This window comes from Nocardiopsis alba, assembly GCF_000710955.1.
In the GTDB taxonomy this organism is placed as follows: Bacteria; Actinomycetota; Actinomycetes; order Streptosporangiales; family Streptosporangiaceae; genus Nocardiopsis; species Nocardiopsis alba.
Map to the genome: position 1 here is coordinate 108,688 of NZ_BAZE01000002.1, position 228,896 is coordinate 337,583.

Consider the following 228,896-nt stretch of genomic DNA (forward strand, 5'->3'; position numbering starts at 1 on the left):
CGTTCGAGGGCGGGGGCGCGGCGCTGACCCGGATGGTGCGGGCGTTGGACGAGGCCGGTCTGGAGGTGGAGGACATCGCGTTGCGGCGGCCGACGTTGGACGACGTCTTCCTGGGGTTGACCGGGTCCCGTGAGGGTGGGAGGGAGCGGACGTGAGGACGTTGGAGGGGAGGGCACCGGAGCGGGTCGTGGAGGCCGTGGAGGTCGAACGGTCCGGTTCGTGGACGCGGGAGGTCGTGGTCGGTCTGGGTTGGGCGGTGGCCGACGCGGTGGTGGTGGCCCGGCGTTATCTGACGCATCTGGTGCGTCGTCCCGGGGAGATCGTCGGCACGTTGATGATCCCGGTGATGGCGGTGCTGTTGTTCGGGTTCGTGTTCGGCGAGGCCATGGGCGCGGCGATGGGGGTGGATTCCGTCGACTATCGGGACTTCCTCATGCCGGGGTTGTTCGCGTTGACGATGGCGTTCGGGATCGGCAACACCACGATCGCGGTGGTCACCGATGTGGGGCGTGGGGTGGTGGATCGGTTCCGGACGCTGCCGATGGCGCCGTCGGCGTTGTTGGTGGGGCGCGGTATGGCCGATGTGGTCGCGGCCCTGGTGGATCTGTCGGTCCTGGTGGTGATGGGGCTGTTGATCGGGTGGCGTTGGCATCTGGGCCCGTGGGCGGCGCTGGCGGGGTTGGGGTTGTTGCTGCTGTTGCGGATGGCGTTCACCTGGATCGGGATCTTCCTGGGGTTGTTGGTGCGCGGTCCCGAGGCGGCGATGAAGTTCTTCTCGTTGGTGTTCCCGTTGGCGATGGTGGCCGAGACGTTCGTTCCGGCGCGGATGGTGCCGGGCTGGTTGGCGCCGGTGGTGGAGTGGAATCCGTTGTCGGCGACGGTGCTGGCGTGTCGGGAGCTGTTCGGTAACAGCGTCGCGTCGGGTGATTCGTGGGTGGCGCAGCACGCGATACCGATGGCCGTGGTGTGGCCGGTGGTGTTGTTGGCGGTGTTCGTGCCGTTGTCGTTGTGGCGGTATCGGCGGGCGGGCCGTTGAGCCCGGCGGGAGAGGTCCGCGGGGGGGGGGCTCTCCCGCCGGGGGTGGGGCGGCCGACCGGGGCCGGCCGCCCCGAGGGTCAGACGTGGCGGAGCAGACGTGCGGAGGCGATCGCGAGTAGGGCCGCGATGACGGCTCCGGTGAGGGCGACCGTTTGGAGTCCGGCCGCGAACGCCGTCGCGGCGGCCTCTCGGACGGCGTCCGCCTCGGCCCGGTCCAGGTCGGCCAGGACGGACACGGCCCCTGAGAGCGATGCGCCGGCCGTGACGGCCACGTCCTCGGGCAGGTCGGCGGGCAGGGTGTGGGCGGCCCGGTTCTGGTAGATCGCGGTGCCCAGGGTGCCGAGCAGGGCGATGCCCAGGCCCGTGCCGAGTTCGGTGGCGGTCTCGCTCGCCGCTCCGGCCGAGCCGGCCCCGCCCTTGGGGGCGGCTCCCACGACCAGGTCGGTGCCCAACGCGTCGAAGGGGCCGCTGCCCAGGTAGACCACGATCAGTCCGACGATCACCCAGGCGGGTCCGGCCGTGGTCCCGTGGGCCACCATGACGAGCCCGGCGCAGGAGAGCGCCAGTCCCGCGGCGATGACCGTGCCCGCCGGCATGCGGCGGGCCGCGATCGGCGCGAGCAGTGCGCCCACGATCAGTCCCAGCGCTGCGGGGGCGACCATGGCTCCGGCGCGCAGTGCGCCCATGCCCTGGGTCGATTGCAGGTACTGCGGTACGAACAGGGTGAGTCCGCCGATGATCGCCGGCCCCAGCAGGAGGAGCGCGAGCGCGGTGGCCGAGGTGCGGTCGGTCAGCAGGCGAAGGTCCAGCAGCGGGTCGGTGAGTCGGCGTTGGCGCAGGACGAAGGCCACGAGGGCGGCCGCGCCCAGGGCGATCCAGGCCGCGGCGGCGAGGCTCGCCCCCTGGTGGGCGAGGTCCTTGAGTCCGTGGACCAGGGGCAGCAGGCCCACGAAGAACAGCGTCGCGCTCGGACCGTCGAACCGTCCGGGGTTCTCACGGCGGTGTTCGGGCAGCAGGGTGCGGCCGGTCAGTACCACGAGCACCATCACGGGGACGGCGAGCAGGAACACCGATCCCCACCAGAACGTCTCCAGCAGCGCGCCGCCGATGAGCGGTCCGGTGGCGAAGCCGGTCATGAAGGCGCTGCTCCAGACGGCGATCGCGGTTCGGCGATGGTGCGGGTCGGGGAACATCGCGTTGAGCAGCCCGAGGGTGGCGGGCATCAGGGGCGCTCCGGCCGCGCCCAGGGCGGCACGGGCGAGGATGAGCGTGTCGGCGTTGGGTGAGAACGCGGCGAGGGTCGAGACGGCGGCGAAGGCCGCGGACCCGTACAGCAGGAGCCGGCGTTGGCCGATGCGGTCGCCGAGGGCGCCCATCGGTACGAGCAGGCCCGCGATCAGCAGCGGGTAGATGTCCAGGATCCACAGTTCCCGGGTGGCGTCGGCGCCCAGGGCCGCGGAGATGTGCGGCAGTGTCAGGTACAGGACGCTCATGTCCAGGGCGAGTACCGCCGTGGGCAGGCAGAGCAGGGCCAGTCCCGCCCAGAAGCGTGCGGGTGTGGAAGGTGTGGCGTGTTCGTGAGACGGCGAATGCACCGATGTTCCTCGGAAGGGTTCGAAGCCGACCCGCCTCTGGGGAGTGTTCTTTCGGATGCTCTCGTTCGGTGTCGGCGGGGCCGATCCATGGCGAACGGCCGCCGGGCGACGCGAGCGCGTGATGATCCGAAGAACACGGCCTGGGCAGGCGGGACGACCGGGTGGAGGGCGTGTCACGCCCTATGGGGACCCGGTAGGGGCTTCGACACCGGAAGAAGGCGGCGCCGACGGTGATGTCAGGCGGCGGGGTTCCGGGACGAAGCGCCCTTCGAAACCGTGCCGGTGATCACGATGGCCAAGAGGTAGGGGGTTTCTTCCGCGGGAGGGATCGAACGGTACGAGGCTAGGGAAGGGGTCGTCGGGCCGTCAAATCGTCGCGGTGGTGGTGTCGCGGGCGAGGTATTCGGCGAAGGTCGTGCGGCCCACCCGGTGCTCGGGGGCCAGGTGTTCGCCGGCGCGGTAGGCGGCGAAGATCCGGCCCGGGGCGCGCAGTGGCCAGAGTCGACGTCGAAGGCCCCGGGAGTCCAGGTAGGCGCGGGCCAGGTCCTGGAAGGGTTCGACGAGGGGGCCGCCCATGTCGTCGACGCGGCCGGCGGGTTCCTCTCCGGCCAGGTGGGCCAGGCGTAGGGCGACCTCGGCGGGGTCGATGGGCTGGACGTCGATGTCGGGGTAGGGCATGGCGGGGATCCGGGCGAGCCGGTCGCACAGGCCGCGGACCAGGTCGTGGAACTGGGTGGCGCGCACGATGGTGACGCCCAGGTCGGAGGCGAGCAGGGCCTGTTCGATGGTGTGCTTGGTCTTGTAGTAGCCCAGGGGGACCCGGTCGACGCCGACGATGGAGATGTAGACCAGGTGGTGGACGTTCGCTGCGCGGGCGGCGTGGATCAGGTTGCCGGCGGCGGCCATGTCGCCACCGGCGGGGGTGCTGGCCAGGTGCTGGACGGTGTCGACGCCGTCCAGGGCGCGGTCGAGTCCGGTTCCTTCGCGCAGGTCGACGGCGTGGGCGTCGGGGTCGTCGGGGCGGGGGTGGCGGCTGAGGGTGCGTACGTGGTGTCCGTCCTCGCGCAGGCGTCGGACCACGTGGGTGCCCAGGGTGCCGGTGGCGCCGGTGACCAGGATCGTGCTCATGCTCCACCTCCGAGACCGGTAGACGATCACGCTAACACCGCATGTCCGCGAAGTCCCGTTCTGCCCTGGTCGGGTGTGTGCCGTTCCGGGGTGGGCGGTTAGGGTTCGGCCAGTGCCGACGTGACAGGTCGTCGGTCGCGCAGTCGGAAAGGAGCCGCCCATGTCGGGAGTGGTCGAGGAGTTGAGGGCCGCCCTGGGGGAGGGCCTGGTGGTCACCGATCCCGAGGTGATGGAGGGGTACGCCCACGACGAGGCCGAGTGGGCCCCCTATGAGGGTCCGGTCGCGGTGGTGCGACCTCGTGAGACCGCCGACGTGGCCGCGGTGGTGCGGATCTGCGCCGACCGTGGGGTGCCGGTGGTGGCACGGGGCGCCGGGACCGGGCTGTCGGGCGCGGCCAATTCCGGGCGGGGTTGGGTGGTGGTCTCCTTCGAGCGGATGAACCGGGTGCTGGCGGTCGATCCGGTCCAGCAGAGCGCGACGGTCCAGCCCGGGGTGGTCAACGACGATCTGCGCGCGCGGGTCTCCCGGGACGGGCTCTGGTATCCGCCGGATCCGGCGTCCTCGCCCTGGTCGACCATCGGTGGGAACGTGTCCACGAACGCGGGCGGGTTGTGCTGCGTCAAGTACGGGGTGACCCGCGACTACGTGTTGGGCATGGAGGTGGTCACCGGTACGGGGCGGGTGGTGCGGCTGGGCAAGACCACCGCCAAGGGGGTGACCGGGTACGACCTGGCCGGACTCATGGTGGGTTCGGAGGGCACGTTGGGGCTGGTCACCGAGGTGACGTTGCGTCTGGTGCCGTTGCGTACCGGGGTCGAGCACACCGTGGTGGGCTATTTCGATTCGTTGACCGACGCCGGTCGTGCGGTGGCGGCGGTGTCGGCGGCGGGGGTCGTGCCCTCGGCGCTGGAGCTGATCGACCGGTTCTGTCTTCAGGCGGTGGACGAGTGGAAGAACATGGGTCTGTCCGCCGAGGGCGAGGTGCTGCTGTTGGCCCGTAGTGACCTGCCCGGAGAGTCGGGTCGGGCCGAGGCCGAGCGGATCCTGGAGTGTTTCGAGAAGGAGCGGGCCGTGTACGCGGTGCGTTCCACCGACGAGGAGGAGGCGGAGGCGCTCTTCGCCGCGCGCCGGTTGGCCTATCCGGCGTTGGAGCGGTTGGGTCCGCTGTTGACCGAGGACGTGTGCGTGCCCAAGGCGTCGGTGCCGACGATGTTGGAGGCGATCGAGCGGATCGGGGAGAGGTTCCGGACCCGGATCGGGAACATCGCCCACGCCGGTGACGGCAACCTGCATCCGCTGTTCATCGTCCCGGCCGGGGACGAGGAGGCCAAGGAGCGTGCGCAGCGGGCCTTCGAGGAGATCGTGGACGAGGCCCTGGCCATGGGCGGCACCGTCACCGGTGAGCACGGGGTGGGGTTGTTGAAGATGCGCGGGGCCGCCGATGAGCTGGGCCCCGACGTGGTGGCCATGCACCGGGCGATCAAGGGCGCGCTGGACCCGAAGGGGATCCTCAACCCGGGCAAGGTGTTCGTCTAGGGGCGATGTGGTGTGGGGCCGGTGCGGGTGCGGGTCGGCTCCACCTCGATGGTCGGTGCGGGCTCTCTCCTTCGGGGGAGGGCCCGTGCTCGTTCAGGGGTGGTCGTGCAGGTGGGCGGCGGCGGTGAGCAGGGCTCGGGAGCGTCGGTCGAGGTCGTGGGCGCGCCGGTCCAGGGCCACGCGCAGGGAGCCGCTGTCGCCGGTGCGGCCCAGTTCTCGGAGGATCGGTCCGATGTCGGGCAGCGGGTAGTGGACCTGGCGTAGCAGGCGCACGATACGGGCCAGGCGCACGTCGGTGGGCGTGTAGAGGCGGTGGCCGGTGACGCGTTCGCGTGCGGGGTCCAGGAGTCCGGCCTGTTCCCATACGCGCAGGGTGGAGGTGCGCACCCCCAGGTGGGCGGCGACCTCGCCGATGCGCAGGTCGCCGGTGGGCGGTGCGGGCGCGCCGGTGTCCCGGTCGGCGATGGCGGTGAGCGCCTTGGCGGTCTCGTCCAGGGCCAGGCGTTGGTGGTGGAGTTCGGCGTGGGAGGAGTCGAGGAGGGCCAGTGCCGTGGGGAGGTCGTCGTCGTTGAGGGCGTGCATGATCCGGCGGGAGACGTCGCTTCCGCAGGCGGCGTAGAGGGCGCGGAAGGTCAGTAGGGCCCGTCGGTGGCGTGGGGTGAAGACGCGGTAGCCGGACTCGGTGCGTTCCGTGGGCGGCAGCAGGCCCTCGTCGGCGTGGTTGCGGACCTGTTGGGTGGAGATGCCGGCGGCGCGGGCCAGGTCGATGGGGCGTAGGCGGGGCGGTTCGTCCACGTCGGTTCCTCCCCGTCTCGGCCGTGGCGCGGCGGTGTCCAGGATAGGCCCGCCCCGCCCTTTCGCGGCCTTTCCGCGTCGAGGTGGGGAGGGGGTGTTCTCGGGCGTTCTCCGAGGGGTTGAGAACGGTCCGGTTTCCCTGTGGGGTACGGGAACCGGAAGGATGTGCCGTACGTCTCTCCGTTAGAGACGGAACGAGAGGGGAGGGCCCCTATGTCCGGTGGCGTGATCGCCCTTTTGCTCATCGCGGCCCTGGTCATCGTGGCCATCACGGTGATGCAGTCGGCGGCCGATCGGGAGCGTTCCCAGGCCTTGGAGGATTGGGCCCGCGGCCGAGGCTGGCGCTATGACCGGGAACGTCCGGAGATGGTGGGGCTCTTTCGGGGATCGCCCTTCAAGGACGGCAGCTCCGACGCCAGGGTCCGTCACGTGATCTCCGGTGAGCATCGAGGCCATCGTTTCCTGGCCTATGAGTACTCCTACACCTCTACCCTGACCACCGCGCAGGGTTCCCTCACCGCCAATGAGCGTTATGGGGTCGTGGTGGTCGGGACCCGTGCCACCCCGATCCTGGAGGTGCGTCGGACCCACCCGGGGTACGCCCTCTCGGCGGCGGCCGGGGTGCGCGACATCGAGGTGGGCGATCAGGACTTCGACGCCGCCTTCCACGTGGCGGGCGACGACGAGGCGTTCGCCGCGCGCACGCTGACCCCGCGGGTGCGTGAGCACCTGTTGGAGCGTCCCTCTCTCCGTTCCCCCTTCCGGCTGACCGGCGATCACCTGTTGTCGTGGCGTCGGGGGAGGTTGGGGGCCACGATGGCGTTGGAGACCATCGAGGCCTCCATCGACCTGTTGGAGCTCCTTCCGGATCGGCTCCGGGAGGAGAGCCGGGACTGAGGTCTCCGGTGTGGGAAACGGTCGTGGGTGTGATCGGCTCCGGTCACGCCCACGACCGTCTCATGGCCTCGGATGTGACAGGAGGGGCCGGCGTGGGTAGGGCGGTGAACGTGGCACGGGACTCGACCGAACGCGACGTACGACGCAGGAGGACGCCATGGCAGGGGAACTCTCCGGAAGAAGGGTGGCCGTGCTGGCCGCCGACGGGGTCGAGCAGGTGGAGCTGGTCCGCCCCCGTGAGGCTCTGACCGAGGCCGGGGCCCGGGTGGATCTGGTCTCTTTGTCCACGGATCCGATCCAGGCCATGAACGGCGACATCGAGCCCGCCGACCGCTTCGCCGTGGACCGTGAGGTCTCGAAGGTGAGCGTGGACGACTACGACGCTCTGGTGGTGCCCGGTGGGACCATCAACCCGGACCATCTGCGCACGAACGCGGACGCGGTGGGTTTCGTGCGCGACTTCGTGAACCGGGGCGGTCCGGTGGCGGCGATCTGCCACGGGCCGTGGATCCTGGTGGAGGCCGACGTGGTGCGTGGTCGCACCCTGACCTCCTACCCCAGTATCCGCACCGACATCCGTAACGCGGGCGGCACGGTGGTGGAGGAGCCGGTGGTCACCGACCAGGGTGTCACCACCAGCCGTGATCCCGGCGATCTGGACGCGTTCTGCGAACGGATCGTGTCCGAGTTCGCGGGCTGAGGACGCGAGGAGGGGCCGCCGACACCGTCACGGTGTCGGCGGCCCCTCGTCATGCCGGTCGTGTCGGCCGGAGGGCTAGGCCTCGGGCTCGTCGGGGTGACGGCGCAGGTGCAGCACGGCGCCGAGCAGGCCGCCCCACAGGACGACGATGGAGATGACCATCATCACGATCGCGCTGGCGGACATCAGCGGTCCCCTTCCTTGGTGTTGTCACCGGCTTCGGCGTCGGTGGCGGTGATCCGGTCGGGGGCGTCCAGCTCCGGCGGGACCTCGGCGTCCTCGGCCCCGGCCAGACGCTCGGCGTCGGCGCGGGCGATGGCGTCGGCGCGCTTCCAGGGGAAGCAGGCGACGATGATGCCGAAGACGATGGCGCCGATGGCCACACCCCAACCGGCGACCAGCAGGAACTGGTCGGGGTAGTCCTCGTAGTTGGAGGTGAGCTCGCTGCGAAGGCTGTCCCACATCATGAAGCCGAGCAGGATCGGGGTGATGCCGCCCAGGGCGACCTTCCACCACCGGTCCAGGCGGATCGTGGAGACGGCGTTGGCGTGCCGTTCGAACACCGGCAGGCGGCGCACGAGCCAACCGAAGACCAGGATCATCACCAGGCCGGCCATGGCGATGCCGTACTGGTTGATGAAGTGGTCGAAGGAGTCGAGGATGTACAGGCCCTCGTGGGTGGGGAAGAGCAGGATCGAGGCCACGGCGGTGGCGCCGCCCACGAGCAGCACGGTGGGAACGCGGGCCAGGCCGGTGCGGTCCTGGACGGCCGAGATGATCACCTGGACGATGCTGATCAGCGAGGTGATACCGGCGATCACCAGCGAGACGAAGAACAGCAGTCCGAACAGCGCTCCGCCGAAGGGCAGGGTGGAGATGATCTGCGGGAAGGCCACGAAGGCCAGGCCGATGCCGGAGGCGGCGACCTCGTCCACGCCGGTGCCGGCGGAGTGGGCCATGAAGCCCAGGGCGGCGAAGACGCCGATGCCGGCCAGGAGCTCGAAGGAGCTGTTGGCGAAGCCGGCCGTCAGGGCGGTGCCGGTCAGGTCGGTCTTGCGCTTGAGGTAGGAGGCGTAGGTGACCATGATCGCGAAGCCGATGGACAGGGAGAAGAAGATCTGTCCGTAGGCCGCGATCCACACCCCGCCGTCGAGCATGGCGCTCCAGTCGGGGGTGAAGAGGGCGTTGAGGCCCTCGGAGGCGCCTTCGAGGGTCAGTGACTGCGCGACCAGGAGGACGAACAGCACGACCAGCAGCGGAATGAAGACCTTGTTGGCCTTCTCGATGCCCTTGCGCACGCCCAGGGCCAGGATGCCCAGGACGACCACCCATACGGCGATCAGCGGCCAGGCCACACCGGAGACGAACCCGGAGACCATGCCCGGGGTGTCGCTGATCTGGAGGAACTCCTCGAAGAAGAAGCCGTTGGGGTCATCGCCCCACTGCTGTCCGATGGAGAAGCCCGCGTAGCGGATCGCCCAGGCGACGATCACGGCGTAGTAGACCGCGATGACGAAGCAGATGGCCACCTGCCACCAGCCGATGGCCTCGGCGGGCCGGTAGATGCGCCGGTAGGACAGCGGAGCCGAGGAGCGGTAACGGTGTCCGATGCTGTACTCGAGGATGAGCAGCGGGATACCGGCCGTCAAGAGCGCGATGAGGTACGGGATGAGGAAGGCCCCACCACCGTTGTCGTAGGCGACGTAGGGGAATCGCCAGATGTTGCCCAGTCCGATGGCCGATCCGATGGCGGCCATGAGGAAGCCCGCGCGAGTTCCCCATTGCTCGCGAGCCTGTTGACCCATGTTCAGGTCTCCTAAATCATCCCGTAGTTCGCGTTTCGCACGGTAGCAGGATTTGCCGCTTTGAGCATCGTCGATGCTGGTCCGTGCGCCGGATGTCGCCCGAACGAGAGCCTTTCGTTCTGAACTGTTCAGGCTCGTACGGAGGTGGGGGTGTCAAGTCGGACTTATCCGAGGGCTTCAGCGCCCCTGTGGATCCGGGGGGAGAGGCGGGAACGCGAACGGCCCGTCCGACCGAAAGACGACGGTGGGACGGGCCGTGGGAACGGATTCGGAACCGGGGTCAGCGACCTCGATGGGACGGGCGAGGACGGAGCCGGGCGTTGGGCAGTTCCGGGGCGGGAAGGGCCGCTCCGGGGTCGGTCGTGACCGGGGCGAAGCGCGCACGCTCCTCGGTGGAGGCCCCGTCGCGGTCCCGTTCCCAACCTTCGCGGGCCCGCACGATCTCGTCGTGGTCGCGGCCCACGAAGTTCCACCACATGACCAGGTCCTCGGTGAAGGGCTCACCACCGATCAGGAGCAGGTGGGCACGTTCTCCGGCGCGGACGCGGGTGGTCGTGCGTCCGGTCCCCAGGTAGATCATGGAGCCGGCCGGCGCGTGGTGGCCGTGGGACTCCACGGGGGCGTCCAATGGCAGGAGGCCGTGTTCGAAGGCGGGGTCGACGGGGAGTTCGACGTCCCGGTCGGCTTCGAGGACGATCTCGGCGCCCATGAGCGGCGTGTAGGTGCGGGCGGGGGACTCGTGGCCGTCCATACGACCGGCGATCACCGTGACCCGGGCCCCGGGCAGGGTGAAGACGGGAAGGTCGGCGTGGTGTTCGAAGTGGGGCGCGTCCTCACGGGAGTCGGCGGGCAGGGCCACCCACAGTTGGGCCCCGTGGAGCAGATCCGGCGCTCCGTCGGGGGTGCGTTCGGAGTGGGCGATGCCGTGTCCGGCGGTCATGAGGCTGAGCTGTCCGGGGCGCACGGTCTGGTCCGAGCCCAGACCGTCCCGGTGGTGGACGGTCCCCTCGATCAGCCAGCTCACGGTCTGTAGACCGATGTGCGGATGGGGCGGGACCTGCATACCGGCCTGCGCGGAGACGTCCACGGGCCCGTAGGCGTCGGCGAAGCACCAGGCTCCGACCATGCGCCGGTTCTTGCCGGGCAGGGCTCGAAGGACCGGCATGGCGCGCGGTCCTCCGAGGGGGACTCGGCGGGGTTCGAGGAGTTCGGTATCGGGCTCGGGGCCGGGGCGGTCGACCTCGCCGCCGCAGACCCGCTGCTCGGCGGGGTGGGGTTCGATGTTGCTCACGGCTCCGACGCTAGTCGAGGCGGTGAGGGGACGCACGGTCCGCCGAGCCCTCCGCGCCGTCCCGAGGCGGTGCGCCGCGGGCCGTGGGGCCCGTGACCTCGAGCGATGGCGCTTCCTCCGGCGTGGTGAGGGCGGGACTCGCGCCGGTGGTGGGTACAAGAGGAGGAGGGCCCGCCGGTCGAGTGGGGAGGTCGGGCCCGAGACGGGGCGGGAGGGATGATGACGCACACCTGTACCCAGGTCGCTCCCGGTGTGTACCGCCTCGGAGACCACGTGGTGAACTTCTATCTGGTGGACACCGATGACGGCCTGGTCATGGTGGACGCCGGGTTGCCCACGCACAGCGCTCAACTGTTGGACGCCGTGGCCTGGATCGGGGGCCGGTTGCGGGCGGTGGTGCTCACCCACGCCCACCCCGACCACACCGGGTTGGCCGAGCGGGCGCGCGACGACGGCGGGGCCCGGGTGTGGGTGCACGAGGCCGACGCTCCGATCCTGGACGACGGCCCCACCAGTTCGATGGTGCACGCGCCTCCCGAGCACGGTCTGTTGCACGGTCTGCTGCGTCACCCCGGGGCCGCGGGGTCCCTGCTCCATCTGGGGCAGCAGGGGGCGTTCACCTCGGCCCGGGTGCGTTCCTACTCCACGTTCGGCCATGACGAGGTGTTGGAGGAGGTTCCGGGGCGGCCGCGAGTGCTGTCGATCCCCGGGCATACGCCGGGCAGTTCGGTGGTGGTCTTCGAGGACCGGCGGGTGGCCTTCACCGGCGACGCCCTGGTCACGCACGACTTCACCACCGGTGTGGAGGGGCCCTGTGTGGTGGGCGGGATGTCCACCCACGACTATGAGCAGGCCGTGCGTTCCCTGGACCGGTTGTCCGGGTTGTCGGAGCGGACCGCGTTGTTGCCCGGGCACGGGGAGCCGGTCACCGACGATCTGGAGACGGCGTTGGAGCGGGCGCGTGAGCGTCGGACCCGTTGAGGTCGGCCGTTCCCTCTCGGCGCGGGAGGGCGCGGGGCTGCGGTGGGAGAATACGGCCCATGTCGGTACGCGAACTCGTGATCCTGGGTACCTCCAGCGCGGTGCCCACCCGTCGGCGTAACCACAACGGGTACTTTCTGCGCTGGGGCGATCAGGGTGTGCTGTTCGATCCCGGGGAGGGCACCCAGCGGCAGATGCGTCTGGCCGGTCTGGCCGCCACCGACGTCACCCGGATCTGTGTGACGCACTTCCACGGCGATCACAGTCTCGGGTTGCCCGGGGTGATGCAGCGCATCGCCCGCGATCGGGTGCCGCACACGGTGCGGGTGGCCTATCCGGGCGCCGGTGAGGAGTACTGGCGCCGGTTGCGGCACGCCACCTCCTTCCACGACACCGAGGTGATCCTTCCCCAGCCGGTGGGCGGTTCGGGCTGCTGCGCGATCGGGGAGGAGGAGCCCTTCACGGTCACCGCGCTGCCGTTGCGTCATTCGGTTCCCGCGTACGGCTACCGGTTGGTGGAGCCGGACGGGTGGCGGATGTCGCCCGAGAGGTTGGAGCGTCACGGGGTGCGCGGCCCGGACGTGTCCCGGTTGCTGCGCGAGGGGCGGATCGAGGTGGCGGGCCGGGAGGTGGCCCTGGCCGAGTGCGCCGATCCTCGTCCCGGGCAGGTGTTCGCGTTCGTGATGGACACCGGGGAGTGCGAGCAGGCGGTGGAGTTGGCGCGCGGCGCCGACATGCTGGTGATCGAGTCGACCTATCTGGACTCCGAGGAGCGCCTGGCCCGGGAGTATCGGCATCTGACCGCCCGGATGGCGGGGCGGATCGCGGCGCGCGCCGGGGTGCGGCTTCTGGTGCTCACGCATCTGTCGGAGCGCTACGAACAGGAACGTGAGGGGGAGTTCGTGGCCCAGGCGGCGCAGGAGTTCGACGGGCGGATCGTGTTGGCCGCCGATCTGGATCGGATCGCCATGCCCGCGCGTCGCCGGCCGGTGTGACCGCCGCCTCCGACCGCGTGGTCGGAGGCGGGTCGGGTGGGTCTCAGTGGTGTTCCGAGGGCGGTCGGACCTGCCGGGTGGCGGGTTCGGTCGCCTGGTCGGGGACGGTCTCGGGGGTGGAGGGGACGGCGATCTGGGCGATGAACGCGCCGGTCACGATCACCACGGCCCCCACCAGCTGGGTGGCGTTGAGGGATTCGCCCAACAGGATCCAGGCCATGACGATGGCGGTGACGACCTCCAGGTAGGCCACGCCGCCGGCCACCTGCGGGGACAGGCGTTTGATCGCCGAGACCCCGGCGAAGTAGGCGATGGCGGTGCACACCAGGGCCAGCCATAGGGCGAGCGCCCAGCCGGGGAGGATGAGGCCGCCCAGGTCGTGGGAGTGCGCCATCAGGTTCCAGGGCAGGTTCCAGGGGCGGGAGAGGATACCCAGGAGCACGGTGGCGATCAGGGCGCCGAAGGCGATCACGGCGAGGGGGTCGGCGTCCTCGCCCACGGCGTCGCCGAGCAGGAAGAACGCGGCCTGGGCGGCGGCCGCGCCCAGGGCCAGGCCCACCCCGATCGCGTCCAGACGCATGCCGGCCCATACCTCCAGCAGCAGTCCGAGGCCGGCCACGGCCAGGACCACGCCGATGATGGCGGCGGGGGAGACCCGGTCCTTGCGTACCACCCGCACCCACAGCAGCACCAGCACCGGGCCCAGGAACTCCAGGAGCAGGGCGATACCGACGGGGATGCGGGCGACGGCCGCGAAGTAGAGCGCCTGGACCCCGGCCATGGGGAAGACCCCGTAGGCCAGGAGCAGGAGGGGGCGACGTCGGACCAGATCCCGGTGTCTCAGGGCCACGGGCAGCAGGATGAGCGCGGCGCCGGCCACCCGGAGCCACGTCACGTGGAGCGGGTCCATGCCCGCGTCGAGCAGGGGTCGGGCGAAGACCCCGGAGCCGCCGAAGGCCAGGGCGGCGAGGAGGGCGAAGGCCAACCCCGTGGGGCGGTGGCGGGTGGAGTGCGCGGACACGGAGGGCTCCAGGGACCTGAGGGATGATGGGATCGGTCCGAGCTTAGAGGTCGGCCCGGCGCGTTCCTTCATACGGTCGGCGTCCGCACGTCCGCGTGGCGGGAGGGCTGGTCGGGTCAGGGTTCGAGGCCGCTCGTCAGGTCGCGCTGGGCCCAGGCCACGTCGTGCCAGGCCCCGTGCTTATGGCCCACGCCGCGCATACGGCCCACGTCCTCGAAACCCATGGCCCGGTGCAGTCCGAGGCTGGCGTCGTTGGGCAGGGTCATGCAGGCCACGGCGGTGCGCATGCCCCGGTCGGCCAGGCGGGGCAGGAGCGCTCCGTACAGGGCCCGTCCCGCGCCCGAACGTCGGCGGTCGCGTTCCAGGTAGACGCTGACCTCGCAGGTCCATCGGTAGGCGGCCCGGGTGCGGAAGGTGCCGCCGTAGGCGTAGCCGATCACCCCGTCCTCGTCCTCCATCACGATCCAGGCGTGTTCGCGCTGGGCGGCGGTGATGCGTTCGGCCATCTCCCGTGTGGTGGGAGGGGTGAGTTCGAAGGTGATGGCGGTGTCGGTGACGTAGGGGCGGTAGATCTCGGCGCAGGCCGAGGCGTCCTCGGTGGTGGCGTCGCGGATCAGGGGACGGGTGAGCAGGGAATCCATGTCGATGATCGTAAACGAGAATGTCGACTATGGTGAACGCATGAGCGACGAACTGGGCACCGCCCTGGCCGTGACACTGCGCACCCTGCGTCGGGATCGGGGGCTGAGCGGGGGCGCCCTGGCCGAACGTTCCGGGGTCTCCCGGGCGATGATCAGCCGGATCGAGAACGGGGACGCGCAGCCGACGGCCTCCCTTCTGGGGCGCCTGTCCGGAGCGTTGGGGATCAGTCTGTCGGAGCTGATCGCCCACGCCGAACAGGACGGCCGTCGTCTGATCCGCCGTCACGAACAGCCAGTGTGGACCGACCCGGAGACCGGATATCGGCGTCGCGACCTCTCCCCCTCCCCGGGAGGGGCCATGGAGATGGTCGAGGTCGAACTGCCGCCGGGCGTGCGCGTGCCCTATCCGGCGCAGACCTTCGCCTTCGCCCACCACCGGATCTGGGTGCTCGAAGGCGTCCTGGCCTTCACCGAGGGGGAGACGGAGCACCTGCTGGGGGAGGGGGACTGTCTGGAGCTCGGTGCTCCGGCGGCGTGCGAGTACCACAACCCCTCCTCGCGTCTCTGCCGCTACCTGGTGGCCCTGACCCGGCGCGGCTGAGCACGCTCAACCCCAGGGCAGGGGCACCGCGACGGGCACCGACCCCTCCTCCAGGGAGCGGGCCCCGGCCACCCCCACCAGTGAGGCGGCCACCGCCTCGCGCACCCCCACCGGGGGAGGCGCGCCCTCCTCCACGGTGCGGCGCAGTCCTTGGAACAGGAGCACCGTACCCTCCGCGCCCCGGTCGACCGGGGCGCCGTCCACAAGGAGCGGGGCGGTCAGGCGTTCCTCCTCGCGCACCCGACCCTCGGGGACGGCCCAGGCCTCGTGCCGTACCCGGATCGACCAGGAGCGTTCGCCAGGGGCCCGGAGCGACTCGGCCATGCCCAGGTCGCCGCGGACCGAGATCTGACTCCAGTGGCTCTCGGACTCGCCTTGGAGGAAGCCGTTGCGGGTCAGTGCCAACGCCCCCGTGGACAGACGGACCGCCATCACGCTCGCCAGGCGCGGCTCGTTGGTGTCCACGGGGAACGCCGTCACCTCGACGGGCATGGCCCCGGTGATCGCCAGGATCGGGGAGAGCGAGTGGGTGCAGTAGGCGGTGGGCGGGATCCGGCCCCGCCAGTGGGAGGGGTCCCCGATCAGCCCTTGGACGGCCTCGGGCGCCATGGCGTGCAGGTAGTCGGCCTCGATGAGGTCGGGCAGACCCAGTTCGCCGGACTCCACGCTCTCGCGCAGCAGTCGCGTGTGCGGCAGCAGGACGTAGTTCTCCGCGAAGGAATAGGTGGCGGTGGAGGCCTCGGCCGCCGCGACCAGGTCGCGGCCCTCCTCGGGGGAGACACAGGCGGCCGTCTCCGAGAGCACGTGCACACCGTGTTCGAGGAAGGCGATGGCCAGGGGCGCGTGGGCGTCGAAGTCGTTGGCGAGCACCACCGCGTCCAGCTCCGCGGTGAGCAGGTCGCGCCAGTGTTCCACCAGCACCATGCCGGGCAGTTCCCGGTCCGCGTGCCGGGCGGTCTCGGGGTCGTGGTCGCACCCGGCGACCACCTCGATCCCCATCCGTTCGGCCCACCGGGCCAGGTGCAGCCCCATTCGCAGTCCCACCACTCCCATGCGCATGGGGTGATGATGCCGGCCTCCGTCCGCCGAGGCCGGCGGTTTTCCACGCCGGCGGGTCGCGCGGGGGTCCTACAGGTCCAGGTGGGTCTGGCCGGGGATGGGGGCGCCCGAGCGGCGAGAGCCTCCCAGGCAGCGGCGACAGTTCACCTTGCCCGAGGTCGCGCGCAGGCGCAGGGGGTCCACGGTCGCGTGGCAGGCGGTGGCGGCCACGGCGACCCCGGCCCACAGGTGGGTGGCCAGGGCGTGTACGACCTCGCCGGGGCCGATGGTGACCCCGCCGGCGCCGGCGAGTTCCTCACGGTGGCGGGTGAGGACCGACGCCAGGTGTTCGACGGTGGGTTGTGGGAGCGGGCCCTGCGGCCCGGGGTCGGTACTGTCCATCAGCCCATGATGGCGCAGGGCGGGGACCGAACGCGGCCGCCGGGCCGGGGCCGTGGCCCGGGTGGTGGAGAGCTCACTCGGTGAGGGCGCGCAGGAAGAGCGGTTCCCGCTCGATGAGCCGGTCGCGTCGCCGGTCCCAGCGGGCCATGCCGCCGTGGAGGGGGTGGTCCCGATCGTGTCCGGTCTCCATGTCGATGTCCCTTCCAGAGGGTGCGGGGGTCCGCATCCTATCGAGGCGATTCCGAATTCCGGAGGGGAACGGAGTTCCCTCTCCGTTTCCCCTGATTCGGCCGGCACTTTCTTTCTATAAACGGCCGGCACCGAAAGGCGTGAAATCCGGGGGTTCACATCATCGTAAATCCCTTCATCATCGGGAATAGGGAAGGGGAGTGAAGGGATCCCTGTTTCCCTGCGGGCCGATTTCGGAAATAAAAGGTGAGCGCGGATCGCTATGTCGCCGCGCCTTTTACACCCCCCGTGTCACACGACCGATTCGATGAGGTGGCTCATGCTCCCTGCCATGTCACGTTCCCGCCGAGAGGCACCCCTCTCGGTCCTTCCCACCCGTGCTCTCGACGCACGGGTCTCGGAGGGGATCTTCACTCGACTCCACGACGCCGTACTCCCGGCGCGTCCCGAACGTCGGAGCGACACGGGCCTTCCCGTGTGCGCCCCGTCGGTGCCCTCCTGACCCCGCGCGGCCGCGACTCAACGAAAGGAATCCTCACGTGACGACGAGTTCGGCCATGTCCTCCCTTTCGACGGCGGACGCACGCGGCCCCGTCACCGACTATCCACGGGACGCGCTCCTGCACGAACTGTTCATCGCCCACGCGGCCCTGCATCCCACGGCCCCGGCGGTCCGGCACCACGGTCGGGAACTCTCCTACGGCGAGCTGGAACGAGACTCGCGCGATCTGGCCGAGCGTCTGGTCGGAGTGGGGGTGCGCCCCGGTGACGCCGTGGGCGTGTGCGGCCGGCGTTCCCCCGAGGCGCTCATCGCCTTCCTCGGCGTACTGCGCGCGGGCTGCGCCTACGTCCCTCTGGACGAGGGGCAGCCGCCGGCCCGGCTCAACGCGATGGCCGAGGACGCCGGGGTGCGCACGGCGGTGCTGCTGCCGGGCGCCGCGTGCCGGGTGCGCCGTCTGGCGGCCCGGGTCGGCGTGGAGGCGGCCGGTCCCGCCGCCCCTCGTGGCCCTCTGCCGGCGCGGCCTCCGACGACCTCGTGCGCCTACGTCATGTTCACGTCCGGTTCCACCGGGCGTCCTCGGCCGGTGTCGGTCTCCCACCGCGGGGTCGTACGGCTGGTCGCCTCCGACCCCCGCCTGCCCCGCCCCGGGTGGGGCAACCGGGTCCTGCACGGCTATGGCCTGTCCTCGGACGCCTCGACCATCGAGATCTGGTCCGCCCTGGTCGGCGGTGCCTGTCTGGTCGTGGCCGAACGGGAGGAGCTGGTCTCTCCCGAGGCGTTGCGCCATCGGCTGACCGAGGACCTGGTCGACATCGCCTACCTGACCACCAGCGTCTTCCACCACGTGGCGCGCACGGTCCCGGGGGTGTTCGCCTCGCTGGACTTCGTCTCGGCGGGCGGGGAGGCGATGGACCCCGAACTGGCCAGAGCCGTTCTGGCGGCCTGCCCTCGGACCGAGGTCGTCAACTTCTACGGTCCGACCGAGAACACGGTGGTGTCCACGTTCCACCGTGTGCGCGATCTGGCGGAGGACGCGCGGAGCGTGCCCATCGGCCTACCCCTGGCCAACTCCACCTGTCGGGTGGTGCGCGAGAGCGGGGCCACCGCCGCCCCCGGCGAGGAGGGCGAGCTGTACGTGGGCGGCGACGGTCTGGCCCTGGGCTATCTGGGGCATCCGGACCTGACCGCCGAACGGTTCGTGCAGGTCGCCGACGGAGAGAGGTTCTACCGGACGGGCGATCGGGTCCTCATGGGCGAGGACGGTGTGCTGGAGTTCCGCGGGCGGGTCGACCGTCAGGTGAAGATCCGTGGACAGCGCGTCGAACCGGACGAGGTCGAGGAACGGTTGCGAGAGCACCCCGATGTCGCCGAGGCGGTCGTGGACGTGGGGGACGAGCACCTGACCGCCCACGTCACCCCCGCCCACACCGACCGGGAGGTGGACGTGGCCTCGCTGCGCCGTTTCTGCGCGGAGTGGCTGCCCCCGGAGGCGGTCCCCCGGATCGTGCACCGGTGGGCGTCGTTCCCGGTCTCGGCGGCGGGCAAGGTGGACCGGACACGGCTGCGGATCGAGGCCACCGAACGGGAGGCGGCCTCGCCCTTGGCCTCGTGGCCGATGCGGGACGAGGCGCTGCGGTGCGTGCTGGCCGCCTGGGAGCGGACTCTGGGGGTGAGCCCGGAGCCGGGGGAGGACTTCTTCCGGATCGGCGGCGACTCCCTGCTGGCCGCCGAGGTGGTCACCCGGACCAGGCGTCTGCTGGGGATCGGGGCCGAGCACGGGAGCGCGCTGTTGCGGGCCCTCATCCGCCGGCCGACGGTGGAGGAGTTCACCGACGCCGTACGCCTGGCGGGGCTTCCCCTGCCGCCGACGCACGCCCCCGAGGGGGTCGTGGACTTCGAGGCCGAGTCGAGGCTGGGGTTCTCCCTGCCCCGCCGCAGGGGGCCCGAGCCGAACCCTCGGAACCCTTCGGACATCCTGGTCACCGGGGCCACCGGGTTCGTCGGCGCCTACCTGGTGGATCGGCTGTTGCGCGGTACCGGAGCCCGTGTGCACTGCCCGGTGCGCGCACGCGACTCCCAGCACGCGCGCCGTCGGGTGACCGCGGCCCTGGCCCGCTACGGGCTGCCCTCCCGAGAGGCGGAGACCCGGCTCCTGTGCTTTCCCGCCGACCTGGGGGCCGACCTGATCGGCCTGTCCGCCGATCACGCCTCCGACCTGGCCGAACGGCTCGATCTCATCGTGCACGCCGGGGCCCAGGTCAACTTCGTCTACCCCTATTCGGCGCTGCGCGCCCCCAACGTCGGCGGTACCCGTCAGATCGTGCGGCTGGCGGCGCGTCGGCGGGTCCCGGTGCACTTCCTGTCCACGGCCGCGGTGCTGGCGGGCTTCGGCAGCGCGGGTGTGCGCAGGGTGGACGAGGACACCCCGCTGGCGTACGCCGAACGGCTCACCCTGGGCTACGCCGAGAGCAAGTGGGTGGCCGAGCGCATGCTGTACGAGGCCGAGCGGGCGGGGCTGCCGGTGACGGTGTACCGCCCCTACGCGATCACCGGAGACCGCTTCAGCGGGGCGTGCAACACCGAGACCGCGATCTGCGCGCTGTTCAAGATGATCGGGGAGACCGGTGTGGCCCCCGACATCGACCTGCCGATGGACTTCGTCCCGGTCGATCACGTGGCCGACGTCATCGTGAACGTCGCCACCGGGGCGACGCCGCCTCGGACCGTCTACCACCTCACCAATCCTCGCCCCGCCGTCCTGGCCGACGTCGTCCGGCGTATGCGCGCGGCCGGGTTCTCCATCGCGACGCTGTCCTATCGACGATGGGTGCGGGAGTTGGTGCACCACGTCGAGGGTGATCCCACCAGCCCCACGGCTCCCTTCGTGTCGATGTGGGTGGATCGAGGGCGGGGGACCGACCTGTCAATCAAGCAGCTGTACAGCGAGGGGGTCTTCCCCATGTTGGGGCGGCGGAACACGGAGGCCGCCCAGGCCGCGATCGGCAAGCCGTGTCCGCCGGTCGACGACGCCCTCATCGACCGCTATCTGGACTACTTCTTCGGCTGCGGGTTCATCCGCCGGCCCGGCGCCGGACCCGTCGTGGAGTCCCGGGGCGCGGACCTGCTCACGGGGCGGGGGGAGGCGCCGTGAGCGTCGGAGGGGAGATCTCGCCGGTCGGCCCTTCGGATATCGGTGGCGTTCCACGGGGAAAGGCGTTCGTCCGTTGACGGAAGGGGGGAAGGGCTCGCGATTCCGTACGTGGAGAGACCCGTAAGACATCCATCGTCCTTCATAGGGGTCACGGGAAATCCCCGCAGGTGCTTCTCGAACACGGATCCATGTTCTGGGATCCCGCGCTCTTCTCCCTCCGGTTCCGAAATGTATCGGGAACGATTTCCGTTCTCCCTCGAGAGGGATCCCGTGTTTCCTCCCGACACACGGCCCCGTCCACGACGCGGCCGTCGATCTCGGATCCGGGCCGTGCCCCGGCCCCGGTTCGCGCTCGCGTGGGCCGGCCCATGGTTCGGTGGCGAGGGCGTACCCGAGAACGGTCACGGCGGCGTCGGCACGCGCGTTCCGGAACCCCCGCGGACCATGCCCTCCAGGGTCCGGCCCAGGGCGGACCCTGGAACGACGCGGGGTGCTCGCACGTCTACGGGGAGGGGGCGATATGTGCGATTCACCATCGGATGCCATGATGGCGGGGTGGCATCACTCGGCCCCCTGGGGGTATGCGAGTGATGACCGGCATCGAGCCCGATTCAGCGTCGAACGGGCACGAGTCGATGTCGCATGCGCCCGGCCCCTGCCGGAACCGCTTCCGAAAACCCACGGAGACGGTCCCGGGCGGCACGTCCACCGGAGGCACCAGAGGACGAAGAGCCGTGGTGGGCCCGTGGCCATGCGATGAGCGTGACGACGCGTAACGCCGATGCCGCGCGAAGTGACGACCGAACGGAACAACGGAACACGGGTGATCGAACCACAAGGGCGTGGAGCGGCACGAGTGACCTACGAGGAGAACTCATATGACCAAGGAGCCGAATCTCGCCGACCACCACCCGGGCGTACGCTCGGCGTTCGAGCACGTGGTACGTCGCAACCCCGACGAGCCCGAGTTCCAGCAGGCGGTCCTGGAGGTCCTGGAGAGCCTGTCTCCCGCTCTGAACACGCACCCCGAGTACGCCGCCCAGCGCGTGCTGGAGCGTCTGTGCGAGCCCGAGCGGCAGATCATCTTCCGCGTCCCCTGGCGTGACGACCAGGGAGGCGTGCACGTCAACCGCGGTTTCCGGGTGGAGTTCAACAGCGCCCTGGGTCCGTACAAGGGCGGTCTGCGCTTCCACCCCAGCGTGAACCTGGGCGTCATCAAGTTCCTGGGCTTCGAGCAGATCTTCAAGAACGCCCTCACCGGCATGGGGATCGGCGGCGGCAAGGGCGGCAGCGACTTCGACCCCAAGGGCCGCTCCGACGCCGAGATCGAGCGTTTCTGTCAGTCCTTCATGACCGAGCTGCACCGCCACCTGGGCGAGTACACCGACATCCCCGCCGGTGACATCGGCGTGGGCGGTCGGGAGATCGGCTACATGTTCGGGCAGTACCGGCGGCTGAGCAACCGCTGGGAGGCCGGTGTGATCACCGGTAAGGGCCTGGACTGGGGCGGTTCGCGGGTCCGTACCGAGGCCACGGGGTACGGAGCCGTCATGTTCACCGAGCGCATGCTCGAACGCAACGGTCGCGACCTGGACGGCATGCGCGTCGTCGTCTCGGGTTCGGGCAACGTCGCGATCTACGCGGTGGAGAAGGCCCAGCAGCTCGGCGCCCACGTGGTGGCCTGCTCCGACTCGGGCGGCTACGTCGTCGACGAGCGCGGCCTGGACCTGGACCTGCTCAAGGAGATCAAGGAGGTCGAGCGCGCCCGGATCAGCGCCTACGCCGACCGGCGCAAGGGCGCCGAGTACGTCGCGGGCGGCAACGTCTGGGACGTGCCCTGCCAGGTGGCGCTGCCCTCCGCCACCCAGAACGAGCTGGACGCGGCCTCGGCCAAGCGTCTGGTCGGCAACGGCGTGGTCGCGGTGGCCGAGGGCGCGAACATGCCCACCACCCCCGACGCCGTCAAGGTGCTGCGCGAGGCCGGTGTGCTGTTCGCCCCGGGCAAGGCCGCCAACGCCGGTGGTGTGGCCACCAGCGTGCTGGAGATGCGTCAGAACGCGCGTCGCACCTCCTGGTCCTTCGAGCACGCCGAGTCGGAGCTGGCCGAGACCATGGCCGGTATCCACGACCGCTGTGAGGCGGCGGCCGAGCGGCACGGCGCCCGCGGCGACTACGTGCTCGGCGCCAACGTGGCAGGTTTCGAGATGGTGGCCGACGCCATGCTCGCCCAGGGGCTCATCTAGTCCTTCGGCCCCTCGCCCCCACGTCGGAGACGTCCCCGAAGGCCCGGTCGCCGGGTCTTCGGGGACGTCAGCGTTTGAGGGTGCTCCGACAGGCGCCCTTCCGCGGCCTCGGTCAGGCGCGGGTCAGACGCCATAGCGAGGTGACCTCCGCGGCGCGGGCGGTGTGGAGGGGGTCGGTGGCGTCCTTGGCGCGCGAGTGCCGCGGTCTGGTGTCCGTCCGGTCCACCACCCTCAGCCCCGCCGCCTCGATGGCGGTGAGCAGCTCCTCGCGGGTCCGGAGCCCGAGGTGTTCGGCCAGGTCGGACAGGATCAGCCACCCCTCGCCTCCGGGTTCGAGGTGGGCGGTGAGCCCGTCGAGGAAGCCGCGAAGCATGTCGCCGTCGGGGTCGTAGACGCCCCGCTCGAGCGCCGAGGTGGGTCGGGCGGGCAGCCAGGGCGGGTTGCAGACGATCAGGTCCGCGCGGCCTTCGGGAAAGAGGGTGGGGCCCACGACGTCGACGCGTTCGGACAGGTCCAGTCGGTGGGCGTTCTCGCGGGCGCACTCCAGGGCGCGCGGGTTGATGTCGGTGGCCACGACGCGGTCGACCCCTCGGCGGGCCAAGAGTGCCGCGAGCACCCCCGTCCCGGTGCCGAGGTCGAACGCGGTGCGGTCGGTGGCACGGTCCTCCATCGACACGGGAAGCGGTGCGTCGGCGACCAGGTCGACGTACTCGCCCCTGACCGGGGAGAACACGCCGTAATGCGGGTGGACGCGAGCGTCCAGGGCCGGGATCTCCACGCCCTTCTTGCGCCACTCGTGCGCCCCGATCACGCCCAGCAGCTCCGTCAGGGAGATCACCGACGGCTCGTGTGCGACCCCGTAGGCCTCGGTGCACGCCCGACGTACGTCGGGGGCTCTGCGCAGGTCCAGGGAGTGGTCGGCCTCCAGCAGGACGAGGAGCCTGCCCAGGACACGGGCACGGTGGCCGCGGGCCCGTCGGTGCAGGTGGAAGGCCTCGGTCGGATCGTCGCCGGTCCGGACCGGTTTCCGGTCGACGCGACGGCCCATCGCCTGGAGAAGTCGACGGGCGTTGTGGAAGTCGCCGCGCCACAGCAGCGCCGTGCCTTCGCAGGCCAGGCGGTAGGCGGTGTCGGCCTTCATACGGTCGTCCGCGACAACGACACGGTCATGGGGTGGGATGTCGCTCTCGGAGTGCCAGCGGGCGGATCGAGAGGTGTGGGATTCGGTCCAGTGGACGGTGGACACCGGGTACTCCTCGTGTTCGGGCGTGCGCGGGCACGAAGAGCACTTCGACGGTGGGAGGGCAAGCGGCCCGGGTCACACCACGGGCGTGGTTATCGGGGAGGGCGGATCTATCGCTCCCGCGTCGAAGCGCGAGAGGAGAAGTCGCCGAGAACCATGCCGATCGTCACGACGGGCCCTCTCCTGAAGATGGCTCAGAATTCTGACACGGCCCCTTCCCGCAGGCAAGCCCGGGCCGGTGTGCCCTTCGTCGCCCATGGGTGGAGCCCATCATCGGTGTCGCATCCGCCGATGGGCCTCGAGGGGAGGAACACCTCCTCGGCCCCGCCCGGGTTCGGTCGTGCTCGTCCGCGCCTGCTCCGAGGGGGCGGAGCCGCGAAAGGAGGCCGGGGCCCGTGTGAGGGCACCGCGCGCGTCAGCGCGACCGTTGAGGGTGGTGGAGGGTGACGTGGGATCGGGGCCGCGCCGTAGGCGTCCGTTGAGGGTGGTGGAGGGTGACGTGGGATCCGGTCCGCGCGCGTCAGCGCGTCCGTTGAGGGTGGTGGAGGGCGACGTGGGATCCGGGCCGCGCCGTAGGCGTCCGTTGAGGGTGGTGGAGGGTGACGGGTGGGCGTTGCCGAACTCCGTGATCAGTCCACATGGCGACCTGGGGTTCCGCTGCTCCGGCCCCGCTATTTCCGTTGTGCTCGAAGGAGGCCGGGTCTAGGGTCGACGCTCATGAACGACGATCCCCGTGTGGACCCGCCCCTCATCGCCGACGAACGCACCATGCTCACCACCTGGCTGGACTGGCACCGCCGGACCCTGGAGTTCAAGTGCCGGGGGCTGAGCGAAGCGCGACTGCGCGAACGTTCCGTCCCGCCCTCGCCGATGTCCCTGTTGGGTCTGGTCCGGCACATGGCCTGGGTGGAGCACGTCTGGTTCCGGTGGGTCCTGGAGGGCGACGACGTGCCGAGCCGGATCAAGAGCCTGGAGAACCGTGAGGCCGATTTCCAGGACGTGGACACCGCCTCGATCGAGGAGGCCTTCGCCCTGTGGCACGCCGAGATCGACCACGCCCGTGAGCTCTCCGCCTCCCTGCCCTTGGACGCGATCGGCGCGGGTCGTCGACACGGCGAGGAGTACTCCCACCGCTGGATCCTGGTCCACATGATCGAGGAGTACGCCCGCCACAACGGGCACGCCGACCTTCTTCGCGAACGCATCGACGGGGTCACCGGCGAGTGAGCCGGCCTCTCGCCGGGGAGCACCCTCCACGAGCGTGGCCGAAGGGTCAGGCCGTACTTCTGGACAGGTCCTTGACGATGACGCGTTCCGGGTCGAAGCGCACCAGTAGCGCGTCGTCGGCGAAATAGCGGAAGTCCGGGTGCCAGGAGGTCTCGTCGTCGCCCAGATAGCGGCGTAGCTTACGGCGGGCCAGGGCCGGGTCGAAGGGCACCGTGCGGGCCTCGCCCTTCATGATCACCTGGAGGAACTCCTGGCGTTCCAGGTCGCAGGTGTCCACGACGACGGCGGTGCGCGGGTCGCGCGCCAGGTGTCGGGAGAGGATCGAGTAGTCGCCGGTGATCCACCACATCGCGCCCTCCTCCCACAGGAACCAGACCGGTCTGACCGCGGGGGCTCCGGAGGAGTCGTTGGTGGCGACGCGGGCCACCAGGGGGCGGGCCAGGAAGGCGTCGACGTCGAAGGGGTGGGGGAGGGTTCCGGGTTCCATACCCTCACCCTAGGTTCGGGACCACGCCCGGGAAAGGGCCTTTCTCCACCTGTGGACGACGGGCCGGTCGGGCCCGCGGCGAAGCCGAAAACCCGGTGACGCAAGGAGCACCATCGTCGACAATGCCCCCATGGTCGATCGACACTTCTCCCTGCCCTCCATGGCCGAGCTCTACGACCACTTCCACTTCTGGGGATGCTCCCCTGACGACGACTTCTACCTCGAGGCGGTGATGGAGGCCCGATCGGTACTGGATGTGGGGTGCGGTACCGGTCTGCTGCTGCGTAAGGCCCGCGAGCACGGCCACACCGGACGGCTGGTCGGGCTGGACCCGGCCGACGCCATGCTGGCGGTGGGCCGCCGGGACCGTGACGACGTCGAATGGTCCCTCGGGGATCTGATCGAGGGGCCTTACGACGGTGAGGCGCCCCGGCCGGAGGAGGGCGGGTTCGACCTGGTGGTGATGACCGGTCATGCCTTCCAGGTGTTCCTCACCGACGAGGAGACACGGCGGAACCTGTCCCGGGTGCGGCGGCTGCTCGCCCCCGAGGGCCGGTTGATCTTCGAGACCCGTAACCCGGCGGCGCGTGGATGGGAGGCGTGGAACCCGGAGCGGGTCCGGACGGTGCGGGGACCCGAAGGGCGTTCCGCCACCTCGGTCCACCGGTTGGAGCGGGTGGAGGGGGATCTGGTCACCTTCACCTCCACTTACACGCTGGAGGGGTGGGGGGAGATCGGGTCGAGCCGCAGCACGCTGCGCTTTCCCGTTGCCGGAACGGTCCGGAGCCTTCTGGGCGAGGCGGGTTTGAGAACGGCCGCGCTGTACGGGTACTGGGATCGGAGTCCGCTGACCGATACGAGCGAGGAGATCATCGTCTTCGCCCGCCCCGCCTGAGGTCACCGTCCTCGGAGCGTTTCCGAGGACGGTGACCTGTTCAGTACAGGAGGTTGTAGGTGACGGCCTCGATCAGCGCGATACCGAGGAGCAGGACGACGATGGCCGGGTAGAGACGCAGGTTGTCCCCGATCCCGGCCCGGTATCCGGCCAGGGCCGAGGGGAGCCCCCGCCGCCGGTGTTCGAAGGTGGACCGCCACAGGACCACGGACCCCAGCGCCGCCAGGACGTAGGCCTGGATCTCGATCACGAACACGGGCGCGACGGCGAGGACCGCGATGCCCTCGTCGATCGTGGCGGGGGCGGTCCACATGCCGATCTCCACGACGCGCCATACCGTCGCGGCCACACCGAAGAAGGGGATGACCAGTGAGGGCAGGGTCGTCGTCAGCAGGGCGGCGAACAGCAGGTTGGCCAGGAACGTCAGCAACGTCGTCGTCATGATGTCGCCGGAGGCGTAGGCGTCGGTGACGATGGACAGGACCGGCGCGTTCAGGAAGGCCTCTCGCCGTTCCTGTCCCACTTCGCGCATCCCGGGAACGTGAGGGGTCACGATCATCATCGCGATGAGGACGCCGTAGACGACGACGTTGAGCAGGAGGTAGGCCCTCCGGTTCTCCCGCAGCACGCTTCGGAGGCCGTCGTAGGTTCTCATGGGCGTGTCTCCTGGTGTCGCGGGCGGCGTGAGAGCGGTATCCGGCGGGTTCGAAGAGGTCGGTGGGTCGGTGGCTCCGGAGGTGAGGTACCGGACGAGGTCGGGTGGAAGAGGATGTTCCTTTGCACGCGACAAGCTCAGACCATGACGTCGCGTCAGGGTCAAGTTCGGGACGTATCGGTTCCGAACATCGCGGTTCCGGCACCTCGTCTTCGAGGGGAGAATGGACCGCGATGCGCATCGGAGAACTCGCGGATCTGGCCGGTGTGACCGTCCGGACCGTCCGCTACTACCACCAGAAGGACGTCCTTCCCGAGCCCGCGCGTCGCGCCAACGGCTATCGGGAGTACACGGTGGACCACCTCGTGGCCCTCGTGCGGATCCGGTGGCTCACGCGGTCGGGTCTGTCCTTGGCGCAGGCCGGCGCGATCGTGGCCGACTCCGTGGAGGCCTCGACGGACGCCGTCCTCGACGAGGTCGACGAGGCCCTGCGTCTGCGGATCGTCGCGCTCGCCGATCAGCGCCGGCGTCTGGCCGAAGCCAGGTCAGGGCGCCATCTCGGGCTTTCGAGTTTGGCCGCCGCCCTGTCCACGAAACCGGCCGATATCCCGATCTCCACGCTCTACGCCCATCTGCACACCGATCAGGGGCAGGCCGATCGTCTGACGGAGGTGTTGCGGCGGCCCGAGGTGCGGTCGGCGCTCATCGCGGCCCAGGCCCGTTTCGACGCCGTCGACGAGAGTACCCCCGAAGAAGAGCTCGACCGGCTCGAAGAGGAGATGCGGGGCCTGGCCGCCGAGCTCGTGCGCGACGTGCCGACCGTGGTCGAGCGGCACTCTCATCTCCTCCTCGAACTGGCCGAACGGGATCTGAACGCGGGGCAGCGGGCGCTCCTTCGACGGCTCGCCTGAGGTCGTCTTCGCCCGCCCCGCCTGAGGTCACCGGCCCCGGAGGGCGAAGGGCCCTTCGGGGCCGAAGGCCCGCTCGGCGAAGCGCTCGCCGATCCGTCGGTGGGCCGCGGTGTCGGGGTGCAGTCCGTCGGGCAGGGGGAGTTCGACGGAGTCCTCCTCCCCGTACAGCGCGCGTCCGTCCAGGTAGGACAGGTGGGGGTCCGACTCCGCCCGTTCGCCCACGATGCGTTCCAGTTCCCGCCGGATGGTGGTGAGCGTGAGCCGGGTGGGGTCGGAGGGATCTCCCGTGGCCTTGAAACCGACCCGCCCTTGGGCGAGCGCCTCGGGGTCCATAGCGCCCGGGCCCGGGGTGTGCTCGTGGATGGGGCAGTACAGCGCCGAGATCACCAACAGCGGGGTCTCGGGGTGCCCTTCGCGCAGGGTGTCGAGGAAGCCGTGCACCGCCGGGCCCAGGGCGCGCAGGCGTATCAGGTCGGCGTTGGCCAGGTTGATCCCGAGCTTGACGCTGAGCAGGTCGGCGGAGGTCTCGCGCATGGCGCGGGCCGTGAACGGGTCCAGGAGGGCGCCGCCGCCCAGGCCCAGGTTGATCAGGTCGACCCCGCCCCGGTCCGCGGCGATGACCGGCCAGATGGTGGTGGGGCTCACGGCGTCGGATCCGTGGCTGATGGAGCTGCCGTGGTGCAGCCATACCGGGCGGCCCGAGGGCGGTGCCGGGGCGATGGGGGCGTCGGCGCGCAGTTCGACGAGTTCGGTGGTCTCGTTGTGGGGCAGCCAGATCTCGACGTCCTTGTCGCGGTCGGCGAGCCCTTCGAAGCGCAGGGTTCCGGCCTGGCCGCGTCCGGGCGTGAAGGTGCCGGCGGCGACGTCGATCTCCAGGACGTCACCGCCGGACACGGTGCCCCGGCCTACGAGCTCGCCGTCGACGCGAAGGTCGTAGACGCCGTCCGGGCGGGGCGGGACCCCCACGTAGAGGCGTTTGGTGGGGATGGTGTCCAGTTCGATGACGGTGGCGCGGGTGCGCAGGGCCAGCCGCACCCCGGAGGGTTGGGACTCGACCATGGCCATCTGCGGGTCGGTGTTCTGGGCCCGGGCCCGGGCGGGCAGTCGGTGGGGGAGCAGGCCCCGGTCGGTGCGTTCCAGCTCGTGGGCGCCTCGGATCAGTTCCGGGACCAGGGGCGTGGTGGTCAGGGGTGTGTTCATGGTGTGGGGCCTTGGTCGGTGGGAGGGACGGAGGGCGCGGGCCAGTGGCGCAGGAGGGCGTCCAGCGCGTCCAGGGTGCGGGTCCAGGTCTGTTCGGTGTCCGGGGCGCTGTGGTCGAAGCCGCCGCCGCTCTCCAGGCTCACGTAGCCGTGGAAGACGCTGCCGAGCAGGCGTACCGCGTGGGTGCGGTCCGGTTCGTCCAGGTCGTAGCCGCGCAGAACGGCCCGGGTCATGCGGGCGTGCCGGGGGCCGGCGCTGTTCGCGGCGGTCTCGGGGTCCAGGCGGTACCGGGCGGCGGTGTAGCGGCCGGGGTGTTCGCGCGCGTAGTCGCGGTAGACGTTCGCCAGCGCGGTCAGGGCGTCCTTGCCCGAGCGGCCCGCCACCGCGTCGGAGGCCCGGTCGGCGAGTTCCTCCAGGGCCAGGAGCGCGATGCGGACCTTGAGGTCCTCGGAGTTCCTCATGTGCGAGTACAGGCTGGCGGCCTTGACGTCGAAGCGTCGGGCCAGTTCGGAGACGGTGACCTGTTCGAAGCCCACCTCGTCCGCCAGTTCCGCTCCGGCCTCGGTCAGACGTCGGGCGTTCAGTGTCGGTCGTTCCATGCCCCTCCCTCGTTCGCCTAAGGGGATCATATATCCACCTAAAGGCTTTAGGTGGATCGCTGATTCCCGTAGGTGGAGGTGGTGCTCGCCACCGTGAAGCCCTCCGGCCGACCATAGGGGCGTGGCGCGGGCGAGGTCGGGCCCCAGAGCCGGGGATGTCGCCCAGGAACCGGTCCGTGATCTCGCGTGGACGCCCCGTGGACCGTGCGCGAGGTGTTCGACCACACCTCCACCGCGCCTTCGGGCAGGCGGGTGCGGGACCCTTCCACGTCTCAGGGCATAGGGTGGCCTCCTCCCGACGAGAGGGGACACCCGTGTTCTTCTTCTACAACAGCCGTTGGGGCTGTCTGACGTCGCTGCTGATCTCGGTCGCCCTGAGCCTGCTCCTGATGTACCTGCTCGGCTGGATCTGAGCGATCCTCCTCAACACCCCTCCATGCGGAGCCGGTCGATCCAGGGGTGCTCGTCATGGACCAGGGACAGGGCCTCGGCGAGCCATCGACGTTGTTCGGAGCCCAGCACGGGCAGGACCTCGGAGAAGTCCCGTTCGTCCTTGGCCCGCGTCCCTCGGGCCTTGTACAGCAGCGGTATCTCGGGCACCTGGTAGGGGATTCCGTCCGGGGAGCGCCCTCCCAGCCTGGCCACGGGAAGCCGGATCCGTCCGTCCCTTCGATAGACCCAATCGTCCCCTTCGGCGGCGTCGAGCATGAACTGAAGACGCCAGGGGGCGGACGGGCCGGGGCGGCACCAGATGTCGTGGACCCGCGGCGGCAGGGTCTCGCCCACCCGCCAGGGACGCAGGGTCCCGGGCGGATCGGCGGCCCACCACTCCCAGTCGGCGAGCACCTCCTGGACCACGTGCCGATCGCGCCGGAGCAGCAGGACGTCGATGTCCTCGTGCGGACGGAATCGGTGTCCGACGGCGAACTCGATGGCGTGACCGCCGGAGATCCACCACGGGGAGGCGACGCCCTCGAACAGGTCCGCCACCTCCCGAGGGGACAGCGGATCCCAGGGGCCCCACGGGTCCCCGATCGTCCTCGCGGACGCCGCCCCTTCGCCCTCCGACATCAGCCTTCCAGGCCCGCGGCGAAGGGGGTCCGCCGCCACTGCTCGACCATCGGCAGCAGGTAGCCGGCCAGGTCGGGAAGGTGCGGCGTGAGCGAGAGGAAGGCGATGGTCCGCAGCGCGCCCACGGCGTCGACGAACCGCATCACGTCCTCGTCCAACGGCCTCATGCCGTTGCTCCGGGCGCCGCGGTCGTAGGCCTCCCGGAACTCCGGGCCCAGGCTCGCCATGTCCCACTCCACCGGCCCCGAGGTGACCATCTCGAAGTCGGCGTAGAGGGCGCCGTCCACCGTCGGCATGATGTTCGCCGCGGGGCAGTCGCCGTGGACCGTCTGGACGTCGATCCCGGGGAAGCGCTTCTCGAACGCCTCACGCGAGCTCACCAGGGGTTCCAGGATCCGCCATTCGCGGCGGGCCCGGTCCAGGTCCTGCGGGCCGATCAGGTCGGGGCGCTCGCCGAGGCGTTCGAGGCCCTCGGTGACGAACCACGGTTCGGCCGAGGACAGGAAGGGGATCGATCCCGGGTAGGAGCGCAGCGCGGCGTGCAGGTCGGGCACGGTGGCGGCGTTGGCCACGTAGTCGGTCTCCGCCGTCCGGTCCTCCTCCACGAACGCCCAGAACGTCATCGAGAACCCGTCCCGACGCACGGGCTCGCGCGGCACCAGGGGACTGGGGACGGTCACGGGCACACCCTGATCGGCGAGCCACCGAGACACGTCCAGCTCCTCCTGTTGGCGTCGTGCCAGGGAGTCGAGGTCGGTGGAGCCGGGCAGGACGACGGGGATCCGGGCCACGACCGGTGACGGGGCGAGGTGGACGACGACGGAGAACAGTTCGTAGAGCACCTTCGCGTCGGCCACGTCGAGCCCGAGATCGCGTCCGGCGCCCACGGCGGCGTCGAAGGCGGCCGTGGTGCGTCGGGAGATCTGTTCGGGGGTCATGTCATCGGTCATGGGGCGATGTTTCCATGATCGTCTTCGGCCGGGCGATCGATTTTCCCCGTGGCGTCGATCCGTCGCTGTACGCCGTCCAGCAGCGAGTCGAGTCCGAAACGGAGCACCTCCCAGGCCTCCTGCTCCAGGTAGGGCTCGTCGGGGTCGTCGTTGTCGAAGGCCCCGGCCTCGGTGAGCAGGGTCAGGACGGGGAAACGCTCCTGGAAGTCCTCGACGATCTCCTCCAGCTGCCCGGAGCGGGCGTACCACCACTCGTCCTCGGGCACACCGGTCACGACCGGGGCCTGACGGGCCTCGGCGGCGGTGCGGACCATGCCCCGGACCAGGTTGAGGAGGCTGCCGTAGGCGTTGCTGACGGCCCGGGGTTCGAGCCCCGCGCCGTGGAAGAGCGTGGCCAGCGACTCGAAGAGCCGGTACTCGTTGGGGCCCAGCACCGGTCGGGCCTGGGAGATCTCCAGGGTCCAGGGGTGTTCGAGGTAGAAGTACCACAGGCGCGCGGTCCAGGTATGGACCTGTTCGCGCCAGCCCAGGCCCTTCACCGTGTTCTCGGCCGCGTCCTGTTCGAGACGGTCGGCCAGAGGCGCGAAGGCCGCGTCGTACATCAGGTCGATGAGTTCGTTCTTGCTGGCCACGTAGGTGTACAGGGACATCGCCGTGCGTCCCAGGCGTTCGCCCACCGCCCGCATCGACAGGGCCTGGAGCCCTTGGGCGTCGGCGATCTCGATGGCGGTGCGCACCACCAGATCCACGCTCAGTTCCGGCCTGGGGCCGGGGGCGGTGCGTTCGCCCTCCTCCTGCTCGCGCCAGAGCAGGGTCATGGACCGGCGGGGGTCTCCCTGGCCCGCGTAGATCACCACTTGCGTCTCCTTACGGAATAAACTAACCTTCGCCAGCTGTTAGTTTATCGCATAAGGCATCGATGGACCTCGAGCATCAGGGGAGAAGCTTGACCTCCGAACCCGTCCTCCAAGCCGATATCCACGACACCATCCAGGTGCGCGGGGCCCGGGAGAACAACCTCGACGACGTGTCCGTGGACATCCCCAAGAGACGGCTGACCGTCTTCACCGGCCTCTCCGGCTCGGGGAAGTCCTCACTCGTCTTCGGCACCATCGCCGCCGAATCCCAGCGGCTCATCAACGAGACCTACAGCGCCTTCGTCCAGGGGTTCATGCCGAGCCTGGGCCGCCCCGACGTGGACGCCCTGCGCAACCTCAGCGCGGCCATCATCGTCGACCAGGAGCGCATGGGCGCCAACTCGCGCTCGACCGTGGGGACCGCCACCGACGCCCACGCCATGCTGCGCATCGTCTTCAGCCGGGTCGGCAGCCCGCGCCTGGAGCCCTCCAGCGTGTTCAGCTTCAACAGCTCCGAGGGTATGTGCCCCGAATGCGAGGGGCTGGGGCGCACCAACCGGATCGACCGGGAGGAGCTCTTCGACCGCTCCCTCTCCCTGAACGAGGGCGCCATCACCGTCCCCGGATACACCGTGGACAGCTGGTACTGGCAGGTCTTCGTCAACTCCGGGCTGTTGGACCCCGACAAGCGGCTGGCCGACTACACCGACGAGGAGTGGCACACCTTCCTCCACCTGCCCGTCACCAAGGTCAAGGTCGGCAAGAACTCCTTCTCCTACGAAGGTCTGATCCCCAAGCTCAAGCGGACCTACCTGACCAAGGAACGCGAGAAGATGCAGCCCGCGATCCGCGCCTTCGTGGACCGCGCGGTGCGCTTCTCGGTCTGCCCCGAATGCGAGGGCACCCGCCTCAACGAGGCCGCCCGAGGGGTGAAGGTCGCCGGACGCACCATCACCGAATGCGCCTCCATGCAGATCGACGACCTGGCGGCGTTCGTGCGCACCATCGACGACCCGGGCGTCAAACCGCTGGTGGACAACCTCGGCGACACCCTGGACTCCCTGGTGGAGGTGGGTCTGGGCTACCTGAGCCTGGACCGGGAATCGGGCACCCTGTCGGGCGGCGAGGCCCAGCGCGTCAAGATGGTCCGTCACCTGGGATCCAGCCTCAGCGACATCACCTACGTCTTCGACGAGCCCACCGTGGGTCTGCACCCGCACGATATCGAGCGGATGAACCGGCTCCTGCTCGGCCTGCGCGACAAGGGCAACACCGTGCTGGTGGTCGAGCACAAGCCCGAGACGATCGCCATCGCCGACCACGTCGTGGACCTGGGGCCGGGGGCGGGCCCCTCGGGCGGCACCGTCACCTACACCGGTGACGTGGCCGGGCTGCGCGCCTCGGGCACCCTCACCGGCCGCCATCTGGATCACCGCGCCCACCTGAAGGAGAGCGTGCGCGCCCCTGCCGGACACATGGCCGTTCGAGGGGCGAACGGCCACAACCTCAAGGACGTCTCCGTGGACATCCCGCTGGGGGTGCTCACCGTGGTCACCGGTGTGGCCGGATCGGGCAAGAGCTCGCTCGTCCACGGCTCCCTGCCCGGCCGCGAGGGGGTGGTGGTCGTCGACCAGTCGGCGATCCGCGGCTCCCGACGCTCCAACCCGGCCACCTACACCGGGCTGCTCGACCCCATCCGGACCGCCTTCGCCCGCGCCAACGAGGTCAAGCCGTCCCTGTTCAGCGCCAACTCCGAGGGCGCCTGCCCCGAGTGCAAGGGCGCCGGCGTCGTCTACACCGACCTGGCGATGATGGCCGGTGTGGCCTCCACCTGTGAGAAGTGCGAGGGGCGCCGGTTCAAGGCCGAGGTGCTCCGGCACAGGCTGCGCGGTAAGGACATCAGCGAGGTGCTGTCGATGTCGGTCGAGGCGGCGCGGGAGTTCTTCACCGGCGGCAACGCCCGCACCATCCTGGACCGGCTGCACGACGTGGGTCTGGGCTACCTCGGTCTGGGCCAGCCCCTGACCACGCTCTCCGGCGGTGAGCGCCAACGGCTGAAGCTGGCGATTTCCATGGCCGAGCGGGGCGCGGTGTACGTGCTGGACGAGCCCACCACCGGTCTGCACCTGGCCGACGTGGACCGGCTGTTGGCCCTCCTGGATCGCCTGGTGGAGGACGGCAACACCGTGGTGGTGATCGAACACCACCAGGCGGTCATGGCCCACGCCGACCACATCATCGACCTGGGGCCCGGGGCCGGGCACGACGGCGGTCGGATCGTGTTCGAGGGGAGCCCGACCGAACTGGTGAACGGGGCGGACACCCTGACCGCCCGACACCTGCGCTCCTACCTGGAGCGTTGATCCGGACGGGGCGGGGGCTCGGCGAGGTGCCCCCGCCCCGTCATACTGCCCGCATGACGAACCCGATGGACCCCTCCCTCGCACCGTTCTCACGGATCAAGATCCGGGTCGGCGCGCTCGTGTTCTGCGAAGAGCGGGTGGCCCTCATCCGCCGCGACCGCCCCGACTCGGTCCACTACACGCCGCCCGGCGGGAACGTGGAGCCCGGCGAGGACCTGGAGGTCGCGCTCCGGCGCGAGTTGGAGGAGGAGTTGGCGCTGGACCCGGCCGAGGTCGGATCCCCGGAGCTTTTGTGGGTCGTGGACCAGCGGGTCACCCGCCCCGGCCGGACCCCCTCGCCCCGCAAGCTGCACCTGCTCTACCGGCTGCACATCGCCCCCGCCGTCCAGGAGGGGCTGGCGAAGGAGGAGTACGACCTTCAGGCCGACGGGTCCTATGAGGTCGGTGTCGTCGAGTGGGTGCACCACCGGGACACCGCGGAGCTGCCGCTCTTCCCGCCGATCGGACCGGCCCTGGCGTCCCTGCCCGATCCCCGCGCGGTGGTGGCCGACGCCTCCTTGGGCGCGGTCACCGACGAGGACCACACCTGGGTGTGATCGGCACCGGTGGGGTTCGCGCGCCGTTCGTTCTCATCGCGCGGACCCCACCGCCGGAACCCGCCCCTCCATGAGCTCCGTACCGGTGTCGGAGGATTCGGTGTGCCCTCCTCTTCTCCCGGATGCCCGAGCGTGCTTGGGTGGTCACGATGGGTCGGGATCGAACGCGTGAGGCGGTGCCATGTCGGAGGAACGACGGTCGGTGTTGGTGACCGGAGGGACCAGGGGGATCGGCGCCGGGATCGCCCGGGCGTTCGCACGGGCCGGAGACCGGGTGGTCATCACCGGACGGGACGAGGAGCGGACGCGGGAGGCCGCCGGGAACCTTCCCGGGGTGGAGTGGGCGGTGGGCGACGTCTCCCGGGCCGCCGATTGCGCCCGCATCGTCGAGGAGGTCGTCGAACGCACGGGCGGCCTGGACGTGCTCTGCACCAACGCGGGCGTCTTCCCCTCGTCCCCGCTGGCGACGATGACCGAGGCCGAACTCGACGAGGTGATCGGCACCAACCTGAAGGGGACGATGCTGATGGTGCGTGCGGCGATGGAGCCCCTGGCCGCCTCCGACCGGGGAAGGGTGGTGATCACCTCCTCCATCACCGGACCCCTGACCGGCTACGCGGGCTGGTCCCACTACGGGGCCACCAAGGCCGCCCAGTTGGGGTTCATGCGCAGCGCGGCCCTGGAGTTGGCGCCGCGCGGTGTCACCGTCAACGCGGTGATGCCGGGCAACGTGCGGACCGAGGGGCTGGCCGAACTGGGGGAGGAGTACCTGGAGCGCATGCGTTCGGTGGTGCCGCTGGGGCGGTTGGGCGAGGTGGAGGACATCGCTCAGGCCTGTCTGTTCCTGGCCGGTCCGGGGGCCTCCTTCATCACCGGTCAGGCGCTGGTCGTGGACGGCGGCCAGGTGCTGCCCGAGGAGCCCGAGGCGCTGGTCGGCCCGTAGTGAGGGTGACGGGGGTTCAGGCGGGGCGGTCGTAGACCAGCGTGTACCGCCAGAACAGGCCTCGTCGGATCCGGGCCCCGGGCAGCTCTCGACGGACCGCTGTACGGATCTCGGTGAGGCTCTCGCGCGGCGCCGCCGTGGGGGCCCTCATGTGCGGGGGCGGTTCGGTCACGGCCCGGGGCTGTACCACCATCCCCACCAGGGGGTTCAGGAGCGCCGAGACCAGCGCGAGGAGCAGGTCGACCGGGCCCTCCTCCCGGTGGCAGCCCACGATCACCAGACGTCCCTTCGGTGCCAACGCCTCCCTCAGGGCACGCAGGGTCGGCTCCAACGGCAGGTGGTGCAGGACGGCGACCAGGGTGATCGCGTCCCAGCCGGAGCCGACCTCTTCGTCGAACCCTCTCTGGAGGATGGTGACGCCGGGGGTGCGCGCGAAGCGCTCCCGTGCCCGGCGGGCGGTGTCGGGGTCGGGTTCCAGACCGGTCACCTCCGGCGCCCCGCGCCTCAGCCGGTCGATGAGGTGACCGGTCCCGCACCCCACGTCCAGGACACGGCGGGCCCCGATGGCGCCCGCCTTGTGGGCCGCCCAAGGGCCGTAGAGGTCGTTGTGGCTCCAGGGGTGGCGCCGGTTGAACCGGTCCAGTCGGTCGAGGAGGGACATGCCGGCCACGGTAGCGGAGGCCGCCCACCCGCCTCGGTGGCACGAGGCGACCGCCTCTCGGGCTCCGGCTATAGTTTCGGTCAGCGTCGCGTGCCGGTGACGAACGGATCGTCAGGCATGGAGGCGTCGTATCGAAAGGTGGCTTCGGCCATTTCCACCCCGATTTCACAGAAGATCGAGCTCTACCCCGCCGAGGACCGGTTCCTCGGCCCCCGCCCCGCCGTCCTCGTTCTGCCCGGCGGAGGTTTCCGGGAACTCCCACCCCATGAGGGCGAAGGCTACGCCCGCTGGCTGTCCGGCCTTGGAATCCACGCCTTCGTCCTGTCCTACCGGTTGCTGCCGCACCGGTTCCCGGCCCCGCTCGAAGACGCCCGGGCCGCGTTGGACCACGTTCGCGACGGTGACCACGGCCTCGATATCGGCCGGGTCGGCGTACTCGGATCGAGCGCGGGCGGCCAACTGGCCGGTCTGCTCATGACCGGCCGGGTCCTGTCCATCGAGGAGGGCGTCACCGCTCCGCCCCGACCGGACTTCGCGATCCTGCCCTACGCGTTGGCCGACCTGGACCTGTTGCCGCCGCCGGTGGTCGAGAACCTGCTCGGCGACCTGCTGCCCCTCAAGGACGAGCTGTCCCCGGCCAGGCACGTGGACTCCTCGGTGTGTCCGACCTTCGTGTGGGCCACCGCCCAGGACCCTCCGGGCCTGCCCAACACCCTGGAGTGGACCCGCGCTCTGGCGGCGGCCGGGGTCCGGGTCGAGTCGCACGTCTACCCGGACGGCGGTCACGGTATCGGGCTGGCCGACGGTGTGGAGTACGGCGGCGCGTCGCACGAGCTCATCGCGAACGTGCCGCACACCGCGTCCTGGACGAGCGCCTGCGCGGCCTGGCTGCGACGGGAGGGCGTCCTTGTCGACTGAGCGCGCCACCGCCTGGGGCGAGGAACTGCGTCGGGTGCACGGCAAACTGCGCCATGCGCTGGTGTTGGCCAGGGCGGGGTTGGACGGCGGCGATCCCGCCGATGTGGCCACCGACCTGTTGCTGTTCTGCCACGGATTCTGCGCGGCCCTGTCCGGCCACCATCGCGCCGAGGACGGTTCGCTGTTCCCGGAGCTGCTTCGGGCGCGGCCCGATCTGGCGCCGGTGGTCGCGAAGCTGTCCCAGGACCACAACATGATCGAGCACCTCATCGGTGAACTGCGCACGGCCGTGGCCGACTCGGCCGATCCGGAGGTGGCGCACCGCCATCTGGACGGGATCGAGGCGGTCATGGAGACGCACTTCAAGTACGAGGAGAAGCAGATCGGGGCGGTGTTGGACGGCATGGACGCCGACTTCGACCGCGCCGAGGTCTTCGGTCCGATCAACTGAGTCGTGGCCCGTTCGCCCCGCCGTCGGGCGGTGTGGGCGGGCCATGCTCGTTCCCCCGAAGCAGAAAAGGGGCATTTCCCTACATTGAAGCAATGGGGGGAGAATTGTCGAAGGAACTGCTTTTCTTGCCTTTGTGTGCACCGGTCGTTCGGCCGTTCTTTTTTTCGGACGAATTCGAGCGAAAGACCGGCGTACTCGTGTTCGATTCGCTAACTTGAGGCACGACAAGAAAACCCGGCCGGTGCGCGAACACCGGGCCGGGTTGTGGTCGAGCCTCGCCGTGACGGGCGGGCGACCGTGCCACTTTCCTGCCTTAGACCCAGGAAGGCGACTCATCATGGAGTCTACCTCTCCCCCCGCCGCTTCTACCGCCGATCACGCGAAAACCTTCACGCGAATCCTTCCGCGCAGGCGTCGCATCGGCACGATGCGGGGCATCGGTTTCATTCCGGGCCTGTGGTTGCAGAAGGCGCGCCGCGAGCGCCGGTTCGCCAGGATGCGCGCCTTCTGCGCCGCCACGATCATCGCCGACGCGGTGGACCCCGACGGCGGCTTCTGCTTCTTCCACCTGGACACGATGGTCGAACGCTCCGGTGGGATGCTCAGTCTCTCCAGCGCCCAGCGCGGGATCGTCGATCTGATCGAGGCCGGCATGGTCCGCAAACTCGACCCGGCACAGGCCCGGATCTTCTTCGCCCGGGAGATCGCCCGGGGACGCTCGCCGCACCGCCTGCCCTGTGTACTGGAGCTGTTGATCCCGATGGAGGACTTTCCCGAACCGGTCCTGGCCGAGATCAACGAGGCCCGCGCCGCCTTGGGGGAGGAGCCGTTGACCCGGTTCAATCGGCCCCGGCTCCGGCCGCCGCCTCCTCGCCCCGCCACCCGGAAGACGGACGAGAAAAAGGAGCGGCGAGAGGAGGAGTGGGAGGACTACTGCGACGAGGGCCGCTGGGATACGGAGGCGCCGGAGCCGTTCTACGAGGAGGATCTGGACGTGAGCCGGGAGAACGCTCTCGGCGAGGAGAACCCCTTCCACGATGAGGGCTCCTCGTATGAGGAGGGCCGGGGCATGGGCGATCCGGAGCCGCCCGATGAGGAGGATCCGCTCGCGCTCGAAGGGGAGCGGACCGCGGAATCGACCCCTGGTCGATCTGACATGGGCCCCCGGTCAGATCGACCTACAGACCTGTTCCCTGGTGAGGGTTTCCAGGAAGAGGAGGTCGCTGAATCCGTCCGTGGGCGGGAGGGTACAGGGCGCGCGCACCCGCGCGAGGAGCCCCCGGGCGAGGAGAAGCCCCGCGAGCGGCGTCCACGTGGGCGGGGCGTCTACGGACGGATCGCACTCATTCCCGACGGTCTTCTACTGGATCCGCCCACGGACCGGGAGCGGCTGGAGGGGGCGGTGGAGAGGCTCACCCGGCGCGGCCTGGAGCCACGGGAACTGTTGTCCCTGTTCAGGGGGGTGGAGAGCCTACGGCGGCCCTTTCCGGCGTTGATGAGGCGCTTGAGGAGCCCGGAGTCGGCGCGGGCCTTCCTGGACGGGAGGCTGAGCACCTTCGGAGTGTCCGGGGCGCTCGACCCACGGGCCGCGATGGAGGGGGCCGATCCGTCGCGGGACACGCCGGGGTTCGCCCTCGATTCCCAGGGCAGGGCGAACCTGACCTGCCCGAGCCATCCGAGCGTCCGCAACGTGCCCGGAGGGAGGTGTGCGGGCTGTGGGGGGCCTTGTCGCAGCACGCCGGGGGAGGAGCTCCCGCCCCCGCCGGTCGCCGACGTCGGGACCGAGGGTGTCGCGCGCGAGGCCCCTGAGGCGGTGGCCGTGGAGGAGCCCCGCGAGGTCGAGGGCTTCGATCCGGACCCGGTGTTGGCCGCCAGGATGCGGGAGTCCCTGGCCCGGGGAGGGAGCCCCGTTCCCGCACCGAGGGGTTCGGAGAAGGACTCGGGCTTCTCGGCACGGCGGCGGGAGATCATCGGTCGGCTCCGGGAACGGCTCGCCGGATGAGCGGGGCGACTCGTGAAGGCGTCCGTTCAGGAGAGCAGCCGACCCGGCGGCCGGCCGGGCGCTACCTCCGATCCCGGGCCTTGAGGGCCGGGTCATGTTCACGACAACAGCAGGGCGGTGAGGTGCAGCCCGCACCAGGCCGCCCCCAGGCCCGCCACCAGGTGTGCGAGCACCGAGATCAGGGCTCGCAGCCGGGCGCCGGTCCGGGTGAGCTGCACGGTCTCGTAGGCGAAGGTGGAGTAGGTGGTCAGGGCCCCGCAGAAGCCGACGCCCAGCAGGGCGGTCGCCTCGGCGGGCAGCGGCAGCGCCATGACCACGCCCAGCATGAGGCTGCCGGCCACGTTCACGGCCAGGGTGCCCCAGGGGAAGTCCTCGCCCAGCCGACGCTTGAGGAACAGGTCCACCAGGAACCGCAGCGGGGCGCCCACGGCCGCGCCCAGGGCCACCATCAGCGTGGTCACGGGTTCCTCCCGCCGCCGTGGGCGAGCACCCGGTGCGCCAGGGACGAGGCGGCCCAGGCCGCCGTCAGCGCGCCGATCAGGGTCAGGGCCAGGTAGGCGAACGCGGTGAGCGGAAAGCCCCGTTCCAGGGCGGTGACCACGTCCACGCCGTAGGCGGAGAAGGTCGTGTACCCGCCGAGGAGGCCCACGCCGAGGAACGGGCGCGTGTAGGGGTTGCGCGGCCACCGGTGGACGATCAGTTCCATGAGCACGCCGATGAGCAGGCTGCCGGTGACGTTGATGGCCAGGGTGGTCCAGGAGACCCCGGAGGCGGCGTGCGGCCAGAGGAGGTCCAGTCCGTGTCGGGCCGAGGCGCCCAGGGCACCGCCGAGCGCGACCCAGGCGAGGACCGGCCATGGGAGGCCTGATGCGGGTCGGGTCATGGAATCCATCTTCCACCCGCCTGCGACCTGGTCGTCCTCGGGCGCGGGGGTGGTGTGCCGGCCCTTTTCCTCGGGGTCGGCGTGCGTGATCGCTCGGGGGCGGGCCAGGGGCGGTTCAGGGGGATCCCCCATGGTTTTCAGGCCGCCCGTGCTAAATTCTGGCCATGCGGTCAAAAAATAAGCCGGACGGTCAGAAGAGGTCCTTCATCGAGAGGGCCCGCAGGGAACAGATCATCGACGCCGCGGTGCGCACCATCGCCGAGCTCGGTTATCCCAACGCCTCTCTGGCCCGGATCGCGCGGACGGCGGGGATCAGCAAGGGCGTGATCTCCTACCACTTCGAGGGCAAGGACGAGCTGATGGACCAGGTGGTGATGGACGTCTACACCGAGATCGGTGAGACGGTCGTGCCCCGGATGATGGCCCAGGACAGTAGTTCGGAGGCCCTGCGCGTCCACATCCGCGGTGTGGCCGAGTACGCGCTGGAGCACCGCGAGCGCATGGCGGCCCTGGCCCAGATCTTCATCCACGCCCGCGACGCCCGGGGGAACCCCCGCTACGGCGGCCTCCAGGCCGAGCCCCTGTACGAGGGGTTGGAGAACCTCTACCGGGCGGGCCAGGAGAGCGGAGAGTTCCGCGACTTCGACGTGCGCGTGATGGCGGTCAGCCAGCAGTCGGCCGTGGACGGCATGTTCGAGTACTGGCGGGTGCACCCCGACCACGACCTGTCGGCGCACGCGGAGCAACTGGCCGACCTCCTCCTCCACGCGATCCGGGTCGAACCGTCGTCCCCAGCCCCACCCACCACGAGGTCACCATGACATCGACCACCGAACCCTCCACGGGCGACGTCTCGCCCCCGACCCCCCGATCCCGTCTGCACTACGTCGACCATCTGCGCGTGGTGCTCACGATCCTGGTCGTGCTGCACCACGCGGCCGTCACCTACGGCAACATCCCGGTGTGGTTCTACACCGAACCCGCGCAGGACCCCTCCGGGGTGCTGCTGGACGTGTTCGTGATCGTCAACCAGACGTTCTTCATGGGCATGTTCTTCCTCATCGCCGGCTACTTCGTGCCGGGCGCCTTCGACCGCAAGGGGCGGCGCGGGTTCGTCCGCGAACGCCTGGTCCGTCTGGGCGTCCCCCTCCTGCTGTTCCTGATCCTGTTGCGTCCGATCGCGATGGCGCCGGCCTACTCCGAGATCCTTCAGGCCGAACCCGACCTGCCGTTGTGGCTGCTCTACCTGCTCAGCGTCGACCCGGGGCCGCTCTGGTTCGTCGAGGTGCTGCTGGTGATGAGCCTGGTCTACTCACTGGTGCGCCGGCTGCGCGATCGCCGTTCGGCCGTGACCGTCCCCGAAGCCGTGTCGGCGACCGGAGCCCCTTCCGAGCGGGGTCCGCTGCGCTGGTTCGTGCCCGTGCTGGTGTTCGCCGTGGGTCTGGGGCTGGTCACCTTCCTGTGGCGGTGGGCCTTCCCCGCGCCCTATTGGCCGGTGGTGGGGCTGCCCAGCCCCGGCTACCTGCCCCAGTACGTCTCCCTGTTCGTGGTGGGGATCCTCGCCTATCGCGGTGATTGGGCGCGGCGTCTGCCCGGCCGGGCCGGTCCCGTCGGGCTGGTGATGGCCCTGGTCGCCCTGGTCGTGATGGCCGTGGGGATGGCGGGGCCGCTCGACGAGGCGGCGCTGACCCCCGGCTCCTGGCAGGCGCTGGTCCAGATCCTGGTGGAGTCCTTCTTCACCCTGGGCGTGATCCTGGCGCTGCTGGTGTCCTTCCGCCGGTTCGTGAACCGGAGCGGCCGCCTGTGGCGTTTCCTGTCCGACAACGCCTTCGCCGTGTACGTGCTGCACGCGGTGGTGCTGGTGGGGCTCGGTCTGGCCCTGAGCGGCTGGGAGGCCGCCGCGGTGACCAAGTTCGCCGCCCTGTCCGCCCTGGCGGTGCCGCTGTGCTGGGCGAGCGCCGCGCTGATCCGAACGATCCCCGGCGTCCGCAAGGTGCTGTGAGCGTTCCGTGTCCGTGCGGGGCCGTCCTCTTGGAAGGGGGGCGGCCCCGCCGTCGTTCTCGGTCAGGGGCGGGGGAGCGCGTGTTCGACAGGGGCACCGGCTCGCAGGCGTTCGCTGACGCTCGTCATGAGGCCTTCGAACACGCGGGTGGGCAGGCCGGAGGGCAGGAGGGCGGCTCCGCGCAGCGCCGCCTCGCTCTGGGCCAGGGTGCGCGGACCGGAGGTGGCCACCCCTCGGGTCGCCATGGTCGAGGCCAGCCGGGCCTGGCGCGCGCGTCGACGGGGGTAGGCGTGCTGGAGGGCCTCACGTCCCGCCCGGGTGGTGAGGTCGGCGGTGGGAAGTAGACGGGTCAGCAGGGAGACGTCCTCCAACGCCTGTCCTGCTCCCTGGGCCAGGATGGGCGGCATCGCGTGGGCGGCGTCGCCGATCAGCAGGACGCGGCCGTGCCCCCAGCGGCGTCCGACCCGGTGTCTGCGATGGGGGAAGAGTTCCAGGTCGTGCTCGGTCAGGTGGGCCAGCAGCGTGGTGACGGGTTCGGCCCAGCCCGCGTAGTGCTCGCGCAGCAGGGGCAGGGCCCGGTCGGGGCGGTTCAGGTCGGCGTCGGGGGTGTGTCGCAGGTCGATGAGCCACTGCACCCGGCCCCGGCCCGCGGGGTTGAAGCCGACCCCGCCCCGGCGGCCCATGTACAGGCGGGATCGGGAGGCCAGGTCCAGGGGAAGTGTGGAGGTCAGCCCCTGCCAGGTGGCCGCGCCCGTGGTCTCGGCCCCGGGGAGAGGGGCGGGCAGGGCGGCGCGTACGGCGGAGTTGACCCCGTCTGCGCCGATGAGCAGGTCGGCGGTGTACTCGCGGCCCTCGGAGGTGCGGACCCGTACGTGGTCCTCGCCCTCGTGCACGTGGGTCAGGCGGGCCCCGTAGTGGAGGATCTCCTCGGGGAGGTCCCGCAGGAGGCGCCGGTGCAGGTTCCGGCGGGGGACGCCCAGGACCGGGGCGTCGAAGCGGGTCTCCAGTCGGGTGGTGTCGACCGACATCAGCGCGCGGCCGCGGGCGCTGTACACGTCGACCGCCTCGATGCGTTCTCCCAGGGCGGTCGGGTCCACGCCGAGGTCTTTCAGGACGGCGGTGCCGTTGCTCCACAGGACGATCGCGCAGCCGCCGTCACGGGCGGCCGGGGCGCGTTCCAGGACGGTGATCCGGTGGCCCTGGTTGCCGAGGGCGAGCGCGGCGGCGGCCCCCGCGATTCCGGCTCCGGCGACGAGAACGTGCATGCCCACTCCTCTACCAGGTGTAGTACTACCGACTGTAGTTGCAAGAGGTGTGGAGCGGAACCCCCCTCCGCGCCCCTTTCTCGGGTTCAGCGCCCCGGGAGTACCTCGATCCTGGAGACCTGCGCGTCGCGGGGGGCACCCTCTAGGGTCGTGGGTCCACCGTTCGAAAGGACCTTTCGTTGACCAGTCAGAAGGAACGCATGCTCGCCGGTGAGCCCTACCGGGTCGATGACGAGGTGGCCGCCGACTCCGTTCGCGCGCAGAAACTGATGGAGCGCTTCAACACCACCGCCCCCGACGACCCGCAAGGTCGCGCCGAGGCCCTGGCCGACCTGCTCGGCGAGGTGGGCGAAGGGGGAGACGTGCGCCCTCCGCTGTCGGTGGACCTGGGCTACCGGATCACCCTCGGAGACCACGTCTTCGTCAACTACGGGGCGGTCATGCTGGACGTGGCGCCGATCAGGATCGGCTCCCACACCCAGATCGGCCCCAACGTCCAACTGCTCACCCCCACCCACCCCCTGGACCCCGAGGAGCGCAAGGCCGGCTGGGAGTCGGCCGAGCCCATCACCATCGGTGAGAACGTGTGGCTGGGCGGCGGGGTCATCGTCTGCCCCGGCGTGACCATCGGCGACAACACCGTCGTCGGCGCCGGCGCGGTGGTCTCCCGCGACCTGCCCGCGAACGTGGTCGCCGTCGGCAACCCCGCCAGGGTGATCAAGAGCCTCTAGACAGGCCTCTGGACAAGGCCGTCTCCCCGGTGTGGCGCCACCGGGGAGACGGGGTTCGGGGGAGGGCCGGCGTCAACCGGCCGTGGGGACGGCCTCGGTGTCCTCCTCGGAGCCGTCCTGCGCGGTGCCCTGGGCGAACTGGGTGCGGTACAGCTCCGCGTAGCGGCCGTCGCGGTTCAGCAGCTCGGCGTGGGCGCCCCGCTCGACGATCCGTCCCTGTTCCACGACCAGGATCTCGTCGGCGGCCCGGATCGTCGAGAGCCGGTGGGCGATGACCAGGGCGGTGCGCCCCTCCAGCGCCTCGGTCAGAGCGGCCTGGACGGCGGCCTCGGAGGTGGAGTCCAGAGCCGAGGTGGCCTCGTCCAGGATCACGACCTCGGGGTCGGTGAGCAGCAGTCGGGCGATGGTCAGACGCTGGCGTTCACCGCCCGAGAAGCGGTAGCCGCGTTCGCCCACCACCGTGTCCAGCCCGTCGGGCAGATCGGCGACCAGGGAGTCCAGGCGGGCGCGGCGCAGCGCCTCCCAGATCCGTTCGTCGTCGGTCTCCGGCGCCCCCAGGGTGAGGTTGGAGCGGATGGACTCGTGGAAGAGGTGGCCGTCCTGGGTCACCATGCCCAGGTTCGCGCGGATGGACTCGAAGGTCAGCTCGCGCACGTCGACGCCGCCCAGGCGTACGCTGCCCGAGTCCACGTCGTACAGGCGCGGGGTGAGCTGGGCGATGGTCGACTTGCCCGCTCCGGAGGAGCCGACCAGCGCCACCGTCCGACCGGGTTCGACCTTGAAGGAGACCTCGCGCAGAACGGGCCCGTGGTCGGTGGTGTCCAGGGTCGCGACCTCCTCCAGGGAGGCCAGGGAGACCTTGTCGGCGGTGGGGTAGCCGAAGGTGACGGAGTCGAACTCCAGGGAGACCGGCCCCTCGGGGACGGGTCGGGCGTCGGGACGTTCGTCGACCAGGGGCTTGAGATCGAGGATCTCGAAGACGCGGCTGAAGCTGACCAGGGCGCTCATCACCTCGACCCGGGCCCCGGCCAGAGCGGTCAGCGGGGCGTAGAGCCGGGTCAGGAGCATGCCCATCGCCACGACGGTGCCGGCGTCCAGGGTTCCGGCCAGGGCGTGGTAGCCGCCGAGCCCGTACACCAGGGCCAGCGCCAGCGCCGAGACCAGGGTCAACGCGGTGAAGAGGACCTCTTGGACCATCGCGGTGCGCACACCGATGTCGCGGACCCGGGAGGCCCGGCGGGCGAACTCCGAGGACTCCTCGTCGGGCCGGCCGAAGAGCTTGACCAGGGTGGCGCCGGGCGCGGAGAAGCGCTCGGTCATCTGGGTGCCCATGGCGGCGTTGTGCAGGGTGCGTTCGCGTTCGATCCTGGCCAGGCGGGCGCCCATGCGTCGGGCGGGCAGGACGAAGACCGGGAGCAGGACCAGGGCCAACAGGGTGATCTGCCAGGACAGGGTCATCATGACGACCAGGGCCAGGACCAGGGTGACCAGGTTGCTCATCACGCCCGAGAGCACGTCGCTGAAGGCCCGTTGGGCACCGATGACGTCGTTGTTGAGCCGGCTGACCAGGGCTCCGGTGCGGGTGCGGGTGAAGAAGGCGACCGGCATGCGCTGGACGTGGTCGTAGACGGTGGTGCGCAGGTCCAGGATGAGCCCTTCGCCCACGTGCGCGGAGAGCCACCGGACGACCAGGCCCAGGACGGCCTCGGTGATGGCGACCAGGGCGATGAGCCCGGCCAGCAGCAGTACGGGGCCGAGGGCGGAGCCGTCGACGATGGCGTTGACGACCCGGCCGGCCAGGAGCGGTGCGGCCACGGCCAGGGCGGCGGTCACCACGCTCAGGGCCAGGAACCAGACCAGTCGTCGGGAGTGGGGACGGGCGAAGCCGGCGATCCTGCGCAGCACCGGTAGGGAGAAGGGCCGTCGATCCTCCTCGGCGTGCATCGCGTGGTAGATGGAGTTCCACGCGGCCATTTCCATGCTCATCGGTCCCACCGATCGTTCGGGGCTCGGGTTCCCTCGAACCATAGAACCTCAACATTGATTGAGGTCAACTTCCTCGTCGACATTCCCCAAAATTCCCTTTGTGGTTCTCGCAGAGGGAAGTTTAGGGTTGCTTCACGAACTCAAGGGAGGATTCATGGTGGAGATCTACCGCACCGAGGAGGCCGGCCGCCGCGCCCTCGAGCGCTACCGTCGCGAACTGGCCCACTGGCCCGTACCCGCCGACCATCTGAAGATCGCCACCCGGGAGGGGGAGACCTTCGTCCTGGCCAGCGGCCCGCCCGGGGCTCCGGCCCTGGTCCTGCTGCACGGCGCCGGCGCCAACGCTGCGGCCTGGCGAGAGGACGTCACCGCCTGGTCCGCGCACTTTCGGGTGTACGCGGTGGACCTGATCGGCGAACCCGGTCTGAGCGCCCCCGCACGGCCGGACCCGACCACCGAGGCGACGGCGCTGTGGCTGGACGACGTCCTGGACGGGCTCGGCCTCGATCGGATCCTGTCGGTGGGGACCTCCCTGGGCGGTTGGACGGCGCTGGACCACGCGATCCGCAGACCCGGCCGTGTCGAAGCGCTCTGCCTGCTCTGCCCCGCGGGGATCGGACGGGAACGTCGGTGGAGCCTGGCGGGCGCGGCCCTGTCGACCCTGTTCGGAGAGCGCGGACGCCGTAGGGCCGTGCGGACCATGACCGGCCTGGACCGTCCCGGGGATCGGGCCATGCTGGAGGCGGTGTTCGAGAACTTCTCCGACTTTCGTCCGCGCACCGCGCGCCTGCCGCTCGTCTCCGACGCCGACCTGCGCTCACTGGCCATGCCGGTACAGGTGATCGTGGGCGAGCGCGACCGGATGTTCGATTCGGCGCGGACCCTGCGCCGCGTACGCGCTCACGTGCCGCACGCCCGAACCCTCTCCCTGCCCGGGGTGGGCCACGCGGTGCTCGGTCAGACCGGCCCGGTCCTGGAGTTCCTCCTCGACCGGGCCGACGGGGAGCACCCTTCACACCCTCCTCAGGACATCGGGGATTCCTGACGGGCCGAGACGTAGCGTCGCCGATGGGTATCGCGCCTCTGACCCTCCGCCCCGGCGTTCCTCTCCCGGGAGGTGAGCACCCGAGCGGTCACCTCCTCGGGGGCCAGGAGCAACAGCCGGGACAGCGACGAACTCGTCCAGGCCAGCACACGCAGGGCCATCGGCAGGGTGAGGGCGAACAGGAGCCCGCCGACCAGATAGACCGCCAGGGTGGCCAGCGCCGGACTCTCGGGAAGCAGGAATCGGCCCACCTCGGTGTAGCCGGGGACCAGGTAGAGCGTCCAGCCCCAGAGCGGATAGAGCAGTCCGCCCAGGGCCAGCGCCCACCAGGCCGCGGCCAGGACGGCACCGATCGTCGCCGGGATCGGGCACAGCAGCGCGTGCAGCACGTCGGACCAGCTGCGACCGCAGGTCAACGGGGCCAGGAGGCGGCGCGCCGTGCCCGCCCGAGCAGGAACCCCCCGATAGGGGAGTCGGACCACCGGTCGCCCGTACAGGTCCGACAGGCGTAGGCGTTCCAGGTGGGCGAACCCTCGAGCCAGGACCAGGGTCCCGGAGAGCACCGCCAGCCCCGCCAACAGCACGGCGGTACCGATTCCGAGGGCCAGACCGGCCGCGACCAGGGCGAAGGAGACGAGGGACAGGGGCAGGCCGAGTAAGAGATAGCGGGTCTCGCGGATCACGCGAACGAAGAGAAGCGCTCTCATGCCTTCGAAGCTACGTCCGGGAACGCGCCCTGTCAGGACCCCGTGCCCGAGGTTCCGTGGTGGTGCCGGCACCACCACGGAACCTCTCCGCTCCTCTCCGTCAGGAACGGCCCTCCAGGTAGCGCACGGCCAGCCGCGGGTCGCGCCCGGAAGGACGTGTCGACCCGCGTGCCTTGAGGCGGCCTCTGCAACCTCACAGGGGCAGGGCGTCGACCATCGAGACGACCCCGACCCGCTGGAGGCCGTTGACCAGCAGGATCAGACCGACGATGCCGATCACCCAGGCCATCGCCTCGCGGGAGCCGGAATCGACCTTGTCCCTCAAGCGGTCCAGGCGTGGCCGCAGCCGTTCGCCGAGGACCCGGTGGCCCAGGTAGAGGAGCACGGGCGGCAGCACCATCACGAGGTTGTAGGCGGCCAGCATCGGTGCCCAGGTGTGCGCGGCCAGACCGGCGGTGCCCATGATGCCGATCGCGCCGAGGTAGGGCAGCGCGGTCCCGGCCTCCAGCAGGCCGGTGGCCAGCCCCAGCCCGATCATCGTGGTGGTGCGCAGGGAGGTGGGGCGGCGGCGTTCGGTTCTCTTGGTCGGCATGATCCACGAGTAGGCGAACAGGGCGGCGCCCAGGACGAGCATGGCCCAGCCGGCGACGGGGTGTTCGGTCAGGCCGGCCAGGCGGGGCAGGAGCGCGCCGAGTCCGAGCATGAGGGCGCAGCCCAGGGTGAAGTAGAACAGGGCGATGGTGCCCAGGTAGACGAAGAGCGGGCGGGCCACCGAGCGGGCCCCGCCGAGCAGGACGAAGAGTGAGACGCCCAGGGTGGTGGGGCTCAAGGTGTCCAGCAGCGCCAGTCCGGCGACCGGGATCAAGACGTCCAGGGGAGGCATCGGGACTCCTATTTAGCACGAGTGTGTGAAATAAAATAACACGTCTGTGCTAAAAAAGAGGCATGCCGAAGATCGTCGACCACGAGGAACGCCGCCGCTCCCTCGCCGAGGCCCTGTGGCGGGTGATCGCCGAGTCCGGACCGAGGGCGGTCTCCCTCCGCGGCGTCGCCGCCGAGGCGGGCCTGTCCACCGGCGCCCTGCGCCACTACTTCCAGACCCGCGACGACCTGCTCGCCTTCGCCCTGGACCTGTCCGAGGCCCGCGTGATCGAGCGCATGCGCGAACACTCCGAGACCTTCGACCCCGAAGCGCCCATGGTCGACCGGGTCCTGGGCTTCGCCGAGCAGATGCTGCCCCTGGACGAGACCCGCCGGGCCGAGTACCGCGCCTGGGAGGCCACCGGAGACCCCGACTTCCTCGACCCCCGGCTGGAGGAGCGCTGGCATCAACAGCGTTCGCTCTATCGACGGCTCGTCGCCGCCCTGGCCGACCTGCCGCCCCTGGAGGACCCCACCCGGGTCCAGCCCGACCCCTGGCTGGAGACCTGGTCGGAGTACCTGCACACCTTCGTCGACGGGATCTCCCTCCAACTCATGACCAACCCCGAACAGATCACCCCCGAGGTGGCCCGGAGCCGCCTGCACGCCTTCCTCGTCCACATCGAGTCGCTGCGAGCCCACGACCGGGGCCGGGACTGAGGGCCTCCTCGACCACCATGGGCGCGCGAGTGCCGTGACGGCGGACATACTCTGGGACAGAACGGACACAAGAGGGAGACGCGCGTGACCACCACCCCGAACGCCGAGGAGACGGTGTTCCCGGCCTCCGGCATCGACTTCCGGAACGCGGTCGAAGCCGACGTCCCCGCCCTGGTCGACCTGGTCGACTCCTGCTACCGGGGAAAGAGCTCCGAACAGGGATGGACCACCGAGGCCCACCTCCTGGACGGACAGCGGATGGACGCCGACGGTATGAGCGATCTGCTCTCCCGGAGCAACACCCTCGTCCTGCTGGGGGAGCGGGACGGGGAGATCATCACCTGCTGCGAACTCCAGCGCGGCGTCAACGGGGCCTACTTCGGGATGTTCTCCGTCCGCCCCGACCTCCAGGGCGCGGGGCTGGGACGGATCGTGCTGGCCGAGGCCGAACGGACGGCCGCCCGCGTATGGGGCAGCGGGTTGATGCGGATGAAGGTGCTCAAGCAGCGCACCGAACTGATCGCCTGGTACGAGCGGCGGGGCTACACCTCCACCGGCCGGATCGAGCCCTTCCCCTACGGCGACGAGGCCTTCGGGCTCCCCAAACGCGACGATCTGGCCTTCGTCGAACTCACCCGCGAACTGCCCCGCTGAGCCGGACCGAGGTCGACCGACCGGCCAGGACTCAGCCCCGTTCCAGGTTGGCCGACATCCGCTCCAGCACGTCGACGGTGATCCGGTACTCCTCGTCCGAGATCCCCTCGGTGAGACGCTCGCGCGCCTCACGCACCCGCTCCAGCAGGGCGTCGTGGATCCGATCCCCCTCCGGGGTGGTCTCCAGGGGGTCCCGGCCGCTCACCCAGCCACGACCGCGCAGCGCCTCCACCTCGGGGGCGACCGTGCTCTCGTCCTCGTCCAGGAACGGGCTCAGCCGACGATCCAGCTCCGCGACGGTGCCCGGTTCGTTGCGCAGCGAGTTGAGCACCTGCCACCGGCGCCGCCCCAACGACTCCTCGGCCAGGGTCCGGTCGAGGTCGTTCTCCAACAAGCGGTCCAGGTGCTTGAGCCAGTAGCCGATCGGCAGGTCGGACATGGTGGCCTCCGGTGAACATCGGTGTCCGCAACGGCGTCGACACGACGCTATATCGTCGCGGTCGACCATGACCGCAGGTCGGCGCCGGTGTCGCGGTCCGGCGGGCCGCCTCCGTCGCCCGGGGCCGTGCCGCTCAGAGGTCGTCGTGGACCAGGGAGCGGACGTACTCCATCAGCCGCGCGGTCCCCTCCAGGTCGCCCACCAGGACGATCTTGGCCCGGCCCCGCTCGGGGTCGCGCACCACCTGGGCGTGGACCCGGGAGGCGTTCTCGGAGACACCGATACCGGCCGAGGTCACCAGGGTGCTCAACCGGTCGGCCGTGGCGTCGTCGACGTCGTCGATCTGGAGGACGGTGGAGGCCTCCACGCGCGGCCGCGTGCGGCGCTCCTCCTCATCGCCGTCGGGGGAGCCTCCGGTGAAGTCGACCAGATCCTTGCGGTGGATCCGGTACTGCTTGCCGATCCTGGTCGCCGGGAGCCGCCCCTCGCGCACATAGGCGCGCACGGTCTTGACGTGCAGGCCCAGGAGTTCCGCGACCTGATCCACCGAGTAGTACTGCCTGGTCACGCACGCACCTCCGAGAACATCCCTGATCCTCCCCAACGCTACCCCCGGCGCACCGGGAACCGGCACTCCAGGGAGTGTCCTCAAGGGTGTCGGTCGGTCATGGCGGTGGACGCGCCGCTCCGCTTCGCCCCGAAGGGCCGGGCCAGCCCCAGCCACACGATCAGGTAGCCCCACAGCACCACCGGAACGAGGGTCCAGTCGGTGTAGACCGTCCGTTCCGGTGCGTACAGCACGCCCAGGACGATCCCCGGGGCCAGGGCGATCAGCGCGAGCGTCCACGGGAAGGCCGCCCCCATCAGGCGCAGCAGACGGACCAGCCCCCACAGGGCCAGGGTCGGAAGGAGGAGGGCCGCGGCGGCCAGGAGCCAGGATCCGGCCAGGGCGCCGGTCGTCCCTCCGAAGAGGATCCAGCCCAGCGCGAACATCGCACAGAAGGCGAGTCCGGGGGCCAGGGCCCCCACCGCGGCCGCGCCGACCGGGGGTCCCCAGAGGAGCACGTGGGCGGGCCCGGGGCGGAGGGAGCCTTCGGGGTCATCGCTCATAGAGGTCATGTCCCCGTTCTTCCCATCATGAGGGGATCAAGCCTCGAAACCCGTCTCGGTGCAGAAGGACGCAGTCCCCGCACTTCCCGCCGTTCGGGACCCGGTAGTAGAGACAGCAGGTGGTCCGGCGGAACACCGGACGTCCGTGCCCGTCGGCCTCCGTGTGGCCACCGCCGCCCTTCAGGGAGGGCCCCTCCAACAGCCGGCGCGCGACCGCCTCGACGACCTCGCGACGCTCCGGCCGGGCCTCGGCCAGGGCGCGGGCCGCTCCGGCCAGCGACGAGGAGGTGTTGCCGTTCAGCAGCCGGGGAGAGATCCGACCGACCTCGCGCAGCGCGTGGACGACGCGGGACAGCCCGGCCAGGGCGGTCGCCTCCACCCAGGCGGCGATCGCCTCGGGGGAGCGCTCGGGGAGCGGCCCGGCCTCGTGGTCGATCGTGCGCAGGGTCATGGGTCCGTCGTGGCCGGTCCGCAGGAAGAGGTGGAACGGGTCCATGCGGACCCCGTACAGGATCGCGGCGGCCAGGACGGGGGAGAGCACCCGGGAGGACAGGCTCTGGTGGAACAGGGAGGCGGCCACCCGCCACTCCACGTCCTCGGGGCGCCCTCCGAAACGCGCGGCGATCCTGGCGCGGACCCCCTCCACCTCGGCGGCCAGGCGCGGCCCGGTCGGTTCGCCGCGCATCACCGGCTCCCAGCCCGGTCCGGGAGGCGCGCTCTCCAGGGCGAAGAACGTGTTGATCCGGCCGAGGTCGGCCAGGAGCGAGGCCATCGGCACCGAGCCGGGTTCCCTTCGGTGGGCGCTCAGGAAGTAGTCCAGGTCGGCGCGCGGCGTGAACCCGGCCGCCCGGGCGGCCCGCTCCAACCTCTCCCCGGACAGCGGATACCCCTCCAAGAGGCAGGGGTCGGCCTCCAGGTCCACCGGGTCGACCAGCGCCTCGACCTCCCCGGCGCGGATCGGGCTCCGCTGGTACAGGCCCTCATCGGGCCCGAAGCCCTCGATCTCCCGTCGAACGTCGCAGCCGCAGTCCACGTCTCTCCTTCCGCCGCTCCGCCTCGGCCGAGGCCCGCTCCGCGACCCTACTTCGAGGGCGCGAGGCCGGGTAGTGCCAGCACCACCCGTCACTCTCGTGCTGAGGGCATCGTCGGTGACCGCGCCACGGCCCTAGATTGGAACCCGTGAGCGGCGCGGAGAGATCGGGGGCGGGCACGCGGGCCGGACGATGGCCGCGCGCCTCGGTCGACGTGCCCTTCCTCGAGGAGAGTCGGGGCTACACCTGGCGGGCGCGGCTGGTCGAGGTCCTGCATCTGATGACCTCCCTGGCGTTGGCGCTGTTCTACCTCTTCCCGGCCTGTCTGCTGGTCGCCTCGATCACCTGGGTGGGGGTGGCGCTCTACGCCCCCCTCGGAAGAACGGCAGCGGAGAGCCCGCCGGAGCGGGTGTTGACCGACGTCCTGGTGTTCATGGTCGTGTTCCCGGTGGTCGCCACCCTGCTGGCCAGGCTGGCCTGTTCCGTCCAGCGGGTCCGTCTGGCCAACGTGTTCGGGATCGTGGAGGCCCATACCCCCGACCCGATGGCCCGCTCCAACCGGTGGGCGCGAGGCTGGAACTTCGTCTTCGGCCGTGAGGCCTGGTCGATGGTGGTCCACAGCACCGCCGCCGGCCTGCACGGACTGGTCGTCGGAGGCCTGGTGGTCGTGCTGGTGGTGTGCGGGAGCGCCGCCGCCCTGGGAGCGCTGTTCGGCCTGGTCTACGTTCTGGCCCAGGGGGCCCGGCCCGTGGAACTGGTGGGTCCCCTGGGGTTGATGCTGTTCGGGCCGGTGTTCGTGCTCTTGGGCCTGAAAGCGGCCCCGGCCGTGGTCTCCTTCGAGGTGCTGTTGATGCGCGCCCTGCTGTTCGACGCCCCCGAGGTGCGTATGCGCCGCCGGCTCCTGCACGTCCAGGACAGCCGCCAGCGCATGGTGGACGCGGCCGAGGCCGAACGTCGCCGGATCGAACGCGACCTGCACGACGGAGCCCAGCAACGTCTGCTCGCCCTGACCTTGACCCTCACCCGGGCCCGCTCCCGGATGGACCGCGACCCCGAGGGCGCGCGCGAACTCATCGCCGAGGCCCAGCGCGAGTCCAAGGAGGTCATGACCGAGTTGCGTCAGGTCGCCCGAGGGCTGCACCCCCGGGTCCTGACCGACCACGGTCTGGGGGCCGCCCTGCCGGTGGCGATCGGACGCTCCCCGATCCCGGTCCGGCTGGACATGAGGATGTCCGAGCGGCCGTCGGGGCGCGCGGAGGGGGTGGCCTACTACGTGGTCACCGAGGCGTTGACCAACGTCGCCAAGCACGCCCGGGCCACCGAGGTGCTCGTGGTGGTCGAACGCCGCCGGGGACCGCGCGAGGACCTGCTGCTGGTGACCGTCACCGATGACGGCGTCGGAGGCGCCGACCCCGAACGCGGCACCGGCCTGTACGGGCTGTGGGACCGGGTCGACGCCGTCGACGGGGTGTTGAACGTTCGTGGTCCCGAGGACGGCGGGACCGTCCTGACCGCCGAGATCCCCTGGAGGGCGTGACCGTGACCAGTGCCGACGTCGACCGGAACGGGCCGAGCGTGATCATCGCCGAGGACTCGGTGCTGTTGCGCAGCGGGATGGTCCGGCTCCTGGAGGACGCCGGGGTGGAGGTCCTGGCGTCGGTCGGCGACGCCGAGGCCCTGCTCCGCGCCGTGGCCGAACACCCCCACGTGGACCTGTGCCTGGTGGACATCCGCATGCCGCCCACCTACTCGGAGGAGGGCATCAAGGCCGCCGTGCGGATTCGCGAGACCCACCCCGACGTGGCGGTGCTGCTGCTCTCCCAGCACGTGGTGAGCCGCTACGCCGCCGAACTGTTGGGCGGCGGGGCCTTCAAGGTCGGCTACCTGCTCAAGGACCGGGTCGCCGACATCGAGGAGTTCCTCGACGTGCTGCGGCGGGTGGCCGGCGGCGGCGCCGCGATCGACCCCGAGGTGGTGACCCAACTGCTCAGCCGTCGAAGGGACCAGGCCTTGGAGCGACTCACCCCTCGGGAGACCGAGGTGCTGGAGGTGATGGCCGAGGGGTTGAACAACGCGGGCATCGCCGACCGGCTCACCATCACCGAGCGGGCGGTGGAGAAGCACATCCGCTCCATCTTCCTCAAGCTCGACCTGGGTCAGGACGACCACGACCATCGCAGGGTCCAGGCCGTGCTGCGCTACCTGCGCGGCTCGGCCGAGGACTGAGGAACCGAAGACGAACCGTAGGACCGAGAGGGCCCGGACCCTCCGGAAGGGGAGAGACGTGACTTTCAGGGCACGAGGACTGTACGCCTCGTCCAGCAAGGAGCCGGGCCGGTTCCGGTGGGGGCCGTGGATGCTCCTGGGCGGCGCGCTCGTGGTGGTCCTCGTGGTGGTCACCGCCGTGTCCGTCCTGGCCAACGTGGTGGTCCACCAGACGGACCGGACGGACTCCTATGGTGGCGCGAGCGAACTGAGACTGGACAACAGGACGGGCGGCCGGGTCGAGGTCACCGCGGTGAGCGGTGACGAGATCACCGTGGAACGCTCCCTCAGGGGAGGCCCCCTGACCGACCCGGAGGAGAGCGTCGAAGAGTCCGGCGACAGGCTGGACATCGAAGGGCGCTGCGAGGGATTGCCGTTCCTGTCGGGATGCTCCATCGACTACAAGGTCGGTGTTCCCGAGGACGTCACGGTCGTCCTGTCCACGGTCTCCGGCCCGGTCGTCGCCGAGGCCCTGACCGGTGAGCTGAGGGTGTCCACCACCAGCGGCGCGGTCCAGATCGACGGCCACGCCGGAGACGTGAACGTGGAGACCACCTCCGGCTCCGCCGACCTGTCCGGGATCACCGGTTCGCTCACCGTCCAGAGCGTCAGCGGGTCCATCGAGGCCTCCGGCGAAGGGCCCCTGCTGGACGTGGAGACCACCTCCGGTGAGCTGGAGCTGGAGGACTTCGTCGCCGAGGAGGTACGGGCCTCCTCCGTCAGCGGCGACATCGAGCTGGGCGGCGGTTTCACCACCTTGGAGGCCGAGGCCATCTCGGGAGACGTGGAGGTCGACACCGACACCCCGTTCGCGTCGATGTCGGTGAGCACCGTCAGCGGCGACGTCGAACTCCAGGTCCCCGAGGGCGTCTACGACGTCGTGGGAGAGTCGGTCTCCGGTGATCGGGAGGTGTCCGTGGACACCTCGGCCGACGCCGACGGCCGGATCGAGGTCGACACCACCAGCGGCTCGGTGCGGATCGAATAGTTCCGGGCGTGTTCGGACGAGGGTCTTTCCCGCGATCGTCGGGAGGGGCCCTCCTCCGTTATCCGGCCGGGTCGGAGCGTGTCCATCGCCGCGATATCCCCACCGAACGGTACGGTCGGCCCCGATACGGCCGTCCCGGTTCGACCGCGCGACGGTCGCGGGGATCTCATCGCATCGAGGAGAAGACGATGGCCGAGTACCTGCTGATCAAGCACTATCGGGGCGCTCCCGCGTCGGTGGAGGACGCTCCGATGGACCAATGGACGCCGGAGGAGGTCTCCGCCCACATGCGGTACATGGAGGACTTCGCGGAGCGGCTGAGGGGGACCGGCGAGTTCGTCGACTCCCGGGCGCTCTCACCGGAGGGCACCTTCGTCCGCTACGACGGCGAGGGGCGACCGCCGGTCACCGACGGCCCCTTTCCCGAGGGCAAGGACCTGATCGCCGGCTGGATGATCATCGACGTCGCCTCCTACGAGCGGGCGATCGAACTGGCCGGAGAGCTGTCCGCGGCCCCGGGTCCGGGAGGCCGGCCGATCCACGAGTGGCTCGAACTGCGCCCGGTCCTTCAGGGGTGATCCTCGCCGGTCCACGTGCGGCCCCGACCCGAGCGGCGGGGTCGCCGTCGGCCTCTCATCCGGCCTTCTCTCCCTCGGGGTCCCGTTCGAAGCGCAGGGCCGCCCAGTCCAGGTCGATGGGCTCCTTGGCGGTGGCGCGCCAACCGGCGTCGGTGAGGGTGTCCCACCCCTTGTCCGCGGTCAGGTCGGTGATGATGGTGCCGCCGCGCTGGGGGAAGCACACCCACAGCCGGGTCCGGGGCCCCACCAGCTCCAGCACCCCGGGACCCTCGCGGTCCACGGTGCCCCGGTCGAGGGCGAACAGGTGCACGTCGTCGTAGGAGGCACCTTCGATGACCCCCAGATCGATGTGGATGTCCGCGGGGGCCTCCAACAGCCGCAGGTAGCGTTCGGGGGCGTGCAGCACGAGCAGCCGGTCCCCGGACGCGACCCCCAGCCTCTGGGCGAGTGTGGACGACATTCCTTCTCCGTTCCAACGCCTGTCCGGCCCACCGTACGGTTCCCGGGGGCCGAAACCGAGGATCTTCCCCGTCTGGCCCCCGACATGACCGGGTTTTTAGGATGCCTCCATGACACGAGACAACGATGGACTTCGGTGGGGTGTGGTCGGTACCGGCGGGATCGCGCACGCCTTCATGGAAGGACTGCGGGCGGTCCCCTCGGCCCGGGTCGTCGCCGTGGGCTCACGGGACCGGGAACGGGCCGAGTGGTTCGGTGAGACCTGGGACATCCCCCACCGCCACGGCGACTACCGTGACCTGGCCCTGGACCCGGACGTCGACGTGGTCTACGTGGCCACCCCCCACCCCTGGCACCACCCCAACACCCTGCTGATGCTCGAATCCGGCAAACACGTGCTGGTCGAGAAACCCATGGCGATGAACGCCCTCCAGGTCGCCGAGATGGTGGAGGCCGCGCGGGCCAATGACCGGTTCCTGATGGAGGGGATGTGGACACGTTTCCTGCCCGTGCACCAAGTGGCCCGGGACCTGGTGGCCGAGGGCGCGGTGGGAGAGCCGACCGGAGTCTACGCCGACTTCGGGATCAACCTCCCCTACGACCCCGACCACCGTCTGTTCAACGCCGACCTGGGCGGTGGGGCCCTGCTGGACCTGGGCGTCTACCCACTGTCGTTGGCCTCCTGGTATCTGGGCGAGATGACCGTGGTGGGGGCCACCCGCCACCTGTCACCGGACCACATGGTCGATGTCAGGACCACCATGCTGCTGCGCGGTGAGAACGGGGTGACGGCCACGCTGGACTGCGCCTCGCGCACCTCGCTGCCCGGACGCGCGGTCCTGTCCGGGACCGCCGGGTGGATCGAGATCGAGCGATTCTGGGCCGCCACGGACCTGGTACTGCACCGCGACGGCCACGAACCCGAGAGGTTCCACCGGCCCTTCCGCGCCAACGGCTACGAGTACGAGGCCGAGGAGGTGGCGCGCCGTCTGGCCGCGGGCGAGCGGGAGAGCCCACGGATGTCGTGGTCGGAGAGCCGACGGGTCGCCGAGATCATGGACCGGGTCCGTGACATGGGCGGGCTGGTCTACAGCCCCGGCACCGTCAAGGCCGTCCCCTTGGACTGAGCCCCTCCGGAGAACCGGACGGTCGCGTCGGTGGCCCTTCGTGCGCGGGAGGCGCGAGGGCGGGCCGGCGCGACCGGGGCGACCTGTGGAAGAGCGTGCGGGCCAGGGTGAGGGCGTTCATCCGCGCCACCACCATGACCGCGTCCTTGGGCCCGACCTCTCTGGCGAAGTAGGTGTCGAGTTCGGGGTCGCCGCTGCGTGGGGCGACCCCGTAGATACGTCCCTCGAACATCCGGTAGGCGTTGTGGATGAGCAGGGTGTCGGGGTCCAGCCCCGGGCCGTCGCCGAGCCACTTCGCCGCGTCCCAGGACACACGGGCGATATCGGGGGGTACGTGCTGGTCCCGGCGGGGGAAGACGTGAGCGGCGCCCACCCCCTTGCGCCATCCGGAGTAGACGGCCGGGTTTCTGGTGCGCAGCACCACGTAGGTGCCGCTCCAGGGGTGGGTGAGGATCTCCCTGGTGAGGAAGTGCGTGGTCAGGGCGCTGGAGAGCCCGAACCTACGGTGGGCGGGGACCACGCCCGCCGCGTCCAGGTACAGGGCCCGGCGCGAGGCGAACCGGCGCCGGTGGTAGCCGCCCCATCCCACGGGGATGCCCTGCGGGTCCAGGATCAGGGCCAGACAGGAGATCTGGTCGAAGAAGCCGGAGGCGACGCGGGCCCGCCAGTAGTCGGAGTGGTCGGCCCCGAAGGCCCGGGCCGCCAGCCCGAGCAGGGTGGCCTGGAGTCGGTCGCGACAGGAGGGTTCGAGCGCGGCGGGAGAGTTCCAGCGAGCGATCCGATAGCCGTCGCGGATGGGACGCATGATCGGCGGAACACTGAGTTCGTCCGGTTTCAGGTAGGGAATTCGAGTCTTTTCGGGCACGCGGAAGCCCCGCTTTCGTCACTCTGTGATAACAAGTGATTCCTTAACGTAGCTTCTTTGGCGTGTGGTCGTGCCTGGGTTCGATCATTCGGCGGTTCGGACCCCCACCGGCCGCCGACGCGCGGCCCGGGCCCGGTACAACCGCCACGCGCACAGCGCGTAGGAGGCCGCGATGATACCGGCGATGACGAAACGCGAGGTCATCAGCTGATCCTCCGGGTAGACCACTCCGGTCAGGTGGTGATCGATGAAACCGTTCTCCATCACCTCGCGTCCGGTCGCCTCACGCGAGGCGTTCTCGATCTCGGTGAGGAAACAGGACCAGCCGACGACGAGGATCCCGAGCGCGTAGGCGGCCACTCCCAGGTGCGGCCAGAAGAGTCGGGGGCGGATCAGCGCCAGGAAGCCGCCGAAGACGACATAGGCGAAGAACAGGTAGTGGAGGACCATCGCGGTGTGACCGATGAGGAGGATTCCGAAGTGGCTCATACACGGAAACCTAGGATCCGGGGCGTCTCCCTCTCATCGGTCCTCCTACTCGGTCCTCCTGAGTAGGGGTACTCATGCGCCCGGCTCCCGCCCCCGACCCATACGGGTCAGGTGTTCGCCCAGCGCCACCATCTCCTCGCGCAACTCGATCGGCTCCTCTACCTCGATCTCCATGTCGAGCAGCGCGAGATAGCAGGCCATGGCCCTGAGATCGTCGCCCGCGCACAGCAGGACGCAGGAGTTCTCGTCCACCGCCTCGATGGGACCGTAGTGGGCCGCCGGGCCGCGCGCGGCCTCCTCGGCGCCCACCCCCAGCCGGACCCTGGCCTTGATCGGCCACATGTGCAGACTCAGGCGTTCGGACAGATAGGCGGCGACCCCTTGCTCGGGCGGGTCGCGGGGAGGCACCCGAGGGCCGGTCGGGGTGAGCAGGCGGATCCGGTCCACTCTGAAGGTGCGCCAGTCGTCACGCGCGGTGTCCCAGGCCACCAGGTACCAACGTCGCCCGCGCGAGACCAGACGGTGCGGCTCCACGATCCGCCGACTGAGGGAGCCGTCGTGGCTCTCGTAGTCGAAGCGCAGCCGTTCGCCGTCGCGGCAGGCCCCCGCCACCGACGCCAACGTCTCGGGATCCACCGTGGGCCCCCGGCCCGGCATGGGGACGGTGAAGGCGCCCAGCGCGTCCACCCGTCGGCGCAGACGGGAGGGTAGGACCTGGAGGAGCTTGCCCAGGGCCCGTACGGAGGTCTCCTCGATCCCGGCGACCCCGCCCTGGGCCGCGGTGCGCAACCCCACCGCGACCGCCACCGCCTCGTCGTCGTCCAGGAGCAGCGGGGGCAACTCGGCTCCGGCGCCGAGCCGATATCCGCCGCCGGTCCCCATCAGGGCGTGGATGGGGTACCCCAGCTCACGCAGCCGGTCCACGTCGCGGCGGACGGTCCGCGGACTCACCTCCAGGCGCTCGGCCAGATCGGATCCGGGCCAGTCCCTACGGAGCTGGAGCAGCGAGAGCAGTTGCAGCAGTCGGGCTGAGGTCGACTTCATGTTCCGAGTGTGCCAAGAGTGGCGGCCGGAATCGGTCCTCCACTACGAGGACCTCACGAGATCAACCCCGAGAAACCGATCGGGGCCGCATCAGCAGGTGGGTCAGCGCCGCCGCCCCCTGGAACGCCGCGGCCAGGGCCGAACAGAGCGCGGGGGAGAGGTCGGCCGCGGGTCCGGCCAGGGCGGCGCCGAGCGCGAAGGCGCTCACCTTCACGCTGGCGGCGGTGGTGAACACCTGGGAACGCAGACGTTCGGGGGCCTCCCGACGCCGTACCGCGAGCAGAGCGGCCAGCTGCGGACCCTCCGCCGCGCCCACGAGCGCCACCGCGAGCAGGAGCCAGAGCGCGGAGGGCGCCACCGCCGCCCCCGTCACGCCCACGCACTGGACCAGGACGCACACGAACACCACGGTCTCCGGGCGGGACCGAAGAGGGCGGCGGACGGTCACCAGGTTGGCGGCCAGGGAGCCCACCGCCATCAATGCCAGCAACAGCGCCCCCTGCGCCGCCCCGCCGAGCGTCCGCTCCCCGAGTACGGGGGTGGCGACCACGAAGGCCCCGGTTCCGGCGATCGAGATCGTGGAGACCGCGGTGACCCGCGCCAGGGTCCGGTTCCCCAGCACCGCGCGGACACCGGAGACCAATTCGGCGAGCAGAGGGACGCGTTCGGGAAGGCGCTTACGATCGGGCAGGGCCAACGCCGCGGGCACCGCCAGGGCGACGAGGGCCGCCGCGACCACGGCCGAGGTCAGGGCACCGAACCCCAGCGCGACCGCTCCGGCCAGGGCGGGCCCCACCAGGGAGGCGGCGCCGAAGGTCATCGCGTCCCAGGTGCTCACCCCGGTCGCCCTCGAAGCGGAGACCACCCGGGGCAGTTGGGCGGTCCACCCTCCGGACAGCGCCGGACTCGGCAGCCCCACGATCAGGGCCAAGGCCACCACCGGTGCCACGTGCAGGCGCCCCACAGGCAGGGCGACGGCCACCAGACCCAGCGCGTACAGCACCAGCAGGATCGCGAGCAGCCGTCCCGGACGCCGGGACCGGTCCAGGGCCACACCGACCAGAGGGCCGCCGATCGCGGCGGTGGCGGTCACCCCCGCCAACAGGGCCGAACCCGTGGCCGCGCTTCCGGTGACCGCGACCCCCAGCAGCAGGAGGGCCGGCCCCGAGGCCTCGTCCCCCGTACGCGCGGCCGTCGCTCCGCACAGATAGCGCACCGTCGCATAACGCTCGCTCATCCACGGAAAACTACAAAGTAACGAGAAAGAACTCCATGGGCGTTACATTGGAGTCATGGCACCCGGAGAACCCTTCGTCGAGCCGACCCCGGTGGGTTCCACCAGGGCCTTGGCCGAACGCACCACCGACCTGCTCAACGCGCTCGCCGACCGGACCACGGACGCGACGACGATCACCACGATCCTGACCAGGCACGGAGAGATCGACCCCGAGCTGGACGAGGAGGACGTCGCGGCCCTGCGCGAGGTCGCCGTCGAACTGCGCCACGTACTGGCCGCCGACACCCTGGAGAGGACGGCCACCCGACTCAACACCCTGCTCGCGCGCGAGGCCCGCCCACCACGCCTGGCCGACCACGGCGGAAGCCACCCGTGGCACCTGCACGCCGACAGCGACGACGAGGCGCCCTGGGACGAATGGTTCGCGGCCTCCACCGGCCTGTTCCTGGCCTCGCTCGTCTCCCAGCGGCAACGTCTGCCCGGCGGGGTGTGCGCGGCGCGCGACTGCGAACGGGTCTTCGTCGACACCGCCCACGGCAGCGGACGACGCTACTGCTCTCGTCGCTGCGCCACCCGCACCCGGGTCGCCGCCCACCGTCGAGCCCGAGGCCGCACCTCCTAGCCCAGCGAGGCCTCGGGGATCAGGACGCTCAGGCAGGTCACGCATCCTTCGAGCTTCTCGAACTCGGAGATGTCCACCGGCAGCACCCGCAGATGCTCGGCGGTCAGCAGATGCACGGTCTCCGTGGCGGCGGCACTGACCAGCACGTCGCGCCCGCCCAAGGGGACGACGTGGGCGCCGGGCTCCTCCGCGACCGGGCGGATCGGCGGCAGGTCGGCCGGCTCCACCGCCTCCGGCAGACCGATCAACGAACCGTCCGGCAGCGCGGTGACCGCCGACTTCAGGTGCAGAACCCGCCCCAGACGGACCCGACGCACCTCGCGACCCAAGGGCGCCAGCAGCCGTTCGAGCTGGTCGGCGCCCTCCTCGTCGGTCCTGCCGTCCACACCCACGTAGACGGTGTTCCCGACCTGGAGGACGTCGCCCCCGTCCAGGTTCCCGGGCTTCTCGATCCGGGCCACCCTCAACCCGAGGGAACGGGCGGCCCGCTCGGCGCCCTCGACCTCACCACGCCGCTCCCGGGCCCCCGGCCTGGTGACCACGGCCAGGTTCTCGCACACCACCAGGGTGTCCTCCACGAACACCGCGTCGGGGTGCTCGGGGGCCGGATCCACCTCCACCACCCGCCACCCCGCCGAGGCCAGCGTCTCCTGATAGATCGTGTACTGACGTGCGGCGAGCACCGGATCCACCACGGAGCGGGAGAGATGGGTGACGATGCCCTCGGACAGTCGGTGCCCCGGCGGCCGGGTCAGGGCGATCCCACGATAGGTGTAGCCGTCCAATGCGTTCTCCTGCTGTGTTAGGGGAAGGGAGCCGGACTCCGCGATGGGGCCGCAGCCTATCCGCGTCCTTTCCCGGGATCGGTGATCGGCACGCGGGGTGGGCGACTTGTCCCGGGACGTTCTCCCAGGCAGGCTGGACCCCATGGACGTGATCGTGGTCGGCGGCGGCATCGTGGGAACCAGCGCGGCGTTCCACCTGGCGGGCAAGGGCGTGTCCACCGCGTTGGTGGACGCCGCCCACGCGGGCCAGGCCACCGCGGCGGGGACCGGCATCGTCTTCCCCTGGCCCTTCCCCTGGGACGACCCGCGGGAGCAGGAGTTCAAACTGCGCGCCGCCGAGCACTATCCGCGTCTCATGGCCGAACTGGCCGAGGACGGGCATCCGGCCGGCTACGAGGTCGTCGGCGGGCTGTCGGTCGACCGCGAGGGGGACGACTCCGGGTTCGACCTGCTCGACACGTTGTCGCGCCGCCCGGAGTTCTCCACCATGGGACGCGTGGAACGCCTCGCCCCGGGCGAGCCGCGCGCCCACTTCCCACTGATCCCCGAGGAGTACGGCGGCGTATACATCGAGGGCATGGCCCGGGTGAACGGCCGTACCGCCCGATCCGCGCTGTTCGACGCGGCCGAGGAACGCGGACTGCGCTACTTCAAGGGCGACGCGCGCCTGCTGTGGAACGGACACCGGGTGACCGGCGTCCGCGTGGGCACCGAGGACCTGGAGGCCGACACGGTGATCGTCGCGGCCGGCGCCTGGTCCACCGAACTCCTCGCGGTGACCGGCGTCGACCTGGGCGTACATCCGATCCGCGGCCAGATGACGCACTTCTCCCTCCCCGGCCGGGACACCCGATCCTGGCCGGTGGTGCGGTTCGGCGAACGCGACTACTACGTGAGCGCCGCCGCGCCGGATCGCGTGGTCACCGGAGGCACCGTGGAACCCGAGGCGGGCTTCGACCGCAGGGTGACCGCCTCGGGGCTGCTGGAGAACCTGTCCACCGCCCTGGAGGTCCTGCCCGAACTGAGCGAGGCCACCGTGGTCGAGACCAGGGTCGGTTTTCGCCCCGGAACCCACGACGGACGCCTCTCCCTCGGGCCGATCGAACGGCTGCCCGGGGTCGTGGTCGCCACCGGCGCGGGCTCCCAGGGGCTGACCTTCGGCCCCTTCCAAGGGCTGGTCGCGGCCCGGCTGGCGATGGGGCAGGACCCGGGCGTCGACCTGTCCGCCTTCGTCCCCGACCGCGCGCAGAGCCCCACCTGGGGCCGTCCGGGAGGAACCCGGCAGGGTTGAGTAGGCGTACTCAGGCTCGGAACGGCGCGAAGGCCCAGGATGGGGGTATGAGCACCCCCACTCCTCTTCCCAGGTCCACCGCCCAGTTCTACCTCCAGGCGATCATCGCCTTCGCGGTCTCCTCCATCGGCGTCACCGTCGGCATCTTCTACCTGCCCGTCGACCCCTGGGTCCGCGCCTTCCTCGGGATGAGCGTCCTGTTCGTCATCACCTCCACGTTCACCCTGGCCAAGTGCGTCCGCGACCGTCAGGAGGATCTGATCGCGGCCGAGCAGGCCCAGTACCACCAGCAGATGCCGATCTGGCAGGGCGACCCCGTCCGCTCCTGAGACGCCCGGGGCGGCACCGGATCCCTTCCGGTGCCGCCCCGAGAACGGTGTTCAGACGTTGGGCGGAAGGTCGGTGCCCGCGCCCCGTCGCCGTGCGCGCGGCGGGGCGTGCCCCGTGTGGGAGGCCGCCTTCTCACCGGCACCGCGGACCTGGAGCCCCGCGTCGGCGATCATCGCCAGATCGTCCCGACCGGCCTGCCCCTCGCTGGTGAGGTAGTCGCCCAGGAAGATCGAATCGGCGATGTGCAGCCCCAAGGGTTGCGACGAGCGCAGATGCATCTCCCGACCGCCCGCCAGCCGCACCTCCACGTCGGGGAAGACGAAGCGGGTCGCGGCCAGGATCCGCAGACAGCGCGGGGGCGTCAACTCCCAGGTGCCCTCCAGGGGCGTGCCCTCGAAGGGCATGAGGAAGTTGACCGGCACCGAGTCCGGCTCCAGCTCCCGTAGGGCGAACAGGGCGTCGATCAGGTCCTCGTCGCTCTCGCCCATCCCCACGATCAGCCCCGAACAGGGGGAGAGGCCGGCGTGGGTCGCGCTCCGTACCGTCGCCACCCGATCCGCGAAGTCGTGGGTGGAGCAGATGTCGGAGTAGCGTTCCTCGGAGGTGTTGAGGTTGTGGTTGTAGGCGTCCACGCCCGCCTCGCGCAGCCGGTCGGCCTGCCCCTCGGAGAGCAGCCCCAGACAGGCGCACACCTCGACGTCGGGGTGGTCCCGTTTGATGCCCTCCACCGTCGGGGCCAGACGGTCCACGTCGCGGTCGGTGGGGCCGCGGCCACTGGCCACCAGACACACGCGGGCCGCACCCGCGGCGACCCCGTGGGAGGCCAGCTCACGGGTCCGGTCGGGGTCGAGCCAGGTGTACTTGACGATCCCGGCCCGGGATCCCAGGCGCTGGGAGCAGTAGGAGCAGTCCTCCGGGCACAGGCCGCTCTTGACGTTGACGAGGTAGTTGAGCTTGACGAGCCGTCCGAAGTGGTGATGGCGGACCCTGGACGCCGCCGCGACCAGCTCCATCAGCTCGTCGTCGGAACCCTTCAGGACCCGGAGGAGCTCGTCACGGGTGGGCGGCAGGCGTCGTAGGGCCTTCTCTGCGAGGGAATCGAATGTCGTCACGCCCTCGATCCTGGACGCGACACGGGTGCCCTGACAGCCACCGAACCCGCCAGGTTTCGGGCCGAGTTCTTGTGCGGTCGAGACCATCGACGTACGGGATCAGATCCGGCTCCACACGGCGGGATAGGCCGGAAGGGGACGGCGGAACTCCGTCAGGGCACCGTACCACAGGGGGAGGGCGCACACCGCCCCGGCCGCGATCGACCAGGCCGGACTCCAGGGCACGAACACGCCGAGAAGGAGCACGACCGGGAAGAGGACCGTGAAGGTCCAGCGGGGCAGCGTGTGGCGGGGACGGCTCATGAACGGGGCCACGGTCGCGACGGTCCGGCGCTTCCACACCGGCCCCAGGAGTACCAGGGTCGCCACGAAGAAGGGGAGGGCGAGAGGAAAACCCTCGCCCTGAAGCCACTCCGCGCCCACCAGGAACACCGACAGAGCCGCCGAGACACCGGACACCAACCCCGCCCCCGCACAGAAACGCAGGTAGGAGCGGCGCAACAGCCGGGCCTGCTCCCGGTGCTCACGCCAGGCCCACTCACCCAAGGGCGTGCCGATCAAAGAGGTCATGCGCGTCCACGACGCCACGGCCTCGTCGAGAAGGGAGGGTCGAACAGGGGGTGCGGACACATCGACTCCGTTCCAGGAGGCGGGGCGAGGGGTCGACCCCGTCACGAAGCACCTTATACACAGACGTTCCCGCCCACCGCTGTGTAGCATCGAGGCCCCGCACCCGAACGAACCCCCGGGACCTCACATGTGCGACACCGCCCTCGCCCGCGCCGAAGTCCTCGCGAGCGTCCTCTACTCCGACCACGACCACGACGAGAGCGTGAAGCTCGCCCGAACGCTGGAGCGGGAACACGGCGAGGATCCATGGTCCCACTACGTCCTGGGCATGGCCCTGGGCATCCGATACGTCGCCGAGGGCGACCGCGCCGACCTCGACGGCGGCCTGGAACACCTGCGCGAGGCGATCCGTCTGGGCGGGAGCGAGGACCCCGACGCCGCCACGTTCCGACAGCAACTCGCCGGGGCGCTGGGCGTGCGGTGGTCCCGCGCCCTCATGGAGGACCCGGACACCGACCCCGCCGAGCTGGCGGAGGCCCTGGACGTGGCCCGTGAAGGGCTGGCGATGACCGACGCCCACAGCCCCCACCTGCCGGACCGGCTGACCCAGGTGGCCGAGCTGCTCGCCCAGGGGGCGGCCGGCCCCGAGGGGCTCACCGAAGCGGTCGAGCTCATCGAATACGCGCTCGAGGAAGCCCACCCGGACGACCCGCGGCTGTCGAGGTTCCAGCACTCCCACGCCCGGATCCTGTCGCTCGCCGCGGCCCGTCCCGGAGCGGACCCCGCCCTGGCCGAGGCCGCCGAGACCTCCGCGCTCAAGGCGGGCGACCTCGCCCCCGCCTACGATCCGGCCCAGGCCGGGATCGCCGCGACGATCCGGAGCGCCCGGATGTTCCGGATCCGAAGCGCCGGCTGAACACCGCCCCGCCACTGTGCCCCGAGGCGAATATCGGAGAGTGTTCGACCACTCCAGCGTTGCGTCCCCCGTTCGCCGCCGCCGTTGGGCACCGTGGTGCCGACAGGGCCTCGGGTGCGCCCTGGAAAGGAGCTCTCGTTGAGAGAAACCGGTAGGAGCGGGGCGGGACACCACGACGGTGGCGCCGACCTCGCCCACGTGACCATGATCGCCGCGGCCGCCGCGATGGGCGGCTTCCTGTTCGGCTACGACAGCGCCGTCATCAACGGCGCCGTCGACGCCATCCAGGCCCACTTCCAGGTGGGGGCGGGCGTCCTCGGCTTCACCGTCGCCTCGGCGCTGTTGGGCTGTGTGGTGGGCGCCGCCACCGCCGGTAACATCGCCGACCGTCTGGGGCGTATCCGCGTCATGCAGATCGCCGGCGTGCTGTTCGCGGTCAGCGCGATCGGCTCGGCGCTGCCCTTCAGCGTCTGGGACCTGACCTTCTGGCGGATCCTGGGCGGGGTGGCCATCGGTATGGCCTCCGTGATCGCCCCCACCTACATCGCCGAGGTCTCCCCGGCCGCCTATCGAGGGCGTCTGGCCTCCCTGCAACAGCTCGCCATCGTGCTGGGGATCGCCGCCTCACAGCTGGTCAACTACGCCATCGCCGCGGGGGCCGGCGGAAGCGCGCGCGACACGATCGGCCCGCTCCAGGCCTGGCAGTGGATGCTCGGCGTGGAGATGCTGCCCGCCCTGGTCTACCTGGCGTTGAGCCTGGTCATACCGGAATCGCCCCGATATCTGGTGCGATTGGGCCGGGTCGACCAGGCACGGCGGATCCTGGAGGACGTCGAGGGCGGTGGCGAGGCCAGGGTCGACCGTCGGATCAACGAGATCCGTGAGGCCCTGGGATCGGAGGTCCGCCCCCGACTGCGCGACCTGACCGGACGCTACGGTCTACTGCCCATCGTGTGGATCGGTATGGCCGTCTCGGCCTTCCAACAGTTGGTGGGCATCAACGTCATCTTCTACTACTCCAGCTCCCTGTGGCAGTCGGTGGGGGTGGCCGAGGGCGACTCCCTGCTGTTGAGCCTGTTCACCTCGGTGGTCAACATCATCGGTACCGTCATCGCGATCATGCTGGTGGACCGGGTGGGACGAAAGCCCCTGCTGCTGGTGGGATCGGCCGGGATGACGGTGGCGTTGGCGATCGCCGCCTTCGCGTTCTCGCACGCCCAGGTCCAAGGTGACACGGTCACGCTCCCCTTCGCCTGGGGTGCGGTGGCGCTGGTGTCCGCGAGCTCCTTCGTGCTGTTCTTCGCCCTGTCCTGGGGTGTGGTGGTGTGGGTGCTGCTGGGGGAGATGTTCCCGCTGCGCATCCGCGCGGCCGCCATGGGAGTGGCCACCGCGACCCAGTGGCTGACCAACTGGCTCATCACGGTCAGCTTCCCGAGCCTGCGGGACTGGAGCCTGCCCGGCGCCTACATGATGTACTCGGGCTTCGCGCTGCTGTCCTTCCTCTTCGTGCTCAAGTTCGTCCGTGAGACGAAGGGCAAAACGCTGGAGGAGATGACCGGCTGAGACCGGTCCAAGAGTGATCGCCGCCCTTCGAGGATCCCGTTCCGGGCCCTTCGAAGGGCGGTGTCTCACGTTCGGCCGCCCCCGAAGGCCCCACTCGCCACGGGTGAGCTCACTCGGAGAGAGGAACGGTCCGCGCCGGAGCGCCGCTGGTCAAAGGCGGTAGAAGGCCGCGGCGTTGTCGTGGAGCACCGCGTCCAGGTGCTCGCCGGCGGCCTCGGCCACCAGCTCCAGGTCCGTGTCGGCGAAGGGGCGCCGCGCCCGCGTGGAGGGAAGGTCGGTGCCGACCATCAGCGCGGTCGGATCGACCTCGAGCACGGCCCGCATCGTCTCGAAAGGGTCCAGGTCGACGCGCCCGAAGCCGGTGGCCTTGACCCGCGTCCCCCGTTCGACCAGCCGTAGCAGGGTGGGCAGCCCCTCGGCGTGCAGCCCCAGGTGGTCCACGCTCACGGACGGCAGGGCCGCCACGGTCGAGGCGATCTCGTCCAGGTCGCGGGCGTCGACGTAGAGTTCGGTGTGCATACCGGCCACCTCGTGGACCCGGCGGGCCAAGGCGTCCAGGTGTTCCAGCCCCGCGGAGCCGCCTCGTCGCAGGTTGAACCGGACGGCGCGCACCCCCCGTTCGGCGAGTTCGACGACGCGCGTGTCGGGGGTGTCGTACGGGATCTGTGTGACGCCGACGAAACCGGGCCCCAGCTCCTTCAGGGCGTGGAGCAGGTAGTCCTGATCGAAGCCCTGGAAGGAACCGGAGACCACCGCCCCTCCCACCACCCCGAGAGCGTCCACACGCCGGCGGTACCGCTCGACGGTGAACTCCTCGGGCATGTAGCCCTCGTTGGGGATCAAGGGGAAACGAGGGTCGATGATGTGCAGATGGGCGTCGAAGAACGGTCGGGGAGTGCTCACGGCGGGTCGCCTCTCGGGAAGTCGACGTCGGGCCCCGGACTCTACCGAGCCCTCGACGTCACGCCCCGGAAGGCACCATCCCGCCCGGTGAACGCCCTCTCCGGACGGAGGCACGGATCCTCCGCGCCGGAAGGCGACCCCGGCCGCGCCGTGGGGCGTGTCCCCGAAGGAACACGCCCCACGGTCGGACGTCAGTCCTCCTCGCCCCGTTCAGGCACCCGGCCCTCCAGCAGGTCGCGCACCTCCTCGGCGTCGGTCTCGCGCAGCTCCTCGTCCAGGAACAGCCAGCGGGTGACGCCGATCGACTCCAGGAACGGCAGATCGTGGCCGGCCACCAACAGGGCCCCCTCGTAGGCGGACAGCGCGCCGATCAGCTGGCGGACGCTGGACACGTCCAGGTTGTTGGTGGGCTCGTCCATGATCAGCAGTTGCGGCGCCGGTGACGCCAGCATGGTCATCGCCAGGGTCGCCCGGAACCGTTCCCCGCCCGAGAGCGTTCCCGCCTCCTGGTCGGCCCGCACGCCCCGGAACAGGAACTTCGCCAGCTGGGCACGGACGTTCTGCGGGGGCACGTTCGGCGCGGCCCGCTCCACGTTCTCGGACACCGACAGATCCTCGTCCAACAGGTCCAGCCGCTGGGGCAGGAAACGCACCGGCACCGTGACGCGGGCCTCGCCCTCCGCCGGCTCCAGCTCCCCGGCCAGGGTCCGCATGAAGGAGGTCTTGCCGGCCCCGTTGCGGCCCACCAAGGCGATCCGCTCGGGTCCGCGGATCGTCAGATCGGCTTCGGAGAGACGTCCGTACCGAGGGCGTAGTCCGCTCACCCGGGCCACGTCCCGACCGGCGGGCACGACGGTGTGCGGCAGCTCCACCCGGATCTCGGCGTCTTTACGGATGGCCCCCTCGGCCTCCTCCTTGCGGTCGCGTGCCTGTTGGAGCCGGTCCTCGTGCAGTCCCTTGAGCCTGCCGGCCGACTCCTGGGCCGAACGCTTGAGGTTGCCGGCGACGATCTTGGGGATGCCCCCTTGGGCGTCCAACTTCTTGCTCTGCCGTCGACGGCGGGCCAGCTTGATCTGGGTCTCCTCCATCTCCTTCTTCTGTTTGCGCAGGTCGGACTCGGCCGCGCGCAGGGTTCGTTCGGCCGCCTCCCGCTGGACGCCCAGAGCCTCCTGGTAGGCGGACCAGCCGCCTCCGTACCAGGTGATCTCGCCCTTGCGGAGTTCGGCGGTGCGGTCGACCCGCTCCAGCAGGTCCAGGTCGTGGCTGACCACGATCAGGGTGCCCGAGCGCCAGGAGTCCACGGCGTCGTACAGACGTCGTCGGGCGAACAGGTCGAGGTTGTTGGTGGGTTCGTCGAGCAGCAGCACGTCGGGGCGTTCCATGAGCAGCGCGGCCAGGCGCAGCAGCACGGTCTCCCCGCCGGAGAGCCGACCCACGGTGCGGTCCAACCCGATGCCGTCCAGCCCCAGGGTGCCCAGGGTGGCCATGGCGCGTTCCTCGACGTCCCAGTCGTCGCCGATGATCTCGAAGTTGGTCTCGCTCGCGTCCCCGGATTCGATCGCGTTGAGCGCGGCGCGCTTGTCGGCGATGCCCAGGGCCCGATCCACCGTCAGGTCGGTGTCCAGCGTGATGTTCTGCGGCAGGTAGGACAGGTGGCCGTGGACGGTCACCGCCCCGTGCGCCGGGGTGAGCACCCCGGCCATCAGGCGCATCAGGGTCGACTTGCCCGAGCCGTTGACGCCGACCAGGCCGGTGCGTCCCCGTCCCACGGCCATGGACAGGCCGTCGAAGACGGTGGTGTCGTCGGCCCAGCGGAAGGTCAGGTCGGAGCAGGTCACCGAGGCGTCGGAGGTGACGGGAAATGACATGGTGTTCTCGCAGACGGAAGCGTGATGGGAAAGGGCTTCGTATGCGAGCACCACGCGGCCGACGGCCGGGCAGAGAGGTGAAGGGATCCTGAGGAACGAGGGACGGCCCATGCACCGAGGTTGCAACCACGCGAAGAAGACGACCGGGGGTCGTACCGCGTGATGATCGCGAACCTCAGATGCGCAACGTCCACCTCATTCGTAGACAACAGGACGTGAGTACTTTACCCACCCCGGCTCGGCTGTCAACCATGGCGCCGTCGTGCCGTGGGTCTCATCTCTCCAGGTCGATTCTTCGTTGGAGGAACTCCTCCCGGTCGATCTCTCCTCTGGCGTAACGCATTCGTAGTTCCTGTTCGGCGGGGTCCAGAGGCGGGGGAGCGGGCGGGTACGGCTCGTCCGGCCGGTCGACGGTGCGACGGCCTCGGGCGGAAGTTCCGGCCTTTCCCGCGAGGAGCACGAAGAAGAAGGCCAGGGGCAGGATGACCAGGATCATGATCATCGCGATGAAGACGGGCATGGGTCCCCTCCCGTGGTCCGCGCGAGAGACGGCTCTCCCTCGCCCTCACCTCCTTGTCTACCCTTCCGGAGGGGAGCGCACCAGGGGGAACATGGACCTGTGGACAGCGACCACGGGTGCACGTTTCGTCCCTTATCGCCGTAATCTGGGTTGCCGCGATCCGGAATCCGCTCGACCTCGGGAAGAAGGGGCGGAATGCGCGTCCTCCTCGTGGACAACCACGACAGCTACACATTCAACGTCTTCCAACTCCTGGCCCGCGTCCTGGGCGAGGAGCCGCGCGTGCTCGCCAACGACGCCGCGGAATGGGAGGGGTTCGACCCCGCCTCGGTGGACGCGGTCGTGGTGTCACCGGGCCCCGGACATCCGGCCGTCGCCCGCGACCTGGGACGGGTTCCCGCGCTGTTGAGCCGTCTGGACCTCCCCGTCCTGGGGGTCTGTCTGGGTCACCAGGCCATCGCGCACCTGGCCGGGGCACGGGTCGATTCGGCCCCCGAGCCCCGCCACGGTCACCTGAGCCGTATCCGCCACACCGGTACCGGACTCTTCGCCGGCGTACCCCAGGACTTCACCGCCGTGCGCTACCACTCGCTGGCGGTCTCCGAACCCCTTCCCGACACCTTGCGGGCGACCGCCTGGGCCGAGGACGGGGTGATCATGGCCCTGGAACACCGCGATCTGCCCCGATGGGGGGTCCAGTTCCACCCGGAGTCGATCGCCGGCGAGTACGGCGCGGAACTGATCTCCGGCTTCCTCGACCTGGCCCGACCGCACGCCCGACGTCGCCCCTCCCTCGCCACGGTCCCCACGCCCCCGCGCGCGCTCGGCCCTGTGCCCGCGCCCCTCCATGTCGCGGAGATCGATCGGGCCGTGGACACCGAACACGCCTTCGTCCACCTGTACTCCGACACCGAGTACGCGTTCTGGCTGGACAGCTCCCGCCCGGAGGGGCCGGCCCGCTTCTCCTTCCTCGGCGCGGCCGAGGGTCCCACCGCCGAGGTGCTCACCTACGACGTGGGCGACGAGGGCGTCCGCGTACGCACCCCCTCGGGTGTCTCGACGGAACCCGGCACCGTCTTCGACGCCCTGGAACGCCGCACCGGACACGCTCCCCGCCCCACCGGCCTCCCCTTCGACCTCGCCGGGGGATACGTGGGGTACCTGGGGTACGAGCTCAAGGCCGACAGCGGGGCCTCGAACACCCACACCGCCGCGACCCCCGACGCCGTGTGGATGCGGTGCGACCGACTCGTGGCCGTGGACCACCACGAGGACCGGACCTACGTGGTCTCCTCCGAAGGAGGTGACGAGGGCAGGGTCTGGGTCGAGGCCACCCGGGCCGCCCTGGTCGACCTGCCCGCACCTTCGCCCCCGCCGCCCGGCGCGGCCCCCGCCCACCTGCCCGACCTGCTCGAACGCCCGGGTCCGGGCTACGTCGACGACGTGAAGACCTGCCTGGGATACCTCGCCGAGGGGGAGAGCTACGAGATCTGTCTGACCGACCGGGTCCATCTGCCCGACCTGGGGGAGGGCGACGATCTGGACTTCTACCGTCGACTGCGCGCCGCCGCCCCGGCCCCCTACGCGTCCTTCCTGCGGCTGGGGGAGGTGACCGTCATGAGCGCCTCGCCCGAGCGGTTCCTGCGGGTGGGCTCCGACCGGGTGGCCGAGAGCCGCCCGATCAAGGGCACCGCCGCGCGTCACGCGGACCCCGAGGTCGACGCCCGGATCGCCGAGGAGCTGAGGCTGGGGGCCAAGACCCGCGCCGAGAACCTCATGATCGTGGACCTGCTCCGCAACGATCTGGGGCGTGTGTGCGAGATCGGTTCGGTGGAGGTGCCGGCCTTCATGTACGTGGAGTCGCACGCCACCGTCCACCAGCTGGTCTCCACGATCCAGGGGCGTCTGCGTCCGGAGGTGACGACCCTGGAGGCCGTGCGCGCCTGTTTTCCCGCCGGTTCGATGACCGGCGCCCCCAAGGAGCGCACGATGGAGATCATCGACCGGTTGGAGGGCTCGGCGAGGGGCGTGTACTCGGGTGCCCTGGGCTATGTGTCGCACACCGGCGAGGCCGACCTGAGCGTGGTCATCCGCACGGCGGTGCGGGCCGGCTCAGAGGTGACCGTGGGGGCGGGAGGGGCGATCGTCCTGGACTCGGTCCCGGAGGAGGAGTACGAGGAGATGCTGCTCAAGGCGGGTGTTCCCGCACGGGGACGCTGACCCCTCCCGGGCGGCCCCTCTCGCTCAGGGCCCGAAGGCCCGTAGGGCGGTGTCGACGAGGGCGTCGGCGTACTCGGCGGTGAGCGGACCGGAACGGTGCAGCCAGCGCTGGAAGAGCGGGGCGTAGAGCGTTTCGAGCATCAGGTCGAGGTCGGCGTCGGGGGAGAGCTCACCGGCCTCGCGCGCGCTGAGCAGGCGCGCCCTCTTGGCCTCGTCCAAAGGTCGGGCGAACTCCTCCCGGTATCGGGCGGCGAGGGTCTCGTTGTCGGAGACGGCGGTGTTGACGGCGCGCATCAGCCGGTCGAAGGCCGGATCGGTGAACTCCTCTACGGTGGCGCGCAGGACGAGCCGCAGATCGGCCCGCAGATCCCCGGTGTCCGGAAGCGCGATGTCGTCTCCGTCCCGGTTCTCGCCGAGGGCGAGGATGGCCGCGAAGACGACCGCGTCCTTGGAGGGCCAGCGTCGGTAGATGGTCTGTTTACCGACCCCGGCCCGGGAGGCGATGGCCTCGATCGAGACCCCGTCGTAGCCCTCCTCGGCCACCAGGGCCCGGGTGGCCTCCAGGATGGCCCGTCGTGAACGCTCCTTGCGCCGGGAGTGGTCCGGCCCTTTGTTGTCGGTCATGGCCTCAGCGTACCCCCGAAAAGAAACGAGACGGTCCGTTTTGAATGTGTTCGCGCCTCCGTCCACGAACCTCCCGAAGACGCCCTCAACAGGCGCCCACCCGCGCCGTGGACCGCAGGACACCACCATCGTGGGTGGACACCCAGGCCGTCCCGCAGGTGAAGGGCACCTCGGCACACCCCTTGGACAGGCACGGCTCCCAGGAGCCCTCCGGCGGGTCGGCCCCCTCCCTCTCCAACGCCCGTACCGCCGCACACCCCGGGCCGGGCTCGTCCGGCCCCAGGGTCGCCAACAGAGCGTGGGCCCCGCGCGGCCCGAAGGCCGCCACGGCGCGACGACGCAACAACCGCTCCGTCTCCGGAGGCAGACCCTCACGGAACACCCTCGCCTCGGACAGGGTGACCAACGCCAGATCCAGGGCCGCCCGCTGCTCGGGGGTGAGCTCGGGGTGGCCCCATTCGTAACGGCGCAGATGCTCCAGCCACAGATCGCGTCGCCGCTCGGGGGCCAGCTCGGCGAACATCAGCCGGCGTCGCACCAGGGGATGGGAGACGAACGCGTCGTAGTCGGTCGGCAGACGAGTACGGTGGGCCTCCACCCACTCCCTGGCCAGCGCGTGGTCGGAACGGGCCAGAGGCGGGGTGCGGCGGCCCAGGGCCATCACCAACGCGGCGCGCGCCCCCGTGGCCAGGCGGCTCAACCGGCGTGGACGCTCCTCGGCGGGGAGGGGGATCCTGGCCCGGCTCACCTCTCCCAGGGTCTCCAGAACCCTGAGGGTGGCCCGGGCCCCCAGCCCCAGGACCAGGGGCGGGATCATCGACGCCCCCTTCCAGCAGCGCTCCCTCGACCCGCCCAGACGGATCAGCGTCGGCACCCACGGCGCCGTCGGCCCCCACTGGCGGGTCCGCCGGGACCGCACGTCCGGGTGGGTGAGCGGCAGGGTCTCCAGCCGGCCTTCGGAGACCGCCGCGACCGCCGCGGAGATGTTCGCGCACCGTTCGCACGAGGCGTCGAAAGCCAACACGTACCGAGCCCGCACGTCCTTCATGAGCCCCCTTCCTGAACCGGTACCAGTCTTGGCGGGCCCGGTCGTACGTGGGGCGGGTTTTCGGAACTCGGGGTGCGGAATCGCCACCGGCCCACGGGCAAAACGGAGCGAATGCGGATCAACCCGGAATCGCACACCGGGGTTCTGGACGCACCTTCCGTCCTCGACCGACCGGACCCTCTCCACCCGACGGGTCCGTGCCCAAGGCTCGGACGCTCCCGCGCGGACCGGCCTGGAAAGAGCGGAACACACTGGTCACGGCGGTATCCACCGTTTTCCACGAGAACCGTCCGGGTAGGAGGCCAGGAGCGATACCGGACGGGCTCCTCGATGCCGCCCTGTGTCCCATGGCGTGACCACAGGGAACCGAGTGACTGACGAGAGGTATGTGGCTCATGACCGTTTCCACCACTCCGATGAACCTCACGCGGGCCGCCCACGTCGGGATCTCGGTCTCGGACCTGGACGCCTCGATCACTTTCTACCGGGCACTCACCGGCCGCGAGCCCAGCGTCGCGAACGAGACCATGCACAGCGTGCCGTTCGGACACTCGCAAGGACTCTCCACCGCGAGGTTGAGGTACGCCACCTTCGACCTCGACAACATCGGCATCGACCTCATCGAGTTCCGGGAACCCGTCGGCGAACGGACGGAGGGCGCCGCGAACCGACCGGGTTCGATGCACCTGTGCCTCAAGGTCGACGACTTCGACACGGTGTACCGGCGCATGAAGGAGGCCGGCTACGACTTCCTGGGCGAGGACTACACGTTCATCGCGGGCGAGGTCACCCCGGACGCGGCCCTGGGCACCCAGGTCGCCTACTTCAACGACCCGGACGGCACCAACCTGGAGATCATCCGCCCCGAGGGCGGGTTCTCCAACTGAGGACGCCCGCCACGGGCCGGCCGGGGGATCAACCGCCGGCCACGGCCCCCTCGTCGGGGCTGATCCACAACGCCTCGGCGGCCACCAGCCCGAGCGCCCGCTCCTGCTCCTCGTCCTCGAGCTCGGGACGCACACCGATCCGGATCGATCCGGCGAAGGGCAACCGCTCCACGACCCGGACCCGTCTACCGATGCCGATGTCGATGTCGGTGAGATAGCGCAGCAGCTCGGGGTCGGTGTCGTTGACCCGAACGATCACCCCCGAGGTCCCCGCCTCGGCCTCGGACAGCAGCACGGACTCGCGTTGGACGATGGCGCCCTCACGCGTGGGGATGGGGTCGCCGTGCGGATCCACCACCGGGTCGCCCAGATGCGCGGCGATACGGTCGACGAACTTGTCCGAGACCACGTGTTCCAGGATCTCGGCCTCGTCGTGCACCTCGTCCCAGGAGTAGCCCAATTCGGCCACCAGGTAGGTCTCCAACAACCGGTGACGGCGCAGGACCGCCAGCGCCGCCTTGGTCCCGGTCTCGGTGAGGCTGACGTTGCCATAGCGCTGATGCTGGACCAGGCCGAGCTCGTTGAGCTTGCGCAGCATCCCCGACACCGAGGAATTGGACACCGAGAGCCGTTCGGCCATCCCGGAGATCGTCACCGGCCCGGTGCCGCGCTCCTGGAGGTCGTAGATGACCTTCACGTAGTCCTCGGCCGATGTGGACGGCCTTCCCGGTGTGTTCCCCATGCCCGTAACCGTACCGTGGACCGCCGCTCGGGGGCGCTGAGCCGGAGCGCGCCTGTGGACGGTGTCGCCTCGCCCCCGACCTACGACGAAGGTGGGGCGGCCGCGCGGATCGCTCCGCACGGCCGCCCCACCGCGCACGCCCTCGTTCCGGGACCCGGAGAGGGGGTCAGGCCAGAGGGCGGGCCCCGGCCTCACCGGACTCGATGACGAAACGCGCGCGATCGGTGATGGGCGCACCCGGTGAGCTCACCTTGTCGACCACCCGATAGTCGGCGGTCCACTCGGTGGGGGTGACGGTGTTGCGCACATAGCCACGACGGCGGTTGATGAACTTGATGTGCGGGTTCTCCTGAAGCTGGACGGCGTCGCCCGGGTTCTGCTCCGCCCCGTCCCGGCCGCTGGTGAAGGAGGTCCCCACCAGCTCGGTGGCGACCGTGGCCGAGTCGGGGTCGTCGAAGTCGGCCTTGACGTCGACCACGTAGTTGGCGTGCACGTCACCGGTGATGACCACCGGGTTGGACACCTGGGCGAGCTCGTCACGGACCCCGTCGCGCTCGACCTTGTAGTTGTCCCAGGCGTCGTCGCTGAAGTTGGTGGCGTCCCCCTCGGCGAAGTCGCGCTGGGAGAAGAACACCTGCTGGGCGAGCACGTTCCAGGTCGCCCTGGACTCGGACAGCCCTCGCGAGAGCCACCGGCGCTGGTCGGCGCCGAGCAGGGTGCGCTCGGGGTCCTCCCGTTCGGTGTCCTCCACCTGCGGGTCCCGGTACTGGCGGGTGTCCAGCAGATGCATGTCCACCAGGTCGCCGAAGGTCAGTCTGCGGTACAGGTGCAGGTCGGGACCGGCCGGACGTTGGGCCGCGCGCAGCGGCATGTGCTCGTAGTAGGCCTTGAGCGCCTGCTCGCGGCGGAGCAGGAACTCCTCACTGGGGATGTCCTCCTCGTAGGAGGTGTCGTCGGCCCAGTTGTTCTCCAGCTCGTGGTCGTCGAAGACCACCGCCCAGGGGAAGGCGGCGTGCGCGGCCTGGAGGTTCTCGTCGGTCTTGTACTGGGCGTGCCTGATCCGATACTCGGCCAGGGAGCGGACCTCCACCGCGGGCAGGTGGCCGCGGCCGATGTCGCCCTGGTCGCCGGTCTCGTAGATGTAGTCGCCCAGGAAGGCCACCAGGTCCAGGTCCTCGTCGGCCAGGTGGCCCTGGACGGTGTAGTGACCGTGGGTGTAGCTCTGGCAGCTGGCGAAGGCGAAGGAGAAGCGCTCCAGCCGGGCGCCGGGGGCGGTGGTGGTCCGGGTGCGGCCGACGGGGCTGATCTCGCCGGCGGCCCGGAAACGGTAGAAGTAGTCGGCGCGGGGACGCAGGCCCCCGGCCTCGACGTGGACCGAGTGGGCCTGTTCGGGGCCGGTCTCCACCGTGCCGGAGGAGACGATGCGCCGGAAGTTCTCGTCCTGGGAGACCTGCCATTCGACCTCTACGGTCTGATCGGGCATGCCGCCCAGACCGTCATCGGCCAGGGGGTCGGGGGCCAGCCGGGTCCATAGGACGACGCTGTTGTGGAAGGGGTCGCCTGAGGCGACGCCGAGGGTGAAGGGATCGCTGATCACGGGGCCTCTGGGGGTCGAGGTGGCCGCTGAAGCGGAGGATGTGCCCAGAGTCGTACCCAGTGCCGCGGCTCCCAACGTGACCGCGCCGCCCATGAGCGCCTGGCGGCGGGTGGTGGCGATCCTGGACGCGGGGGAGCGGTCGGGGGATTCGGGGATGCCCGGCATGCGTGGTCTCCTGAGATGGCGATTGGACAAAGGACCGTGCACCATCCCGCCACGGGAAGCGGTACGTTCCAACCACTGGACGGTGAACGTTGTCCTCTCCCCGGTGACCGGAGGATGGCCGAGCGTCACCGAGACCGAAACGTGGGATGACCCTTTCTCCCCTTCACTCCCGGAGTCGCTCATGGGATACACCCTCGAAGCCGTCGTGGCCCGATCGACGCTGTTGCGCGAGGCCGCCACCGCTCTTCCCGGGGCCCATCAGCTCGAACTATCTCAAGGGCTCGCGCTGATGCCGGTGAACGACGCGCTCCGTGATCACGGTCCCACAGAGGGGAAACGCCCACTTTCCGACGTCTTCTCCTTCATGTCGGGGCGACTGGAACGGTGGATCGTCGACCGATCCACGCTCGGACCGATCGCCTACCTGGAGGCCGACTACTTCGGCGGCACCGGCACGCAGAGCTCCGCCGTGTGGGAGCACGGGACCCTCGCCCTGGGTCCACTATCGGTCGGAGAGTGGGAGCGCCACCCCGAAGAGGGCGGACCCATCTCCCGTGCCCTGCGCCACCTGGGGGTGCGTGTGGGGCCTGAGGACCTCGACGAGTTCGAGGCCGTCGGACTGAACGCGCACCGCTCCACCGAGTCCTGGATCCGGGCGCGGAACGACTGATCCTCCGCGCTTCGAACACGGTGGCGCGCCCGCGACGCGCTCCTCTATCCTGATCCCATGCGCCGACGACATTAGGTCTCCGACCGGGGTCGATCCGGGTCGAACACCCGAGGACCGCCGAGTGCCGCAAGCACCCGGCGTCCCCGTTCGTTCGACCGAAAGACCTCCATGACCACCCTGAACACACGCGTGTCCGGCACGCGTGCCGGCAGGCTGACCGCTCCGGCCTACGCCTATGCCTTCTTCGAGGAGTTCATCCTCCTCTATCCCGTCTACGCCCTGCTGTTCACCGAGACGGGCCTGACCGTCCCCCAGATCAGCGTGCTCTTCGTGCTGTGGGCCCTGACCTCGGTGACGTTGACGGTGCCCGCAGGCGCGCTGGCCGACATGATCCCCCGGCGCTACCTGTTGGCGGCCGCCCCGGTGGTGACCGGCACCGGCTTCGCGCTCTGGACGCTCTTCCCCTCGCCCTGGATCTTCGCCCTCGGTTTCGTGCTCTGGGGCGCGGGCGGGGCCCTGTCCTCCGGCGCCTTCGAGGCCCTGGTCTACACCGAGCTGGAACACCGGGGCCTGGAAGACCGCTACGCCCGGATCATGGGCGTGACCCGGGCCCTGGGCGTGTCCGCCGTCGGCTCGGCCACCCTGCTCGCCGTCCCCGCCATGTCCCAGGGCGGCTATCCGCTCGTGGGCGCCGCCAGCGTGGCCGCCTGCGTCCTGTGCGCGCTCGCGGCGCTGTTCCTACCCGAACACCGGACCCGCTCGGCCTCGGACGGGGACGAGGAGGCCGGGCCCGGCTATCGACGCACCCTGCTTCTGGGCCTGGCCGAGGTCCGTGACGACCGCGCCGTCCGCGCGGCCGTCCTCCTGGTCATCCTGGTCAGCGCCTTCTGGGGTTCGTTGGACGAGTACGTCCCGCTGCTGGCCGAGGACTCCGGTATCGCGACCGAGGACGTGCCCCTGGTCCTCCTGGTGGTGTGGATCGGCGTCACCCTGGGAGGGCTGCTCGCGGGTCCGGCCTCACGGCTGCCCCACCCGTTCCTGGCGGCGCTCCTGGTCCTGGCGGCGGTGGCGATCGCGGGCGCCCTGCTCACCGACCCCGTGGGCTGGGTCCTGCTCGCCTTCGGCTTCGGCGTGTGCCAGATGATGATCGTGGTCTCCGACGCCCGCCTCCAGGACAGCATCACCGGTGGCAGTCGGGCCACGGTCACCTCCCTGGCCGATCTGGGGACCGAGGGCCTGGGGACGTCCACCTACCTGGTGTACGCCGGTGTGTTCACCGTCCTGGGACACGGAGCGGCCTTCGCCCTGTTCGCCACCCCCCACCTGGTGGCCGCCCTGTTCCTGGCTCGGATGGGCCGTTCCCGCTCGAAGGACCGAGCCCCCGCCGCCTCTTCGAAGGTCACGAGAAGGACCGGAGAGAACCCGAAGGCCTCGTAGAGCGTCTCCACCCGCGCCGGGGGCGTTCACACTCCCCGGCGCGGGTACGGGGACCACCGAGCCCCCACCGTGCCCGAGGACGGCGGGCCGCGGCGGGCGGGCCGCGGGCGAAGAGGGAACCGCCCGCGGCCCGATCACCCGCCCCACCCCCTGTCGAAGGCCGGGTCCTCCTGACTAGCATCGTCTGTTGTGACCTATCAGACGACGAACACCGCGAATCATGACGGCCCGGACACCGTGTCCGTGCGCGGGGTCCGCGTCGGTTACACCGACCGCGGAGCGGGCTGTCCCGTCCTGTTCATCCACGGCCACCCCTTCGACCGGACCATGTGGGATCCGCAGGTCAAGGCCTTGGCCGGACGAGGTTACCGGGCCATCGTGCCGGACCTGCGCGGCTATGGCCGCAGCACCGTCGTCCCCGGCATCACCTTCCTGGACTCCTTCGCCCGCGACCTGGCCGCGCTCCTGGACCATCTGGGTCTGGACGTGGTCAACGTCGTGGGGCTGTCCATGGGCGGCCAGGTCGCCCTGGAGATGTACCGGCTCTTCCCCGACCGGATCGACTCCCTGGCCCTGGTGGCCACCAACCCCCTTCCCGAGACCGAGGAGGGCAGAGCCTCGCGCAGGAGGCTGGCCGACCGCTTCCGGAAGGAGGGCATGCGAGGCTACGCCGACGAGATGCTCGTGGGCATGATGACCGCCGAGAACGTCCACGACCTGCCCGAGGTCGCCGACCACGTGCGCTCCATGATGTACGCGTCCCCGCCCGAGGGCGCCGCGGCCGCGCAGCTGGGCCGGGCCGAACGCCCCGACCACGTCCCGCTGCTCAAACGCATCTCCGCGCCCACCCTGCTGATGGTGGGCCGGCACGACGGATTCACCCCGCCCGAGGGGGCCGAACTCATGCACGTGCGCATCCCCGACTCGATCGTGGAGATCATCGAGGGCGCGGGCCACCTGCCCAACCTGGAGCGTCCCGAACGGTTCAACGAACTCCTGCGCCGCTTCCTCGAACGGGCCCGGACCCGCTCCCGCGCCCTCTGACCCGAGACGCGAGGCGTCGTGCCCCGGACCGCACGGGGACGGGGCACGCGCTCGGAACGCGGAGGCGCCCCACGTCGGCGTCTCCGCGAGAACGGATCATCAGGCGGTACGGCGCACCGGCATCCACAGCTCGCCCGAGGCCAGCCCCTCCTCATGTCCCTCGTACTCCACACGGAGCATGTCCGGCCCCTCCGCGTGCAGGTAGGCGGGGTTGGAGGGGAACCACTCCCCGAAGGCGTACGCCCAGATCCGCTGGATCTCCTCCGGGAAGGAGTACCTCTCGAAGGGGAAGACGGCCCAGGTGCCGGCGGGCACCTCCAGCGACTCCATCCCCTCGGGGACCTCGTCCGAGGACGTGGCGGCGGCCTGAAGGAAGTCGGTCTCCTCGGCCTCGCCTCCAGCGACCTTCACCTTGGACGTGACGCCCAGGATCCCGCGGGGCTCCTGGTCGGACAACGCGTCGATCCTCCGCCACGTGGCGTCGTCGATGCCCTTCACGAACGCGGTCATGGTCTCGTTCTCGCCCTCGCACACGATCGGCACGCGGGCTCCGGGACCGGTGAGGCGGAACGCCTCCTTCTCGACGATCCGATAACGCATGGTGGTGTTCCCTTCGACGGTGAGATGGAAGGTCAGACGGGACTGGGAGTCGAGCGCGGCCCCTTCACGTCGGGCCTGACCCGGGCCGACCCCGTGCATGGCGCGGAACGCCCGGGCGAAGGCCTCGGCCGATCCGTAGCCGTACCGGACCGCGATATCGAGAAGAGTCGCCTCGCCCCGGAGCACCTCGGCCCCGGCCAGCGTGAGCCGGCGCCTGCGCGCGTACTCCGAGATCGGCATCCCGGCCAGGACCGAGAACATCCTCTGGAAGTGGTGCTCGGAGACGAGCACAGTGCGCGCCATCGCGGCCACGTCCACCGGCTCGTCCAGGTTCCGTTCGACCCGCTCCAGCGCCTCGTTCAACCGATCCAGCATCCCGTTCTCCCCCTTCTTTCACCGACCACGTTAGGAAGGTCGCCCCGTCCCCGACCCGACCGTCGCCGGTCCTCTCCGGTCGGGTCGCCCCTTCCGCTCTCAGGAGAACGGACTGTCGCCGTGCCGCGCTCCGTGCCACTCTGTTGCGCGCCCCGTTCCCCCCTTACGGAAGGCGTCATGTCGCAGAGTTCGCCCCCCGCCACCGACCGCCCTCGCCCCGAACCCCTGGGAAGCGGCTTCCGCCGGCTTCTGGCCGCCCTGGGGCTGGGCAACCTCGGAGACGGTATCGCCGTGGTGGCGCTGCCCTGGTACGCCGCCACGATCACCGACGACCCCTTCATGGTGGCGCTGGTGGGGGCCGCCACCCGCCTGCCCTGGCTGCTGTTCGCCCTGCCGGCCGGGGTGCTGGGGGACCGAGTCGATCGGCGGCGGCTGATGATGGCGGCCGGCGGGATCAAGGCCTCGCTGTTGGCGGCCCTGGCCGCGCTCGCCTTCATGGGGCTGGGATCGATCCCGTCGCTGATCGTGTTCGCCCTGCTGGTGGGCGTGTGCGAGGTCTTCTTCGACAACACCGCCCAGTCGATGCTGCCCACGGTGGTGCCGCGTTCCCGGCTGGAGCGGGCCAACGGCCTCTTCCAGGGGGTCGAGCGGGTGCTGAACAAGTTCGTGGGCGCCCCGCTGGCCGGCGTGCTGCTGGCCGTCTCCACCGGGCTCGCCTTCGGCGTCCAGGCGCTACTGATCCTGGGCGCCGTGGCCATGCTGTTCGTCCTGCGCGGGAACTTCCGTGCCGGGGATCAGGAGACCTCGGAGGAGCCGCGCCCGGCCTCCTCGACGTGGTCGCGGTTGCGCGAGGGCGTCGTATGGATGTGGCGTCATCCGGTGATGCGACCGATGGCGCTGATCACCGGCCTGTCCAACCTGGGGGCCGCGCTGATGGCCTCGGTGATGGTGCTCTTCGTCCAGGACGTGCTGGGCGCGGGCCCGCAGGCCTACGGGCTGCTGATGACGGTCGCCGCGGTGGGCGCGGTCGCGGGGTCGGTGATGATCCCCTCCTTCGCGACCCGGATGAGCGTCTCCACCTCCCTGGTCCTGTCCCTGACGCTCATGGCCGTGGCCGCCCTGACGTTGGCCCTGCTGCGCAGCGTTCCGGCGTTCATGGTGTGCCAGCTCCTGATCGGGTTCGCCTCGATGTGGTGGAACATCACGGCGATCTCCCTGTTCGGGAGGGTGATCCCCGACCGGTTGCGCTCGCGCGTGTTCAGCGCGCACCGGACCCTGTCCTGGGGGATGCTGCCGCTGGGAATGCTGCTGGGCGGCGCCCTCGCCCGGTTCTCCGAGGGGCTCCTGGGACGGGAGTGGTCGCTGGCCCTGCCCTTCCTGAGCGCGGGCCTGCTGGAGACGGCGCTGGTCGGGATCACGGCGCTGGTGCTCACCCGGAGGGTCGTCGACGAGGCGTTGGCCCGCTCCGCCCCCGGCGCGGGGTGACCCCGCCCCAAGAAATCGGGCAATAAGGAAAAACCTGGAAATCATCGGGCAACATCCGTGTCTGATTGGACGTGGCGCCCTTCCCGATCCCACCATGGCCCTTCAGGATCGTCGGCAAGCCGACCCCGAGAAGGAGGTGGGCGGGGCGGGGGTAAACGCGCTCCGCAGACCATGGATCTTGCCTTTCTCCGACCCCTGTACGAAAGCGACACCCCGGTGGCCTCGGTCCACCTGGACACCAGTCGGGACACCACCGACGCCGACAAGAAGATCGAACTACGCTGGCGCCACCTGCGCGAGAAACTCGCGTCCCTGGGCACCGACGAGGCCACCCTCGACGTCCTGGAGGAGGCCATCGGCGAAGGCGAATCCCGTGCCTACGGCGACCACGGCCAGGCCCTGTACGCCTCCGAGGGCCGGCTCCTGGGCGCCCACACGCTCGCCGAACCTCCCCGCCAGGACCGGGCGGCCTTCCTCCCCGTACCGGACACCCTCCCCTTGGCCATCGACCGAGGGCGCCGCCTGCCCTACGTCCTCGTGGCCCTGGACCGGGTCAACGCCAAGGTGTACGCCTACGCAGGCCACCCCACGCGCACCCCGGTCCTGGAATCCTCGAACAAGGGCGAGGACCTCCAGAACCTCGACGGGGCCAGCCGCATCTACCCCGGCCAACGCGGAGACGCGGGCAAGCGCCGCGCCGACACCCACATCGGCCAGGAGACCTGGCGCGAGAACACCGCCCAGGTCGCCGAACTGGTCCGTGAGGCCGTGCGCACCGTCGACGCCGCCGTCATCATCGCCGGCGGCGACGACGAGGCCATCGCCTACCTGCGCGAGAACCTGGGCCCGCGCAGCCTGACCATCCCGATCAAGGTGGTGGCCGGCGGTCGAGGCGGGGTCGACGCCGAGGAACGGCTGCGCGAATCCGCCGAGGAGACCCTGCGCGAGCTCATCAGGGAGCGGCAGATCGAAGCGCTCTCCGACTACCAGCGCAAACTCGCCCACGACCAGGCCGTCGAAGGCACCACACCCGTCCTTCCGATGCTCTCCGAGGGACGGGTCGAGACCCTGCTGATAGGGGCCGAACGCGACGGCGAACCCGAACTGTGGGGCTCGTTCACCTCACCGACGCTGGTGGACACCTCGCCCAAGGGGCTGGACGACCCGAACGCCGCCTTCAAGGCGCCCGCCAGCGCCCTGATGCTGCGATCGGCGGTGCTCTCCGACGCCTCCTTCAGCGAGATGGTCGACCACGGCACCCCCACGAACGAGACGGGGGCCACGCTGCGCTTCCCCAAGTGACGGCACGCGTCCTCGCCTCGGTGCCCCGTCCCCGCCCGTGGGGGAACGGGGCACCTTCACGTCCGCCCGGCCCTCAGGCGTCCGCGTACACGCCCAACTCGTTCCCGCTCGGGTCGGCGAAGTGGAAACGCCGCCCGCCGGGAAAGGCGTAGGGGCCCTTCAGCACACGGCCGCCCGCGCGCTCCACGGCCTCCACCGTGCGATCCAGGTCCTCGGAGTAGAGCAGCACCAGAGGGCCACCGCCCCGCACCTCCCCACCCGGGTTCAACCCGCCCACCTCGGACTCGCCGTCGGGCGAGCGGATCCCCGCGTACATCGGTCCGTAGTCGTTGAACCGCCACCCGAAGGCCTCGGAATAGAAACGCTTGCACTCCTCCAGGTCGGTGACCGCAAGCTCCACGTAGTCGATGGTGTGGTGTCGTCGTCGGCTCATACACGGCATCGTCCCGGACCGGTCCGACAGAACGGAGGGCGACACCCCGCGCCGACCCTGCGGTCCACCCCACCCCGCCTCGACGGCCCACCTCATGGCCCCGCCGGCAGCCGATTCCCAGTATGGAAGGCGACACCTTCGCACCCATGACTGGACCGCCATGATCGCCCTGAGAGGCCTGACCAAACGCTACGGATCCGTCCTCGCGGTGGACTCCCTGGACCTGGAGGTCCACCCCGGACGGGTCACCGGCCTCCTGGGACCCAACGGAGCGGGCAAGAGCACGACCCTGCGCATGGTGCTGGGCCTGGACCACCCCACCGCCGGCCGGGCCCTGATCGGCGGTCGCCCCTACCGGGAACTGGAACACCCCCTGCGCACCGTGGGCGCGGTTCTGGACGCCAGGGCCGTGCACCCGGGCCGCAGCGCCCGCTCCCACCTGCGGGCCCTGGCCCGCAGCCACCACATCCCCGACCGGCGGGTGGAGGAGGTCCTGGCCATCGTGGGCCTCACCGAGGCGGCCGGCCGGCACGCCGGAGGCTTCTCGCTGGGGATGAGCCAACGCCTGGGGATCGCCTCGGCGCTGCTCGGCGACCCCGAACTGCTCATCTTCGACGAGCCCGTCAACGGTCTGGACCCCGACGGGGTCCGCTGGATCCGCGACCTGACCCGGTCCCTGGCCGAAGAGGGACGCACCGTCCTGCTCTCCAGCCACCTGATGAGCGAGATGCAGCTGACCGCCGACCACCTGGTCGTGATCGGTGAGGGCCGGCTCATCGCCGACGCGCCTTTGGACGAGGTCCTGGAGCACGGCCCCGGCACGGCGGTGAGGGTGCGCGCCCCGCACCCCGAGGACCTGGTCGCCGCGCTCCTGGCCGAAGGCGCCGGGGTCGAACGCCCGGCGCCCGGAGAACTCGTCGTCACCGAGACCTCCATCGAGCGTGTGGGCGAACTGGCCCACCGGGCCGGGGTCGCCCTGCACGAGCTCAGCACCCGCGGCGCCTCCCTCGAACAGGCCTACCACGAGCTCACCTCGAACAACGCCCACCACACCTTCTCGAACGGAGACCCGCTGTGACCCTCGCCCTTCGCCACCGCCCCCTGCTCGGAGCGGTGTCCGCCGAATGGGTCCGTCTCCGATCGGTACGCTCCACCTGGGCCGGACTGGCCACGGCCCTGGCCCTGACACTCCTGGTCGCCCCCGGAACGGCGCTGGCCCTGGCCACCAACATGGACAACGGGCTCGTCCCCACCGTCGAGATCCCCGCCTCCGAGGCGGCCCTCAACGCCATCGTGTGGGCGGCGCAGTTCGCGGTGGTCGGCGTCGCCGTCGTCTTCGTCACCGCCGAATACGTCAACAGGGCCGTCCACTTCTCCCTTCAGGCGGTACCGGTACGCCGTCGGCTGCTCGCGGCCAAGGCGATCGTGCTCTCGACGGTGGTGGCGGCGGCGGCCGTCGTCATGACCGTGGCGGGCACACTCCTGGCCCACGCCCTGCTGTCCCACCCTCTGCTCGGCGACCACGGCACCCTGAAGCTCTCCGACGCCGTACCCGATGTCCTGAGGGCGATCGTCCATCTGGTGACGATCGCCCTGATCGGCCTGGGATTCGGCGCCGCTCTGCGCTCCACCGCCACCGCCCTGGGCGCCGTGTTCCTCCTGATCCTCGGACTTCCCGCGATACTCGTGATGACGGGAGCGGACGTCCTGCTGCCCTACCTTCCCCTCGTCGGAGGCATCTCCCTGATGGACGGCGCCCTGATCATGGGGCCGCCGCCGGAGGCCACCGGCTCACCCCTGAGCGGTCTGGTGGTACTCATGTCCTGGGCGATCTGCGCCCTGACGGTCGGAACACTGGTGCTCGAACACCGCGACGCCTGAGAGGGAGGGGAGAACGTGTCGAAGGCCCCCGAGCCCCTCGCCCACCTGCTACGGCACACCACCGAGCGGTGGGGGAGGCGTCGACGCGAGTACGTCGGGGTGTTCGCCGGCCTGCCCGTCAGCCTCCTGACACCGCTGTGGGCCCTGGCCTGCGGAACGGTCCTCCTGGCCGGAACACTCCATCCCCCCTCCCGTACCCGGTCCCGGGAGACGGCGGCCCGCTGGACCCACCGGCTGAACGAACGGGACCTGGAACGGCTCTCCCGCTGGACGGGGATCACCGTCCGCTCCGAGGCCTCCGCGCGGCGAAGAGCGCTCCACCTCCTGCTCCGGCTGCCACTGCACCTGGTCTCGTTCTACGCGGTGTTCGCGTGGACGGGCCTGGCCGTGCTGTTGACCGCGGGCACCCTGTGGCAGACGGTCACCGGAAGCCGATCCGAGGTCCACCTCACCTGGCCCGGCGTACAGATCCTCAGCACCACCACCTCCATCGGGGCGGGGCTGATCCTGGGCCTGATGGTGCTGACGTGGTTCACCACCGCCCTGGTCGCGGCGGCCGAACGAGGGCTGGCCCGCGCCCTGCTCGGCCTCGACACCGAGATCCTCCTCCACCGCAGGATCGACGAACTCACCCGCACCCGCGCGGGCGCGGTACAGGCCGTGGACGAGGAACGTCGACGTATCGAACGCGACCTGCACGACGGGGTCCAACAACAGGTCGTGGCCCTGGCCATGCTGTTGGGAAGAGCCCAACGGGCCCAGGATCCGCAGCGCTCGCGTGAGCTGGTCCGCCAGGCCCACACCGAATCGCGGATCCTCCTGGACGAGCTGCGCGAGGTGGCCTGGCGCGTCTACCCCGCCACCCTGGACGCCCTGGGGCTGGAGGCGGCCCTGGCCGAGGCCGCCGGACGAAGCCCCCTGCCCGTCACCCTCCGCGCCGAACCCTCCCGGCCGCTACCGGACGACGTGGCCACCGCCGTCTACTTCGTGGCCCGCGAGGCCCTGACCAACGCCGCCAAACACTCCGGAGCGGACGGGATCATCCTGGACCTGAACACCACGGAGGAACGGGTCGAACTGGTGGTCTCCGACGACGGCCGCGGCGGCGCCGACCCCGAAGGCGGTGGACTGACCGGACTGGCCCGCCGGGTCGCCGCCTTCGACGGCGTCCTCACCGTGAACAGCCCTCCCGGCGGTCCCACGACCGTACGCGCCGTCCTGCCCCTGGGGCATCGCGACCCTTCCACGAGAACACGGAGCTCCACATGCGTCTGGTGATCGCCGAGGATTCGGTCCTGCTCAGAGAGGGCCTGGTCCGGTTGCTGGAGGAGGAGGGACATCGGGTGGTCGCCGCCGTCGGCGACGCCGAGGCCCTACTGGCCCGCGTGGACGAACACACCCCCGACGCCGTCGTGGTGGACGTACGAATGCCGCCCACCCACACCGACGAGGGGCTGCGCGCCGCGCTGCGCCTACGGACCGACCACCCGGACGTGGCGGTACTGGTGCTGTCGCAGTACGTGGAACGGCGCTACGCGGTCGAACTGCTCACCGGAGCGCCCGAAGGCGTCGGCTACCTGCTCAAGGATCGGGTCGCGCAGGTGGAGGAGTTCCTGGAGGCGCTGGAACGGGTGTCCCGGGGAGGAGCGGCCTTCGACCCGGAGGTGGTGCGCCGCCTCCTGGCCGGCACCACCCGCACCGACCCGTTGGCGCGCCTGACCCCGCGCGAACGCGACGTCCTGGAGCACATGGCCCAAGGGCTGAGCAACACCGCCATCTCCGAACGGCTGTACGTGTCGCTGAGCGCGGTGGAGAAGCACATCAACGCGATCTTCGACAAGTTCGACCTGGCGCGCACCCACGAGTACAGCCGCCGTGTCCTGGCGGTCCTGCGATTCCTGGGCGACTGAGCCCCACCCGCTCCGTGCACGGTCGGGCGCGGACGGTGAACGGGATCCTTGATCGCGGCGGAACGTCGATCTAGTGTCGGGGCACCGTCCCGCCCCGGCGGGAGCCCGCCCCCCTGACACGGAGGTCATCGTGTCCATCCCCCGAGGAACCCTCCCGACCACGGCGGCCGTCGGCGCGGCCGCCCTGTTCCTATCGGCGATCCCCGCACTCGCCGACCCTCTGCCCGACCCCTCCGGATCACCGATCCGCGACGGGGCGCGGATCCCGGTCTCCGACGGCCCCGCCCTGGAGGAGGCCCTGGCCCAGGCGCGGCCGGGGGACACCATCGAACTGGACGGCGGCACCTACAGCGGTGCCTTCGTGATCACCACCGCCGGGACCGCCGACGCCCCCATCACCCTCACCGGCCCCTCCGACGCCGTCCTGGTCAATGACGAGACCCCTTCCGGCAGCGGCTGCCCCACCCCCGAGACCCACGCCGGCGGCTACGGCCTCTGGTTCTACGAGGCCGACCACTGGAACGTGGAGGGCGTCACCGTCGCCGACTCCAAGAAGGGCATCGTCATCGACCGCTCCGACGACGTGCACCTGAGCGGCATCGAGGTGCGTGACATCGAGGACGAGGGCGTGCACTTTCGCAGCTCCAGCTCCGACGGTTCGATCCGCGACTCCCGCATCCGCGACACCGGACTGGTCCAGCCCGGCTTCGGCGAGGGCGTCTACCTGGGGTCGGCCGTCAGCAACTGGGGCTGCTACGGAACCGACGACGGCGTGGACCGCAGCGATCGCATCGAGGTCACCGGCAACCACTTCGGCCCCTACGTGCGCGGAGAGCACATCGACGTCAAGGAGGGCACCTCCGACGGTCTGATCGCCGACAACACCTTCGACGGCCAGGGCATCTCCGGGCAGAACTTCGCCGACAGTTGGGTGGACGTCAAGGGCAACGGCTATCTCTTCGAAGGCAACGTCGGCACCTTCACCGCACCCGGGGTGTTCGCCCACGGCTACACCAGCACCCAACAGGTGGACGGCCAGGGCTGCGGCAACGTCTTCCGCGACAACCACTCCGACCTGGGCGGTGTCGGAGGCTTCGCGATCGTCCTGTGGAGCCAGTCCGACTGCGCGGACGACCCCAACATCGTCTACGAGAGCAACACCGTCGACAACGCGAGCCGAGGCCTGACCAACATCGACGTCACCCCTTGACCCCCACCACGGGTCGGGGCCGTGCCGTCCTCTCCGCGGCACGGCCCCGACCCCCTCACCAGGACGTCTCCGACCGAGGCTCTCAGGCCGAGGTCAGCCCCAGCCGGGTCAGCAGCTCACGTCCATCGATGATGTCGATGCGCTGGCCCTTGGCGATGTAGGTCTCGGCCTGCCGGTGCTTGGAGGTCTTGCCACCGTGGTCGCTGGAGCCCACCACGAGCACGTCGGTCTTCTTCGTGACGTTCTTGGCCGGTCGTCCACCCGCCTCGGCGACGCGCTCCCACACCTCGGTCTTGTCCATCCCGGCCACGTCGCCCGACACGCACACGGTGCGCCCGAACAGGGGGCCGTTCGGGTCGGCGTCGGGGGAGGGCTCGGGCAGCGGGGTCTGGGCGGCCCGCTGCCACCGTTCGAACCGGCCCTCTCCGACCGTGCTCGTCGGCGGAACCGCGACCGCCGCCGAACCCGCCGAGAATCGTTCGGTCCGACGCCCGGGAAGACCGGCGGCGCGCAGCGCCTCGGGCAGGGAGGTGGTGCCGTAGCGCTCCATCGCGGCGATCATGATCCGCGCGGCGGCCTCGGCGTCGTCCTCGGCCCGGTGATGGTGGGCGATGTCATGGCCGATGTGCGCGCACACCGTGGGCAGCCGATGGTCGGGCAGATCCCAGGTGCGCCGGGACATCGCCAGGGTGCAGGCGTACTCCAGGGCCGGTAGGTCATGGCCGATGTGGGCGCTGGCCTGACGCAGCGCGCCCATGTCGAAGGCCGCGTTGTGCGCGACCAGGGGGCCGCCGCCGGAGAAGTCCAGGATCCGTTCCAGGACCGGTTCCCAGGTGGGCGCCTCGCGTACGTCGTCGGCGGTGAGCCCGTGGACGGCGGTGTTGTGCCGGGAGAAGAACGCCGCAGGGCCGGGCGGCCGGATGAGGGTGCCGAACCGGTCCACCACCCGCCCGTCGCTCACCCGCACCAACCCCACCGCGCAGACGCTGCCACGGTCCTGATTGGCGGTCTCGAAGTCGATCGCGGTCCAGGTGTGCGACACCCGTGCCTCCCTTACGGTCCCGTCCGAACGGATCGAGCCTACCCACGGGCGCCCACCGGGACGACCCGAAGCCGAGAAGAGCCCGCCGAAGCGCCCGGCCGGGGCCGTCCTCCCGGGGCGGGCGCTTCGGGGTCCTCAGGGGGCGGGCTCGGTGAGGAAGTCGCGCACCAGGCGCCCCACCCTTTCGGGGGACTGGCGGCCGAGCCAGTGACCGTGTCCCGCCAGCAGTTCCAGGCGGGCGTGGGGGACCGCCTTGGCGGCGGCGATGGTGCGGGCCGGGGGCACGCCCACGTCCTTGGCCCCTTGGAGGAACAGCGCCGGGCAGGTGATCTCGCGCAGGCGCGGCCGCAGGTCCACGTTCATGCGCCAGGGGCCGATGGAGGTGTTCTGCCAGTCGGAGGCGGAGGCGCCGTTGACCTCCATCTCGGCCATGACCTCGTCGATGACCTGGTCGAAGTCGGCGACGGGGCCGGCGAACAGGCTCCGCCGGACGAAGGCCTCGACCTTGCGCCGGTCGCCGATCATCATCCCCGGCAGGCTGGATCCCAGCAGGGTGCTGCGCGCCATCAGCCACAGGGCCTGGTGCACCACCGGTGGGAACTCCAGGATGCCGGCGGGGCACATCGCCACCAGGCGTTCCACCCGGTCGGGGTGTTCGATGGCGGTGTCCAGGGTCATCGCCCCACCCTGGGAGAGCCCCACGACACGGGCCGGTCCGGAGGCGAAGCGGTCCAGGACCGCCAGGACGCAGCGGCGCAGCGTCGCGTGGTCGGCGATCCCCTCCCAGGGGATGCTCCTGCCCTGTTTGGGCCAGTCGAGGGCGATGACCCGGTGGTCCCGGGCCAGGTCGGGGATGAGGTGGCGCCAGCTCAGGGTGGCGCTGTCCACCCCGCCGCCGCTGAGCAGCAGCACCGGCGGAGCCTGTTCGGGGCCCTCGACGATCACGCTCAGGTCGCCCTCGGGCATCGAGACCCGTTCGCGGTGGAAGACACGGTCTCGGGGGTCGGTCGTGTTCTCGTTCACGGGGTGTCCTCCTCGTCTCTTTCCCGCCAGCGTCGGAGCATGGCGGGCAGTTCCCTCTCCAGGAACCCGTAGAGCTCGTGGACGCCGGCCAGACGTTCGCGCCGTTCGGGGGAGGCGTCCTCCAGAGCCGCCAGCCCTCGTTCGGTGACCCGGCGAAAGCTCGTGGCCAACGCGTAGCGGCGCTCCAGCATCCGGCTCCAGCCGTCGTCGGCGATGCGGAAGTACTCCTGGCGGTGGCCGCGCTTGCGTACGCCCTCGACCAGGCCGCTGGGGGTGAGCATGCGGGTGGCGGTGCCGATGGAGCTGCGGCTGACCTGGAGTACCTCGGCGAGCCGGGCGGCGCTCTGTTCGGGCGGGTCGCTGATCAGGAGCCATCCGATGACACGGCCTGCGATCAGGGGCAGCCCTTCGTCCTCGAAGAACACCGCGACCTCGTCGACGAAGGCCAGTTCCCTCTCTGTGGGTTCGCTCATGCGACCACATTACAGTCATTGCAGTTATGACTGCAATGACTGTAATTACTGCAAAGATCGCCATGCGCCCCAAGAGCACACTCCGCCTCAGCGGATCACTAGCGACGTGTGTGGGTTCGCCACGACTGTGGTAAAAGTTAGGCGTGCCGAACTTTAGAGATGGGTTGTCTTCAAAAGCCTGGTCGGTCATGTTCTGTGCCGGTATGTCAGCACTTGTACTCAGCTCCTGCACCACGACCCCACCCGAGCGCCCGGGGGATCGTCCCCTCGTGCTCACCACGTTCACGGTCCTGGCCGACATGACCGAGAACGTCGCCGCCGACCGCGTCGACGTGGCCTCCCTGACCCGCCCCGGCGCCGAGATCCACGGCTACGAACCCACCCCCGACGACCTGGTCCGCGGCCGCGACGCCGACCTGATCCTGGAGAACGGCCTGGGGCTGGAGACCTGGTTCGCCCAGTTCACCGAACGCGTCCAGGCCCCCACCGCCGTACTCGCCGACGGCGTCGAGACCATCCCCGTCACCTCCGGCGGCTACGAGGGCGAACCCAACCCCCACGCCTGGATGTCACCCGCCAACGCCCCGATCTACATCGACAACATCCGCGACGCCCTCACCGAACTCGACCCCGAGGGCGCCGACGAGTTCGCCGAGGCCGCCGAGGCCTACAAGGCCGAGATCGCCGAGGTCGCCGACTACCTGGACACCGAACTCGCCGAGGTCCCCTCCTCCTCCCGGGCCCTGGTCACCTGCGAGGGGGCCTTCTCCTACCTGGCCCGCGACGCCGACCTCACCGAGAGGTACCTGTGGCCGGTCAATGCCGAACGCGAGGGCACCCCCCGCCAGATCGCCGCCGTCGCGGACTTCGTCCGGGACAACGACGTCCCCACCGTGTTCTGCGAGAGCACCGTCAACGACAGCGCCCAACGCTCGGTGATACGCGAGACCGGCGCCCGCATGGGGGAGACGCTCTACGTCGACTCGCTCTCCACCGCCGACGGCCCCGTCCCCACCTACCTCGACCTGCTCCGCCACGACGCCGAGGCCATCGTCGACGGCCTCACCGGAACATGAGACCGCACACCACGAGCGCTTTCGAGGAAGGGAGGCGTCCATGACGGCCGCCATCGAGGTCGACGACGTCACCGTCCACTACGGCGACGTCCTGGCCCTGGACCGGGTGAGCCTGTCCCTGGAGCCCGGACGGATCTGCGGGCTGCTCGGCATGAACGGATCGGGCAAGTCCACCCTGTTCAAGACCGTGTTGGGCCTGGTGCCCGCCGACCGGGGGCGGGTACGCGTCCTGGGCAGGGACGGTCTGGCCGCCCGCCGAGCGGGGCTCGTCGGCTACGTGCCCCAGTCCGAACAGGTCGACTGGGCCTTCCCCGTCCGGGTGCGCGACGTGGTCATGATGGGCCGCTACGGACACATGGGCGGCCGCCGCCGCGCCCGCGCCGCCGACCGTGAGGCGGTCGAGCGGGCCCTGGCCCGCACCGACCTGACCGACCTGGCCGACCGCCAGATCGGGGCCCTGTCCGGCGGGCAGCGCAAACGCGCCTTCGTGGCCCGCGCCATCGCCCAGAACGCCGACGTGCTCCTGCTGGACGAACCCTTCGCCGGGGTGGACAAGCGCTCCGAGGCCACCATCGTCGAACTGCTCCTGGAGCTGCGCCGGGCCGGACGCACCCTGCTGGTGTCCACCCACGACCTGGCCCAGGTGCCCACCCTGTGCGACGAGGCGATCCTGCTTCAGCGCCGCGTCATCGCCCACGGGCCGCCGGAGAAGGTACTCGAACCGGACACGCTGCTGGAGGCGTTCGGTATGCATCCCGGAGAGGAGAACTCGTGGACGCGTTGATCGGGTTCGTGGAGTGGTTCACGGTGCCGTTGCAGTTCGAGTTCGTCCAGCGGGCCCTGCTGGTGAGCGTGGTCGCCGGGGTGGTCTGCGCCGTCCTGTCCTGCTGGATGACGCTGGTGGGCTGGTCGCTGATGGGCGACGCGGTCTCCCACGCCGTCCTGCCCGGGGTGGTGCTGTCCTTCATGTTCGGGCTGCCCTTCGCCTTGGGCGCCCTGGTGTTCGGCGCCGGTTCGGTGGCGCTGATCGGGGTGGTCAACCGCACCTCCCGGGTCAAGGAGGACGCGGTGATCGGCGTGGTCTTCACCGCCATGTTCGCCCTGGGGCTGGTGATGATCTCCCGCGTGCCCAGCCAGACCGATCTGGGCCACATCCTGTTCGGCAACGTCCTGGGCGTGTCCGACTCCGACATCGTGCAGGTGTTGCTGTTGGCCGCCGTGGTCCTGGCGGTGGTCTGGTACAAGCACCGCGACCTGACCATGTACGCCTTCGACCCCGTGCACGCCCACGCCATCGGCGTCAACCCGCGCCTGCTGGAGACCCTGCTCCTGGGGCTGCTGTCGGTGACCGTGGTGGTCGCCCTCCAGGCGGTGGGCATCATCCTGGTGGTGGCCATGGTGATCGTTCCGGGCGCCACCGCCTACCTGCTCACCGACCGTTTCGAGAGGATGCTGCTCATCTCCGCCGCCGTGGCGGTGCTCGCCGCGATCGTGGGCGTCCTGGGCAGCTTCCACCTGAACGCCTCCACCGGTGGCTGCATCGTTCTCGCCCAGACCTGCGCCTTCGCCCTGGCCTACCTGTTCTCGCCCCGCCACGGCCTCCTGCGACGTGGACGGGCACGGCGAAGCCCGGCCCGTGTCGAGGGCTGAGAGTCGAAACGACCACCCTCGCGGCCCGCCCCGACCATCGGGGCGGGCCGCTCGTCATCGATTGAACAAAATGTTCAACATATTTCATTGACAACCATCCGTGAACAACACATAGTTGACGCCATGAGCACCGAACCGGACCCCTTCACCCGACCCGACCCCGAACAGGCCCGACGCGCCCGCGCCTACGAGGCCCTGTTCCGCATCACCGAACGCCACGCCACCGGCACCGACCGCGCCCGCTGGGAGGAACGGCGCATGCCCATGGCCCCGCACGACGCCGTCCGCCGCATCGCCGACCTGGCCGCCGGCAGCGCCCTTCCCGACGAAGGCGCGCCGGCCGTCGACCAGGCCGACCTGACCGCCGCGCTGACCCTGGTACCCCTGGCCCGCGCGGAGTTCGACCAGATGGAATCGGGCCTTCTCACCATGGCCAGGGGACGCGAGATGACCTGGCAGGAGATCGCCTTCGGCCTCGGACTGGGCACCGCCCAGGCCGCCCGCCAGCGTCACGAACGCCTCCAGGCACGAGGCGAGGACGAACGACCCTGACCCCGGCCCGGACGCACCGCCCCCGGTCAGCCCGTACCGCGGAACGACCTCAGAAAGTGCGTCACCACCCGCTGGGCCGCCCGCTCGGCCCGCTCCTCGTCCGACTCGACGGCCACCACCGCCGCCACCGAGATCATGACCAGACGTAGATCCTCGGCACCGACCGCCGCCGAGATCCCTCCCGTCTCCCTCGCGTCCGCCAGCAGCCGGCACAGCCCCCGATGGACCCGCTCCTCCAACTCCCGCGCCCGCTCGGGAAAGAGCTCCCGATGGTCCGGGGAACACGCGCGCGTGGCGACCGTCTCGGAGGCGACGAGCCGCAGCGCCCGCTCCAGAGCCACCTCGGCCGGAAACCCGCGCGCCAGCACCTCCCATCGTTCGTCCCACTCCCCGGCGACCTGTTCGGCCAGATCCGCGACGATCGCGTCACGACCGGAGAAACGCCGATGGACCGTGGCGGTGGAGACCCCGGCCCGATGGGCCACGTTCCGCACCGTCGCCTCCAGCCCCCGCTCACGAAAGACCTCCCGCGCCGCCCTCAGCACACCGAGCCGGTTACGCCGGGCGTCCCGCCGAAGCCCCCCAGGCTCGGAATCGGACCGGAACCGCGCGTCCTCGACCACTTCTCGTCTCACTTGTCCTCCATCGGGATGGCCCGCCGGCGGGGCACGGGTTACCCCCATCGACACCGGCGACCACCGGCGAGAACCCACGAACACGGCGGGGACTTCCCCGCACCAGGAGGAACCATGCGCGCGGTTCGCTACGACCGCTACGGAGGACCCGAGGTCCTCACCATCGTCGACGGACTCCCCACGCCCCCGGTGGGCGAGACCGACGTGCGGGTCCGGGTGAGCGCCGCCGCCGTCGGCGGCGGTGAGATCCCCATCCGCGCCGGACGGCTGCGCCACGTCCTACGCCAACGCCTCCCCGTCGGGACGGGCGTCGACTTCGTGGGAACCGTCGAACGCACGGGGACGGCCGTCACCCGGGCGAACGTCGGCGACCACGTGTGGGGGGTGATGCCGCACGGCACCTTCGGCTCCATAGCCGAGACGATCGTCGTCCCCCAGGAACGCGTCGCCCCGGCCCCGCGCACGCTCTCGCCCCACGAGGCCGCCGCGCTCCCCGCCTCGGGCACCACGGCCCTGCACGCCCTGACCCGCCGGATCCGTCTTCGACCGGGACAGCGGCTCCTGATCCGCGGAGCCGCCGGGGGAGTGGGCGTGGTGGCGGTGCAACTCGGCGCCTCCCTGGGCGCGCACGTCACCGCCCTGGCCGGCGCCGACCACCTCTCCCGACTGAGGGAACTGGGCGCCTCCGAGGCCTTCGACCACCGCCGGACACCCCTCCACGACCTGGGGCGCTTCGACGCGATCGTCGACCTGGTCGGCACCCACCTGCCCGCGCTCCGCGCCCGGCTCGTCCCCGGCGGCACGCTGTTCCCGCTCGCGCTGGACCCGAGCCGACCGATCCGATCGGCCCTGTGGGTGGTGGCGGGCCACCTCCACCGGCGCACCCGTCTGGGCGCGTTCAGCAACGACCCCACCCCGCGAGAGCTGGAGGAGCTCACCTCCCTGGTCGAACAGGGGACGATCGTGCCGGTGATCGACACGGTCCTGGGCGTGGACGACATCGTCCACGCCCACCGTAGGCTCGAACGCGGCGGAGTCCGAGGCAAGGTCGTCGTGACCCTCTGAGCCCCTTCCGACGCCGCACACGCCTCCGACCCCCGGTCGATCCGGCCCCGCCGGGTCGACCGGGCCCTCCCGCCACGACCCCACCCCCGGGAGAAAGCGAAGCCTTGAGCGCTCTGATCGCCCACATCAGCGACCTGCACCTGGACGGAACCGAGGAGACCACCCGACGCGCCACCCGCACCGTCGACCACCTGCGGTCCCTGCACCGGAGCCCGGATCTGCTCGTGGTCAGCGGCGACATCGCCGACCATGGCGCCCCCGAGGAGTACGAGCAGGCCGCCGCCCTGCTCGACCTGCCCTTCCCCGTCCTGGTCTGCCCCGGCAACCACGACGACCGGGCGGCCCTGCGCTCCGGTCTCCTGGGACAGGACCCCTCCGACGGCCCGGTCGACACCGAACACCGCGGTACCGGCTTCACCGTCCTGGCCTGCGACACCTCCATCCCCGGGCGCGACGACGGACACCTGGGGACCGAGACCCTGGAGCGCGTGCGCCGCACCCTCGACGAACTCCCCGAGGACATCCCGGTCCTCCTGGCCATGCACCACCCCCCCGGTGCGCCTGCACCACCCGCTCCCCGACAGGTTGGCGCTCGACAACGTCGAGGACCTGGTCGCCCTGCTGGAGGAGTATCCGCGTGTCGTCGGCGTCCTGGCCGGGCACGCCCACACCGGGGCCGCCGCCACTCTGGCCGGCCGCCCCGTCCTGGTGGCCCCCGGCGTCACCTCCACGCTGAGCATGCCCTGGGAGACCGAGGAGGCGCGCGCCGTGCGCACTCGGCCGCCCGGGATCGCCTTCCACGTCCTGGCCGAGGACGCCTCCCTGACCACGCACTTTCGCTCCGTGCCCTGACCTGAACGCCCACGACCGACCACCGATCGGCCCCGCGCCCGCCGGAACCGACGACAAGGAGGCCACCATGGACCTTCCCCGCATCTTCACCATCCGCGAGAGCGAACATCGCATCCACAACCCGTTCACCCCGGACAAGCTCGCCGCCCTGGGCCGTTCGCTCCGCCTGCCCGCCGGAACACGGGTGCTCGACCTGGCCGGTGGCTCGGGAGAGATGCTGTGCACCTGGGCCCGCGACCTGGGCTTCACCGGTACCGGGGTGGACATCAGCACCCTGTTCACCGAACAGGCGCGGGCCCGAGCCGTCGAACTCGACGTCGCCGACCGGGTGGAGTTCGTCCACGGCGACGCCGCCGGCCACGTCTCCGACACCCCGGTCGACCTGGCCGCCTGCGTCGGCGCCACCTGGATCGGCGGCGGTGTGGCCGGCACGGTCGAGCTGCTCCAACGCAGTCTGCGCCCCGGAGGCCTGATGCTGATCGGCGAACCCTACTGGCGGCTGACCCCGCCGGACGAGGAGACCGCCAAGGCCTGCCACGCCACCGGCCCGGACGACTTCCTGTCGCTGCCCGGACTGATCGAATCGTTCGGCGACCTCGGCTACGACGTCGTGGAGATGACCCTGGCCGACCAGGACAGCTGGGACCGCTACAGCGCCGCCCAATGGCTCACCATGCGCCGCTGGCTCGACGAGAATCCCGAAGACGAGATGGCCGCCCAGGTGCGGGAGGAACTGACCACCGAACCCGCGCGCTATACGCGTTACACGCGCGAATACCTGGGGTGGGGGGTCTTCGCCCTGATGCGGCGCTGACCCTCGACCGTGCTCGGAACACGTTGCGGGGCCGTCCCCTGACGGGGCGGCCCCGGGCGAGACCCTCTCAGAGGAGCATCGCGAGCTGGCGGGCCTGGGCCACCAGCGTGCCCTCGCTGTCCCAGATCTCCATGTCCTCCTCGTGCAGGCCATGGGAGAGGTGCTTGGTGAAGACCCGGCAGGCCAGCCAGCCGGGGGCGGGTCTGGCCCGGACGTGGGTGCTCAACTCCACCGTGATGGTGGTGAACTCGCCGATCTCCAGCACCGCCGGGACCGCGAAGTCGACCATGGCGGGCAGGGAGTGCACGTCGGCGTCGCGGCCGTCGGCGAAGCGCATCCAGAAGTCGACCCGGGGCGTGCCGTCCTTCTTCCCGTCCAACCAGCCCGGACGCTCCGGGTAGCGGTACTCGATCCGGTGCGCGATGGTCACGCCCTCGGGCTTGTCCGCGAACTCGGCCGGCACGTGGCAGTCCTCGGGGGAGGGGAGCTCGGGGGCGCCCTCCAGGTGGAGCTCACGCCCCTCGGCGCTCAGATCGCCGTAGGTGGCGGTGGCGCGCAGGATCTCCTTGCCGCCCTGCTCGACCACGACGGCACCGGTGGCCGTGCGGCGCCCCTCGCGAACGGTCTCGGTGCGCAGCAGCGCGGGCCCCGGCGCGGCCGGGCGCAGGTAGAAGGCGGAGACCGCGATCGGGTCGGGCTGGGAGAGGGTCTGTCGCAGGGCGTTCAGGGCCGTCCCCAGGACGTATCCGCCGTTGGGGTGCGAGGTGAAGGTGGTCCAGCCGTCGGTGAAGGTGGCGGTGAACTCGCCGTCGGCACGCTTGTCGACGCGGGTGTCCCGGTCGAACTCGTGGCCTTCGGTGGGGTGGTCAAGGCTCATAGGGCGATGTTACCGGCCAGTAGAAAGCTTGACCACACCCGACCGAATCTCATTCGGTTCACGTGGAGGAAGAAGATCCCCGCTCCGGCCCCACCACCCTGCCGATGCTGCCGGCCTGGATCAGAATAGCGTTCCCCCGCACGTCACGAGCGGTGTTGATCACCGTCGTCCCGCCACTCTCACGCGGCGCCACCTCGTCCAGCAGAGCCCGCAGCTCCTCCGCCGCCCCGGCGTTCTCGCGCAGCAGACGACGCAGCCGCACCTTCCAGGCCTCCTCCACCTCCGAGACCAGGGTCGGATCCTCGCTCAGCTCCTCACGGGACTCCTCCAACTCGGCCAGAGCCCGACCCCGCTTGGCCTCATCACCCTCGAACACCCGGGCGAGCCACCCCCGCACCACCGTCCAACCGCCCTTGACCATCTCCTGCGTCAGGACCTTGGCGCCTTCCTCGAACAGCTCCACCGCGTCGACCTCCACATCCATCGAACCCGCCCCTCCCACCCTGGAAAGGCCCTGACGATGGGACGCTCCGACCCGCGCCATGGTTTCCCCACCCCACGGAGAACCCCGCCACGGGGAACATCACGTGCCCCACCGACGTTGAACCGCCGGGGCCACCCGCCCCCGATACACAGGAGAAGGTGAAGCGGTTGACCGCGCGAACCGGCGCCACCCTCGACGGCGCCCACGACGTTCCCCGAAACCGGGTCCCCGGCTGAACACACCACGGGACCCCTGAAGACGAAGGTCCGCACACCTTGCCGAACACCACACGCACCTGGGCCACACGCCCCGAGACCACCGCCGACATCGGTCAGATCCGCGCGCTCACCACCGCCGCCTTCGACACCGAGGCCGAGGCCGACATCGTCGACGCCCTGCGCGCCGACCCCGAGGCCTGGATCGAAGGACTCTCGATCCTCGCCCTGACCCCCGACGGCGACCCGGTCGGACACGCCCTGTTCACCCGATGCCACGTCGACGAACAGCCCGCGCTGGCCCTGGCCCCGTGCTCGGTCCTGCCCGAACATCAGCGCACCGGAGCCGGTTCCGCCGCCATCCGCGCCGGACTGGACGCCGCCCGAGCCATGGGCGAGAACCTGGTCCTGGTCCTGGGCCACGCCGACTACTACCCCCGGTTCGGGTTCACCCCCGCCTCCGGGTTCGGCGTACGCGCCCCGTTCGAGGTACCCGACGAGGCCATGATGGCCCTGTCCCTGGACCCCGACCGGCCCACCCCGCGCGGAACCATCCGCTACCCCGACGCCTTCGGCGTCTGACCCGCCCCCGAGCGGTGTCCCCGCCGCCGTCCGCGGCGGGGACACCGCCCCGCGGTCAGAGGTGGGACAGGCTCTCCTCCACCAACAGACGCTCGCCCACCCGCCGATAGCGCAACGACCGGTTGACCGTCAACATCGCCGTGTTCTCCAGGTCGATCGTCACCGCCAACGCCCGCACGTGAGGGAACAGATCGTGCACACGCAACGCCTGGGTCGCCTTGACCCGGCTCGCCAACCCCTTACGACGATGGGCGGGCATCACCGCGGTGTCGTGCTGGTCGGCCACCCGACCACCGGTCACCGTGCTCACCGTCGCCGCCACCACCCGACCCGAGGTGCTCTCCAACGCGGCGCCGACCACCAGACGGGACCCGTCCTCGGTGATCGAACGCTCCCACTCCCGCACCTGGTCGGGCTCCCAGGCCCGCGACCCCATCGCCAGAGCGACACCCGGAGCGTCCATCAGGTGCGCCATCACCCCTCCGAAGGAGGACAGTAGGGACGCCGGTGCCTCGCCCTCCCAATGGGTGAGCCGATATCCGCGACCGGGCGTGGCCGCCAGACTCGTACAACGCCCCAACGTCTCCGCGTCCAGACGCTGCTCCTGCAACTCCAACCGCGACAGGGTCCGCGGATAGGGGCCGGTCCGGGCGAAGGACTCCCCGGGAGGACCCGCCGAGACGAGGCTGCGCAGCCGTTCCATCCCCAGGAAGCGGGCCCGCTCGATCACCGCCTCGCGCAACTCGCGGCCGGCGCCCCGGCGACGGGCGCCGTCGATCACGAACAGCCGCATGAACCCGATCCCGGGATCGTGGTGTTGACGGCGCAGTTCGGCCACACCCGTCACCGGCCCCTCGGCGTCGTCGCGCGCCGCCCACCTCCAGGCCGTCCCCGCCCGATTCGCACGCAGCCGCGCCGCCAACTCCTCCGGCAGGGGAGCACCACCCGACAGCTCTTCGCGTCCCTGACAGAAGGTCGCGCTCCAGGACTCCAGATCGGCCTCGGAGGCCGCTACGGGGTCGAAGATCTCCACATGAGGGCTCATCACCTTCACCGTTTCACAACGGCGCCACCCTTGTCCCCTCCCACAGCGGGCGCGCCCTCCCGATCCCGAACGAGTCCGAGCGCCCCACCACCGCACCCGCCCCTCATCGAAACACCGCCCTACCCCGAACACCACGGTCCGACCGCGCGAACGGGCCGAAAGCATCCCCCTCACCCGAAACCAGAATCCGACCCGATGCGTCTGAGCAGCCGAGTGACCATCTCCGACGGCCCGCGTCGGACACACGAGAAAGCCCCCGCACATGTCCTCACGAGCCCTCGGCACGTCCGCAGCGGCACTGGCCCTGGCCCTGAGTCTGAGCTCCTGCGGCCTGCTCCCCGACAACGGCGACCCCGACCCCGCCCCCGAGGAGACCGCCGACCAGGCCCAGGAGACCGTCGCCCAGGATCTGCCCTTCACCCGCCAGGGACGCCTCTTCGTCGAAGACGGCAACGACGTCGCCTTCGAGGTCGTCATCAACGCCCTGGAATCCGACGGCGAATACCTGATGATCGACGTCACCCACAACATCCTCGAACCGCTCCCGGGCGCCGTCACCAGCACCAGCGCCCCCATCCGCATGGTCGACCCGCTCTCCGGCGAGGTTCTGCGGGTCCTGGAGAACGAGGACAACAACGGCGAGCCCTACGGCACCTACTTCGTCGAGGGCGACCCCTTCATGCCCACCCACGAGGGGCTGGCCACCCCCATGCGCCGCTACTTCCCCGCCCCCAGCGAGGAGGTGGAGACCCTCACCTTCACCGGCGCCGGCCTCGGATACGTCCCCGGAGTCCCCGTCACCTACGTCGACGAGTTCACCGAGGCCCCCGAACCCAACGTCTACGACTACATCGACCCCGAGACGTGGGAACGCCAAGAGCTGCCCGACGAGATCTTCTACCCCGACGACGTCCCCGAATCGGGCCTGGACGTGACCGCGGACCGGCAGTCCATGGAGAGCTTCGTGGACAGCCCCGTCTCCTCCACCACCCGCGCCGGCGACCAGGAGACCATCGCCCTGCACTCGGACAACATGTTCGAGGTCGACGAGGCCGAACCCACCGACGAGGCCGCCGAGACCATCCGCCAGGCCGCCGCCTCCCTGCGGGAGAACCTGGCCGAGGGCACCGAGATCACCGTCATCGGCCACACCGACGGCACCGGCGACGACGCCTACAACCAGAACCTGTCCCAAGAGCGGGCCCAGGCCGCCCTGGAGCTGCTCGAATCCGAACTCGGTGACGGATTCTCCCTGTCCACCGAGGGACGCGGCAGCGACGAACTGCTCGCCGAGGAGGGCGGGGACGACGACGAGGAGGCGCGCGCCCGCAACCGCCGCGTCGAACTCTTCTACGAGGTCCCCCTGGACGCCCGGGACAGCGAGGGAGAGGGCCTGGACTCCGCCCAGCGCCACGTCGCCGGACCGGCCGCCTACTTCGAGGAGATGGAGCCCCACACCACCGTCTCCGACGACGACATCGACCTGAACGTCTACCCGCTGGTACGCGACGGCGCCTACCTGTTCCAGATGGTGGGCTTCCAGAACTCCACCCTGAACGACCTGGAGGCGGACCTGGACGGTGACGAGTCGGCGCTGCCCGGCAGCCCCGCCCAGTACGCCGAGGGCACCATGGGCGGTTTCCGTCTGGAGGAACCCGACAGCGGCCTGATCCGCTACGTCATCCGTATCCGCACCGCCGAGGACGAGTACGAGGACTTCGCCGACCAGATCCACACCCTCAGCCCGGGCGAGGAGTACCTGGCCCTGGCGGTCTTCCCCGCCCCGGCCGCGGACGTGAACGAGATGACCCTGTACGCGGGCGCCTTCGGAGAGATCCCCGGCGTCCCGATCCGCTGACCCCCACACACCACCCGCCTTACGCGCGCCCCGCCTCCTCGATCCACGAGAAGGGCGGGGCGCGCGTGTTCACGCCGGAGGCCGCTCACCGCTCCATCGCGGCCGCCTCCTCGCCGAGCCCGACCGGGGCCGTACCGCTCTCGGCCAGGCCACGACCGCAACGACCGCACTCGGAGCGACGACGCACCGCGTAGGCGACGGTCGCCACCGCCAGGGCCACACCCCACACGCCCATGGACAAGAGCGCGAACGTGTTCGGGTCGCTCCACCGCGTGGGATCGGCCTCTCCCAGCATCACCAGCCAGGAACGCCCCATGGCGAGCAGCGCCAGCGACACCACCGTGGCGGGCACCACCGCCAACGACACCGGAACCCGACTCCCCGCCAGACCCAGGGTCCACCAGGGCAGACGCACACCCCAGCGCAGCACGAGCCCGCTCATCAGCGCCACCCCCGCCAGCGCCGCCGACCCCAACCCCACACCGACGACGATGTGCTCACCGGTACGGGTCATCTCCTCGAACACCTCCGGATCCATCCCCATCGGGATCCCGAAGAGCCAGGGCAGCCGCAGCACCGGATAGACCAGGGCGACCGCCGACCCCGCCGTCACCGCGACCACCCCCGTGCGCCGGGCCCGCTCACGCACCCGCGCCTCCACCCGCGGCGTCCAATGACCGTCACGTCCACAACGCGGACACGCCCCGCCCACCGCACGCCGCCGATACAGGGCCGCCACACCCCACACCAGCACCCCCAGCGCGAAGAACAGCACGGTCAGGTGGGTGGGCCGCAAGGTGGCCTCCAACCAGGCCCCGGCCAGACCCGGCACCGTCCAACCCACCACGGGAAGGATCATCGTGTAACCGAGCCAGGCCAACAGCTGCCCGTCGACGAACACCAGGAAGGCCACCCCCGCCATGGCCCAGGAGGCGAACTCCACCGCACGCCCCCACCGGGCCCGACCGGACAGGACGACCAGGGACAACACCACCCCCAGCCCGCCCATCACCAGAGACGCCGCGACCGCCGCCCCGGCGCCGGCCGCGACGAACAACGACCCGAACCCGTCCTCGGTGGGCACACCCACCGGCAACAGGCCCGCGCCCCACCCGATCCCCAGACCCAGGGCGACGGCGGACCAGGCCAACGCGACCCAGGGCGCCGACGCCAGGACCCCCGGCGGATGTGCTCTCTCGGCATTCGAAACGGTCATGGCCTTGCTCCCTCACCATCGGAACGGATCCTGGAGCCCACTGTGGCCCTCGCACCCGCACCGCCGCCTCCCCACAGGGAGGGTTTCGTCTCCCTCTCATGGGGGAGAGCGCCGCCCCGGGCGGGGGAGGGCCGCGCCCCTCACCCCCGGTGTCGGGAGACCGCCCGATCCAAGGCCAGCCGCAACAGCTCACGGGTCGCCTCGGCGGTACGCGGCCCGGGCGAGACCACCGACACCCACCCCTGGGAGGCGTAGACCGGATGCGGCAGCAACCGGTCGATCTCGGCGTGGTCGACGTCGCCGCCCTCGACCGAGTACTCGGCGGGGGAGCGGCCCATCCGTTCGGTGAACGCGACCCGCCCCACCGCCATGTTGACCCGGAACACCCCGGGCCGATCCAGATCCGAGGCGGTGTCGAACCCCGGATAGTCCTTGGTCACGATGGTCGCGAAGGGCCCGAACCCCCGCTCCCCGCCCTGGCCGCCGGGATCGTAGGTGAAGAAGGTGTCGCCCCAGGCCACCGGGGGCGCCCCGCTCTCCTCACTCGCCCGATCCACCCGTACCGGCCCCGACGCCGCCACGAACGCGATGATCTCCTCTTGGTCCACGTCCCACCCCTTCGACACATCGAAGAACGAGGGGCCGACCCACGGACCGGCCCCTCCCCGTACTTCAAGTGTGTCATCGAACCGCTTTATGAGACCTGAGCGGAGGAAACCCCTGATAACAGGCGCCTACACCGTTCCAACCCTCAAATCAGGAGGTCACGATCCCGTCGGAGAAGGAGCCCGGTCCGCTCGGACCAGGACCACGACCTTGCCCCGCACACGTCCGCTCTCGGAACGGGCGTGCGCCCACCCGACCCGCTCCAAGGGATAGGCCCTCTCGATACGCGGCGTATAGAGACCCCGCCGACCGAGCTCGCCCGCCCGCGCCAAGAGCGCGGAATCGTTCTCCGCGTCGGCCACGCGCACCCCCAGACGCCGCGCGCCGGCGTGATCGGCCACCGTCGAGACACGATCGGGACCGCCCACGATCGCGACGAGATCGGCCAACGAACCGGAGGCCGCGGTGTCCAACGCGACGTCGACCCCCTCCGGTGCCAGAGCGGCCACACGCTCGGCCAGGCCCGGCCCATAGGTGGTGGGAACGGCCCCCAACGAGGCGAGGAAACCGTGATTGCGCTCGCTCGCCGTCCCGATCACGGTCGCCCCCAAGGCCCGCGCGATCTCCACGGCCGCGCCGCCCACGCCTCCGGCCGCCCCCTCCACCAACAGGGTGCGCCCCTCCAAGGGGCCCAGCGCGTTCAACCCGCCCAGCGCGGTCACCGACGCCAGACCCGCCCCCGCGGCCTCCTCGTCGGTCCAGGCCTCGGGAACCCGAGCCCAGGCCGAGAACACCGCCAGCTCCGCCGTCGCTCCGGTGACACCGCCCAACCCGAAGACACGCTCGCCCGGACCCACACCGCGCACCCCGGCACCGATCCGATCGACCACACCCACGGCGTCGCGCCCGGGGATCGCCGGCAGCTCCACGGGCAAGAGCCCGCGCAACGCCCCCGAACGCACCTTCCAGTCGATGGGGTTGACCCCGGCCGCCGCGACCCGGACACGAATCTCGCCGGGGCCCGGAGAGGGCTCCGGCGCCTCCTCGACCACGAGGGTGTCCACACCGCCGTACTCGTGATAACGAACCGCGCGCATGATGTTCTCCGCCTTTCCGTACGACCCGAACGGGCCGATGGGAGGAATGGTCGGCGGACGCCGACGCCGGCTAACCTAGAACCTGACGTCAACGTCAGGTGCAAGTCGTGCCGGACACCCCGACGAAGGAGGACCCGTGCGCATCGGAGAGGTCGCCGAGAAGGCGGGAGTGAGCGTTCGGGCACTGCGCTACTACGAGGAACAGGAACTGCTCCCCGCCGAACGCGGCCCCGGAGGCCAACGGCACTACCCCGACACCGCCGTGGCACGGGTCGAACTGATCCAGCGGCTGTACTCCGCGGGCCTGCCCAGCAGAGTGGTCCGCGAGGTCCTACCGTGCGTGGACTCCGGAGAACCCGACCCGGCGCTCCTGGGACTACTGGTCGACGAACGCGAACGCGTCGACGAGCGCATCGACGACCTGCTCGCCGTACGCGACCGGCTCGACCTGGTGATCGCCCTCACCCGCGACCCCGAGGCGGACTGCTCCCGCCTGGAACGGGCCCCCGCCCCACGACCACGCCGATGAACCCCGCCCGCCGGCGCCCCCGCCGACCCTAGAGCCCCACGCCCTCACCGGCCAGGGCCCAGGACGGCAACGCCTCCACCCGAGAGGACCACTCACGCGAGGCCGGAGCGCCCGAGGAACCCGCCCCCAGCACCCCCGCCACGATCGCGCACGTGGTGTCCATGTCCCCGCCCGGCGCCACCGTCGCCCACAACGCCGACTCGAGCCCGCCCCGATAGCGGGCCACCACCCACAACGCGAAGGGCACCGTGTCCACTGCCCGCGCCGATGCCCCCGACCCCAACTCCGTGGCCGCGCCCAACGGGTCGGAGGAGACCAGCAACGCACGCGCGTCGCGCACACCCTCGCGCACCGGGCCCGGCTCGAGCGCCTCGGCCACCCGGTCCAGGAACCGGCCCGGCCCCCACCACTCGTGTCGGGCCATCAGGGCCGCGGCCACCGCGACCGCCACCGCGCCCTCCACCGCCTCGGGGTGGGTGTGGGTGACACGCGCGCTCACCCGCGCCTGCTCCACCACCCGCTCCAGATCGTCGGCGAAGTAGGCGCCCAACGGCGCCACCCGCATCGCCGCCCCGTTGCCCCACGAACCGGCGCCGTCGAAGGCCCGCGCCGCCGCCTCACGCAGCTCACGGCCCCCGGCGGCCTCACGCAACAGACGTTCGGTCCCGGCCCCATAGCCACGCCCGGAGTCGTGACGACGCACGAAGGAGGCGGCCAACCGGTCCGGGTCCACCCCCTGGCCGCGCACCACCTCGGCGTGGACCGACGCCGCCATCTCGGTGTCGTCGCTCCACCGCCATGGGCCCCAGGGCGGGATCCGATCGGGGATCGAACCCCCATGGTCGGGGTCGGCCAGCCGAGAACCGAAGGCGTCCCCCACAGCCAGAGCCGACAGAGCGGCCAGGGCACGCGCCGAAGGAGAAAGATCGAAGGTGACCATCCTCCACATCCTCACCGACCCGACCCTGCCTGTCCACAGCACACCACCACGATATGTACACGCTTGACCACAAAAGGCGACCCGTGTGCCCTCCTCACCACCAGCGGGTAGAGACCCCCTCGGACCCACACCGCACCCAGGAGCACCCATGACCCCACGCCCCCACGAACGCCCCCGCCACGACCGCGCAGTCGGAGCCCTACTGGGCGCACCCGCCGCGGCCGCCCTGGAGGCCCCCCACGCGAAACCACACCCGCCCCCCGCCCTGGAACGGCTCACCCGCGCCGCCCTGGAGGAACTCACCACCAGAGAGGAGACACCCCACCCGCCCACCGACCCCACCGACCGGGCCTGGGTCCGGGCCCTACGAGCCCTGGCCCGCACCGGAACCCCGCCCGAACACCTCCCCGAACTCGACGACGCCCCCCACCACGACCCGCGCGGCGCCTCCTGGAAGGCCCTGACCCGCACACCCCCCACCCCGCACGACCCCGCACGCGGCTCCTTCGCCTGCGACCACCTCGTCCAGGCCGTCCGCGCCGCCCACCACGCCCACGACCTGCCCACCGCCCTCTACACCGGGGCGCTGGCCGGAGCGCTCTGGGGCGCCTCCGCCCTGCCCGCCCGGGCCCTGCGCGGCATCGGCGCGCACACCGACCCCCACACCCCCACCACCGAGGCGCTACTCCTGGCCGGCCCCACCCCCGACGAAGAGCGCTGGCCGCTCGCGCCCCTGAACAGCGAGGACGGACACACCTTCCCCTCCTTCGCCGTCCCCCACCCCCTGGACCCCCACGTCCTGCTCGGCGACATGGAATACCTCAGAAACAACCCCCACGCAGTGGACACGGTCGTCTCCCTGTGCCGCACCCACCCCGACGACGCGCCCCACCTGCCCCACCACGACTGGCTCCGCTTCTGGCTGCACGACTCCTCCGCCGCCAACGCCAACCTCCACTTCACCCTGAACGAGGCCGCCGCGGCCGTCACCGACCTGCGCGCCCAAGGCCGACGCGTCCTCCTGCACTGCTGGGCCGGCGCCTCACGCACCCCCGCCGTGGCCACCCGCTACGCCGTCACCGCCCTCGGAGCCCCACTCCTGCCCACCATGGCCGACATGATCCGCACCGTCGGAGGCCACCTGGACAACCCCTCCCTGTCCCGCGCCGTGGCCGAACTCGACGGCCGAGAACTCCCCGATCCGGCGAAGTCCCTGTTCAACGGCCATCTCCCCCCGCGACGCACACCCACCGGGTGATAAGTTCCACAAACCCCCTCTTTCCGGTACCGTTACTCTCGCGTTACCCCTAAGCTCTGCGCCCAGACCCCGTGCAACGCCAAACGCCGGCGGTCCCGGCTCCGCCCGTGCCCGGCCCACACCCGTGGACCCCGCACCCCCAGGAGCGTCGACACCCTTCGACCCCCCGAAGGGGACACGCGCCAGGAGGCGGCCGCCCTGCCCTGTTCCCGTTCGAAGGACTGCGTTGTGGGCAAACACGAGCCCCAGAACCCACCGGTGGACGACCCCATGGACGACCTCGCCGCCGCCACAGGCCCGGCCGAGACACCCCTGGGCCCCCGCCGCGCCGCAAAACGCTCGCGCCGCAAACGCGCGATGATCGTGGCCTCGGCCGCCGGACTGACCCTGGTCGTGGGCGGCGGCGCCGCGACCGCCGTCATCGTCTCCGGCGCGGACCCGGGCGACGCCACCAGCACGGTGACCATCCCCCAGGCCCAGCCCGACCCGCTCGTGGCCGCCGAGGGCGACACCGAACGCGACCCCGAACTCCTGGAACGCGCCGAACAGGCCCGCGCCCAGGCCACTACCAGCCAGAGCGCCTCGGGCCCGGCCATCCGGGAAGAGCCCGACCCCGAACCCGAGACCCAGAGCACCGAGTCCACCGACACCGGCGGCTCGGACACCTCCGCCTCCTCCGGCGGCGGACAGGGCACCGGCGAGGGCGGCACCTGCCAGGCCTCCTTCTACGGAGACGGCTTCCACGGAGCCACCACCGCCAACGGAGAGACCTTCGACACCTACGGCATGACGGCCGCCCACAAGACCCTGCCCTTCGACACCATGGTGCGGGTCACCAACCCCTCCAACGGCAAGTCGGTGACGGTCCGCATCAACGACCGCGGACCCTACATCTCCGGACGCTGCCTGGACCTGTCCACGGCCGCCTTCGACGAGATCATCGGCACCGGAGCCGGCGTCGGCACCGTCGACTGGGAGGTCGTGGGCTGACACCCGCCCCTGCCACCGCTCCACCACGCGCGCCCCGGACCACCACGGTCCGGGGCGCGCGTCGTTTCCCGCCGCCCCCGCCCAGAACCACCACCCCCGGGCCCCTCGACGCGTACAATCCCGCCCAAGGCCCCACCCCCACCGCAGGTGAGAGCCGCGACGCCACCCCCACGTGGCACGACCCCCGTACGCCACCACAACCGACCCCAGGGGAGCCCGGACCTTGTTCCGCACCACGACCGGATGGGTCGTCTCACCCACCGACCTGGTCGACACCCTCGAATGCGACCACCGCAGCGCCCTCAAGACCGCCCTGGCCGCACACCTGCCCGGAGCCCCCCGCCCCGAACCCGTCGACCCCCTCGTCGCCCACCACGGCCACACCCACGAGACCGACGAACTCGACCGCCTCACCGACCTGTTCGGCGACGTCACCACCATCGACGCCCCCGCCCCCGACGACCACTCCCTGGCCGAGGCCGCGCACGCCACCGCCCGCGCCATGGAAGCCCGCGTCCCCGTCATCTACCAGGCCAGCTTCCACCACCCCCTCACCGACCGGGTCGCCTTCCACGGACGCGCCGACTTCCTCATCCGCTCCGACCTGGACCCCGCCACCGGCGAACCCCGACCCGACCACACCGGGCCCGCCACCTACGAACCCTGGGACACCAAACTCGCCCGCGACCCCGGACCCGCCGCCGTCGTCCAACTCGCCGCCTACGCCGACGCCGTCGCCACCCTGTCCGGCCACACCCCCCACCACATGCACCTGATCACCGGCGACCGGCACACCCGCACCCTGCCCACCGCCGAATTCACCCCCATCCTGGCCACCATCACCACCCGCCTCCTGGAACGCCTGGCACGCGAACCCGCCCTGCCCACCCCCACCTGGGGCGAACCCCGACCCGCCTGCGACGGCTGCGGCTACACCACCTGGTGCTCCCAAGGCCGCGTCGCCGCCCGCCACCTGTCCCTGGTCGCCGGCCTGCGCACCGACCAGGCCGCCAAACTCGCCGACGCCGGCATCACCACCATCGACGCCCTGGCCCGCGTCACCGACCAGGACCGCCCCACCACCCTGCCCCGACGCTCCTTCGAACAACTCCGCGCCCAGGCCGCCCTCCAGGTCCGCCAGGACACCACTCGCACCGCCCACGACCCCCAAGGGCGGGTCAGCGCCGAAGTGTTCTCACCCGACGGACTCGCCTCCCTGCCCGCCCCCTCCACCGGCGACGTCTTCTTCGACATGGAGGGCTACCCCTACCACTCCCACCAGGACGGACGCGGCCTCGAATACCTCTTCGGCGCCACCACCGAGGACCCCGACGGACACGAGACCTTCCACACCTTCTGGGCCCACGACCGCGCCCAGGAGAAGAAGGCCCTGGAGGACTTCGTCGACTTCGTCACCGCCCGCATCGACGCGGACGAGGGCGCCCACATCTACCACTACGCCTCCTACGAGGTGGACCGGCTCAAACACCTCAGCTCCGCCTACGCCACCCGCGAAGAGGAGGTCGACCGGCTCCTACGCCAGAACCGGCTCATCGACCTGTACACCGTGGTCCGCAAGAGCCTGCGCGTATCCCAACGCTCCTACTCCATCAAGTACCTCGAACCCCTCTACCTGGACACCGCCCGCGACGGAGGCGTCACCACCGCCGCCTCCAGCATCGACGCCTACGCCGCCTACCTGCGCGCCCACCAGGACGGCGACACCGACACCGCCGCCCGCGTCCTGGACGACATCGCCGCCTACAACCGCGACGACTGCCACTCCACCGCACGCCTACGCGACTGGCTGGAAGGCCACCGCGCCGACCAGGGCATCACCACACGCCCCCTCCTCCAGATCGAGATCACCGAGGAAGAGGCCGAACGCGCCCGCAAACGCGCCGAAAGGGACGCCCGCCACGCCGCCCTGACCGAACCCCTCCTCGACGGCGTGCCCGAACAACCCGAACAGCGCACCGACGCCGACCACCCCCGCGCCACCCTGGCCGCCCTGGTCGGCTACTACCGGCGCGAGAACAGCCCGCCCTGGCGCGAACACTTCCAACGCTCCAACGCACCCCTGCACGAACTGGAGACCGACGGCAACTGCGCCGTGCCCTGGCAGGCCCACGTGGGGGAGTGGGAACACCCCACCGGCAAACGCCGCAACGCCCGCCGCGAGGTCGCCATGCGCCTGGACCGCGCCCACCCCAACCCCTTCACCACCGGCGAGAGCGTCCACCTACTGCACCCGGCCGCCCCCGGACAGAGCGCCACCACCCGCCCCGCCAAGGTCCTCAAGGCCGAACCCGACGCCCTCACCCTCATCGAGACCGCCCCACCCGAACAGATCACCTCCAGCGCCCCCATCGCCGTCCTGCCCGGTTCCCCGGTCGACCCCAAACCCAAGGACGGCGCCCTGGAGACGGTCGCCCACACCGCCGCCCACACCCTGCCCGACTGGCCCCGCCACGCCGGCCTGGACGTCCTACGCCGCACCCCACCCCGCCTGGACCCCCCGGGCCCCCTGCCCGACCCCGCCCACCACGACGACCTCATCGACGCCGCCATCACCGCCGTGGACCGCCTCGACCACTCCTACCTCGCCGTCCAAGGCCCACCCGGAGCCGGCAAGACCTACCTGGCCGCACGCCTGATCACCCACCTGATCGCCAAGGGCCGCAGCGTCGGCGTCTGCTCCACCGGCCACAAGGCCGTCGAGAACGTCATGAGCGCCGCCCTGCGCGCCGCGAACGAACAAGGCCTGGCCATCGAGGCCGCCAAACGCCCCCGCGGCGGCAAGAAGGACCCCGACGCCCCCTGGTACCAGCCCTCGAGCCAACAGGTCCTGGCCAACTGGCGCACCAAACGCGCCGCCCAAGGACAGCCCGTCCTCATCGGCGGCACCGCCTGGGGCATGTCCGGCGCCGACACCATCGCCGACCCCCTGGACGTGATGATCATCGACGAGGCCGGCCAGTTCGCCCTCGCCGACACCCTGGCCGTGTCCGCCTCCGCCCACGACCTCGTCCTGCTCGGCGACCCCCGCCAACTGCCCCAGGTCGTCCAAGGAGTGCACACCGACGGCGCCGACGCCTCGGCCCTGCAACACCTCATGGACGGCCAGGCCATCATCGACCCCGCCCTGGGCTACTTCCTCGACCAGACCCGACGCATGCACCCGAACGTGTGCGCCCCCGTCTCCACCCTGTCCTACCAAGGCCGACTCCAAGCCCACCCCACCACCGCCCGACGCCGCCTCCACCACCTGGAGGCGGGCGTGTACGCCCACCCCGTCCACCACACCGGCCGCACCACCCACAGCCCCGAAGAGGTCGAGGCGGTCGTGGCCGCCGCACTACGCCTGACCGAGGAACACCTCACCCTCGACCCCGACCAGGACCCACGCCCCCTCACCGGCGCCGACATCCTCGTCGTGGCCCCCTACAACCTCCAAGTACGCTCCCTGCGCCAGGCCCTGGCCCACGCCGCCCAGGACCACCCCGCCCTCGAAGGCGTACGCGTGGGCACCGTCGACCGCTTCCAAGGCCAGGAGGCCGCCGCCGTCATCTGCTCCATGACCGTCTCCAACGCCGCCGAGACCAGCCGAGGCCCCTCCTTCGTCCTGGACCGCAACCGACTCAACGTCGCCCTCTCCCGCGCCCAACTCCTGGCCCTGGTCGTCTACTCGCCCGACCTGCTCACCACCGCGCCCCGCACCGTGGACGAACTCCGCCTCCTGGCCTCCTTCACCGGACTGACCCACCACGCCCGCCCCTGGAACCACACTTGAGGACACCCCGCTCCACGGTTTCGGACACCTGCCCGGTGGAGTACGTTTTACGTGGCACACCACGCCGTCCCGCCCCACGAACGGGACCTCGTTCTGGTGTGCGCCACGACACCCGCGCGGCGCACCCCGCCGCGCCCCAACGATCCGGCCCACCACCCGTATTCGTCGAAAGGCCCCACGGCCCCCGTGTCTGAACGTCCCTCCGCCCCCGGCGGCGGCCGCAACACCCGCCACCCCACCGGTATCCGCGTCGTCCTGTGCCTCCTGGCCCTGTTCGCCCTGGCCGCGGGCCCCTTCGGATACCTGATGGGATTGGACGCCGACTCCCACGCCGGCTCGGCCGCCGAATGGTTCACCCTCGCCTTCGGCGCCGCCGTCGGCATCCCCTTCCTGGCCGCCGCCGTGGCCACCGTCGCCGGCGACCGCCGCGCCGCCCTGTGGTCCCTGGCCCTACTCCTGTGGCCCGTGGTGTTCGTGGTGGTCATCCACCTCCTGCGCTCGGCCGGGTAGGCTCCCGGGCGTGTCACCCAAGAAACGCAAGAGCCGCCGCACCCGCCAGGACCGCGCCCGGACCACACCCGCGCCCACCGAGGCCGGCCGTGTGGCCCCGGGCACCACACCCGACAAGCGGCCGCTCAAACGCACCCCGGCGGTGATCGCCTCACCACCCGACCGCAGAGTGACCGCGCTGTGGGTCCTGCTGTGGATCCTGTGGGCCCTGGGCACCCCCATGGCCCTGGCCGCGCTGCTCTTCGCCGGCCTGGACACCGGCGTGGACCCCATGGACCCGCGCCTGGAGGACCCCCAGACCGCACAAGAGGTGATCGCCGAACACACCGACCGGACCATGCGCGCCATCGGCAACGCCCTCATCTGGCTCCTGGTCTTCGCCTGGGGCGTCCCCGCCCTGGGCACGGTGTGCGCCCTGGCGCTACGACGACGCATGGCCGCCATCGCCTTCGGTGTGGCCCTGGCCCTGTCGGTGACCCTCCTACTGCTGGTCGCCCCGCCCAACGAACTCTGGGACGCCGTCATCGCCCACCTGTTCGGCTGAGCGCCCCGACCCACCCGCACGCCTTCACGCGCCCCGACCCGCCCCAGGCCACAATGGACCCCGTGGACACCACCGACACCGACAGCCCGCTCCCGGTCCCCGTACGCAGCCGCCTGCGTCATCTGGACCACAACGTCCTGGTCGACACCCGCGCCCTGGAACGGGTCCGCGAACGCTTCGACACCGAACAGGCCCGACTCCTGGGCCGCTTCCTGGCCAACGCCCAATCACCGGCCACCCTGCGCGCCTACCGCGCCGACTGGACCGCCTTCGGCGCCTGGTGCCTGACCGAAGGCCGCACCTCGCTACCGGCCGACCCCGTGGACGTGGCCGTCTACCTGGCCGCATGCGCCCAGAACGGAGAGGGGACCGGACGCCCCCTGGCCCCCTCCACCCTGGAACGACGCGCCGCCGCCATCGCCGCCGTCCACGGCGCCCACGGCCTGGACTCGCCCACCCGCGCCGAAGTGGTGCGCATGACCCTGCGCGGAATCCGCCGCACCCATAAGGCCCGCCCCCGCCGCAAGGCCCCCGTCCTGCTCTCGACCCTGGAGGCCCTGCTCGCGGTACGCCCCCAGGACGGACACCCCGGGGGAGTGGCCCGCCGACGCGACGCCGTCCTGCTGCTGACCGGCTTCGCCGGAGCGCTACGCCGCTCCGAACTGGCCGCCCTGACCTTCGACGACCTGACCCTGGTCAAGGACCCCGTCGACGGAGCCCCCACCCTGGTGGTGTCCCTGCACACCACCAAGACCGACCAGGAGGGCCGCAAGAACCAACAGGTCGCCCTCCCGCGCGGCCGCCACCGCGCCACCTGCCCGATCTGCGCCCTGACCGACTGGACGCGTCTGATCGAGCTGCTGCGCGACCACGGCGCCCACGCCCTGCGCAACCACCTGGAGCACACGCCCCCCACCCCGCCCACCGGAGCGCACTCCTGCTCCGGGCTGGAACGCCTCACCCCGGCCGACGGCACCGGACGCCCACTACTGCCCTCGGTGGACCGACACGGACGCGTCGCCGAACGCTCCATGTCCCCTCGCGCCATCGGCGACCTGGTCAAACGCTACGCTCAACGCGCGGGCCTGGACCCCGACGACTTCGGCGGCCACTCCCTGCGCGCCGGGTTCGCCACCCAGGCCGCCCTGGGCGGGGCCGCGGACCGCGAGATCATGCGCCAGGGCCGATGGACCAACCCGGGCACGGTGCACGACTACATCCGCACCGCCAACCCGCTCGAGGACAACGCGGTCACCCGACTGGGCCTGTGACCCCCCTTCACCGGCCCGACCGACCTCATCTCGAAACACCAACAAACACACCCGCAACACCCGATATAGCCCGTTAACGTGCGAACCTGCCCTGATGAGGCATTAGGTTGGTCGCGTGAGAAAGGGGACGGACCTATGGTCGACGAGTTTCGCGCAGCGTTCCAAGCACTGATCGACGCCTCCGTCGCCACAGACCCCCACCAGTTCCCACCGGCCGTCCACAAGGTCTACCTCCTGGCCCCACAGATCCCCGTCGCCGAACGCGAACTGGCCCTGGAGGCCCTGGCCCCCCTCCTGGCCACCGACCACGCCGCCCCCGGCATCGTCGCCGACCTGGCCGTGATCGCCGGAGCCCTCGTCGAGACCGGCACCGACCCCGGACCCGCCGGAATCGAGATCCTCCACCTACTGCGCACCATGGGCAAGGGCGCCATCGCCTTCGCCCGCGCCTGGGAACGCACCGGAGGCGGCACCCCACCCGCCCCCGAGGCCGTCACCGCCGACGCCGAGACCCGCGTGGCCGCCGACCTGGGCCCCGACGCCCCAGCCGCCACCATGTGCTGGTGGACCATCCAACGCCACGGCCTGGCCGCCAAGACCATGCTCGCCCACTCCGAGGTCCGCGCCCACATCCGCCGCGACCCCTCCCTGCACGCCGAACTGGTCGCCATCACCAACCAGCTCAGCGACCTGCTCACCGAATTCGACCAGATCCGCACCCTGCTGCGCATGGCCGAGGCCACCTCCGCCCTGGTCCTGGACCGGGCCTCCGAACGCGGCTTCCGCGTCCTGTTCGACGGCATCGGCGACAACCTCCAACTCCACACCCTGCTCGCCGACGCCCTCATCGGCCCCCATGGCCAAGGCCTGGCCGGACACACCCCCGACCCGCGCTGGAGCGCCTCCTACCGCCACGCCCCCGTCGACCCCGAAGCCGACCTCGTACACGGCTGGTGGAACCTGGTCGCCCACGACGGCTCCTGGGTATGGAACGAAGGCCTGCCCGCGGAGATCCCCACCATCGACGGCGAACACGTCCTGATCCTGGAGACCCCCACCCACCCCCGCTCCTGGAAGGCCGGACGACGCCACCCCCAGGTCCGCGGCTGGCTGGAGGTCGAATCGGAACTGAGCGCCGAGGAGGCCCACCGATGGTGGAGCCGGGTCGCCCCCGCCGAGAACCCGCCCACCACCCACCAGGACGAGGAGGAGGCGACCACGCCCCCCACCGCCCCGGCCACACTCGAACCCCCCACCGACCCGAACCGACCCGAACCCGCCCCGGACCCCGACGCCACACCCCCCGACGGCACCCGGGCCACCCCCTCGCCCACCGCCGACACCGGCCCCTCACTGCCGCCCCTGCCCAAGGGCGTCTCCCAGAGCAGCGGCTGGGGACCCGCCTGGCGCTGAAGCCCCCCCGAACACACGAGACGGCCCCGCCCCCGGACCCCACGGTCCGAGAACGGGGCCGCCCCGACGGGTCAGTCCCGCGCCCGATGTCGGGCAGCGGAGCGCGCGGGCACCGGCTCGGCGCGCGCCGAACGCTCCTCTTCATCATCGTCCTCATAGAGGCCGTCGAAGTACTCCTCTTTGGTGGGCCCCTCGTCATCGTCACGGACCCAACGCCCGCCCACGAACACCGGCGCCGCCAACAGCAACGCCAAGGGCACGAACACGCCCAGGGGCAACAGCACCAGGGCGCCCTCGCTCCCGGGCAGCACCGGCAGACGCTCCACCAGATGCATACGGGTCAGGGCCACGGCGCTCAGACCGCCCAGGACCAGGGCGGCACCGAAGGGCAGCATCGGGGTCAGCCGCGGGGGGACCGCGACCAGGGCCACCAACAATCCCACGCCCACCAGACCGGCCAGGGCGACCGGACCGGTGCCCTGAAGCACGGCGGTACCGACCGCGTGCAGACCGCGCAGGTGGGAGAAGGCCCAGCCGGTCAACAACAACAGGACCGGACCAAGGATCAGGCCCGACAGGAAGCCGACGAAATGTCGCACGGGGGTGCTCCTCTCAAGGGTTGCGCAGCACCCTAGCGACAAAACCCCGCTTCGGCACCATCGACACCACCTAGACAAACCACCACAAAAGGGTGTACCGCGCCGGTGATACCACACACCGGTGGCGCCGCACCCGCACCGGACACGACGCCACCGAACACCACGAACACATCACCCACCGGCGGGGGAGGAGCCCCCCTTACCCGCGATCCGCTCCAACTCCTCGGGCGTGGCACGCTCACGCACACCCAACACCAGACGACTCGGCGCGCTCCGACCCCAACGACGACGCCCCTCATAGGCCACCAACGCCACCACCACGGCACCCACCGACGCCCACAGCGCCTCACGATGCTGCGGCAACGTCGCCATCGCCACGAAGATCCCCACCAGACCCAACAACGTCGCCCACGTCAGATACGGGAACGCCCACATCCGCAACGTCAACCGCTCCGGCGCCCGACGACGCACCCGCGCACCCACCACCAACTGCGAAGCGCAGATCGTCAAGAACAACACCAACAGGATCGCGCCGATCGAGGCCACCAGGAAATGGAACACCTGACCCGGCGCCACATAGTCGGCGACCACCGCCGCGTACCCCACCACGGTGCCCAACAGGATCGCCCGCACCGGCACACCACGCCGATTCGTGCCCCGCAACACCGCCGGAGCGTCACCCTGACGGGTGAGCATGAACAACATCCGCGACGAGGTGTACATCGCGGCGTTCAACACGCTCAACACCGCGATCAACACCACGATCTCCATGATCAACGCCGCGCCCGGGATACCCACCGTCTCCATGACCACCACGAACGGACTCCGATCCAGATCGGAGGAGTTCCACGGCACCACCATCACCACCACCAGGATGGAGGCCACGTAGAACAACCCGATCCGCCACAGCACGTTGGTGACCGCCGAGGCCACCCCCCGCTCGGGCTCGGAACTCTCACCCGCCGCGATCGTGATGATCTCCACCCCACCGAAGGCGAACAACACCACCACCGTGGCACCCAACACCGCGACCCAGCCATTGGGGGCGAACCCGCCCAGATCCCACAGGTTCGACACCGTCGACCCTTGCGAACCACTCCACAGACCCAACGCGTACAAGCCGCCCACCAGCAAGAACGCCACGATCGTGGCGACCTTGATCAGCGAGAACAACGACTCCGTCTCAGCGAAGACCCGCACCGAGATCAGATTGGCCACCGTCATCGCCAACAGAACCGTCAACGCCAAAACCCAACCGGGCAGATCCACCCACTGGGCCAGGATCGTGGCCCCGGCCACCGACTCGGCCGCCACCAACACCGCGTACATCCACCAATAGACCCACCCGATGGCGAAACCCGCCCTGGGCCCGAACGCCAACCGCGCGTAGTCGGAGAAACTCCCACCGGCCGGAACCGACACGACCATCTCGCCCAAGGCCCGCAGGGTCAAGAACACCAGGGCGCCCGCCAACGCGTAGGACAACACCGCCGCCGGCCCCGCGGTCTGGATCACCGCGCCCGACCCCACGAACAGCCCGGCACCCACCGAACCGCCGATCGCGATCAACGTCATGTGCCGGCGGCGCAACCCGTGCGCCAGCCCCGACCCGTCCTTCTTCTGTGCCGCCTCACCGGGCGACGTCTCACTGCCTGTCACGAGCCCCACCATAGGACGAAAGATCGGTCACACTTCACAAAGGGGTGCGCCACAGACCAGAAATCAACAAACGTGACTCGGCGCAACACATCCGCACGGGGGGTCACACCACCCTAAACCCCACACCGAACCCCCACACCCCACCCGAACATGCCACCATCCACACCATGACCGCCCCCATCCCACCCCTGGGCGCCCTGACCAGCCCGCGCACCTACCGACACTGGGCCCACCTCATCATCGGCGGCGCCCTGGCCACCCCCTACCTCATGGCCTCCCTCGTCCTGGCCTCCCTCATCACCGACACCACCACCCCACCCACCCCCACCGGACTCACCCTCACCCTCGCCCTGGCCATCGGCCTCACCCTCATCACCGCCACCGCCCTCATCCCCGCCACCCGCACCGGACAACACCACCTCGCCCACGCCCTGGGCATCCTCCACGACACCACCCCCACCAGCGGCCGCCTACGCCCCACCCTCTGGCTCCACCTCCACCTCACCATCGGCCTCCTCGCCTGCGTCGCCACCATGGTCGCCCTCACCGAAGCCGCCCTCCTGACCCTGGCCCCCCTCGACCACGGCACCGCCACCCCCCTCACCCCCACCCACCCCTACCTGGGCCCACCCCTGGCCCTGCTCTGGCTCCTCGCACTCATCCACACCATCGCCCTCACCGGCCGACTCCTCACCAAAATCGCACCCCACCTCCTCGGCCCCACCCCCACCGACCGACTGGCCGCGGCCCAAGCCCACGCCCACCGCCTCGCCGAACGCAACCGCCTGGCCCGCGAACTCCACGACGGCCTCGGCCACGCCCTGTCCGTGGTCACCCTCCAAGCCGCCACCGCCGCCCGCCTCCTGGACACCGACCCCGACTTCGCCCGCCAAGCCCTCACCCACATCGCCGACACCGCCCGCACCGCCACCGCCGACCTCGACCACGCCCTCGGACTCCTACGCCAGGACACCCCCACCCCATGCACCCCACCCCCCGACCTGACCCACCTACCCCACCTGACCCAGGCCACCCGCCACACCGGAACCGACCTGACCAGCCACATCGACGGACCCCTCGACCACATCCCCACCCTGCTCTCCCGCGAGACCTACCGCATCACCCAAGAAGCCCTCACCAACGCCCTACGCCACGCACCCCACCAACCCCTCACCCTCACCCTCAAAACCACCCCCACCTCACTCACCCTCACACTCACCAACCCCCTGCCCACACCCCACCGACCCCGACGACGCCACCCCACCCGCGGAGGACACGGACTCCACGGCATGCGCGAACGCGCCCACCTGATCGGCGCCACCCTCACCCACGGCCCCCACCACGACCAATGGACCACCACACTCCACCTGACCTGGAAAGACACCCGATGATCCGGATCAACCTCATCGACGACGAACACCTCATCCGCACCGGCCTGGCCGCCCTCATCGACGCCGAACCCGACATGGAGGTCACCGGCCAGGCCGCCGACGGAGCCGACGTCCCCGACCTCGTCGAACGCACCCGACCCCACATCGTCCTCATGGACGTGCGCATGCCCGGCCTCGACGGCATCCAGGCCACCCACACCCTCCAACGCACCCCCCGCCCACCCCGCGTCATCGTCATCACCACCTTCGACAACGACGACCACGTCTGGGACGCCCTACGCGCCGGAGCCCAAGGCTTCCTCCTCAAACGCACCCCGCCCGAGGACATCCTCGCCGCCATCCGCATCGTCCACCGCGGCGACACCCTCCTGTTCCCCACCACACTGCGCACCCTCGCCGCCACCCGACCCCCCCACCACGCACCCACCCCCGCCGCCCGCGCCGTGGCCACCCTCACCGAACGCGAAGCCCAGACCCTCACCCTCATCGCCCAAGGCCTCACCAACGCCGAGATCGCCACCCACCTCCACCTGGGCGTCCAGACCATCAAGACCCACGTCTCCCACACCCTCACCAAACTCGGCGTCCGCGACCGCACCCAAGCCGTCATCGCCGCCTACGACGCCGGACTCATCCACCCCCGCCACCACACATGAGCCCACGACACACCCCACGACACGCCCAACACAAAGTCACGACAGTGCTACGTTCGGCAATCGAACGGTCGCACACACCGCGGGGGAGACCACCATGACCACGCCACCGGCCATCGACCTCGACCTCATCACCCACCTGTACCGAACCCACCGAGACGACCTCGCCCGCGTCCGCGACCAACAACGCGAACAACACGCCAACGCCGACCCCGCCATGACCCCCCAACTCGACGACCTCGAAGCCGAGATCACCTACCTCCTCCTACGCCACCACCGCCCCCACAACGTCGTCGAGATCGGCACCTACTACGGCTGGTCCACCTCCTGGATCCTGTCCGCCCTACGCGACAACGACACCGGCCACCTGCACTCCTTCGACATCGTCGACCACGCCCCCCGCCACGTCCCCGAACACCTGGCCCAAGACCGCTGGACCTTCACCAAAGGCGACGTCCGCGCCAAGATCGCCCACATGCCCGCCCACACCGACTACCTGTTCATCGACGCCGCCCACAACGGCTGGTTCGCCCGCTGGTACATCCACCACCTCCTGCCCACCCTGCCCGCCCACATCCCCATCAGCGTCCACGACGTCTTCCACCAGCGCTACGCCCTGCCCTTCACCGAAGGCGCCGTCGTCCTCAAATGGCTCACCAACAACACCACCGACTACTTCACCGCCTCAGCCGCCCGCGCACCCCACCACCACCAGATGCTCAACGACCTCAAAACCGAACTCGGCCTGGACACCCCCGTCCGCGAATCCCTCCACAACCCCATGATCTTCTTCCGCATGCCCGCCCGACCCCGACCCGCCGCCACCATCGCCCCACCACGACCCCGCCACACAAGCGACCCCGACCCCGCCCCCCGCACCTGAAACCACACAAAAAAAAAGGGGGTGGCGGGACCCCACCGGCCCCACCACCCCCAAAGAGCACACACCCCTACACGAGGTCACACCCCATCGGCCTCCAACGAAGCCCCACCCGCCTCAGCCTCCGCCTGAGCCTCCAACGCCGCACGCCCCTCACGCACCGACACCACATCAGCGGCATCACCCACGATCCGCGCGAAATTCACCGGCTGATCCAAACTCACCATGTGCCCCGCCCGAGGCACGTTCACCAACCGGCCATCCGCGCACGCGTCGAAGAAATGCTTCTCATGGATCCGGAAATGATCCCGCGCCCCATTGATCAACCACACCGGACCCTCATACGCCGACAACGACGCGATCGCGTCCATATTCGAGATCTCATCGATCACCGACGTCGCCGCCTCCACCGCCAACCCGCCGTCCAACACCGCTTCGGCCGCACCATCACGCAACGTCAACCGATGAAAACGCTCATTGACCGCCGCACCCCGATCCGGCAACCGATCCATCAACACCGCCGGAATCCGATACACCTGAGCCAACGACTGCGCCGGCTTGGCCGTACAACTGGCCGCCACCAACCCCGCCACCCGACCCGGCGCCGCACCCGCCACCGCGATCGACACGAACCCGCCCAGACTCAACCCCGTCAACAACGCCCGACCACCCACCTGATCGATCGCCGCCAACACACTGTCCACCGCACGCCCCAGCGAGAACTCCTCACCCCGCCGCGAACCATGCCCCGGCAGATCCGGCGTCACCACCGTACGCCCCTGAGCCCGCAACAACTCCACCTGCGGCCGCCACATACTCGACGACAACCGCAACCCGTGCACCAACACGATCGGCACGTCCATACCCCGACCCCTCACCCTTCCACCCGATAACGCACCGTCACCGGAGCATGGTCGGACCAACGACTCTCACGATCCCGATACCGCTCCACACCACCCTCGACCGCCCGCGCCGCCAACCCCGGCGTGGCCACCTGATAGTCGATCCGCCACCCCGTGTCGTTATCGAAGGCCCGCCCACGATAGGACCACCACGAATACGGCCCCTCCTGCCCCGGATACAACGACCGCACCACATCCACATAACCGGCCTCATCGAAGACCCGCGACAACCACGCCCGCTCCTCGGGCAAGAACCCCGAATTCCTCCGATTACCACGCCAGTTCTTCAAATCCGCCTCCGTGTGCGCGATGTTCCAATCCCCGCACACCACCAGCTCCCGCCCCGCACCCTCCACCTGAGCGCGACGCTTCACCAGATACGGCAGGAACATCTCCAGGAAACGCTCCTTCTCCTCCTGACGCTCGGTCCCCACCTCACCCGAGGGCAGATACAGACTCGCCACCGTCACCCCACCCAGATCGGCCTCCACATACCGACCCGCGTCCTCGAACTCCGTCCCCGGAAAACCCACCCGCACCGCGTCCGGCTCACGCCGCGCATAGATCGCCACCCCCGCACGACCCTTCGCCGCCGCCGGACACAACACCACACGCCAACCCTCGGGCGCCACCACATGCGCCGGCAACTGGTCCGCCTCCGCACGCGTCTCCTGCAAACACACCACATCCGCGTCCGTGGCCGCCAACCACGAAACGAACCCCGGATCCTTACGCGACGCCGCGCGCAGACCATTGACATTGACGCTGGACACAACAAAACTCGACTGGCTCACGCCAACAGAGTAGCCACCACCCCCACCCCCTCAACCCCCCTCCACCGGCGACTCCGACCCCGCCAACCGACGCAACACCCCATAGGTCCGATTCGAACCCGCCGCCTCCCGCTGCGCCCGCGCCGTCACCTCGATATAGGCCTGCGACGACGTCACCGACGCATGCCCCAACAAATGCATGATCTCGGTGACCGACGCCCCATCCTCGGCCAACCGCGTCGCGAACGTATGCCGCAGAGCGTGCACCAACGTCCCCCGCGCCACCCGATCATGCACACCCGCATGCCGATAACACTGCTTCACCAGATACTGCAACCCACCCCGACGCAACCCCTCACCCCGGTTGTCCACCAACAACGGATCCCCACCCCGCACCACCCCGAACCGCACCCGACGCGACTCCAAATACCCCTCCAACAACACCTCCAACGGCACCTCGATCGGCAACACCCGCTCACCGCCGCCCTTACCCACCACCCGGATCCGCCGCTCACCCGAACGCCCACCCAACGAATCCACCCGCAACGACAACATCTCCGCCGACCGCATCCCCGTCAACAAAGCCAACGCCAACACCGCCAGATCCCGCTCCGGCCACGGATCCCGCGCCCGACGCGCACCCCGCGCCAACGCCTCCAACAACCGCTCCGGCGTATCCTCACCCATCAACGGCTTAGGCGTCGAAGGCCGCACCCGAGGCCGCGGCACCGCCGACATCGGATTGCCCGCCACCACCTGCTCGGCCACCCAGAACCCGAAGAACCCGTTCCACGTCGACCAGGCCCGCACCACACTCGACGCCGCCCGCTCCTCACCGAAATCCGCGAACGCCTCCCGCAACACCCGCGACGTCAGATCCGACAACACCACCCCACCCGGATCCACACCCAACACCCGCGCCGCACACCCCGCCACACCCACCAGATCCCGCCGATAGGCCGCCACCGTATGCGGAGAGGGCTTGGCCGCCCGCCGCGCCACCAGATACCGCTCGATCGCCAGCTCCACCACCACAGCATCGCCACTCATACCCCATATCCTGCCCCCTGCCCACCCCACCCCGACCCCACGGGCACCACAAAGAAAAGGGCCCGACCCCAAGGCCGAACCCCACACGCACAACCACCGCCCGCTCACCCCAACACCGCACGCACCCCCCGCACGATCTCCACATCCTCCCGCGCCTCCACCACCCAACACCTCACCCCGGCCCCCACCGCCGAAATCTCACCCTCACCCACCAACCCCGCGTTGGCCACCTCATCCACCCCCACACCCAGAAAACCCAACCCCTCCGCACACCGCCCCCGCACCTGAGACGAACCCTCACCCACCCCACCCGTGAACACCAACGCGTCCACACCACCCAACGACGCCACCATCGACGCCACCGCCCCACGCAACCGATGCAGATACACCCCCACCGCCCTCACCGCCCGCGCCTCACCCCTTCGCTCAGCCTCCAACACCCGCCGCATATCCGCCGACCCCGCCAACGCCCACAACCCCGACTCGTGCTCCAACGCCCACGCGATCCGATCCACCCCCACCCCCGCGTGCTGCTGCAACCACAACACCAACCCCGGATCCACACTCCCCGAACGCGTCGCCATCACCAACCCCTCCAACGGCGTGAACCCCATCGTGGTATCCACCGACCTCCCACCCCGCACCGCCGCCAACGACGCACCCGCCCCCAAATGCGCCACCACCACCCGCTCCGCACCCGACCACTCACGCACCCGCCGCGACGCATACGCGTGCGAAAGCCCATGAAAACCGAACCGACGCACCCCCAACCGCGCCCGCCACTCCTCGGGCACCGCATACGTCGACGCCTCCACCGGCAACGACGCGTGAAACGCCGTATCGAAACACGCCACCGCCGGCACCCCCGGCAACACCCGCCCCACCACCTCGATCCCCGCCAACGACTTGGACTGATGCAACGGCGCCAACGACCCCAACTCCCGCAACCGCTCCACCACCCACCCCTCCAACCTCACCGGAGCCGTGAACTCCCCACCCCCGTGCACCACACGATGACCCACCGCGTCCACACGCCCCGCACCGGCCAGCACCCGCTCCACCCGACGCTCATCCCACACACCGGCCTCCACCGGCACCGACTCCGACCACTCCACCACCCCATCGGAGCCCACCACACTCAACTTCACACTGCTGGACCCCGCGTTCACCACCAGAACCCGCATCAGTACGGCCACACCCACTCCCGCACCGGCTCCGGATCCTCCCCGAACTCCCGCGTATAGGCCCGCGCCCGCAACCGCTCGTCCACCATCCGCTGACGCACATGCGCCGCCCGCTCCGCCAACCCCGGAACCCGATCGATCACATCGACCACCAGATGGAACCGATCCAGATCGTTCAACATCACCATGTCGAACGGCGTCGTCGTGGTACCCCGCTCCTTGAACCCCCGCACATGCAGGTTCTCGTGACCCCGACGCCGATACGTCAACCGATGCACCAGCCACGGATACCCGTGAAAAGCGAAGATCACCGGACGCCGCGTCGTGAACAACGCCTCGTACTCGGCCTCGGGCAACCCATGCGGATGCTCACCCGCCGGCAACAACCGCATCAGATCCACCACGTTCACCACCCGCACCCGCAACTCCGGGAAATGACACCGCAACAGATCCACCGCCGCCAACGTCTCCAACGTCGGCACATCACCCGCGCACGCCAACACCACATCCGGCTCCACACCATCATCGGTACCGGCCCACTCCCAGATCCCGATACCCCGCGTACAGTGCGCCACCGCCTCGTCCATCGGCAGATAGTCCAACGCCGGCTGCTTACCCGCCACCACCACGTTCACATAGTCACGCGAACGCAGACAATGATCGGCCACCGACAACAACGTGTTCGCGTCCGGCGGCAGATACACCCGCACCAACTCCGCCGGCTTGTTCAACACCACATCCAAGAACCCCGGATCCTGATGCGTGAACCCATTGTGATCCTGCCGCCACACATGCGACGACAACAGATAGTTCAACGACGCGATCGGAGCCCGCCACTCCAACCCCCGAGTCACCTTCAACCACTTCGCATGCTGATTGAACATCGAATCCACAATGTGCACGAACGCCTCATAGCAGTCGAACAACCCATGCCGACCCGTCAGCAGATACCCCTCCAACCAGCCCTGACACAGATGCTCACTCAACACCTCCATCACCCGACCACGAGGCCCCAGATGCTCATCACCCGGCTCCAACCGACCCCGCCACACCTTGTCCGTCGCCTCGTACACCGCCGACAACCGATTCGACGCCGTCTCATCCGGCCCCACGATCCGAAAACGATCCGGATTGGCCCGCACCACATCCCGTAGAAACCCGCCCAGCACACGCGTGGCCTCACTCGACCGCGCCCCATGCCCCTCGAACTCCACCGCGTAGTCCCGAAAATCCGGCAACGCCAACGGCCGCAACAACAACCCGCCATTGGCATGCGGATTCGCACTCATCCGCCGCCCACCCCGCGGCGCCAACACCCGCAACCCCTCCACCGGAGCACCCTGAGCATCGAACAACCCCTCAGGACCATAGGAGCGCATCCACCCCTCCAACAGACGCAGATGCTCCGGATCCGACCTCACCCCCGCCAACGGCACCTGATGAGACCGCCACGTCCCCTCCACCGCCAGCCCGTCCACCTCCACCGGACCCGTCCACCCCTTGGGAGAACGCAACACCACCATCGGCCACACCGGCCGACCCCCCACACCACCCTCACGCGCCTCCCGCTGAATCCGCGCGATCTCCTCCAACGCCTCGTCCAACACCGACGCCATCCGCCGATGCATCACCTCCGGATCCGACCCCGACACCACCAACGGCCGATACCCGAACCCCTCCAACTGCTTGAGCAGCTCCTCCACACCGATCCGCGCCAACACCGTCGGATTGGCGATCTTGTACCCGTTCAAATGCAGGATCGGCAACACCGCCCCATCGCCCACCGGATCCAAGAACTTGTTCGAATGCCACGACGCCGCCAACGGCCCCGTCTCGGCCTCACCATCACCCACCACACACGCCACCACCAGATCGGGGTTGTCCAACACCGCCCCGAACGCGTGCGCCAACGAATACCCCAGCTCCCCACCCTCATGAATCGACCCCGGCGTCTCAGGCGCCACATGCGAAGGGATCCCACCGGGAAACGAGAACCGACGGAACAACCGCCGCATCCCCTCCTCGTCCCACGTCACCTCCCGGTACACCTCGCTATAGGTGCCCTCCAACCACGCGTTGGCCACCGCCGCCGGCCCACCATGACCCGGACCCATCACATAGATCATGTTCAGATCACGCCGCCGGATCACCCGGTTCAGATGCGCATAACAGAAGTTCAACCCCGGCGTCGTACCCCAATGCCCCAACAACCGCGGCTTGATGTGCTCAGGAGCCAACGGCTCCCGCAACAACGGATTGTCCAACAGATAGATCTGCCCGACCGACAGATAGTTCGCCGCCCGCCAATAGGCGTCCAGCCCCGCCAGATCGTCCTCGTGCTCCACGACCATCGACCCTCCCAGGACGAGGTGTTCACGGTGGGGGAGGACCGGACCCCGCCCACCCCACCCGAGGCCGACGCGTACGCCCGATCCACGCCACCGTAACCGCCCACCCCCCGAACCCCCCGGACACCACACGAACCCGTGTCGCGGCCACTAACCTGCCCCCATGACCACAGACCCCACCACCGCCTACACCGCCTGGGGCCACCCCCACCACCACCTCCTGGGTCGAGGAATGGAAGGCACCGTCCACGCCTTGGGCCCCGGCCCCTTGGGCGACCACCTCATCGCCAAGGCCTGGCACCACCGCACCGAGACCGACCTACGCCCCCTCCAGGCCTTCCACGACGAACTCGCCGCCCAACACCCGCCCTTCGCCACCCCGCGCATCCTCCACATCCGCCACCACCACGACACCACCATCACCCTCGAACCCCACCTGCCCGGCACACCCCTGGACACCCTCCACCGACAAGGAACCCTCACCCGCACCCAGGTCCAGGACGCCACCACCCACGTCCTGAACGCCCTGGCCCACACCACCGCGGGCCCCGCCACCAAAGCCCTGACCGCCCTCGACGAACCCCACCCCCTCTGGCGAGACCACACCACCTGGCCCCAGGCCCTGACCGCCCTCATCGACCGCCGCACCACCCGCTTCGCACACCCACTGCGCGCCGCCCTACCCGACCTGGACACCCTCCACGCCGCCCTACGACGACGCCTGTCACACCTGCCCGCCGAACCGCCCCGCATCGTCCACGGCGACCTGTGCCCGCCCAACATCCTGGCCACCGACCAGGGCACCCCCACCGCCGTACTCGACTGGGGCTTCCTCACCACCGCCGCAGACCCCCTCTTCGACACCGCCACCGCGGCCGGCCTCCACGACATGTACGGACCCCACGCCCGAGAACACGACGACGCCCTGCTCACCCGCTGGACCGGCACCTCGGGCCCCGAACGCGAACGAGCGCTGCTGTACCGGGCCGCCTACGCCCTGATCAGCGCCAACGCCTACTCCGACACGGGGGAGGACGGCCACTTCCTCTGGTGTGTACGCACGTTCGAACGAGCCGACGTGCGCGCCGTTCTGGGGGTGTGAGGCACCCGCCCGATAGGGGAGAGGGGGCGAGGGAACATCTTCGACACCCCTCGTGAACTGCGATTTCTCCCCTTTTCCCTGGTGGGTGGCGCCGGCGCGGGGAGCCCTGGGGGATGAAGGACGGGGGAGGGGTGGATTCGTACAGATGTACACGACCCCAATGGGCGCGATCGCGACCATGGGCACACACGTTCGATGCGAGGCCGGGGCGGGCCGGCGCGAGAGCGGAGAGGGGTGGGGGTCAAGAGTGAAAGAAAAGGGACGTGCGCGCCATATCGGTCACGTGTCGCTCAAGGAGTGCAAAATGCTGCATAACACAGTTTATGCATGAAACATGGAGATACCGGCCCACCGAGAGGGGGACCGCACCCACCGAGAACACCCGCACAGGCCCCTCGACCCACCCGAGCCGCGCCCTGGAGGGCACACCCACCCCAGACCCGGGACAGCCGCCGAGCGGGCACGCGCCCCGGGCACGAAGAGCACGAAAACGCAGGTCGGGCGCCTCACGAACACCATGGCGAACGCCGGGGCGGACTCGGGGCGCACAGGGAGAGCCACCGAGACGAGAACGCCCCGGCCAAACCCGGCCGCCGGGAAGACACCCACCGAGGCCGACCCGCTCGAGCCCTTCGCCCAGGAGCACGTTCCCAGAGCGCCCCACAGAGCCCACCGGACACCAGAGGGCCCTCGTCGACATACCACCGCCGACACGACGACCCCACCGACGAAGAACCACGTCAGAGCGGGTGTACGCGTTCACGCCATGCGCTCGCCGTCCACAGGCCGAAGATCCGACCTTGCCCCAGAGTCCGCTCAGGGACCAGGCTCGACTTCGGGGGCATCACGCCCGGCCACCGAACGCTCACAGCGCCCCCGTATCGACGCTACCGCGCCGCGGCCGACCGGCGCCGGCCCGTGCGATCTCCCTGTGGACGAACCGCGCGTCGATCCGGCCGCCGCGCAGGAACTCGACACGACCCGCGCCGACCGGTGAGCCGCCGCCGAAGTCCTCGAAGGCCCCGGATGGCCCACAGAACACGAAAACCCCTTCCCCACAGGCGTTTCCACATCGCCGATAATGCACATTATGTCAAGTAGAAGGTGTGGAAGGCCCTCCGCCACCACCGACACGCCCCCAACGGCCGCCTTTTCCGACCCTTCACCCCCAATGACCCCCACCACTCCACACCCCCGACCCCGGCCCACACCGACCGAGGACCCCCACCACGCCGCCCAGGGCCCCTCCGGACACCACCCGGACTCCACACCCCCGACGAACACACAGAGCGATGACGCGAGAACAATCAGCGACCACCGCTCGTCCCGACTCCCCCACGCCCGCACCGAACAGACGCGGCACCCCGACTCTCCTCCACACGCCCCCGACCCACACCCACCCCACAGGCTCCACCCGGTCGACCCCGGACCCCCGCCTCCCTCCAACGCATCGGTGGGCCCCTCCAGTGCGAGCCCCGCACCCGCCGGCCCCACCACCAGAACCACACCTCAACACGACGAAGCCCCCCGGACACGTCCACGAAGAACACACCCAGAGGGCCACCGAAACACACAGACCGGCCCCTCACGGCAACCGCAACCACCCCGTACACACCCTCAAACCCGCACCCGACCCCAACCGCTCCAACGCAGCCCGCTCCAACCGCGTCCCAGCCGACACAGCACCCACATCCACCCGAGGAGACCCGAACACGAACCGGAACACATCCGACTCCCCCGGAACCCCCTCACCCACCAACCTGAACCGCCGCTGGAACCGCACGATATTCGACCCCTCCCCCAACACCTCCGCCCAGAACGGATCCAACAACCACGACGTACACGTCGCCACCACCGGATCGATCCCCAAATGATCCCGAGCGAACCCCCGCGCCCGCCCCAACGCCTCATCCACCACCGACGGATCCAACCCACCCGTCGGAATATGCAACCTCAACACCGGATCCCCCACACCCAACCCCGGACCCAACCCCGAAGCCTCCTCCGGCGAATACCACTCCACCACCCCCTGAGAACCCAACACCGCGGGCTCCAACTGCAAACCACCCACCCAGAACAACCGCCCCCGAAACTGCGCCGCCACCCACGCCGCCGTCTCCAACGACAACCGCCCGAACAACCACCGCGACCGCCGCACCTGCACACCCACATCGGCCAACGTCGCCACCGTCACCGACCGATCCACACCCAACGCCCCATGCCGCGCCAACTGCACCGGCACCCACGCCGCGAACGCGAACAACGACGCCACCCGTGCCCGCGCATCCTCCACCTCCACCAACGAAGGCCACCCACGCCACACACCCACCGGCAGATCGGCATCAGCGCACAACCGCCGACACATCAACTCCACCAACCACCACAACTCCACCGGACAACCCTCACCCGGCCACAACCCCTCCACCTCGACACGATCGCGCCCCTCCAACACGAACATGTCCAACACCCGCGCCGCCTCCACACCCGAGGGCACCCTCAACCCCGACTCCGGCAACCCCTCCGCCGCCTCCAACCACGACCGCGCACCCTCATCCAAACCGAAACGTTCCACCACACGAGCACTATCCATCCCCACATCCTGGCCCCCACCCCACACCCGACGGAAGAGCCCACCCACCACAAGTGAGACCCGTCCCACAGAAGGGCATAGTGTGGAAAGCACCCCCCACGACCACCACCACCGAAAACGAGGAACACCACCGATGTCCGACCCGGCGCAACTCCTACGCGACTGGATCGCCACCTACCACACCCCCACCACGTCGGTGGCCCACCTCCTCTGCGACCGCCACGACCCCCACACCACCGCCACCACCCAGATCGGCCCCACCCTCGAACCCACCACCCTCACCTACGGACAACTCCACCAAAAATCCACCACCCTCGCCGCAGGCCTCCACCACCTCGGCATCCGACCCGGCGACCGCATCGCCACCCTCATCCCCAAAGGCATCGACCTCACCATCACCGCCCTGGCCACCTGGAGACTCGGCGCCACCCTCGTCCCCCTCCTCACCTCCCTGGCCCCCTCCGCCATCCACCAACGCCTCACCGACTCCGGCACCACCCTCGTCATCGCCCAAGACGACTACCGCACCAAACTCGACCCCGGCCCCCACCAGACCACCCCACCCACCTGGCACACCGCCACCACCGGAACCCACCCACTCCGCGACGGCGACCACACCCTCCACACCCTCACCACCAGCGACCACACACCACCCCCCACACCCCCCACCACCGGCGACACCACCCTCGCCCTCGTCTACGTCTCCAACCTCATCGGCCCACCCCGCGGCGCACGCGTCCCCGTCCGCGCCCTGGCCGCCATGCACGCCTACCACCACTACGGTCTCGGCGTCACCGACGACGACACCTACTGGAACACCGCCGACCCCGGCACCGCCTACGGCCTCTACCACGGCCTCATCTCACCCCTCCTCGCCGGCCACACCTCCCTCGCCCTCCAAGCCGGCTTCTTCGACCCCGAACTCACCCTCGACGTCCTGGGCATGTACCAGGTCACCAACTTCGCCTCCGACCCCACCACCTACCGCACCATCCGCGCCGCCACCAAGACCCTCCCACCCGAGATCATCGTCCAACGCCTCGCCAGCGCCGGAGAACCCCTCGCCCCCGACGTCATCGACTGGGCCACCGACCTCTTCGGCATCCCCATCCGCGACCACTACGGACAGACCGAACTCGGCTGGTGCGCCGGCATCCCCAACAACCCCGAACTCCCCCAAGCCGACGCCCCCCTACCCCCCGGCGCCATCGGCCCCGCCCTCCCCGGCTGGAACATCCACGTCCTCGACCCCATCGACGACCAACCCGCACCCCTGGGCGTCTACGGCCGCATCGCCATCGACCACACCACCAGCCCCCTCGACTGGTTCGAGGGCTACCACGGCTACGACGACACCCTCGACATCCGCCGCACACCCGACCACACCCACCACCTCACCGGCGACACCGGTATCATGGACCGCCAAGGCAACCTCCACTTCTCCACCCGCGACGACGGCGCCATCATCACCCGCAGCTACCGCATCGGCCCCACCGAGGTCGAGACCATCCTCACCTCACACCCCGCCGTCGACGAATGCGGCGTCTACGCCATCCCCGACCCCATCGCCGGACACCTCGTCGGCGCCCGCGTCGTCCTGGCACCCGACCACACCGGCGGCCCCCACCTGGCCGACGAACTCCGCGACTGGGTCAGCACCCACCTGGCACCCCACGCCGCACCCCACACCATCGACTTCGTCGACGAACTCCCCCGCACCGCCTCCGGCAAGATGCGCAGAGCCCGACTCCCCTAGAACGTGTCCCCCTAGACCCCCCGACACCACGAAACCCCCGGGCCACACCCCCGGGGGTCCCTCCAACGTGTACACACCACCTCAGTGGTACGACCACATCACCATCCACGCCGACGAGAAATCCCCCACCTCCAGATCCCCACGCCGCACCGACCAGAACGGACACCCCACGAAATCCGGCTCATCCCGGAACCCGTACTGGCCCTGCGCCAACAACACCCACTCCCCGCCCTCCGTCGAAGGAGGATCCTGCGGCGAATACGCGTAACCCCCCAACAGAAGCTCCACCTGCGCCACACCCCTCCTCTCATCCCACTGATCCAACCGATACCGCCCATAGACCCCGCGCACACGCTCGTCCGCCGCCACCACGTCATCACACGCCATCGGCAGACTCCACAACGACCGGGCGAACAAAGACACCGGCTCGCCGTACACCGCCTCCCCGTCCTCGGGCACCCGCTCCTCCACCACCGCGTCCGCGCCCACGTACACCACGAACCCCGAGCCCCGCTCCGACTCGGGCCCCTCCGTGTCACGCCGATCGGCGAAGAACAACAGACTCCCCTCCGCCGGAAACGGGAAATCGAACACCCGCGGCAGAGCGGCGCAGTCCACCGACGCCACGAAGTCCGGATAGCCCTCCCACTCCACCTCCGCCGGAAGAGACGGCCACCCGCCATAACGTCCGGCCAGGACCGCGTCCGGCCCCGGCGAGGAACTCAACTCCACCTGGGGACGCGCCAACTCCAGAGCCAGCTCCACCGCCTCATCGGGAACACCACCCGCACGAGCCGCCGCACGATAAGCCTCGAAATCATCCATGCCGGACATGCTGTCGTATCCCCACGACACCCGCCCGCACACGAAGAGCGGGCCCGGCACACACCGGACCCGCCCCAGAACAGCCCTCTAGAGGCCCGCCCCGGCCTTCCGCAACAACAGATGCGCCTGCGAGAACCCACGCCGAGCATCCAACCCCGGAGCCATCACCAGACGCGCCTGCTCCACCAACCCCACAGCGGCGGCCTCGGCCAGCACGTGATCCACCCCGTACCGATACGCCATCGCCACCTGATGATCGAAGGTCTCCACCCCCGCACCCGGATCCTCATGACTCTGGAAGGCCACCATCAGATACCCCTCCGGAGCCAACACCCGCGCGAACTCCGCCATGATCACCGCCAACCGCTCCGGCGGAGAATGGATGATCGAATAGTTCGACACCACCCCCGCCAACGAGCCCCCCTCGACCTCCAGGGCCCCGATATCGCCCACCTCGAAGCGAATCCCCCCATGCCGAGTCCGGGCCAGCTCCACCAGCCCCTCCGACAGATCCACCCCGAAGGCCTCCACGCCCGAACCGCGCAGATACGCCGTCACATGACCCGGACCGCAACCGGCGTCCAACACCGGCCCACCCCCGGAGGCCGCCACCGACTTCGCCAGAACGTCGATCATCGACCGCCCCAACGGGTCGGACTCGAAGGCCCCCGCCGCGAAGTCCGCGTAGAGCTCGGAGATCATGCCATAGGAACGGGCCGCGCCCGTCTCGTGTACCGCCATGGACCACGACCCTAGACCCGACCGCGCCGGGTCCGTGATCGCCCCCGGTGAGAGCCGTCGGATCCGCCGTGGCCCCTGTCGTGTTCAGCCCTGGCCGGTGACGACCTCGACCAGTTCGTCCACTCGCGCGGCCAGGGCCATGTCCTGGTCGGTCACGGCGCCTTCGGAGTGCGTGCTCAGGGTGAGCCGGACCGTGTCGTAGCGGATGTCGATGTCGGGGTGGTGGTCGGCCTGTTCGGCCGCCTGGGCCACCTCTTGGACCAAGGAGATGGCGGTCGGGAAGTCGGCCAGGCGTACGGTGCGGTGGATCAGGACCGCGTCGGGGTCCCATTCCCAGTCGGTGAGCCGTTCCAGACCGTCCCGGATCTGCTCTTCGCTGAGCCGGAGCATGTTTCCGCCCCCTTGTCGGTGCCGCTTGTGGTGCCAATCCGCGATTGGCCGGTTCCGGCCGATACCTACCCGGTCGGAGGCCGTCCCTCACCCGGCCGCTCCCCCGAGCGGACCCTGGTGTGGTCGGTGCGGCGGAGCCGCTCCTTATGTTTTGAGGTGCGCTTTTGGAATAAAAGCACCGCCGCCTGTACGACGTAGATTCTATACATGTCCTATTTTAGGAGCTTTCGGGATGCCTGGAACCTCCGTCCCACCCCGCACCCCGGCCCCCACTCGGTCTTGCCAAAACCCCCACCACGGCGGTTAGCTCGGTCCCACCCCCGCCCCACCCCCTCGGCGGACCCCCCGCCTCCCCTCGAAGAGCGAGCCCATGCCCCACGAGAAGCGCCGATCGCTTCGCGCCCGCATGATCACCCTGGTGCTCATCCCCAGCACCGCCCTGCTGGCCCTGTGGGCACTGCTCACCACCACCCTCGCCGGCGACATCGGCGACCTGCGCACCACCGCGACCCTCATCGAGGAGGTCGGCTCCCCCACCACCGACGTCATCGACCGGCTCCAAAGCGAACGCCGCGCCACCCTGGCCGCCCTCAACTCCCCCACCAGCAGCACCCACGGCCGACTCGACGAGGCCCGCGCCGCCACCGACCAGGCCGTCCTCACCCTGGACCGCTCCCTGAACGCCCAGGAAGGCGCCACCCTGCCCCGTCAGGCCACCGCCTTCCAGAACCACCTGACCTCGCTGGAGAACCACCGAGCCGAGGTCGACGCCCTCCCCCACGACGCCGACACCCTCACCCTGGCAGCCGGCCCCTACACCGAACTCATCGAAACCGGCCTACGCGTATGGGGCACCCTGGTCGAACGCGCCGACGCCACCCTCTCCCCCCACCTGCGCTCCCTGACCTCCCTCACCCGCACCCGCGAACTCCTCAACCGGCAGGACACGATCCTGGCCCACGCCGTGGCCACCAACGAGTTCACCGCCCAGGCCCACGCCGAATTCGCCGCGGCCGTGGGCGCCCAGCGCCACACCTGGTCCCGGGTCGACGCCGAAGCCGGAGAAGAGGCCGGACGCGACTTCGTACGCCTGGACGGCTCCGCCCAGATGGAGACCGTCGAACTCCTCCAGGACACCGTCATCGCCACCCCCGGCCGAGAACACGGCTCCGGAGTGCCCGTCAACGCCCAGACCTGGCAGGGCGCGGCCGAGGCCCTGGACCGGCGCATGAGCGAGGTCGAACGGGAACGCCGCGACCACGTGGTCGCGTTGGGGCACCGACACGCCGCCGACCTGCGCGACCGTGCCCTGATCATCACCGTGCCGACCCTGCTGGTGGCCCTGGCCTCCGTCGGTGTGGCGGTGGTCGGCACCCAACGCCTGGGAGCGCGCCTTCAGGAACTGCGCACCCGGACCCTGGAACACGCCCGCGACCGTCTCCCCCGGGTCACCGCCCGACTCCGCGCCGGCCAGGAGGTCGACGTGGACGCCGAGGTCCCCCCGTTGAACGCGACCCACCACGACGAGATCGGCCAGGTCGCGTCGGCCTTCGACGACGCCCGCCGCGCCGCCGTGACCGCGGCGGTGGAGGAGGCCCGGGTACGCGCCGGGGTGCGGTACATGTTCCGCAACCTCGCCCGACGCACCCAGTCGTTGGTGCACCGCCAGCTCTCCCTCCTGGACCGGGTCGAACGCGAGGAGACCGACCCCCAGGTATTGGAGGCGCTGTTCCGCATCGACCACCTGAGCACCCAGATGCGGCGTAACGCCGAGAACCTGATGCTGCTGAGCGGCGACCGGCCCACCCGGCACGGCGCCGCCCCCGTGGGCCTGCACGAGGCGGTGCGGGCCTCGGCCGGTGAGATCGAGGACTACACGCGTGTCCAGGCGCGCGCCCTGCCCCCGGTGGCCCTGCGCGGCGGCGCCGGCGCCGATCTGGTGCGGCTGTTGGCCGAACTGTTGGAGAACGCGACCTCCTTCTCCCCTCCCGACACCCCGGTGATCGTGGAGGGCGACGTCGACGAGCGTGGAAGGTACCGGATCCTGGTCCGCGACCAGGGGCTGGGCATGACCGGGGAGCGCGCGGAGGCGGCCAACACGCTGCTGGCCGACCCGCCCCGGTTCGATCTGGCCCGGGTGCGGGACGACTCCCAACTGGGGTTGTACGTGGTGGCCGTGATCGCCGCCCGCCACGGCTTCCGGGTGCGTGTGGACTCCACCCCCGGAAGGGGCACCGTGGCCATGGTGGAGATCCCCGCCGACACGGTGGTCGAACCCGCCCACACCACCGGGCCGATGCGGGTGGGCCACCTGGGGGCCGCGCCCGCTCCGCCCTCCGACCGCGACGTCGCCCCCGCCCCGGCCCCCGTCCGGGTCGAGGACGAGGTCCCCGAACCACAGGCCCTACCCCCCTTGGAGGAGGGGCCCGACACCCACATGGGTCTGCCCCGACGACGCCGCCGCGTCGTCGCCGACCCCCCGCCCGCCTCCGACACCGCTACCGTCCCCCGCCGATCCCTGGACCAGATCCGCACGATGATGGGCGCCTTCCAGACCGGTACCGAACGGGCCCGCGCCCTATCGGACCGCGAAGGCGCCGACCCCGTCGAACAGACACACGATCAACACGAGCAGAACACGGAGAGGTGATCTCGATGTCGGTGAACACCGCCGCGCAGAACCCGGACGCGGGTTCGGCGATCCGGAGACTGGACTGGCTGATGGGCGACCTGGTGGCCCGGGTCGCCGGTGCCCGCAACGCCCTGTTGTCGTCCGCGGACGGCCTGGTACTGTCCCGCTCCCCCGAACTGGACCGGGACGGCGCCGAACGCCTGGCCGCCATCGCGGCCGGGTTCGCCAGCCTGGCGCGAGGCGCGCGCTCGGAGCTGGGGGCCGAGGAGGTCCGCCAGAGCGTGGTGGAGATGGACAGCGCGTTCTTCTTCGTGCTCTCCGCCGGTCAGGGCACACAGTTGGCGTTGATCACCGACGCCGACTGCGACATGGGACAGGCGGCGTTCGAGGTGAACCGTCTGGTGCGTCAGGTGGGGCCGCATCTGTCGGCGCTGCCACGCGGCCGCGTGGGCGAGGCGTGAACGTGTCCGCCTACGAGGAGGACGACCGGTCGGTGGAATCGAACCTGATCCGCCCCTATTCGCTCACCGGTGGGCGTACCCGCCCCTCGCGCGGCGATCTGACGGTGACCTCCCAGGTGGTGGCGGTCCCCTCGATGGGTTCGGCGGATCTGGACCCCGAGCTGGAGCTGATCCTGTCGGTGTGCGCGCGTCCGGTGTCGGTGGCCGAGGTGGCCTCGCGTGCCGGGCTCCCTCTGGGGGTGTTGCGGGTCCTGCTGTCGGACCTGCTGGACCAGGGGCGGGTGGTGGCGCACACCTCGCCCTGGGAGCACCGGCGACCGGACGCGGACACCCTGCGTTCGGTACTCGATGGAATCCGACGACTGTGAGGGGTGGACGATGGCAGGTCCCTGGACGGTGGTGGAGGGGGACCCGCCGGTTCCCGACACCTTGAAGATCGTGGTCGCCGGCGGGTTCGGGGCGGGCAAGACCACCCTGGTCTCGACGTTGAGCGAGGTCGAGTCGTTGCACACCGAGGAGATCATGACCTCGCGGAGTGTGGGCGTGGACGATCTGGCCGGGGTGGAGGACAAGACCACCACGACCGTGGCCCTGGACTTCGGGCGGATCACGTTGGACGCCTCGACCGTGGTGTACCTGTTCGGGACCCCGGGGCAGCGCAGGTTCTCCTACATGTGGGAGGAGCTCTCCCAGGGCGCTCTGGGCGCGATCGTGATCGCCGACACCCGACGGTTGGCGGACTCCTTCGATTCCATCGACTTCTTCGAGTCGCGTCGGTTGCCGTTCGTGGTGGCGGTGAACTGTTTCGACGGTCAGCGCACCCATCGCGCCGAGGACGTGCGTGTGGCGTTGGACCTGGCCGAGGAGGTGCCGTTGTCGTTGTGCGACGCCCGGGACCGGGAGTCGGTCAAGGGCGTGCTGGTGGAACTGGTGGAGTTGGTGCTGCGGCTGGAGCTAGCCGGCGCCCAGGGCCCGCTGTAGGCGGTCGAGCAGGTCGTCGACGGGTCCGAGGGTGAACAGGCCCGAGGCGGCCCCGGCGTGTTCGCCGCGGGCCGCCTCCAGCGCCGTGCGGGCACGCAGCAGTGTCGGCCGTTCCCCCAGGGTCAGGGCGGCGTGGGCGAGCAGTCCCCAGTGGGCCTCCATGAGCAGCCCCGGGGCGGGGTCGGGGGTCCGGTCCAGAACCGAGGAGGCCCGTTCCGGCTGTTCGGAGGTGAGCAGGAGCGGATGGACCCAGGGCAGGTGCGGCCCCCAGTCGTCGACCCTCCCCGCCTCTCGCCGCCAGGGCAGACCATGGCGCACACGTAGACACAGCAGGGCCAAGGGGGCCAGGCCGCGTTCCAGGCCGGGCATGCCCGCCCCCTTGGTGCGTTCGGCGGCGGCCCGGTAGGCGCGGGCGACACGTTCGGGGTCCTGGCCGGTCAGATCCAGCCGCAGGGCCCGATACCAGTCGGTGAAGACCCCCACCAGCGGGCGTTCGTGGCGTCGGGCCAGCGCATCGGCCCGGTGGGCGTGATGGTCGGCTCCTTCGACGTCGGCGTGGGCGGCGTGGGTCTGGACGCCGATCAGGTGGCCCAGGATCTCGAAGGAGTCCAGGCCGTGGCGTTCGGACAGCTCCACCAGTTCCGTCCCGATCCGGCCGCGCCGCCGCGACAGCCCCGGACGGGAGAAGGTCTGCATCCAGCGGGCGTTGAGCGCGAAGACCGTCAGCGCCGGGTCGGCGAGGTCGCGGGCGATCCGTTCGGCCTCGGCGGCGGCCCGCGCCGGACGTTCACCACGGCTTCCCCGGGACTCCAGGGCCACGGTGGCCAGCAGACGCGCCCGCACGGTGGGGTGGACGGCCGAGCCCGCCTCGGCCAGGGCGTGTTCGGCTGCGCGGACCACCCGGGCGGCCTGCTCGGGATCGTCCGAACCGGTCCAGACGGCGGGCACGTCGTAGGCGCCGATGATCCGCGCGGTCAGGTCGACGTCACCGGAGGCCAGGGCGGCGTCGATGGTCTGGGAGCGTCGATCGCGGGCGGCGCGCAGCCCGTCGGCGCCGGTCAACGCCAGGGAGCGCAGCAGCCCCACCGTCGATTCCAGACGTGCCCGTGTGCCGGGTCCCTTCTCATAGGCGCGGGCCGTGCTGTGCCAGAGCCGGTCGACGCGTTCGTCCTCGACCGGCGCCATCCCGGTGGAGGAGAGACGGGGGTCGTGGTGTTCGCTCTGTCGGAGGATGTCCTGCTCCAACCGGCCCAACGCCCGCCCCGGATCCAGGCCCAGCCGATCGGCGAGCAGGGTACGGGCACGTCGTAGGACGGCCAGCGCCTCGGCCTGACGGTCGGCGCGGTACAGGGCCGAGGCCAACAGGTACCAGGCCTCCTCCCGCCAGGGGTGATCGGTGACGTGGGCGTCCAGGTCGGCGATCACCCGGCCGGTGGCGCCCCGGGCCAGACGCAGCCGGGCCAACTCCTCCACCGCACCCGAACGCGACTCCTCCAGCCGGGCCCGTTCGGCGCGGGCCCAACCGGTGTGGGCGACGTCGGCGTAGGCGGGGCCGCGCCAGGCGTCCAGGGCCCGCTCCAGGGCGCCCTCGTCGGGCGGGCCCTGGACACCGGTGACGGTGCGTTCGAACACCAGGGCGTCGACCGCCTCCGGATCGGCGCGCAGGGCGTAGCCGGGGCCCTCGGTCACGAGCAGACGCGCGGGGGCACGAGGCGCCCGTTCGGGCTCCAGGGCACGGCGCAGGGCCGCCACGAAGGTGCGTACCGCGCTCGCCGCCCCCGCCGGAGGGCCCTCCTCCTCCCACAGGTCCTCGATGAGCGTGTCCAAGGGGACCAGACGACCGTGGGCCACCAGAAGACGGGCCAGGACCGCGCGGTGGCGCGGCCCCTTCAACGGCAGGCTCCGCCCCCGCTCGTCCCAGGCCCGTAGCGGCCCAAGGACACCGAAGCGCACCGTCACGGGCTCCCCCTCTCCCTCCCCCGGTGGCGGACACGGTCACCGTACCGCTTGCTCATCGAACGCTCATCGACGCTCGACACACTGATCGCACACCCATTCGAACGACCAGAGGGGTTCCATCATGGACACCGTCATCGCCGGCACCACCACACGACGTGTGAGCGTCGCCGAGGGCGTGGAGCTGAACGTGGCCGTCGGCGGCCACGGACCCGCCCTCGTCCTGCTGCACGGCTTCCCCCAGACCCACCTGATGTGGCGCCACGTGGCCGCCGACCTGACCGCGGACCACACCGTGATCTGCCCCGACCTGCGCGGCTACGGGGACAGCGACGCCCCCGAGGCCACCGGACCCCACACCTACTCCAAGCGCACCATGGCCACAGACGTCGTGGCCCTGGCACGCGCCCTGGGCCACGAGCGCTTCGCCCTGGTCGGACACGACCGGGGCGCGCTGGTGGCGATCCGCGCCGGCCTCGACCACCCCGAGACCATCACCCACCTGGGGATCCTGGACGTGCTGCCCGTCCCCCAGATGTGGGAGGCGCTGCGCGGCGTCCAAGGCGCGGTCGGCTTCCACCTGTACCTGATGGCCCAGGAACCGGACCTGCCCGAACGCATGATCCAGGCCGCGCCCGACACCTTCTTCGGCCACTTCCTGGACCTGTGGGGCCGCGACCCCGAGGCGATCCCGGCCCCCGTACGCCGGGCCTACCTGGACGCCTGCCGCCGCAACGTGCCCTCCATCGTCGCCGACTACCGGGCCTCGGCCGGCATCGACCTCGAACACGATCTGGCCGACCAGGAGGCCGGACACCGGCTGTCGATGCCGGTGACCGTCCTCCAACAGGACTGGGGCGCCGCCCTGGGCTACGACGCCACCGCCCTGTGGCGGCCCTGGGCCCGAGACCTGCGGCACGCCACCGTCGACAGCGGCCACTTCATGGCCGAGGAGGACCCGGCCCTGATCGTGAAGGAACTCCGAGACCTGCTGCGCCGCTGAACCCCGCCCGCCCCGACGGTCAGTCGTGGACCCGGCGCACCCCGCGCCGGTCCACCGGCACGATCATCGGGGTGGCCGTCTCCGGGTCCTCGATGACCCGCACCGGCAACCCGAACACCTTCTCCACCAGATCGGCGGTGACGATCGTGGCCGGCTCGCCCTCGGCCACGATCGTCCCGTCCTTCATCACGATCAGATGGGTGGCGTAACGGCAGGCGTGGTTGAGATCGTGCAACACCGCCACCAGGGTGTGACCGCGCTCGGCGTGCAGATCGGCGCACAGATCGAGCATGTCCATCTGGTGGGCGATGTCCAGATAGGTGGTGGGCTCGTCCAACAACAGCAACGGCGTCTGCTGGGCCAACACCATCGCCAACCACACCCGTTGACGTTGACCGCCCGACAACTCGTCCACCGACCGGTCGGCCAACGCCGACACCCCCGTCGACTCCATCGCCTCGGCCACCACCGCCTCGTCCTGGGCCGACCACTGGCGCAGGAAACTCTGATGCGGGAAACGACCGCGCGCCACCAGATCGGCCACACCGATCCCGTCCGGGGCGATGGAGGTCTGCGGCAACAACCCCAACCGGCGCGCCACCTCCTTGGCCGGATAGGAACCGATGACCTGACCGTCCAACAGCACACTGCCCTCGGCCGGTTTGAGGGTGCGCGACAGGGCGCGCAACAGCGTCGACTTCCCGCAGGCGTTGGGGCCCACGATCACGGTGAAGGAGTTGTCGGGGATGGTGACGGCCAGATCCCGGGAGATCACACGCTGGTCGTAGGCGAGTGTCAGGTCACGGCCGCTGAGACGGGCGTCTTGGGTCATCGTTCTCTTTCGGATGCGGATCGAAGGGGCGGGAACACCGGACGTCTCAGGCGCGTCCACCACGCCACTCGGTGTACAACAACCAGATGAGGTAGCCGCCGCCGATCACGGCGGTCACCACACCCACCGGCAACTGCGTGGGCGCCAGAGCGCGCAACGCCACCAGATCGGCCACCACCAGCAGAGTGGCGCCCATCAGCGCCGAACCCACCAGAGTGGTACCGCCGGTACGGGTGAGACGACGCGCCAACTGGGGCGCGGCCAGGGCCACGAAACCGATCGGACCGGCCACGGCGATGGCGGCCCCCGTCAGGGCGCTGGCCACGGCCAGCGCGATCACCTGCGTGGAACGGGTGGGCACGCCCAACCCGCGGGCGGTGTCCTCGCCCAACTCCATGAACCGCATCCGCCGACCCAACGCCAACAGGACCGGCGCCAACAACGCCACACCGATCCACACCGCGGCCGCCTCGCCCCAACCCCGGTTGTTGAGGCTGCCGATCATCCAGATCTGAGCGCCCAGGGCGTCGGTCAGATCGGCGCGGGTCATCATGTAGTCGCGCACCGACGCCAACATCGCCGAGACACCGATACCGACCAGCACCAACCGGTAGCCCTGGACCCCGTTGCGCATCGCCAACAGATAGACGACCGCGGCGGTCACCAACCCTCCGGCGATCGCCCCCAGAGAGACCACCACCCGGCTCGCGCCCACCACCAGGATGGCGAAGACCGCCCCGGTCGCCGCCCCCGAGGTGAACCCGATGATGTCGGGGCTGCCCAGGGCGTTACGCGACAGGCTCTGGAAGACGGCTCCGGCGATGCCCAGGGCCGCGCCCACACCGATCGCGGTCAACGCGCGGGGCAGGCGCACCCCTTGGACGAAGAACACGTCCAGACGTTCACCCTGACCGATCAGGGCGCCGGGCACCACCGGCAGGGGGATCTCGTAGTCGCCCACCGACACCGACACCACCAGGGTGACGAAGGTGACCGCGACCAGGGCCAGACAGACCACAAGGGTGCGCGGCCGCATCAGGAACGACAGCCGCCCCTTGGGGCTGCGCCAGGCCAGGGTGTCACGAGGCCGGAACGGCGCGGCCGTGTCGGGACGTGCGGAGGTCAGGGTCTCGTTCACAGCTGGGCCATCCTCTTCGTGCGGACCAGGGCGATGAACAGCGGCGCCCCGACCAGAGCGGTGATGATGCCGACCTCCAACTCCGCGCCCGGCAGGACCACGCGTCCGACCGTGTCGGCGGCGGTGAGCAGGACGGCCCCCAGGACGGCGGAGTAGGGCAGCAGCCAGCGTTGGTCGGGGCCGGTGATGATCCGGGCCACGTGCGGGATGATCAGCCCCACGAACCAGATGGGTCCGGCCGCGGCGGTGGCCGCCCCGCACAGCAGGATGACGGCCACGGCGGTGGCGGTCCTGATCAAGGGGATGCGGGCGCCCAGGGTGGCCGCCAGGTCATCGCCCAGGGCGATCGTGTTGAGCGAGGGGCCCAGGGCCAGGGTGAGGACGATGCCCAGGACCAGGAAGGGCATCACCTGCCAGAACACGTCCAGGTCGCGTCCGGTCAACGAGCCCACCTGCCAGAAGCGGATGCGGTCGAAGACGAAGTCGTTGAGGACGATCACGCCGTGGACGAGCCCTTGCAGGACCGCGGCCATCGCCGTTCCGGCCAGGGCCAGACGGACCGGGGTGGCGGCGGAGCGGCCGCGCGAACCCAACGCGTAGACGGCCACGGCCGCCACCGCCGCGCCGATGAACGCGGGCCAGACCAGACCGGCCCCGCCCATGCCGAAGAGGAACACCGCGATGACCACGGCGGCGGCCGCCCCGGAGTTGACGCCCAGGATGCCGGGTTCGGCCAGCGGGTTGCGGGTGAGCGCCTGCATGAGGGCGCCGGCCAGCCCCAGGGCGGCACCGACGAAGATCCCGATGATGGTGCGGGGGACGCGCAGGGTGAGGATGACGTTGTGGTCGTAGCCGCCGTCGTGGGCGGTCAGGGCGGCCCAGACCTCGGCCACGGGGATCGGTTTGGCTCCCACGGTGATGCTCAGCAGAGCGCAGACGAGCAGGGCCCCCAGGGCGAGGAGCAGGCCCACGGGGCGTAGGGCACGTCTGGTTCGTGTGGGGCGTGTCGGTGTGGGAGCGCGCAGGACCACGGCTTTCCCGTTCGTTGTGCGAGGACGGTTATGGGTGGTGACGATGGGGGACGGATCATGCTTTTCGGCCATCTACCCGACGAACACCACCGAGCCAGGCTAGCCTTACCTACATCATGTTCGCACGGAAGGGTCCCGACACGATGCCCCACCCCCTCGGCCCGCTCCGGGCCGCCACCGTGTTCACCCTGGCGGGAGCACTCACCCTGACCGGCTGCGCCACCGACGGAACACCCACCGCCGCCCCCGAAGGCCCGACCCGCACCGTCCAGGCCGCCAACGGCACCGTGACCATCCCCACCGTGCCCGAACGCGTCGCCGTCCTATGGCGCCCCACCCTGGCCGCCGCCACCGCGCTGGGCCACGAACCCGTCGCCACCATGGCCTCACCCGGCTCCCCCGACCAGGGCCTGACCCCCTTCCTACCCGACCACATCGACGGCGCCGACCTGCGCCCCGTCACCTCCTCCCCCGCCGAGGACGACGTCGACATCGAGGCGCTCGCCACGAGCGACCCGGACCTGATCATCGGCGTGAGCACCCCCGTCGGCGCCCAGACCGCCCTCCTCGACTCCCTGGAGGTCATCGCCCCCACTGTCCTGCTGGAATGGGAGGGCACCGGCTCCTGGCGCCGACACCTGGAGGAGGTCGCAGAGATCCTGAACGCCGCCGACGCCGCCGACGAGACCGTCGAGGCCTACGACACCGCCCTCGAGCGGGCCCGAGCCGAACTCCGGGAGGCCGGGGTGGTCCCCGAGGAGACCGAGCTCTCCCTGATCCGCCTCCAGAGCGAGACCGAGATCCGCCTGGAGACCCCCCGTTCCTTCGCCGGACAGGTCGTCGACGACCTCGGCTTCGCCCGCCCCGACGCACAACTGGAGGGCGAGGGCGACACCGACTTCGTCCCCCTGGGCTACGAACACCTCGAACGGGGCGACGGCGACGCGGTGTTCGTCCTGGTCGGCTCCGGCTTCCCGGACGCCCCCGACACCTTCTCCGACGGGGTCTGGTCCCACCTGGAGGCGGTCCGAGAGCGGAACCTGTACCGGGTCGACCAGGACGTGTGGGGCGCGGCCAATCACCACGCCGCGCTCCGTGTGGTCCAGGACGTCACCGACGCCCTGACCGACCGGACCGAACCGGCCGTATGAGCGGCCACGGCGCGGACCTCAGGCGAAGACGTCCCAGCCCATCCGGGCCAGCAGCGCCAGCACCACCACCAACAGCACGGCGCGGATGAACCCCGCGCCCCGCCGCAGGGCCATGCGGGCGCCGATCTGCGCCCCCAGTGTGGTGCACACCGCCAGCCCCAGACCCAACAGCCAATCCACATGACCGCCGAACGCGAAGACCGTCAGCGCCCCGAGGTTGGTGCACACGTTCACGATCTTGGCCGAGGCCGAGGCCTGGAGGAAGTCCATGCCCAGGACCGCGGTGAAGGCGATGATGAGGAACACCCCGGTTCCGGGCCCCACCACGCCGTCGTAGAAGGAGATCGCCACCCCGGCCAGCGCCAGCGTCGCCAGGAGACGGTTGCGACTACGGGGACGCGGATCGGGAGAGGCCCCCATGGAGGGGCGCAGGACCACCATCAAGGCCACCCCGGCCAGGACGACCATGATGATGGGTTTGAGCACGTCGGCGGTGAGGGCGGTGGCCAGGGCGGCGCCCAGGCCGGAGCCGAGCAGCGCCAGTCCGGCCGTGGGAAGGACCACGCTTCGGTCCACGCGCACCTTGCGCGCGTAGGCGATGGCGGCGGAGGCGGTACCGAAGACGGCGCCGAGCTTGTTGGTGCCCAGCAGGGTGGCCAGGGGGGTCGTGGGGGCGGCGACCATCAGGGCGGGCAGCAGGAGCAGGCCCCCTCCCCCGACGACGGCGTCGACCCAACCGGCGGCGACGGCGGCCGTCAGCAGCAGGCCGAGGATCTCGGGGGCCATTACCGGAACGGTCCATCGATAGAGGGGATCATGGGCTCTTCTCCGAGGTGGGGAAAGGGACGCGAGCCAACGTATCGACCATCGAATGCCCGTTTTGTCAGGGGACCGGTACTTTGATCCCCTTACAAGAGCTTCACCTTGATATTGTAGATTCGTACCGATTCGAAAGAAGGCGGTGGCGCCCGGGGGCACGGGACACCACCGCTGTCTCGAAGGGGCTCAGAAGTCCGAGCCCGCGAACCACTCCCTCGCCCGGTCCAGCACCGGGGCCGGCACCTGGTGTCCCCCGGGATGCTCCTCCCGACGCACCGAGGCCCCTCTGCCCCGCAACTGCTCGGCCAGCAGCCTCCCCTGGTCCACCGTGGTGATCGGATCGGCCGTCCCATTGCCCAGGAACACCCGGGTCCCCGACAGATCGACCGGGTCGGGCTCACGACCCTGCAACGGGGCCCCGGCCGCGAGCAGCACCGCCCCCGCGACCAGCCCCGGGTGGAGCAGGAGCAGCCCCGCGCCCGTGTTGGCCCCGTTGGAGAAACCGCTCACCACGATCCGCTTCGGGTCCAGGTCATAGGCCCTGACGGCGGCCTCGACGAACCCGGCCAGCTCGGCGGTACGCGCGATCAGGTCCTCGACGTCGAAGACGCCCTCACGCAGCCGACGGAACCAACGGTTCATCCCGTTCTCGTCGACCCTGCCGCGCGGTGAGAGCAGGGCCGCGCCGGGCGCCAGCGCCCGCCCCAAGGGCAACAGGTCGTACTCGTCGGCGCCCGTGCCGTGGAGCAGCAGCAGAGTCGGCGCGTCCGGACGGGTCGCCGGTTCGAAGACGTGGACGAAGTCCTCCACCGCGCTCATCCGCCCACCCGCACGTTCGGCAGGTTCGCGGCGATCCGCTCGTGGTCGGGCTCCAGCCACGGCGGCAGCTTGAGCGAACGCCCCAGCTCCAGCAGCGGCTCGTCGTAGTCGAACCCGGGGCCGTCGGTGGCGATCTCCAACAGGACGCCGCCGGGCTCACGGAAGTAGATCGAGGTGAAGTAGGTGCGGTCGCGGATCTCGGTGACCCCCACCCCGTCCTCGGCCAGGCTGCGGCGCCAGGCGTCCTGCACGGGGGTGTCGGGGGCCCGGTAGGCCACGTGGTGGACCGTGCCGGCCGCGACCACGCCGCGTTCGGCCGCCGGGTCGCCGACGACGTCCACGATCGTGCCCACGCCCTGGCCGGACTCGTCGGTCCGGAAACGCATCCGACCGCCGCCCTCGCTCTCCAGACGGAAGCCCAACGTGTCGCCGAGCATCGCGGCGGTGCCGTCCAGGTCCTGTTCGGTGAGGGTGACCGCGCGGATGCCGCGGATCGCGTGCTCGGCCGGAACCCCTCCCCCGTCCCAGGGGTCGGTGTCGTGGAAGTCGGCGGAGGCGGCCAGCTCGATGAGCAGGCCGTCGGGGTCGCGCAGGGCGAGCACGTCCTCCTGGCCACGTTCGGCCGGACGCGTGGTCGGCACGTTCAGCGACGCCAGGTGGTCGGCCCACCAGCCCAGGGAGCCCTCGGGCACGGAGAAGGTCGTGGTGGTCGCCTGACCGGCGCCGATCTTGCCCTTGGGCGCGTCGGGCCAGGGGAAGAAGGTCATGATCGTGCCGGGGTTGCCCGCGCGGTCGCCGTAGTAGAAGTGGTAGGTCTGCGGGGCGTCGAAGTTCACCGTGCGCTTGACCATGCGCATGCCCAGCGCGTTGAGGTAGAAGTCGGCGTTGGCCTGGGGATCGCTCGCGATCGCCGTCACGTGGTGGATCCCCGAGGGGCGCACATCCATGTCCTCGTCCTTTCCTCGCCGTGCGTATCGACACCAATATGTTGAATCTTAAACTACTTCCTGGAAAAAATCTCCCTGGTCTCGACCATGAAACGATCACCCCTCCCCGAAGCGCTCTCCTTCCCCACGTGAAAACCTCACCACGAGGCACCCCGCCTCACCCCGTCCGCCACTCCGGGAGAAGACCATGACCAGCCCCGTCCCCGACGCCTACTACGTCCGCGCCGGCGAGGGCCGCTACCGCCCCACCGAGCACACCGGAGGCGCCTGGAACGACGCCGAGCAGCACTTCAGCCCCCTGGGCGGCCTGATCGCCCACGTCATCGAGGCCCACGCCGACCGACGCGACCTCCAGATCTCCCGGATCGGCTTCGACATCCTGGGCCGCCTCCCCCGCGAGGAGTGCGAGATCGAGGTGGAGGTCCTACGGCCGGGACGCACCATCGAACTGGTCGAGGCCCGGGCCCGGATCGGGGACCGCACCGTCGTACGGGCCAGGGCCTGGCTGTTGATCTCCGGGGACACCGAGGCCGTCGCCGGGAGCACCGCCGCTCCCCTCCCCGATCCCGAGGGGCTCGAAACCGCCGACATCTCCTCGCTGTGGCCCGGCGGCTACATCTCCTCCATCGACGTGCGCCCGGTCGGGACGCCCGTGCCCGGGCGCGGCACGGCGTGGATCGGGACCGGACTGGAGCTGGTCCAGGGCGAGAAGGTCGGCCCCGTCGCCTCCTACGTCGCCCTGGTGGACACCGCCAACGGCATCGCGGTCCGCGAGTCGCCCCGCGAGTGGATGTTCCCCAACGTGGACCTGACGGTGCACCTGTACCGGCGCCCGGAGGGGCCCTGGGTGGGGCTGGACACCTCGGTGGCCTTCGGCCCGACCGGCCTGGGGCTGACCGCCTCGGTGCTGCACGACCGCCTTGGAGAGCTGGGTCGCGCCGAGCAGAGCCTCACCGTCCGCCCTCTCTAGCCACGAGACCCCCAAATCGTCACTCTCCGTAGAGGAAAGTGGCCGATCGCCACGGGCGGGCAACTACTCTCCGTGAGAAACGTGGGCTCAGGACTGGGCCGGGGTGGGCAGGCGACGCAGGCGCAGGGCCACGAGCCCGGCCAGGACCGTCAGCGTCAAAGCCAGGACCACGGTGCCGTTCCAGCCCACCGCGTCGTAGACCACCCCGCCCAGCCAGCCGAAGAGACCGGCGCCCAGGTAGTAGGCGAGCGTGTAGACCGCCGCCGCCTGGGCCCGCCCGGTGACGGCGTGGAAACCCACCCAGGCCGAGGCGGTGGCATGGGCGGAGAAGAAGGCGAAGGTCAACAGCAACAGGGCCAGGAACAGCAGCGGCAGCGAGGTCGTGAACAGCCCGCCGATCCCCACGAGCAGCAGCAGGGTGGCCAGGGTGAGCACCCGGTAGCGGCCCCAGCGCAGGGTGGCCGATCCGGCCACGGCCGACCCCACCATCCCGGCCGTATAGGACAGGAACAACAGCGAGGCCATCGCCTGGGACAGACCGAAGGGCTCGTCCGTCAACCGGAAGCCGAGCACGTTGTACACGGCCATGAAGGCGCCCATCAGCAGCAGCGCCTGGGCGTACATGGGCAGCAGCCCACGGGTGGTGGCCGCCGCGCGCAGCCGCCGACCCAGGCTCAGGGGCCCGGGGTCGCCCGCGGCGCGAGGCGCGGGGGCGGTCCTCGACGAGCGGGGCAGGACCAGTACGAACACGGCCAGGGAGACCAGACCCAGCAGGGTGTTGGCGGCCACACCCCACTGCCAGCCGCCCAGGTCGGCGGCGAAACCGGCCAGGAGACGCCCTCCCATACCGCCCAGGGGGTTGCCCGCGATGTAGAGGCCGGTGGCCTTGGGGGCGTCGGCGGGGTGGATCTCCTCGGCCAGGTAGGCGACGGCCGCGGCCGAGACCCCTCCCAGGGCGGCCCCTTGAAGGGTGCGCAGCAGCAGGAGCGTCCACAGTTCGGTGGAGAAGGGCGCCGCGAAGCCCAGCAGGGTGGCCAGGAGGAGGGAGATCGCGATGACGCGCGCGCGGCCGACCCGGTCGGCGATCCCGCTCCAGATCAGGGTGAACCCGGCCAGTCCGCCGGTGGCCAGGGAGACGGTGAGCGCGGCCTGCCCGGCGGAGGTGTCGAAGCCCTCGGCGATGGCGGGCAGGATCGGCTGGACCGCCCAGAGTTGGGCGAAGGTGGCCACCGCGGCGGCCACCAGTGCGATGACCGTGCGCCGGTAGGCGGCGGTCCCCGCGCGGGGGCGCGGGTCGTGGGTCTCGGAGGGCACGCTGGTCACGGTCATGTGTCAACGCTAGAAAGCGCCTTTTCATACGTCCAATGCATGGTTTCACGTTGTTGCATACTGAAATGTATGGATAGTCCTGATGTGGAGGCGCTGACCCGGGTGCTCGCGCCTCGCCTGCGGATGATCTCCGAGGTCGCCCGCACCGAGCACGTCACGCACGCGGCCGCCGCCCTGGACACGCCCCAACCCACGTTGAGCAGGGCTTTGGCCCGACTCCAGGACGAGTTGGGGATGGCCCTGGTCGAGCGCACCGGGCGCGGGATCCGGCTCACCCGGGCCGGACGCGTGCTCCTGCCCCACGTGGAGCGGGCCCTGGACGATCTGAGCCGGGGAGTGGCCGAACTCACCGGGACCGAGGAGGGGCGCGTCGCCCTCACCTTCCTGCCGACGCTGGGGGTGGAGGTGGTCCCGACTCTTCTGGGCGGGTTCCGTTCGCTGTATCCGGGTGTGCGCTTCACCCTGACCCAGGAGGCCTGGGCCGAGTCCCTCCAGCGGTTGTCGGCCGGGGGCGCGGATCTGGCGTTGACCTCTCCCCTGCCCACGGGCCGGGGGTTGGCCTCGCAGGTCCTGCACACCCAGCATCTGCGTCTGGTGCTTCCCGAACACCACCCGCTGGCCCGTCGGGGGTCGCTCTCCCCGGCCTCGGTGGTGGACGAGTTCATCCTGCTCAAACCGGGGCGCGGGGTGCGGCATCTGACCGATCGCCTCAACGACCAGGTCGACTTCACCCCCAAGGTGGCCTTCGAGGCCGACGACATCGCCACCGCCCGCGGTCTGGTCGCGGCGGGGTTGGGGGTGTCGATCCTGCCCGCGCGCCCCAGGGGGCCGCTGAAGGGCACGGTGGAGGTGCCCATCGTCGGAGGACCGGCCGAGCGTCCCGTCGGCGTGGTGTGGCATCGGGAGGGCTCTGGAGGCGGGTACGAGCCGCCGGCCGTGGCGCTCTTTCGCGATTACGTGTGCCGGGTGGGGCCTCGGGTCATCCCCGACCTGACCGGTTGAGCCCGGGGGCGTGGAGGATCGCCTTCACGTCATTCCGACATGAAGATTTCTTCAATTCAACATATGGTGGTGGCCGAACCAGTCGCGTCCTACCGAGGTCCACCGTGCATCGACCCCTGTACCAGGCCAAGGCGGAGTTCTTCCGCATGCTCGGCCACCCCGTCCGCATCCGTGTCCTGGAGCTGCTCCAGGACGGCCCCAAGGCCGTCCGCGACCTCCTGGCCGACGTGGACGTGGAACCCTCCAACCTCTCCCAGCAACTGTCCGTCCTGCGCCGTTCGGGCATCGTCACCTCACGCCGGGAGGGCTCCACCGTCGTCTACGAACTGGCCGGCGCCGACGTCGCCGACCTGCTGCGCGCCGCCCGACGCATCCTCACCGAACTGAGCACCGGGCGTGAGGAGCTCCTCTCCGAACTGCGCGAGGACTGACATGACGACGACCTCCTCCACCCGAACGGGCCGGGGAGCGTGGGGGCGCGTGCGCGCGCTGCTACCGCGCGCCTCGGATCTGACCGCGATGCGCCGCTCCCCCGGCCGCGACCTCCTGGCCGGCGTCACCGTGGCGATCGTCGCGCTGCCGTTGGCGCTGGGCTTCGGTATCTCCTCCGGTCTGGGCGCCCAGGCCGGGCTGGTCACCGCGATCGTCGCCGGGTTCCTGGCGGCGGTGTTCGGCGGCTCCAACCTCCAGGTCTCGGGGCCCACCGGGGCGATGACGGTGGTGTTGGTGCCCATCGTCGCCCTGCACGGCCCCTCCGGCGTGCTCATGGTCGGCGTGATGGCGGGGCTGATCCTGATCGTCCTGGCCTGGGCCCGGGGCGGCCGGTACATGCGCTACGTGCCCGCTCCGGTGATCGAGGGCTTCACCCTGGGCATCGCCGCCGTCATCGCCCTGCAACAGGCGCCGTTCGTGTTGGGTCTGCCTCAACCGGAGGGGCACGACGTGCTCGTGGGCGCGGTCTCCCTGGTCCGCGACTTCGCGGCGGCCCCGGATTGGACCCCGCCGCTGATCGCCCTGGGTGTGGCCGCCGTGATGCTGATCGGCGCCCGGATGTACCCGGCGGTGCCCTTCTCCCTGGTGGCGGTGGTCGCCGCCACCCTCCTGATCCAACTGTCCCCGCTGTCGGCCCCCACCATCGGGGCGTTGCCCGCGAGCCTGCCCGCCCCGTCGTCGTCCTTCCTGGATCCGGCGGCCCTGGGGCCGTTGATGGGGGCGGCGTTCGCGGTCGCCGCCCTGGCCGCGTTGGAGTCGTTGTTGTCGGCCACCGTCGCCGACGGGATGCGTTCGGACGAGCGCCACGACCCCGACCGTGAGCTGTTCGGTCAGGGTGTGGCCAACCTGGTCGCCCCGGTCTTCGGCGGGGTGCCCGCCACCGCCGCGATCGCGCGGACCGCGGTGAACGTGCGCTCGGGGGCCCGAAGCCGGCTGGCCGCCATCACCCACGCCCTGGTGCTGGCCCTGGTGGTCCTGGTGGCCGCCCCCCTGGTGGGGCTGGTGCCCTTGGCCGCCCTGGGCGGGGTGCTGCTGGCCACGGCCGTGCGCATGGTGGAGATCTCCTCGCTGCGCTCGATGATGCGTTTCACCCGTGGTGACGCGGCGGTCCTGGTGTTGACCGCGGTGGCGACCGTGGCCCTGGATCTGGTGATGGCGGTGTTGGCGGGGATGGCGGTCACCGCGGTCCTGGCGTTGCGGGCGGTCTCGCGTGACGCGCGTGTGGAGCGGGTCGAGTTGACCGAGGACCTTCCCGAGGGGCACGAGGCTCGGGAGCCGGACCTGGTGGACGAGCGCGTCGTGGCCTATCGACTCGACGGTCCCCTGTTCTTCGCCGCCGCCCACCGGTTCCCGTTGGAGCCCGCCGAGGGCTCCGACGTGGCGGTGGTGATCCTGCGCATGTCGCGGGTGAGCGCGGTGGACGCCACCGGCGCCCGGGTGTTGGGCGAGGCGGTCGAGAGGCTCGGGCGGCGGGGCATCGTCGTGCTGATGTCGGGGATCCGGGAAGAGCACCGTCGCGCGTTGAACGCGCTGGAGGTGGTGGCCGGGCTCCAAGAACGAGGCCGGGTGTTCGAGAACACGTCCGAGGCGATCGGGTACGCCCGTGCGCTCCTGCGCGAGCGCTACGCCCTGGACGGGGTGGAGGGGACGGCGACGGTCTGACCCTCGTGCGCGGAGAACACGGAGTGCGCAAGACCTCGGGCACGCTACGGTGGTGCGCGGTGTTCGGGGTCCGGGTCAGGACGGGACCCGGACTCCGAACACCACACGATGCCCCATACTCGTTCAGCGGTTGTCGAAATGTCAACATTCGAACATCCATGTGGTACCGAGACCCGGGAGACGCCTCACCCGTACCGGTGTACGACGTACACTTTTGCGTCGTGGCACACGATGACGGCAAGAACAGCGGAATGCGCAGAGTCCGCAGGCGAGGGTTGGCCCACGAGGCCGCCGACCACATCCGCGAATCCATCTTCGACGGACGGGCCGCCCCGGGTTCCGCGCTGCGCGAGGTCGAACTCGCCGCGTCCCTGGACGTGAGCCGCGGGTCGGTGCGTGAAGGGCTGGCGATCCTCGAACGCGAGGGGCTGGTCCGCAGCGAGTGGCATCGCGGCGCCCGCGTCATCGAACTCAGCCCGAGCGACGTCAACGAGGTCTACACGGTGCGCGCGGCCCTGGAACGCCTGGCCACCATCAGCGCCGCGGCCCGCATGAACGCCGCCCGGCTGGCCGATCTGGAATCCCTGGTGCAGGCCATGGGCCGGGCCCTGGAGGGCGACGCCGACGGCTCCACACTGCTCGCGTTGGACATGGCCTTCCACGACCGGATCTACGAGACCGCCGCCAACGGCCGACTCACCGACGCCTGGCACGGGGTGCGCTCTCAGGTCCGTCTCTTCCAGCTCATCCGGATAGAGCGTGATCAGGTCGACTACCGTGACCGGCTGGTCCCCGAACACCACGACCTTCTCCGGTTGATGAGCCGCGGCCCCAGCGAGGAGTTGGCCCGCGCCGCCGAGGAGCACGTGGACTCGGCCCGGCGCACCCTGGTCCACCTGCTGGAGCGGGACCCCGACCACCCGCGCTCCTGAGGGAGACCACGGAGACACCACGGGGGCGGTGGGCCGATCGGCCCACCGCCCCCGACGTTCCCGAAGGTCTCAGCCCCAGAAACCGAAGCTGTACAGCAGTCCGTTGGTCGCCGCGATGGTGCCCAGGGCCAGCACCGCCCCCGTCACGAACGAGGTCCGTAGCGAGCGCACCAGGTACTCCAGCGCCACCAGGTTGTTGAGGATGAAGTAGCCGAGCATGGTGGCGTGCCCGAAGGAGTCCAGGCTCCACGGTTCGAAGTAGTACGCCGCGCCGGTCCACACGTCGGTCTCGGTGGTGAACCACGACCAGGCCAGGGCCGCGCCGTAGCCCAGCGGGATCTGGATCAGCGGGATGATCAGCAGCGGCAGCAGCTTGACGAAGCTCCACAGGCTCGGCCGATCGGCCCGTCGGGCCTCCGACTGGGCCCTGCGCGCCGCCTCCTGCTCGGCGCGCACCCGTTCACGGTGCGCACGTTCGGCCTCCTGCCGACGGCGCTGTTCCTCCTGCTGTTCCCGGGCCCGGCGCTGTTCCTGCTCCTGACGGCGCTGCTGCTCCATCTGCCGCCGGTAGCGCTCCTCCTCCGCGCGGCGCGGGTCCTGCGTGCCGCGGGAACCGCCGTACAGGTCGGCGTAGGGATCGTCTCCCCCGGCCTGATCGAACCGTCGGGTGGAACCACCGTAGGGGTCGGCCGAGGCGGGGCCTCCCGCGCCGGGGAAGCGTTGCGTGGCCTGATCGCCCTGCTGCTGGTACTGCTGAGTCGGTTGGTATTGCTGAGTCGGTTGGTACCCCTGACCGGCGGTGGCCGGGTTCTCCCCGTTCTGCGGCATCATCCGGGTCGACTGATCGTCGCCCAGTGCCCCCGCCGCCGCGGCGCCCGCGACGGCTCCGGCGGCCCCGCCCAGAGCCGCGGCGCCGCCCGCCCCCAGCACCTCGGTGCGCTGGTGGCCACCGGTCGCGCCGGGGTCCATGGCCGACGTCGCCAAGGCCTTGTTGACCTTGGCCACCTGCTCCTGGACGCCCATCATCACGGCCGGAGGCAGCCAGGAGGACCCGGCGTGCACGTCGCCCAGGTAGTCCAGGATCTCCCCCGGCCCCGGACGGCCCCGGGCGTCCTTGGACAGACAGGCCGCCACCAGATGGCGCAGCGACTCGGGCACCCCCGACAGATCGGGTTCACGGCTGATGATCCGCATCACCATCGTGGGCATGTTGCCCTCGCCGAACGGTCCGCCGCCCGAGGCGGCGAAGGCCAGCACCGCGCCGTAGGCGAACAGGTCACTGGCGGGGGTGAGCTCCTCGCCCTGGACCTGTTCGGGGCTCATGAAGCCGGGGGTGCCGATCACCGACTGCGTCGCCGCCGTACCGTCGGTGGCGCGGGCGATCCCGAAGTCGATCACGCGGGGGCCGTCCTCGGCCAGCAGCACGTTGCCCGGCTTCAGGTCACGGTGGATCAGCCCCACCCGGTGGATCTCCACCAGCGCCTCGGCCAGACCCGCGGCCAGCACGCGCACCGTCGCCTCAGGCAGCGGGCCGTGGGCCTGCACGGCCTCGTCCAACGGCAGGGAGGGGACGTAGGAGGTCACCAGCCAGGGCACCTCGTCGTCGGGTCCCGCGTCGATCACGGGCGCGGTGAAGGCGCCGCTGACCTGACGCGCGGCGGTCACCTCGCGGGCGAAGCGCTCACGGAAGGAGCGGTCCGCGGCCATGTGCGGGTGGATGCGTTTGATCGCGACCGCGCGGCCGCCGGCCGAACGGCCGAAGAACACCTGACCCATCCCACCGGCGCCCAGGCGCCCGATCAGCCGGTATCGGCCGATGCGCTCCGGATCGGTGCTCTCTAGCGGCCCCAACGTCCTCAACCTCCGGCTCTGCGGCGTCTTCCTACCGAACGGGGCCCCAGTCTAGGGCGTACCGCCCCCCTCCGAACCACCGTCGCCCACTGTGATCCCGGCCGTGTCCCCGCCCGGTGACGGCCGCGACCGCGCGGCGGTGGCCGGCGCTCGTCCCGGCCCCTCGTCCGCGTTCCGGAGGCCCCGCCCCTGGCCGCTTACGGCCGTTCCCGGGAAAGCGCACCCCCGCCGGGCCCGGCGGGGCTAGGGTCGGGGCACATCGAGAGGACGGAGCACACCTTCGATGGGGATCCTCGACACCCTTCGCACCGACACCCGACTCCGCGCCGCGCACGGCCTGTCCTGGCTGGTCGCCCAGAGCGGTGACCATCCCAGCCGTCTGCTGCACCATCCCTGGCGCGCCAACCCCTATCCGACCTATAGACGGCTGCGCTCTCGTGGAGACCTCACCCCCAGCCGACTGCCCTTCCACGCGGCCGCCACCCGGGCCGCCGTCGATCAGGTGCTGCGCGGGCGCGACTTCGGTGTCCGACCGCCGGCCGACGTCGAGGTCCCCGGGCAGTTCGACCTTCTGGACCTGTCCTTCCTCCAGCGGGACCCGCCCGAGCACGGTCGGTTGCGTTCCCTGGCCCGCCCCGCCTTCTCCCCCAGACGGATGGCCGACTACCGGACGTTGATCGAGGACGTCGCCGAGGGGTTGCTGGACCGGGCCCTGGAGCGCGACGGTTTCGACCTGATGCGGGACTTCGCCCAGCCGCTGCCCATCGCCGTCATCAGCGGGCTGCTGGGCGTGCCCGAGCACGAGCGGGCCGACTTCGACCGGATCGGCGCCGTCATCGGGGCCTCCTTGGACGGGGCCCGTTCGGCGCGGCACCTCCAGGAGATCCGGGAGGCCGCCGCCGAGTTGGACGTCCTGCTCGAACGGCTGGTGGCCGAACGCCGTGCCCGCCCGGGAACGGACGTGCTCTCCACCCTGGTCGCCCACACCGACGAGGGCGGGCTGACCGCCACCGAGCTGAGCGCGATGTTCCGACTGCTGCTGGTCGCCGGGTTCGAGACCACGGTCAACCTCATCGGTAACGGGACGATGGCGCTCCTGCGGCACCGTGACACCTGGGAGCGTCTGGTCGAGGAGCCGGATCTGGTCGACAACACCGTGGAGGAGATCCTGCGCTATGACTCCCCCGTCCAGCTGACCGGACGGTGGGCCCACCGGGACACCGAGATCCAGGGCGTGCCGGTGGCCGCCGGGCAGCAGGTGATGTGTCTCATCGGGTCCGCCAACCGCGACCCTCGGCACTTCACCGACCCCGACCGGTTCGACATCACCCGGGTGAACGCGGGCGAGCACCTCTCCTTCTCCGGCGGGGTCCACTACTGTCTGGGCGCTCCACTGGCCCGGTTGGAGGGGCGCGTGGCCCTGCGGGTCCTGAGCCGACGCGCCCCGGGGCTGCGTCCCACCGCGATGCCCACTCGACGTGACACCCTGACCGTGCGGGGGCTGTCCCGATTCCCGGTCACCCCGGGGCGTTAGGGAGGAACGGGTGACGGTCAGGCGGAGCACCCCGCTCGTGGTGGGAGGGGTGTGCGTGAGTCTCGTCGTCATCGTCGCGGTACTGGCACTGGTGCTTCCCCGGGCGGAGGGAGGACCCGACCCGGGAGAGCTGCCCGCGCTGGCGGCCTCCCGGGGGATCGAGCTGGGCGTCGCCGTGGCGGTGGACCCGCTCCGGGACGACCCGGCCTACCGTGACCTGGTCGCCGATCACTACACCTCCGTGACGGCGGAGAACACCATGAAGTGGGAGCACGTCCAGCCCGAGCGGGGCCGTTTCGACTGGAGCGGCCCCGACACCGTGGTCGACTTCGCGGTGGAGAACGGTCTGGACGTGCGCGGCCACACCCTGCTCTGGCACAACCAGCAGCCCGCGTGGCTCTCGGAGGGGTCCTACGACGCCGACGGGCTGCGCGCGATCATGCGCGAGCACATGGAGGCGCTCCTGGGCCGTTATCAGGGCCGGGTCTCCTCCTGGGACGTGATCAACGAACCCTTCGTGGACGACGGGCCCGAGCTGCGCGGAAACCTGTGGCTCGACACCCTGGGCGAGGACTACATCGCCCAGGCCCTGACGATGGCCCACGAGGTGGATCCCGAGGCCGAGCTGTACATCAACGAGTTCAACGTCGAGGGTCCGGGGCCCAAGGCCGACGCCCTGTACGCGCTCGCCTCCGACCTTCTGGAGCGGGGCGTGCCCCTGCACGGCGTGGGCCTTCAAGGGCACTTCGTGCACGGCACGGTCCCCGACGACCTGGCCCGGAACATGGCCCGCTTCTCCGACCTGGGGTTGGACGTGGAGATCAGCGAGCTGGACGTGCGCATCCCCGAGCCCGTCACCGAGGCGGCCGTGGCCGAGCAGGGCGAGGAGTACCGTCGTGTCGTGGAGGCCTGCCTGGAGGTCGAGCGCTGTTCGGGCGTCACCGTCTGGGGTGTCACCGACGCCCATTCCTGGATCCCCGAATGGTTCCCCGGCCATGACGCCGCCCTGCCCTTCGACCCCTCCTACCGGCCCAAACCGGCCTTGAACGGAATGGCCGAGGCCCTGGGACGCCGACGCCGTCCCTCCTGACCCCCGCCCGCGCATCCACCACGAGGAAGACCTCTTGGACGAGATCACCCCCCGCCCCGTCACCGTGCCCGACGACCTGGTGGAGAGCCTCACCGGGTTCTTCGGGGCGGACTGGGTACGTTCGCTCCCCCTGCTGGCGGCCCGCCGGATCGACCGGTGGGAGCTGACCGTGACCGGAGCCCCCATGCACGGCGCCATCGCGCTGGTCCTTCCGGTCCGCCGTCCCGACGGCACCGACGCCGTGCTCAAGCTCCAGCCGCTCGACGAGGAGACGGCGGGTGAACCGATCGCGCTGCGGGCGTGGGACGGCGACGGCGCGGTCCGGCTGCTGGACCACGATCCCGAGGACGGGTCGCTGCTGTTGGAGGCCCTGGATTCCGGGCGCGATCTCGACGGCCTCCCGCTGGAGTCGGCGTTGGAGGAGATCGGTGCCCTGCTGGCGAGGCTCTCCGCCCATCCGGCTCCCCCGGGGCTGCGCGATCTGGGGGAGGTCACACGCGACATCGTCGTCCAGGGGCGCCGGCGGCTGAGGGAGATCGAACCCGAGGGACGCCCGACGTTCGCGGCGTGGATCACCCTCGCCGACGAACTGGCCGACGAGGCCGGTGACCGTCTGATCCACTGGGACCTGCACTACGACAACGTGCTGTCCCCTCGCCCGGGCGAGGAGGATCCCCGTCGGGGCGCGTGGTTGGCCATCGACCCCAAGCCGCTGGCCGGCGACCCCTGCTTCGATCTCCTGCCCGCGCTGCGCAACCGATGGGAGGAGGCCGAGAGGAGCGGCGATCCGGTCGGCGCGGTGCGGCGCCGGTTCGACGTCCTCACGGCGGCCGCCGGCCTGGATCGTGACCGTGCCCGCGCCTGGACCCGGGTGCGGATGCTCCAGGACTGTCTGTGGATGGACGAGGGGCGGCACCGGATCCCCCGAAGGTACGCCGCCGTCGAAAGCGCCCTGGAAAGTCGTTAGGCGACCCGTCCGGCGGTCGGGAGCGGGCTTCGACGGTGTTCGGTGGGGGTCACCCCGCGTACGCGTTTGAAGGCGGCGCTGAGCGCGAAGGCGGTGGAGTAACCGACCCCTCGTGCGATGGCGTCCACGGTCTCGTCGGTGCCTCGCAGTCGTTCCGCGGCCAGGTCGACCCGCCACTCCGCCAGATAGGTCATCGGCGGGGTGCCGACCAGGGCGGTGAAGTGGCGGGCCAGAGAGGCGCGCGAGACCCCGCAGTGGTCGGCCAGGGAGGCCACGGTCCAGGGGTGGGCGGGCCGGTTGTGCATCAGGCGCAGGGCCCGGCCCACGATCGGATCGGCCATGGCCGTGTACCAGGCGGGCGGACGGACGCCGGGTGAGGTGAACCAGGCGCGCAGCCTGGTGATCAGGGCCAGATCCAGGAGGCGGTCCAGGACCAGTTGTTGGCCGGGGGCCGCGCAGTCGATCTCCTCCTGGATGAGTGCGCCAAGGCCGTCGTGGCAGTGGTCGGCGGGGACCGCCAGGACCGGGGGCAGGGCCGAGAGCAGGCGCCGGTTGAGGTCCCCGGTCACCTCATAGGAGCCGCTGAGGAGGAGGTCGGGGGCGTCCGTGGAGGTTCCGTAGGTGCGCATCCCCAGGTCGGCCTCCTCGGTCAGGGGCTCGCCGTCCGGGCCCAGGCACCGGTTCCCGTCCAGGACGACGCAGCTGGTGGGGGCGTCGGCGGGGTGGGCGATGGTGTGGGGACCGGGCGAGCGCAGGATGGCGGTGTCGCCGGTGGCCAGTTCGAGGGGCGTGCCCTCCTCGGGGACGATCCAGGCCCGTCCGCGCACCATGGTGACCAGGGTCAGCGGTGAGTCGTGGGAGAAGCGGACCCCCCAGGGCGGGTTCATGATCGATTTACTGAACAGGGCCCCTCGGGCACGGACCCCGTCCAGGAGGTCGGAGAGTACGTCCATCCCTCGATCGTAGACGATCGAATATCGTCTTGAGCTCATGAACCATGGATCGTCTCAATCGGAGACGATTGACTCTGTTCCATGACACAGAACAAGGAACAGCGTCCGATCCTGGTGACCGCCGCGACGGGAATGACGGGAAGCCGCGTGGTCGCCGGACTGCGCGCACGTGGACACGAGGTGCGGGCGGCCTCGCGCTCCTCCGAATGGCGCTTCGATTGGAGCGATCCCACGACCTGGGACCGGGTACTGGAGGGCGCCGGGGCGGTGTACCTGGTCCAGAACGACGAGGACCCCCGGGTGCCGGAGTTCGTCGAGCGCGTGAAGGCGCTGGGCGTGGAACGGATCGTCCTGCTGTCGGCCCGGGGGATCGACGAGCCCGACTACTTCGAGGACGTGACGGAGACCCCCTCGCACCTGAGGGCGGAGGAGGCGGTGAAGGCCGGCGGAACGAAGTGGACGATCCTGCGGCCGGGCTGGTTCGCGCAGAACTTCGACGAGGGTCTGCTGGCGGACGGGTTCCACTCCGGTGTGCTGCGGTTGCCCACCGCGGAGGGCGCGGTCACCTGGATCGACGCCGAGGACATCGCCGACGTGGCCGTGGCCGCCCTGACCGGGGCGGGGCACCACGGACGGACCTACGAGCTGGGAGGCCCCCGGGCCTCGACCCTGGCCGAGGCGGTCGGTGAGATCTCCGCGGCCCTGGGCCGCGAGGTGCGCTACGAGCCGGTGTCGGTGGAGGAGTACGTCGAGGGGCTCACGAAGGAGGGCTGGTCCGAGGCCGGCGCCCGCGAGATGGTCGTGGCGCTCTCGGCCATCCGGCGCGGCCGGGAGGCCCGGATCTCCCCCGGTGTCCGGGAGGCGCTGGGGCGCGGTCCCCGCGACTTCTCCGAGTACGTCGCCCGGACCTTCCGACGGGACGGGGACGACTCATGACCTCCAGGAACGCCGCCACCTCGGGGGTGTGGGAGGCGTAGGCCATGAGTAAGGGGTGGTGCCCGAGGAGCGGGGTCTCGGGCACCGCCCCCTCAGTCGTCCGCCGGGCTCGGGGTCCGTGCCGATTCCTCCTGGAGCGCGAACCGACTGAGGACCCCGGAGGCCAGGCCCGCGGCGGCCAGGGACATCAGGGCCACCGGCAGGGACGCGACGGTGGCGATCGCCCCGACGACCAGTGGGCCACCGGCGTCGCCGATCTCCCGACCGAGTTCGGCGTTGCCCATCGTGCGGCCCATCCGTTCCTCGGGGGTGACGTCGGCCAGGTGGGCGAAGGCCAGCGGGGTGACCACGCCGAGCATGAGGCCTATGGTCACGGCGCAGACGAACAGCGTGACGGCGTTGGGGAACAGGGCGAGGAGGATCAGTCCGGCGGCGGCGAGGGCGAGACCGGCCGGACCGCCGGCCCGGGTGGTGATCCGGCGTTCGTCGCGCATCCGTCCGATGAGCGGCTGGAGGAGGGTCGAGACGAGCGCGAGCAGCGCGACGGCGCCGGCCCCGACCATCGGGTTCAGACCGAACCGGGTGGCCAGCAGGGGAAGGAAGCCGACGGCGACGCCGAGGATCGCGGTGGTGGTGGCGAGCAGCAGGGTGGGTACCAGGAAACCGCGTTCGGTGGTCTGCCGGACCAGGTCGGCGACGGTGTACCGGGGGCGGGGCACGACCGGCAGTGCGGGGACGGAGGCCAGGACCCAGACCGCGGCGACGGCGGCCAGGAGCGCCAGCGCCAGGTAGAGGGCCTCGATGCCCCACACGTAGGCCAGCCCCACTCCGATGATCGGACCCAGGACGTAGCCGAGGCTCTTCCAGGCGCCGTAGCGGCCGAAGGAACGTCCCAGGCGTTCCTTGCCGGCCAGCCGCGCGACGGCGGCCGAGGAGGCCGGTGAGAAGGCGGAGGCCGCCGCGCCCTGGCCCAGGCGGGCGAGGGCCAGCACGAGCGGGGTCGGCGCGAGGAGGGCGAGCAGGGAGGCCGCGGAGAAGGCCGCCAGTCCGCCGACGATGACGGGCCGGGCCCCGATCCGGTCGCTGAGCGCCCCGAAGATCGGTTTGAGGATCACCTCGGCCACGTCGTACAGGGCCAGGACCAGCCCGAGCTTGAGCAGCGACAGGCCCAGGTCGGCGCTCTCCACCCCGAGGACCCCGGCGACGCCGTGGGCGCCGAAGGCGGTGGTGAAGCCGGCGAGGTACAGGGGCGCGACCGAACGCGCCGACGAAGAATATGTCACGACTACGAATGTAACACCTGTTACTCCACGCCGCTCGTTCGGTGGCCGCTCCCCTTACCGAAGAGGCGCCCCCGGCCGAGGGCATGCCCCGGCCACCGCCCCGATATCCGGTGTTACGGTCGATCCCGTGACGGACGATGCGATGCCGTGGGCCCTCGCGGTGGTACAGGTACCGGCCAGACCCTCCCGACACCGGGTCGCGGTCTGGCGTGAGCTACGGCGCGCCGGCGCCGTGCCCGTGTCCCAGGGCACCTGGGCGCTGCCGGCGACGGAGGCCTTCCGTGAGGCCGTGGACCGCGCCGCCGAACTGGCCGCGGCCGGCGAGGGCCGGGTCCTGGTCTACGACGTCGAACCGCGCGACACCGCGGCCCGCGCGTTCCTGGTGGACGCCTTCACCGAGGCGCGCGTCGACGAGTGGCGCGAGTTCCTGGCCGACTGCGGCGAGTTCGAGGACGAGATCGCCAAGGAGATCGGCAAGGAGAAGTTCACCTTCGCCGAACTCGAAGAGGAGGAGCAGAGCCTGGACCGGCTGCGCCGCTGGTTCCGCGACCTGAAGCGGCGCGACGTCCTCGCCCTGCCCGAGGCCCGGACCGCCGCCGAGCGACTGCGCGTCTGCTCGGAGACGCTGGACGACTACGCCGAGCGCGTCTACTCAGCCATGCGCGGCGACACGGTCGACGGCCCCGCCTAGAAGGGCTCCGGAACGGGGGCTCGCACCGCCCCTCGACCGCGCTTCTCCGACTCCCGCGTCGAGCCCCCGAGAACGAGGAAATTCTTCGGGCACGGCACACTCTTCCCTGTTTCGATACCACACGCGCCAGTGCACTTCGACACACCGAAATAACGAGACAGGAAATTTTTCCTGTGATAGATTTCGAGAAGTTGCAGTAGTGGCCCGATGGATTTTCAACTCTTCGGCGATCACCGCGGTGACGGAAAATCGTCATCCGCGGTTTTCTTCATGCTCCGAACGAGAGGCGCCCCTATGGCGACCGGCAAGGTCAAGTGGTTCAACGCGGACAAGGGCTTCGGCTTCATCGAGCAGGACGGCGGCGGCCCCGATGTCTTCGCCCACTACTCGAACATCCAGGCCACCGGCTACCGCGAGCTGGCCGACGGCCAGGCCGTGCAGTTCGACGCCGTCGCCGGGCCCAAGGGCCCCCAGGCCGAGAACATCACCCTGATCTAGGGAGCCCCGGCTCCTCCAGCGGTGGGGTCCGCCCTCCGGGCGTCGCACCCCACCGCTTTCTCTTTTCCGTCGATTTCTCAGCCGTGATTCTCCGACCGGCATCGACGGTCATCGCGCCCCGGAATTCTTCACCCCGGCGCGGTCATCCGATCAATTCATCCGGCGTACCCGGTTCCCCCTGCGAGGCCAGAAGGCCCCCCGGCGAACACCGCCGGCGAAAGGCCATATATGAGTCATCCCTCCCGCACCGGCACAAGCCGCGGTCGTCACTCCCAGGGGTACGGCCGGCAACGTCCTCAGGGCGGTCGGCGTCCTCGCTTCGACGGGCGCTCCCGGGCCGGGGGCAACGCCTTCGGAGAGTTCGCTCTTCCGGTCACCGTCACCCCCGCGCTCCCACCGGTGACCTCCTTCGAGGCGCTGGACATGCCCGCGCCGCTGAAGCGGACCCTGGCCCGCCAGGGCCTGACCGTCCCGTCCGAGATCCAGGCGGCGACCCTGCCCAACTCCCTGGCCGGGCGCGACGTGCTCGGCCGCAGTCGGACCGGTTCGGGTAAGACCCTGGCCTTCGGCCTGGCCCTGCTCGCCCGGCTCGAAGGGCGTGCCGTCGAACCCCGCCGTCCCTTGGCCGTGGTGCTCGCGCCCACCCGTGAACTGGCCGGACAGGTCGCGGATTCGCTGGAGCCCTACGCCCGTTCGGTGGGTGCGCGCACGGTCACCGTCGTCGGCGGTATGCCCATCCACCGTCAGGCCCGCGCCCTTCAGCGAGGTGTCCACCTGGTCGTGGCCACCCCCGGGCGTCTGCGCGACCTGATGGAGCGGGGCGACTGCGTCCTGGACCGGGTGGAGTCGGCGGTCCTGGACGAGGCCGACCAGATGACCGACATGGGGTTCATGCCCCAGGTCACCGCGATCCTCCAAGAGGTCCCGGCCGACGGTCGGCGCATGCTGTTCTCGGCGACCCTGGATCGTAACGTCGACACGCTGGTCCGTCGTTTCCTGAACGACCCGGTGGTCCACTCGGTCGACGCCTCCGAGGGCGCGGTCTCCACCATGGAGCACCACGTCATGCACGTGTCGCTCATGGACAAGCAGGACATCGCCACCCGGATCGCGGCCCGTGACGGTCGGGTGATCATGTTCCTCGACACCAAGCGCGCCGTGGACCGTATGGCCGATCACCTGCTGGCCAACGGGGTCCTCGCCGCGCCTTTGCACGGTGGCCGGAGTCAGCCGCAACGGAACCGCACCCTCGACCAGTTCAAGCGAGGGGACGTCACGGCCCTGATCGCCACCAACGTGGCGGCCCGCGGCATCCACGTGGACGGATTGGACCTGGTCGTCAACATCGACCCGCCCACCGACCACAAGGACTACCTGCACCGGGGCGGACGCACGGCCAGGGCGGGAGAGTCCGGCAGCGTGGTCACGCTCGTACTACAGAACCAGCGACGGGACATGACCCGGTTGATGAGCCGGGCCCGGATCGAGCCGCATACCGTGCGGGTGAACGCCGAGGATCCGGAACTGACCAGGGTGACCGGGGCCCGTGAGCCCTCGGGGGTGCCGGTCTCGGTGCCCACCGCGGCGCCCCGCGCGCCACGCCGTGCCCCCTCCTCGCGCGGACCGCGACGACGACCGCGCCGCTGAGACGGGATGACACGCGGGGTCGGAAGTGCTCCGGCCCCGCCTAGAAGCGATCCGGGACGGATCACCGCCGGCCCCGCCCGCTCACGCCTCCCGAAGGTCCTCGCCCCAGGGGTCGGCCGCCATCACCGCCTGCTCTCCGGCGCGCGCGTGATGGCGCATCGCCGCCTCCGCACCGAAGCCGTCCTTGTCGATGACGCGGTCGAGCACGATCCGGTGCTCGTCCAAAGCGCTCTCGAACGCCCTCGGGCGTCGTGAGGGGCCGGCCGCCAGACGGTGGTAGGCCAGCTGGTCGGTCAGCCGTCGATGCCGGTGGACCAGGCTCGTGTTGTCCGCGCCGAGCACCACCAGGTCGTGGAACTCGTGGGTCAGCCGCGCGCAGGTGTCCAGGTCCCCCTCGGCCAGGGCCCGGCGGGCGCGCGAGAGGTTCTCCTCCAGCCGGTCGACCTCGACGACCCTCCCCCGCCCGGCGAGCAGGCGCGCGCCCAAGCCCTCCAGCACCTCCTTGATCTGGAACAGCTCGACGACCTCGCGCCGGGAGAGCCCTCGCACGAAGGTGCCCACCCTCGGTCGAATCTCCACCAGCCCATCGACCTGGAGCTGCTTGAGGGCCTCACGGACGGGGGTGCGGCTGGCTCCGTAGGCCTCGGCCAGGGCCACCTCCGACAGGGCGTCGCCCGGAACGTGGAGACCGCCGGTGATCGCCCGACGCAGCTGCTCGACGACGCGCTCCTGGGTGCCCAGGGGGAACTCGGCGGGCTTGCGCACGCCCACCTCCTCACTCTCTTGCATGGCACAGAACATAGGAAAGTCGGCTTTCTAACGTCAAACAACACGAAACCCGGAGCGACACAACCCCTTTCGCCTGGGATTTCTCCCACAGAGTCTTATTTTGACGGTGCCCGAACGGGAAACTAAGCTCGCCTGCCATGCAAGAAACCCTGTACCTACGTCCTCCTCCGGCCGGACCCGACCACCGTCGACGGTGGTTCGGATGAACGCCTCCGCCCGAACCGGGAACGCCACCCGGTCCGGGAAGGGTCTCGGGAGCGTCTTCTGGACCTCCCTGGCGATCTCCCTCGTCTTCGTGGCCTGGGGTGTGATCGCCCCCACCCACCAGATGTCGGTGATGAGCGTCGCACTGGACCACATCACCCGCGGTTTCGGGTGGGCCTACCTGCTGCTGCCGCTGATCCTGCTGGCCTTCCTGCTCTTCCTCGCCTTCAGTCGCTTCGGGCGGATCCGTCTGGGCTCCGACGACGACCGTCCGGAGTTCGCCACCCACACCTGGATCGCGATGATCCTGTGCGCGGTCATGGGCATCGGCCTGGTCTCCTACGGCATCGCCGAACCCGTCTCCCACATGTGGGAACCGCCCCACGGCCTCGCCGAACCGGGCACACCGCAGGCCGCCGTGGTGGCCATGCAGTACTCGTTCTACGACTGGGGCCTGCACGCCTGGGCGATCTTCGCCGTCTTCGGCCTGGCCATCGGCTACTCGATGCACCGTAAGAAGCGCCCCGGCCTGGTCAGCGCCCTCTTCCGGCCGCTCCTGGGCCGTCACGCCGACGGCCCGGCGGGCAAGGCCATCGACGTCTTCACGGTCTTCGCGACCCTGTTCGGCACCACGACCTCCCTGGGTCTGGGCGCGCTCCAGATCGACAACGGGCTGAACCGCCTCCTGGGGACCTCGACCGGCACCACGACCCAGGTCGTGATCGTCGTCGCGGTGACGGTCCTGTTCAGCCTGTCCGCGGCCTCCGGCATCAAGCGCGGCATCCGCTACACCAGCGAGGTCAACCTCTCCATCGCCTCGGTGCTGTTCCTGTTCGTCCTCCTCCTGGGGCCGACCTCGTTCCTGGTCTCGCTCTTCCTGGAGTCGGTGGGCCTGTACGCGAACGACTTCCTCGTGATGAGTCTGCGCGGTCCGGCGTTCGGGGACATCGGCTGGATGCAGGGCTGGACCTACTTCATGATGGCCTGGTGGGTCTCCTGGGGCGCGTTCGTCGGGATCTTCCTGGCCCGCATCTCCCGAGGCCGCACCATCCGCCAGTTCGTGCTGGTCGTCCTGGTCATGCCCAGCGCGGCGTTCTTCACCTGGTTCGCGGTCTTCGGCGGCGCCGCCATCGACCTCGACATGAACCACGGCACCGATATCGCCGGAGCCACCGCGGCCGACATCAACAGCGCCTTCTTCGCGACCCTCGCGGAGTTCCCGCTGCCGACGGTGACCACCGCTCTGGTGGTCGTCCTGGCGGTGCTGTTCTTCGTCTCGGGCGCCGACGCCAACACGTACGTGCTCGGCATGATCACCACGCACGGCGCCGTCAAGCCGCGCACCCCGATCCTGCTCCTGTGGGGTGCGATGACCGGGGTCCTGGCGGTGATCCTGCTGCTCTCCGGCGGTCTGGCCGCCCTCCAACAGACGGTCATCGTCGCCTCGGCGCCGTTCCTGGTCGTCATCGTGGGCGTGGTCGTGGCCTTCTGGCGCGACCTGCGTTCCGACCCCGCCGTCGCCGGGGGTTCGGAGGCCGCCCCGGTGGTCGAGGAGGAGCCGGAACCGGTCCACTGATCGAAACGCCGTAACGGCGGCGCGGACGTGTCGTGCGCACGAGGGCGCGGGGGCTCCTCCCCCGCGCCCTCGTCGTTCACTCGGCGACGGTGATGCCGAGCGAGGCCAGGATCATGCCCGACTGCGTCGGGGAGATGGTGGCCCCGCGCAGGTGGCCCGCCTGGTCCAGGGGCAGCTCGCCCAGATCGGCGCCGCGCAGGTCGGCGCCGGTGAACCGGGCGTTGATCAGGTTGGCGCCGCGCAGCCGCGACTCCACCCATACCGTCTCCCGCAGGTCGGCGGAGGCCAGGTCGGCCTCGTCCATGCGCAGCCCCTCCAGGGTCCGACCGCGCAGGACCAGCCCCTTGCAGCGCGCCAGCATCAGGTTGCACTGAGAGAAGCTATAGCCGATCCCCCGCAGCGAGGTGAGGCCCGCGCCGGTCATCCGGCAGCCGGAGAAGACGGTGTCGGTGAGCAGGGCGCCCTGCCAGCGGGTGTTGGCCAGGTCCATCCGCTCGAAGCGGGTGTCGGTGCACTCGGAGTGCGCGAAGGAGGCCCCGGAGGCGCTGCCGCCGGTGAACACCGCGCCCTCCAGTTCGGCTCGGTCCAGGCGCGCCCCGTCCAACCGGCAGTCGATCAGACGGGCGTCCACCAGGGCGGCGTCGCGCAGATCGGCCCCGCTCAGGTCGCAGCGGGTCAGGACACGGGGCCGTCCCGGGTCACGGGACAGGGCCTCGCGCAGATCGAGGTCGGACAGGTCGGCGTCGGTGGTCTCGGCTGTGGCGAGAGGATCGGTGCTCACGCACCGGACCCTAGCGGCCCCCTCGGACGAAAGCGGCTCAGTCCCGGAGTTTGAGGGCCAGGAACAGATCGACGCGGTGTTCGAGACTGCTCAGGTCACGTCCGGTGAGCTCCTCCACCCTGCCGATGCGGTAGCGCAGGGTGTTGACGTGCACGTGCATCGCGGCGGCGCAGCGCTGCCAGGAACCCGAGTGGGCCAGGAACCGTTCCAGGGTCTCGACCAGGTCCGAACGGTGGTCCCGGTCGTAGGCGATCAGCGGGCCCAGGAGACGTTCCCGGTAGGAGGTCTGCACCTCCTCGGGGACCGAGGCCAACAGCAGTTCGTGGGAGTCGATCTCGGCCCCGGCGATGACACGGGAGCGTCCGCCGCGCAGCTCGGCCAGCCGACGGGCGTGCCGGGCCTCCACCGCCGCGCCGCGCAGTTCGGTGATGCCGCGCGCCGCCGAACTCAACCCGACGACCAGCCGGTAGTCGAGCAGGCCGGCGTCCAGGACGTGGGCGCGGTGGACCAGCTCGTTGCGGATCTCCTCGCCCCGTCGCCGGATGTCGTGGTCTCCGCCCTCCACGGGGATGATCGCCAAGGCGTCGTTGTCGCCGGTGACCACCGCGGCGGGGTGGTCGGCGACCAGCTCGGCCAGCACCCGGCGGGACAGATCGGGGACCCTGGGGTCGGGCAGCATGACGGCGCTGACCACCACGTGCGCGCGGTCCTCGGGCACGGAGCCGCCCTCGGCCCCGCGCATCAGCTCGGCGACCTCGTCGAAGCGCTGGGCGGCGAGCAGACGGGGCAGACCCTCCAGATGCCGGGCGGTGGTCAGGGCCCGCTCCTCGGCCCGGCTGCGGGCCAGGACCCCGATGGAGACGAGTTCGGCGACCGTCTCGTGCTCCTCCTCGCTCCAGTCCCGGTGGTCTCCGGCGACCACCATCCACCAGCCGGCCAGCGAGTGCGTCTCCCTGGCCCGCACCGGCAGGACGGTGATCGCGCGCCCGTTCTCGCCCTCGTCGGGGAAGCGCAGGGTGCGCGGGAAGGCGGACCAGGTGAGCGCCTGGGCGGCCAACCGTTCGCGGTCCTCGACGGGGAGGGGCCCACTGGAGGAGGCGATGTGCCGGCCGCCGGAGGAGATCACCCAGGCCTCGAGACCGGCCTGGGTGGCCGCCGAGGAGAAGGCGCTCGGGAAGTCGGCGCCGGAGGCGACCTCGGCCATGAGACGACGGTGCCGGTCGCGGGTCTCGGCGATGGTGGTGAAGCGGCGCTGGGTGAGGGAGCGCAGCACCTCCTCGGTGACCGCGCCGAAGGAGGTCTCGGTGGGGATCTCGATGAGCGGGATGTCGTGGGCGCGGCAGGCCTCGATCAGGTCCGGGGGGATCTCGCCCAGCGCCCGACCGGCGCCCACGGCCAGCGAGCCGGCGGAGACGATCGAGGAGACGAAGGTCTCGGAGTCCTCCGGTCGGGTATACCACATCATGCCGGTCAGCACGAGCTCCCCGCCGCGGAGGTAGCGCGCGGGTTCGAGCAGGTCAGTGGTGTAGGCCCACCGGATGTCACGGCGGGCGTGCTCCTCTCCCGACAAAAACCGCAGGCGCAGTCCCTTGACGGCGAGGAGTTCACTGATCTGCATGGACTTCCTTCACGTTCGGGTGGGCGTGTCCCACCGGCGATGCCTACGTGTCGGGACACAGTGTGTCCCACGATGGGGGTGGTGAACAGCGGAGTAACGGTCACACGATGCTCTCATCGTCACCACTTGGAGGAAACGACCAAAGGCCGCCGTTCGTTCCGGGATCACTTCATGTCATCACCGGATGGTGATCGTCGACCCTGAGTGGTGTACTTCACAAGATCGCCCGCTATTCGAACGGATCGCCGGATTTCACGAGAGGTCGCGTCGACGTGACCGCGACCGGACCACTGCGCAGGACGAGGACGAGCATGGAATTCCTGAGGCCATCCACACTGGTGGAGGCCCTAGAGGCCAGGAGCGCCCACCCCGATGGAGTGCCCATCATGGGCGGCACCGACGTGATGGTGGAGTTGAACTTCGACAAGCGCCGCCCCTCGGCGTTGATCGATCTGACCCGGGTACCGGAACTGGCGGAGTGGGGCGTGGACGGCGACCGCACCCGACTGGGCGCCGGTGTCCCCTACACCAGGATCATCGAGCACCTGTCGGGGCGCGCCCCCGCGTTGGCCAAGGCCTCACGGTCGGTGGCCTCCCCCCAGATCCGCAACCGCGGCACCGTCGGCGGCAACCTGGGCGGGGCCTCCCCCGCCGGTGAGTGCCACCCGCCCCTGCTGGCCACCGACGCCGAGATCGAGCTCGCGTCGGTGCGCGGCACCCGCAGGGTCCGGGCGCGCGACTTCTATCTGTCGTTCCGCGAGACGGCGCTGCGCGCGGACGAGCTGATCACCGCGATCCTGCTGCCCGCGCCCACCGGCCCGCAGCAGTTCGCCAAGATCGGCACCCGTAACGCGATGGTGATCGCGGTGGCCAACTTCTCCTTGGCCCTGGACACCGAGAACCGCAGGGTCGGCACGGGTGTGGGCTCGGCCGGTCCGACGCCGTTCCGCGCCGAGGCCGCCGAGGAGTTCCTGGAGGCCGAGTTCGACTGGGAGGACGGGCGGCCCCTCTCCGAGGCCGTCGTCACCAGGTTCGGCGAGCTGGTGGCCGCCGCCGCCCGTCCCATCGACGACCAGCGCGGCAGCGCCGCGTACCGCAGGCACACGTTGGCCGTCATGGCGCGTCGTGCGCTGAGCTGGTCCGTCACCGACTACCGGAAGGGATCCACGCGATGCGCGTGAGTTTCAACGTCAACGGCGAGGACGTCACCGCCGACAACGTCTGGCCTGGCGAGAGCCTGCTGTACGTGCTGCGCGAGCGGCTGGGGCTGCCCGGCAGCAAGAACGCCTGCGAGCAGGGCGAGTGCGGTTCGTGCACCGTCTACTTCGACGGGGTGACCGCCTGTTCGTGCATGATCGCCGCCGGCCAGGCCGAGGGGCGCGAGGTGCGCACCGTCGAGGGTCTGGCCGAGGAGCCGGGCAAGGGCGGCGACCGCACCCTGAGCACGGTGCAGGAGGCGTTCGTCGAGGCCGGGGCCGTCCAGTGCGGGTTCTGCACCCCGGGTCTGCTCGTGCAGACCGACGACCTGATCGAGCGGACCGTGGGCGCGGGACGCGCGGCGCCCGACGACTCCGAGATCCGTGAGGCGCTGGCCGGCAACCTGTGCCGCTGCACCGGATACGAGAAGATCATCGACGCGGTCCACCTGGCCGCCGAACGCCGCGCCGCGGCCGGGAGCACCTCATGAGCAACGTGATCGTCATCGAGGGCGCCCACGTGGTGACCGTGGACGGACCCGAGTACGCGAACGGCCACGTCGTGGTGCGCGACGGTCGTATCGCGGCCGTGGGCGCCGGGCCCGCCCCCGCCGTGGAGGGCGAGATCGAGCGGATCGACGGTCGGGGCCTCGTGGTCACGCCCGGTCTGGTCAACACCCACCACCACCTCTACCAGTGGGCGACGCAGGGGTTGTTCGCCGACGGCACGCTCTTCGAGTGGTTGGTGGGTTCCTACGAGATCTGGCACCGACTCGACGCCGAGGTGGTGTCGGGGACGACGTCGGCCGGGCTCGCCCACCTGGCGCTGTCCGGCTGCACGACCGCCTCCGACCACCACTACATCTACCCGTCCGGGCGCGGGGACATCGTGGCCGCCGAGGTGGAGGCCGCCCGCGAGGTCGGGATCCGGCTGGACCTGGCGCGCGGTTCGATGGACCGGGGCAAGAGCCAGGGCGGACTTCCACCGGACAGCGTGGTGGAGACCCTGGAGGGGGCCCTGTCGGGGACCGCCGCCGCCATCGACACCCACCACGATCCCTCCTTCGACTCGATGACCCGGATCGCGGTGGCGCCCTGCTCGCCGTTCTCGGTCTCGGGCGAGCTGATGACCCAGGCCGCGGAGCTGGCCCGGGACAAGGGCGTACGGCTGCACACCCACCTGGCCGAGACCCTCGACGAGGAGGAGCAGTGCCTGGCCGAGTTCGGCTGCACCCCCGTCGAATACGCCGAACGGCTCGGCTGGCTGGGCGAGGACGTGTGGTTCGCGCACGCCGTGCACCTGTCGGACGAGGCGATCGGCCGGATCGCGGCCACCGGCACCGGGGTCGCGCACTGCCCCACCTCCAACGCCCGCCTGGGCGCGGGGATCTGTCGGGTCACCGAGCTGTTGGAGGCCGGCGCCAAGGTCGGCCTGGGTGTGGACGGTCCCGCCTCCAGCGAACTGTCGACGATGGCCGGCGAGATGCATCAGGCCCTGCTGATGGCCCGCGCCCGCAAGGGGCCCAAGGCGCTGTCCGCCCGCCGCTCCCTGGAGATGGCCACCCTGGGCGGGGCCAAGGTGCTGGGCCGCGACCGCGAGCTGGGCTCGGTGTCGGTGGGCAAGGTCGCCGACCTGGCGCTGTGGCGGGTGGACGGCTTCGGCCACAACGTGATCGACGACCCTGTGGTGGCGATGGTGTTCGGCCCGACCCCGCCGCTGGAGCGGCTGATGGTCGGCGGGAACACCGTCGTCGACCGCGGTGAACTGCGCACCCTCTCCGCCGAGACGGCCTCCGCCCGCGGCCGCGAGGCGCACCGGCGTCTGACCCAGGAGGTGAACCGCTGATGGCGACGACGACCCGTACCGTCACGGACCTGACCAGCACCACCAAGGACGGGGTGGGCGCCAGCCCGCGCCGGCCCGACGGGACCTTGAAGGTCACCGGAGAGTTCGCCTACTCCTCCGACATGTGGATGGAGGACATGCTGTGGGGGGCGACCCTGCGCAGCCCCCACCCGCACGCAAGGATCCACGGCATCGACGTCACCGAGGCGCTGAGGCTGCCCGGCGTGTACGCGGTGCTCACCCACGAGGACGTCCCCGGGGAGAAGCGGTACGGCCTGGAGTACCAGGACCAGCCGGTCCTGGCCTTCGACAAGGTCCGCTACAAGGGTGAGGCCGTGGCGATCGTGGCCGCCGACCACCCCGAGACCGCGCGCCGGGCCCTGGAGCGGATCGAGGTCGACTACGAGGTCCTGCCCCCGGTGAGCGACTCCCGACGGGCGGCACTGGACCCCGAGTACCCGCTGGTGCACGAGAAGGGCGAGCTGCCCGAACACCCCGAGTACAACCAGAGCGGCAACCGGGTGCGCTACCAGCCCATCCGCACCGGCGCCTTCGCCGAGTCCCCCTCCTCCCAGGAGGCGCACCGGGAGGCCCTGGAGCGGCTGCGCGCCGAGGCCGACGCCGTGGTGACCACCGAGTACGAGGTGGGCATGCAGGACCAGGCCTTCCTCGGCCCGGAGTCGGGGATGGCGATCCCCGCCGAGGACGGCGGCGTGGACCTGTACGTGGCCACCCAGTGGTTGCACGTGGACCAGCGCCAGATCGCCCCGGCCCTGGGGCTGCCCCAGGAGAAGGTGCGGCTGACCCTGGCGGGCGTGGGCGGAGCGTTCGGCGCCCGCGAGGACCTGTCCATGCAGATCCACGCGTGCATGCTGGCCCTGCGCACCGGCAAGCCGGTCAAGTTCGTCTACAACCGGGAGGAGTCCTTCTACGGACACGTGCACCGCCACCCGGCCAAGATGCGCTACGAGCACGGGGCCAAGGCCGACGGCACCCTGCTGTACGCCACGTTGGAGATCATCGTGGACGGCGGCGCCTACGCGTCGGCGACCCCCGCCGTGGTGGGCGTGGCCTCCTCCCTGGGGATCGGGCCCTACGAGGTGCCCAACGTGCTGGTGGACGCCTATGGCGTCTACACCACCAACCCGCCCTGCGGCGCCATGCGCGGCTTCGGCGCGGTCCAGGCCTGCTTCGGCTACGAGTCGCAGATGGACCGGCTCGCGAAGGAGCTGGGCATGCACCCGGTGGACCTGCGGCTGAAGAACGCCATGGCGCAGGGGTCGCGGATCATCACCGGCCAGGAGATCGACATGCCGCTGCCGATGGCGGAGATGTTGGAGCGGTGCCGTGACCTTCCCATGCCGGTGGAGCGCACCGAACTGGAGGACCCCTCCGACCAGCGCACCCTGCCGGGCGGCGTCGCCGGGACCACGCGCGGCGAGGGTGTCGTCCGCGGCGTGGGCTACGGCCTCGGCCTCAAGAACCTGTGCTTCTCGGAGGGGTTCGACGACTACTCCACCGCGCGGGTCCGGCTGGAGGTCGTCGCCGGCGAACCGGTGGTCCTGGTGCACACGGCCGCCGCCGAGGTCGGCCAGGGGCTGGTGACCATCAAGGGGCAGATCGCCCGCACCGAGCTGGGTGTGGAGAAGGTGGTCATCGCCCCCTCCGACACCCAGGTGGGTTCGGCCGGTTCGTCCTCGGCCTCGCGCCAGTCGTACATGACCGGTGGCGCGGTGCGCACCGCGTGCGCCTCGGTGCGCGCGGAGGTGTTCGAGCTGGCCCGGCGCAAGGGGTTCGTCCCCCAGGGGCGCGAGGACGTCGAGTTGGCGTTGGAGGGCGGCAAGGTCGTCTCCGCCGTGGACGGCGTCCTGGTGTCGCTGGCCGAACTGCTGGGCGAGTCCGCCGAGAACGGCACCGTGGTCGAGCGGACCCGCGAGTACCACCACCGTCCCACCGAGATGATCGACCCCGAGCTGGGTCAGGGCAGCTCGCACACCCAGTTCGGGATGTGCGTGCACCGTGCCGTCGTGGACGTGGACGTGGAGCTGGGCCTGGTCAAGGTCGTGGCCCTGGACGCGGTCCAGGACGTGGGCAAGGTGATGCACCCCCAGCAGCTCGCCGGACAGATCCAGGGCGGCTCGACCCAGGGCCTGGGTCTGGCCCTGATGGAGGAGATCCAGGTCAAGGACAGCGAGATCCGCAACCCGTCCTTCACCGACTACCTGATCCCGACCATCCTGGACACCCCGCCGATGCGCATCGACGTGCTGGAGCACCCCGACCCGCACTCCCCGTACGGGCTGCGCGGCGCCGGCGAACCGCCGACACTGTCGTCCACGCCCGCGATCGTGGCGGCGGTGCGCGACGCGACCGGACGGCCGCTGACCCACGCCCCCGTGCGCCCCGAGGACATCGTCGGTATCGACCTGTAGGTCCTCTCCCGGGAGGGGCGGCGCCACCCGCGCGCCCCTCCCCCTCTCTCCTCCCGCCCCGGTACGACCGACGTCATCGGCCCCGGGCGGGCGGCCCCGGGCCCCGATATCCCGGCGGCGAATTCGACTACGCTAGGTAGTCACCCCCCCTTTTTTCCCACGCGGCGCTGTCTCGTCGTGCCCATATCCCTCCAGGAGGGGACGTGCCCGAAAACAACGGCACCGGATCGAGCACACGATCCGGTACGGATCGATCCTGGCTCGACCGGTTCTTCCTCATCGGCGAACGAGGTTCCACCTACGGCCGCGAGGTCCGCGGAGGCCTGACCACGTTCATGGCGATGGCCTACATCATCGTCCTGAACCCGGTCATCCTCAGCAGCGTCACCGACGTGAACGGCGACGTGCTCTCGGCCCCCCAGCTGACCACCATGACCGTTCTGTCCGCCGGTCTGGTCACCATCATGATGGGCCTGGTCGGCCGCGCGCCCATCGCCTGTGCGGCCGCGCTGGGCGTGATGGCGGTGGTCGCCTACCAGGCGGCGCCGGTGATGGCCTGGCCCGAGGTGATGGGCCTGGTCGTCTGGCAGGGCATCGCCATCATCCTCATGGTCGTCACCGGGGTGCGGACCGCGGTCATGAACGCGCTGCCGCACGACCTCAAGCTCGCCATCGGGGTGGGCATCGGCCTGTTCGTGTCGCTGATCGGTCTGACCAACGCCGGCTTCGTGAGCGCCGGCGACGGCGGAAGCCTGCTCCAGCTCGGTGTCGCGGGCGGCGGCGGCCACCTCGACGGATGGCCGATCCTGGTGTTCGTGACCGGCCTGATCCTGGCCTCCCTGCTGCTGGCGCGCAACGTGCCCGGAGCGATCTTCTACGGCATCGTGGGCGCCACCGTCCTCGCGGTGCTCCTGCACTACGCGCTGAACCTGAACGACCAGGTGTGGGGAGGCGGCGTCCCCGCGCTGCCCTCGAGCCCGGTGTCCATGCCCGACTTCGGGCTGCTGTTCCAGGTGGACCTGTTCGGCGCCTGGACCTCGGCCGGACCCACCACCGCCGGCATCATCCTGTTCACCCTGGTGCTGGCCGGGTTCTTCGACGCCCTGGGCACCATCCTGGCGATCGGCACCAAGGCCGGGATCGCCGACGACAAGGGGCAGATGCCCCGGGTCAACCAGATCCTGGTCACCGACGGCGCCGGCGCGGTGGCCGGTGGTCTGACCAGCTCCTCGGCGACGCTGGTGTTCGTGGAGTCCACGGCCGGGGTGAGCGAGGGCGCCCGGACCGGTCTGGCCAGCGTGGTCACCGGTGCGCTGTTCCTCAGCGGCCTCTTCTTCGCCCCGGTCTTCGGCATGGTGCCGGCCGAGGCGGCGTCGGTGGCGATGGTGCTGGTGGGCGCCATGATGATGATGCACGTGGGTCAGATCGCGTGGACGGACATCTCGGTGGCCATCCCCGCGTTCCTGACCATCGCGATGATGCCGTTCGCCTACGACATCGCCAGCGGGATCGGCATCGGGATCATCGCGCACACCCTGATCAGGACCGTGCAGGGGAGGTTCTACGACGTCGGCTGGCTGATGTGGCTCCTGAGCGCGGTCTTCGCCTTCCACTTCTCGATGCACGCCATGGGTCTGTGACCCGAACGCGCAGTGGCCGGACCCGCCCTGTCCCGCGGAGTCCGGCCTTGGTCATCCTCAGGGCGTCGAGGCCTTCAGGCAGTCGGCGAGGGCCCGACGCAGGGCCGCGTCACGAGGGTCGTCCCTGATCCGCAGCCCCATACGGTTGGGCACGTAACCGTATCCGGTCCCGGTCGCCGGGTCGGCGAACCCGAACGAGCCGCCCGCGCAGGGGGTCCCGTAGGCCCGATCGTCGCTGCCGAAGCGCCAGGCGGGGTGGGGTTTCCACAGGCCCAGCGAGTACCGCGTGGGGATCTTGAGGTTGACGTCGTGCTCCCCTCTCGTGGGAGGGTCGGGCCGTTCCTCCAGGGCCCGCAGGCTCTCCTCCCCCACCCCCAGTGTCGGGGAGCCCTGGGCGAACTCTCCGTAGAGCGCGGCCAGGGAGCGCGCGGTGGCGAAGCCGTTGCCGTGCGGCAGTTCCACGGAGCGATAGTCGGGCTCGGCGAGCAGGGCGGGGGTGAGCTCGGCGTCCAGGTAGGGCAGCCCGGCGCGGTGGGAGAGCAGCTCGCGGACGGTGATCCGTTCCTTGCCCGCACGCGCGAACCCGGGCCAGTAGAGGGCCACCGGACGGTCGTATTCGAACAACCCCCGTGAATGGGCGTGGGCCAGGACCATCGATGTGACGCCCTTGGTGGCGGAGAAGACGATCGCCAGGGTGTCGGATTCCCAGGGGGCTCCGGAGTCGAGGTCCCGAACCCCGGCCCACAGGTCGACCACCGGACGGCCGGCGTGGTGGACGGCCACGGCCGCGCCCACCTCTCCGTGTTCGGTGAGGTTACGGCGGAAGGCGTCGCGGACCGGGTCGAACCCGGGCTCGACCCGGCCGTGGACGACGGGGCCGGAGGAAGCGTCCATGGTCACCTCGCTGTCGGGGGGAGTGACGGCCCTCAGGGTAGCGGGGCCGGTTTCGACGATCGGGTGCCCAGGTACGTGCGGGGGTCCAGGAACGGCCGCCCTCCGGAGTGGGAGGGCGGCCGTGGTGGGTCGGTCGCGTCCTTCTAGCGTTCGGTGGGCGAGGCGGTGTCGCCGGTGGTGCCCTTGTCGGTGTCGCCGGTCCCGGCGAGGGCTCCGGCGGTCTCGTTCGGGGCCTCGGAGACCTCGGCCTCGACGGGCTCCTCCTCGTCCTCCTCGCGGGCGGGCGGCTCGCGGCCGTCGAGGACGGCGCGCATCCGCTCCATGTCGAGCTGGCCCTCCCATCTGGCGATGACGAAGGTGGCCACGCAGTTGCCGAGCAGGTTGATCGACACGCGCATGGTGTCCATGAGACGGTCCGCGCCCAGGAGCAGCGCGACGCCGGCGGCGGGGAAGGCGCCCAGAGCGGTGGCGGTCGCCGACAGGGCCAGGAAGGCCGACCCCGGGACCCCGGCCATGCCCTTGGAGGTCAGGAGCAGGATGAGGACCATCATGAGCTGGTCGGCGACGCTGAGATCGGCGCCGAAGGCCTGGGCGAGGAAGAGCGCGGCGATCGGCAGGTAGATGGCGGCGCCGTCGAGGTTGAACGAGTAGCCGGTCGGTACGACCAGGCCGGTGGTCGCCTTGGAGCAGCCGGCGTTGGTGAGCTTCTGCATGATGCGCGGCATGACCGCCTCGGAGGAGGCGGCGCCGATGGCGAGGGCGAACTCCTCCTTGGTGTAGCGCAGGAACTTCCACAGGTTGACGCCGGCCAGGACCCGGGCGATGACGGCGAGCGCGAACAGGAAGATCACCGCGGCCGAGTAGCAGGCGATGATGAGCATCCCGAAACTGCTCAGCGAGGAGAGCCCGTAGGCGCCGATCACGAAGGCCATCGCACCGAAGGCGCCGATGGGGGCCACCCGCATGATCCAGCCGATGCAGACGAAGATGACGTCGGTGAAACGCTCGATGAGGTCGAGGACCGGCTTGCCGCGTTCGCCCAGCTTGGACAGGGCCAGGGCCACGAACACCGCGAAGAAGAGGACCTGGAGGAGTGAGTTCTCGGCGAAGGCGCCGACGACGCTCTCGGGGATCACGTCGAGGAAGAACTGGGCCACGCCGGGCAGCTCTCCGCCCTGGGTGACCTCTTCCAGGGCGCCGGTGTCGAGGTCGGCGGGGTCGACCTCGAAGCCCACGCCGGGCTTGAAGAGGTTGGCGACGACCATGCCGTAGAACAGGGCGAAGGCGGTGACGACCTGGAAGTAGACCAGGGCCTTGACGCCGATGCGTCCCACGGAGCCGAGGTCTCCGACCTTGGCGATGCCGGTGACGATCACGCAGAAGATGAGCGGCGCGATCAGCATCTTGATGAGTCGGATGAAGCCGTCGCCCAGGGGGCGCAGCGCTTCGCCGACCGTCGGCCACAGGTGTCCGATCAGTACGCCGAGGATGACGGCGACGATCACCTGGAAGAAGAGGGAGTGGTAGATGCGGCGGGGTCGGGGGGACGAGTCGGTTTCCGTGGCCACGGCCATGGACACCCTCCACAGGGGACGGGGGTTGGAATTTACATTCCTCATCGCGGAATGAATGAGCGGAGTGTAACTTCCGTCACAAGAGCCACGCAATACCCCCCACACCCAGGTGAACAGTGACAGAACGCCGTTCGGCGGCCGCGAGTCCTGTCACGAAGGGGAAACCGGGCCCACGCCCTGTGGCGGGACCCTCCATAACGATCGGGCCGTCCGACCTCTTGCCCACCGCCGGGCCCCGTGATCTCATCGAGATCGCCCCGGGCCTCCGAGCCGGTGACACGGGCGCGGAGCCGGGGCGACGGAACGGGTGGGCCGTCGTGGCGTGGCGGCCGACCCGCTCCCCTATCCCTCGTCCGGTGCCGGGACGGCAGGGAGCCCGTCGACGCTCGTGGCGTTGCGGCGGCGCAGGTAGTCGGTGAAGTACTCCGGATCGCGACGTTCGTGGTGGCGGTCCAGCAGGTCGCGGTCGCCGCGGAGCTCCATCAGGGGGACGGAGAACCCGCAGGAGTCGGAGATCCGGGCGACGTCGACCACGATGATCGAGCGTTGACCGAGGACACGTTCCTTGGGGAAGTGGGAGCGCAGCTCGTCGAACTCCCCGTCCGCAGGCAGGACGACGCGGCCGCGACCGTGGAGCCGGACGATCGACGGGGGTCCCTCGAAGGCACAGAACATCAGGACGATACGGCCGTTCTCCCGCAGGTGGGCGATGGTCTCCGCACCCGATCCGGTGTAGTCGAGGTAGGCGACGCGGTGTTCGGAGAGCACCGCGAAGGTGCCGCCCATGCCCTTGGGCGAGACGTTGACGTGACCGTCGTCGGCCCGGGGCGCGGTACCGACGAAGAAGACCGGTTGGTCGAGGAGGAAGCGTTCCAGACGGGCATCGATGGTGTCGTGGATCTTCGCCATGGTCGTGATCGTGTCACATGGCCCTGGAACGCAGACGACCCCGCCGGGGCGTTCGCCTCGACGGGGTCGCGTGCGCGATCAGCCGCGCAGATGTGCCTGGTGGGCGAGCTCGCGGCAGAGCAGACCGAAGTCCCGTCCCGCGGCGGCGGCCGCCATCGGGAACGTGGAGGTGGGGGTCAGACCGGGGGCGACGTTGGTCTCCAGGAAGACGATCTCGCCGTCGGGGTCGACGATGAGGTCGGTCCGGGACAGGTCGCGCAGCCCCAGGGCACGATGGGCGGTCAGGGCCACCTCGCTCGCGGCCTCGATGGTCTCCGCGTCCAGGCGGGCCGGACAGAAGAACTCGGTCCGGCCGGCCGTGTAGCGGGCGGCGTAGTCGTACACGCCGCCGTCGGGGACGATCTCCACGGCGGGCAGGGCCACGGGGCCGTCGCCGGTGTCGAGCACGCTCACCGCCAGCTCGGTGCCCTGGACCTGCTCTTCGACGAGCGCCGAGTCCCCGTAGGCGAAGCAGGAGACCAGCGCGGTGGAGAGCTCTCCGGACGAGGCCACCGGGGTGGCGCCGAAGGCGGAGCCGCCGCGGTCGGGCTTGACGAACAGCGGCATGCCCAGGCGTTCGATGAGCTTGTCCAACAGCGCCGGGGCGCCCAGGTCGTGGAAGACCGACTTGGGCAGGGTGGCGCCGCGCGGCACCCGGACGCCGCGGTCGGCGAGCAGGGCCTTGGCCGCGGGCTTGGTGTAGGCCAGTCGGCAGGCGTCGGGGCGGGCGCCCACGTAGGGGACCCCGGCCAGTTCCAGGACCTCGCGGATCACGCCGTCCTCACCGGCCGACCCGTGCAGGACGGGGAAGACCACCTGGGGCGGGTCGTCGGTCAGACGTCGGAGCAGGTCGGAGTCGACGTCGGCGACCTGGACCTCGATGTCGAGTCGGCGCAGGGCCTCGGCGACACCGCGTCCGGATTGGACGCTCACCTCGTGTTCGGGGGACAGGCCTCCGGCGAGGACGAGTACCCGGTCAAGGTCGGCCACGGCGCGACCCTCCTTCTGTGCTGCTGTCATGGTGCTGGACCCTTGGGAGAGTGTCAGGGCAGGTCCGGGGTGGGTGCCTGGCTGCCTTCGGTGGGCCGGTTCATGGCGGGGCCGAACGTGTCGCGCAGGTCGAGTTCGCCCTCGATCGCCCCGACGAGCCTGCGCACGCCCTCGCGGATCTGCTCGGGGGTCGGGTAGCAGAAGCTCAGCCGCATGCTGGCGCGTCCGCGCCCGTCGGCGTAGAAGCCGGTGCCGGGGACGTAGGCGACGCGTTCGTTGACCGCGCGCGGCAGCATGGCCTTGGCGTCGATGCCCTCGGGCAGGGTGGCCCAGACGAAGAAGCCGCCCTCGGGCCTGGTCCAGGTACAGCCGTCGGGCATCATCGCCGCCAAGGCGCCGAGCATGGCGTCGCGGCGTTCCCCGTACATGCTGTTGAACGCCTTGATCTGTTCCTTCCAGGGGAAGGTGCTCAGGTAGCGGCGGACGACGAGCTGGTTGAACGTGGAGTGGCTGAGCATCGCCGATTCGGCGGCCAGGACGAGTTTGGCCCGGACCGCGGAGGGGGCCAGGGCCCAGCCGATGCGCAGTCCCGGGGACAGGGTCTTGGAGAGCGATCCGAGGTAGATCACGTTGCCGTCGCCCTGGGAGTAGAGGGTGGGCTGGGGCTCGCCCTCGTAGCGCAGCAGACCGTAGGGGTTGTCCTCGATGATGAGGACGTCGTGGCGCTGACAGATCTCCATGACCCGGGCCCGGCGTTCGGCGGTCATGGTGATGCCGGCGGGGTTCTGGAAGTTGGGGATCGTGTAGAAGAACTTGACGGTGCGCCCGGCCTTGGCGGCCTGGGTGAGGGCGTGGTCGAGTTCGTCGGGGAGTACGCCCTGATCGTCCATGCCCACGTGGCGGATGTCGGCCTGGAAGGCGGCGAAGGTGTTGATCGCGGTGACGTAGGTGGGGGCCTCGGTCAGCACGATGTCGCCGGGGTCGACGAAGACGCGGGTGATGAGGTCGAGCGCCTGCTGGGAGCCGACGGTGACGATGAGGTCGTCGGGACCGGCCTGGACGCCCTCCAGGGTCATGTAGTCGCAGATCAGCTCGCGTAGGACGGGGTCGCCCTGGGCGGAGCCGTACTGGAGGGCGGCGGGGCCCTCCTCGGAGACGACGTCCTTGACCAGGTCGCCGATCTGGTCGAGGGGCAGCGCGGCGACGTTGGGCATACCGCCGGCCAGGGAGACGACCTCTGGTCGGGACGCGACGGCGAAGAGTGCCCTGACCTCCGATGCGACCATGCCCTCGGCTCGGCGTGCGTAGCGGCCGATGTGGGGGTCGATGCGCGAGCCCTGTTGTCCGGGCTGCTGTTCTCGGTGGTCAGCGGACACGGTCCACCTCCGAAGGAAGGACGGTCTTGTGGGGTCACCGGGTCGTTCCGGGAACCTCGTCGGTTCCTGGTTCGACGCCGATTCGTGGCCCCTGGTTCACGCGGGCCACGAGTGGCTCCGGGTGATTCGGTCGGGTCTTGTACGAACCATCGAACGCGGTTCGGAAATGTCCCGAGTCTAGCCCAGTGCCCGTGTGAACGCGCCCCAGCAGGGCTTACGCGGCCCCGCCGCACCTTCTCGCGCACACCGGGTGTAGCGCTCGGTGACGGAGACGGTACCCATGAGAGTGGCGCGACTCACAGGCGGGTGACCAGAACATGACGCACTTTTCACTCGAACACCTTGAGTTGGACATTGGTTACTTTATGTACATCGGAGACATTGGTGCGGTGGATCAGCGCGCCCGGGGACGGGGGCGCCACCGAACCGGAGGAGGACCCTTGAGAGTCCACTCGACCACCGCCGCCGCCTCGCTGGCACTGCTCCTGTGCGGAGCACTCGCCTCGTGCGCCCCCGCCGGGCCCACGGAGCAGGAGATCGACGCCGCCCGGCTGGAACTGACCAAGGCCGCCGACGCCCTCTCGGTGTCGGTCCTGCGCCCCGGGGCGGAGCGGGCCTTCGCCCGCAAGGGCCACCCCGTGGAGGGCGCCCTCGTCTGCTCCACACCCTCGGGCTCCCCTTCCGAGGAGACCTCGTCGGCGCCCGGACCACTGGAGGAGCCCGACGCCACGGTCTCGAACGAGCCACTGACCGCGGGCGAGAGCGTCCTCGAAGACGAGGACGGCGAGGAACGCCTACGGGTGGTCTGCACCGGCCGGGGACGTGAGGGCGAACAGCTCCGGTTCGAGGGGAGCCTGCTCGTGAACGCCCTGGCCGAACGCGGCGAGGGCGACGACAGCCTGCGCGGCGACTTCCTCGGGGTCGTGGACGGCGAGGAACTGTTCACCATGGACTGTTTCCAGTGCTCGCCCGAGGCAGCCGATTCTCCGGGGGACGTCCCGCCCGAGGGGGACACACCACCCGACAAGGCCGAGGGGAACGGTGGATGAACCACCCCCGACGGCGGTCCGGCCCGGAGACGATGTGGCGTCCCCGGGCCGGGCCGTGTCGTGCGCGTGGCCCCGGAGGATCCCCCGAACCTCCCGGAGCCGGACCTTCGGCGCGTCCGTCCTCGCCCCCGTACCCCCCTCAAGGCCCGTAGGACACGGACGCGCCCCGCACCGGCGATGACCACCGTGCCCTCTCTCGCCCGGAGGCCGGCGCCGGTGTGCGGGCCGCGCTGGAACCAGTTGACCCCATGGCCGCGGGGAGGGCAACGGTTGCAACAGGTTGCGCGGCCCTCAGCCCACCCGATCGAACAGCTCCGCCGTGCACGTCCGCTCGCGCAGGCGCCGGACCCCCGGGGCGAGGGATCCGGGCAGCAGGTCCAGGGGCGAGGACGGCCCCACCAGCCGTACCACCACCTCCTCGGAGAAGCGGTAGGGGCGACTCTCGACGACCCCGCCCAGGTTGCGCCGCATGCGGGAGAGCTCGGCGCGCACCGTGACCACGTGCCCTTCCGAACCGAACACGTCCCGGGACAGCTCGGCCCCCGAGCGCCCCGACCGGTGCGCGGCCAGGAGCAGGAGGAGCTCGGCGTGACGCGGCGACAGGTTCTGGACCCATTCCCCGCTGGAACCGGAGACCGTCACCGAGTAGGCCCCCGGTCGGCTCAGGTCGAGGGTGAGCGAGGTGGATCCGGCCTTCTCCTCGGGGCCGGGGCGGATCAGCCAGCCCCCCGGAAGCGGTTCCAGGGCGCACTCCCCCAGCGCGGGAAGCCAGACGGTCCCGGCCTCGCAGTGTTTGGGGAGCAGCACCCGTCTGACCGGTTCCATGTGCACCGCTGTCGCGGTCCAACCCATGTCGTCCACGACCAGGGCCGGCCTGCCCATCCCGGCCAGCAGCGGGGCCGCCACCGAGCGCAGCCGTTCCAGGTGGGTGTGGTGGATGCCCTGGAGGTGCGTCTCGGCCAGCTGCGCCACGGCGTGGACCAGGGCCAGGGTGGAGGGGTGGACGGTCGAGACCGGTCCGGTGACGTCGATGGCGCCCAGCAGTCTGCCGTCCCGGGGGTCGTGGACGGGCGCGCAGGCACAGGTGAGGGTGTGCAGGCTCCGCACGTAGTGTTCGGCGGAGTAGATCTGGACGGGGCGTCCCACCACCAGGGCGGTGCCGATGGCGTTGGTCCCGGTACTGCCCTCGTTCCAGTAGGAGCCCTCGACCAGACCGACCCGGTCGCCGACCGAACGCATCCGGCGGGAGCCCTCCCGCCAGAGCACCTGCCCGGCGGCGTCGGTCACCAGCATGATGTGGTCGGCCTGATCGGCCACCGAGACCAGGGATCTGCGGATCAGGGGCAGGACGTCGGCGATGGGCGAGGACTCGCGGTGTCGTTGGAGTTCGTCCAGCGGTGCCATCCTGGGCGGAGGGGCGCCATCGGGGTCGATGCCGAAACCTCGCATCCTCCGCCAGGAGTCCTCGATCACCGGCCGCAGCGTGGCGGGCGCGGGCCGGCCCGACAGAAGCGCGTCGTGGGCACGACGGAGCAGGTCGGCGTGTTCGCGAGCGTCGGCGCCGGAGGGCAGCGCCGTGTCCAGCGGAGGAAACGTCATATGGCCCCCAGACCTCGTGTCGGCTGTGGCGTTCCCAGTTTCCTGGTTCGAGCGGGACCGGACCAACGGAACCGCGAGATGCCTTTTTTCCGGAAGCCTTTTCGGCCCTGAGCCTCCGATTCTCGCGATGATTATCCCTGGAGACCGACCGAACGTCGTTCGATGCGCCGTCCGCCGAAACCGCTTCGCCCGCCCCAACCGGAACGGGCCGGCGCAGGTCACCCGGCGGAAGGGGCGTCCCGGCCTCGGGGAGGCCCGTCGGAACCCGTGCTCGGGTGGCCGGAACCGGCCACAGACCCCGGGGGTTCTCCCGCGTACCCGCGGGTGAGGGCGAACCACAGGCGCATCCGATGTTCGGGGTCGGCCAGGTCCACCCCCAGGTCGCGTTCGATCCGCCCGATGCGGTGGCGGACGCTGTTGCGGTGCACACCGAGGTCGCCGGCGGTCCGGTCCCAGTTGCCGTGGCGCGCGAGCCAGGCGTGCAGGGTGGCGCGCAGAGCGCGGGCCGTGTCCGTGTCCCGGGCGAGCGGCCCCAGGATCGCCCGGCCCGCCCTTGCGGCCTCGGTCGAGGACAGGAGGGCGTCGAAGGGGTCGTCCCCCTCGGTCGGGTACAGCAGCGGCTCTCCCAGGGCCCGGGCGCGGACCAGGAGGGAGGCGGCGTCGCGGTCGGCTTCGGGCAGCTCCGCAGCGGCCACCGCCGGGCTCAGGGCGCCGACCCACCCCTGGGAGCGGAGCAGGTCCAGATGCTCACGATGGGCCCGGGCGCCTCGATCGGAGAGGATCGCCCGCGCCACCTCGTCGGCGGCGTCCGGGGCGGGCCGGTCGACCAGGTGGGTGCCCCAGGTCGGATCGGTCGCCGCGGCGGGCCCGCCGTCGGAGGCGGGCGAGGCCCGGAGCACCCGGTAGGCGGTGCCCCGCTCCCCCGTCGACGGTCGCGCGGTGTCGTGCCCCGAACGCGCGCGTGTGTCGGTGAGGCCGGCCAGGACGGTCGAGGAGCGAGTGTCGAGGCCGCCGTCCAACAGCAGCGCGACCAGCGGCAGGGCCGGGTCCGGCGGCCCCTCGCCGCCGGCACGGAAGAGCAGTTCGAGCAGGGCCGTCGCGGTGCGCAGGACCGCGCGGTCGGTGATGTCGAGCGGGGTGGGACGCCCCACCATGACCACGCCCCGTTCCTCGGGCGGTGGGCCCACCGTGTGCAGGAAGACCTCGTCGGCCCCCAGTTCGGCCTTGGCGCTGCGCGGGCCGCCCGGTGTGGTCAGTCGGACGATCAGGGAGCGCAGGTCGTCGGGGAACGCCGTGGGGGCGCCGTCGGTACGACGGACGCGCGCGTCGGGGCCGGTGGGGGCCAGGACCACCCAGCCCCCGAGGGCCCCTGCCAGCACCCTCAGCAGCCGTTCCACCGGGTCGGGGGCGGTGACGGCGCGGGCCAGGGCCTGATGCGACTCGCTGATCCCGCGCAGGACCCGCAGGTGGCGTTCGGACAACTCCTCCCCCACCGCACGGCCGACCGCGGAGAAGGAGGTGGTCCGGGGGATCCGGAGCAGCGGCAGTCCTTGTTCCCTGCACTGGTCGACGAGAGGCTCGGGGACGGCCTCGTGCACGGGCGCGACCCCGAAGCCCAGGGCACCGACCCCGACGGAGACCAGCGAGGCGACGTAGTCGCGGGTCCCCTCCACGGTCTCGGGGAGGTTGACCCCGGCGGTGAGCAGCAGTTCTCCCCCGCGCAGGTAGACGGCCGGCTCGACCAGCTCGCTGGCGGTGGCCCAGGTGATGGGCGGGTCCCCCGCGGCCACGACGAGGGTCAGGTCGAGGTCGCGGCGGCCCACGATCTCGCTCAAGAGCACGTGGTGGACGTCGGTCCGGTCCGTGTTCACGAGGCCGCCCCCTCCTTACCCTTCTGGATGATTCGTCCAGTCAGGGCGTTTCCATAGTGCGATTCGACCATTGGAGTCGAGGCTACCGAATACCTACTCTGGCCAGGCCGCCGTGACGAGGACCACCGGCACCACGTCAGACGAGACCGACGAACAGGAACGGATCCATGAACGCACCGATCGGCCCCACCGACTCCAGCCTCGTTCCGCGTTTCGCGGGCCCGGCGACCTTCGCGCGCCTGCCCCGTATCGACCAGGTCGAGCACGCCGACATCGCCGTGGTCGGCGTCCCCTTCGACACCGGTGTGTCCTACCGTCCCGGCGCCCGTTTCGGCCCCTCGGCGATCCGCGAGGCCAGCCGACTGCTGCGCCCCTACCACCCGGGTCTGGACGTGGCCCCGTTCGAGCGCCTCCAGGTGGTGGACGGCGGCGACATCGCCGTGAACCCGTTCTCCATCGGGGACGCGGTGGAGACCCTGGACCAGGGCGCCTCGAAGTTCGTCGAGGCCGGGACCCGCCTGGTCACCCTGGGCGGCGACCACACGATCGCGCTGCCGCTGCTGCGCTCCCTGTACCGGAAGCACGGCCCGATCGCGATGCTGCACTTCGACGCCCACCTGGACACCTGGGACACCTACTTCGGCGAGCCCTACACCCACGGCACGCCCTTCCGTCGCGCGGTGGAGGAGGGCATCCTCGACACCGAGGCCATCGCGCACGTGGGCACGCGGGGTCCGCTGTACGGCAAGCGCGACCTGGAGGACGACCGCCGCTTCGGCTTCGGCATCGTCACCGCCGCCGACGTCCTGCGCAAGGGCGTGGACGAGATCGCCGACGCGCTGCGTCAGCGCATCGGGAACCGTCCGCTGTACGTCTCGGTGGACATCGACGTCCTGGACCCGGCCCACGCCCCGGGCACCGGCACCCCCGAGGCCGGCGGTCTGACCAGCCGTGAGCTGCTGGAGATCCTGCGCGGGCTGGCCGATCTGAACCTGGTCGGCGCCGACGTGGTGGAGGTCGCCCCGGCCTACGACCACGCGCAGATCACCTCCACCGCCGCCTCCCACGTCGCCTACGACCTGGTCTCCCTGCTGGCCCTGAACCACCGGCGGCGTTCGGAGGGCTGAGCGCCGAGCGGCCCGGGCCGGGCCTCGTTCACGCCCGGACGGGGGCGAGTGAGCGCAGGTGGGCCCGGGTCAGCTCGGTGACGTGCCCGGCCATCGTGTCGGGGGTCTCGTCCGGGTGGTCGAGCAGCCAGTCGGCGAAGGCGTCGGCGGTGCTCACGGTCACCCGGGCGAGCAGTCGGACGTCGCGCGGGGCCGGACCGTCGTGGCCGTCGAGGACGCACTCGGTGATGAGGGCGGTCACCTCGTCGATGACGCGGTCGCGCATGCGGACGGTCTCCTCCTCGAAGGGCGGGCCCTGCGCGGCCGCCCTCCGGTACAGGACGGTCCAGCTCTCCCCGTTGGCCACCACGAAGGCGTAGAAGGCCCGGATACCGCGCCGCAGCGGATCGGGGTCCTCGGCCTCCGGGTCGCGTACGGCGGCGCGGACCGCGGCCACGAGACGTTCGACCTCGCGGTTCACGCAGGCGGCGAAGATCTTCTGTTTGGAACCCAGGTAGTGGTAGGCCGTCGGTTTCGACGTTCCCGCGGCCGCCGCGATCTCCTCCACGCTGACCGTGTGGTAGTCGCCCCGGGCGAACGCCGTGACCGCGGCGTCGATCAGTTGCTGTTCCCGGATCCTGCGCGGGAGCCCGCGCTGTCTGGTCTTCACGCGTCCAGAGCCTAACGGGATCGTCGACCGGGACCAGGGTCTCTCGGCCCTCGTTTCGGCCGCCCGCGCCGGCGCCGGGGAAGGGGCGTGTACGTGACCTGTGGGGCCGCCCGGAAGGGGGATCCGGAGCGTGTCCCATCACACATCGTGGTCGGGCGGGCTCCTCGAGGAACCCGCCCGACCGTCCCTCAGTCCAGGGGCGTGTCCCGAAGTTCGAGGGTGCAGCACTTGGCCCCGCCGCCGGCCTTGCGGAGCTCGTCGAGTTCGACCGGGTGCACGGTGTACCCCAGGGCGCGCAGCCGGTCGGCGAGGGCCTCGGCCTCGGCGGCGATCACCACGTTCTCGCCGTCGCAGACCGCGTTGAGGCCGAGCACGGCGGCGTCCTCCTCGGTCGCCAGGAGCGCGTCGGGGTAGAGGGCGCGCAGGACCCGTCGGCTCCCTTCGGAGAAGGCACCGGGGTAGTAGGCCACCTGGTCACCGGAAAGGGCGAACAGGGCGGTGTCCAGGTGGTAGAAGCGCGGGTCGATCAGTTGCAGGGTGACGACGGGCCGGCCCAGGAGGCGTTCGGCCTCCTGGTGGGCGGCCGCCTCGGTGCGGAAGCCGGTACCGGCCAGGATGACGTCGTCGAGGGTGATGAAGTCGCCCTCGCCCTCGTTGACGTGTTTGGGCTCCTTGATCTCGGTGTAGCCGGCCTGACGGAACCAGTCGAGATAGGCGGGGCCTTCGGGGGTGCGCTCGGCCCCGGCGAACCGCGCGCCGTAGACACGTCCCTCCACGACCAGGGCCCCGTTGGCGGCGAAGACCATGTCGGGTAGACCCTCTATCGGCTCGATCTCGCTCACACGGTGCCCCAGGGATCGGTACAGTTCCCTGAGTCCCTCCCATTGGCGGATGGCGCGTGCGCGGTCCACGCCCACGGCCGGATCCATCCAGGGGTTGATCGCGTACTCCACCGCGAAGTGGGTGGGGCGGCACATCAGGTAGTGCCGGGGGCCGCCCACCCTCGACGTGTCCTCGGGTCGAACCATGGAACCTCCCCATCGAGGTACCCCGGAGGCCGGACGGCCCGCGGTGGTCCGGGTTTCGAGCGCACCGCGTTCCCGGGGGATAAAAGGGATATACCCGCCCCATGTGGGGGTCAATATAGGCTTTTCCATAGAACGGTTGAAATCAGAGGGTTTCGTGGGATCCCCAGCCACTCCCGGGGTTCGGAGGCGGCCGAAGGCACGAACGGGCACGGCTTTTCCAGCGTCATTCCAGGAAAAAGACCGACCGGCCGGTATTGTCAGAGGTTCGGCGATTCCACGATTGGAGCCTCCATGAGCACGACAGTCAAGGCCGCCGTCTTCCTCGAGGCCGGGGCGCCTCCCGAGATCCGCCCACTGGTCCTCCCCGACCCCGGGCCCGGCCAGGTGCGCGTACGCATGACCGCCGCGGGCGTGTGCCACTCCGACCTGTCCCTGTCCAACGGGATCCTCCCCCAGCTCTGGCCCGTGGTGCTGGGACACGAGGGCTCCGGCGTCGTCGAGGCGGTCGGCCCCGACGTCGAACACCTCTCCCCCGGCGACCGGGCCGTCCTGAACTGGGCACCGGCCTGTCGGGCCTGCTGGTTCTGCCTCAAGGGGGAACCGTACCTGTGCGAGCACTCCCTGGACGGGACCCTGACCCCCTACGCCGAACTGACCGACGGCACCCCCGTCCACGCCGGCCTGAACACCGGCGCCTTCGCCGAGGCCACGGTCGTACCCGCCCACGCGTTGGTCCCCCTGCCCGAGGGGGTCGACCCGGCCGCCGCGGCGCTGCTGGGCTGCGCGGTCCTCACCGGCTGGGGCGCCGTCAACAACGCCGCGAGACTGCGATCCGGCGACTCCGCCCTGGTCATGGGTCTGGGCGGGGTCGGCATGTCCCTGTTGCAGGCCGCCCGGATCGCCGGGGCCGACCCGCTGATCGCGGTGGACGCCGCCCCGGAGAAGGAGGAGGTGGCCCGGTCCCTGGGCGCCACCCACTTCCTGGTCGCCGACGCCACCACGCCCAAGGAGGTGCGCGCGATCGCCGGAGGCCGCGGGGTCGACCACGCCTTCGAGGTGGTGGGCAAGGCCGAGGTGATGCGCGCCGCCTGGGACTCCACCCGACGGGGCGGCACCGTCACCGTGGTGGGCGTGGGCTCGGCACAGGACGAGATCTCCTTCAGCGCCCTGGAGGTGTTCCACCAGGCCCGCACCCTCCAGGGCTGTGTGTACGGCTCCGGAGATCCGGACCGGGACATCCCGGTGTTGGCGGAGTCGGTCCGCTCCGGCGACCTGGCGCTGTCGTCCATGGTCACCGACGAGATCCCCCTGGAGGGGATCGCGGAGGCCTTCGAGAGAATGCGCCGAGGGCAGGGCGGGCGCTCCCTGGTGCTCTTCGACTCCTAGAGGTGGACGTTCGGGGCGGGGACGAGTGCGCAACCGGGACCTCCCCGACCTCTCGGGACGAGGTTCCCGTAAGGTCGCACTCTGACCGAGACTGTGGCGTGAGCCACATATCGGCCCCGCCCCGGCCCTCGCGACGGGGCGGACCGTCACCACGACGCGCCCCGCCCACGCGGGCCGGAAGAACCCCCGGAGGAGTGACCCATGAGCACCGACCAGGCCGACGTGATCGTCGTCGGGGCAGGGCTGGCAGGCCTGGCCGCCACCGCGGAGCTGGCCGAGGCCGGCAAACGGGTGATCCTGCTGGACCAGGAGCCCGAACAGTCCCTGGGCGGTCAGGCCCACTGGTCCTTCGGCGGCCTGTTCTTCGTGAACTCCCCCGAACAGCGCCGGATGGGGATCCGGGACTCCCCCGAACTCGCCCTCCAGGACTGGATGGGGACCGCCGCCTTCGACCGCCCCGAGGACGAGTGGCCCCGCAAGTGGGCCGAGGCCTACGTCGACTTCGCCTCCGGCGAGAAGTATCCCTGGCTGCGCGCCCAAGGGCTCAGGATCTTCCCGTTGGTGGGCTGGGCCGAACGCGGCGGCCACCTGGCCGGCGGGCACGGCAACTCGGTGCCGCGCTTCCACATCACCTGGGGCACCGGCCCCGGGGTCGTGGCCCCCTTCGAACGGCGTGTGCGCGCCGGCGCCGAACGCGGCCGGGTGGACCTGCGCTTCCGCCACCGGGTGGACGAACTGGTGGTGACCGGCGGCCGGGTCACCGGCGTCAGGGGCGCCGTGCTGGCCCCCAGCGACATCGAACGCGGCCAGGCCAGCAACAGGGACGTCACGGGCGCCTTCGACATCGAGGCCCAGGCGGTCATCGTCACCTCGGGCGGGATCGGCGCCGACCACGACCTGGTGCGCCGGAACTGGCCCGAGCGGTTGGGCAAAGCTCCCGAGCACATGCTGTCGGGCGTTCCCGAACACGTGGACGGGCGCATGCTCGGCATCACCGAGGAGGCCGGCGGCGAGATCATCAACCGCGACCGCATGTGGCACTACACCGAGGGCGTCCAGAACTGGAACCCGATCTGGTCCCGGCACGGGATCCGCATCCTGCCCGGCCCCTCCTCTCTATGGTTGGACGCCACCGGTCGGCGCCTCCCCGCGCCCTGCTTCCCCGGCTTCGACACCCTGGGCACCCTGGAGCACATCATGGGCACCGGCCACGAGTACACGTGGTTCGTGCTCTCGCAGAAGATCATCGAGAAGGAGTTCGGGCTCTCGGGGTCCGAGCAGAACCCCGATCTGACCGGTAAGGACATCGGTCTGGTGCTCAAGCGGATCCTGCCGGGCGCCCCGGGGCCGGTGGAGGACTTCAAACGCCACGGGGCCGACTTCGTGGTCGCCGACCGGCTGCCGGAACTGATCCGCGAGATGAAGAGGGTCGCCGGGGACGACGTGCTGGACGCCGACCTCGTGACCCGCGAGGTGGTGGCCCGCGATCGGGAGATGGCCAACACCTTCACCAAGGACCTCCAGGTCATGGCGATCCACGGGGCGCGCAACTACAAGGGCGACCGGCTGGCCCGGGTGGCCTCGCCGCACCCGATCCTGGACCCCTCCGCGGGCCCGCTGATCGCGGTGCGGCTGCACATCCTCACCCGCAAGACCCTGGGCGGGCTGCACACCGACCTGGACGCGCGGGTCCTGCGCGCCGACGGCACCCCGCTGCCCGGGGTGTACGCGGCCGGTGAGGTGGCCGGTTTCGGTGGCGGCGGCGTGCACGGCTACCGCTCACTGGAGGGCACCTTCCTGGGCGGCTGCATCTTCTCCGGCCGCACCGCGGGCAGGGCGGTCGCGGCGGCGCTCTGACCCGCCCCGGAGGAAGCGCGTGCCGGGGCCCGTCGAACGTCCATGGTCCCGACGTTCGACGGACCCCGGGCTCACTCCCTCCCGTCCTCCTCCGGTTCGTCCGCGCGTTTACGCGGGCGACCGCGACGGGGGATGTCCCGGGCCTCCTTGGGCATCCGCCCGGCGTCGTCGAGGGCGCGACGCAACAGGAACTCGATCTGGGCGTTGGTACTGCGCAACTCCTGCCCGGCCCACCGGGCGAGCGCGTCGTGGACGGCGGGGTCGAGACGCAGTAGGACCTTCTTGCGCTCGGGCACGGCACCTCACCCGGATCTACTGGTAGAGGGTCCCGGTGTTGACGACGGGACTGGCGGGACGGTCCGAGCACAGGACCACGAGCAGGTTGCTGACCATGGCGGCCTTGCGCTCCTCGTCCAGGTCCACGACGTCCTCGTCCGACAGACGCTCCAGGGCGCGGTCGACCAGGGTGACGGCCCCCTCGACGATCTCGGCGCGGGCGGCGATCATGGCACTGGCCTGCTGGCGCTGGAGCATCGCCTGGGCGATCTCGGGCGCGTAGGCCAGGTGGGTGAACCGGGACTCCACGATCTTCACCCCCGCGGCGTCCACGCGTTCGGCGACCTCCTTGGAGAGCTGCTCGGTGATGGCGTCGGCGCTGTCCCGCAGGGACGGGACGGCGTCGTCACCGTAGGAGTCGTAGGGGTACTTGCCCGCGATGTGACGGACGGCCGCCTCGGTCTGGGTGGAGACGAACTGGACGAAGTCGTCCACCTCGAAGGAGGCACGGGCGGTGTCCTCGACCTGCCAGACCACGACGGCCGCGATCTCGATGGGGCTGCCCGAGGCGTCGTTGACCTTCATCACCGACGTCTCGTGGTTGCGGATGCGGGTGGAGACCGCGTTGCGCACGGTGAGCGGGTTGACCCAGCGCAGACCGTCGGTGCGGATGGTGCCGACGTAGCGGCCGAAGAACTGGACGACCTGGGCCTCGTTGGGGGCGACCATCGTCAGGCCGAAGGACAGGAAGGCGCCGATCAGGGCCAGGACCACCCCGACCGCGATCAGGGCGCCGGGGGCTCCCAACAGGGGCAGTAGGGCCAGGCCCACGCCCCCGAGGAACAGGACCAGGGACACCACGAACATGGGGATCCCGCCGGACCCGAAGGCCTCTCGTTCCCGGTACTGGGGTGTCGGCCTGATGACACCCGGGTTGTCGCTCATCGCTGTTCCCTCCTCTTGAGTGATGACGTGAGCATAGCATTGTGATATCACTTTTAATAGCCGGCCCCGCCCCCGAGGCCCGAACGAGAGGAGACGTGGTCGCGATGAGCACCGACGCTCTGCGCCTGCGACCGCCCCACCACCGCGTGGACCGACGCGCCGTCTGGTGGTGGACGACCAGGTCCCTGCTGGTGACGGTCGTCCTCACCGCCGTCCCCGTGGTGCCCGCGCTGATCTGGGAACCGGTCCGGTTCTGGTTCCTGCTCGCGGGAGGGGCCATCGGCGGGGTGGGGCTGCTGATCACCGTGGTGATGCCGCTGTGGCGTTTCCGGGTGCACCGCTGGGAGGTCACCGACACCGCCGTCTACACCTCCAGCGGATGGCTCTGGCAGGAGTGGCGGGTCGCGCCCATGTCGCGCATCCAGACCGTGGACACCGCGCGCGGACCGCTCCAGAGGGCCTTCGGCCTGTCCAGCGTGACCGTGACGACCGCCTCCGCCGCCGGCCCCATCGAGATCGCCGGACTCGCCCACGGCCTCGCCACCGAGGTCGCCGACCGGCTCACCGACAGCACCCAGGCGATCCCGGGGGACGCGACATGACCTCCCACGACGACCACCGTTCCGGAGCCCCGGAAGAACGCCCCGAGCCCCGGGTCGACCCGATCGAGGACCCCGCGGCGACGGAGGCGCCCCCGATCGATCCCGAGGAGGACTGGCAGCGGCTGAGCCCCCTGTCCGTCTGGGCGAACACGGCCATCGTGGCCCTGTCCATGGTCCCCATGGCGATCATCGGGACCGTCGTGCTGATCGTGGTCGGCGTTCCCCTCTGGCCCTGGGTACCGCTCCCCGCCACCGCGGCCTTCGTCGCCCTGATGACCTACCTGGACCTGCTGCGCCTGCGCGCGATCCGTTACCGGATCACCCCCGAACGCATGGAGATGCGTTCGGGAATCGTCGCCAAGGCCTACCGCTCCATCCCTCGCGAACGCGTCCGCAGCGTGGACGTGGCCACCCCGATCTACACCCGGATCTTCGGGCTGTGCTCGGTCACCGTGGGCACGGGCGAGAAGGTCGGTAGCGGTGGCGATCAGATGCAACTCCAGTACGTGACCTCCGAACAGGGGGAGCGTCTGCGTCGCGACCTCCTCCAGCGCGGTCCGGCCCCGGCCTCCACGGGGACGGGAGAGACGGAGGGGCCCGAGGGGGCTCCCGGGCAGGAGGAGACCGAGCTGGCCCGACTCGATCCGCGCTGGTTCGCCTACGCGCCCGCCACCACCGCCACCCTCGGTGTCGGTCTGGGTCTGTTCGCCGCCCTGCTCGGCTTCAACGCCCAGACCAACGGCTGGGCCTGGCGCTGGGTCTCGGATCAGTCCGGGCTGCCCGACATGCGGGAGATGAGCGGCCTGGTGATGTCCAAGGTGCTGCTGGTCGTCCCCATCGCCCTGTTCTCCCTCCTGGTGTTCGGCGTGGTCGTCCTGGTCGCCGCCGCGGTGGAGACCTGGTGGGGCTACCGGCTCACCAGAGAGAGCGACGGCACCGTCCGCCTGCGACGGGGGCTGTTGACCAACGTCTCCCTCTCCGTGGAGGGCCGCCGCCTCAACGGCGTGGTCCTGCGCGAGCCGTTCGTGCTGCGCTCGGTACGCGGCGCGAGCGTCCAGGCGGTGGCGACCGGGCTGGAGACCGGCGACGACAAGAAGACCGACGCCAAGAGCCGCCTGTCCCCCGCGATGCCCCGCGCCCGGGCCCGCGCGTTGGGCGCCGCCCTCATGGGACGGTCGACCTCCCCCCTGGAGGTGCCGCTGGCACGCCACCCCCGGGCCGCCCTGCGCCGCAGGTTCACCCGGGCCGGCCTCGTGACGCTGGTGGGCGTGGCCCTGGCGGCCGGACTGGCGTGGCTCCAGATGATCGCCACCGAGGCCTGGTGGAAGGCGGTCCGGGTCGCCGAGGAGCAGCTCATCCCGTTCCCCCTGGTCAGCGAGGGCGTGAAGGAGACCCCGAACTGGGGGTGGGCTCTGGTGGCCCTGGCCATCGCGGCCATGGCGTTCGCCTACGCGGTCGGCTCCTACCGGGCCCTGGGCCACGGCCTGCACCCGGACCACCTGGTGATGCGCAGGGGGATGGCCGTCCGCGACACCGTCGCCCTGGAGCGTTCCGCGGTGATCGGCTGGCGGATCACCCGTTCACCGTTCCAGCGCCGGCTCGGTCTGGTCGACGTATCGGCGACCACCGCGGCGGGGAAGGGGATGTACACCGTGCCCGACGTGGGTCTGGGACAGGGGCTGGCCTGGGCCCGGGACGCCGATCCGGAGCTTCTGACGCCCTTCCTGGAAAGGTCCGAGGAGCCTCCCGGCGGCGAACGCGCCACCCCGCTCCCCTGAACGCGGCGGTCCCCGCCCGGTGCCTCACTTCCCCGGGGCACCGGACGGGGACCCACCGCGAGGGTCCGCCCCGAGGTCAGGGGACGGGGTTGTCGAAGATGGGCTCCCCGTCCACCCGCAGTCCGCTGGTGTGGGTCAGCGCCATCTCCGTCATCGGATAGATCTCGAACAGGCGCCGCATGCCGAGCGCCTCCAGTACCCGCGCCGCGATGGGCGAGGGTTCGGCCAGGACCACGTGCCGGCCCTGTCCGGTCAGGGTCTGGAAGACCGAGACCAGCGCGCGCACCCCGCTGGCGTCGAAGAACCCGAGTCCGGACATGTCCACCACCAGGCAGTCGCACCGTGAGGCCTCGGCCGCCTGGAGGAGTCGATCACGCAGGCGGTCCGCGGTGGCCAGGTCCACCTCGCCGTGGACACGCACCACCGTCACCCCCGTACAGGGGAAACGCTCCCGCGCAGAGAACAGGGCATCCTTCGCCACTAGGGCCACCTCTCACCGGACGTAACCTTTCCACTACGCAACCGCGTACGAGATCGTAACCTCTTCAGGGAGGTCTCGGGAGGCTTTTTGGTGAGGAAACCCCCCGAAATCTCGCCGATGTGGCTCTCTGGGAAGGATGGTGTCACCTCGCCCCCGGTTTCCCGGAGGTCGGGCGCGGGGTTCCCGATCCTCGGAACCCACGGGTATTCCCCTCGGACACACCCGAAGTCGGGCCCGCACCGTGCTTTCGGGGCTAGCGTGCGATAGAAGCGGTACTTGGACTCCTATGTGAGGGCCGACACCCCGGTGGCTCCTGTGAGCGCCGAGGACGACCGCCCCAGGGACACGAAGACGACGAAGGGAGGGAGCGGTTCCGCGACCGCCTCGAGCGGCCGGACCACCGCGCACCCCTATGACCGAAACCGCCGACACCCGGCCCGGCTGGTTCTCCCGCGATGAGTTGGAGAGTGTTCGTGCCCGCATGCCCGTGCTCTACGTCCAGGCGGTACCCGTCCGTGTGGACTCGAACGGGGAGGTGACGCACGTCGGGCTGCTCATGCGCGCCGACCCCGACGGCAGCTTCAACCGTTCCGTGGTCTCCGGGCGGGTCCTGTACCACGAGCGGGTCAGGGACGCGCTCCTGCGCCATCTGGAGAAGGACCTGGGCCCGGTGGCCCTGCCGCGCATCCCCAGTTCGCCGCAGCCGTTCACCGTCGCCGAATACTTCCCCACCCCCGGGGTCACCCCGTTCCACGACCCCCGTCAGCACGCGGTGGCCATGGCCTACGTCGTCCCGGTGAGCGGGGACTGCCAGCCCCGTCAGGACGCTCTGGACCTGGTGTGGTTCACCCCCGAGGAGGCGACCGGCCCTCAGGTGCGCGCGGAGATGCAGGGCGGCCAGGGGGTCCTGGTCCGTCAAGCGCTGGCCCACGTCGGCCACGCCCCCTGAGGACGGCCCGCGGAGGGAGGGGACGCCATCGCGGCGCCCCCTCCCTCCGGCCGATCCCCCTCCATGGACGACGGCGTACGACATAGGCTGGAGCCCATGCTCGACGCGCTCGTCTCCGACGTCCTCGACCTCGTTCCGCCGGCGGACGGGGAGGGCCCGCACCGCTTGCTGCTCGGCCTGACCGGGCCTCCGGCCGCGGGGAAGTCCACCCTGGCGCGCTACCTGGTCCACCGGGTCGAGGAGGAGCGGGGCGCGGGCGTGGCCGGCTACCTACCGATGGACGGCTACCACCTGTCCAACGCCCAGTTGGACCGATCGGGCCGCAGGGACCGCAAGGGCGCGCCGGACACCTTCGACGCCCACGGTTACCTGGCGATGGTGCGCCGACTGCTGACGGAGACCGATCATCCGGTCTACGTGCCCGACTACGACCGTCGGTTGCACGAGCCCATCGCCGCCCGGCACGTGATCGAGCCCCACACCCGTCTCGTCGTGACCGAGGGCAACTACCTGGCCTCGGACGAGATACCCTGGTCCGACCTGCGGGACCTGTTCGTGGGGCTGTGGTACGTGGAGACCGACGATCCGGTGCGCGAGCGCCGATTGCGCAGGCGCCAGAGGGCGGGCGGCTCCGACGACCGGGCCGCCCGCGAGTGGGTCGAGCGCAGTGACCGCCCCAACGGCGAGCTGGTGAAGCGGTTCCGGGACAACTGCACCCGGGTGGTCCGGGTGTCGGGGGTCCCCAGGATCAGGCCGCCGGAATGGTCCACCGGCCGCTGAGCGGGCCCCGCCTCCCTCACTCCCGGACGGGCGCTCCTACCCGTGGTCCGGGCCATGGCGCGGGCACGGGCGACGCGGGCCATGGCGCGAGCCCGGAGTGCCCGACACCGAGCACCGGCGGCTCATGGGACGTGACCCCTTCTTCGACGGTACCTCCGACGCGGTGTCGATCCACATGACGAGACGGGCGTCCGAGAACGTGACGTCTTCGTAAGTGATCCACGTCACCGAAGGTGCGAGAATCCAGAGGTGGTGGGCGTTGTGGACACCGACGGAACGAACAGGGATGAACACCGACATTCCCACATCTCACATACCGAGACAAATGTTCCATATAATGTCCACGGCGACTAACATCCAGCCATCGACCCGCCTTGACCTGGAAAGAAGTCCCATGACGGACGTCTCCGCAGACACCCCGTCGTCGCGAAGGCCACAAGCCGACGCGGCGCAGCCCCCGACCAACCCCAAACGGAAGGTCCTCACGGCGAGCCTTGTGGGCACGTCCATCGAGTTCTACGACTTCTACGTCTACGCGACCGCCGCGGTACTCGTCTTCCCCTACCTCTTCTTCCCCGAAGGCGACATGATGGCGGCCCGCCTCCAGTCGCTGGCGACCTTCGCCATCGCCTTCGTGGCCCGCCCCATCGGCTCCTGGGTCTTCGGTCACTTCGGCGACCGGATCGGCCGCAAGGCCACCCTCGTGGCCTCCCTGCTGACCATGGGCATCGCCACCGTCGCGATCGGACTGCTGCCCACCTACGCGCAGATCGGCGTCTTCGCGCCCCTGCTGCTCGCCCTGTGCCGCTTCGGTCAGGGTCTGGGCCTGGGCGGCGAGTGGGGCGGCGCGGCGCTGCTGGCCACCGAGAACGCTCCCCCCGCCAAACGCGCCTTCTACGGCACCTTCCCGCAGCTCGGCGCGCCGATCGGCTTCTTCCTCGCCAACGCCGTCTTCCTGACGCTGAGCCAGACCATGAGCGACGAGACCTTCCTCGCCTACGGCTGGCGGATCCCGTTCCTGATCTCCATCGCGCTGATCGTCATCGGCCTCTGGGTGCGCCTGACCCTGCACGAGACCCCCGCCTTCGCGAAGGTCATCGCCTCCGGCGAGCGCGTCAAGACCCCCATCGTCGAGGTCTTCCGCCACAACTGGTCCGCCGTCCTGATCGGCACGCTCATCATGCTGGCGACCTACGTGCTCTTCTACCTGATGACGGTCTTCTCCCTGGGCTTCGGCACCGACGCGGAGACCGGCCTGGGCTACGAGCGCTCCCAGTTCCTCGTCTTCCTGCTCATCGGCGTGGTGTTCTTCGCCGTCTTCACCCCGATCGCCGGGATCCTGGCCGACCGCTTCGGCCGCAGGCCCACCCTGATCACGGTCACCGCCGCGATCATCGTGTTCGGCTTCGCCATGGGCCCGCTGCTGGGCAGCGGGAGCACCGTGGGCGTGATGGCGTTCCTGATCATCGGCCTGTCCCTGATGGGTCTGACCTTCGGCCCCATGGCGGCGGTCCTGCCCGAGCTGTTCCCGACCCGGGTGCGCTACACCGGTGCCTCGGCCGCCTACAACCTGGCCGGTCTGTTCGGCGCCTCCTTCGCGCCCTACATCGCGACCTGGCTCGCGGGCACCTTCGGCCTGGCCTGGGTCGGCGGCTACCTGATCCTGGTGGGCGTCATCACCCTGATCGCCCTGCTGATCGGCCGCGAGACACGGGACGCCGACCTGGACGACATCTCCGCCAAGGTCACCCGCTGACCCTCTCCGCTCCCCGACCGCCGAACGCGGGTCGGACGGCTCACCGCCGCCCGGCCCGCGTTCGCCGTTCCGGGGGAACAAGGGCGTTCCGGGCCCAACCGAACGCCGATTCCGCGCATCGAACCCCACGACCCCACCGTCGTCAGGAAGACGTGCAATGAAGTATCGGATCGCCCTTCCCCCGCTCCTGGCCGTCGCCATGATCACGGCCACCGGTTGCGGAGCCACCACCGACCTCTCCGACGCCCGGCCCACCAACGGGGAGGCCGCCCCCGTCCCCATCGACGTCGACGGGGACGGCTACGGCGACCTGCCGATCAGCGGTGTCCTGGGCGACCCCGAGGACGGGGAAGCCTACGTGGGCGTCCTGCTCGGCGGCGAGGACGGCCTGTCCCCGGACCGGTCGGTGCTCCTCACCGCCGCCGACCTGGACCTTCCCCGATCCTCCGCCCCGCAGGCCGTCCTGGAGACCGGTGACCTGGACGGCGACGGCCACACCGACCTGATCGTGGCGGCCGACGACGACGGCTACCTGGTCCTCGGCGGCCCCGAGGGCCCCACCGGCCCCGCGATCCCCCTGCCCTGGCTCTCCACCGGGGTCGAGAACGGCATGGCCGCGGTCTCCCTCGCCGTGGGCGACATGGACGGGGACGGCCACACCGACGTCGCGGTCCTGGACCAGGTCCAGGGAAGCCCCATCGACGAATGGGAGAGCCGCTACCACCGCGGTCCGTTCGACGCCGAGGGCGAGCCCGCCGAGACGCGCGACCTCCCCCTGCCCGAGGAGGCCTGGGACGCCGAGCTCGCCTCCTTCGACGCCGACGGGGACGCCTATCAGGACCTCATCCTGATCAGCGGCCGGGACGAGTCCCCGGCCACCGACCTGATCCTGCGTTCGGGCCCCGACGGCCCGGCCGAGGAGGTGGTCGGCGAGACCCCGCTCTCCCACACCCGCGCCTCCGGCGACGTCGACGGGGACGGCATCGCCGACCTGCTGATCGGGATCAGCGGGATCCCCAACAACGAGCCCGGCTACGAAGACGAACTGCGCCCCGGTTACGTGGACACCCTCCTGGGTTCCGAGGGCTACCTGGACGCCGAACCGATCCGGCTGGACCGTGACGGCGAGGGCATGCCCGGCGACGCCGAGGACGGCGACGGGTTCGGCGGCGAACTGCTCGTCGGCGACGTCGACGGGGACGGCTTCGACGACGTCGTGGCGATGAGCGGCCCGGGCTACTCCTACGAGGAGGCCTTCCTGCTGCTCGGCGGCCCCGAGGGGTTGCGCGGCACGGGCACCGACCCGCTGACGGTGCCCTCCGCCCGGGACGGCTCCTTCGGCCCCCACGCGCTGATGGACTACGACGGCGACGGCTACGCCGACCTGCTGCTGAGCACCGTGTTCCCGGCCATGCCCGGCGCCTCCGGCGAGTACGCGCTCTACCTCGGCGGCCCGGACGGCTTCTCCGCCGAACCGGACACGACCTTCGACACCGCCGACCTGTAGGGGCGGACGAGGACCGGGAGGCCGTTTTCGGCCAAGGGCCGGTCCGGGCTGTGGACGACGCCCGGACCGGCCCCTCGCGTTCTAGGGTGGGGAACCCCCTGTCGTCTCCCCCCGAAAGAGACCTCGTGTTCGAAGCCGCCCTCAAGGTGGGTGTCGCCGTCGTCAAGGCCGCCTGCGGAATCTGGATCGGGAACCCGCTGGCGGAGAGCGCCGCGACCACCGTCACCGACATCGTGCGGGAGAAGGTCACCGGCGCACGGGAACAGCGCCGACTGGAGCGCAGATTCGCCGAGATCGAGGAGAGCATCGCCGAGCGGATGCTCGGCTACCTCGACCACGAGTTCCGCGGGCTGGCCGAGAACGAACGCGAGGCCGCCGTCCTGGCCGTCGCCGACACCTTCGAGCGGGCCGGGCTGACCGACCGCACCCTCTTCGAACAGGACCTGGACCCGCTGTACCTGGAGCGCTACCTGCGCGCGAAGGTCCCCCGCGCCACCCGTGACCTGAGCGCGGTCGCGGTGGCCCTGTACGACCGGGTACTGCCGGAGTCCTGCGCCTACGTGATGGCCACCCTGACGACGCTGCCCCGTTTCCAGGCCGGCGCCTTCACCGAGCTGCTCCGGCGGGAGAGGCTCGTCCTTGACCATCTGGAGGAGCTGCTGGACCGGATCCCCCGTGAGGAGGTGCGCGCCGGCCGGGAGCGGGACGCCGAGGCGGCCTTCCTGACCGCCTACCGGCGCAAGGCCGCCGAACGCTGGGACGTGCTGGAGCTGTTCGGCACCGAGGCGGGGACCCGTCGTTATCCGCTGAGCACCGCCTACCTGAGCCTCAGGGTCGCCGGGGAGTGGCGGGAGGGGGACCTCGAGGGCCTCTTCGACCGCGAGCCCCTCTTCCCCACCGGCGACCTGCGGGTGGAACAGGTCCTGGCCCGGCACCGACGGACCTTCCTGCGCGGCCCGGCCGGCTCCGGTAAGACCACGCTCCTGCGCTGGGTGGGGGTACGGGCCGGCCAGGGCGACTTCCCCGACCCGCTGTCCTCCTGGAACGGGCTCGTGCCCTTCCTCGTGCCGCTGCGAGAGTACGTGGGCGCGCCTCTGCCCGAACCCGCCGATCTGGTCCGGCACACCGGCCGCCACCTGGCCGACCAGGCGCCCGAGGGGTGGGCCACCGAGGTCCTGTCCCGGGGACTCGGGGTCGTCCTGGTGGACGGGGTGGACGAGCTCCCCGGAGGCGAACGCGAGGCGGCCCGCCGGTGGCTCCAGGGGCTGATCGCCGACTTCCCCGACTGCCGCTACGTGGTCACCACCCGTCCCGGGGCGGCCTCGGAGACCTGGTTGGAGACGGACGGGTTCGTGAACGCCGAACTCCAGCCGCTCACCGACGAGGACGTACGGTCCTTCGTCCACCACTGGCACGAGGCGGTGCGCGGCGAGGTCGCCGAGGAGGCCGAACGCGCGCTGCTCGCCCGGTACGAGACCGAGCTGACCCGCAAGGTACTGGGGCGCGGCCACCTGAGATCCATCGCCTCGACCCCGCTGCTGTGCGCCCTGTTGTGCGCGCTCCACCGCGACCGGCACACCTCGCTGCCCCGGGACCGGATGGAGGTGTACGAGGCGGCGCTGACGATGCTGCTCAAGGAGCGCGACCACCAGCGGGGCGTGCCCGGAGTGGACCTGTCCCGGCGGGAACTGGTGCTGCTGTTGCAGGAGCTGGCCCGGTGGTTGATCGTCAACGGCAGCTCGGACGCCCCGATCGCCACGGCGCGCAGACAGATCGCCCGTGCCCTGGCGAGCATGCACCACATCGCCGAGGAACCCGAGGAGGTCTTCGGCCATCTCCTCGTCCGCAGCGGCCTGTTGCAGAGCCCCGCGGTCGACCGGGTGAGCTTCCTGCACCGCACCTTCGAGGAGTATCTGGCCGCCAAGGCCTTCGTGGAGGAGGACAGCCTTCCGCTGCTCGTCCGTCACGCCCACGACGACCAGTGGCACGAGGTGCTGGTCATGGCCGCGGGCCACGCCTCGCCCGCCCAGCGCGAGGAGCTGGTGGCCGGGCTGCTGGAGCGGGCCGACCGGGTCAAGAGCCACCGCGACCGGCTGCTGTTGGCGGCCTTCGCCTGCCTGGAGACCTCACCCCAACTGGCGCGGCGACTCCGGGAGGAGGTCGAGGAGAAGGTCCGGAGCATCCTGCCGCCGAGGACGAAGGAACACGTCCACGCGCTGACCCTGGTGGGCGAATCAGTACTTCCGCTCCTGGCCGAGGCCCCACCGAAGAACGCGAGACAGGCCGCCAAAACCCTGGAGGCCGCTTCACGTATCGGAGGCTCGGGGGCACTACCGATCATTCAGAGAGCCCTTCCTTTTCGTAGTCAGGGTGTGTTCTTCGCGGCACGGGACGCCTGGGAGCGAGACCCTTCGGCAGAGATGGCCGAGGTGGTCTTGGCGGACACCATCGATACTTACGCTTACGCCTTCCCGATCCAGGTCGAACACCTCGACCTGGCGATCGACCACGGAGGAGAGCTACGTCGATACTTCGTCCGGGGAGGCGGCGACGACACGATCAAGGCACTCGCGCGCGTGCCGAAGATGACCTCTCTCATCATGCAGGCCGCCCTAGGAGATCACTGGCCGGAAGTCGATCTGACCCCTTTGAGAGGGATGGACTCACTCCGTCGATTCTCCACGTCTCAAGCCGTCACCGTACGGAGCATCGCGGCTCTATCGAGTAGCCCATTGAAAAGCGTCATGTTCAATCGTCCTGACCTCATCGAGGGCATCGACCTCATCACGGACTTCACGACCCTCGAAGAAGTGGCGTTCGAACGCTGTCTCCCCCGATCTCCTCTCGATCAGTTCCTTCCGCGGCGACGAATGAAGGAACTCCTGATACGTGACAACGATCGGCTCGTCGATCTGAACTGCCTGACCTCGGCCCCCGACAGGGTGGAGAGGCTAATGATCATTCACTGCCCCTCTCTGCGGAACATCGAGGGGCTGCTCTCTCAAGAAGCCTCACTGGCCCACTTCTCCTATTACGGGAAGATCGACCACACCCTCGATCTGGCTCCCCTGAAGGAACTTCCCCGTCTGGAGAACCTTCAGTTGAGTCGACAACACCTAGACACCGAACGAACCGCGAAGACCCTTCTCTCCCTGCCCTCGGTACGCCGCCTGGAGGTGACTCATTACAGAGAGACCGCGCGTCTTCCCGTATGGCTGCGTGATATGCCGAACTTGGAGACCATACGTGTGCACGGCGAAGGACCCGTGGATCTGACCGAACTGGCCGGGGTCGAAGGTCTCACCATCGAGATCGCCAAGTCCGATCGGCGTGTGGTCATCGGGGCCGAGGTAGTCGGATCGAACTCACATGTGGTCCACGAACGCATACCCCTACTACTCATGAGAGAGCAGAGCAGAAAGCTGAAGTGGTCCCGCTGACCGGTGAACCCTCGAGGGCGAAGGGCCTCTTTCCGGAGGGCCTTGGTCCCTTGCCTCCCACTGCGCGGCAGCTCGGGAAAGGGCCTGGTCGGACGGGGTGATCCGGGACTCACGGTCAGAGCCGAGTCGGCGTCGAAGCGGGAGGAACCGGTCATAGACTCATTCCCGGATCCTTGGACGACAGCAGGAGAGAGTCCCCCATGCGCGAGACAGACGGTGGCCACGACGACCGGCGTGGACCCGACCGTATGTCGCTGCCCCAGGTGCGTCTGGACGATCTGCTCGACGAGGTCCGCTCCCGGATGAGCGAGATCTCCCAGACCCAGGAGCGCATCCGCACCCTGTTGGAGGCGGTCGTCTCGATCGGCGAGGGCCTGGAGCTGGAGCCGCTCCTGCTGCGGATCACCGAGACCGCCACCCGTCTGGTCAACGCGCGTTACGGGGCGCTCGGGGTGATCGGGCCCGACGGCGAGATGAGCCGGTTCATCCCGGTGGGGCTGGAGCCGGAGGAGATCGCCCGGATCGAGCACTGGCCCAAGGGCGAGGGCATCCTGGGCCTGCTCATCAAGCGGCCCGAGCCCCTACGGTTGAGGGACGTGCGCGACCATCCCGAGTCGCGCGGCTTCCCACAGGGGCATCCGCCGATGCACACCTTCCTCGGGGTGCCCATCCGCATCCGCGACCAGGTGTTCGGCAACCTGTACATGACCGACAAGATCGACGGCGCCGAGTTCACCGGCGACGACGAGCTGCTCCTGCGCGCCCTGGCCACGGCGGCGGGCACCGCGATCGAGAACGCCCAGCTGTTCGCCCAGACGCAGAGCAGGGAGACCTGGCTGGACGCCTCGGGGGAGATCACGACGCGTCTGCTGTCCGGTGCCGCGCCCGAGGAGGTCCTGCGGCTGGTGGCCCGGCGGGCCCGGGTGATGGCGCAGGCCGACGTCGCGGTGATCGCCATGCCCGGGGAGGAGCCGGAGACCCTCACCGTCCGGGTCTGGGACGGCCCCGCCGAGCGTTGCGGGCCCCTCACCGCCGAGCCCCGTGGGGTCACGCTGTCCCGGGCCCCCGAGACCCTGCTGGGGCGGGCCTATCTGCCCGGGGGGCCGCTGCGGACGGACGTATCCTCCGGCGGGTACGAGGGGGTCGACTTCCTGACCCGGATGGGGGTGGGCCCGGTGCTGATCCTGCCCTTCGGGCCTCCCGACGGCGCCCGGGGCGTGCTCGTCCTCGCCCGTTTCCAGGGGGCCGAGGAGTTCCAGAACGGCTGGCCGAACATGCTGTCCTCGTTCGCGGACCAGGCGGCGGTCGCCCTGGAGTTGGCCGAGGCGCGGCTGGACTCGGAACGGTTGAGCGTGCTGGAGGACCGGGATCGGATCGCCCGGGACCTGCACGACACGGTCATCCAGCGGCTGTACGCCACCGCCATCACCCTGATGGGAACGGTGCGCCGGATCGACGACGGGACCTCCGCCGAGCGGGTCCGGAACGCGGTGGACGACCTGGACGACACCATCCGACAGATCCGGTCCACGATCTTCGCCCTCCAGAGCCCGGCCGAGCACGGTTCCTCGTGGCTGCGTTCCCAGGTGTTGGAGCTGGTCAACGCCGCTTCGGAGACCCTGGGATTCGCGCCTCGGCTGCTCACCCAGGGGCCGGTCGACAACGCGGTCGACGAGCGGGTGGGCGGACATCTGGTGGCGGTGCTGCGCGAGGCCCTGTCCAACGTGGCCCGCCACGCGGGGGCCGGTTCGGTGGACGTGGAGCTGTCCGTGGCCGACGACGAGGTCACGCTCCGGGTGACCGACGACGGTCGCGGTGTCCCCGAGGGCGTCTCCCGCAGCGGGTTGAACAACCTCGCCTCGCGGGCCGAGGAGCTGGGCGGGTCGATGAGCGTGGTCTCCGGTCCCGGCGAGGGCACGGTGGTGGAGTGGACCGCGCCCGCGCGCTTCGAGGAGGGGTAGGGGACGTGAGAAGGGGCCGGCCCGCGCCCGTCTGCGCGGTCCGGCCACTCGTTCCCCGGGGTCAGGCGGTCGGGTCCATGGACAGGCGTACCGCGTAGGCGGCGGCCTGGGTACGCCGGGCCATGCCGAGCTTGGCCAGGACCCGGGACACATAGTTCTTCACGGTCTTCTCCGCCAGGTACATCCTGGCGCCGATCTCCCGGTTGGTGAGCCCTTCGCCGATGAGTTCCAGGACGCGGCGTTCCTGGTCGGTGAGCTCCCCCAGCGGGTCCTTGCGTCCGGCCTCCTCGCGCAGGCGTTGGAGCATGCGGGTGGTGGACTCGGGGTCGAGCAGGGAGCGTCCCTCGGCGACGGTCCGGACGGCGCCCACCAGGTCGGTGCCGTGGATCTGCTTGAGGATGTAGCCGGAGGCCCCGGCCATGACCGCCCCGTAGAGGGCCTCGTCGTCGGAGTAGGAGGTGAGCATGAGTATGCGGGTCTCGGGGAGCATCGAACGGATGTCCCGGCAGACGGTGACCCCGTCGCCGTCGGGGAGCCGCACGTCGAGGACGACGACGTCGGGTTCGAGCGCGGGCACTCGGGCCAGGGCCTGGGCCGCGGTGCCGGCCTCGCCGACCACCTCGATGCCCTCCTCGTCGTCCAGGAGCGATCCCACTCCCCGTCGGACGATCTCGTGATCGTCCACCAGGAACACCCGGATCGTCGTGTCGCCGCTCATCGGGCGCGCACCTCCTCGGTACTGGGGGCCTGGGGCGGTACCGCCCCGGCGTACGGGTCCGGGACCCATGCTGGTGTGCCGGCCGGGAGGGAGCGTGCGTTCGCCTTCGCACCCGGGCTCGGATCGGGCATATCCACCCTAGTCAGAGCGGGTGACTCCAAGAGGGGGCGAACGTCCCTTTTTGTTTGAGGCCTGCGTCCCTCCGGGTAGTGCGCACAAGAGGGGACCTTCGCCGTGGATCGGGGACTCGCGGCCCCACGTTCACGAGGCCGTGTCCGACGATCATGGCGGTACGAGAAGAAGAGGGCACCGGATTCGGGGGGCCTGTGATGTCTGGAACGAGCGGCGCCGACGCGTCCACCGGAGGGCGGGACGTGGCCACGGAGAACACCTCGCCCCCGGAGCAGAGGGGCACGACCGAGGATTTCTCCGGCACCGAGCGACTGCGTGAGACCGAGCAGCTCATGCTCGGCACCGACCTGGCCGACGAGGATCAGTCCGGTTTCACCGTGCTGGCCCGCCAGACCTGCTTCAACCTGTTGGCCGAACGCGACATCGGGCGCGTGGCCTTCACCATCGACGGGGACGCGGCTCCGACCGTGCTGCCCGTCAACTACGCGCTGATCGACGACACGATCGTGTTCCGCTCCACGCTGGCCGGGACCATCATGCGCTACGCGCGAGGCTACGCGGCCTTCCAGGTCGACCGTCTCGACGAGGAGCGTCATGAGGGCTGGAGCGTGCTGTGCTCGGGGCGCTGCCGGTGGGTCCGGGACGAAGCCGAACTGCATCGGATCCCGACGGACCGGATCTCCCGTCCCTGGGCGGAGGGTCCGCGCGACCAGATCCTGAAGATCGTCCCCGGCCGGGTGAGCGGCAGGAAGATCCACCGCCCCTGAGCGGGGCCTCTCCGCGGGACGACGCGACCGTCGGTGGCCGGTGAACGGACCGGCCACCGATTCCCCGTTCGTTCTCCACCGGTTCGGGGTATCGGTGGCGATATGGGAGTGCAAAGCCCGTCTCAGCCCCGGTGTGTTCCCCTCCCCGCGCGCCGCCGCGCGGAGATCATCCCCTTGTGCGCCCGTGGTCAGATCGGCCTCCGACCTCGCCGTGTCCCCGGTCGGGAACGGCTCTCCCACCCTGGTCGTCCTCGGTGAGGCCGACCGGAAGGCGAGTGGCCCTCGGTCTGGGGGCGGCCTTCGTCTCGACCCTGTTCGTCCTCTCCGGCAGCACGCTTCCGGACCGGGCCACCGCTCGGAGCGTCTCCCCCTCCGCCGCGCCCTCGCTTCCGGTGGAGGAGACGCGCCCCGACCGGCCGAGGATCGACGTGCTCTCCTCACGCCCGGACACCGTCATGGGCGACACCGTGCTGGTCCGGGTGCGGCCGCCACGCCCCTATCCGCCCGACGCGATCCGGCTGGAGGTGGAGGGGCGCGACGTCACGGACATGCTGCGCCCGGTCCATCTCCCCGGCGTCGGACAGGTGGTGGAGGGCCTGGTCACCGGGGTCCCCGAGGGGCGGAGCACCCTGGTGGCCTCGATCGAGGACGACGGTTCCGCGAACCCGGACGAGGCCCGCACCCCCGCGGCCCCTCCCGAACCCGCACGGCTCACCGTGACCGGACACCCGCTCACCGGCCCGGTGTTCTCCGGACCGCATCAGAGCCCCTTCGTCTGCGGGACCGAGGACTTCGAACTCGCCTGGGGCGGCCGGCTGGGCGCCCCGCTGGACGAGGACTGTTCGGTCCGGACCCGGGTCGGCTACGTGTACCGGACCCTCGGGGGCGACTTCGCGCCGCTGCCGCAGGGCGGCCGGATCCCCACCGACGTGGCCGAGACGACCACCTCCACCGGGGCCAGGGTCCCCTACGTGGTGCGGGTGGAGACCGGCACGGTCAACCGTTCCGTCTACGAGACGGCCGTCCTGCACGACCCCCGTGAGCCCGAACCCGATCCGTGGACCTCCCCCGACGGGTGGAACCGGCGCCTGGTGTACAAGTTCGGCGGTGGCTGCCCCGGTGGCTGGTACGTCCAGGGCGACCGGACGGCCGGGGTGGTGGACCACGGCATGCTCTCCCGGGGATACGCGGTCGCGTCGGCCTCGCTCAACGTGTTCGGCAACAACTGCAACGACCTGCTCGCCGCCGAGACCGCGAACGCCGTCAAGGAACGGTTCTCGCTCACCCTGGGGGTTCCGGACCACACCCTGGGCTGGGGGCACTCCGGCGGGGCCTATCAGGCCCACCAGATCACCGACAACCAGCCGGGGCTGTTGGACGGGATCGTCGTCTCGCAGAGCTATCCGGACGTGGCGTCGGCGACCGTGCCCGCCGCGACCGACGCGGCCCTCCTGCGCGCCTACTCCGAGGCCCGTCCCGACGCGCTCACCCGTGAACAGCAGCGCGCCGTCTCCGGATTCGGCCATTGGGAGGGGATCGGCACGATGGCCGACGCCGCCGCCCGGATCGATCCTCAGGGGGTGTGTCCGGACGCGCTGCCCGAATCGGAGCGCTACCATCCGCGGGATCGTCCGGGCGGGGCCCGCTGCGATCTGTACTCGCACACCGTCAACGTCTACGGGATCGACCCCGACACCGGTCTCCCCCGTCGCCCGCTGGACAACGTGGGGGTCCGCTACGGGCTGTCCGCCTTGGCCGAGGGTGTCATCGACGTGGACGAGTTCCTGGACCTGAACGAGCACATCGGCGGTTTCGACACGGACGGTCGGATCGTGGCCGAACGTACCGAGGGCGACACGGAGGCCGTCGAGGCCGCCTACGACAGCGGTCGCCTGCTGCACGGGGGCGGCGGGCTGGCCGACATCCCGATCGTGGACCACCGCCCCTACCAGGACGACGCCTCCGGCGGGGACATCCACATGCGCTACCACTCCTTCTCCACACGGGAACGGCTGCGGGCGGCCAACGGCACCGACGCCAACCAGGTGATGCTGGTGGAACGCCACCGCCCCGGCGTGTTCGGGGCCGACCAGCCGGTGGCCGGACGGGCCCTGACCGAGCTGGACGCCTGGGTGACCGCCGCCGCGCAGAGCTCCCGCGCCCGCCCCGGCGGCGAGCCGATCGAACACCTGGAACGGACCCGGCCGGAATGGCTCACCGACGCGTGCTGGATCGAAGGGGAACGCGTGGTCGCCCCACAGACGACGGCCGGGCCGGGCGAGGGCGACCGCTGCGCGGACGCCTTCCCCGTGTACGGTTCGCCGAGGACCGCGGCGGGCGGTCCGCTCGCCTCGGACGTGCTCAAGTGCCGGCTGACCCCGTTCGACGAGGCGGAACAGCCCGTGGAGTTCGACGAGGGGCAGACCGAACGCGCTCGGGAGATCTTCTCCGAAGGGGTGTGCGACTGGTCGGAGCCGGGTGTCGGACAGCGCCCGCCCAAGGGGCCCTGGCAGTTCTTCTGAGGGCCCCCGATCCGGGGAAATCCGATGGCCCGGGGCCGGTCCACCACCGAGGATGGGTCCTATGAGTCCATCCGAGGGTCTCCCCTCCCCTGAGAACGACGTCGAGCTCCTGGAGGGCGGCAACGTCTCCGAGACCGTGCTCCGTGTGGGGCGCACCGTGCGCAAGTCCTGGCTGCGCTCCTCCTCCACCGTGGCCGAACTCCTGCGTCACCTGCGCCGACACGGCCGCGCCGAGGTGCCCGAGGCCTACGGGCGCGACTCCCTGGGGCGGCAGAGCCTGGAGTTCGTGCCCGGCGTCATGGCCGATCGGGCCGCCCCGATGACCGAGGAGGAGCTCCACCGTCTGGGCGCGATGATCCGGCGGCTGCACGACCTCACCCTCGACTTCCGGCCCCCGCGAGAACCGGTGTGGGATCCGCTCTTCCCGCCGGAGAGGCCCGAGGTCGTCTGCCACAACGACCTCGCCCCGTGGAACCTGGTCCGTTCCGAGACACCCCGAGACGGCGACGAGGAGCCCTGGTGCCTCATCGACTGGGACGGCGCCGCGCCCGGAAGCCGGATGGGGGACCTGGGGTACGCCGCCCATGGGTTCGTCCCCCTGCACGCGGGCGGCGACCCCGGGATCGACGGGCGGCGGCTCCGCGCCCTGGCCGAGGGGTACGGCTGCGACGTTCGGCAACGGCGGGAGCTGCCCGACGCCGCCCTGCGCCGGGTGCGCGCCATGTTCGACGTACTGGAGGAGGGTGCCCGGACCGGACGTATGCCCTGGGCACGACTGCACGCCGAGGGGCACGCCGACCATTGGGGCGCCGCCGCCGACCACATCGCCCGCCACCGCAAGGCGTGGATCCGGACGCTCACCGACGCTCCCTGACCGCCGCGGGGCGAGACGCACACCACACCCGTCGGCCCATTCGTTATCCGCTTCGTTATCCGCGAAGGGCAACAGGTCCCGGCTCCGCCACGTCGAATGACAAGGCGGTATCGACACATTGGGAGTAGAACTTGAGTTTCTTCGACGCGCTCAAAGGCGAGCTCATCGACATCATCGAGTGGACCGACGACAGTCGGGACACCATCGTCTGGCGTTTCCCCCGCTACGACAACGAGATCAAGATGGGCGCGAAGCTGGTCGTGCGCGAGTCGCAGATCGCCGTCTTCGTCAACGAGGGGCGCATCGCCGACGTCTTCGCTCCGGGCACGTACACCCTGGAGACCAAGAACATCCCCATCCTGAGCACCCTCAAGGGGTGGAAGCACGGTTTCTCCTCGCCCTTCAAGGCCGAGGTGTACTTCGTCAACGTTCGGCAGTTCACCGACTTCAAGTGGGGCACCAAGAACCCGGTGATGCTGCGCGACCCCGAGTTCGGCGCCGTGCGGGTGCGCGCCTTCGGTGGTTTCAGCGCCCGGGTGGTGGACCCGCCGCTGTTCCTCACCGAACTGGTGGGCACCGACCCGCAGTTCCGCACCGAGGAGGTGGAGAACTACCTCCGGCAGATGGTCGTCAGCCGGCTGGGGAACGCCCTGGCCACGGCTGCCAAGGACATCCCGGTGCTCGACCTGGCGAGCCACCAGGACGATCTCGGCCGTGACCTCGCGGGCCGGCTCAGCCGGGACATGGCCTCGGTCGGCCTGGAGATCCCGAACTTCAACATCGAGAACATCTCCCTTCCCCCCGAGGTGGAGAAGGCGCTGGACAAGCGCACCCAGATGGGCATCATCGGCGACATGGACCGCTACGGCAGGTTCCAGGCCGCCAACGCCATGGAGAAGGCCGCCGGGACCGAGGGCGGCGGCATGGGCGAGGCCATGGGCATGGGGATGGGCCTGGGCATGGCCCAGCAGATGGCGCAGCAGAACCAGGTCCCCGGAGCTGCTCCGCAGCAGCCCGCCCCCGCACAGCAGCAGCCGCCGGCCGCGGCCGCGCCGCCTCCCCTGCCCCCGCAGGAGCAGTGGCACGTCGGTGTGAACGGACAGCAGCAGGGCCCCCTCGACCGAGGCGGCCTGGTCCGGCTGGCCTCCGAAGGCACCCTGACCCGACAGAGCCTGGTCTGGCGGAACGGCATGCCTCAGTGGGCCCCGGCGGGAGAGGTGCCCGAGCTGGCGGATCTCTTCGCGCACACCCCTCCGCCCATGCCCCCCGCCTGACCCTCGCCGCTTCGAACGATCCCCCCGAGGACCACCATGACCGAGAACACGACCACGCCACCGGAGGGCCCTCGTGTCTTCCCCTGTGGAGGATGCGGGGCGAGGCTGGAGTTCGCCCCCGGCACCGAGAGGATGCTCTGCCCCTACTGCGGGCACACCGACGAGGTGGCCGCCCCCGAGCGGCGGATCCGGGAGCACAAGGTCCAGGACCTCTTCCGGCGTACCCCGATGGCCGACCTGGTGCCGCACGAGCTCGTCTGCCAGGGCTGTGGGGCGCATCTACAGAGCGACCAGCTCGCCCACAACTGCCAGTTCTGCGCCTCTCCTCTGGTCATCGACCCGGCTTCCGAGGACGTCGTACCCCCCGAGGCGGTGCTGCCCTTCGCGGTGGACCGCTCCGGTGCCCGAGGTGCGCTGGCCTCGTGGACGAGGACACGATGGTTCGCCCCCAACAGTCTCAAGAAGGTGGGCGAGGCCGAGCGGCTCAAGAGCACCTATCTGCCGCACTGGACCTTCGACGCGGCGACCGCGTCGGACTACAAGGGCCAACGCGGGGAGTACTACTACGTCACCGAGACCTACACGACCCAGGAGAACGGCAAGACGGTCACCAAGACCCGGCAGGTGCGCAAGACCCGGTGGTATCCGGCGAGCGGCCGGGTCTCCCGGGACTTCGACGACGTGCTGGTGAACGCCACCACCAGGCTCTCCCCCGAACGCGTGACCGCCTTGGAGCCGTGGGACCTGAAACAGGCGCGTCCCTTCACCCACGCCTACCTGGCCGGGCACGAGGCCCTGCGCTACGACATGGAGCCCGAGGAGGGGCTGGACCGGGCCAAGGGCATCATGGCGAAGCAGATCGACAAGGACTGCCGTCGCGACATCGGAGGGGACGAGCAGCGGGTGCACTCGGTCTCCACCCGTTACTCCGACGTCACCGGCAAGCTCATGCTGTTGCCGGTGTGGGCCGGGGCCTATCTGCACGGCGGTAAGAGCTACCAGATGGTCATCAACGGGCAGACCGGCGAGGTCCAGGGCGAACGCCCCTACTCCGCGGTCAAGATCGCCTTCGCCGTCCTGGTGATGCTGGCCGTGGTGGCGCTGCTCGTCTACATCTACCTTCAGGGCTGAGGGGGCGGGGCGCCCCGCTCGATCGGCCCGGCCGCCCGACCGCCGATCCCGGCGGTCGGGCGGCCGCGTTCCGGCTCGGAGCGGGCGGGGTTCAGTCGGCCCGGGACCAGACCAGGGCCATGGAGACGGGATGGCCGCGAAACCTCTCCCACTTGGGTTTGACGCTCACCCACGCGTCGTCCACGACCGCCTCCGACATCTCCTCCAGACGCCACCCGTGGGCCAGGGCCGCGCGTACGTGGTCGCCGATCAGGTGGACGTGGGTGGCGATGGCGACGTCCTCGCCGGAGTCGTCGGTGAAGTGGGTGGGCATGCCGGAGACCATCATGAACTGCGGGTGGTAGGCGACCAGGACGCAGTGTCCGCCGGGCGCGGTGAGTCTGCGGGCCTCGGCGTAGTACGGGTCGAGGTCGGGCAGGTGCTCGTCGATGAGCGAGGAGATCACCAGGTCGTACCCCTCCTCCGGCAGCCCGGTGGAGCGCACGTCCCCCCGGGTGAGGGAGTCGTGGGCTCCACGTTTCTCGGCCAGGGCGAGCATCCCGGTGCTCAGGTCCACCCCGTCCACGTGCCCCACACCGTTTTCGCGCAGCCAGGTCCCGGTCCTGCCGGTCCCGCAGCCCAGGTCGGCGGCGCGCTCCACCCCGCCCCAGTCGGGAACGGCGAGCCCGTCGAGCAGCGCCAGGTCCATGGCGTCGGGGACGGAGTCCTCGTAGGTCGCCGACCAACCGTCGTATCCGGTGGCCACGTCGACGGTCCGGTAGTTGCGGGTATCGAAGAGCGAGAAATCGGCCATGGGGGCGAGTATCCCCGGGTCACGACGGTCGACGCCACCCCTTTTCCCCTCGCCCCGGGGCGCCGGAAAACCCGTTGCCCTCTCTTCGCCGCCGCCTCTAGGGTGATGTCCATGGGAGCATTCCAAGCGATCTTCAGGGGCGCGCAGGCCTGGCCCGCGGTCGCCCACGCACGGCTCCGGTCCGCTCTGCCGGACCGGTGATCGGACCCCTCTGAGGGCACCGCCGTTTCCGCGTTCTCATCGTGCGCGACGTCGGCGGTGCCAAGGGGGTCTCCTGTCTCGATACGACCCGCCGGTCCAGGCCCAGCCGACGTCCCTCTTCTCTTCGGACGTACGGCCGGTGGACCCCGTACAGATCCTGTGACACGCCCGTGCCGGGCGTGGGTTCCGTCGTGCCGTCGTCCTCGTCGGCCACCGACCACGGTGGCGGAACGGACCGCGCATGGCACGCTCTCCTCGTCGAGCCCACCACTCCCACGATCCTCGTCGTCCGCGTCGCTCGAACGACGATCGGCGGCGACTGTCCCAGAACTTCCTCACCGATCCGGCCACCGCCCGCCGGGTGGTGCGCATCGCCCGACCGGCCCCCGACTCCACCGTCGTGGAGGTGGGCCCCGGAGACGGCGCGCTGACCCGTTTCCTCGTGCGTGAGGCGGGTCGGGTGATCGCCTACGAGATCGACCCGACCCTGGCCGCCCGGCTGACCGAGCGCTACCGGGAACGCGCCCCCGACGTCCGGATCGTACGCGGGGACTTCACCCGGGCGCGCCCGCCCCGCTCCCCCTTCTCGGTGGTCGGCAACATCCCCTACTCCCGTACCGCCGACATCGTCCGCTGGTGCCTGAACGCGCCCGGTCTGACCTCGGCCACGTTCATCACCCAGTGGGAGTACGCGCGCAAACGCACCGGGGCGTACGGCCGGTGGAGCCTTCTGACCGTGCTGACCTGGCCCGAGTGGTCGTGGTCCCTGGAAGGCAGGATCGGCCGGGAGAGGTTCCGGCCGGTGCCACGCGTGGACGCCGGTGTGCTCGTGCTGCGCCGCAGGGAGGAGCCGCTGCTGCCCAGGGAGGACCTGCGGGAATACCGCCGTCTGGTCGAGATCGGTTTCGGAGGGGTGGGCGGTTCCCTGTCGGCGTCGTTGCGTCGCGCCTATCCCGCGCGGCGGGTCGCGTCGGCCCTTCGGGAGGCGGGGGTGGATCCGTCCGCCCCGGTGGGTCTGGTCGCCCCCGACCGGTGGGTGGCCCTGGTCCGGTCCCTGACCGGAACGGGCCGGGGCGGGCCGCGAACCGGCGGAGGCGCAGCGGGATCACACCGGTATGACGATCGACACCCCCGAGCTCGCCCGGACCGCCCTCGCCGCGAGCGATTCTGACGCTACGACAGCCTCCCTCATCTTCTTCCTCATCATCGTTCCCAGCGTCCTCGTCCTCATCATCATCGGTATCGGCTCCTCTCGTGAGAACCCCGAGGGTTATCGGAGGGATCCGCGCCGTGGCGACGGGGTCTTCGCCTCGAGCGGGGGCGAAGCCGGTGGTGGAGGAGGCTGGTCCATCGGCGGAGACGATTACTCCGCCGACTGCTCCGACGGAGGCGCCGGTGACGGTGGAGGCGGAGGAGGAGACGGTGGGGGCGGGGGCTGCTGATCCGGGTGAGCGGACCCCGCCCACCCGGGTCAGACGCGCACGATCGCGAAGAACTCGCCCGGCACGTCCAAGGCGGCCCCGTCGATCCTCGGGTACCCGTTGGCCAGCAACAGTTCCCGAGGGGCGGCGTCCAGCTCCACCACGGTCTGTTCCTCGGAGAGGTTGCAGACCACCCGGAGCGAACCACGGGTCAGGACCAATCGCCGGCCCTCCCGGTCCGCGTCGACTCGGAAGCGGTCCAGGCGGGGGTCGCTCAGCTCGGGTTCGGCCCGCCGCAGGGCGATCAGGGAACGGTAGGTGTCCAGGATCAGTCGGCCCGCCTCCCGGTCGGCCTCGGACCAGTCCAGGACCGCCGCGTCACGGGTGGCCGGGTCCATCGGGTCGGGGATCTCCTCCTCGTCCCACCCCAGGGCGGCGAACTCGCGGCGGCGACCCGTGCGCACCCCTTCGACCAGGTCCGGGTCGGTGAAGGATGCGAAGAACGGCCAGGGTGTGGTGGCGCCCCACTCCTCCCCCATGAAGATCATCGGGGTGTAGGGGGAACAGAACACGATGGCCGCGCCGCAGGTCAGGAGGCCGGGCGAGAGGTGTTCGCCCATACGGTCTCCCCGGGCCCGATTGCCGATCTGGTCGTGGGTGGAGAGGTAGCCGAGAAAACGGTGGCCGGGGATCAGGTGGGTGTCGACCGGAGCCCCGTGCCGACGTCCCCGGAACGAGGAGGGCCCGCCGTCGTGCAGGAACACCCTGCGCAGGACGTCTGCGAGCACCCGGGGTCCGGCGAAGTCGGCGTAGTAGCCGTGCTTCTCCCCGGTCAGGGCGACGTGCAGGGCGTGGTGCAGGTCGTCGGACCACTGGGCGGTCATGCCCATCCCACCCGCCTCCCGGGGCAGGACGGTGCACGGATCGTTGCGATCGGATTCGGCGATCAGCGACAGCGGGCGGCCGAGCCCCGTGGCCAGGGCGTCGACCTCGGCGGAGAGTTCGGCCAGGATCGGGACGGCCCGGTCGTCGCGCAGGGCGTGCACGGCGTCCAGCCGCAGACCGTCCAGGTGGTAGTGGCGCAGCCAGTCCAGAGCGCCCTCGATCACCAGGGCGCGGACCGGGTCGGAATGGGGTCCGTCCAGGTTGAGCGAGGGCCCCCAGGCGTTCTCGCCGGAGAAGTAGGGGCCGAAGCGCGGCAGATAGGCGCCCGAGGGGCCGAGATGGTTGTAGACCACGTCGAGCAGGACGGCGATCCCGTGGCGGTGGCAGGTGTCCACGAACCCCTTGAGCGCGTCGGGGCCGCCGTAGGGTTCGTGCACCGCGGACCACAGGACGCCGTCGTACCCCCAGCCGTGGGTGCCGTCGAAGGCGTTGAGCGGCATGAGTTCGACATGGGTGACCCCGAGCTCGACCAGGTGGTCGATCCGGTCGACGGCGGCGGTGAGGGTGCCCTCCGGGGTGAAGGTGCCCACGTGGAGTTCGTAGACGACGCCCCCGGCCAGCGGCCGTCCGGTCCAGTGGCCGTCCGCCCAGACGAACTCGTCGTGGTCGTAGACGCGACTCGCGGAGTGCACCCCGCGGGGTTGTCTCAGCGACCGGGGGTCGGGCAGGGGCCGCTCCCCCTCGTCGAGGAGGTAGGCGTAGTCGGAGCCCGGCCCGGCCCCGTCGACCGTGGCGTGCCACCGTCCTCGAGCGTCGCGTTCCATGGGGTGGTCGACGCCGCCCACTCTGACGCGTACGCGTCGGGCCTCGGGGGCCCAGACGGTGAAGTCCCCGTGGACTCCGCGTCCGGGTGTGGCGGGCGGGTTCGCTTGCGTGGCCAGTCCGTTCACGCAGGTGGGTCTACCCCGCGTGAGGGACGGGTGAACCGAACGTCGCAGGTGGGAAGGGTGCTGCGCTCACATCGCCCCGGGTGGGGCCGCATCGGCGCCTCGGTGAGCAGGGTCGGCTCCGGGCGTGTCGGGGGTTCCGCGCGGGTAGGGTCTCGGCGGACACGGCGAGCGCGAGGGGACACGGGCGTATGGCGGAGCGGACGCTGTTGGGGATCTGTGGGAGTCTGCGGCGCGGGTCGTTCAACGCGGCGCTGCTGCGTCTGGTGCCCCGGGTGGGATCCGACGTCACGGTGATCGGCGCCGACCTGGCCGGACGGCTGCCCCTGTTCGATCCGGACGTCGAGAACGACGAGTCGTCCTGGCCCGATTCCGTGCGGGGGTTCCGCGCGGCGGCGGCGCGGGCCGACGGGGTGGTGATCGCGACGCCCGAGTACGCGCACGGGCCGGCCGGGGTCACCAAGAACGCCATCGACTGGCTGGTGGGTTCCGCCGGTCTGATGGGCCGGCCGACCCTGTTGATGAGCGCCTCCCCGGGACAGGCCGGGGGTATGCGCGCCCACGCTCCGCTCATGCCGACGTTGACGCTGTTGGGCGCCGTCCTGGTGGACTGCGTGGTGGTCTCCCGCGCCGGCTCGCGCGTGGACGCGGGGGGCGAGTACGTCGACCCGGCGGTGGTGGAGCGGGTGCGGCTCGCGGTGGCCGAGTTGGAGGACGCCCTGGCCTACTCCGAGACCCGCCGGGCCGTCTCTCCCCTCGAAGACCCCCTCTGAGCCATCACCCGTCGTGCCGGGCGCGTCCCCGATCGGCGACGGTGGCGATCTCGGTGCCGGGGAGGGGGCGGTAGCGGCCGATGCGGACGGAGGCGGTGACCCGTACGGGTTCGGGGAGCCCCGAGACCAGTCCGGCCAGCCGTTCGGAGGTGATGTGACGGGCGCTGGGGCCCATCCCGACGACGGTGAGCGCGTCCTGGCGGGACAGGTCCATGGTGAAGCGCAGGGTCTCGGCGCGCTCCGGGGAGAAGTGGCCGTGCAGCCCCTCGGCCAGCCGTTCGTCCTTGCGGGGGTCCACATCCAACAGGCCCAGCGCGGAGCGCAGCTCGGTGAGGTGGTCGGCCTCGGGGGTGACGACCAGGAGCACCCCGGCCGGGTCCAGGATCCGGTGGAACTCGGCGGCGTTACGGGGCGCGAACACGTTGATCAGGGCGTCGGCGGAGCCGGTGGCCAGGGGCAGGGGACGCCAGGAGTCGGCGGTGATCGCACCGGAGCGCTCGTGCGCCTTGGCGGCCTTGCGCGCGGCGAACTTGGACACGTCGGTGGTGAGGCCGACCATGCGCGGCGACGCGTCGAGGATCAGGGTCAGGTAGTGGCCGGTACCGCCTCCCACGTCGACGACCAGGGGTTCGTCGACGGTGAGCTCCTCGTCGAGGGCGCGGGCGAGCGCGTGACCGATGGGGTCGTAGTGACCGCCGGACTGGAAGCTCAGCCGGTCGGCGACCATCGCCTTGTCGTCTCCGGAGCCGGGCGGCGTGCGGCCGGTGAGCAGCCCGACGTACCCCTCGCGGGCCACGTCGAAGCCGTGGCCGTTCGCGCAGGACGGGCCGCGCTCCCCCGTTTCCAAGGGGAGTCCGCAGACGGGGCAGGTCAGGACCGCGGCCACGGACGCGGGCATGCGCGGTCGGGGTCCGGTGTGGGTGTTCGCCATGATCGCGGCAAGCCTACCGGGGTTCAGTCCCTGAGCAGGACGGCCACCGGATAGCGGTCGAGGACCTCGGCCAGGTGGGCGGTGGTGAGACCGTCCATGCGTTCGGGGGCGATGGAGCGGCCGGTCATCAGGTCGGTCCAGGTGCCCGGTCCCGAGGGCAGCGGCAGCACGGTGTCCCCCCAGCCTCCGGCGTCGGCGAGGGTCAGGGGCAGTCGTGTGGCGACCACCGCCAGGGCGTGGTGGCGGTCGCCTCGCACGGTGCGGGCGAAGGCGAGGGCGTGTTCGGCCCCGTGGCCCTCGGCGATCAATGGCAGGTAGCCGGTGGGTTCCAGATCGCGGCGGGCGCGCAGGCAGGTGCGGACCAGGTGGAGTTTGGCGGCGCCGGTCTCGTCCACCGGCGGGCGCAGCCCGGCCTCGATCCGGGCGAGCCATCGCGCCCGTTCCTCGTGGTCGACGGGCCGTCGGTTGTCGGGGTCCACCAGGGACAGGTCCCACAGTTCGGTGCCCTGGTAGAGGTCGGGGACGCCGGGGCCCAGGAGCTGCACGGCCTTCTGCCCCAGGGAGTTGCTCCAGCCGGGCGCCTTGAG

Annotated in this window: 213 protein-coding genes and 1 pseudogene (2 of these 214 only partly in view); 114 read left to right on the forward strand and 100 right to left on the reverse strand. The window is 70.6% G+C overall.

Annotation, left to right across the window (positions count from 1 at the left end):
- Together TR33_RS03895 and TR33_RS03900 are read left to right on the forward strand one after the other, a co-directional pair.
- Positions 1-155 carry the final stretch of a daunorubicin resistance protein DrrA family ABC transporter ATP-binding protein gene (locus tag TR33_RS03895; protein ID WP_017534920.1) on the forward strand. It extends 811 nt beyond the left edge of the window, so 155 of the gene's 966 nt are visible here — the last part of the coding sequence; its start codon lies off the left edge, out of view; its stop codon occupies positions 153-155.
- The gene (locus TR33_RS03900) at positions 152-1,036 is read left to right on the forward strand and encodes an ABC transporter permease (RefSeq protein WP_017534919.1); all 885 of its coding nucleotides are present in this window, start codon (positions 152-154) and stop codon (positions 1,034-1,036) included. Before TR33_RS03895 ends, TR33_RS03900 begins: the two co-directional genes overlap by 4 nt.
- Positions 1,037-1,115: 79 nt before the next feature.
- Here TR33_RS03900 and TR33_RS03905 read toward each other — a convergent pair whose 3' ends face one another.
- Complete coding sequence (locus tag TR33_RS03905) at positions 1,116-2,633, reverse strand: MFS transporter (RefSeq protein ID WP_042281480.1); 1,518 nt, start codon at positions 2,631-2,633, stop codon at positions 1,116-1,118.
- A gap of 366 nt (positions 2,634-2,999) precedes the next feature.
- Positions 3,000-3,761, reverse strand: coding sequence for an SDR family oxidoreductase (locus TR33_RS03910; RefSeq protein ID WP_017534917.1), 762 nt, complete (start codon positions 3,759-3,761; stop codon positions 3,000-3,002).
- 160 nt (positions 3,762-3,921) lie between these two features.
- Here TR33_RS03910 and TR33_RS03915 point away from each other — a divergent pair, with 160 nt between their 5' ends.
- Positions 3,922-5,298, forward strand: coding sequence for an FAD-binding oxidoreductase (locus tag TR33_RS03915; protein ID WP_017534916.1), 1,377 nt, complete (start codon positions 3,922-3,924; stop codon positions 5,296-5,298).
- Between the two features lie 93 nt (positions 5,299-5,391).
- Here TR33_RS03915 and TR33_RS03920 read toward each other — a convergent pair whose 3' ends face one another.
- Complete coding sequence (locus TR33_RS03920) at positions 5,392-6,093, reverse strand: MerR family transcriptional regulator (RefSeq protein WP_042281481.1); 702 nt, start codon at positions 6,091-6,093, stop codon at positions 5,392-5,394.
- A 213-nt stretch (positions 6,094-6,306) separates the two neighbouring features.
- On the opposite strand from TR33_RS03920, the gene TR33_RS03925 reads away from it, so the two are divergent.
- Positions 6,307-6,990: a hypothetical protein gene (locus tag TR33_RS03925; protein WP_042281483.1), complete on the forward strand. Its 684-nt coding sequence runs from the start codon at positions 6,307-6,309 to the stop codon at positions 6,988-6,990.
- A 157-nt stretch (positions 6,991-7,147) separates the two neighbouring features.
- A complete protein-coding gene (locus tag TR33_RS03930; RefSeq protein ID WP_017534913.1) occupies positions 7,148-7,690 on the forward strand; it encodes a type 1 glutamine amidotransferase domain-containing protein in 543 nt (180 codons plus the stop codon).
- Positions 7,691-7,765: 75 nt separating this feature from the next.
- Here TR33_RS03930 and TR33_RS25855 read toward each other — a convergent pair whose 3' ends face one another.
- From TR33_RS25855 to TR33_RS03940, 3 genes are all read right to left on the reverse strand, one after another.
- Positions 7,766-7,876 (reverse strand): methionine/alanine import family NSS transporter small subunit, encoded by a 111-nt coding sequence (locus TR33_RS25855; RefSeq protein ID WP_017534912.1) that lies wholly within the window; start codon positions 7,874-7,876, stop codon positions 7,766-7,768.
- Complete coding sequence (locus TR33_RS03935; protein WP_042281486.1) at positions 7,876-9,495, reverse strand: sodium-dependent transporter; 1,620 nt, start codon at positions 9,493-9,495, stop codon at positions 7,876-7,878. The genes TR33_RS25855 and TR33_RS03935 overlap by 1 nt, the downstream gene beginning before the upstream one ends.
- 280 nt (positions 9,496-9,775) lie before the next feature.
- The gene (locus tag TR33_RS03940) at positions 9,776-10,786 is read right to left on the reverse strand and encodes a pirin family protein (RefSeq protein ID WP_042281934.1); all 1,011 of its coding nucleotides are present in this window, start codon (positions 10,784-10,786) and stop codon (positions 9,776-9,778) included.
- 219 nt (positions 10,787-11,005) lie between these two features.
- Here TR33_RS03940 and TR33_RS03945 point away from each other — a divergent pair, with 219 nt between their 5' ends.
- Together TR33_RS03945 and TR33_RS03950 are read left to right on the forward strand one after the other, a co-directional pair.
- The gene (locus TR33_RS03945; protein WP_014913270.1) at positions 11,006-11,767 is read left to right on the forward strand and encodes an MBL fold metallo-hydrolase; all 762 of its coding nucleotides are present in this window, start codon (positions 11,006-11,008) and stop codon (positions 11,765-11,767) included.
- Positions 11,768-11,826: 59 nt separating this feature from the next.
- Positions 11,827-12,762, forward strand: a complete 936-nt coding sequence (locus TR33_RS03950) for a ribonuclease Z (protein WP_017534909.1) — start codon at positions 11,827-11,829, stop codon at positions 12,760-12,762.
- A 43-nt stretch (positions 12,763-12,805) separates the two neighbouring features.
- On the opposite strand, the gene TR33_RS03955 is transcribed toward TR33_RS03950, so the two are convergent.
- Positions 12,806-13,783: an EamA family transporter gene (locus TR33_RS03955; protein ID WP_199806098.1), complete on the reverse strand. Its 978-nt coding sequence runs from the start codon at positions 13,781-13,783 to the stop codon at positions 12,806-12,808.
- Between the two features lie 116 nt (positions 13,784-13,899).
- Positions 13,900-14,424: a GNAT family N-acetyltransferase gene (locus tag TR33_RS03960; protein WP_014909817.1), complete on the reverse strand. Its 525-nt coding sequence runs from the start codon at positions 14,422-14,424 to the stop codon at positions 13,900-13,902.
- A gap of 40 nt (positions 14,425-14,464) precedes the next feature.
- Between TR33_RS03960 and TR33_RS03965 the strand changes: the two genes are divergently transcribed.
- Positions 14,465-15,025 carry a helix-turn-helix domain-containing protein gene (locus TR33_RS03965; RefSeq protein WP_014910681.1) on the forward strand — a complete coding sequence of 187 codons (561 nt, stop codon included), beginning with the start codon at positions 14,465-14,467 and terminating at the stop codon, positions 15,023-15,025.
- A 6-nt stretch (positions 15,026-15,031) separates the two neighbouring features.
- On the opposite strand, the gene TR33_RS03970 is transcribed toward TR33_RS03965, so the two are convergent.
- Positions 15,032-16,084 carry a Gfo/Idh/MocA family protein gene (locus TR33_RS03970; RefSeq protein ID WP_026125066.1) on the reverse strand — a complete coding sequence of 351 codons (1,053 nt, stop codon included), beginning with the start codon at positions 16,082-16,084 and terminating at the stop codon, positions 15,032-15,034.
- A 69-nt stretch (positions 16,085-16,153) separates the two neighbouring features.
- Positions 16,154-16,465 (reverse strand): hypothetical protein, encoded by a 312-nt coding sequence (locus TR33_RS03975; protein WP_014911259.1) that lies wholly within the window; start codon positions 16,463-16,465, stop codon positions 16,154-16,156.
- 728 nt (positions 16,466-17,193) lie between these two features.
- On the opposite strand from TR33_RS03975, the gene TR33_RS03980 reads away from it, so the two are divergent.
- Together TR33_RS03980 and gdhA are read left to right on the forward strand one after the other, a co-directional pair.
- Positions 17,194-20,307, forward strand: a complete 3,114-nt coding sequence (locus tag TR33_RS03980) for an amino acid adenylation domain-containing protein (RefSeq protein WP_234305745.1) — start codon at positions 17,194-17,196, stop codon at positions 20,305-20,307.
- A gap of 878 nt (positions 20,308-21,185) precedes the next feature.
- Positions 21,186-22,550 carry an NADP-specific glutamate dehydrogenase gene (gene gdhA, locus TR33_RS03990; RefSeq protein ID WP_041561998.1) on the forward strand — a complete coding sequence of 455 codons (1,365 nt, stop codon included), beginning with the start codon at positions 21,186-21,188 and terminating at the stop codon, positions 22,548-22,550.
- Positions 22,551-22,662: 112 nt separating this feature from the next.
- Here gdhA and TR33_RS03995 read toward each other — a convergent pair whose 3' ends face one another.
- Entirely contained in the window at positions 22,663-23,796 is a 1,134-nt protein-coding gene (locus TR33_RS03995; RefSeq protein WP_017534905.1) for a methyltransferase, read from the reverse strand.
- Positions 23,797-24,510: 714 nt separating this feature from the next.
- Between TR33_RS03995 and TR33_RS04000 the strand changes: the two genes are divergently transcribed.
- Positions 24,511-25,020 carry a DinB family protein gene (locus TR33_RS04000; protein WP_042281494.1) on the forward strand — a complete coding sequence of 170 codons (510 nt, stop codon included), beginning with the start codon at positions 24,511-24,513 and terminating at the stop codon, positions 25,018-25,020.
- 46 nt (positions 25,021-25,066) lie between these two features.
- On the opposite strand, the gene TR33_RS04005 is transcribed toward TR33_RS04000, so the two are convergent.
- A complete protein-coding gene (locus TR33_RS04005) occupies positions 25,067-25,507 on the reverse strand; it encodes a pyridoxamine 5'-phosphate oxidase family protein (protein ID WP_014913506.1) in 441 nt (146 codons plus the stop codon).
- Positions 25,508-25,637: 130 nt separating this feature from the next.
- On the opposite strand from TR33_RS04005, the gene TR33_RS04010 reads away from it, so the two are divergent.
- Complete coding sequence (locus tag TR33_RS04010; protein ID WP_042281497.1) at positions 25,638-26,402, forward strand: class I SAM-dependent methyltransferase; 765 nt, start codon at positions 25,638-25,640, stop codon at positions 26,400-26,402.
- 40 nt (positions 26,403-26,442) lie between these two features.
- Here TR33_RS04010 and TR33_RS04015 read toward each other — a convergent pair whose 3' ends face one another.
- Positions 26,443-27,057, reverse strand: coding sequence for a hypothetical protein (locus TR33_RS04015; protein ID WP_042281498.1), 615 nt, complete (start codon positions 27,055-27,057; stop codon positions 26,443-26,445).
- Between the two features lie 233 nt (positions 27,058-27,290).
- Between TR33_RS04015 and TR33_RS04020 the strand changes: the two genes are divergently transcribed.
- Entirely contained in the window at positions 27,291-27,968 is a 678-nt protein-coding gene (locus tag TR33_RS04020; protein ID WP_042281500.1) for a helix-turn-helix domain-containing protein, read from the forward strand.
- Positions 27,969-27,995: 27 nt separating this feature from the next.
- On the opposite strand, the gene TR33_RS04025 is transcribed toward TR33_RS04020, so the two are convergent.
- The 5 genes from TR33_RS04025 to TR33_RS04045 form a co-directional block, all read right to left on the reverse strand.
- Complete coding sequence (locus tag TR33_RS04025; protein ID WP_042281501.1) at positions 27,996-29,168, reverse strand: SGNH/GDSL hydrolase family protein; 1,173 nt, start codon at positions 29,166-29,168, stop codon at positions 27,996-27,998.
- Positions 29,165-29,767, reverse strand: coding sequence for a TetR/AcrR family transcriptional regulator (locus tag TR33_RS04030; RefSeq protein ID WP_042281503.1), 603 nt, complete (start codon positions 29,765-29,767; stop codon positions 29,165-29,167). The genes TR33_RS04025 and TR33_RS04030 overlap by 4 nt, the downstream gene beginning before the upstream one ends.
- A 423-nt stretch (positions 29,768-30,190) precedes the next feature.
- The gene (locus TR33_RS04035) at positions 30,191-30,838 is read right to left on the reverse strand and encodes a nucleotidyltransferase domain-containing protein (RefSeq protein ID WP_042281506.1); all 648 of its coding nucleotides are present in this window, start codon (positions 30,836-30,838) and stop codon (positions 30,191-30,193) included.
- Complete coding sequence (locus TR33_RS04040) at positions 30,838-31,788, reverse strand: phosphotransferase (RefSeq protein WP_042281508.1); 951 nt, start codon at positions 31,786-31,788, stop codon at positions 30,838-30,840. The genes TR33_RS04035 and TR33_RS04040 overlap by 1 nt, the downstream gene beginning before the upstream one ends.
- Positions 31,785-32,645, reverse strand: coding sequence for a TetR/AcrR family transcriptional regulator (locus TR33_RS04045; protein WP_017534895.1), 861 nt, complete (start codon positions 32,643-32,645; stop codon positions 31,785-31,787). The genes TR33_RS04040 and TR33_RS04045 overlap by 4 nt, the downstream gene beginning before the upstream one ends.
- Before the next feature lie 62 nt (positions 32,646-32,707).
- Here TR33_RS04045 and TR33_RS04050 point away from each other — a divergent pair, with 62 nt between their 5' ends.
- The 3 genes from TR33_RS04050 (at position 32,708) to fabG (ending at position 36,547) form a co-directional block, all read left to right on the forward strand.
- The gene (locus tag TR33_RS04050) at positions 32,708-35,008 is read left to right on the forward strand and encodes an ATP-binding cassette domain-containing protein (RefSeq protein ID WP_042281512.1); all 2,301 of its coding nucleotides are present in this window, start codon (positions 32,708-32,710) and stop codon (positions 35,006-35,008) included.
- A 53-nt stretch (positions 35,009-35,061) separates the two neighbouring features.
- Positions 35,062-35,604 (forward strand): NUDIX hydrolase, encoded by a 543-nt coding sequence (locus TR33_RS04055; protein WP_042281515.1) that lies wholly within the window; start codon positions 35,062-35,064, stop codon positions 35,602-35,604.
- Positions 35,605-35,785: 181 nt separating this feature from the next.
- On the forward strand, positions 35,786-36,547 hold the full coding sequence (gene fabG, locus TR33_RS04060; protein WP_042281519.1) for a 3-oxoacyl-ACP reductase FabG: 762 nt from the start codon (positions 35,786-35,788) through the stop codon (positions 36,545-36,547).
- A 16-nt stretch (positions 36,548-36,563) separates the two neighbouring features.
- Here the strand turns inward: fabG and TR33_RS04065 are convergent, their stop codons facing one another.
- Positions 36,564-37,208 (reverse strand): class I SAM-dependent methyltransferase, encoded by a 645-nt coding sequence (locus tag TR33_RS04065; protein WP_017534891.1) that lies wholly within the window; start codon positions 37,206-37,208, stop codon positions 36,564-36,566.
- A gap of 138 nt (positions 37,209-37,346) precedes the next feature.
- Here TR33_RS04065 and TR33_RS04070 point away from each other — a divergent pair, with 138 nt between their 5' ends.
- The 3 genes from TR33_RS04070 to TR33_RS26320 all read left to right on the forward strand — a co-directional run bounded on the left by TR33_RS04070 (position 37,347) and on the right by TR33_RS26320 (position 40,579).
- Positions 37,347-38,126 carry an alpha/beta hydrolase gene (locus TR33_RS04070; RefSeq protein ID WP_234305746.1) on the forward strand — a complete coding sequence of 260 codons (780 nt, stop codon included), beginning with the start codon at positions 37,347-37,349 and terminating at the stop codon, positions 38,124-38,126.
- Complete coding sequence (locus TR33_RS04075) at positions 38,116-38,577, forward strand: hemerythrin domain-containing protein (protein WP_042281523.1); 462 nt, start codon at positions 38,116-38,118, stop codon at positions 38,575-38,577. The genes TR33_RS04070 and TR33_RS04075 overlap by 11 nt, the downstream gene beginning before the upstream one ends.
- A gap of 427 nt (positions 38,578-39,004) precedes the next feature.
- The gene (locus tag TR33_RS26320) at positions 39,005-40,579 is read left to right on the forward strand and encodes a hypothetical protein (RefSeq protein WP_159068768.1); all 1,575 of its coding nucleotides are present in this window, start codon (positions 39,005-39,007) and stop codon (positions 40,577-40,579) included.
- A gap of 98 nt (positions 40,580-40,677) precedes the next feature.
- On the opposite strand, the gene crcB is transcribed toward TR33_RS26320, so the two are convergent.
- Positions 40,678-41,040, reverse strand: a complete 363-nt coding sequence (gene crcB, locus TR33_RS04090; RefSeq protein ID WP_042281525.1) for a fluoride efflux transporter CrcB — start codon at positions 41,038-41,040, stop codon at positions 40,678-40,680.
- Positions 41,037-41,462, reverse strand: coding sequence for a fluoride efflux transporter FluC (locus TR33_RS04095; protein ID WP_108914110.1), 426 nt, complete (start codon positions 41,460-41,462; stop codon positions 41,037-41,039). Before TR33_RS04095 ends, crcB begins: the two co-directional genes overlap by 4 nt.
- 164 nt (positions 41,463-41,626) lie before the next feature.
- On the opposite strand from TR33_RS04095, the gene TR33_RS04100 reads away from it, so the two are divergent.
- Both TR33_RS04100 and TR33_RS04105 read left to right on the forward strand, forming a co-directional pair.
- Complete coding sequence (locus TR33_RS04100) at positions 41,627-42,283, forward strand: TetR/AcrR family transcriptional regulator (RefSeq protein ID WP_042281530.1); 657 nt, start codon at positions 41,627-41,629, stop codon at positions 42,281-42,283.
- Positions 42,280-43,464 (forward strand): acyltransferase family protein, encoded by a 1,185-nt coding sequence (locus TR33_RS04105; protein WP_042281533.1) that lies wholly within the window; start codon positions 42,280-42,282, stop codon positions 43,462-43,464. The genes TR33_RS04100 and TR33_RS04105 overlap by 4 nt, the downstream gene beginning before the upstream one ends.
- A gap of 62 nt (positions 43,465-43,526) precedes the next feature.
- Here TR33_RS04105 and TR33_RS04110 read toward each other — a convergent pair whose 3' ends face one another.
- A complete protein-coding gene (locus tag TR33_RS04110) occupies positions 43,527-44,729 on the reverse strand; it encodes an FAD-dependent oxidoreductase (protein WP_042281536.1) in 1,203 nt (400 codons plus the stop codon).
- A 200-nt stretch (positions 44,730-44,929) separates the two neighbouring features.
- On the opposite strand from TR33_RS04110, the gene TR33_RS04115 reads away from it, so the two are divergent.
- Positions 44,930-45,460, forward strand: coding sequence for a sugar O-acetyltransferase (locus TR33_RS04115; RefSeq protein ID WP_014908553.1), 531 nt, complete (start codon positions 44,930-44,932; stop codon positions 45,458-45,460).
- 72 nt (positions 45,461-45,532) lie between these two features.
- On the opposite strand, the gene TR33_RS04120 is transcribed toward TR33_RS04115, so the two are convergent.
- Positions 45,533-47,446 carry an ABC transporter ATP-binding protein gene (locus tag TR33_RS04120; protein ID WP_042281539.1) on the reverse strand — a complete coding sequence of 638 codons (1,914 nt, stop codon included), beginning with the start codon at positions 47,444-47,446 and terminating at the stop codon, positions 45,533-45,535.
- Between the two features lie 154 nt (positions 47,447-47,600).
- On the opposite strand from TR33_RS04120, the gene TR33_RS04125 reads away from it, so the two are divergent.
- Positions 47,601-48,491, forward strand: coding sequence for an alpha/beta fold hydrolase (locus tag TR33_RS04125; protein WP_042281542.1), 891 nt, complete (start codon positions 47,601-47,603; stop codon positions 48,489-48,491).
- Here TR33_RS04125 and TR33_RS04130 read toward each other — a convergent pair.
- Together TR33_RS04130 and TR33_RS04135 are read right to left on the reverse strand one after the other, a co-directional pair.
- Positions 48,470-49,198 (reverse strand): sensor domain-containing protein, encoded by a 729-nt coding sequence (locus tag TR33_RS04130; protein ID WP_036568102.1) that lies wholly within the window; start codon positions 49,196-49,198, stop codon positions 48,470-48,472. The genes TR33_RS04125 and TR33_RS04130 overlap by 22 nt on opposite strands.
- Before the next feature lie 193 nt (positions 49,199-49,391).
- Positions 49,392-50,081, reverse strand: a complete 690-nt coding sequence (locus tag TR33_RS04135; protein ID WP_042281549.1) for a GAP family protein — start codon at positions 50,079-50,081, stop codon at positions 49,392-49,394.
- Positions 50,082-50,143: 62 nt separating this feature from the next.
- Between TR33_RS04135 and TR33_RS04140 the strand changes: the two genes are divergently transcribed.
- Positions 50,144-50,779: a TetR/AcrR family transcriptional regulator gene (locus TR33_RS04140; protein WP_042281551.1), complete on the forward strand. Its 636-nt coding sequence runs from the start codon at positions 50,144-50,146 to the stop codon at positions 50,777-50,779.
- An 84-nt stretch (positions 50,780-50,863) separates the two neighbouring features.
- Positions 50,864-51,433 (forward strand): GNAT family N-acetyltransferase, encoded by a 570-nt coding sequence (locus TR33_RS04145; RefSeq protein WP_042281554.1) that lies wholly within the window; start codon positions 50,864-50,866, stop codon positions 51,431-51,433.
- A gap of 31 nt (positions 51,434-51,464) precedes the next feature.
- Here TR33_RS04145 and TR33_RS04150 read toward each other — a convergent pair whose 3' ends face one another.
- From TR33_RS04150 to TR33_RS04165, 4 genes are all read right to left on the reverse strand, one after another.
- Complete coding sequence (locus tag TR33_RS04150) at positions 51,465-51,872, reverse strand: MarR family winged helix-turn-helix transcriptional regulator (protein WP_014910430.1); 408 nt, start codon at positions 51,870-51,872, stop codon at positions 51,465-51,467.
- A 133-nt stretch (positions 51,873-52,005) separates the two neighbouring features.
- A complete protein-coding gene (locus TR33_RS04155; RefSeq protein WP_042281557.1) occupies positions 52,006-52,440 on the reverse strand; it encodes a helix-turn-helix domain-containing protein in 435 nt (144 codons plus the stop codon).
- Positions 52,441-52,520: 80 nt separating this feature from the next.
- Positions 52,521-52,991 carry a hypothetical protein gene (locus TR33_RS04160; protein WP_014913111.1) on the reverse strand — a complete coding sequence of 157 codons (471 nt, stop codon included), beginning with the start codon at positions 52,989-52,991 and terminating at the stop codon, positions 52,521-52,523.
- Positions 52,992-53,007: 16 nt separating this feature from the next.
- A complete protein-coding gene (locus tag TR33_RS04165) occupies positions 53,008-54,015 on the reverse strand; it encodes a (2Fe-2S)-binding protein (RefSeq protein WP_042281561.1) in 1,008 nt (335 codons plus the stop codon).
- Positions 54,016-54,161: 146 nt separating this feature from the next.
- Between TR33_RS04165 and TR33_RS04170 the strand changes: the two genes are divergently transcribed.
- From TR33_RS04170 to TR33_RS04185, 4 genes are all read left to right on the forward strand, one after another.
- Positions 54,162-55,550, forward strand: a complete 1,389-nt coding sequence (locus TR33_RS04170; protein WP_234305747.1) for a sensor histidine kinase — start codon at positions 54,162-54,164, stop codon at positions 55,548-55,550.
- Positions 55,538-56,239: a response regulator transcription factor gene (locus tag TR33_RS04175; protein ID WP_026125060.1), complete on the forward strand. Its 702-nt coding sequence runs from the start codon at positions 55,538-55,540 to the stop codon at positions 56,237-56,239. Before TR33_RS04170 ends, TR33_RS04175 begins: the two co-directional genes overlap by 13 nt.
- Before the next feature lie 130 nt (positions 56,240-56,369).
- Positions 56,370-57,266, forward strand: a complete 897-nt coding sequence (locus TR33_RS04180) for a DUF4097 family beta strand repeat-containing protein (protein ID WP_042281565.1) — start codon at positions 56,370-56,372, stop codon at positions 57,264-57,266.
- A gap of 188 nt (positions 57,267-57,454) precedes the next feature.
- Positions 57,455-57,844, forward strand: coding sequence for a YciI family protein (locus tag TR33_RS04185; RefSeq protein ID WP_014912407.1), 390 nt, complete (start codon positions 57,455-57,457; stop codon positions 57,842-57,844).
- Positions 57,845-57,899: 55 nt separating this feature from the next.
- Here the strand turns inward: TR33_RS04185 and TR33_RS04190 are convergent, their stop codons facing one another.
- Positions 57,900-58,304 (reverse strand): hypothetical protein, encoded by a 405-nt coding sequence (locus tag TR33_RS04190; RefSeq protein WP_014912300.1) that lies wholly within the window; start codon positions 58,302-58,304, stop codon positions 57,900-57,902.
- A 109-nt stretch (positions 58,305-58,413) separates the two neighbouring features.
- Here TR33_RS04190 and TR33_RS04195 point away from each other — a divergent pair, with 109 nt between their 5' ends.
- Complete coding sequence (locus TR33_RS04195) at positions 58,414-59,430, forward strand: Gfo/Idh/MocA family protein (RefSeq protein WP_042281568.1); 1,017 nt, start codon at positions 58,414-58,416, stop codon at positions 59,428-59,430.
- Here TR33_RS04195 and TR33_RS04200 read toward each other — a convergent pair.
- From TR33_RS04200 to TR33_RS04215, 4 genes are all read right to left on the reverse strand, one after another.
- Positions 59,408-60,295, reverse strand: a complete 888-nt coding sequence (locus TR33_RS04200) for a GNAT family N-acetyltransferase (RefSeq protein WP_017534870.1) — start codon at positions 60,293-60,295, stop codon at positions 59,408-59,410. The genes TR33_RS04195 and TR33_RS04200 overlap by 23 nt on opposite strands.
- Before the next feature lie 84 nt (positions 60,296-60,379).
- Positions 60,380-60,784: a DUF2784 domain-containing protein gene (locus tag TR33_RS04205; protein ID WP_017534869.1), complete on the reverse strand. Its 405-nt coding sequence runs from the start codon at positions 60,782-60,784 to the stop codon at positions 60,380-60,382.
- Positions 60,785-60,856: 72 nt separating this feature from the next.
- Positions 60,857-61,828 carry a helix-turn-helix transcriptional regulator gene (locus TR33_RS04210; RefSeq protein WP_017534868.1) on the reverse strand — a complete coding sequence of 324 codons (972 nt, stop codon included), beginning with the start codon at positions 61,826-61,828 and terminating at the stop codon, positions 60,857-60,859.
- 61 nt (positions 61,829-61,889) lie between these two features.
- Entirely contained in the window at positions 61,890-63,065 is a 1,176-nt protein-coding gene (locus TR33_RS04215; protein ID WP_042281572.1) for an MFS transporter, read from the reverse strand.
- 55 nt (positions 63,066-63,120) lie between these two features.
- Between TR33_RS04215 and TR33_RS04220 the strand changes: the two genes are divergently transcribed.
- Positions 63,121-63,687: a CGNR zinc finger domain-containing protein gene (locus TR33_RS04220; RefSeq protein WP_017534866.1), complete on the forward strand. Its 567-nt coding sequence runs from the start codon at positions 63,121-63,123 to the stop codon at positions 63,685-63,687.
- Here TR33_RS04220 and ddaH (TR33_RS04225) read toward each other — a convergent pair.
- Positions 63,684-64,472 carry a dimethylargininase gene (ddaH, locus tag TR33_RS04225; RefSeq protein ID WP_042281575.1) on the reverse strand — a complete coding sequence of 263 codons (789 nt, stop codon included), beginning with the start codon at positions 64,470-64,472 and terminating at the stop codon, positions 63,684-63,686. The two genes, TR33_RS04220 and ddaH (TR33_RS04225), sit on opposite strands and share 4 nt — an antisense overlap.
- A 142-nt stretch (positions 64,473-64,614) precedes the next feature.
- Here ddaH (TR33_RS04225) and TR33_RS04230 point away from each other — a divergent pair, with 142 nt between their 5' ends.
- Both TR33_RS04230 and TR33_RS04235 read left to right on the forward strand, forming a co-directional pair.
- On the forward strand, positions 64,615-65,763 hold the full coding sequence (locus TR33_RS04230) for an NAD(P)/FAD-dependent oxidoreductase (RefSeq protein WP_036568097.1): 1,149 nt from the start codon (positions 64,615-64,617) through the stop codon (positions 65,761-65,763).
- Between the two features lie 47 nt (positions 65,764-65,810).
- Entirely contained in the window at positions 65,811-66,092 is a 282-nt protein-coding gene (locus tag TR33_RS04235) for a YiaA/YiaB family inner membrane protein (RefSeq protein WP_014912919.1), read from the forward strand.
- Positions 66,093-66,143: 51 nt separating this feature from the next.
- Here TR33_RS04235 and bioB read toward each other — a convergent pair whose 3' ends face one another.
- Together bioB and TR33_RS04245 are read right to left on the reverse strand one after the other, a co-directional pair.
- Positions 66,144-67,205, reverse strand: a complete 1,062-nt coding sequence (gene bioB / locus TR33_RS04240) for a biotin synthase BioB (protein ID WP_014910239.1) — start codon at positions 67,203-67,205, stop codon at positions 66,144-66,146.
- A 99-nt stretch (positions 67,206-67,304) separates the two neighbouring features.
- Positions 67,305-67,775 carry a hypothetical protein gene (locus tag TR33_RS04245; protein ID WP_234305748.1) on the reverse strand — a complete coding sequence of 157 codons (471 nt, stop codon included), beginning with the start codon at positions 67,773-67,775 and terminating at the stop codon, positions 67,305-67,307.
- Positions 67,776-67,962: 187 nt separating this feature from the next.
- Between TR33_RS04245 and TR33_RS04250 the strand changes: the two genes are divergently transcribed.
- Complete coding sequence (locus TR33_RS04250) at positions 67,963-68,691, forward strand: hypothetical protein (RefSeq protein WP_042281581.1); 729 nt, start codon at positions 67,963-67,965, stop codon at positions 68,689-68,691.
- 204 nt (positions 68,692-68,895) lie between these two features.
- Complete coding sequence (locus TR33_RS04255) at positions 68,896-70,254, forward strand: sugar porter family MFS transporter (protein WP_234305760.1); 1,359 nt, start codon at positions 68,896-68,898, stop codon at positions 70,252-70,254.
- A gap of 150 nt (positions 70,255-70,404) precedes the next feature.
- On the opposite strand, the gene TR33_RS04260 is transcribed toward TR33_RS04255, so the two are convergent.
- The 3 genes from TR33_RS04260 to TR33_RS04270 all read right to left on the reverse strand — a co-directional run bounded on the left by TR33_RS04260 (position 70,405) and on the right by TR33_RS04270 (position 73,545).
- Positions 70,405-71,157, reverse strand: coding sequence for an amidohydrolase family protein (locus tag TR33_RS04260; RefSeq protein ID WP_042281585.1), 753 nt, complete (start codon positions 71,155-71,157; stop codon positions 70,405-70,407).
- Between the two features lie 191 nt (positions 71,158-71,348).
- Positions 71,349-73,025 carry an ABC-F family ATP-binding cassette domain-containing protein gene (locus tag TR33_RS04265; protein ID WP_042281586.1) on the reverse strand — a complete coding sequence of 559 codons (1,677 nt, stop codon included), beginning with the start codon at positions 73,023-73,025 and terminating at the stop codon, positions 71,349-71,351.
- 274 nt (positions 73,026-73,299) lie between these two features.
- A complete protein-coding gene (locus tag TR33_RS04270; RefSeq protein WP_042281589.1) occupies positions 73,300-73,545 on the reverse strand; it encodes an SHOCT domain-containing protein in 246 nt (81 codons plus the stop codon).
- A gap of 195 nt (positions 73,546-73,740) precedes the next feature.
- Here TR33_RS04270 and pabB point away from each other — a divergent pair, with 195 nt between their 5' ends.
- Entirely contained in the window at positions 73,741-75,765 is a 2,025-nt protein-coding gene (gene pabB / locus TR33_RS04275) for an aminodeoxychorismate synthase component I (protein WP_042281591.1), read from the forward strand.
- A gap of 24 nt (positions 75,766-75,789) precedes the next feature.
- On the opposite strand, the gene TR33_RS04280 is transcribed toward pabB, so the two are convergent.
- Together TR33_RS04280 and TR33_RS04285 are read right to left on the reverse strand one after the other, a co-directional pair.
- Entirely contained in the window at positions 75,790-76,389 is a 600-nt protein-coding gene (locus TR33_RS04280) for a TetR/AcrR family transcriptional regulator (protein ID WP_017534855.1), read from the reverse strand.
- A gap of 85 nt (positions 76,390-76,474) precedes the next feature.
- Positions 76,475-77,437, reverse strand: a complete 963-nt coding sequence (locus tag TR33_RS04285) for a bacteriocin fulvocin C-related protein (RefSeq protein ID WP_042281594.1) — start codon at positions 77,435-77,437, stop codon at positions 76,475-76,477.
- A 395-nt stretch (positions 77,438-77,832) separates the two neighbouring features.
- On the opposite strand from TR33_RS04285, the gene TR33_RS04290 reads away from it, so the two are divergent.
- A complete protein-coding gene (locus tag TR33_RS04290; protein ID WP_159068769.1) occupies positions 77,833-78,324 on the forward strand; it encodes a VOC family protein in 492 nt (163 codons plus the stop codon).
- A 28-nt stretch (positions 78,325-78,352) separates the two neighbouring features.
- Here the strand turns inward: TR33_RS04290 and TR33_RS04295 are convergent, their stop codons facing one another.
- Positions 78,353-79,066, reverse strand: a complete 714-nt coding sequence (locus tag TR33_RS04295; RefSeq protein ID WP_084570195.1) for a metal-dependent transcriptional regulator — start codon at positions 79,064-79,066, stop codon at positions 78,353-78,355.
- A 166-nt stretch (positions 79,067-79,232) separates the two neighbouring features.
- Entirely contained in the window at positions 79,233-80,828 is a 1,596-nt protein-coding gene (locus TR33_RS04300; RefSeq protein WP_042281599.1) for an alkaline phosphatase D family protein, read from the reverse strand.
- 181 nt (positions 80,829-81,009) lie between these two features.
- Here TR33_RS04300 and TR33_RS04305 point away from each other — a divergent pair, with 181 nt between their 5' ends.
- The 3 genes from TR33_RS04305 (at position 81,010) to TR33_RS04315 (ending at position 83,979) form a co-directional block, all read left to right on the forward strand.
- Positions 81,010-81,498, forward strand: a complete 489-nt coding sequence (locus TR33_RS04305) for a hypothetical protein (RefSeq protein ID WP_042281944.1) — start codon at positions 81,010-81,012, stop codon at positions 81,496-81,498.
- Between the two features lie 168 nt (positions 81,499-81,666).
- Positions 81,667-82,935: an MFS transporter gene (locus tag TR33_RS04310; protein ID WP_042281602.1), complete on the forward strand. Its 1,269-nt coding sequence runs from the start codon at positions 81,667-81,669 to the stop codon at positions 82,933-82,935.
- A gap of 189 nt (positions 82,936-83,124) precedes the next feature.
- Positions 83,125-83,979, forward strand: coding sequence for an alpha/beta fold hydrolase (locus TR33_RS04315; protein WP_014910005.1), 855 nt, complete (start codon positions 83,125-83,127; stop codon positions 83,977-83,979).
- Positions 83,980-84,078: 99 nt separating this feature from the next.
- Here TR33_RS04315 and TR33_RS04320 read toward each other — a convergent pair whose 3' ends face one another.
- Positions 84,079-84,954: an AraC family transcriptional regulator gene (locus tag TR33_RS04320; protein WP_042281605.1), complete on the reverse strand. Its 876-nt coding sequence runs from the start codon at positions 84,952-84,954 to the stop codon at positions 84,079-84,081.
- Between the two features lie 177 nt (positions 84,955-85,131).
- Between TR33_RS04320 and TR33_RS04325 the strand changes: the two genes are divergently transcribed.
- Positions 85,132-86,439 carry an MFS transporter gene (locus tag TR33_RS04325; RefSeq protein ID WP_042281607.1) on the forward strand — a complete coding sequence of 436 codons (1,308 nt, stop codon included), beginning with the start codon at positions 85,132-85,134 and terminating at the stop codon, positions 86,437-86,439.
- Positions 86,440-86,610: 171 nt separating this feature from the next.
- Complete coding sequence (locus TR33_RS04330) at positions 86,611-87,741, forward strand: baeRF2 domain-containing protein (RefSeq protein WP_017534845.1); 1,131 nt, start codon at positions 86,611-86,613, stop codon at positions 87,739-87,741.
- 73 nt (positions 87,742-87,814) lie between these two features.
- Here TR33_RS04330 and TR33_RS04335 read toward each other — a convergent pair whose 3' ends face one another.
- Entirely contained in the window at positions 87,815-88,174 is a 360-nt protein-coding gene (locus tag TR33_RS04335) for a VOC family protein (protein ID WP_017534844.1), read from the reverse strand.
- 160 nt (positions 88,175-88,334) lie between these two features.
- Here TR33_RS04335 and TR33_RS04340 point away from each other — a divergent pair, with 160 nt between their 5' ends.
- From TR33_RS04340 to TR33_RS04360, 5 genes are all read left to right on the forward strand, one after another.
- Positions 88,335-89,252, forward strand: a complete 918-nt coding sequence (locus tag TR33_RS04340; RefSeq protein ID WP_042281609.1) for an ATP-binding cassette domain-containing protein — start codon at positions 88,335-88,337, stop codon at positions 89,250-89,252.
- On the forward strand, positions 89,249-90,055 hold the full coding sequence (locus TR33_RS04345) for an ABC transporter permease (RefSeq protein WP_042281611.1): 807 nt from the start codon (positions 89,249-89,251) through the stop codon (positions 90,053-90,055). The genes TR33_RS04340 and TR33_RS04345 overlap by 4 nt, the downstream gene beginning before the upstream one ends.
- Positions 90,056-90,070: 15 nt before the next feature.
- Complete coding sequence (locus TR33_RS04350; RefSeq protein ID WP_042281613.1) at positions 90,071-91,333, forward strand: sensor histidine kinase; 1,263 nt, start codon at positions 90,071-90,073, stop codon at positions 91,331-91,333.
- Complete coding sequence (locus TR33_RS04355) at positions 91,321-91,965, forward strand: response regulator transcription factor (protein ID WP_042281614.1); 645 nt, start codon at positions 91,321-91,323, stop codon at positions 91,963-91,965. Before TR33_RS04350 ends, TR33_RS04355 begins: the two co-directional genes overlap by 13 nt.
- 130 nt (positions 91,966-92,095) lie before the next feature.
- Positions 92,096-93,175: a right-handed parallel beta-helix repeat-containing protein gene (locus tag TR33_RS04360; RefSeq protein WP_042281616.1), complete on the forward strand. Its 1,080-nt coding sequence runs from the start codon at positions 92,096-92,098 to the stop codon at positions 93,173-93,175.
- 82 nt (positions 93,176-93,257) lie between these two features.
- On the opposite strand, the gene TR33_RS04365 is transcribed toward TR33_RS04360, so the two are convergent.
- The 3 genes from TR33_RS04365 to TR33_RS04375 all read right to left on the reverse strand — a co-directional run bounded on the left by TR33_RS04365 (position 93,258) and on the right by TR33_RS04375 (position 95,713).
- On the reverse strand, positions 93,258-94,217 hold the full coding sequence (locus tag TR33_RS04365) for an exonuclease domain-containing protein (RefSeq protein ID WP_042281618.1): 960 nt from the start codon (positions 94,215-94,217) through the stop codon (positions 93,258-93,260).
- A gap of 135 nt (positions 94,218-94,352) precedes the next feature.
- Positions 94,353-95,240 carry an alpha/beta fold hydrolase gene (locus TR33_RS04370; protein WP_042281619.1) on the reverse strand — a complete coding sequence of 296 codons (888 nt, stop codon included), beginning with the start codon at positions 95,238-95,240 and terminating at the stop codon, positions 94,353-94,355.
- On the reverse strand, positions 95,237-95,713 hold the full coding sequence (locus tag TR33_RS04375) for a GbsR/MarR family transcriptional regulator (protein ID WP_017534836.1): 477 nt from the start codon (positions 95,711-95,713) through the stop codon (positions 95,237-95,239). Before TR33_RS04375 ends, TR33_RS04370 begins: the two co-directional genes overlap by 4 nt.
- 143 nt (positions 95,714-95,856) lie before the next feature.
- Here TR33_RS04375 and TR33_RS04380 point away from each other — a divergent pair, with 143 nt between their 5' ends.
- The 4 genes from TR33_RS04380 to TR33_RS04395 all read left to right on the forward strand — a co-directional run bounded on the left by TR33_RS04380 (position 95,857) and on the right by TR33_RS04395 (position 98,991).
- On the forward strand, positions 95,857-96,789 hold the full coding sequence (locus TR33_RS04380) for a metal ABC transporter solute-binding protein, Zn/Mn family (protein WP_042281620.1): 933 nt from the start codon (positions 95,857-95,859) through the stop codon (positions 96,787-96,789).
- 40 nt (positions 96,790-96,829) lie between these two features.
- A complete protein-coding gene (locus TR33_RS04385) occupies positions 96,830-97,573 on the forward strand; it encodes a metal ABC transporter ATP-binding protein (RefSeq protein WP_042281622.1) in 744 nt (247 codons plus the stop codon).
- Entirely contained in the window at positions 97,561-98,439 is an 879-nt protein-coding gene (locus TR33_RS04390; RefSeq protein WP_026125055.1) for a metal ABC transporter permease, read from the forward strand. Before TR33_RS04385 ends, TR33_RS04390 begins: the two co-directional genes overlap by 13 nt.
- Before the next feature lie 123 nt (positions 98,440-98,562).
- On the forward strand, positions 98,563-98,991 hold the full coding sequence (locus tag TR33_RS04395; protein WP_042281623.1) for a hypothetical protein: 429 nt from the start codon (positions 98,563-98,565) through the stop codon (positions 98,989-98,991).
- Between the two features lie 26 nt (positions 98,992-99,017).
- Here the strand turns inward: TR33_RS04395 and TR33_RS04400 are convergent, their stop codons facing one another.
- The gene (locus TR33_RS04400) at positions 99,018-99,626 is read right to left on the reverse strand and encodes a TetR/AcrR family transcriptional regulator (RefSeq protein WP_234305750.1); all 609 of its coding nucleotides are present in this window, start codon (positions 99,624-99,626) and stop codon (positions 99,018-99,020) included.
- A 114-nt stretch (positions 99,627-99,740) separates the two neighbouring features.
- Between TR33_RS04400 and TR33_RS04405 the strand changes: the two genes are divergently transcribed.
- From TR33_RS04405 to TR33_RS04415, 4 genes and pseudogenes are all read left to right on the forward strand, one after another.
- Positions 99,741-100,691 carry an NAD(P)-dependent alcohol dehydrogenase gene (locus tag TR33_RS04405; protein WP_042281627.1) on the forward strand — a complete coding sequence of 317 codons (951 nt, stop codon included), beginning with the start codon at positions 99,741-99,743 and terminating at the stop codon, positions 100,689-100,691.
- Positions 100,692-100,795: 104 nt separating this feature from the next.
- A pseudogene (locus tag TR33_RS27135) lies at positions 100,796-101,188 on the forward strand (metallophosphoesterase); the annotation flags it as partial.
- 58 nt (positions 101,189-101,246) lie between these two features.
- Complete coding sequence (locus tag TR33_RS27140; protein WP_234305763.1) at positions 101,247-101,543, forward strand: metallophosphoesterase family protein; 297 nt, start codon at positions 101,247-101,249, stop codon at positions 101,541-101,543.
- Between the two features lie 67 nt (positions 101,544-101,610).
- The gene (locus tag TR33_RS04415; protein ID WP_017534831.1) at positions 101,611-102,357 is read left to right on the forward strand and encodes an SAM-dependent methyltransferase; all 747 of its coding nucleotides are present in this window, start codon (positions 101,611-101,613) and stop codon (positions 102,355-102,357) included.
- Positions 102,358-102,424: 67 nt separating this feature from the next.
- Here the strand turns inward: TR33_RS04415 and TR33_RS04420 are convergent, their stop codons facing one another.
- Positions 102,425-103,234, reverse strand: coding sequence for a thioesterase family protein (locus TR33_RS04420; protein ID WP_017534830.1), 810 nt, complete (start codon positions 103,232-103,234; stop codon positions 102,425-102,427).
- A gap of 58 nt (positions 103,235-103,292) precedes the next feature.
- Complete coding sequence (locus tag TR33_RS04425) at positions 103,293-103,718, reverse strand: hypothetical protein (RefSeq protein WP_042281628.1); 426 nt, start codon at positions 103,716-103,718, stop codon at positions 103,293-103,295.
- A gap of 275 nt (positions 103,719-103,993) precedes the next feature.
- On the opposite strand from TR33_RS04425, the gene TR33_RS04430 reads away from it, so the two are divergent.
- Complete coding sequence (locus tag TR33_RS04430) at positions 103,994-104,515, forward strand: GNAT family N-acetyltransferase (RefSeq protein WP_042281630.1); 522 nt, start codon at positions 103,994-103,996, stop codon at positions 104,513-104,515.
- Positions 104,516-104,570: 55 nt separating this feature from the next.
- On the opposite strand, the gene TR33_RS04435 is transcribed toward TR33_RS04430, so the two are convergent.
- Entirely contained in the window at positions 104,571-105,560 is a 990-nt protein-coding gene (locus TR33_RS04435) for a GNAT family N-acetyltransferase (RefSeq protein ID WP_042281947.1), read from the reverse strand.
- Between the two features lie 262 nt (positions 105,561-105,822).
- Here TR33_RS04435 and TR33_RS04440 point away from each other — a divergent pair, with 262 nt between their 5' ends.
- Positions 105,823-107,418: an OmpA family protein gene (locus TR33_RS04440; protein WP_042281631.1), complete on the forward strand. Its 1,596-nt coding sequence runs from the start codon at positions 105,823-105,825 to the stop codon at positions 107,416-107,418.
- An 85-nt stretch (positions 107,419-107,503) separates the two neighbouring features.
- Here the strand turns inward: TR33_RS04440 and TR33_RS04445 are convergent, their stop codons facing one another.
- The 3 genes from TR33_RS04445 to TR33_RS04455 form a co-directional block, all read right to left on the reverse strand.
- The gene (locus TR33_RS04445; RefSeq protein WP_042281632.1) at positions 107,504-108,634 is read right to left on the reverse strand and encodes a hypothetical protein; all 1,131 of its coding nucleotides are present in this window, start codon (positions 108,632-108,634) and stop codon (positions 107,504-107,506) included.
- Positions 108,635-108,774: 140 nt separating this feature from the next.
- Entirely contained in the window at positions 108,775-109,242 is a 468-nt protein-coding gene (locus TR33_RS04450) for a DUF6194 family protein (protein ID WP_042281634.1), read from the reverse strand.
- 156 nt (positions 109,243-109,398) lie between these two features.
- Complete coding sequence (locus TR33_RS04455; protein WP_042281637.1) at positions 109,399-110,337, reverse strand: NADP-dependent oxidoreductase; 939 nt, start codon at positions 110,335-110,337, stop codon at positions 109,399-109,401.
- Positions 110,338-110,473: 136 nt separating this feature from the next.
- Between TR33_RS04455 and TR33_RS04460 the strand changes: the two genes are divergently transcribed.
- Positions 110,474-110,866: a MerR family transcriptional regulator gene (locus TR33_RS04460; RefSeq protein WP_017534824.1), complete on the forward strand. Its 393-nt coding sequence runs from the start codon at positions 110,474-110,476 to the stop codon at positions 110,864-110,866.
- A gap of 28 nt (positions 110,867-110,894) precedes the next feature.
- Here TR33_RS04460 and TR33_RS04465 read toward each other — a convergent pair whose 3' ends face one another.
- On the reverse strand, positions 110,895-111,806 hold the full coding sequence (locus TR33_RS04465) for an ADP-ribosylglycohydrolase family protein (protein WP_042281639.1): 912 nt from the start codon (positions 111,804-111,806) through the stop codon (positions 110,895-110,897).
- Positions 111,807-111,954: 148 nt separating this feature from the next.
- On the opposite strand from TR33_RS04465, the gene TR33_RS04470 reads away from it, so the two are divergent.
- The 7 genes from TR33_RS04470 (at position 111,955) to TR33_RS04500 (ending at position 121,585) form a co-directional block, all read left to right on the forward strand.
- Positions 111,955-113,064 carry a protein-tyrosine phosphatase family protein gene (locus tag TR33_RS04470; protein ID WP_042281641.1) on the forward strand — a complete coding sequence of 370 codons (1,110 nt, stop codon included), beginning with the start codon at positions 111,955-111,957 and terminating at the stop codon, positions 113,062-113,064.
- 228 nt (positions 113,065-113,292) lie between these two features.
- Positions 113,293-114,054: a septal ring lytic transglycosylase RlpA family protein gene (locus TR33_RS04475; protein WP_017534821.1), complete on the forward strand. Its 762-nt coding sequence runs from the start codon at positions 113,293-113,295 to the stop codon at positions 114,052-114,054.
- Between the two features lie 223 nt (positions 114,055-114,277).
- Positions 114,278-117,847 carry a TM0106 family RecB-like putative nuclease gene (locus TR33_RS04480; RefSeq protein ID WP_042281643.1) on the forward strand — a complete coding sequence of 1,190 codons (3,570 nt, stop codon included), beginning with the start codon at positions 114,278-114,280 and terminating at the stop codon, positions 117,845-117,847.
- A 186-nt stretch (positions 117,848-118,033) separates the two neighbouring features.
- Positions 118,034-118,357: a hypothetical protein gene (locus tag TR33_RS04485; protein WP_014911955.1), complete on the forward strand. Its 324-nt coding sequence runs from the start codon at positions 118,034-118,036 to the stop codon at positions 118,355-118,357.
- Between the two features lie 10 nt (positions 118,358-118,367).
- Positions 118,368-118,901: a hypothetical protein gene (locus tag TR33_RS04490; protein ID WP_017534819.1), complete on the forward strand. Its 534-nt coding sequence runs from the start codon at positions 118,368-118,370 to the stop codon at positions 118,899-118,901.
- 53 nt (positions 118,902-118,954) lie between these two features.
- Positions 118,955-120,172: a site-specific integrase gene (locus TR33_RS04495; protein WP_017534818.1), complete on the forward strand. Its 1,218-nt coding sequence runs from the start codon at positions 118,955-118,957 to the stop codon at positions 120,170-120,172.
- Positions 120,173-120,307: 135 nt separating this feature from the next.
- Complete coding sequence (locus tag TR33_RS04500; protein WP_042281646.1) at positions 120,308-121,585, forward strand: hypothetical protein; 1,278 nt, start codon at positions 120,308-120,310, stop codon at positions 121,583-121,585.
- A gap of 71 nt (positions 121,586-121,656) precedes the next feature.
- Here the strand turns inward: TR33_RS04500 and TR33_RS04505 are convergent, their stop codons facing one another.
- The gene (locus TR33_RS04505; protein ID WP_014910567.1) at positions 121,657-122,184 is read right to left on the reverse strand and encodes a hypothetical protein; all 528 of its coding nucleotides are present in this window, start codon (positions 122,182-122,184) and stop codon (positions 121,657-121,659) included.
- 171 nt (positions 122,185-122,355) lie between these two features.
- Positions 122,356-123,759: an amino acid permease gene (locus tag TR33_RS04510; RefSeq protein WP_042281648.1), complete on the reverse strand. Its 1,404-nt coding sequence runs from the start codon at positions 123,757-123,759 to the stop codon at positions 122,356-122,358.
- Between the two features lie 251 nt (positions 123,760-124,010).
- Between TR33_RS04510 and TR33_RS04515 the strand changes: the two genes are divergently transcribed.
- From TR33_RS04515 to TR33_RS04525, 3 genes are all read left to right on the forward strand, one after another.
- Positions 124,011-125,234 (forward strand): sensor histidine kinase, encoded by a 1,224-nt coding sequence (locus TR33_RS04515; protein WP_042281650.1) that lies wholly within the window; start codon positions 124,011-124,013, stop codon positions 125,232-125,234.
- Positions 125,231-125,890, forward strand: a complete 660-nt coding sequence (locus TR33_RS04520; RefSeq protein ID WP_042281652.1) for a response regulator — start codon at positions 125,231-125,233, stop codon at positions 125,888-125,890. The genes TR33_RS04515 and TR33_RS04520 overlap by 4 nt, the downstream gene beginning before the upstream one ends.
- 94 nt (positions 125,891-125,984) lie before the next feature.
- Complete coding sequence (locus TR33_RS04525; protein WP_017534814.1) at positions 125,985-126,770, forward strand: class I SAM-dependent methyltransferase; 786 nt, start codon at positions 125,985-125,987, stop codon at positions 126,768-126,770.
- Between the two features lie 77 nt (positions 126,771-126,847).
- On the opposite strand, the gene TR33_RS04530 is transcribed toward TR33_RS04525, so the two are convergent.
- The 5 genes from TR33_RS04530 to TR33_RS04550 form a co-directional block, all read right to left on the reverse strand.
- Complete coding sequence (locus tag TR33_RS04530; RefSeq protein WP_014911848.1) at positions 126,848-127,630, reverse strand: alpha/beta fold hydrolase; 783 nt, start codon at positions 127,628-127,630, stop codon at positions 126,848-126,850.
- Between the two features lie 11 nt (positions 127,631-127,641).
- A complete protein-coding gene (locus TR33_RS04535) occupies positions 127,642-128,463 on the reverse strand; it encodes an exodeoxyribonuclease III (RefSeq protein ID WP_017534813.1) in 822 nt (273 codons plus the stop codon).
- Positions 128,464-128,493: 30 nt separating this feature from the next.
- Complete coding sequence (locus TR33_RS04540; protein WP_017534812.1) at positions 128,494-129,492, reverse strand: tyrosine-type recombinase/integrase; 999 nt, start codon at positions 129,490-129,492, stop codon at positions 128,494-128,496.
- 104 nt (positions 129,493-129,596) lie between these two features.
- Complete coding sequence (locus TR33_RS04545; RefSeq protein WP_042281948.1) at positions 129,597-130,676, reverse strand: acetate/propionate family kinase; 1,080 nt, start codon at positions 130,674-130,676, stop codon at positions 129,597-129,599.
- Positions 130,676-133,027: a phosphoketolase family protein gene (locus TR33_RS04550; RefSeq protein WP_042281654.1), complete on the reverse strand. Its 2,352-nt coding sequence runs from the start codon at positions 133,025-133,027 to the stop codon at positions 130,676-130,678. The genes TR33_RS04545 and TR33_RS04550 overlap by 1 nt, the downstream gene beginning before the upstream one ends.
- Before the next feature lie 160 nt (positions 133,028-133,187).
- Between TR33_RS04550 and TR33_RS04555 the strand changes: the two genes are divergently transcribed.
- Positions 133,188-134,126: a phosphotransferase family protein gene (locus TR33_RS04555; RefSeq protein ID WP_042281655.1), complete on the forward strand. Its 939-nt coding sequence runs from the start codon at positions 133,188-133,190 to the stop codon at positions 134,124-134,126.
- An 865-nt stretch (positions 134,127-134,991) separates the two neighbouring features.
- Here TR33_RS04555 and TR33_RS26545 read toward each other — a convergent pair.
- Positions 134,992-135,168 (reverse strand): hypothetical protein, encoded by a 177-nt coding sequence (locus tag TR33_RS26545; protein WP_159068770.1) that lies wholly within the window; start codon positions 135,166-135,168, stop codon positions 134,992-134,994.
- Positions 135,169-135,711: 543 nt separating this feature from the next.
- Positions 135,712-136,716, reverse strand: coding sequence for an acyltransferase domain-containing protein (locus tag TR33_RS04560; protein WP_026125050.1), 1,005 nt, complete (start codon positions 136,714-136,716; stop codon positions 135,712-135,714).
- Between the two features lie 133 nt (positions 136,717-136,849).
- Here TR33_RS04560 and TR33_RS04565 point away from each other — a divergent pair, with 133 nt between their 5' ends.
- Positions 136,850-138,472 carry an AMP-binding protein gene (locus TR33_RS04565; RefSeq protein WP_041561984.1) on the forward strand — a complete coding sequence of 541 codons (1,623 nt, stop codon included), beginning with the start codon at positions 136,850-136,852 and terminating at the stop codon, positions 138,470-138,472.
- A gap of 81 nt (positions 138,473-138,553) precedes the next feature.
- Here TR33_RS04565 and TR33_RS04570 read toward each other — a convergent pair whose 3' ends face one another.
- The 3 genes from TR33_RS04570 to TR33_RS04580 all read right to left on the reverse strand — a co-directional run bounded on the left by TR33_RS04570 (position 138,554) and on the right by TR33_RS04580 (position 140,428).
- A complete protein-coding gene (locus TR33_RS04570; RefSeq protein WP_081616080.1) occupies positions 138,554-139,297 on the reverse strand; it encodes a DUF1963 domain-containing protein in 744 nt (247 codons plus the stop codon).
- An 87-nt stretch (positions 139,298-139,384) separates the two neighbouring features.
- The gene (locus TR33_RS04575; protein WP_017534803.1) at positions 139,385-140,038 is read right to left on the reverse strand and encodes a class I SAM-dependent DNA methyltransferase; all 654 of its coding nucleotides are present in this window, start codon (positions 140,036-140,038) and stop codon (positions 139,385-139,387) included.
- 84 nt (positions 140,039-140,122) lie between these two features.
- On the reverse strand, positions 140,123-140,428 hold the full coding sequence (locus TR33_RS04580) for a 4a-hydroxytetrahydrobiopterin dehydratase (protein WP_014911960.1): 306 nt from the start codon (positions 140,426-140,428) through the stop codon (positions 140,123-140,125).
- 370 nt (positions 140,429-140,798) lie between these two features.
- Here TR33_RS04580 and TR33_RS04585 point away from each other — a divergent pair, with 370 nt between their 5' ends.
- Genes TR33_RS04585 through TR33_RS04600 form a run of 4 tightly spaced genes read left to right on the forward strand, consistent with a single transcriptional unit; the run spans position 140,799 to position 144,502 of the window.
- Complete coding sequence (locus TR33_RS04585; RefSeq protein WP_026125047.1) at positions 140,799-143,078, forward strand: sensor histidine kinase; 2,280 nt, start codon at positions 140,799-140,801, stop codon at positions 143,076-143,078.
- A gap of 5 nt (positions 143,079-143,083) precedes the next feature.
- Entirely contained in the window at positions 143,084-143,521 is a 438-nt protein-coding gene (locus TR33_RS04590; protein WP_014908907.1) for a roadblock/LC7 domain-containing protein, read from the forward strand.
- A 2-nt stretch (positions 143,522-143,523) separates the two neighbouring features.
- Positions 143,524-143,889: a DUF742 domain-containing protein gene (locus TR33_RS04595; RefSeq protein WP_014910541.1), complete on the forward strand. Its 366-nt coding sequence runs from the start codon at positions 143,524-143,526 to the stop codon at positions 143,887-143,889.
- Between the two features lie 10 nt (positions 143,890-143,899).
- Positions 143,900-144,502, forward strand: coding sequence for a GTP-binding protein (locus tag TR33_RS04600; RefSeq protein WP_014911430.1), 603 nt, complete (start codon positions 143,900-143,902; stop codon positions 144,500-144,502).
- On the opposite strand, the gene TR33_RS04605 is transcribed toward TR33_RS04600, so the two are convergent.
- Positions 144,476-146,461, reverse strand: coding sequence for an AfsR/SARP family transcriptional regulator (locus tag TR33_RS04605; protein WP_042281658.1), 1,986 nt, complete (start codon positions 146,459-146,461; stop codon positions 144,476-144,478). The two genes, TR33_RS04600 and TR33_RS04605, sit on opposite strands and share 27 nt — an antisense overlap.
- A gap of 121 nt (positions 146,462-146,582) precedes the next feature.
- On the opposite strand from TR33_RS04605, the gene TR33_RS04610 reads away from it, so the two are divergent.
- On the forward strand, positions 146,583-147,461 hold the full coding sequence (locus TR33_RS04610) for an alpha/beta fold hydrolase (RefSeq protein WP_042281660.1): 879 nt from the start codon (positions 146,583-146,585) through the stop codon (positions 147,459-147,461).
- 19 nt (positions 147,462-147,480) lie between these two features.
- Here TR33_RS04610 and TR33_RS04615 read toward each other — a convergent pair whose 3' ends face one another.
- Genes TR33_RS04615 through TR33_RS04625 form a run of 3 tightly spaced genes read right to left on the reverse strand, consistent with a single transcriptional unit; the run spans position 147,481 to position 150,462 of the window.
- Positions 147,481-148,293 (reverse strand): ABC transporter ATP-binding protein, encoded by an 813-nt coding sequence (locus TR33_RS04615; protein WP_017534798.1) that lies wholly within the window; start codon positions 148,291-148,293, stop codon positions 147,481-147,483.
- A 46-nt stretch (positions 148,294-148,339) separates the two neighbouring features.
- Positions 148,340-149,431: a FecCD family ABC transporter permease gene (locus TR33_RS04620; protein ID WP_014912532.1), complete on the reverse strand. Its 1,092-nt coding sequence runs from the start codon at positions 149,429-149,431 to the stop codon at positions 148,340-148,342.
- Positions 149,428-150,462, reverse strand: coding sequence for a FecCD family ABC transporter permease (locus tag TR33_RS04625; protein WP_026125044.1), 1,035 nt, complete (start codon positions 150,460-150,462; stop codon positions 149,428-149,430). The genes TR33_RS04620 and TR33_RS04625 overlap by 4 nt, the downstream gene beginning before the upstream one ends.
- Positions 150,463-150,578: 116 nt before the next feature.
- On the opposite strand from TR33_RS04625, the gene TR33_RS04630 reads away from it, so the two are divergent.
- Complete coding sequence (locus tag TR33_RS04630; RefSeq protein ID WP_234305751.1) at positions 150,579-151,613, forward strand: ABC transporter substrate-binding protein; 1,035 nt, start codon at positions 150,579-150,581, stop codon at positions 151,611-151,613.
- Positions 151,614-151,631: 18 nt separating this feature from the next.
- Here the strand turns inward: TR33_RS04630 and TR33_RS04635 are convergent, their stop codons facing one another.
- The 3 genes from TR33_RS04635 to TR33_RS04645 all read right to left on the reverse strand — a co-directional run bounded on the left by TR33_RS04635 (position 151,632) and on the right by TR33_RS04645 (position 154,198).
- Positions 151,632-152,399, reverse strand: a complete 768-nt coding sequence (locus TR33_RS04635; protein ID WP_042281662.1) for a TSUP family transporter — start codon at positions 152,397-152,399, stop codon at positions 151,632-151,634.
- A 219-nt stretch (positions 152,400-152,618) separates the two neighbouring features.
- Positions 152,619-153,251 carry an alpha/beta hydrolase gene (locus TR33_RS04640; protein ID WP_017534795.1) on the reverse strand — a complete coding sequence of 211 codons (633 nt, stop codon included), beginning with the start codon at positions 153,249-153,251 and terminating at the stop codon, positions 152,619-152,621.
- Positions 153,248-154,198: a ring-cleaving dioxygenase gene (locus tag TR33_RS04645; protein WP_042281664.1), complete on the reverse strand. Its 951-nt coding sequence runs from the start codon at positions 154,196-154,198 to the stop codon at positions 153,248-153,250. The genes TR33_RS04640 and TR33_RS04645 overlap by 4 nt, the downstream gene beginning before the upstream one ends.
- Before the next feature lie 187 nt (positions 154,199-154,385).
- On the opposite strand from TR33_RS04645, the gene TR33_RS04650 reads away from it, so the two are divergent.
- The gene (locus TR33_RS04650; RefSeq protein ID WP_042281666.1) at positions 154,386-155,168 is read left to right on the forward strand and encodes a thioesterase family protein; all 783 of its coding nucleotides are present in this window, start codon (positions 154,386-154,388) and stop codon (positions 155,166-155,168) included.
- Between the two features lie 87 nt (positions 155,169-155,255).
- Here the strand turns inward: TR33_RS04650 and TR33_RS04655 are convergent, their stop codons facing one another.
- Positions 155,256-156,497, reverse strand: a complete 1,242-nt coding sequence (locus tag TR33_RS04655) for an MFS transporter (RefSeq protein ID WP_042281668.1) — start codon at positions 156,495-156,497, stop codon at positions 155,256-155,258.
- A gap of 69 nt (positions 156,498-156,566) precedes the next feature.
- Between TR33_RS04655 and TR33_RS04660 the strand changes: the two genes are divergently transcribed.
- The 4 genes from TR33_RS04660 to TR33_RS04675 all read left to right on the forward strand — a co-directional run bounded on the left by TR33_RS04660 (position 156,567) and on the right by TR33_RS04675 (position 160,585).
- Positions 156,567-157,499, forward strand: coding sequence for a LysR family transcriptional regulator (locus TR33_RS04660; protein WP_042281669.1), 933 nt, complete (start codon positions 156,567-156,569; stop codon positions 157,497-157,499).
- A 104-nt stretch (positions 157,500-157,603) separates the two neighbouring features.
- Positions 157,604-157,930 (forward strand): ArsR/SmtB family transcription factor, encoded by a 327-nt coding sequence (locus TR33_RS04665; protein ID WP_014908436.1) that lies wholly within the window; start codon positions 157,604-157,606, stop codon positions 157,928-157,930.
- A 1-nt stretch (position 157,931) separates the two neighbouring features.
- Positions 157,932-159,653 (forward strand): SulP family inorganic anion transporter, encoded by a 1,722-nt coding sequence (locus tag TR33_RS04670; protein ID WP_042281670.1) that lies wholly within the window; start codon positions 157,932-157,934, stop codon positions 159,651-159,653.
- A 221-nt stretch (positions 159,654-159,874) separates the two neighbouring features.
- The gene (locus TR33_RS04675; protein ID WP_234305752.1) at positions 159,875-160,585 is read left to right on the forward strand and encodes a GntR family transcriptional regulator; all 711 of its coding nucleotides are present in this window, start codon (positions 159,875-159,877) and stop codon (positions 160,583-160,585) included.
- Positions 160,586-160,654: 69 nt separating this feature from the next.
- Here TR33_RS04675 and TR33_RS04680 read toward each other — a convergent pair whose 3' ends face one another.
- Positions 160,655-162,436 (reverse strand): serine/threonine protein kinase, encoded by a 1,782-nt coding sequence (locus TR33_RS04680; protein ID WP_042281671.1) that lies wholly within the window; start codon positions 162,434-162,436, stop codon positions 160,655-160,657.
- A gap of 283 nt (positions 162,437-162,719) precedes the next feature.
- Here TR33_RS04680 and TR33_RS04685 point away from each other — a divergent pair, with 283 nt between their 5' ends.
- The 3 genes from TR33_RS04685 to TR33_RS04695 are packed head-to-tail and all read left to right on the forward strand — an operon-like array spanning position 162,720 to position 166,027.
- Positions 162,720-163,970, forward strand: coding sequence for a cytochrome P450 (locus tag TR33_RS04685; RefSeq protein WP_042281673.1), 1,251 nt, complete (start codon positions 162,720-162,722; stop codon positions 163,968-163,970).
- 10 nt (positions 163,971-163,980) lie between these two features.
- Positions 163,981-165,060, forward strand: coding sequence for an endo-1,4-beta-xylanase (locus TR33_RS04690; protein ID WP_042281675.1), 1,080 nt, complete (start codon positions 163,981-163,983; stop codon positions 165,058-165,060).
- Between the two features lie 34 nt (positions 165,061-165,094).
- Positions 165,095-166,027, forward strand: a complete 933-nt coding sequence (locus tag TR33_RS04695) for an aminoglycoside phosphotransferase family protein (protein WP_042281677.1) — start codon at positions 165,095-165,097, stop codon at positions 166,025-166,027.
- Here TR33_RS04695 and TR33_RS04700 read toward each other — a convergent pair.
- A complete protein-coding gene (locus tag TR33_RS04700; RefSeq protein WP_042281679.1) occupies positions 166,024-166,980 on the reverse strand; it encodes an AraC family transcriptional regulator in 957 nt (318 codons plus the stop codon). The genes TR33_RS04695 and TR33_RS04700 overlap by 4 nt on opposite strands.
- A gap of 81 nt (positions 166,981-167,061) precedes the next feature.
- On the opposite strand from TR33_RS04700, the gene TR33_RS04705 reads away from it, so the two are divergent.
- On the forward strand, positions 167,062-167,916 hold the full coding sequence (locus TR33_RS04705; protein WP_042281680.1) for an NAD(P)H-binding protein: 855 nt from the start codon (positions 167,062-167,064) through the stop codon (positions 167,914-167,916).
- A 92-nt stretch (positions 167,917-168,008) separates the two neighbouring features.
- On the opposite strand, the gene TR33_RS04710 is transcribed toward TR33_RS04705, so the two are convergent.
- A complete protein-coding gene (locus tag TR33_RS04710; protein WP_042281682.1) occupies positions 168,009-169,199 on the reverse strand; it encodes an MFS transporter in 1,191 nt (396 codons plus the stop codon).
- 127 nt (positions 169,200-169,326) lie between these two features.
- Here TR33_RS04710 and TR33_RS04715 point away from each other — a divergent pair, with 127 nt between their 5' ends.
- From TR33_RS04715 to TR33_RS04725, 3 genes are all read left to right on the forward strand, one after another.
- A complete protein-coding gene (locus TR33_RS04715; protein WP_026125041.1) occupies positions 169,327-169,890 on the forward strand; it encodes a Chromate resistance protein ChrB in 564 nt (187 codons plus the stop codon).
- A gap of 294 nt (positions 169,891-170,184) precedes the next feature.
- The gene (locus TR33_RS04720; RefSeq protein WP_014913247.1) at positions 170,185-170,388 is read left to right on the forward strand and encodes a cold-shock protein; all 204 of its coding nucleotides are present in this window, start codon (positions 170,185-170,187) and stop codon (positions 170,386-170,388) included.
- Positions 170,389-170,616: 228 nt separating this feature from the next.
- Complete coding sequence (locus tag TR33_RS04725; protein ID WP_014912658.1) at positions 170,617-172,035, forward strand: DEAD/DEAH box helicase; 1,419 nt, start codon at positions 170,617-170,619, stop codon at positions 172,033-172,035.
- 81 nt (positions 172,036-172,116) lie between these two features.
- Here the strand turns inward: TR33_RS04725 and TR33_RS04730 are convergent, their stop codons facing one another.
- Positions 172,117-172,824: a GntR family transcriptional regulator gene (locus TR33_RS04730; RefSeq protein ID WP_234305753.1), complete on the reverse strand. Its 708-nt coding sequence runs from the start codon at positions 172,822-172,824 to the stop codon at positions 172,117-172,119.
- Between the two features lie 202 nt (positions 172,825-173,026).
- Between TR33_RS04730 and TR33_RS04735 the strand changes: the two genes are divergently transcribed.
- A complete protein-coding gene (locus TR33_RS04735) occupies positions 173,027-174,604 on the forward strand; it encodes a BCCT family transporter (RefSeq protein WP_042281684.1) in 1,578 nt (525 codons plus the stop codon).
- A gap of 76 nt (positions 174,605-174,680) precedes the next feature.
- On the opposite strand, the gene TR33_RS04740 is transcribed toward TR33_RS04735, so the two are convergent.
- A complete protein-coding gene (locus TR33_RS04740) occupies positions 174,681-175,385 on the reverse strand; it encodes a pentapeptide repeat-containing protein (protein WP_014909740.1) in 705 nt (234 codons plus the stop codon).
- Between the two features lie 37 nt (positions 175,386-175,422).
- Complete coding sequence (locus tag TR33_RS04745) at positions 175,423-177,003, reverse strand: PucR family transcriptional regulator (protein WP_042281686.1); 1,581 nt, start codon at positions 177,001-177,003, stop codon at positions 175,423-175,425.
- Positions 177,004-177,314: 311 nt separating this feature from the next.
- On the opposite strand from TR33_RS04745, the gene TR33_RS04750 reads away from it, so the two are divergent.
- The 5 genes from TR33_RS04750 (at position 177,315) to TR33_RS04770 (ending at position 184,117) form a co-directional block, all read left to right on the forward strand.
- Positions 177,315-178,184, forward strand: a complete 870-nt coding sequence (locus tag TR33_RS04750; RefSeq protein WP_026125040.1) for an FAD binding domain-containing protein — start codon at positions 177,315-177,317, stop codon at positions 178,182-178,184.
- Positions 178,175-178,690, forward strand: coding sequence for a (2Fe-2S)-binding protein (locus TR33_RS04755; RefSeq protein ID WP_014908753.1), 516 nt, complete (start codon positions 178,175-178,177; stop codon positions 178,688-178,690). Before TR33_RS04750 ends, TR33_RS04755 begins: the two co-directional genes overlap by 10 nt.
- A complete protein-coding gene (locus TR33_RS04760) occupies positions 178,687-180,045 on the forward strand; it encodes an 8-oxoguanine deaminase (RefSeq protein WP_042281689.1) in 1,359 nt (452 codons plus the stop codon). The genes TR33_RS04755 and TR33_RS04760 overlap by 4 nt, the downstream gene beginning before the upstream one ends.
- Positions 180,045-182,477: a xanthine dehydrogenase family protein molybdopterin-binding subunit gene (locus TR33_RS04765; protein WP_017534783.1), complete on the forward strand. Its 2,433-nt coding sequence runs from the start codon at positions 180,045-180,047 to the stop codon at positions 182,475-182,477. The genes TR33_RS04760 and TR33_RS04765 overlap by 1 nt, the downstream gene beginning before the upstream one ends.
- Positions 182,478-182,680: 203 nt before the next feature.
- Positions 182,681-184,117 carry an NCS2 family permease gene (locus tag TR33_RS04770; RefSeq protein ID WP_017534782.1) on the forward strand — a complete coding sequence of 479 codons (1,437 nt, stop codon included), beginning with the start codon at positions 182,681-182,683 and terminating at the stop codon, positions 184,115-184,117.
- A gap of 57 nt (positions 184,118-184,174) precedes the next feature.
- Here TR33_RS04770 and TR33_RS04775 read toward each other — a convergent pair whose 3' ends face one another.
- The 5 genes from TR33_RS04775 to TR33_RS04795 form a co-directional block, all read right to left on the reverse strand.
- On the reverse strand, positions 184,175-185,011 hold the full coding sequence (locus tag TR33_RS04775; protein WP_042281692.1) for a serine hydrolase domain-containing protein: 837 nt from the start codon (positions 185,009-185,011) through the stop codon (positions 184,175-184,177).
- A gap of 143 nt (positions 185,012-185,154) precedes the next feature.
- The gene (gene dctA / locus TR33_RS04780) at positions 185,155-186,585 is read right to left on the reverse strand and encodes a C4-dicarboxylate transporter DctA (RefSeq protein ID WP_042281693.1); all 1,431 of its coding nucleotides are present in this window, start codon (positions 186,583-186,585) and stop codon (positions 185,155-185,157) included.
- A 342-nt stretch (positions 186,586-186,927) separates the two neighbouring features.
- Positions 186,928-187,494, reverse strand: a complete 567-nt coding sequence (locus TR33_RS04785) for a pyridoxamine 5'-phosphate oxidase family protein (RefSeq protein ID WP_014910943.1) — start codon at positions 187,492-187,494, stop codon at positions 186,928-186,930.
- A gap of 78 nt (positions 187,495-187,572) precedes the next feature.
- The gene (locus tag TR33_RS04790) at positions 187,573-188,553 is read right to left on the reverse strand and encodes a D-alanine--D-alanine ligase family protein (RefSeq protein WP_234305754.1); all 981 of its coding nucleotides are present in this window, start codon (positions 188,551-188,553) and stop codon (positions 187,573-187,575) included.
- A gap of 23 nt (positions 188,554-188,576) precedes the next feature.
- Entirely contained in the window at positions 188,577-189,809 is a 1,233-nt protein-coding gene (locus TR33_RS04795) for an aminotransferase-like domain-containing protein (RefSeq protein ID WP_081536580.1), read from the reverse strand.
- Between the two features lie 530 nt (positions 189,810-190,339).
- Between TR33_RS04795 and TR33_RS04800 the strand changes: the two genes are divergently transcribed.
- A complete protein-coding gene (locus tag TR33_RS04800; RefSeq protein WP_014908195.1) occupies positions 190,340-190,948 on the forward strand; it encodes a lipoprotein in 609 nt (202 codons plus the stop codon).
- A 291-nt stretch (positions 190,949-191,239) separates the two neighbouring features.
- Here the strand turns inward: TR33_RS04800 and TR33_RS04805 are convergent, their stop codons facing one another.
- Both TR33_RS04805 and TR33_RS04810 read right to left on the reverse strand, forming a co-directional pair.
- Positions 191,240-192,547, reverse strand: coding sequence for a GAF domain-containing protein (locus TR33_RS04805; protein WP_042281695.1), 1,308 nt, complete (start codon positions 192,545-192,547; stop codon positions 191,240-191,242).
- 218 nt (positions 192,548-192,765) lie between these two features.
- Entirely contained in the window at positions 192,766-194,418 is a 1,653-nt protein-coding gene (locus tag TR33_RS04810; RefSeq protein ID WP_042281696.1) for a PucR family transcriptional regulator, read from the reverse strand.
- Between the two features lie 167 nt (positions 194,419-194,585).
- Between TR33_RS04810 and speB the strand changes: the two genes are divergently transcribed.
- A complete protein-coding gene (speB, locus tag TR33_RS04815) occupies positions 194,586-195,545 on the forward strand; it encodes an agmatinase (RefSeq protein ID WP_017534776.1) in 960 nt (319 codons plus the stop codon).
- A gap of 28 nt (positions 195,546-195,573) precedes the next feature.
- On the opposite strand, the gene TR33_RS04820 is transcribed toward speB, so the two are convergent.
- On the reverse strand, positions 195,574-196,194 hold the full coding sequence (locus tag TR33_RS04820; protein WP_042281699.1) for a TetR/AcrR family transcriptional regulator: 621 nt from the start codon (positions 196,192-196,194) through the stop codon (positions 195,574-195,576).
- 188 nt (positions 196,195-196,382) lie between these two features.
- Positions 196,383-197,222, reverse strand: a complete 840-nt coding sequence (ddaH, locus tag TR33_RS04825; RefSeq protein ID WP_042281702.1) for a dimethylargininase — start codon at positions 197,220-197,222, stop codon at positions 196,383-196,385.
- 291 nt (positions 197,223-197,513) lie between these two features.
- Here ddaH (TR33_RS04825) and TR33_RS04830 point away from each other — a divergent pair, with 291 nt between their 5' ends.
- Both TR33_RS04830 and TR33_RS04835 read left to right on the forward strand, forming a co-directional pair.
- Complete coding sequence (locus tag TR33_RS04830) at positions 197,514-198,608, forward strand: Zn-dependent alcohol dehydrogenase (protein ID WP_042281704.1); 1,095 nt, start codon at positions 197,514-197,516, stop codon at positions 198,606-198,608.
- Positions 198,609-198,809: 201 nt separating this feature from the next.
- Positions 198,810-200,465: an FAD-binding dehydrogenase gene (locus tag TR33_RS04835; protein WP_017534773.1), complete on the forward strand. Its 1,656-nt coding sequence runs from the start codon at positions 198,810-198,812 to the stop codon at positions 200,463-200,465.
- 71 nt (positions 200,466-200,536) lie between these two features.
- Here TR33_RS04835 and TR33_RS04840 read toward each other — a convergent pair whose 3' ends face one another.
- Both TR33_RS04840 and TR33_RS04845 read right to left on the reverse strand, forming a co-directional pair.
- A complete protein-coding gene (locus tag TR33_RS04840; protein ID WP_014909861.1) occupies positions 200,537-200,761 on the reverse strand; it encodes a type II toxin-antitoxin system antitoxin in 225 nt (74 codons plus the stop codon).
- Between the two features lie 16 nt (positions 200,762-200,777).
- The gene (locus tag TR33_RS04845; protein WP_014911705.1) at positions 200,778-201,686 is read right to left on the reverse strand and encodes an SPFH domain-containing protein; all 909 of its coding nucleotides are present in this window, start codon (positions 201,684-201,686) and stop codon (positions 200,778-200,780) included.
- 104 nt (positions 201,687-201,790) lie between these two features.
- Here TR33_RS04845 and TR33_RS04850 point away from each other — a divergent pair, with 104 nt between their 5' ends.
- Positions 201,791-202,288 (forward strand): PH domain-containing protein, encoded by a 498-nt coding sequence (locus TR33_RS04850; protein ID WP_026125038.1) that lies wholly within the window; start codon positions 201,791-201,793, stop codon positions 202,286-202,288.
- Positions 202,285-204,066: a PH domain-containing protein gene (locus TR33_RS04855; protein ID WP_042281707.1), complete on the forward strand. Its 1,782-nt coding sequence runs from the start codon at positions 202,285-202,287 to the stop codon at positions 204,064-204,066. The genes TR33_RS04850 and TR33_RS04855 overlap by 4 nt, the downstream gene beginning before the upstream one ends.
- A gap of 76 nt (positions 204,067-204,142) precedes the next feature.
- Here the strand turns inward: TR33_RS04855 and TR33_RS04860 are convergent, their stop codons facing one another.
- Positions 204,143-204,496 (reverse strand): STAS domain-containing protein, encoded by a 354-nt coding sequence (locus TR33_RS04860; protein WP_026125037.1) that lies wholly within the window; start codon positions 204,494-204,496, stop codon positions 204,143-204,145.
- 463 nt (positions 204,497-204,959) lie between these two features.
- On the opposite strand from TR33_RS04860, the gene TR33_RS04865 reads away from it, so the two are divergent.
- From TR33_RS04865 to TR33_RS04890, 6 genes are all read left to right on the forward strand, one after another.
- Positions 204,960-205,496, forward strand: coding sequence for an NUDIX hydrolase family protein (locus TR33_RS04865; protein WP_014910609.1), 537 nt, complete (start codon positions 204,960-204,962; stop codon positions 205,494-205,496).
- Between the two features lie 96 nt (positions 205,497-205,592).
- Positions 205,593-206,276: a nucleoside/nucleotide kinase family protein gene (locus TR33_RS04870; protein ID WP_199806102.1), complete on the forward strand. Its 684-nt coding sequence runs from the start codon at positions 205,593-205,595 to the stop codon at positions 206,274-206,276.
- 394 nt (positions 206,277-206,670) lie between these two features.
- On the forward strand, positions 206,671-208,032 hold the full coding sequence (locus tag TR33_RS04875; RefSeq protein ID WP_026125035.1) for an MFS transporter: 1,362 nt from the start codon (positions 206,671-206,673) through the stop codon (positions 208,030-208,032).
- A gap of 157 nt (positions 208,033-208,189) precedes the next feature.
- Positions 208,190-209,539, forward strand: a complete 1,350-nt coding sequence (locus TR33_RS04880; RefSeq protein WP_042281713.1) for an FG-GAP repeat domain-containing protein — start codon at positions 208,190-208,192, stop codon at positions 209,537-209,539.
- 125 nt (positions 209,540-209,664) lie between these two features.
- Positions 209,665-212,979 carry an NACHT domain-containing protein gene (locus TR33_RS04885; protein ID WP_042281715.1) on the forward strand — a complete coding sequence of 1,105 codons (3,315 nt, stop codon included), beginning with the start codon at positions 209,665-209,667 and terminating at the stop codon, positions 212,977-212,979.
- Between the two features lie 200 nt (positions 212,980-213,179).
- Positions 213,180-214,940, forward strand: coding sequence for a GAF domain-containing sensor histidine kinase (locus TR33_RS04890; protein ID WP_042281717.1), 1,761 nt, complete (start codon positions 213,180-213,182; stop codon positions 214,938-214,940).
- 61 nt (positions 214,941-215,001) lie between these two features.
- On the opposite strand, the gene TR33_RS04895 is transcribed toward TR33_RS04890, so the two are convergent.
- Positions 215,002-215,658, reverse strand: a complete 657-nt coding sequence (locus TR33_RS04895) for a response regulator (RefSeq protein ID WP_042281720.1) — start codon at positions 215,656-215,658, stop codon at positions 215,002-215,004.
- A gap of 329 nt (positions 215,659-215,987) precedes the next feature.
- On the opposite strand from TR33_RS04895, the gene TR33_RS04900 reads away from it, so the two are divergent.
- The 5 genes from TR33_RS04900 to TR33_RS04920 all read left to right on the forward strand — a co-directional run bounded on the left by TR33_RS04900 (position 215,988) and on the right by TR33_RS04920 (position 222,358).
- Positions 215,988-216,557, forward strand: a complete 570-nt coding sequence (locus TR33_RS04900) for a pyridoxamine 5'-phosphate oxidase family protein (RefSeq protein WP_041561979.1) — start codon at positions 215,988-215,990, stop codon at positions 216,555-216,557.
- Between the two features lie 275 nt (positions 216,558-216,832).
- Complete coding sequence (locus TR33_RS04905; protein WP_042281721.1) at positions 216,833-219,079, forward strand: DUF6351 family protein; 2,247 nt, start codon at positions 216,833-216,835, stop codon at positions 219,077-219,079.
- A gap of 61 nt (positions 219,080-219,140) precedes the next feature.
- Positions 219,141-219,953, forward strand: a complete 813-nt coding sequence (locus tag TR33_RS04910; RefSeq protein WP_042281723.1) for a phosphotransferase enzyme family protein — start codon at positions 219,141-219,143, stop codon at positions 219,951-219,953.
- 131 nt (positions 219,954-220,084) lie between these two features.
- Positions 220,085-221,227, forward strand: a complete 1,143-nt coding sequence (locus tag TR33_RS04915; protein ID WP_042281725.1) for an SPFH domain-containing protein — start codon at positions 220,085-220,087, stop codon at positions 221,225-221,227.
- 36 nt (positions 221,228-221,263) lie between these two features.
- Positions 221,264-222,358, forward strand: a complete 1,095-nt coding sequence (locus TR33_RS04920) for a TFIIB-type zinc ribbon-containing protein (RefSeq protein WP_042281728.1) — start codon at positions 221,264-221,266, stop codon at positions 222,356-222,358.
- A gap of 91 nt (positions 222,359-222,449) precedes the next feature.
- Here the strand turns inward: TR33_RS04920 and TR33_RS04925 are convergent, their stop codons facing one another.
- Positions 222,450-223,151: a class I SAM-dependent DNA methyltransferase gene (locus tag TR33_RS04925; RefSeq protein WP_042281731.1), complete on the reverse strand. Its 702-nt coding sequence runs from the start codon at positions 223,149-223,151 to the stop codon at positions 222,450-222,452.
- Between the two features lie 442 nt (positions 223,152-223,593).
- Between TR33_RS04925 and erm the strand changes: the two genes are divergently transcribed.
- A complete protein-coding gene (erm, locus tag TR33_RS04930; protein WP_042281734.1) occupies positions 223,594-224,523 on the forward strand; it encodes an ErmE/ErmH/ErmO/ErmR family 23S rRNA (adenine(2058)-N(6))-methyltransferase in 930 nt (309 codons plus the stop codon).
- Complete coding sequence (locus tag TR33_RS04935) at positions 224,468-224,794, forward strand: hypothetical protein (RefSeq protein WP_042281737.1); 327 nt, start codon at positions 224,468-224,470, stop codon at positions 224,792-224,794. The genes erm and TR33_RS04935 overlap by 56 nt, the downstream gene beginning before the upstream one ends.
- A gap of 29 nt (positions 224,795-224,823) precedes the next feature.
- Here TR33_RS04935 and treZ read toward each other — a convergent pair whose 3' ends face one another.
- Complete coding sequence (gene treZ, locus TR33_RS04940; RefSeq protein ID WP_017534756.1) at positions 224,824-226,608, reverse strand: malto-oligosyltrehalose trehalohydrolase; 1,785 nt, start codon at positions 226,606-226,608, stop codon at positions 224,824-224,826.
- Between the two features lie 188 nt (positions 226,609-226,796).
- On the opposite strand from treZ, the gene TR33_RS04945 reads away from it, so the two are divergent.
- Positions 226,797-227,378, forward strand: coding sequence for an NADPH-dependent FMN reductase (locus TR33_RS04945; RefSeq protein ID WP_017534755.1), 582 nt, complete (start codon positions 226,797-226,799; stop codon positions 227,376-227,378).
- A 4-nt stretch (positions 227,379-227,382) separates the two neighbouring features.
- On the opposite strand, the gene TR33_RS04950 is transcribed toward TR33_RS04945, so the two are convergent.
- Together TR33_RS04950 and treY are read right to left on the reverse strand one after the other, a co-directional pair.
- Positions 227,383-228,309 (reverse strand): putative RNA methyltransferase, encoded by a 927-nt coding sequence (locus TR33_RS04950; protein ID WP_017534754.1) that lies wholly within the window; start codon positions 228,307-228,309, stop codon positions 227,383-227,385.
- A 23-nt stretch (positions 228,310-228,332) separates the two neighbouring features.
- Positions 228,333-228,896, reverse strand: partial view of a malto-oligosyltrehalose synthase gene (gene treY, locus TR33_RS04955; protein ID WP_026125033.1) — the final stretch only. Its footprint extends 1,815 nt past the window's final position; the window shows 564 of its 2,379 coding nt (coding positions 1,816-2,379); its start codon lies beyond the right edge, outside the window; the stop codon is at positions 228,333-228,335.

Excerpts from the sequence above, each read along its gene's own strand:
- TR33_RS03910 (WP_017534917.1), bottom strand. The coding sequence starts at position 3,761 with ATGAGCACGATCCTGGTCACCGGCGCCACCGGCACCCTGGGCACCCAC.
- TR33_RS03915 (WP_017534916.1), top strand. The coding sequence starts at position 3,922 with ATGTCGGGAGTGGTCGAGGAGTTGAGGGCCGCCCTGGGGGAGGGCCTG.
- TR33_RS03925 (WP_042281483.1), top strand. The coding sequence starts at position 6,307 with ATGTCCGGTGGCGTGATCGCCCTTTTGCTCATCGCGGCCCTGGTCATC.
- TR33_RS03930 (WP_017534913.1), top strand. The coding sequence starts at position 7,148 with ATGGCAGGGGAACTCTCCGGAAGAAGGGTGGCCGTGCTGGCCGCCGAC.
- TR33_RS25855 (WP_017534912.1), bottom strand. The coding sequence starts at position 7,876 with ATGTCCGCCAGCGCGATCGTGATGATGGTCATCTCCATCGTCGTCCTG.
- TR33_RS03935 (WP_042281486.1), bottom strand. The coding sequence starts at position 9,495 with ATGGGTCAACAGGCTCGCGAGCAATGGGGAACTCGCGCGGGCTTCCTC.
- TR33_RS03945 (WP_014913270.1), top strand. The coding sequence starts at position 11,006 with ATGACGCACACCTGTACCCAGGTCGCTCCCGGTGTGTACCGCCTCGGA.
- TR33_RS03950 (WP_017534909.1), top strand. The coding sequence starts at position 11,827 with ATGTCGGTACGCGAACTCGTGATCCTGGGTACCTCCAGCGCGGTGCCC.
- TR33_RS03960 (WP_014909817.1), bottom strand. The coding sequence starts at position 14,424 with ATGGATTCCCTGCTCACCCGTCCCCTGATCCGCGACGCCACCACCGAG.
- TR33_RS03965 (WP_014910681.1), top strand. The coding sequence starts at position 14,465 with ATGAGCGACGAACTGGGCACCGCCCTGGCCGTGACACTGCGCACCCTG.
- TR33_RS03970 (WP_026125066.1), bottom strand. The coding sequence starts at position 16,084 with ATGCGCATGGGAGTGGTGGGACTGCGAATGGGGCTGCACCTGGCCCGG.
- TR33_RS03975 (WP_014911259.1), bottom strand. The coding sequence starts at position 16,465 with ATGGACAGTACCGACCCCGGGCCGCAGGGCCCGCTCCCACAACCCACC.
- gdhA (WP_041561998.1), top strand. The coding sequence starts at position 21,186 with ATGACCAAGGAGCCGAATCTCGCCGACCACCACCCGGGCGTACGCTCG.
- TR33_RS04000 (WP_042281494.1), top strand. The coding sequence starts at position 24,511 with ATGAACGACGATCCCCGTGTGGACCCGCCCCTCATCGCCGACGAACGC.
- TR33_RS04005 (WP_014913506.1), bottom strand. The coding sequence starts at position 25,507 with ATGGAACCCGGAACCCTCCCCCACCCCTTCGACGTCGACGCCTTCCTG.
- TR33_RS04010 (WP_042281497.1), top strand. The coding sequence starts at position 25,638 with ATGGTCGATCGACACTTCTCCCTGCCCTCCATGGCCGAGCTCTACGAC.
- TR33_RS04015 (WP_042281498.1), bottom strand. The coding sequence starts at position 27,057 with ATGAGAACCTACGACGGCCTCCGAAGCGTGCTGCGGGAGAACCGGAGG.
- TR33_RS04020 (WP_042281500.1), top strand. The coding sequence starts at position 27,291 with ATGCGCATCGGAGAACTCGCGGATCTGGCCGGTGTGACCGTCCGGACC.
- TR33_RS04025 (WP_042281501.1), bottom strand. The coding sequence starts at position 29,168 with ATGAACACACCCCTGACCACCACGCCCCTGGTCCCGGAACTGATCCGA.
- TR33_RS04030 (WP_042281503.1), bottom strand. The coding sequence starts at position 29,767 with ATGGAACGACCGACACTGAACGCCCGACGTCTGACCGAGGCCGGAGCG.
- TR33_RS04035 (WP_042281506.1), bottom strand. The coding sequence starts at position 30,838 with ATGTCGGAGGGCGAAGGGGCGGCGTCCGCGAGGACGATCGGGGACCCG.
- TR33_RS04040 (WP_042281508.1), bottom strand. The coding sequence starts at position 31,788 with ATGACCGATGACATGACCCCCGAACAGATCTCCCGACGCACCACGGCC.
- TR33_RS04050 (WP_042281512.1), top strand. The coding sequence starts at position 32,708 with ATGGACCTCGAGCATCAGGGGAGAAGCTTGACCTCCGAACCCGTCCTC.
- TR33_RS04055 (WP_042281515.1), top strand. The coding sequence starts at position 35,062 with ATGACGAACCCGATGGACCCCTCCCTCGCACCGTTCTCACGGATCAAG.
- fabG (WP_042281519.1), top strand. The coding sequence starts at position 35,786 with ATGTCGGAGGAACGACGGTCGGTGTTGGTGACCGGAGGGACCAGGGGG.
- TR33_RS04065 (WP_017534891.1), bottom strand. The coding sequence starts at position 37,208 with ATGTCCCTCCTCGACCGACTGGACCGGTTCAACCGGCGCCACCCCTGG.
- TR33_RS26320 (WP_159068768.1), top strand. The coding sequence starts at position 39,005 with ATGCGGGGCATCGGTTTCATTCCGGGCCTGTGGTTGCAGAAGGCGCGC.
- TR33_RS04095 (WP_108914110.1), bottom strand. The coding sequence starts at position 41,462 with ATGACCCGACCCGCATCAGGCCTCCCATGGCCGGTCCTCGCCTGGGTC.
- TR33_RS04100 (WP_042281530.1), top strand. The coding sequence starts at position 41,627 with ATGCGGTCAAAAAATAAGCCGGACGGTCAGAAGAGGTCCTTCATCGAG.
- TR33_RS04105 (WP_042281533.1), top strand. The coding sequence starts at position 42,280 with ATGACATCGACCACCGAACCCTCCACGGGCGACGTCTCGCCCCCGACC.
- TR33_RS04110 (WP_042281536.1), bottom strand. The coding sequence starts at position 44,729 with ATGCACGTTCTCGTCGCCGGAGCCGGAATCGCGGGGGCCGCCGCCGCG.
- TR33_RS04115 (WP_014908553.1), top strand. The coding sequence starts at position 44,930 with ATGCTCGCCGGTGAGCCCTACCGGGTCGATGACGAGGTGGCCGCCGAC.
- TR33_RS04120 (WP_042281539.1), bottom strand. The coding sequence starts at position 47,446 with ATGAGCATGGAAATGGCCGCGTGGAACTCCATCTACCACGCGATGCAC.
- TR33_RS04125 (WP_042281542.1), top strand. The coding sequence starts at position 47,601 with ATGGTGGAGATCTACCGCACCGAGGAGGCCGGCCGCCGCGCCCTCGAG.
- TR33_RS04130 (WP_036568102.1), bottom strand. The coding sequence starts at position 49,198 with ATGAGAGCGCTTCTCTTCGTTCGCGTGATCCGCGAGACCCGCTATCTC.
- TR33_RS04135 (WP_042281549.1), bottom strand. The coding sequence starts at position 50,081 with ATGCCTCCCCTGGACGTCTTGATCCCGGTCGCCGGACTGGCGCTGCTG.
- TR33_RS04140 (WP_042281551.1), top strand. The coding sequence starts at position 50,144 with ATGCCGAAGATCGTCGACCACGAGGAACGCCGCCGCTCCCTCGCCGAG.
- TR33_RS04150 (WP_014910430.1), bottom strand. The coding sequence starts at position 51,872 with ATGTCCGACCTGCCGATCGGCTACTGGCTCAAGCACCTGGACCGCTTG.
- TR33_RS04160 (WP_014913111.1), bottom strand. The coding sequence starts at position 52,991 with ATGACCTCTATGAGCGATGACCCCGAAGGCTCCCTCCGCCCCGGGCCC.
- TR33_RS04180 (WP_042281565.1), top strand. The coding sequence starts at position 56,370 with ATGCTCCTGGGCGGCGCGCTCGTGGTGGTCCTCGTGGTGGTCACCGCC.
- TR33_RS04185 (WP_014912407.1), top strand. The coding sequence starts at position 57,455 with ATGGCCGAGTACCTGCTGATCAAGCACTATCGGGGCGCTCCCGCGTCG.
- TR33_RS04190 (WP_014912300.1), bottom strand. The coding sequence starts at position 58,304 with ATGTCGTCCACACTCGCCCAGAGGCTGGGGGTCGCGTCCGGGGACCGG.
- TR33_RS04195 (WP_042281568.1), top strand. The coding sequence starts at position 58,414 with ATGACACGAGACAACGATGGACTTCGGTGGGGTGTGGTCGGTACCGGC.
- TR33_RS04205 (WP_017534869.1), bottom strand. The coding sequence starts at position 60,784 with ATGAGCCACTTCGGAATCCTCCTCATCGGTCACACCGCGATGGTCCTC.
- TR33_RS04210 (WP_017534868.1), bottom strand. The coding sequence starts at position 61,828 with ATGAAGTCGACCTCAGCCCGACTGCTGCAACTGCTCTCGCTGCTCCAG.
- TR33_RS04215 (WP_042281572.1), bottom strand. The coding sequence starts at position 63,065 with ATGAGCGAGCGTTATGCGACGGTGCGCTATCTGTGCGGAGCGACGGCC.
- TR33_RS04220 (WP_017534866.1), top strand. The coding sequence starts at position 63,121 with ATGGCACCCGGAGAACCCTTCGTCGAGCCGACCCCGGTGGGTTCCACC.
- TR33_RS04230 (WP_036568097.1), top strand. The coding sequence starts at position 64,615 with ATGGACGTGATCGTGGTCGGCGGCGGCATCGTGGGAACCAGCGCGGCG.
- TR33_RS04235 (WP_014912919.1), top strand. The coding sequence starts at position 65,811 with ATGAGCACCCCCACTCCTCTTCCCAGGTCCACCGCCCAGTTCTACCTC.
- TR33_RS04245 (WP_234305748.1), bottom strand. The coding sequence starts at position 67,775 with ATGACCTCTTTGATCGGCACGCCCTTGGGTGAGTGGGCCTGGCGTGAG.
- TR33_RS04250 (WP_042281581.1), top strand. The coding sequence starts at position 67,963 with ATGTGCGACACCGCCCTCGCCCGCGCCGAAGTCCTCGCGAGCGTCCTC.
- TR33_RS04255 (WP_234305760.1), top strand. The coding sequence starts at position 68,896 with ATGATCGCCGCGGCCGCCGCGATGGGCGGCTTCCTGTTCGGCTACGAC.
- TR33_RS04265 (WP_042281586.1), bottom strand. The coding sequence starts at position 73,025 with ATGTCATTTCCCGTCACCTCCGACGCCTCGGTGACCTGCTCCGACCTG.
- TR33_RS04270 (WP_042281589.1), bottom strand. The coding sequence starts at position 73,545 with ATGCCCGTCTTCATCGCGATGATCATGATCCTGGTCATCCTGCCCCTG.
- pabB (WP_042281591.1), top strand. The coding sequence starts at position 73,741 with ATGCGCGTCCTCCTCGTGGACAACCACGACAGCTACACATTCAACGTC.
- TR33_RS04280 (WP_017534855.1), bottom strand. The coding sequence starts at position 76,389 with ATGACCGACAACAAAGGGCCGGACCACTCCCGGCGCAAGGAGCGTTCA.
- TR33_RS04285 (WP_042281594.1), bottom strand. The coding sequence starts at position 77,437 with ATGAAGGACGTGCGGGCTCGGTACGTGTTGGCTTTCGACGCCTCGTGC.
- TR33_RS04290 (WP_159068769.1), top strand. The coding sequence starts at position 77,833 with ATGACCGTTTCCACCACTCCGATGAACCTCACGCGGGCCGCCCACGTC.
- TR33_RS04295 (WP_084570195.1), bottom strand. The coding sequence starts at position 79,066 with ATGGGGAACACACCGGGAAGGCCGTCCACATCGGCCGAGGACTACGTG.
- TR33_RS04300 (WP_042281599.1), bottom strand. The coding sequence starts at position 80,828 with ATGCCGGGCATCCCCGAATCCCCCGACCGCTCCCCCGCGTCCAGGATC.
- TR33_RS04305 (WP_042281944.1), top strand. The coding sequence starts at position 81,010 with ATGGGATACACCCTCGAAGCCGTCGTGGCCCGATCGACGCTGTTGCGC.
- TR33_RS04310 (WP_042281602.1), top strand. The coding sequence starts at position 81,667 with ATGACCACCCTGAACACACGCGTGTCCGGCACGCGTGCCGGCAGGCTG.
- TR33_RS04320 (WP_042281605.1), bottom strand. The coding sequence starts at position 84,954 with ATGCTGGATCGGTTGAACGAGGCGCTGGAGCGGGTCGAACGGAACCTG.
- TR33_RS04325 (WP_042281607.1), top strand. The coding sequence starts at position 85,132 with ATGTCGCAGAGTTCGCCCCCCGCCACCGACCGCCCTCGCCCCGAACCC.
- TR33_RS04330 (WP_017534845.1), top strand. The coding sequence starts at position 86,611 with ATGGATCTTGCCTTTCTCCGACCCCTGTACGAAAGCGACACCCCGGTG.
- TR33_RS04335 (WP_017534844.1), bottom strand. The coding sequence starts at position 88,174 with ATGAGCCGACGACGACACCACACCATCGACTACGTGGAGCTTGCGGTC.
- TR33_RS04340 (WP_042281609.1), top strand. The coding sequence starts at position 88,335 with ATGATCGCCCTGAGAGGCCTGACCAAACGCTACGGATCCGTCCTCGCG.
- TR33_RS04355 (WP_042281614.1), top strand. The coding sequence starts at position 91,321 with ATGCGTCTGGTGATCGCCGAGGATTCGGTCCTGCTCAGAGAGGGCCTG.
- TR33_RS04375 (WP_017534836.1), bottom strand. The coding sequence starts at position 95,713 with ATGAGCGAACCCACAGAGAGGGAACTGGCCTTCGTCGACGAGGTCGCG.
- TR33_RS04385 (WP_042281622.1), top strand. The coding sequence starts at position 96,830 with ATGACGGCCGCCATCGAGGTCGACGACGTCACCGTCCACTACGGCGAC.
- TR33_RS04395 (WP_042281623.1), top strand. The coding sequence starts at position 98,563 with ATGAGCACCGAACCGGACCCCTTCACCCGACCCGACCCCGAACAGGCC.
- TR33_RS04405 (WP_042281627.1), top strand. The coding sequence starts at position 99,741 with ATGCGCGCGGTTCGCTACGACCGCTACGGAGGACCCGAGGTCCTCACC.
- TR33_RS04415 (WP_017534831.1), top strand. The coding sequence starts at position 101,611 with ATGGACCTTCCCCGCATCTTCACCATCCGCGAGAGCGAACATCGCATC.
- TR33_RS04420 (WP_017534830.1), bottom strand. The coding sequence starts at position 103,234 with ATGAGCCTTGACCACCCCACCGAAGGCCACGAGTTCGACCGGGACACC.
- TR33_RS04425 (WP_042281628.1), bottom strand. The coding sequence starts at position 103,718 with ATGGATGTGGAGGTCGACGCGGTGGAGCTGTTCGAGGAAGGCGCCAAG.
- TR33_RS04435 (WP_042281947.1), bottom strand. The coding sequence starts at position 105,560 with ATGAGCCCTCATGTGGAGATCTTCGACCCCGTAGCGGCCTCCGAGGCC.
- TR33_RS04440 (WP_042281631.1), top strand. The coding sequence starts at position 105,823 with ATGTCCTCACGAGCCCTCGGCACGTCCGCAGCGGCACTGGCCCTGGCC.
- TR33_RS04445 (WP_042281632.1), bottom strand. The coding sequence starts at position 108,634 with ATGACCGTTTCGAATGCCGAGAGAGCACATCCGCCGGGGGTCCTGGCG.
- TR33_RS04455 (WP_042281637.1), bottom strand. The coding sequence starts at position 110,337 with ATGCGCGCGGTTCGTTATCACGAGTACGGCGGTGTGGACACCCTCGTG.
- TR33_RS04465 (WP_042281639.1), bottom strand. The coding sequence starts at position 111,806 with ATGGTCACCTTCGATCTTTCTCCTTCGGCGCGTGCCCTGGCCGCTCTG.
- TR33_RS04470 (WP_042281641.1), top strand. The coding sequence starts at position 111,955 with ATGACCCCACGCCCCCACGAACGCCCCCGCCACGACCGCGCAGTCGGA.
- TR33_RS04495 (WP_017534818.1), top strand. The coding sequence starts at position 118,955 with ATGGACCCCGTGGACACCACCGACACCGACAGCCCGCTCCCGGTCCCC.
- TR33_RS04500 (WP_042281646.1), top strand. The coding sequence starts at position 120,308 with ATGGTCGACGAGTTTCGCGCAGCGTTCCAAGCACTGATCGACGCCTCC.
- TR33_RS04510 (WP_042281648.1), bottom strand. The coding sequence starts at position 123,759 with ATGACGTTGATCGCGATCGGCGGTTCGGTGGGTGCCGGGCTGTTCGTG.
- TR33_RS04515 (WP_042281650.1), top strand. The coding sequence starts at position 124,011 with ATGACCGCCCCCATCCCACCCCTGGGCGCCCTGACCAGCCCGCGCACC.
- TR33_RS04520 (WP_042281652.1), top strand. The coding sequence starts at position 125,231 with ATGATCCGGATCAACCTCATCGACGACGAACACCTCATCCGCACCGGC.
- TR33_RS04525 (WP_017534814.1), top strand. The coding sequence starts at position 125,985 with ATGACCACGCCACCGGCCATCGACCTCGACCTCATCACCCACCTGTAC.
- TR33_RS04530 (WP_014911848.1), bottom strand. The coding sequence starts at position 127,630 with ATGGACGTGCCGATCGTGTTGGTGCACGGGTTGCGGTTGTCGTCGAGT.
- TR33_RS04540 (WP_017534812.1), bottom strand. The coding sequence starts at position 129,492 with ATGAGTGGCGATGCTGTGGTGGTGGAGCTGGCGATCGAGCGGTATCTG.
- TR33_RS04545 (WP_042281948.1), bottom strand. The coding sequence starts at position 130,676 with ATGCGGGTTCTGGTGGTGAACGCGGGGTCCAGCAGTGTGAAGTTGAGT.
- TR33_RS04550 (WP_042281654.1), bottom strand. The coding sequence starts at position 133,027 with ATGGTCGTGGAGCACGAGGACGATCTGGCGGGGCTGGACGCCTATTGG.
- TR33_RS04555 (WP_042281655.1), top strand. The coding sequence starts at position 133,188 with ATGACCACAGACCCCACCACCGCCTACACCGCCTGGGGCCACCCCCAC.
- TR33_RS04560 (WP_026125050.1), bottom strand. The coding sequence starts at position 136,716 with ATGGATAGTGCTCGTGTGGTGGAACGTTTCGGTTTGGATGAGGGTGCG.
- TR33_RS04565 (WP_041561984.1), top strand. The coding sequence starts at position 136,850 with ATGTCCGACCCGGCGCAACTCCTACGCGACTGGATCGCCACCTACCAC.
- TR33_RS04570 (WP_081616080.1), bottom strand. The coding sequence starts at position 139,297 with ATGGATGATTTCGAGGCTTATCGTGCGGCGGCTCGTGCGGGTGGTGTT.
- TR33_RS04575 (WP_017534803.1), bottom strand. The coding sequence starts at position 140,038 with ATGGCGGTACACGAGACGGGCGCGGCCCGTTCCTATGGCATGATCTCC.
- TR33_RS04580 (WP_014911960.1), bottom strand. The coding sequence starts at position 140,428 with ATGCTCCGGCTCAGCGAAGAGCAGATCCGGGACGGTCTGGAACGGCTC.
- TR33_RS04585 (WP_026125047.1), top strand. The coding sequence starts at position 140,799 with ATGCCCCACGAGAAGCGCCGATCGCTTCGCGCCCGCATGATCACCCTG.
- TR33_RS04590 (WP_014908907.1), top strand. The coding sequence starts at position 143,084 with ATGTCGGTGAACACCGCCGCGCAGAACCCGGACGCGGGTTCGGCGATC.
- TR33_RS04600 (WP_014911430.1), top strand. The coding sequence starts at position 143,900 with ATGGCAGGTCCCTGGACGGTGGTGGAGGGGGACCCGCCGGTTCCCGAC.
- TR33_RS04610 (WP_042281660.1), top strand. The coding sequence starts at position 146,583 with ATGGACACCGTCATCGCCGGCACCACCACACGACGTGTGAGCGTCGCC.
- TR33_RS04615 (WP_017534798.1), bottom strand. The coding sequence starts at position 148,293 with ATGACCCAAGACGCCCGTCTCAGCGGCCGTGACCTGACACTCGCCTAC.
- TR33_RS04630 (WP_234305751.1), top strand. The coding sequence starts at position 150,579 with ATGTTCGCACGGAAGGGTCCCGACACGATGCCCCACCCCCTCGGCCCG.
- TR33_RS04635 (WP_042281662.1), bottom strand. The coding sequence starts at position 152,399 with ATGGCCCCCGAGATCCTCGGCCTGCTGCTGACGGCCGCCGTCGCCGCC.
- TR33_RS04640 (WP_017534795.1), bottom strand. The coding sequence starts at position 153,251 with ATGAGCGCGGTGGAGGACTTCGTCCACGTCTTCGAACCGGCGACCCGT.
- TR33_RS04645 (WP_042281664.1), bottom strand. The coding sequence starts at position 154,198 with ATGGATGTGCGCCCCTCGGGGATCCACCACGTGACGGCGATCGCGAGC.
- TR33_RS04650 (WP_042281666.1), top strand. The coding sequence starts at position 154,386 with ATGACCAGCCCCGTCCCCGACGCCTACTACGTCCGCGCCGGCGAGGGC.
- TR33_RS04655 (WP_042281668.1), bottom strand. The coding sequence starts at position 156,497 with ATGACCGTGACCAGCGTGCCCTCCGAGACCCACGACCCGCGCCCCCGC.
- TR33_RS04660 (WP_042281669.1), top strand. The coding sequence starts at position 156,567 with ATGGATAGTCCTGATGTGGAGGCGCTGACCCGGGTGCTCGCGCCTCGC.
- TR33_RS04670 (WP_042281670.1), top strand. The coding sequence starts at position 157,932 with ATGACGACGACCTCCTCCACCCGAACGGGCCGGGGAGCGTGGGGGCGC.
- TR33_RS04685 (WP_042281673.1), top strand. The coding sequence starts at position 162,720 with ATGGGGATCCTCGACACCCTTCGCACCGACACCCGACTCCGCGCCGCG.
- TR33_RS04700 (WP_042281679.1), bottom strand. The coding sequence starts at position 166,980 with ATGGACGTACTCTCCGACCTCCTGGACGGGGTCCGTGCCCGAGGGGCC.
- TR33_RS04705 (WP_042281680.1), top strand. The coding sequence starts at position 167,062 with ATGACACAGAACAAGGAACAGCGTCCGATCCTGGTGACCGCCGCGACG.
- TR33_RS04720 (WP_014913247.1), top strand. The coding sequence starts at position 170,185 with ATGGCGACCGGCAAGGTCAAGTGGTTCAACGCGGACAAGGGCTTCGGC.
- TR33_RS04725 (WP_014912658.1), top strand. The coding sequence starts at position 170,617 with ATGAGTCATCCCTCCCGCACCGGCACAAGCCGCGGTCGTCACTCCCAG.
- TR33_RS04730 (WP_234305753.1), bottom strand. The coding sequence starts at position 172,824 with ATGCAAGAGAGTGAGGAGGTGGGCGTGCGCAAGCCCGCCGAGTTCCCC.
- TR33_RS04735 (WP_042281684.1), top strand. The coding sequence starts at position 173,027 with ATGAACGCCTCCGCCCGAACCGGGAACGCCACCCGGTCCGGGAAGGGT.
- TR33_RS04745 (WP_042281686.1), bottom strand. The coding sequence starts at position 177,003 with ATGCAGATCAGTGAACTCCTCGCCGTCAAGGGACTGCGCCTGCGGTTT.
- TR33_RS04750 (WP_026125040.1), top strand. The coding sequence starts at position 177,315 with ATGGAATTCCTGAGGCCATCCACACTGGTGGAGGCCCTAGAGGCCAGG.
- TR33_RS04755 (WP_014908753.1), top strand. The coding sequence starts at position 178,175 with ATGCGCGTGAGTTTCAACGTCAACGGCGAGGACGTCACCGCCGACAAC.
- TR33_RS04760 (WP_042281689.1), top strand. The coding sequence starts at position 178,687 with ATGAGCAACGTGATCGTCATCGAGGGCGCCCACGTGGTGACCGTGGAC.
- TR33_RS04765 (WP_017534783.1), top strand. The coding sequence starts at position 180,045 with ATGGCGACGACGACCCGTACCGTCACGGACCTGACCAGCACCACCAAG.
- TR33_RS04775 (WP_042281692.1), bottom strand. The coding sequence starts at position 185,011 with ATGGACGCTTCCTCCGGCCCCGTCGTCCACGGCCGGGTCGAGCCCGGG.
- dctA (WP_042281693.1), bottom strand. The coding sequence starts at position 186,585 with ATGGCCGTGGCCACGGAAACCGACTCGTCCCCCCGACCCCGCCGCATC.
- TR33_RS04785 (WP_014910943.1), bottom strand. The coding sequence starts at position 187,494 with ATGGCGAAGATCCACGACACCATCGATGCCCGTCTGGAACGCTTCCTC.
- TR33_RS04790 (WP_234305754.1), bottom strand. The coding sequence starts at position 188,553 with ATGACAGCAGCACAGAAGGAGGGTCGCGCCGTGGCCGACCTTGACCGG.
- TR33_RS04795 (WP_081536580.1), bottom strand. The coding sequence starts at position 189,809 with ATGGTCGCATCGGAGGTCAGGGCACTCTTCGCCGTCGCGTCCCGACCA.
- TR33_RS04805 (WP_042281695.1), bottom strand. The coding sequence starts at position 192,547 with ATGACGTTTCCTCCGCTGGACACGGCGCTGCCCTCCGGCGCCGACGCT.
- speB (WP_017534776.1), top strand. The coding sequence starts at position 194,586 with ATGAACGCACCGATCGGCCCCACCGACTCCAGCCTCGTTCCGCGTTTC.
- ddaH (WP_042281702.1), bottom strand. The coding sequence starts at position 197,222 with ATGGTTCGACCCGAGGACACGTCGAGGGTGGGCGGCCCCCGGCACTAC.
- TR33_RS04830 (WP_042281704.1), top strand. The coding sequence starts at position 197,514 with ATGAGCACGACAGTCAAGGCCGCCGTCTTCCTCGAGGCCGGGGCGCCT.
- TR33_RS04835 (WP_017534773.1), top strand. The coding sequence starts at position 198,810 with ATGAGCACCGACCAGGCCGACGTGATCGTCGTCGGGGCAGGGCTGGCA.
- TR33_RS04845 (WP_014911705.1), bottom strand. The coding sequence starts at position 201,686 with ATGAGCGACAACCCGGGTGTCATCAGGCCGACACCCCAGTACCGGGAA.
- TR33_RS04850 (WP_026125038.1), top strand. The coding sequence starts at position 201,791 with ATGAGCACCGACGCTCTGCGCCTGCGACCGCCCCACCACCGCGTGGAC.
- TR33_RS04855 (WP_042281707.1), top strand. The coding sequence starts at position 202,285 with ATGACCTCCCACGACGACCACCGTTCCGGAGCCCCGGAAGAACGCCCC.
- TR33_RS04865 (WP_014910609.1), top strand. The coding sequence starts at position 204,960 with ATGACCGAAACCGCCGACACCCGGCCCGGCTGGTTCTCCCGCGATGAG.
- TR33_RS04870 (WP_199806102.1), top strand. The coding sequence starts at position 205,593 with ATGCTCGACGCGCTCGTCTCCGACGTCCTCGACCTCGTTCCGCCGGCG.
- TR33_RS04875 (WP_026125035.1), top strand. The coding sequence starts at position 206,671 with ATGACGGACGTCTCCGCAGACACCCCGTCGTCGCGAAGGCCACAAGCC.
- TR33_RS04880 (WP_042281713.1), top strand. The coding sequence starts at position 208,190 with ATGAAGTATCGGATCGCCCTTCCCCCGCTCCTGGCCGTCGCCATGATC.
- TR33_RS04890 (WP_042281717.1), top strand. The coding sequence starts at position 213,180 with ATGCGCGAGACAGACGGTGGCCACGACGACCGGCGTGGACCCGACCGT.
- TR33_RS04895 (WP_042281720.1), bottom strand. The coding sequence starts at position 215,658 with ATGAGCGGCGACACGACGATCCGGGTGTTCCTGGTGGACGATCACGAG.
- TR33_RS04900 (WP_041561979.1), top strand. The coding sequence starts at position 215,988 with ATGTCTGGAACGAGCGGCGCCGACGCGTCCACCGGAGGGCGGGACGTG.
- TR33_RS04910 (WP_042281723.1), top strand. The coding sequence starts at position 219,141 with ATGAGTCCATCCGAGGGTCTCCCCTCCCCTGAGAACGACGTCGAGCTC.
- TR33_RS04920 (WP_042281728.1), top strand. The coding sequence starts at position 221,264 with ATGACCGAGAACACGACCACGCCACCGGAGGGCCCTCGTGTCTTCCCC.
- TR33_RS04925 (WP_042281731.1), bottom strand. The coding sequence starts at position 223,151 with ATGGCCGATTTCTCGCTCTTCGATACCCGCAACTACCGGACCGTCGAC.
- erm (WP_042281734.1), top strand. The coding sequence starts at position 223,594 with ATGGCACGCTCTCCTCGTCGAGCCCACCACTCCCACGATCCTCGTCGT.
- TR33_RS04935 (WP_042281737.1), top strand. The coding sequence starts at position 224,468 with ATGACGATCGACACCCCCGAGCTCGCCCGGACCGCCCTCGCCGCGAGC.
- TR33_RS04945 (WP_017534755.1), top strand. The coding sequence starts at position 226,797 with ATGGCGGAGCGGACGCTGTTGGGGATCTGTGGGAGTCTGCGGCGCGGG.
- TR33_RS04950 (WP_017534754.1), bottom strand. The coding sequence starts at position 228,309 with ATGGCGAACACCCACACCGGACCCCGACCGCGCATGCCCGCGTCCGTG.